This is a genomic window from Oribacterium sp. oral taxon 108 str. F0425 (genome assembly GCF_000214455.1).
GTDB classification, from domain to species: Bacteria; Bacillota; Clostridia; order Lachnospirales; family Lachnospiraceae; genus Oribacterium; species Oribacterium asaccharolyticum.
On sequence record NZ_AFIH01000001.1, the window covers coordinates 852,281 to 1,082,966 of the forward strand.

At 43.3% G+C, this 230,686-nt stretch carries 194 protein-coding genes, 2 tRNA genes, 4 pseudogenes and 1 riboswitch (2 of these 201 cut by a window edge); of the genes and pseudogenes, 167 read left to right on the top strand and 33 right to left on the bottom strand.

The genetic code is table 11. The annotated features are described in order from the left end of the window. Together HMPREF9124_RS04185 and HMPREF9124_RS04190 are read left to right on the top strand one after the other, a co-directional pair. Nucleotides 1-888, top strand: the 3' portion of a protein-coding gene (locus HMPREF9124_RS04185) for a vWA domain-containing protein (protein ID WP_009429425.1). Its footprint begins 723 nt before the window's first position; the window shows 888 of its 1,611 coding nt (coding positions 724-1,611); its start codon lies beyond the left edge, outside the window; its stop codon occupies nt 886-888. 98 nt (nt 889-986) lie between these two features. Next, entirely contained in the window at nt 987-2,522 is a 1,536-nt protein-coding gene (locus HMPREF9124_RS04190) for an ATP-binding protein (protein ID WP_009428722.1), read from the top strand. 146 nt (nt 2,523-2,668) lie between these two features. Here the strand turns inward: HMPREF9124_RS04190 and HMPREF9124_RS04195 are convergent. After that, nucleotides 2,669-2,742 (bottom strand) — tRNA-Pro (locus HMPREF9124_RS04195). A gap of 280 nt (nt 2,743-3,022) precedes the next feature. On the opposite strand from HMPREF9124_RS04195, the gene rpsL reads away from it, so the two are divergent. The 12 genes from rpsL (at nt 3,023) to lgt (ending at nt 15,588) form a co-directional block, all read left to right on the top strand. Further along, entirely contained in the window at nt 3,023-3,445 is a 423-nt protein-coding gene (gene rpsL, locus HMPREF9124_RS04200) for a 30S ribosomal protein S12 (RefSeq protein ID WP_009429099.1), read from the top strand. 186 nt (nt 3,446-3,631) lie between these two features. Next, on the top strand, nt 3,632-4,102 hold the full coding sequence (gene rpsG, locus HMPREF9124_RS04205) for a 30S ribosomal protein S7 (RefSeq protein ID WP_009428151.1): 471 nt from the start codon (nt 3,632-3,634) through the stop codon (nt 4,100-4,102). Nucleotides 4,103-4,116: 14 nt separating this feature from the next. Then, entirely contained in the window at nt 4,117-6,234 is a 2,118-nt protein-coding gene (fusA, locus tag HMPREF9124_RS04210; protein WP_009428382.1) for an elongation factor G, read from the top strand. A 155-nt stretch (nt 6,235-6,389) separates the two neighbouring features. Continuing rightward, complete coding sequence (gene tuf / locus HMPREF9124_RS04215) at nt 6,390-7,583, top strand: elongation factor Tu (protein WP_009429065.1); 1,194 nt, start codon at nt 6,390-6,392, stop codon at nt 7,581-7,583. Nucleotides 7,584-7,880: 297 nt separating this feature from the next. After that, nucleotides 7,881-8,369, top strand: coding sequence for a prolyl-tRNA synthetase associated domain-containing protein (locus HMPREF9124_RS04220; protein ID WP_009429828.1), 489 nt, complete (start codon nt 7,881-7,883; stop codon nt 8,367-8,369). Between the two features lie 313 nt (nt 8,370-8,682). Next, nucleotides 8,683-9,138 (top strand): IS200/IS605 family transposase, encoded by a 456-nt coding sequence (tnpA, locus tag HMPREF9124_RS04225; protein ID WP_036597547.1) that lies wholly within the window; start codon nt 8,683-8,685, stop codon nt 9,136-9,138. A 336-nt stretch (nt 9,139-9,474) separates the two neighbouring features. Continuing rightward, nucleotides 9,475-9,786 (top strand): hypothetical protein, encoded by a 312-nt coding sequence (locus tag HMPREF9124_RS12225; RefSeq protein ID WP_009427987.1) that lies wholly within the window; start codon nt 9,475-9,477, stop codon nt 9,784-9,786. A gap of 20 nt (nt 9,787-9,806) precedes the next feature. Continuing rightward, entirely contained in the window at nt 9,807-10,505 is a 699-nt protein-coding gene (locus tag HMPREF9124_RS04230; RefSeq protein ID WP_009428703.1) for a hypothetical protein, read from the top strand. 108 nt (nt 10,506-10,613) lie between these two features. Further along, entirely contained in the window at nt 10,614-11,639 is a 1,026-nt protein-coding gene (queA, locus tag HMPREF9124_RS04235) for a tRNA preQ1(34) S-adenosylmethionine ribosyltransferase-isomerase QueA (RefSeq protein ID WP_009428162.1), read from the top strand. A 127-nt stretch (nt 11,640-11,766) separates the two neighbouring features. Further along, on the top strand, nt 11,767-12,489 hold the full coding sequence (locus HMPREF9124_RS04240; RefSeq protein ID WP_009428937.1) for a pseudouridine synthase: 723 nt from the start codon (nt 11,767-11,769) through the stop codon (nt 12,487-12,489). A 146-nt stretch (nt 12,490-12,635) separates the two neighbouring features. Then, on the top strand, nt 12,636-14,627 hold the full coding sequence (ligA, locus tag HMPREF9124_RS04245) for an NAD-dependent DNA ligase LigA (protein ID WP_009428321.1): 1,992 nt from the start codon (nt 12,636-12,638) through the stop codon (nt 14,625-14,627). Nucleotides 14,628-14,712: 85 nt separating this feature from the next. Further along, nucleotides 14,713-15,588 (top strand): prolipoprotein diacylglyceryl transferase, encoded by an 876-nt coding sequence (lgt, locus tag HMPREF9124_RS04250; protein ID WP_009429405.1) that lies wholly within the window; start codon nt 14,713-14,715, stop codon nt 15,586-15,588. Nucleotides 15,589-15,683: 95 nt separating this feature from the next. Here lgt and HMPREF9124_RS04255 read toward each other — a convergent pair whose 3' ends face one another. Then, nucleotides 15,684-17,909 carry a methyl-accepting chemotaxis protein gene (locus HMPREF9124_RS04255; protein ID WP_009429786.1) on the bottom strand — a complete coding sequence of 742 codons (2,226 nt, stop codon included), beginning with the start codon at nt 17,907-17,909 and terminating at the stop codon, nt 15,684-15,686. Nucleotides 17,910-18,376: 467 nt separating this feature from the next. Between HMPREF9124_RS04255 and HMPREF9124_RS04260 the strand changes: the two genes are divergently transcribed. From HMPREF9124_RS04260 to HMPREF9124_RS04285, 6 genes are all read left to right on the top strand, one after another. Further along, nucleotides 18,377-19,426 (top strand): ABC transporter substrate-binding protein, encoded by a 1,050-nt coding sequence (locus HMPREF9124_RS04260; RefSeq protein WP_009427697.1) that lies wholly within the window; start codon nt 18,377-18,379, stop codon nt 19,424-19,426. A 136-nt stretch (nt 19,427-19,562) separates the two neighbouring features. After that, complete coding sequence (locus HMPREF9124_RS04265; protein WP_009428311.1) at nt 19,563-21,083, top strand: sugar ABC transporter ATP-binding protein; 1,521 nt, start codon at nt 19,563-19,565, stop codon at nt 21,081-21,083. Beyond that, nucleotides 21,070-22,017 (top strand): ABC transporter permease, encoded by a 948-nt coding sequence (locus tag HMPREF9124_RS04270; RefSeq protein ID WP_009429319.1) that lies wholly within the window; start codon nt 21,070-21,072, stop codon nt 22,015-22,017. Before HMPREF9124_RS04265 ends, HMPREF9124_RS04270 begins: the two co-directional genes overlap by 14 nt. A gap of 2 nt (nt 22,018-22,019) precedes the next feature. Further along, nucleotides 22,020-23,027, top strand: coding sequence for an ABC transporter permease (locus HMPREF9124_RS04275; protein WP_009429961.1), 1,008 nt, complete (start codon nt 22,020-22,022; stop codon nt 23,025-23,027). An 11-nt stretch (nt 23,028-23,038) separates the two neighbouring features. Continuing rightward, complete coding sequence (locus HMPREF9124_RS04280; RefSeq protein WP_009429977.1) at nt 23,039-24,931, top strand: glycoside hydrolase family 2 protein; 1,893 nt, start codon at nt 23,039-23,041, stop codon at nt 24,929-24,931. Between the two features lie 69 nt (nt 24,932-25,000). Next, nucleotides 25,001-25,627, top strand: a complete 627-nt coding sequence (locus tag HMPREF9124_RS04285; RefSeq protein WP_009428340.1) for a TIGR01440 family protein — start codon at nt 25,001-25,003, stop codon at nt 25,625-25,627. Between the two features lie 282 nt (nt 25,628-25,909). On the opposite strand, the gene HMPREF9124_RS04290 is transcribed toward HMPREF9124_RS04285, so the two are convergent. After that, nucleotides 25,910-26,623, bottom strand: coding sequence for a hypothetical protein (locus HMPREF9124_RS04290; RefSeq protein WP_009428878.1), 714 nt, complete (start codon nt 26,621-26,623; stop codon nt 25,910-25,912). Nucleotides 26,624-26,628: 5 nt separating this feature from the next. Then, nucleotides 26,629-27,348: a tRNA (guanosine(46)-N7)-methyltransferase TrmB gene (gene trmB, locus HMPREF9124_RS04295; RefSeq protein WP_009429879.1), complete on the bottom strand. Its 720-nt coding sequence runs from the start codon at nt 27,346-27,348 to the stop codon at nt 26,629-26,631. 196 nt (nt 27,349-27,544) lie between these two features. Between trmB and HMPREF9124_RS04300 the strand changes: the two genes are divergently transcribed. The 21 genes and pseudogenes from HMPREF9124_RS04300 to HMPREF9124_RS04395 all read left to right on the top strand — a co-directional run bounded on the left by HMPREF9124_RS04300 (nt 27,545) and on the right by HMPREF9124_RS04395 (nt 54,302). Then, on the top strand, nt 27,545-29,146 hold the full coding sequence (locus HMPREF9124_RS04300; protein ID WP_036597975.1) for a C40 family peptidase: 1,602 nt from the start codon (nt 27,545-27,547) through the stop codon (nt 29,144-29,146). Nucleotides 29,147-29,261: 115 nt separating this feature from the next. Further along, nucleotides 29,262-30,182 (top strand): nucleotidyltransferase family protein, encoded by a 921-nt coding sequence (locus HMPREF9124_RS04305; RefSeq protein WP_009428549.1) that lies wholly within the window; start codon nt 29,262-29,264, stop codon nt 30,180-30,182. Between the two features lie 82 nt (nt 30,183-30,264). Beyond that, nucleotides 30,265-31,577: pseudogene (locus HMPREF9124_RS04310) on the top strand (DUF5711 family protein). 175 nt (nt 31,578-31,752) lie between these two features. Continuing rightward, the gene (locus HMPREF9124_RS04315; protein WP_009429970.1) at nt 31,753-32,706 is read left to right on the top strand and encodes an ROK family glucokinase; all 954 of its coding nucleotides are present in this window, start codon (nt 31,753-31,755) and stop codon (nt 32,704-32,706) included. A gap of 15 nt (nt 32,707-32,721) precedes the next feature. Next, nucleotides 32,722-35,082 (top strand): endonuclease MutS2, encoded by a 2,361-nt coding sequence (locus tag HMPREF9124_RS04320; RefSeq protein ID WP_009429552.1) that lies wholly within the window; start codon nt 32,722-32,724, stop codon nt 35,080-35,082. A gap of 137 nt (nt 35,083-35,219) precedes the next feature. Then, nucleotides 35,220-35,954, top strand: a complete 735-nt coding sequence (locus HMPREF9124_RS04325; protein WP_009428508.1) for a response regulator transcription factor — start codon at nt 35,220-35,222, stop codon at nt 35,952-35,954. A gap of 5 nt (nt 35,955-35,959) precedes the next feature. After that, complete coding sequence (locus HMPREF9124_RS04330) at nt 35,960-37,369, top strand: sensor histidine kinase (RefSeq protein WP_009427758.1); 1,410 nt, start codon at nt 35,960-35,962, stop codon at nt 37,367-37,369. 3 nt (nt 37,370-37,372) lie between these two features. Further along, complete coding sequence (locus HMPREF9124_RS04335) at nt 37,373-38,596, top strand: PDZ domain-containing protein (protein WP_009429858.1); 1,224 nt, start codon at nt 37,373-37,375, stop codon at nt 38,594-38,596. Nucleotides 38,597-38,608: 12 nt separating this feature from the next. Continuing rightward, nucleotides 38,609-39,595, top strand: a complete 987-nt coding sequence (locus HMPREF9124_RS04340) for a 3'-5' exoribonuclease YhaM family protein (protein ID WP_009429231.1) — start codon at nt 38,609-38,611, stop codon at nt 39,593-39,595. Nucleotides 39,596-39,628: 33 nt separating this feature from the next. Next, complete coding sequence (gene hemZ, locus HMPREF9124_RS04345; protein ID WP_009428842.1) at nt 39,629-41,344, top strand: coproporphyrinogen dehydrogenase HemZ; 1,716 nt, start codon at nt 39,629-39,631, stop codon at nt 41,342-41,344. Nucleotides 41,345-41,541: 197 nt separating this feature from the next. Continuing rightward, nucleotides 41,542-42,489: an L-lactate dehydrogenase gene (locus HMPREF9124_RS04350; protein WP_036597977.1), complete on the top strand. Its 948-nt coding sequence runs from the start codon at nt 41,542-41,544 to the stop codon at nt 42,487-42,489. A gap of 241 nt (nt 42,490-42,730) precedes the next feature. Beyond that, complete coding sequence (locus tag HMPREF9124_RS04355; protein WP_009427989.1) at nt 42,731-43,699, top strand: hypothetical protein; 969 nt, start codon at nt 42,731-42,733, stop codon at nt 43,697-43,699. Continuing rightward, the gene (locus tag HMPREF9124_RS04360; RefSeq protein WP_009428669.1) at nt 43,684-44,427 is read left to right on the top strand and encodes a hypothetical protein; all 744 of its coding nucleotides are present in this window, start codon (nt 43,684-43,686) and stop codon (nt 44,425-44,427) included. The genes HMPREF9124_RS04355 and HMPREF9124_RS04360 overlap by 16 nt, the downstream gene beginning before the upstream one ends. Nucleotides 44,428-45,045: 618 nt before the next feature. Continuing rightward, nucleotides 45,046-46,257 (top strand): tryptophan synthase subunit beta, encoded by a 1,212-nt coding sequence (gene trpB, locus HMPREF9124_RS04365; RefSeq protein ID WP_036597979.1) that lies wholly within the window; start codon nt 45,046-45,048, stop codon nt 46,255-46,257. Between the two features lie 432 nt (nt 46,258-46,689). Further along, nucleotides 46,690-46,835 (top strand): annotated as a pseudogene (locus HMPREF9124_RS12835) (MerR family DNA-binding transcriptional regulator); the annotation flags it as partial. A gap of 48 nt (nt 46,836-46,883) precedes the next feature. Beyond that, the gene (locus HMPREF9124_RS04370) at nt 46,884-47,423 is read left to right on the top strand and encodes a TipAS antibiotic-recognition domain-containing protein (protein ID WP_334290663.1); all 540 of its coding nucleotides are present in this window, start codon (nt 46,884-46,886) and stop codon (nt 47,421-47,423) included. 159 nt (nt 47,424-47,582) lie between these two features. Further along, nucleotides 47,583-49,832: a tyrosine-protein phosphatase gene (locus HMPREF9124_RS04375; protein ID WP_009428499.1), complete on the top strand. Its 2,250-nt coding sequence runs from the start codon at nt 47,583-47,585 to the stop codon at nt 49,830-49,832. A gap of 186 nt (nt 49,833-50,018) precedes the next feature. Continuing rightward, nucleotides 50,019-51,062, top strand: a complete 1,044-nt coding sequence (locus HMPREF9124_RS04380; RefSeq protein ID WP_009429091.1) for a 3-deoxy-7-phosphoheptulonate synthase — start codon at nt 50,019-50,021, stop codon at nt 51,060-51,062. Between the two features lie 114 nt (nt 51,063-51,176). Next, nucleotides 51,177-52,217 (top strand): 3-deoxy-7-phosphoheptulonate synthase, encoded by a 1,041-nt coding sequence (locus HMPREF9124_RS04385; RefSeq protein WP_009428004.1) that lies wholly within the window; start codon nt 51,177-51,179, stop codon nt 52,215-52,217. A 110-nt stretch (nt 52,218-52,327) separates the two neighbouring features. Next, nucleotides 52,328-53,548, top strand: coding sequence for a tyrosine--tRNA ligase (gene tyrS / locus HMPREF9124_RS04390; protein ID WP_009428039.1), 1,221 nt, complete (start codon nt 52,328-52,330; stop codon nt 53,546-53,548). A gap of 208 nt (nt 53,549-53,756) precedes the next feature. Then, the gene (locus tag HMPREF9124_RS04395) at nt 53,757-54,302 is read left to right on the top strand and encodes a hypothetical protein (protein WP_009428987.1); all 546 of its coding nucleotides are present in this window, start codon (nt 53,757-53,759) and stop codon (nt 54,300-54,302) included. A 97-nt stretch (nt 54,303-54,399) separates the two neighbouring features. Here the strand turns inward: HMPREF9124_RS04395 and HMPREF9124_RS04400 are convergent, their stop codons facing one another. Beyond that, complete coding sequence (locus HMPREF9124_RS04400; RefSeq protein WP_009428458.1) at nt 54,400-55,008, bottom strand: TetR family transcriptional regulator; 609 nt, start codon at nt 55,006-55,008, stop codon at nt 54,400-54,402. A gap of 135 nt (nt 55,009-55,143) precedes the next feature. On the opposite strand from HMPREF9124_RS04400, the gene HMPREF9124_RS04405 reads away from it, so the two are divergent. From HMPREF9124_RS04405 to HMPREF9124_RS04450, 11 genes and pseudogenes are all read left to right on the top strand, one after another. Then, on the top strand, nt 55,144-57,177 hold the full coding sequence (locus tag HMPREF9124_RS04405; RefSeq protein WP_009428295.1) for a hypothetical protein: 2,034 nt from the start codon (nt 55,144-55,146) through the stop codon (nt 57,175-57,177). Beyond that, nucleotides 57,178-59,331 carry an efflux RND transporter permease subunit gene (locus tag HMPREF9124_RS04410; RefSeq protein ID WP_009427762.1) on the top strand — a complete coding sequence of 718 codons (2,154 nt, stop codon included), beginning with the start codon at nt 57,178-57,180 and terminating at the stop codon, nt 59,329-59,331. Between the two features lie 173 nt (nt 59,332-59,504). Then, the gene (gene pth, locus HMPREF9124_RS04415; protein WP_036597981.1) at nt 59,505-60,074 is read left to right on the top strand and encodes an aminoacyl-tRNA hydrolase; all 570 of its coding nucleotides are present in this window, start codon (nt 59,505-59,507) and stop codon (nt 60,072-60,074) included. A gap of 9 nt (nt 60,075-60,083) precedes the next feature. Beyond that, a pseudogene (gene mfd / locus HMPREF9124_RS12840) lies at nt 60,084-63,556 on the top strand (transcription-repair coupling factor). Nucleotides 63,557-63,845: 289 nt separating this feature from the next. Then, nucleotides 63,846-64,118: an HU family DNA-binding protein gene (locus HMPREF9124_RS04425; protein ID WP_009428286.1), complete on the top strand. Its 273-nt coding sequence runs from the start codon at nt 63,846-63,848 to the stop codon at nt 64,116-64,118. 4 nt (nt 64,119-64,122) lie between these two features. Continuing rightward, complete coding sequence (locus HMPREF9124_RS04430) at nt 64,123-64,362, top strand: RNA-binding S4 domain-containing protein (protein WP_009427871.1); 240 nt, start codon at nt 64,123-64,125, stop codon at nt 64,360-64,362. Then, nucleotides 64,359-64,667: a septum formation initiator gene (locus tag HMPREF9124_RS04435; RefSeq protein WP_009428408.1), complete on the top strand. Its 309-nt coding sequence runs from the start codon at nt 64,359-64,361 to the stop codon at nt 64,665-64,667. The genes HMPREF9124_RS04430 and HMPREF9124_RS04435 overlap by 4 nt, the downstream gene beginning before the upstream one ends. Nucleotides 64,668-64,671: 4 nt before the next feature. Continuing rightward, entirely contained in the window at nt 64,672-65,478 is an 807-nt protein-coding gene (gene tilS, locus HMPREF9124_RS04440; protein ID WP_009428932.1) for a tRNA lysidine(34) synthetase TilS, read from the top strand. Between the two features lie 56 nt (nt 65,479-65,534). Beyond that, nucleotides 65,535-65,732 (top strand): hypothetical protein, encoded by a 198-nt coding sequence (locus HMPREF9124_RS12240; RefSeq protein WP_009428706.1) that lies wholly within the window; start codon nt 65,535-65,537, stop codon nt 65,730-65,732. 48 nt (nt 65,733-65,780) lie between these two features. Beyond that, a complete protein-coding gene (gene hpt, locus HMPREF9124_RS04445; RefSeq protein ID WP_175282429.1) occupies nt 65,781-66,314 on the top strand; it encodes a hypoxanthine phosphoribosyltransferase in 534 nt (177 codons plus the stop codon). Nucleotides 66,315-66,323: 9 nt separating this feature from the next. Next, nucleotides 66,324-68,393 carry a glycoside hydrolase family 13 protein gene (locus HMPREF9124_RS04450; RefSeq protein ID WP_009429593.1) on the top strand — a complete coding sequence of 690 codons (2,070 nt, stop codon included), beginning with the start codon at nt 66,324-66,326 and terminating at the stop codon, nt 68,391-68,393. A 184-nt stretch (nt 68,394-68,577) separates the two neighbouring features. Here HMPREF9124_RS04450 and HMPREF9124_RS04455 read toward each other — a convergent pair whose 3' ends face one another. The 5 genes from HMPREF9124_RS04455 to HMPREF9124_RS04475 all read right to left on the bottom strand — a co-directional run bounded on the left by HMPREF9124_RS04455 (nt 68,578) and on the right by HMPREF9124_RS04475 (nt 73,691). Beyond that, nucleotides 68,578-68,811 (bottom strand): HPr family phosphocarrier protein, encoded by a 234-nt coding sequence (locus tag HMPREF9124_RS04455; protein ID WP_009427893.1) that lies wholly within the window; start codon nt 68,809-68,811, stop codon nt 68,578-68,580. A 218-nt stretch (nt 68,812-69,029) separates the two neighbouring features. Then, on the bottom strand, nt 69,030-70,601 hold the full coding sequence (locus HMPREF9124_RS04460; protein ID WP_009429206.1) for a D-alanyl-D-alanine carboxypeptidase family protein: 1,572 nt from the start codon (nt 70,599-70,601) through the stop codon (nt 69,030-69,032). Beyond that, entirely contained in the window at nt 70,598-72,745 is a 2,148-nt protein-coding gene (locus HMPREF9124_RS04465; RefSeq protein ID WP_009429866.1) for a sensor histidine kinase, read from the bottom strand. Before HMPREF9124_RS04465 ends, HMPREF9124_RS04460 begins: the two co-directional genes overlap by 4 nt. A gap of 1 nt (nt 72,746) precedes the next feature. Next, nucleotides 72,747-73,460, bottom strand: coding sequence for a response regulator transcription factor (locus HMPREF9124_RS04470; RefSeq protein WP_009428086.1), 714 nt, complete (start codon nt 73,458-73,460; stop codon nt 72,747-72,749). A 158-nt stretch (nt 73,461-73,618) separates the two neighbouring features. Then, nucleotides 73,619-73,691: transfer RNA gene (locus HMPREF9124_RS04475), tRNA-Lys, on the bottom strand. Nucleotides 73,692-74,000: 309 nt separating this feature from the next. On the opposite strand from HMPREF9124_RS04475, the gene HMPREF9124_RS04480 reads away from it, so the two are divergent. Both HMPREF9124_RS04480 and tnpA (HMPREF9124_RS04485) read left to right on the top strand, forming a co-directional pair. Continuing rightward, the gene (locus HMPREF9124_RS04480) at nt 74,001-75,974 is read left to right on the top strand and encodes a C69 family dipeptidase (RefSeq protein ID WP_036597983.1); all 1,974 of its coding nucleotides are present in this window, start codon (nt 74,001-74,003) and stop codon (nt 75,972-75,974) included. Nucleotides 75,975-76,255: 281 nt separating this feature from the next. After that, entirely contained in the window at nt 76,256-76,711 is a 456-nt protein-coding gene (gene tnpA / locus HMPREF9124_RS04485) for an IS200/IS605 family transposase (protein WP_009537449.1), read from the top strand. Nucleotides 76,712-76,906: 195 nt separating this feature from the next. Here the strand turns inward: tnpA (HMPREF9124_RS04485) and murI are convergent, their stop codons facing one another. Continuing rightward, on the bottom strand, nt 76,907-77,737 hold the full coding sequence (gene murI / locus HMPREF9124_RS04490; protein ID WP_009428819.1) for a glutamate racemase: 831 nt from the start codon (nt 77,735-77,737) through the stop codon (nt 76,907-76,909). 109 nt (nt 77,738-77,846) lie between these two features. On the opposite strand from murI, the gene hprK reads away from it, so the two are divergent. The 23 genes and pseudogenes from hprK to HMPREF9124_RS04605 all read left to right on the top strand — a co-directional run bounded on the left by hprK (nt 77,847) and on the right by HMPREF9124_RS04605 (nt 101,116). Beyond that, complete coding sequence (gene hprK / locus HMPREF9124_RS04495; RefSeq protein WP_009429297.1) at nt 77,847-78,788, top strand: HPr(Ser) kinase/phosphatase; 942 nt, start codon at nt 77,847-77,849, stop codon at nt 78,786-78,788. Then, nucleotides 78,789-79,664 carry a UDP-N-acetylmuramate dehydrogenase gene (gene murB, locus HMPREF9124_RS04500; protein ID WP_009428755.1) on the top strand — a complete coding sequence of 292 codons (876 nt, stop codon included), beginning with the start codon at nt 78,789-78,791 and terminating at the stop codon, nt 79,662-79,664. It begins immediately after the preceding gene. Further along, a complete protein-coding gene (gene rapZ, locus HMPREF9124_RS04505; RefSeq protein ID WP_009427661.1) occupies nt 79,649-80,533 on the top strand; it encodes an RNase adapter RapZ in 885 nt (294 codons plus the stop codon). Before murB ends, rapZ begins: the two co-directional genes overlap by 16 nt. Nucleotides 80,534-80,721: 188 nt before the next feature. Continuing rightward, complete coding sequence (gene whiA / locus HMPREF9124_RS04510) at nt 80,722-81,342, top strand: DNA-binding protein WhiA (protein ID WP_242821605.1); 621 nt, start codon at nt 80,722-80,724, stop codon at nt 81,340-81,342. Nucleotides 81,343-81,509: 167 nt separating this feature from the next. Further along, nucleotides 81,510-81,770 carry an HPr family phosphocarrier protein gene (locus HMPREF9124_RS04515; RefSeq protein ID WP_009429012.1) on the top strand — a complete coding sequence of 87 codons (261 nt, stop codon included), beginning with the start codon at nt 81,510-81,512 and terminating at the stop codon, nt 81,768-81,770. 114 nt (nt 81,771-81,884) lie between these two features. Next, nucleotides 81,885-85,361, top strand: coding sequence for a DNA polymerase III subunit alpha (locus tag HMPREF9124_RS04520; RefSeq protein WP_009429755.1), 3,477 nt, complete (start codon nt 81,885-81,887; stop codon nt 85,359-85,361). A gap of 95 nt (nt 85,362-85,456) precedes the next feature. Then, the gene (pfkA, locus tag HMPREF9124_RS04525; protein WP_009429738.1) at nt 85,457-86,434 is read left to right on the top strand and encodes a 6-phosphofructokinase; all 978 of its coding nucleotides are present in this window, start codon (nt 85,457-85,459) and stop codon (nt 86,432-86,434) included. Between the two features lie 21 nt (nt 86,435-86,455). Further along, a complete protein-coding gene (gene dusB / locus HMPREF9124_RS04530) occupies nt 86,456-87,514 on the top strand; it encodes a tRNA dihydrouridine synthase DusB (RefSeq protein WP_009427753.1) in 1,059 nt (352 codons plus the stop codon). A gap of 186 nt (nt 87,515-87,700) precedes the next feature. Then, nucleotides 87,701-88,186, top strand: a complete 486-nt coding sequence (gene greA / locus HMPREF9124_RS04535; RefSeq protein WP_009428351.1) for a transcription elongation factor GreA — start codon at nt 87,701-87,703, stop codon at nt 88,184-88,186. A gap of 97 nt (nt 88,187-88,283) precedes the next feature. Next, entirely contained in the window at nt 88,284-90,230 is a 1,947-nt protein-coding gene (gene lysS, locus HMPREF9124_RS04540) for a lysine--tRNA ligase (protein WP_009429367.1), read from the top strand. Nucleotides 90,231-90,463: 233 nt separating this feature from the next. Continuing rightward, nucleotides 90,464-91,096, top strand: a complete 633-nt coding sequence (locus HMPREF9124_RS04545) for a hypothetical protein (protein WP_139090276.1) — start codon at nt 90,464-90,466, stop codon at nt 91,094-91,096. A gap of 210 nt (nt 91,097-91,306) precedes the next feature. Continuing rightward, the gene (locus tag HMPREF9124_RS04550) at nt 91,307-91,618 is read left to right on the top strand and encodes a single-stranded DNA-binding protein (protein ID WP_009428071.1); all 312 of its coding nucleotides are present in this window, start codon (nt 91,307-91,309) and stop codon (nt 91,616-91,618) included. A gap of 2 nt (nt 91,619-91,620) precedes the next feature. Beyond that, the gene (locus HMPREF9124_RS04555) at nt 91,621-91,836 is read left to right on the top strand and encodes a Maff2 family mobile element protein (protein WP_009428634.1); all 216 of its coding nucleotides are present in this window, start codon (nt 91,621-91,623) and stop codon (nt 91,834-91,836) included. A 164-nt stretch (nt 91,837-92,000) separates the two neighbouring features. After that, nucleotides 92,001-92,498: pseudogene (locus HMPREF9124_RS04560) on the top strand (hypothetical protein); the annotation flags it as partial. 293 nt (nt 92,499-92,791) lie between these two features. After that, nucleotides 92,792-93,541 carry an alpha/beta hydrolase gene (locus tag HMPREF9124_RS04565; RefSeq protein WP_009428000.1) on the top strand — a complete coding sequence of 250 codons (750 nt, stop codon included), beginning with the start codon at nt 92,792-92,794 and terminating at the stop codon, nt 93,539-93,541. A gap of 222 nt (nt 93,542-93,763) precedes the next feature. Further along, entirely contained in the window at nt 93,764-93,994 is a 231-nt protein-coding gene (gene vapB / locus HMPREF9124_RS04570) for a type II toxin-antitoxin system antitoxin VapB (protein WP_009428349.1), read from the top strand. 557 nt (nt 93,995-94,551) lie between these two features. Next, nucleotides 94,552-94,887, top strand: coding sequence for a helix-turn-helix domain-containing protein (locus HMPREF9124_RS04575; RefSeq protein WP_009429953.1), 336 nt, complete (start codon nt 94,552-94,554; stop codon nt 94,885-94,887). Further along, nucleotides 94,865-95,641, top strand: coding sequence for an ImmA/IrrE family metallo-endopeptidase (locus HMPREF9124_RS04580; RefSeq protein WP_242821555.1), 777 nt, complete (start codon nt 94,865-94,867; stop codon nt 95,639-95,641). Before HMPREF9124_RS04575 ends, HMPREF9124_RS04580 begins: the two co-directional genes overlap by 23 nt. After that, a complete protein-coding gene (locus HMPREF9124_RS04585) occupies nt 95,634-96,170 on the top strand; it encodes a hypothetical protein (protein WP_009427712.1) in 537 nt (178 codons plus the stop codon). The genes HMPREF9124_RS04580 and HMPREF9124_RS04585 overlap by 8 nt, the downstream gene beginning before the upstream one ends. A 122-nt stretch (nt 96,171-96,292) precedes the next feature. Next, nucleotides 96,293-96,523: a type II toxin-antitoxin system antitoxin VapB gene (gene vapB, locus HMPREF9124_RS04590; RefSeq protein ID WP_009428561.1), complete on the top strand. Its 231-nt coding sequence runs from the start codon at nt 96,293-96,295 to the stop codon at nt 96,521-96,523. 282 nt (nt 96,524-96,805) lie between these two features. Next, nucleotides 96,806-97,423, top strand: coding sequence for a TetR/AcrR family transcriptional regulator (locus tag HMPREF9124_RS04595; protein ID WP_009429084.1), 618 nt, complete (start codon nt 96,806-96,808; stop codon nt 97,421-97,423). 172 nt (nt 97,424-97,595) lie between these two features. Further along, nucleotides 97,596-99,341: an ABC transporter ATP-binding protein gene (locus HMPREF9124_RS04600; RefSeq protein WP_009429885.1), complete on the top strand. Its 1,746-nt coding sequence runs from the start codon at nt 97,596-97,598 to the stop codon at nt 99,339-99,341. Then, complete coding sequence (locus tag HMPREF9124_RS04605) at nt 99,335-101,116, top strand: ABC transporter ATP-binding protein (protein ID WP_009428443.1); 1,782 nt, start codon at nt 99,335-99,337, stop codon at nt 101,114-101,116. Before HMPREF9124_RS04600 ends, HMPREF9124_RS04605 begins: the two co-directional genes overlap by 7 nt. A gap of 142 nt (nt 101,117-101,258) precedes the next feature. Here HMPREF9124_RS04605 and HMPREF9124_RS04610 read toward each other — a convergent pair whose 3' ends face one another. Next, entirely contained in the window at nt 101,259-101,588 is a 330-nt protein-coding gene (locus HMPREF9124_RS04610) for a type II toxin-antitoxin system RelE family toxin (protein WP_009427710.1), read from the bottom strand. Beyond that, complete coding sequence (locus tag HMPREF9124_RS04615; RefSeq protein WP_009429434.1) at nt 101,585-101,905, bottom strand: type II toxin-antitoxin system Phd/YefM family antitoxin; 321 nt, start codon at nt 101,903-101,905, stop codon at nt 101,585-101,587. The genes HMPREF9124_RS04610 and HMPREF9124_RS04615 overlap by 4 nt, the downstream gene beginning before the upstream one ends. 381 nt (nt 101,906-102,286) lie before the next feature. Here HMPREF9124_RS04615 and HMPREF9124_RS11965 point away from each other — a divergent pair, with 381 nt between their 5' ends. The 12 genes from HMPREF9124_RS11965 to HMPREF9124_RS04670 all read left to right on the top strand — a co-directional run bounded on the left by HMPREF9124_RS11965 (nt 102,287) and on the right by HMPREF9124_RS04670 (nt 123,551). Beyond that, nucleotides 102,287-102,436, top strand: a complete 150-nt coding sequence (locus tag HMPREF9124_RS11965) for a hypothetical protein (protein ID WP_009428994.1) — start codon at nt 102,287-102,289, stop codon at nt 102,434-102,436. A gap of 252 nt (nt 102,437-102,688) precedes the next feature. Then, entirely contained in the window at nt 102,689-106,411 is a 3,723-nt protein-coding gene (locus HMPREF9124_RS04620) for a hypothetical protein (RefSeq protein WP_009428918.1), read from the top strand. Nucleotides 106,412-106,570: 159 nt separating this feature from the next. Beyond that, nucleotides 106,571-107,911, top strand: coding sequence for an ATP-binding protein (locus HMPREF9124_RS04625; RefSeq protein ID WP_009428705.1), 1,341 nt, complete (start codon nt 106,571-106,573; stop codon nt 107,909-107,911). A gap of 39 nt (nt 107,912-107,950) precedes the next feature. Continuing rightward, entirely contained in the window at nt 107,951-109,294 is a 1,344-nt protein-coding gene (locus HMPREF9124_RS04630; RefSeq protein WP_009428183.1) for an SWIM zinc finger family protein, read from the top strand. 126 nt (nt 109,295-109,420) lie between these two features. Further along, complete coding sequence (locus tag HMPREF9124_RS04635) at nt 109,421-112,927, top strand: hypothetical protein (RefSeq protein ID WP_009427919.1); 3,507 nt, start codon at nt 109,421-109,423, stop codon at nt 112,925-112,927. Between the two features lie 196 nt (nt 112,928-113,123). Next, a complete protein-coding gene (locus HMPREF9124_RS04640; RefSeq protein WP_009429186.1) occupies nt 113,124-113,867 on the top strand; it encodes a class I SAM-dependent methyltransferase in 744 nt (247 codons plus the stop codon). Between the two features lie 85 nt (nt 113,868-113,952). Beyond that, a complete protein-coding gene (locus tag HMPREF9124_RS04645; protein WP_009428159.1) occupies nt 113,953-115,473 on the top strand; it encodes a hypothetical protein in 1,521 nt (506 codons plus the stop codon). Between the two features lie 55 nt (nt 115,474-115,528). Next, complete coding sequence (locus HMPREF9124_RS04650) at nt 115,529-116,299, top strand: hypothetical protein (protein WP_009429436.1); 771 nt, start codon at nt 115,529-115,531, stop codon at nt 116,297-116,299. A gap of 26 nt (nt 116,300-116,325) precedes the next feature. After that, nucleotides 116,326-119,685: a vWA domain-containing protein gene (locus HMPREF9124_RS04655; RefSeq protein WP_009429184.1), complete on the top strand. Its 3,360-nt coding sequence runs from the start codon at nt 116,326-116,328 to the stop codon at nt 119,683-119,685. 16 nt (nt 119,686-119,701) lie between these two features. After that, nucleotides 119,702-121,528: a hypothetical protein gene (locus tag HMPREF9124_RS04660; protein WP_009428631.1), complete on the top strand. Its 1,827-nt coding sequence runs from the start codon at nt 119,702-119,704 to the stop codon at nt 121,526-121,528. A 16-nt stretch (nt 121,529-121,544) separates the two neighbouring features. Further along, nucleotides 121,545-121,871 (top strand): hypothetical protein, encoded by a 327-nt coding sequence (locus HMPREF9124_RS04665; RefSeq protein WP_009428442.1) that lies wholly within the window; start codon nt 121,545-121,547, stop codon nt 121,869-121,871. Nucleotides 121,872-122,192: 321 nt separating this feature from the next. Further along, nucleotides 122,193-123,551, top strand: a complete 1,359-nt coding sequence (locus HMPREF9124_RS04670; RefSeq protein ID WP_009428581.1) for an ATP-binding protein — start codon at nt 122,193-122,195, stop codon at nt 123,549-123,551. 154 nt (nt 123,552-123,705) lie between these two features. On the opposite strand, the gene ptsP is transcribed toward HMPREF9124_RS04670, so the two are convergent. The 7 genes from ptsP to ulaG all read right to left on the bottom strand — a co-directional run bounded on the left by ptsP (nt 123,706) and on the right by ulaG (nt 130,050). After that, nucleotides 123,706-125,412 carry a phosphoenolpyruvate--protein phosphotransferase gene (gene ptsP, locus HMPREF9124_RS04675; RefSeq protein ID WP_009429727.1) on the bottom strand — a complete coding sequence of 569 codons (1,707 nt, stop codon included), beginning with the start codon at nt 125,410-125,412 and terminating at the stop codon, nt 123,706-123,708. A 31-nt stretch (nt 125,413-125,443) separates the two neighbouring features. Continuing rightward, entirely contained in the window at nt 125,444-125,707 is a 264-nt protein-coding gene (locus HMPREF9124_RS04680; RefSeq protein ID WP_036597646.1) for an HPr family phosphocarrier protein, read from the bottom strand. A gap of 62 nt (nt 125,708-125,769) precedes the next feature. Continuing rightward, the gene (locus HMPREF9124_RS04685) at nt 125,770-126,540 is read right to left on the bottom strand and encodes a DeoR/GlpR family DNA-binding transcription regulator (protein ID WP_009427742.1); all 771 of its coding nucleotides are present in this window, start codon (nt 126,538-126,540) and stop codon (nt 125,770-125,772) included. Nucleotides 126,541-126,628: 88 nt separating this feature from the next. Then, entirely contained in the window at nt 126,629-126,934 is a 306-nt protein-coding gene (locus HMPREF9124_RS04690) for a PTS sugar transporter subunit IIB (RefSeq protein WP_009428296.1), read from the bottom strand. Nucleotides 126,935-126,937: 3 nt separating this feature from the next. After that, complete coding sequence (locus HMPREF9124_RS04695) at nt 126,938-128,425, bottom strand: PTS ascorbate transporter subunit IIC (RefSeq protein WP_009429397.1); 1,488 nt, start codon at nt 128,423-128,425, stop codon at nt 126,938-126,940. 22 nt (nt 128,426-128,447) lie between these two features. Next, entirely contained in the window at nt 128,448-128,930 is a 483-nt protein-coding gene (locus HMPREF9124_RS04700) for a PTS sugar transporter subunit IIA (RefSeq protein WP_009429939.1), read from the bottom strand. 16 nt (nt 128,931-128,946) lie between these two features. Then, the gene (gene ulaG, locus HMPREF9124_RS04705) at nt 128,947-130,050 is read right to left on the bottom strand and encodes an L-ascorbate 6-phosphate lactonase (protein ID WP_009428070.1); all 1,104 of its coding nucleotides are present in this window, start codon (nt 130,048-130,050) and stop codon (nt 128,947-128,949) included. Nucleotides 130,051-130,553: 503 nt separating this feature from the next. Here ulaG and HMPREF9124_RS04710 point away from each other — a divergent pair. The 12 genes from HMPREF9124_RS04710 to HMPREF9124_RS04750 all read left to right on the top strand — a co-directional run bounded on the left by HMPREF9124_RS04710 (nt 130,554) and on the right by HMPREF9124_RS04750 (nt 144,001). Next, nucleotides 130,554-131,396 (top strand): L-ribulose-5-phosphate 3-epimerase, encoded by an 843-nt coding sequence (locus tag HMPREF9124_RS04710; protein ID WP_009428792.1) that lies wholly within the window; start codon nt 130,554-130,556, stop codon nt 131,394-131,396. Between the two features lie 40 nt (nt 131,397-131,436). Further along, entirely contained in the window at nt 131,437-132,498 is a 1,062-nt protein-coding gene (locus HMPREF9124_RS04715; RefSeq protein WP_009429391.1) for a hypothetical protein, read from the top strand. Nucleotides 132,499-133,236: 738 nt separating this feature from the next. Then, the gene (locus HMPREF9124_RS11395; protein WP_009428536.1) at nt 133,237-133,503 is read left to right on the top strand and encodes a hypothetical protein; all 267 of its coding nucleotides are present in this window, start codon (nt 133,237-133,239) and stop codon (nt 133,501-133,503) included. A 422-nt stretch (nt 133,504-133,925) separates the two neighbouring features. After that, nucleotides 133,926-134,261 carry a hypothetical protein gene (locus tag HMPREF9124_RS11970; protein ID WP_050791201.1) on the top strand — a complete coding sequence of 112 codons (336 nt, stop codon included), beginning with the start codon at nt 133,926-133,928 and terminating at the stop codon, nt 134,259-134,261. A gap of 68 nt (nt 134,262-134,329) precedes the next feature. Beyond that, nucleotides 134,330-134,866, top strand: coding sequence for an RNA-directed DNA polymerase (locus HMPREF9124_RS11405; protein WP_050791202.1), 537 nt, complete (start codon nt 134,330-134,332; stop codon nt 134,864-134,866). Nucleotides 134,867-134,910: 44 nt separating this feature from the next. Further along, on the top strand, nt 134,911-135,543 hold the full coding sequence (locus HMPREF9124_RS11410) for a hypothetical protein (RefSeq protein ID WP_050791203.1): 633 nt from the start codon (nt 134,911-134,913) through the stop codon (nt 135,541-135,543). Nucleotides 135,544-135,904: 361 nt separating this feature from the next. Continuing rightward, complete coding sequence (locus HMPREF9124_RS04730; protein WP_009428347.1) at nt 135,905-136,801, top strand: MBL fold metallo-hydrolase; 897 nt, start codon at nt 135,905-135,907, stop codon at nt 136,799-136,801. 18 nt (nt 136,802-136,819) lie between these two features. After that, nucleotides 136,820-138,022, top strand: coding sequence for a DUF1887 family protein (locus tag HMPREF9124_RS04735; protein WP_009428859.1), 1,203 nt, complete (start codon nt 136,820-136,822; stop codon nt 138,020-138,022). A gap of 284 nt (nt 138,023-138,306) precedes the next feature. After that, nucleotides 138,307-138,744: a hypothetical protein gene (locus HMPREF9124_RS12650; RefSeq protein WP_009429062.1), complete on the top strand. Its 438-nt coding sequence runs from the start codon at nt 138,307-138,309 to the stop codon at nt 138,742-138,744. A 137-nt stretch (nt 138,745-138,881) separates the two neighbouring features. Further along, nucleotides 138,882-140,306, top strand: coding sequence for a hypothetical protein (locus HMPREF9124_RS04740; RefSeq protein WP_330367690.1), 1,425 nt, complete (start codon nt 138,882-138,884; stop codon nt 140,304-140,306). Between the two features lie 2 nt (nt 140,307-140,308). Then, nucleotides 140,309-143,359 carry a TIR domain-containing protein gene (locus tag HMPREF9124_RS04745; RefSeq protein ID WP_009429952.1) on the top strand — a complete coding sequence of 1,017 codons (3,051 nt, stop codon included), beginning with the start codon at nt 140,309-140,311 and terminating at the stop codon, nt 143,357-143,359. 12 nt (nt 143,360-143,371) lie between these two features. After that, nucleotides 143,372-144,001, top strand: a complete 630-nt coding sequence (locus HMPREF9124_RS04750) for a hypothetical protein (protein ID WP_009429464.1) — start codon at nt 143,372-143,374, stop codon at nt 143,999-144,001. 160 nt (nt 144,002-144,161) lie between these two features. Here HMPREF9124_RS04750 and HMPREF9124_RS04755 read toward each other — a convergent pair whose 3' ends face one another. Then, on the bottom strand, nt 144,162-144,929 hold the full coding sequence (locus tag HMPREF9124_RS04755) for a CAP domain-containing protein (protein WP_242821556.1): 768 nt from the start codon (nt 144,927-144,929) through the stop codon (nt 144,162-144,164). Nucleotides 144,930-145,739: 810 nt separating this feature from the next. On the opposite strand from HMPREF9124_RS04755, the gene HMPREF9124_RS04765 reads away from it, so the two are divergent. Continuing rightward, nucleotides 145,740-146,591, top strand: a complete 852-nt coding sequence (locus HMPREF9124_RS04765; RefSeq protein WP_009427684.1) for a MurR/RpiR family transcriptional regulator — start codon at nt 145,740-145,742, stop codon at nt 146,589-146,591. Nucleotides 146,592-146,703: 112 nt separating this feature from the next. On the opposite strand, the gene uvrB is transcribed toward HMPREF9124_RS04765, so the two are convergent. After that, nucleotides 146,704-148,680 carry an excinuclease ABC subunit UvrB gene (gene uvrB / locus HMPREF9124_RS04770; protein ID WP_009429739.1) on the bottom strand — a complete coding sequence of 659 codons (1,977 nt, stop codon included), beginning with the start codon at nt 148,678-148,680 and terminating at the stop codon, nt 146,704-146,706. Nucleotides 148,681-148,811: 131 nt separating this feature from the next. On the opposite strand from uvrB, the gene leuB reads away from it, so the two are divergent. Beyond that, nucleotides 148,812-149,906: a 3-isopropylmalate dehydrogenase gene (leuB, locus tag HMPREF9124_RS04775; protein ID WP_009427982.1), complete on the top strand. Its 1,095-nt coding sequence runs from the start codon at nt 148,812-148,814 to the stop codon at nt 149,904-149,906. 87 nt (nt 149,907-149,993) lie between these two features. After that, the gene (gene ftsH / locus HMPREF9124_RS04780; RefSeq protein WP_009428652.1) at nt 149,994-152,048 is read left to right on the top strand and encodes an ATP-dependent zinc metalloprotease FtsH; all 2,055 of its coding nucleotides are present in this window, start codon (nt 149,994-149,996) and stop codon (nt 152,046-152,048) included. A 103-nt stretch (nt 152,049-152,151) separates the two neighbouring features. Here ftsH and HMPREF9124_RS04785 read toward each other — a convergent pair whose 3' ends face one another. Beyond that, nucleotides 152,152-152,349 (bottom strand): helix-turn-helix domain-containing protein, encoded by a 198-nt coding sequence (locus HMPREF9124_RS04785; RefSeq protein ID WP_009428908.1) that lies wholly within the window; start codon nt 152,347-152,349, stop codon nt 152,152-152,154. 91 nt (nt 152,350-152,440) lie between these two features. Between HMPREF9124_RS04785 and HMPREF9124_RS04790 the strand changes: the two genes are divergently transcribed. The 6 genes from HMPREF9124_RS04790 to HMPREF9124_RS04815 all read left to right on the top strand — a co-directional run bounded on the left by HMPREF9124_RS04790 (nt 152,441) and on the right by HMPREF9124_RS04815 (nt 157,900). After that, complete coding sequence (locus tag HMPREF9124_RS04790) at nt 152,441-153,343, top strand: metallophosphoesterase (protein WP_009429884.1); 903 nt, start codon at nt 152,441-152,443, stop codon at nt 153,341-153,343. A gap of 129 nt (nt 153,344-153,472) precedes the next feature. Then, entirely contained in the window at nt 153,473-154,288 is an 816-nt protein-coding gene (locus HMPREF9124_RS04795; RefSeq protein ID WP_009428256.1) for a segregation and condensation protein A, read from the top strand. Nucleotides 154,289-154,299: 11 nt separating this feature from the next. Next, on the top strand, nt 154,300-155,127 hold the full coding sequence (scpB, locus tag HMPREF9124_RS04800) for an SMC-Scp complex subunit ScpB (protein WP_009427734.1): 828 nt from the start codon (nt 154,300-154,302) through the stop codon (nt 155,125-155,127). Between the two features lie 223 nt (nt 155,128-155,350). Next, a complete protein-coding gene (locus HMPREF9124_RS04805) occupies nt 155,351-155,788 on the top strand; it encodes a dUTP diphosphatase (protein WP_009429255.1) in 438 nt (145 codons plus the stop codon). Between the two features lie 46 nt (nt 155,789-155,834). Further along, a complete protein-coding gene (locus tag HMPREF9124_RS04810) occupies nt 155,835-156,515 on the top strand; it encodes a hypothetical protein (protein WP_009428775.1) in 681 nt (226 codons plus the stop codon). Nucleotides 156,516-156,532: 17 nt separating this feature from the next. Next, nucleotides 156,533-157,900, top strand: a complete 1,368-nt coding sequence (locus HMPREF9124_RS04815) for an aminotransferase (RefSeq protein WP_009428655.1) — start codon at nt 156,533-156,535, stop codon at nt 157,898-157,900. A 103-nt stretch (nt 157,901-158,003) separates the two neighbouring features. Here the strand turns inward: HMPREF9124_RS04815 and HMPREF9124_RS04820 are convergent, their stop codons facing one another. Next, entirely contained in the window at nt 158,004-158,528 is a 525-nt protein-coding gene (locus tag HMPREF9124_RS04820; protein ID WP_009428161.1) for a DUF4364 family protein, read from the bottom strand. A 157-nt stretch (nt 158,529-158,685) separates the two neighbouring features. Between HMPREF9124_RS04820 and HMPREF9124_RS04825 the strand changes: the two genes are divergently transcribed. The 29 genes from HMPREF9124_RS04825 to HMPREF9124_RS04960 all read left to right on the top strand — a co-directional run bounded on the left by HMPREF9124_RS04825 (nt 158,686) and on the right by HMPREF9124_RS04960 (nt 187,930). Further along, complete coding sequence (locus tag HMPREF9124_RS04825; RefSeq protein WP_242821557.1) at nt 158,686-161,313, top strand: DUF5717 family protein; 2,628 nt, start codon at nt 158,686-158,688, stop codon at nt 161,311-161,313. A 13-nt stretch (nt 161,314-161,326) separates the two neighbouring features. Next, entirely contained in the window at nt 161,327-162,571 is a 1,245-nt protein-coding gene (locus HMPREF9124_RS04830; RefSeq protein WP_009429045.1) for a DUF5716 family protein, read from the top strand. A gap of 1 nt (nt 162,572) precedes the next feature. Further along, a complete protein-coding gene (locus HMPREF9124_RS04835) occupies nt 162,573-163,358 on the top strand; it encodes a tetratricopeptide repeat protein (protein ID WP_009428890.1) in 786 nt (261 codons plus the stop codon). Nucleotides 163,359-163,375: 17 nt separating this feature from the next. Continuing rightward, nucleotides 163,376-166,078 carry a valine--tRNA ligase gene (locus tag HMPREF9124_RS04840; RefSeq protein WP_009428520.1) on the top strand — a complete coding sequence of 901 codons (2,703 nt, stop codon included), beginning with the start codon at nt 163,376-163,378 and terminating at the stop codon, nt 166,076-166,078. Between the two features lie 33 nt (nt 166,079-166,111). Continuing rightward, on the top strand, nt 166,112-166,687 hold the full coding sequence (locus HMPREF9124_RS04845) for a hypothetical protein (RefSeq protein WP_009428180.1): 576 nt from the start codon (nt 166,112-166,114) through the stop codon (nt 166,685-166,687). A 2-nt stretch (nt 166,688-166,689) separates the two neighbouring features. Next, the gene (gene rlmH, locus HMPREF9124_RS04850) at nt 166,690-167,169 is read left to right on the top strand and encodes a 23S rRNA (pseudouridine(1915)-N(3))-methyltransferase RlmH (protein ID WP_009428725.1); all 480 of its coding nucleotides are present in this window, start codon (nt 166,690-166,692) and stop codon (nt 167,167-167,169) included. Nucleotides 167,170-167,453: 284 nt separating this feature from the next. Continuing rightward, on the top strand, nt 167,454-167,951 hold the full coding sequence (locus HMPREF9124_RS04855) for a CarD family transcriptional regulator (protein WP_009429054.1): 498 nt from the start codon (nt 167,454-167,456) through the stop codon (nt 167,949-167,951). Between the two features lie 141 nt (nt 167,952-168,092). Continuing rightward, nucleotides 168,093-168,497: a GtrA family protein gene (locus HMPREF9124_RS04860; RefSeq protein ID WP_009429708.1), complete on the top strand. Its 405-nt coding sequence runs from the start codon at nt 168,093-168,095 to the stop codon at nt 168,495-168,497. 100 nt (nt 168,498-168,597) lie between these two features. Beyond that, a complete protein-coding gene (locus tag HMPREF9124_RS12480) occupies nt 168,598-169,917 on the top strand; it encodes a YfhO family protein (RefSeq protein ID WP_009427687.1) in 1,320 nt (439 codons plus the stop codon). After that, nucleotides 169,887-171,278 (top strand): YfhO family protein, encoded by a 1,392-nt coding sequence (locus tag HMPREF9124_RS12485; protein WP_009428333.1) that lies wholly within the window; start codon nt 169,887-169,889, stop codon nt 171,276-171,278. The genes HMPREF9124_RS12480 and HMPREF9124_RS12485 overlap by 31 nt, the downstream gene beginning before the upstream one ends. 23 nt (nt 171,279-171,301) lie before the next feature. Continuing rightward, nucleotides 171,302-171,976, top strand: coding sequence for a cyclodeaminase/cyclohydrolase family protein (locus tag HMPREF9124_RS04870; RefSeq protein WP_009429411.1), 675 nt, complete (start codon nt 171,302-171,304; stop codon nt 171,974-171,976). A 96-nt stretch (nt 171,977-172,072) separates the two neighbouring features. Beyond that, a complete protein-coding gene (locus HMPREF9124_RS04875) occupies nt 172,073-172,909 on the top strand; it encodes a bifunctional 5,10-methylenetetrahydrofolate dehydrogenase/5,10-methenyltetrahydrofolate cyclohydrolase (protein ID WP_009429830.1) in 837 nt (278 codons plus the stop codon). Nucleotides 172,910-173,003: 94 nt separating this feature from the next. Continuing rightward, nucleotides 173,004-174,389 carry an electron transport complex subunit RsxC gene (rsxC, locus tag HMPREF9124_RS04880; RefSeq protein ID WP_009427972.1) on the top strand — a complete coding sequence of 462 codons (1,386 nt, stop codon included), beginning with the start codon at nt 173,004-173,006 and terminating at the stop codon, nt 174,387-174,389. Between the two features lie 3 nt (nt 174,390-174,392). After that, the gene (locus HMPREF9124_RS04885) at nt 174,393-175,331 is read left to right on the top strand and encodes an RnfABCDGE type electron transport complex subunit D (protein WP_009429877.1); all 939 of its coding nucleotides are present in this window, start codon (nt 174,393-174,395) and stop codon (nt 175,329-175,331) included. Nucleotide 175,332: 1 nt separating this feature from the next. Further along, the gene (locus HMPREF9124_RS04890; protein WP_009429197.1) at nt 175,333-175,941 is read left to right on the top strand and encodes an RnfABCDGE type electron transport complex subunit G; all 609 of its coding nucleotides are present in this window, start codon (nt 175,333-175,335) and stop codon (nt 175,939-175,941) included. A gap of 11 nt (nt 175,942-175,952) precedes the next feature. Next, a complete protein-coding gene (gene rsxE, locus HMPREF9124_RS04895) occupies nt 175,953-176,732 on the top strand; it encodes an electron transport complex subunit RsxE (RefSeq protein ID WP_009428503.1) in 780 nt (259 codons plus the stop codon). Further along, nucleotides 176,729-177,343 (top strand): electron transport complex protein RnfA, encoded by a 615-nt coding sequence (locus HMPREF9124_RS04900; RefSeq protein ID WP_009429842.1) that lies wholly within the window; start codon nt 176,729-176,731, stop codon nt 177,341-177,343. The genes rsxE and HMPREF9124_RS04900 overlap by 4 nt, the downstream gene beginning before the upstream one ends. 9 nt (nt 177,344-177,352) lie before the next feature. Then, nucleotides 177,353-178,231, top strand: a complete 879-nt coding sequence (locus tag HMPREF9124_RS04905; RefSeq protein WP_009428100.1) for an RnfABCDGE type electron transport complex subunit B — start codon at nt 177,353-177,355, stop codon at nt 178,229-178,231. Nucleotides 178,232-178,552: 321 nt separating this feature from the next. Beyond that, nucleotides 178,553-178,819, top strand: coding sequence for an AtpZ/AtpI family protein (locus tag HMPREF9124_RS04910; protein WP_009428781.1), 267 nt, complete (start codon nt 178,553-178,555; stop codon nt 178,817-178,819). Nucleotides 178,820-178,876: 57 nt separating this feature from the next. Next, the gene (locus tag HMPREF9124_RS04915) at nt 178,877-179,311 is read left to right on the top strand and encodes a hypothetical protein (RefSeq protein WP_009429553.1); all 435 of its coding nucleotides are present in this window, start codon (nt 178,877-178,879) and stop codon (nt 179,309-179,311) included. 3 nt (nt 179,312-179,314) lie between these two features. Continuing rightward, nucleotides 179,315-180,076 (top strand): F0F1 ATP synthase subunit A, encoded by a 762-nt coding sequence (locus HMPREF9124_RS04920; protein ID WP_009427860.1) that lies wholly within the window; start codon nt 179,315-179,317, stop codon nt 180,074-180,076. Nucleotides 180,077-180,216: 140 nt separating this feature from the next. After that, a complete protein-coding gene (gene atpE / locus HMPREF9124_RS04925; protein ID WP_009428481.1) occupies nt 180,217-180,498 on the top strand; it encodes an ATP synthase F0 subunit C in 282 nt (93 codons plus the stop codon). 41 nt (nt 180,499-180,539) lie between these two features. Further along, complete coding sequence (gene atpF / locus HMPREF9124_RS04930; RefSeq protein ID WP_009429007.1) at nt 180,540-181,043, top strand: F0F1 ATP synthase subunit B; 504 nt, start codon at nt 180,540-180,542, stop codon at nt 181,041-181,043. Beyond that, on the top strand, nt 181,040-181,579 hold the full coding sequence (atpH, locus tag HMPREF9124_RS04935; RefSeq protein WP_009428431.1) for an ATP synthase F1 subunit delta: 540 nt from the start codon (nt 181,040-181,042) through the stop codon (nt 181,577-181,579). The genes atpF and atpH overlap by 4 nt, the downstream gene beginning before the upstream one ends. 16 nt (nt 181,580-181,595) lie before the next feature. Continuing rightward, on the top strand, nt 181,596-183,116 hold the full coding sequence (atpA, locus tag HMPREF9124_RS04940; RefSeq protein WP_009428816.1) for a F0F1 ATP synthase subunit alpha: 1,521 nt from the start codon (nt 181,596-181,598) through the stop codon (nt 183,114-183,116). A gap of 24 nt (nt 183,117-183,140) precedes the next feature. Next, the gene (gene atpG, locus HMPREF9124_RS04945) at nt 183,141-184,001 is read left to right on the top strand and encodes an ATP synthase F1 subunit gamma (protein ID WP_009429496.1); all 861 of its coding nucleotides are present in this window, start codon (nt 183,141-183,143) and stop codon (nt 183,999-184,001) included. Nucleotides 184,002-184,021: 20 nt separating this feature from the next. Further along, nucleotides 184,022-185,416, top strand: coding sequence for a F0F1 ATP synthase subunit beta (gene atpD / locus HMPREF9124_RS04950; RefSeq protein WP_009428085.1), 1,395 nt, complete (start codon nt 184,022-184,024; stop codon nt 185,414-185,416). A gap of 12 nt (nt 185,417-185,428) precedes the next feature. Next, nucleotides 185,429-185,830, top strand: coding sequence for an ATP synthase F1 subunit epsilon (atpC, locus tag HMPREF9124_RS04955; RefSeq protein WP_009428759.1), 402 nt, complete (start codon nt 185,429-185,431; stop codon nt 185,828-185,830). A 282-nt stretch (nt 185,831-186,112) separates the two neighbouring features. Then, on the top strand, nt 186,113-187,930 hold the full coding sequence (locus HMPREF9124_RS04960) for an ABC transporter ATP-binding protein (RefSeq protein WP_009429200.1): 1,818 nt from the start codon (nt 186,113-186,115) through the stop codon (nt 187,928-187,930). Between the two features lie 182 nt (nt 187,931-188,112). Here the strand turns inward: HMPREF9124_RS04960 and HMPREF9124_RS04965 are convergent, their stop codons facing one another. Next, a complete protein-coding gene (locus HMPREF9124_RS04965; protein WP_009429474.1) occupies nt 188,113-189,405 on the bottom strand; it encodes an ATP-binding protein in 1,293 nt (430 codons plus the stop codon). A 337-nt stretch (nt 189,406-189,742) separates the two neighbouring features. On the opposite strand from HMPREF9124_RS04965, the gene selA reads away from it, so the two are divergent. From selA to HMPREF9124_RS05060, 17 genes are all read left to right on the top strand, one after another. Continuing rightward, nucleotides 189,743-191,155 (top strand): L-seryl-tRNA(Sec) selenium transferase, encoded by a 1,413-nt coding sequence (gene selA, locus HMPREF9124_RS04970; protein ID WP_009429384.1) that lies wholly within the window; start codon nt 189,743-189,745, stop codon nt 191,153-191,155. Further along, complete coding sequence (selB, locus tag HMPREF9124_RS04975) at nt 191,152-193,077, top strand: selenocysteine-specific translation elongation factor (RefSeq protein ID WP_009428398.1); 1,926 nt, start codon at nt 191,152-191,154, stop codon at nt 193,075-193,077. The genes selA and selB overlap by 4 nt, the downstream gene beginning before the upstream one ends. A 279-nt stretch (nt 193,078-193,356) precedes the next feature. Further along, nucleotides 193,357-193,992 (top strand): GDSL-type esterase/lipase family protein, encoded by a 636-nt coding sequence (locus HMPREF9124_RS04980; protein ID WP_009429675.1) that lies wholly within the window; start codon nt 193,357-193,359, stop codon nt 193,990-193,992. A 244-nt stretch (nt 193,993-194,236) separates the two neighbouring features. After that, nucleotides 194,237-195,613, top strand: coding sequence for an alanine/glycine:cation symporter family protein (locus HMPREF9124_RS04985; protein ID WP_009428038.1), 1,377 nt, complete (start codon nt 194,237-194,239; stop codon nt 195,611-195,613). A gap of 527 nt (nt 195,614-196,140) precedes the next feature. Further along, nucleotides 196,141-196,231: riboswitch (glycine riboswitch) on the top strand. An 88-nt stretch (nt 196,232-196,319) separates the two neighbouring features. Continuing rightward, entirely contained in the window at nt 196,320-196,718 is a 399-nt protein-coding gene (locus HMPREF9124_RS04990; RefSeq protein WP_009428541.1) for a GrdX family protein, read from the top strand. Between the two features lie 33 nt (nt 196,719-196,751). Continuing rightward, nucleotides 196,752-198,032 (top strand): glycine/sarcosine/betaine reductase component B subunit, encoded by a 1,281-nt coding sequence (locus tag HMPREF9124_RS04995; protein ID WP_009429400.1) that lies wholly within the window; start codon nt 196,752-196,754, stop codon nt 198,030-198,032. A 10-nt stretch (nt 198,033-198,042) separates the two neighbouring features. Beyond that, a complete protein-coding gene (gene grdB, locus HMPREF9124_RS05000; RefSeq protein WP_083816304.1) occupies nt 198,043-199,350 on the top strand; it encodes a glycine reductase complex selenoprotein B in 1,308 nt (435 codons plus the stop codon). A gap of 407 nt (nt 199,351-199,757) precedes the next feature. Further along, nucleotides 199,758-200,705: a thioredoxin-disulfide reductase gene (gene trxB / locus HMPREF9124_RS05010; protein ID WP_009429102.1), complete on the top strand. Its 948-nt coding sequence runs from the start codon at nt 199,758-199,760 to the stop codon at nt 200,703-200,705. A 79-nt stretch (nt 200,706-200,784) separates the two neighbouring features. Continuing rightward, a complete protein-coding gene (gene trxA, locus HMPREF9124_RS05015; protein WP_009428576.1) occupies nt 200,785-201,114 on the top strand; it encodes a thioredoxin TrxA in 330 nt (109 codons plus the stop codon). A gap of 65 nt (nt 201,115-201,179) precedes the next feature. Next, nucleotides 201,180-201,653 (top strand): glycine/sarcosine/betaine reductase complex selenoprotein A, encoded by a 474-nt coding sequence (gene grdA / locus HMPREF9124_RS05025; RefSeq protein ID WP_081485007.1) that lies wholly within the window; start codon nt 201,180-201,182, stop codon nt 201,651-201,653. Between the two features lie 244 nt (nt 201,654-201,897). Next, nucleotides 201,898-203,433 (top strand): glycine/sarcosine/betaine reductase complex component C subunit beta, encoded by a 1,536-nt coding sequence (gene grdC / locus HMPREF9124_RS05030; protein ID WP_009427739.1) that lies wholly within the window; start codon nt 201,898-201,900, stop codon nt 203,431-203,433. A gap of 15 nt (nt 203,434-203,448) precedes the next feature. After that, complete coding sequence (grdD, locus tag HMPREF9124_RS05035) at nt 203,449-204,603, top strand: glycine/sarcosine/betaine reductase complex component C subunit alpha (RefSeq protein ID WP_009428253.1); 1,155 nt, start codon at nt 203,449-203,451, stop codon at nt 204,601-204,603. 191 nt (nt 204,604-204,794) lie between these two features. Then, a complete protein-coding gene (locus HMPREF9124_RS05040; RefSeq protein WP_009429056.1) occupies nt 204,795-205,904 on the top strand; it encodes a YkvI family membrane protein in 1,110 nt (369 codons plus the stop codon). A 125-nt stretch (nt 205,905-206,029) separates the two neighbouring features. After that, a complete protein-coding gene (locus tag HMPREF9124_RS05045; RefSeq protein ID WP_009427904.1) occupies nt 206,030-206,722 on the top strand; it encodes a gamma-glutamyl-gamma-aminobutyrate hydrolase family protein in 693 nt (230 codons plus the stop codon). A gap of 91 nt (nt 206,723-206,813) precedes the next feature. Further along, nucleotides 206,814-208,058: a dicarboxylate/amino acid:cation symporter gene (locus HMPREF9124_RS05050; protein WP_009428415.1), complete on the top strand. Its 1,245-nt coding sequence runs from the start codon at nt 206,814-206,816 to the stop codon at nt 208,056-208,058. Then, nucleotides 208,058-208,600: a GNAT family N-acetyltransferase gene (locus HMPREF9124_RS05055; RefSeq protein ID WP_036597649.1), complete on the top strand. Its 543-nt coding sequence runs from the start codon at nt 208,058-208,060 to the stop codon at nt 208,598-208,600. Before HMPREF9124_RS05050 ends, HMPREF9124_RS05055 begins: the two co-directional genes overlap by 1 nt. A gap of 376 nt (nt 208,601-208,976) precedes the next feature. Beyond that, the gene (locus HMPREF9124_RS05060) at nt 208,977-209,789 is read left to right on the top strand and encodes a ZIP family metal transporter (RefSeq protein WP_009429763.1); all 813 of its coding nucleotides are present in this window, start codon (nt 208,977-208,979) and stop codon (nt 209,787-209,789) included. Between the two features lie 25 nt (nt 209,790-209,814). Here the strand turns inward: HMPREF9124_RS05060 and HMPREF9124_RS05065 are convergent, their stop codons facing one another. The 4 genes from HMPREF9124_RS05065 to HMPREF9124_RS05080 all read right to left on the bottom strand — a co-directional run bounded on the left by HMPREF9124_RS05065 (nt 209,815) and on the right by HMPREF9124_RS05080 (nt 214,338). Further along, nucleotides 209,815-211,524: an ABC transporter ATP-binding protein gene (locus tag HMPREF9124_RS05065; protein ID WP_009428600.1), complete on the bottom strand. Its 1,710-nt coding sequence runs from the start codon at nt 211,522-211,524 to the stop codon at nt 209,815-209,817. Nucleotides 211,525-211,841: 317 nt separating this feature from the next. Next, complete coding sequence (locus HMPREF9124_RS05070; RefSeq protein WP_009429359.1) at nt 211,842-212,636, bottom strand: SDR family NAD(P)-dependent oxidoreductase; 795 nt, start codon at nt 212,634-212,636, stop codon at nt 211,842-211,844. 139 nt (nt 212,637-212,775) lie between these two features. After that, nucleotides 212,776-213,795 (bottom strand): glycosyltransferase family 2 protein, encoded by a 1,020-nt coding sequence (locus HMPREF9124_RS05075; protein WP_009428957.1) that lies wholly within the window; start codon nt 213,793-213,795, stop codon nt 212,776-212,778. Between the two features lie 129 nt (nt 213,796-213,924). Next, a complete protein-coding gene (locus tag HMPREF9124_RS05080; RefSeq protein ID WP_009429683.1) occupies nt 213,925-214,338 on the bottom strand; it encodes an RrF2 family transcriptional regulator in 414 nt (137 codons plus the stop codon). Nucleotides 214,339-214,463: 125 nt separating this feature from the next. Between HMPREF9124_RS05080 and HMPREF9124_RS05085 the strand changes: the two genes are divergently transcribed. Together HMPREF9124_RS05085 and HMPREF9124_RS05090 are read left to right on the top strand one after the other, a co-directional pair. Continuing rightward, nucleotides 214,464-214,637 carry a hypothetical protein gene (locus HMPREF9124_RS05085; protein ID WP_009427824.1) on the top strand — a complete coding sequence of 58 codons (174 nt, stop codon included), beginning with the start codon at nt 214,464-214,466 and terminating at the stop codon, nt 214,635-214,637. A gap of 20 nt (nt 214,638-214,657) precedes the next feature. After that, nucleotides 214,658-216,187: a helicase HerA-like domain-containing protein gene (locus tag HMPREF9124_RS05090; RefSeq protein WP_009429131.1), complete on the top strand. Its 1,530-nt coding sequence runs from the start codon at nt 214,658-214,660 to the stop codon at nt 216,185-216,187. 213 nt (nt 216,188-216,400) lie between these two features. Here the strand turns inward: HMPREF9124_RS05090 and HMPREF9124_RS05095 are convergent, their stop codons facing one another. After that, nucleotides 216,401-217,330 (bottom strand): CPBP family intramembrane glutamic endopeptidase, encoded by a 930-nt coding sequence (locus HMPREF9124_RS05095; protein WP_036597995.1) that lies wholly within the window; start codon nt 217,328-217,330, stop codon nt 216,401-216,403. Between the two features lie 219 nt (nt 217,331-217,549). Between HMPREF9124_RS05095 and recJ the strand changes: the two genes are divergently transcribed. The 3 genes from recJ (at nt 217,550) to HMPREF9124_RS05110 (ending at nt 221,298) form a co-directional block, all read left to right on the top strand. Next, nucleotides 217,550-219,265, top strand: a complete 1,716-nt coding sequence (gene recJ / locus HMPREF9124_RS05100; protein ID WP_009428710.1) for a single-stranded-DNA-specific exonuclease RecJ — start codon at nt 217,550-217,552, stop codon at nt 219,263-219,265. 102 nt (nt 219,266-219,367) lie between these two features. Next, entirely contained in the window at nt 219,368-220,621 is a 1,254-nt protein-coding gene (gene glyA / locus HMPREF9124_RS05105; protein ID WP_009429759.1) for a serine hydroxymethyltransferase, read from the top strand. Nucleotides 220,622-220,668: 47 nt separating this feature from the next. After that, nucleotides 220,669-221,298 (top strand): hypothetical protein, encoded by a 630-nt coding sequence (locus HMPREF9124_RS05110; protein ID WP_009429225.1) that lies wholly within the window; start codon nt 220,669-220,671, stop codon nt 221,296-221,298. 251 nt (nt 221,299-221,549) lie between these two features. Here HMPREF9124_RS05110 and HMPREF9124_RS05115 read toward each other — a convergent pair whose 3' ends face one another. Continuing rightward, nucleotides 221,550-222,125 (bottom strand): ECF transporter S component, encoded by a 576-nt coding sequence (locus HMPREF9124_RS05115; RefSeq protein WP_009429043.1) that lies wholly within the window; start codon nt 222,123-222,125, stop codon nt 221,550-221,552. Between the two features lie 399 nt (nt 222,126-222,524). On the opposite strand from HMPREF9124_RS05115, the gene HMPREF9124_RS05120 reads away from it, so the two are divergent. From HMPREF9124_RS05120 to HMPREF9124_RS05140, 5 genes are all read left to right on the top strand, one after another. Further along, nucleotides 222,525-223,829, top strand: coding sequence for an O-acetylhomoserine aminocarboxypropyltransferase/cysteine synthase family protein (locus HMPREF9124_RS05120; RefSeq protein ID WP_009428474.1), 1,305 nt, complete (start codon nt 222,525-222,527; stop codon nt 223,827-223,829). Nucleotides 223,830-223,983: 154 nt separating this feature from the next. Continuing rightward, complete coding sequence (locus HMPREF9124_RS05125) at nt 223,984-224,754, top strand: 16S rRNA (uracil(1498)-N(3))-methyltransferase (protein WP_009428711.1); 771 nt, start codon at nt 223,984-223,986, stop codon at nt 224,752-224,754. Then, a complete protein-coding gene (locus HMPREF9124_RS05130; RefSeq protein ID WP_009428167.1) occupies nt 224,751-225,908 on the top strand; it encodes a cysteine desulfurase family protein in 1,158 nt (385 codons plus the stop codon). Before HMPREF9124_RS05125 ends, HMPREF9124_RS05130 begins: the two co-directional genes overlap by 4 nt. Before the next feature lie 59 nt (nt 225,909-225,967). Beyond that, nucleotides 225,968-227,059: a 50S ribosomal protein L11 methyltransferase gene (gene prmA / locus HMPREF9124_RS05135; RefSeq protein ID WP_009429460.1), complete on the top strand. Its 1,092-nt coding sequence runs from the start codon at nt 225,968-225,970 to the stop codon at nt 227,057-227,059. A 22-nt stretch (nt 227,060-227,081) separates the two neighbouring features. Then, a complete protein-coding gene (locus tag HMPREF9124_RS05140) occupies nt 227,082-227,666 on the top strand; it encodes a flavin reductase family protein (protein ID WP_009428951.1) in 585 nt (194 codons plus the stop codon). A gap of 75 nt (nt 227,667-227,741) precedes the next feature. On the opposite strand, the gene thiI is transcribed toward HMPREF9124_RS05140, so the two are convergent. Then, on the bottom strand, nt 227,742-228,944 hold the full coding sequence (gene thiI, locus HMPREF9124_RS05145; RefSeq protein ID WP_009429130.1) for a tRNA uracil 4-sulfurtransferase ThiI: 1,203 nt from the start codon (nt 228,942-228,944) through the stop codon (nt 227,742-227,744). Nucleotides 228,945-229,086: 142 nt separating this feature from the next. Continuing rightward, nucleotides 229,087-229,329 (bottom strand): PTS sugar transporter, encoded by a 243-nt coding sequence (locus HMPREF9124_RS05150; RefSeq protein WP_009429529.1) that lies wholly within the window; start codon nt 229,327-229,329, stop codon nt 229,087-229,089. Between the two features lie 158 nt (nt 229,330-229,487). Here HMPREF9124_RS05150 and mtaB point away from each other — a divergent pair, with 158 nt between their 5' ends. After that, nucleotides 229,488-230,686: the 5' portion of a tRNA (N(6)-L-threonylcarbamoyladenosine(37)-C(2))-methylthiotransferase MtaB gene (mtaB, locus tag HMPREF9124_RS05155; RefSeq protein WP_009428069.1), read on the top strand. It continues 187 nt past the right edge of the window; only the first 1,199 of its 1,386 coding nucleotides appear in the window; the start codon lies at nt 229,488-229,490; the stop codon falls past the right edge of the window.

Here is a 230,686-nt window from a genome sequence, read left to right on the forward strand (position 1 = left end):
AAAAATGAGGTCCCCGATGAACCGGAGGGAAGCGGGGAAAGGGAGGATTCCGGAGAGGAAAAAGGAGAACAAGGGGCCGGAGATTCCGCTATTTCGGAAGATGCAGAGCAAATGAAGAAAGCGAGTCCGAAGCGGGAGGATGCGGATTCGGAAGAACGGGAGGAAAATCGAAAAAGACTGGATAAAGACTGGGAGGATATCGGAAAGCGTACGGAAGAGGAAATGAAGGACGAGAAAGAAGTGGATAAGAGTGAAAAACTTTCCTGGTTCCTGCATTTGGAGCATAAGCGCTATACACCATTTCAAGATTTCCTCAGAAAGTTCTCCGTGGATCGGGAGGAGTTGAAGACCGACCCGGAATCCTTCGACTACGGCTATTATTATTTTGGACTTTCTCAGTATGGAAATATGCCGCTTATTGAGGAAAATGAGTATCGCGAGAGGCGGAAGATTCCGGAACTTGTTATTGCTATAGATACTTCCTATTCTACCAAGGGAGAAATGGTCAAGCGCTTTTTAGAGGAGACTCTTGCTATTTTGCAGGATAAAGAAGCCTTTTTCAGCAAGTGCCAGGTACACATCGTTGAATGTGATGATCGAATTCGAAAGGATATTTTGGTGGAAAACGCGGAGGAAATGGAGCACTATCGTGAAAGATTTGAGGTGAGCGGCGGCTATGGCACGGACTTTCGACCGGTCTTTCATTATATCGAGGACTTGCGGAAAAAAGGGGAACTAAAGGAATTGAAGGCTCTTTTGTATTTTACCGACGGACGAGGAAGATACCCCAAATATGCGCCGGGGTATACGGCCGCTTTTGTTTTTCCGAAAGGGGAAGATATCGATGATGAAAATGCCCCGTTTTGGGCGATGAAGCTGTATATTTAAAGCGATAAAACGATGTATATCTTAAGTGATGAAACGATGACGATAGAATATGGTGTATGAGAATTGTTTTAAGAAATCAAATTTTTATGGAGTAGAAAATGAACATACAAGAAGCAAAAGAAGAAATAAAAAGGACAGTGGAGGCTTATCATAAGAGAGACGAGGATGGCATTTATAAAATTCCCGTGGAGAAACAACGCCCTCTCTTTCTCATGGGGCCTCCCGGAATCGGAAAGACGGCGATTGTGGAGCAGGTGGCGGAGGAACTCGGCATCAATTTGATTTCTTACACGATTACCCACCACACCAGACAGTCCGCTATCGGTCTACCCTTTATTTCCAAGAAAATATACGGGAAGAAGGAATACTCGGTTACGGAATATACCATGTCCGAGATAGTGGCTTCGGTCTATGAGCAGATTGAAAGAACCGGAATCGAAGAAGGAATCCTCTTCCTGGATGAGATTAATGCAGTTTCCGAAACGCTTTCTCCGACCATGTTGCAATTCTTACAATACAAAACTTTCGGTATGCATCGTGTTCCGGAGGGCTTCATCATTGTGACGGCAGGCAATCCTTCGGAATTCAATAAGTCCGTACGGGACTTTGATATTGCAACCTTGGACAGGCTTCGGAAAATTGACATTGAAGAGGACTTTCAAAGCTTTAAAAGCTATGCCTATCAGGCGGGAGTGCACAGTGCCATCACTTCGTATCTTGAAATTAAGAAGGACCGCTTTTATTTTGTGAAGCAGGATATCGAAGGAAAACGCTATGTAACAGCTCGTTCATGGGAGGATCTCTCGAAGATTTTGCAGGTCTATGAGGAATTGCATTATCCTTTGGAGAAGGAGCTTTGCCAAGAGTATCTTGCCGACCCGGAGGTAGCGGAGGACTTTAGCTTATATTACAGCCTTTATCAGAAATACAAAGAGATTTATCATGTGCCGGATATCTTGGAAGGGGCTGAGATTAAGGACACAAGACTCTTTCTGGAAGCACCCTTTGATGAGAAGTTAAGCCTTCTTTCTCTTCTTACGGATGCCCTGCAAAATGCCTTTACGGATTATGTGAAAGAGAAAGAGCTGTTTTCTCGTGTATTCCGTTTCTTAAAGAATATGAAGGACGGCCTTTCGGAGGTTCCTGTAAAACAGGCCTTGGAAGAGGAAATGAAGCGACAGCGAAAGAGAATGGCAAGCTTAAAGGAGGCCAGGATGCTGTCTAAGAAAGAGGAGAGCCTTCGCTTGCAACTCATTCAAATGCTCAGCGAGTTTTACTCAGCTCTAACGGAGCAACATTCTGCTGAGGGTACGAGCAATAGAGAGGATAGAGAAGAAAATGAGGCGGATTTTTCCTTTGTAAAAGATTGTTTTAAGAGGAAGGAAGAAGAGCGACAGGAGAAAATCGGAAAAAGCGGGGAAATGCTCAGTAACGCTTTGCACTTCCTCGGCAATACCTTTGGAGAAGGACAGGAGCTTCTGCTGTTTCTTTCGGAAATCGGCAAGAGCCGCAATGCTCTGGAATTTCTCTCCGACATAGGCAATGAGACCTACACCCGCTATAATCAGTATTTACTTCTGAAGGATAAGCAGAAGGCCTTACAGGAAGAGGCGGAAGAAGCGTTGAAGAAGTAGAAGACCGGTCAGTTTCCGTGACAGAATTCTTCGGATTTTTGAATAGTGCTGTCGATTTTGGAAAACTTTTATGTTTTTTGAAAATAAAAAACAGAGGCACAGCCCCAGCTTACGTAAGCCTGGTCTTACCCGCAACCTCTGCCAAGTCGAGGTGACAAGATTCGAACTTGCGACCCCCTGGTCCCAAACCAGGTGCTCTACCAAACTGAGCCACACCTCGGTAATTCTATTGGAGATACCGAACAATAATACAATATAAGATAAAGAATTGTCAATATGGGAATCCGGAGGAACGCCTTTTTTTGAGAAAAAAAGAAGAGTGTTTTTACAAGAGCTTTTTTGCACGATTTTTCATTTTCAGACTGCAATTTTTCTTGACTTTTAGCACTGCCTAGCCTATATTAATGGGACGTGAGTTTTCTCGCGTCTTTCTTTATGCATGCCTTTCGCAGGGTGGTCAGATAAAGGAAGGAATAAAAAATATAGGAAAGGAGACCAAAATGCCAACATTTAACCAGCTCGTTAGAAAGGGCAGAGAAACTTCCAAGAAGAAGTCTACAGCCCCTGCTCTTCAGAAAGGATTCAACTCCTTAAAGAAGAGAGCAACTACGAACAGCGCTCCACAGAAGCGAGGTGTATGTACAGCAGTTAAGACTGCTACACCGAAGAAGCCGAACTCAGCTCTTCGTAAGATCGCCAGAGTTCGTCTTTCCAACGGAATCGAAGTTACATCTTACATTCCCGGAGAAGGACACAATCTTCAGGAGCACTCCGTTGTTATGATTCGTGGTGGCCGTGTTAAGGATTTACCCGGTACAAGATACCATATCATCCGTGGAACACTGGATACCGCAGGCGTAGCAAACCGTATGCAGGCTCGTTCCAAGTACGGTGCAAAGAAGCCTAAGGCAAAGAAGGCTTAAGTAGTTGAAGGAGCGCGTCGTATAAACGACAGCGTAAAACATGGTTTAGACATGGTTATGACGGAAGCATTTGGTCACAATTTCTTTTCAATAAAGTAGATGTGTCCAATTCCGCATGAACTCAAACGGATTAAACCGAAAGAGAGTACCGTAGATCTAAATGCAATATTTAAGGAGGGAAGTAACGTGCCACGTAAAGGACATACTCTACACAGAGACGTGCTTGCAGACCCGATTTACAATTCCAAGCTTGTAACAAAGCTGGTAAACTCCATCATGTTGGATGGAAAAAAGGGCGTAGCACAAAAAATCGTTTATGGTGCATTTGAGCGAGTAACCGCTAAGGCGGAGAAAGATGCACTGGAAGTATTTGATGAGGCTATGAACAACATCATGCCTGTACTTGAAGTAAAGGCAAAGAGAGTTGGAGGAGCAACTTATCAGGTACCTATGGAAGTAAAGCCGGAAAGACGCCAGACCTTGGCTCTTCGTTGGCTGACAGAGTTCTCCAGAAAGCGTTCTGAGAAGACACAGGCTGAGAGACTTGCAAATGAAATTATGGATGCGGCAAACAATACGGGTGCTGCAGTAAAGCGTAAAGAGGAGATGCATAGAATGGCTGAGGCTAATAAGGCATTTGCTCATTACAGATTCTAATAGGAGGAAAGACATTGGCTGAAAGACAGTATTCCCTTGAGCATACAAGAAATATTGGTATTATGGCGCATATCGACGCTGGAAAGACTACTCTTACAGAGCGTATCCTCTTTTACACCGGTGTAAATCATAAGATCGGTGAGACACACGAAGGTAGTGCCACCATGGACTGGATGGCACAGGAGCAGGAAAGAGGTATCACGATTACCTCTGCCGCAACGACCTGCCACTGGACACCGGAGAAAGAACACAAGAAGATTCCGGGTGCACCGGAGTTTAGAATCAACATCATTGATACCCCGGGACACGTAGACTTTACCGTAGAGGTAGAACGTTCACTTCGTGTACTGGATGGAGCGGTAGGTGTATTCGATGCGAAGAGTGGAGTTGAGCCGCAGTCTGAGAACGTATGGCGTCAGGCGGACACCTATCATGTACCGCGTATCGCTTTTATCAATAAGATGGATGTAGTGGGAGCGGATTTCTTCCACTCCGTACAGACTATCGTGGACCGTTTGGGAAAGAACTGTATCATTACCCAGGTTCCGATGGGAAGAGAAGATACCTTTGTAGGAGTAATCGATCTCTTCGAGATGAGAGCTTACTTCTATAAGGATGATAAGGGCGAGATAATTGAGATTACCGATGTACCGGATGAGTACAAGGATCTTGCAGAAGAGTATAGAGAAAAGCTCGTAGAAGGCATCTCTGAACTCGATGACGACCTTATGGAGAAGTATCTCGAGGGAGAGACACCGACCGAGGAGGAACTGAAGAAGGCGCTTCGTAAGGGAACCATCGAAGGAAACGCAATTCCCTGCCTTTGCGGTACTGCATATCGTAACAAAGGTGTTCAGAAGCTTCTGGATGCGGTTATCGACTTCTTACCGGCTCCGACCGATATCCCGGATATTCAGGGTACCGATATGGACGGAGAACCGGATAGCAGACCGTCTTCCGACTCTGCACCGTTTGCGGCACTCGCATTTAAGATTATGACGGACCCCTTCGTAGGAAAGCTCGCTTATTTCCGTGTATATTCCGGTACCTTAAAGACCGGTTCTTATGTTCTGAATTCAACGAAGAACAAGAAGGAAAGAGTTGGACGTCTCTTACAGATGCACGCAAACAAGCGTCAGGAACTGGATGAAGTGTTCTCCGGTGATATTGCCGCAGCAGTAGGTTTTAAGCTTACTTCTACCGGTGATACCATCTGCGACGAGCAGCATCCGATTATTCTGGAATCCATGGAATTCCCGGAGCCGGTTATCTCCGTTGCTATTGAGCCGAAGACGAAGGTTTCTCAGGGAAAGATGAGTGATGCTCTGGCTAAGCTTGCAGAAGAGGATCCCACATTCCGTGTAAGAACCAATGAGGAAACAGGACAGACAATCATTTCCGGAATGGGTGAGTTACACCTGGAAATCATTGTTGACCGTCTTCTTCGTGAGTTTAAGGTAGAGGCAAATGTAGGTGCACCGGAGGTTGCTTACAAAGAGACCTTTACTAAGCCGGTAGATGTAGAAGGAAAATATATCCACCAGTCCGGCGGTTCCGGTATGTACGGACACTGTAAGGTTAAGTTTGAGCCGATGGATGCGAACGCGGAAGAGACTTTCAAGTTCCAGTCTACGGTTGTCGGCGGTTCGATTCCGAAGGAATATATCCCTGCTATTGAAAAGGGTATTCGTGAGGCTGCTAACTCCGGTGTCCTTGCAGGTTTCCCGGTTCTCGGCGTCAGTGCAAACGTTTACGACGGATCGTACCACGAAGTCGACTCCAACGAGCGTGCCTTCGAGTTTGCCGGTTCCATTGCTTTCAAGAATGCGATGCAGAAGGCGGATCCAATTCTTCTTGAGCCGATTATGAAGGTCGAGATTACGACACCGGAAGAGTACATGGGTAACGTTATCGGAGATGTAAACTCTCGTAGAGGTAAGATCGATAGCATGGAGGATATCCCGTCCGGAAAGCAGATTAACGCTTATGTTCCTCTGGCGGAAATGTTCGGCTATGCAACCGATCTTCGTTCCAAGACCCAGGGTAGAGCAAACTATTCCATGTTCTTCGAAAGATATGAGAAGTGCCCGAAGAACATCCAGGAGAAGGTCCTTGCGGACGCAAAGAAGTAAAGCGAAATCGCTTGCTTAATGCATAAACTGATGATAAAATCATGAACACTGGGTTCGTTTTCAAGAACTTGGGATGTACTGCAATTCGCATGCTATGCATGCGTCGGTGCTTGGCATGATTTTTGTTGTATTACATTTATTAGGAGGGTATTGAAATGGCAAAAGCGCATTTTGAGCGAACCAAACCACACTGTAACATCGGAACTATCGGACACGTTGACCACGGTAAGACAACTCTTACAGCTGCTATTACCAAGGTTCTTGCTGATCGTGTAGCTGGTAACACAGCAACTGATTTTGCTAATATCGATAAGGCTCCGGAAGAGAGAGAAAGAGGAATTACCATCAACACCGCTCACGTTGAGTACGAGACAGAAAAGAGACACTATGCTCACGTTGACTGCCCGGGCCACGCTGACTATGTTAAGAACATGATCACCGGTGCTGCACAGATGGATGGAGCTATCCTTGTAGTAGCTGCTACCGATGGTGTTATGGCACAGACAAGAGAGCATATCCTTCTTGCTCGTCAGGTAGGTGTTCCTGCTATCGTTGTATTCCTGAACAAGTGTGATATGGTTGATGATCCTGAGCTTCTTGAGCTCGTTGAGATGGAAGTTAGAGAGCTTCTTTCCGAGTATGAGTTCCCGGGAGATGACATCCCTGTAATCAAGGGTTCCGCATTAAAGGCTCTTGAGGATCCGAAGTCCGAGTGGGGCGATAAGATCATGGAACTTATGGATGCAGTAGACAGCTATATTCCTGAGCCTGCTCGTGAGACTGATAAGCCGTTCCTTATGCCTGTTGAGGATATCTTCACTATTACAGGTCGTGGAACCGTTGCTACAGGTAGAGTAGAGCGTGGTGTTCTTCATGTATCCGATGAAGTTGAAATCGTTGGTATCAATGAAGAGACTCAGAAGTCCGTTATTACCGGAATCGAGATGTTCCGTAAGCAGCTTGATGAGGCTATGGCAGGTGATAACGTTGGTCTTCTTCTTCGTGGTATCAACCGTGATCAGATTGAAAGAGGACAGGTTATTTGTAAGCCGGGTTCTGTAAAGTGCCACAAGAAGTTTACCGCTCAGGTTTACGTATTAACAAAGGATGAAGGTGGACGTCATACTCCTTTCTTCACAAACTATCGTCCGCAGTTCTATTTCAGAACCACTGACGTAACCGGTGTCTGCATGCTTCCGGATGGAGTTGAGATGGTTATGCCCGGCGATAACACTGAGATGGAAGTTGATTTGATTCACCCAATCGCTATGGAAGAGGGACTTCGTTTCGCTATCCGTGAGGGTGGAAGAACTGTAGGTTCCGGAAGAGTTGTTAAGATTCTTGAGTAATTCTACATAGTATTTTTGAAAGGTGCTGCCTTGTCGGGCAGCACCTTTTTCTTTTTAAAAATATTTCAGGGCTTATAGGACAAAACGTGTTGATGAAAAACGCTCTATCTTTCCGACATTTCAGGGTTTTAGGGGGCTATAGGACAAAATGGTATTCAAAAACGATATCATGGAAATCATAGCCATATAGGACGAATTCATAGCCATATAGGACGTATTCTTGACATTGTGCTTTCTGCTTTCACTATGGTACAATAAAAAAATAAAAATAAATATTAGAAAGGGCAGGTGAGTTAAATGCAAGGATTTAAAGAAGTGATGGAAAAATTGCAAGAGCAGAATATCGAGGTGCAACTTGTAGAGCACGAAGCTGCCTTTACGATGGAGGATGCCGACAGAGTGATAGAGGGCATTCCGGGGGTTAGAACCAAAACTTTGTTTTTGATGAATAAGAAGAAAATAAAGTTTTATTTATTAATTATGGATGAAGATAAGCGCTTGGATATGAGTGCCTTTAAAGACTTAGTGGATGACCGCCAGCTGAAAATGGCTTCGGAGGAAATGTTGTATGAGAAATTGGGGCTACAACCCGGAGTTGTTTCCCCTTTCGGTCTTTTAAACAACAAGGATAAGGATGTGGAGGTCTTTGTGGATAAGGATATTGCGGAGGAGGAAAGAATGAGTTTTCATCCGAACACGAATGAAAAAACAATCTTTATAAAGAGCCCGGACTTATATTCTTTTCTGGAAAAAATAGATCATCCGGCAAAAATAGTGTTATTATAATGAGATTTCTTTTTGGGTTGCAAGACTACATGGAGAAGAACTGAATCTTATTTTCAATAATAAGTTGCGTAAACAGGATGCTGTTTATTTCGCGAGGAATATCGAGTAAGAATAAAAGGCAGAGAGGTAAAACTCTACTGCCTTTTTATATTTAATGGACTTTAGCCAGTATCGGAGCTGACATTTGAAAAATGTTAGCTCTGATACAAAAAACCACCCGCTATGCGGGTGGGAAACACTTGTTATACAAAAATCACCTTTCCTAATACAATAAAGTTGTTCAAGCTATATTGCAGAAAAGGAAGGTGATTTTATGGCGAAGAAAGAATATGCATTAGCACATACGAAATGGATGTGTAAATATCATATTGTCTTCACACCGAAGTATAGGCGAAAAATAATATATTATCAATATAAGTCAGATATTCGGGATATTATCAAGCAACTCTGCGCCTTTAAAGGAGTGGAGATTATAGAAGGGCATTTAATGCCGGACCATGTACATATTCTGGTTAGTATTCCACCTAAGATTAGCGTTTCTTCTTTTATGGGCTATTTAAAGGGAAAAAGTGCTTTGATGATATTTGATAAACACGCAAATCTTAAATACAAATTTGGGAACAGACATTTCTGGGCCGAAGGCTATTATGTCAGTATAGTAGGTCTAAATGAAGCCACAATAAAAAAGTATATCCAAGATCAAGAAAAACACGATATAGCTTTGGATAAACTAAGTGTTAAAGAATATGAAGACCCTTTTAAGGGTTAAAGTGCAGTAGTAACAATACCCCTTTATGGGGTAGCGACGAGTCAAACGCAATATGGCTTGAATGGAGCTGTGGGAAGGTGCAAAGCAAACTTCCCATAGCCCAAAATGAAAGCCAGCGCCTTTAGACGCTGGCCAGTAGCAGGGGCTTATAGCCCCGAGCAAACCACCCGTTTGACGGGTGGTAGTGATTCTAAACATACATCAGTATTGAATTATATTTCCTACAAATACAGGATATTCATATTCATGATAGGAAAGTGTAAGTCGGATATCTATATTTTTTTCCTAAAATAAGGTAATATAGAGCAGTTAAGAGAACGAGAAAAGGATAGCTATATGGGGAAGATTGTAGATAATTTAGATGATGTGGCAAAGCTTCTGTCGAAGAAGTCCGAGCAAAAAATAATATTAAAGAAAAGAAATCAAAGTCAGCGTATATTACGTAATAAAAGAAATAAGAGAGAACACAATGAAGATAGGAAAATCATGCTTATTCCGGTACTGATCATTGTGTTGATTCTTCTCATCAAATTTCTGGAAGCATTAGGATTGGGAGTTCCTCTTACACCAAAGAATAAAATAATAGCATCTGCTTCAGAGATGCAAAGTCCTTCCGATTTAGAGGAAGAAAAAAGGATGATTCCCTGAAAGAATACAACGATGATGTTTTGGAAAAATTTTTCCGAGAATATTTTCAGGCAAAGCTTACGGCAGACGTAGACACTCTGTATCGTTTGAGCGGTGTCACCAATCAAAGTACAGAGCAAACGAGTAAGCTAAAGGCCCAATTGAAAACCCAGTCCGGTTATATTGAAGCCTATGAGGATATCAAAACCTATGCCGTCCCGGGAATCGGAGAGAATGAGAAACTTGTATTTTTACAATATAAGGTCCGCTTTAGAAGAGCAAAGACAGCTGCACCGGCTATTATGTATTGCTATATTAGGGTAAATGAAGCAAATGCTTTTGAATTAGTTGAAAATAAGACACCGGAACAGACAAAGTTTGTATATGACTACATACAGACGCATCAAGAAGTAAAAGACCTGATTAATGCAGTGGATTCTCAACTCTTGGAAGCCTTGTCTTCGGACTCTCGCCTTGCCGTGCTTTATGATGCGTTTCAGACCGGAAGAATTTACAAGGAAGACCAGGCATCCATTGATTCGGAAGTATCCCTTATTGAAATGGATGAGAATGGACCGACCGTATCGGAAAGTGAAAGTAGCAGTGAAAGCAATGGAACATCATCACCTTCGACCGAAAGTGAGGGTAGTGAGCAAAATGCTGCATCGGAAAGTAGCGAAACTGCGGTGATTGAGACGAGTGCAGGAACAGCGGCAACGGAAACCTCGGGAGGAGCGTAGAAACAGCTATAGCGGAAACCGCAAGAGGAGAGTAGAAAATGCGACTTGCTTTCAGTGATTTTTAAATATAGAAATTTAGAAGAAGAGTAGGGAGCGGAAAGAGATAAGATGAATACCAAAGATTTTTATTATGATTTACCGGAGGAGCTGATTGCGCAGGATCCCTTATTGAAGCGTTCGGCTTCCCGGCTTCTTGTGATGGATAGAAAAAGCGGTGAGATAGAACATAAGCATTTTGAAGATGTGCTTTCCTATCTTAGAGAAGGGGATTGTCTGGTTTTAAACAATACGAAGGTCATTCCTGCGCGTTTACACGGTGTAAAGGCGGAAACCGGAGCACATGTGGAAGTTCTGCTCCTCACAAGGCTCACGGATAAGAATTGGGAATGCATTGTAAGGCCGGGAAAGAAGCTCCGTGTCGGTGCTGAAATTGTCTTTGCGGAGAATTTGCTATCGGGAACGGTTATCGAGTGTAAGGAAGACGGGAATCGTGTTATAGAGTTCCATTTTGAGGGCATTTTCGAAGAAATCTTGGATAAGCTTGGAGAAATGCCGCTTCCCCCTTATATCACGAAGCAGTTAGAAGATAAGACAAGATACAATACCGTCTATGCAAAGGAAGAAGGATCTGCAGCAGCACCGACTGCAGGACTCCATTGGACAAAAGAGCTTCTTGAAAAGGTGCAGGAGAAGGGCGTGAAAATTGCCTATGTCACGCTCCATGTGGGTCTCGGAACCTTCCGACCGGTGAAAGTGGAGGATGTGGAAAAGCATCATATGCACTCGGAACTTTATATAGTCGATAAGGAAACGGCGGATTTAATTAACAGCACGAAGAAAGCCGGAGGAAGAATCATTTGCACGGGAACAACCTCCTGCAGGACAATTGAATCGAATGCCGATGAGAATGGCGTTCTCCATCCCAGAAGTGCATGGACGGATATTTTCATCTATCCGGGCTACCGCTTTAAGGTAATGGACGGGCTCATTACGAACTTCCATCTTCCGGAGTCTACCCTTATCATGTTGGTTTCCGCCTTTTCCAATCGGGAAAATGTCTTGCATGCCTATCAGGAGGCAGTAAGGGAAAGGTACAGATTCTTCAGTTTTGGCGATGCCATGCTGATTTTATAAGCAAAAATCTAATCAATGTTGTTCGATCAATTTTATGCAATGGCTATTATTTGGAAATGTCGCTTAGACCATATTATGCAGAGAAGCAAGGTGTGGAAGAAACAGCGGGAGAAATTTGGAGTACAGTATGCGAATCAATAAATGGCTATCCTCCATGGGAATTTGTTCAAGAAGAGAAGCGGACCGACTGATTTCCGAAGGGAAAGTCAAGGTGAACGGAGAGGCGGCAAGTCTTGGGCAGGAAATCAGCGGAGAAGAAGATATAGAAATGGACGGAAAGTGCATTTCCGGACAAGGAGAGAAGCGGGAAAAGCCGAAAGAGGTTCTTCTTGCCTATTACAAGCCGCGCGGAGTAATTTGCACGACAGGAGAGAAGGACAGAGGGAAAAATGTCATAGAGGATATCCATTATCCCGAGCGTATTTACCCGATTGGACGGCTCGATAAGAACTCTGAAGGCCTCCTCCTTCTTACCAATCAAGGCGAGCTAGTTAATCAAATCAACAAGTCCCGGAGCGAAAAAGAAAAGGAATATATCGTGACGGTGGAAGAGGATATTACAAAGCATTTCCTGCGGGAAATGCGTGAAGGAGTCTATCTTAAGGAGCTGGATAGAACGACGAAGCCCTGCGTAGTTTTTCAGGAGGAAAATATTCCGGTTATGCAGAGAAAGAGGCAGTTTCATATCATTTTAACAGAGGGGCTTAATCGTCAGATTCGGAGAATGTGTGCAACGCTCGGCTATACAGTGAAGCGTCTAAAGAGAGTGCGAATTATGAATCTGACTGTGGACGGGCTAATGCCCGGAGAATATCGGGAGATTCGGAAAGAGGAGCTGGGGCTTAAGTAAATGCCACCCTGCTTTTATAATGAGAGAATGATGAAAAGGACATGTGAAAAAAGATAAGGAAGCGTAAAAAAGAGCAAGAAAGAGTAAGTAAGAGTAAGTAAGAGTAAGGTATTCATCCTATAACTTTAAAAACAGAAAGAGAAACTATGGATAAGAGAAAACGGATAGAGGAGCTGGTAGAGCTTTTAAATCAGGCGGGGAAGGCGTATTACCAGGAAGGAAAAGAGATTATTTCCAACCTGGAATATGATAAAGCCTATGATGAACTGGTGCGTCTTGAGGAAGAGACAGGGATTGTCCTGTCTGCAAGTCCCACGCAAAATGTCGGATACAGCGTAGCTACGGCCCTTCCGAAGGAGGAGCATGCGAGCCCGATGCTTTCTCTTGATAAAACAAAGTCCGTAGAGACTTTACAAAGCTTTCTCGGGGAGCAGAAGGGGATTCTTTCCTGGAAACTCGACGGTCTTACGGTTGTGATGACTTATGAGAAGGGAGAGCTTGTCAAAGCGGTTACCCGCGGAAATGGTAGAATCGGAGAAATTGTTACGGAAAATGCAAAGCGTTTTCGGAATCTTCCTTTACGGATTCCCTTTAAAGGAAGGCTGGTTCTTCGTGGAGAAGCATTGATTCGCTATTCCGATTTCGCAAAAATCAATGAAGAAATTCCGGAAGAAGGGGCAAAATATAAGAATCCGAGGAATCTTTGCTCCGGTTCCGTTCGGCAACTGGACCCGAAAATCACCTGGGAAAGAAGAGTCTATTTTTTTCCCTTTACGCTTGTATCGGTAGAGGAGGGAGAGGACAGGTCCTCTCGTGAGAGTGGAGGGCTTCCCGACTTTCATAACAGTCATGAAGCGGAATTCGAATTTTTAGAGCAACAGGGCTTTCAGGTTGTGGGACGCAGGACGGTAAATAAAGAGGAGCTTCCCGGGGCTGTTTCGGACTTTTCCGAACAGGTCAAGAAAAATGATTTTCCCTCCGACGGTCTGGTACTTCTTATGGACGATATAAGCTACGGAAAGAGTCTCGGGACTACGGCCAAGTTCCCTCGAAATGCCCTTGCTTTTAAATGGGAGGATGAGGAAGAAAAGACCATTCTTCGTGAGGTGGAATGGTCACCCAGCAGAACCGGTCTTATCAATCCCGTGGCGATATTTGACCCGGTCGAGCTGGAGGGAACCGTGGTGAGCAGGGCGAGCCTTCACAATATCAGCTACCTGGAAGACTTGAAGCTCGGAATCGGAGATGAAATTACGGTTTATAAGGCAAATATGATTATCCCGCAGATTGGGGAGAATCTCACGAAGTCGGGGCAGCTCCCGATTCCGGAGCATTGTCCTGCCTGTCACGAGGAAACGAAGATTGTACAGGATAAGGAAGCGAAGATGCTTTACTGTGAAAATCCCCATTGTCCTGCAAAGCGGATTAAGCAGTTTGCTCTTTTTGTAAGTCGTGACGCCTTAAATATTGAGGGACTTTCCGAAATGACTTTGGAGAAATTTATCGGAAAGGGATTTATTCAGGAGCTTCCGGATTTATTTTCTTTGGAAGAGCATAAGGAGGAGATTATCGCTATGGAGGGCTTCGGACAGAAGTCCTATGATAAGCTTATTGAAAATGCGGAGAAAGCAAGGGAAACGAGCCTTGCGAGACTTCTTTACGGCTTAGGAATCGGGGGAATCGGAGCAAGTAATGCGAGAGTTCTTTCGGAAGCCTTTCATGAGGATGCGGAGGAGCTTTCCCGGGCGGAGCTCAGCGAGGTTGTGTCCATCAAAGGGATAGGACCGATACTTGGAGAAAGCATTGTCCGCTATTTTAAAGAAGAAGAAAATCTTAGGCTTTTCCGAAAGCTTCTATCCATACTGCACCTCCATAAGGAGGAGAAAGCGGAAAATGCTGCACTTTCCGGCAAGGTCTTTGTAATTACGGGCTCTTTAAACCATTTTCAAAATCGAAAGGAGCTGGAGGAGGAGATTCGAAAGGCGGGAGCAAGCACCGCTTCTTCCGTTTCTAAGAATACATCTTATCTTATCAACAATGACAAGAATTCTACCAGCAGTAAGAATAAAAAGGCACAGGAACTCGGAATTCCGATTCTTTCGGAGGAAGATTTCTTAAAGCTTTTACAAGGCGAGTAGAGGAGATGAAGCTATGCAAGGCATATATTCAAATAAGGATATGAACCTTGATGGCGATATATCTAGAAGAAACTAAGGAGAACGAATGAACTTTCAAGACTACGATATCTATTTTCCGCACCTGCAGATTGGCATCAAACACCTCGTAAACCACATCAGCCCCTTCGGTTTTACGATTGCCTTTTACGGCATTATTATAGGCTGTGGCATGCTGCTTGGGATGCTTGTTGCGAGTAAAGAGTATGTGAGATGCGGCTATAAGGCGGATGATATTCAGGACTTTGCGCTATTTGTCATTGTTCTGGGGGTAATCGGAGCAAGAATTTACTATGTGATTTTTGAATGGGACTATTATTCTCAGCATCTTATGGAGATTCCAAATATCCGGCAGGGAGGACTTGCCATTTATGGCGGGGTTCTCACTGCAATAGCGACATGTATCGTTTTTTGCAAGAAAAAGAAGCTGGATTTCTTTCCTATGGCGGATGCCGGTGTACTGGGACTTATTCTCGGACAGGCTATGGGGCGCTGGGGAAACTTCTTTAATGCGGAGGCCTTCGGAGGCTATACAAACTCTCTCTTTGCCATGCGGATAAAGGAAGCGATTGTGAATCCTTCGATGATCAATGATAATGTGGCGTCTCATCTGCAAAATATAGACGGAATCAGCTATGTGCAGGTGCATCCCACCTTCCTGTATGAGAGTGTATGGAACCTCTGCGTATTCTTTTTTCTCCTTTGGTTTTCGAGAAGAAAGAAGTTTAAGGGACAGATATTTCTCCTGTACCTTGGGCTTTACGGACTGGGACGTTTCTTTATCGAAGGGCTCCGTGCAGATTCTTTGATGCTTTTCGGTACGGGAATTGCGGTTTCACAGGCACTTTCTCTTGTCCTTGTGATAGTCAGCATTATCCTGCAGTATGCTTTCTTGAAAAGAGAGAAGAGCGAGGAAAAGAAGTAATCGTCAATAGAATAGAAAAAGGGGCTGTGAAAATTCTTTTGATTTTTCACAGCCCCTTAAATATCTATCGTGACGAGCGGTGGCTCAATATCTTCTTAGTCCTCGTTCTCTATTACCTGGAACTTGGATACCAACTCATTCATAATGTTTGCCTGCCCGGAAAGCTCTTCCGATGCGGCTGCTGACTCTTCTGCGGTTGCAGAGTTGGTTTGAACAACGGAAGAAATCTGGTCTGCACCGATGGTTAGTTGTTTAATACCGGCTGCCTGTGCTTCGGAGGCACTGCTGATTTTTTCAATAATTTCCGTAATATCCTTAGCCTTGGTCTTTACCAGTTCCATGGACTCTGCGGTTTCATTACTGATTTGCGCTCCTCTTTCTACCGCATCAATGGTTTCCGCGATTAAAGAACTGGTATTCTGTGCAGCTTTAGCGGATTTCTGAGCAAGATTTCCGACTTCATCCGCAACCACCGCAAAGCCCTTTCCGGCTGCTCCGGCACGTGCCGCCTCAATTGCGGCATTTAAGGAAAGAATGTTGGTCTGGAAGGCAATGTCATCAATCGTTTTAATGATTTTACTGATTTCATTGGACTTGTCCGTAATTTCCTGCATAGCAACGGACATTTCTTCCATCTTCTTATTACTGATTTCTACAGCTTCTACAGATTCCCGACTCAGCTTATTTGCTTTTAAGGATTGTTCGGCAGTTCCCTTAATCTTTTCGGAAATATCGTTCATTGTAGCACCAAGCTCTTCTATGGAAGAGGCCTGTTCCGTTGCGCCTTGAGAAAGTGCCTGTGCACTGTTGGAAACCTGCTCCGCTCCGGAATTGACTTCCTCTGCGGAATTTTTAATTTCCGTCATGGTATGGGATAAATCTTTTGTAATATCTCGTAAGGAATGAAGCAAAGGCTTATAGTCTCCGGGATAGTTTTCTTCATTGGACAAATCCACACGGAAATTTCCCTGAGAAATGGCGCTGAGCTTTTCATTCAGTTCCAGAATGATTGCCTTTATCCTTGTCGTGACATTTTTAAAGGAGTCTGCCAGATGTCCGATTTCGTCCTTCTTGTCATATTTTACTTCCACGTTCAGATTACCGCTTGCAAGCTGGTCTCCGACTTGGGCAATCATCTTAAGCGGATTCAAGGTTTTCTTGACCAGAAGGTAGGTTGCTACGATAAGAATGACGGTACCGGATAAACCAATGAGGAGTGCTAAGGTAATTAACCTGCGGGTTACTTGCTGATAGTCGCTGTCCGCAATACTCATAAGACTCCACCAGGTGGTATTACCAAACTCTGTAGGAGCAAGATAAACGCGTCTTTTCACGCCGGAACTGTTGATGACTGTCATGTGGAAGGGATTTCCCTCCTTCATTTTTTCGCTGATTGCGGAAAAATCTTCTTTCGTTATGGCATCTGTGAGATTCTTTCCCTTTAAACTTTCATTGGAAACGTACATAAAGTTTCCGTCACTGTCTATTACAGAAGTGAAAAGACTGGGAAAACGGGAATCTTCATGCTTTAAAGCATCGAAAGAGGCTAAATCCATCTCAATCGTGATAACCCCTTTAAAGTCATTGTCGGCAATAATGGGATCACAAATGGAAATCACGGTTTTACTGGGATCCTCATCCAAGGTATAGGCAACTGTGAGGGTCGGTTTCTGTGTGCTCTTTGCAGTGGTGTAATAGCTTTTATCTTTGTAGTAATCAAATGGATAGTTGATGATGTCTCTGGTTTCTACACTTTTAAAGGTTGTATAGGGACCGTAGTCTTTTACACCGTCGATTACTTTATTTGCTTCAAAGAAATATCCAACACCTGTAATATTGGGGTTACTTTTGAGGGTGGAATACATGGAGTTCATCATCACAACTTCCGCATTGTATCGGCTGGCAGGAACTTCTCTGTCTAAGATACGGGAGCGAAAAGTCGTACCGGACATCGGTGTAATCTGCTCCGGAATCAATTGATTGTCTTTTTTCTCATTGATTTTCCAAGGATTTGCCGGAACTCCGCCGATTTCATCCTTTTGTCCCCATACAAAGCTGATCGATTCTTTCATACTGCCGGAGAGAGTCGTGATTTCACCAAGAATATCCTCGGTTTTTTCGCCTGTTAAAGTGAGCAGGTCATCCATGTTTTTATCCAGATTTTTTTTCGTAGATTGGCTTCCCAGGTCAACAATAAAGTAGCTTAATCCGAGTATAATGAGAAATCCCAATAGACCCAGGGTGATAGACAAACGAGTACTTAAGCTGAGACCTTTTGACTCCTTTTGTCTTGCCGTTTTTTTCGAATCCTTCGTTTTCATACAGAAATCCTTCCTTGTTTTTTACGTAGAGTAATCTTCTTCTCCAAAGATACTCCATAGAATAAGAATACATTTATCTTTTATCTATAAAAGATACCTAGTGCATTCATCGACCTATTTTGTTTTCCTATAAGAAAAAAATAGAGCAGAATGCAATAAATAGAAGAAAAATTTTGATCTATAACGAATACTGTGTATTTTAGGTACAACATTGTATTTTCAACGAGTTTTGCTCGTGAAGCCTGCGGTATTTCATTTGAAAAAGGGAAGGAAAATGATAGATAAAAATATGGAAACTATGCTATACTGTGCTTGTTGCAATCATCTATATAGATGAAGAAATTGGTAAAGTTTTTATGCTGTTTTGCCAAATGAACAAAAGAAGTGCGAGAGGAATCTCACAAATTGAGTAGAAAAAGAGTTCTTTATTTGAGAATATTTTCGCACAAGAAAAAAGGAGGAAGATTATGAAGAAAATGCTCAGTGTTGCCTTGTCCGCTATTATGGCAGCATCTCTTATGGCCTGCGGTGGCGGAAGCGCCAAGGGCACAGAGACAAAGGCGGCGCAAACAGAGGCCGGAAGCGAGGCAAAGGGTGCTGCAGAGACGGAAAAAGCGGGTGAAAAGACCGATGCGGGTGATGCGGTATCTCTTGAGGGAAAAACAGTAGGCTTTGCACAGACCGACAGCATGTCCGCATGGAGAACAACAGAGACGGACAGCATTAAGAAGGCTGTAGAGGAAGCCGGCGGAAAACTGGTAGTTAAGGATGCCGGAGGAGATATCGCCACACAGGAATCCGATATTCGTGACCTGGTTGCCGCAAAAGTGGATTATCTGGTGGTTGCTCCTTTAGAGAACAATGGTCTGCAGAGTGCCCTGGAGGAGGCTATGGAGGCAAAGATTCCGGTTATTCTCGTTGACCGTGCCATTGACGGAGAGGCGGGAAAGTATTTTACAACCTCCATCCGTTCCGACTTTGTTTGGGAGGGAGAGCAGTGTGCCAAGGCTTTAGAGACTGCTTTACCGGACGGCGGAAACGTTGTAATCATCAACGGCGGTTATGATTCTTCCACCTCCACAGACAGACAGGACGGCTTTGTGAAGACCCTGGATTCTTCCAAGTTCAAGGTAGTTGCCGAGCAGGACGGACAATGGCTTATGGATAAGGCGCAGGCCGTTATGGAAAATATTCTCCAGGCTCAGGGGGGAGAAAATATTAATGCGGTTTACTGTGTTACCGATGATATGGCGCAGGGTGCCATGAAGGCAATCGAAGCAGCCGGACTGACTCCCGGTAAGGACATTCTGATTCTGGGAATCGATGGAACAAAGGCGGCATTTAAGGATATTGAAGCCGGAAGACAGCTGGCTTCCTGCACCTGTTCTCCTTATTTCGGACCGATTGTTGTGGAGACCATCGGAAAGATTGCTAAGGGTGATACCGTTCCGGAAAACATTACCAATGAAGATACCCTGTACACAAAAGAGAATGTACAGGTTGACTTAGGATTCTAAAGAAGTATTTGGGGCTGTGAAAGAAGAAAATTATGTCTTCGTGCTTTTTGAGCCGTAGTTTTCCGCTCTTTCACAGTCTTTTTTTCAGCAAAAAACGCCGAAGTTTCCAAGAAATATTGGATGGTAAGGAGGGGAAATGAGCGTGCTGTTAAGGATGGAAGGGGTGGAAAAATCCTTTCCCGGAGTCAAAGCGCTAAAAGGAATAAGCCTTGAGGTGGAAGAGGGCGAGGTTCATGCTCTAATGGGAGAAAACGGAGCCGGAAAGTCCACATTGATTAAGGTATTGACGGGAGTATACGGAAGAGATCAGGGAAAAATTTATTTTGCAGGAGAGGAAATCCATTGTAAGTCTCCGGCTGAGGCGGGAGAAATCGGAATTTCGACTATTTACCAGGAATTAAACCTGATTCCGTATCAGACCGTTTACGAGAATATGTTTTTGGGAAGAGAACTGAAAAAAAATGCCTTTTTCCTGGATAGAAAAGCGATGCAGGATGAGGCGGAAAAGGCGCTCTCGGACCTGGGGCTGGAGATCGATGTGACGAAAAGTCTGAATCATTATTCTACGGCAATTCAGCAAATGGTGGCGATAGCCCGGGCTGTGCGTTCCAAGGCACGTCTTGTGATTATGGATGAGCCGACCTCCTCCTTGGATCAAACTGAGGTGAGGGTATTATTTCGCATTATTCGACAACTGAAAGAAAAGAAAATTAGTGTTTTATTTATCAGTCATAAATTGGATGAAGTGTATGAAATCTGCGACAGTTTGACCATTTTCCGAGACGGAGAAACGGTGGGACGTTATGCAGTGCAGGATATAGATCAGTATAAGCTCATATCTCTTATGATAGGAAAGGAATGGAAAGAGAGAGAACGAGAGGATAAAAAAAGCTTTTCCGATGCGGAGACACTGCTGTCCGTTAAGAATGCCAAGCTTGCCATGCGCCTTTCCGGAGTAAACCTTTCCATCAGAAAAGGAGAAATCCTGGGGCTCGCCGGTCTTCTCGGATCGGGAAGGACGGAGCTTGCCGAACTGCTTTTCGGAACGGAGAAGGCAGGAGAAGGAGAAGTTTTTTGGATGGATGAAGCCTATTTCCGGAGAAATCCATCCAAGTCTATTGAAAAAGGAATGGGATTTTGCACCGAAGACCGGAAGACGGAGGGGATACTGCCGAATCTTTCCGTAGAAGAAAATATGACGATTGCCATGCTTCCAAAGTTGCAGAAACATGGTTTCATCGACTTTAAAAAGCAGAAAGAACTGGCTAAACGCTATGTGGAACTTTTCAATATTAAAACGCCTTCCCTTGCGCAAAAGATTCGCAATTTGAGCGGAGGAAACCAGCAAAAGGTCTTATTGGCACGTTGGATGTGTATGAATCCGAAGCTGATGATTCTGGATGAACCGACCAGAGGAATTGATGTCGGTGCAAAGGAAGAGATAGAGAAGTTGATACAGGGCTTATCCGCGGAAGGCATTTCCGTCTTGATGATTTCCTCGGAGCTGAGTGAGCTTGCGAGAAACTGTCACAGAGTGGTAGTGCTTCGAGACGGAAAAGTCAGGGGTGAGATAGAAGGAGATGCCATTTTTGAAGACTCCATCATGACGCTGATTGCGGAAGATGCAAAGGAGGGAGAAGAGGATGAAGCAAAGTAAAAACAGTCGTTTCTCGGATTATGCCTCCTTGCTTTTTTTGGCGGGTCTTTTGCTTTTTAACAGTATATTCACACCGAATTTTTTCAGACTCGGAACCTTGCAGAACTCGATTACGCAGCTTTGTCCTACCATTCTTTGCGGGATGGGAATGACTTTGGTCATATCAACGGGAGGAATTGATATCTCCGTAGGCTCTCTCATGGCTTTATCCGGTGTTATTATGGCGAAATGTATGGAAAGGATCGGCATCTTCCCGGGAATTCTTCTCGGTATAGGCTTTTCGGTCCTTATCGGAATGTTCACGGGAATCATGGTTGGAAAATTGAAATTGCAGGCCATGGTCATTACTCTCGGGCTGATGCTCGGTGTTCGCGGTGCGGCACAGGTGCTTTGTGACGGAAGAGACATTTATTTTAATACCTTAGGGGAGAGAGGAGAGCTGCTTTCCGACTTTGGTACACTGAAGTTTTTTAATCTTATTCCTGTGCAGCTGCTTCCCATTTTCATTTCCGTGCTTTTGATCTGGATTCTGATTAAGAAAACAACTTTGGGTGTTCAAATTCAGGCGGTAGGAGACAGCATCAAATCCAGTAATCTGGTGGGAATCCACACGAACAGGGTATTTGTCTTCGTCTATGGCTTAAGTGGCTTTTTTGCGGCTATAGCGGGAATCATGCAAGCTGCCAAAGTTTCTGTTGCTGCCGGAAGTTCGCTGGGCCAACTGGCAGAGCTGGATGCTATTGCGGCGGTAGTTATTGGCGGTACCCCGATGAGCGGAGGAAGAGCAAGAGTGCTTGGCACAGTGCTGGGAGCAATGATTATGCAGTGCATCACGTTGACCTGTGTTATGAACAATATTCCGGATCAGTATGCACAGGTGGTAAAGGCCATGATTATTGTTTTTGCCGTTTACATTCAAAGGGAAAGGAGCTAGGGATGGAAAAAGAGAGTAAGGCTTTGTCCGCTGTTCGAACGGATAAAGCGGTTTTTAAGAAAATGGCATTAAATAAGACCTTCCTGGCCTTTCTGCTTCTTTGTATTTTAAGCGGCTTGATTTTCCGGGACAAACATTTTCTTTCCTTGGAAAATGCAATGAACATTCTTTTGAAGGCGTCTAAAAACGGAGGACTCTTGGCTTTGGGAATGACGTTCGTTATTTTGAGCGGGGAAATTGACCTTTCCGTGGGAGCGGTGTTCGCCTTAAGCGGAGTGGTAATGGGACTCGTTGGCGAGGTGAATCCTTTTCTTGGAATTTTTGCCGGAATCATGGTCGGTGTCCTTACCGGAGCAATGATTTCATTCCTGGTCTGCAAAATGCGAATTTCATCCTGGATTGCCTCCCTTTCGATGCTCTTTGCTTTAAGAGGAATGGTACAAATATTAGCAAAAAAGTCTGTTGCCATTAAAGATCCGCTTCTGCTCTTTGCCAAGGCAAAGCTTTTTTCCAATCTTATCCCCGGCGTTACGGGCGGTATATCCGTCCTGATTGTATTCTTCTTTGCCTTTTTCTTTCTTTGTCGTTATTTGGCGGAAAATACAAAATTCGGTATGCGACTTTATGCCAGTGGCGGAAATGAAGAAGCTGCTAAGCTTATGGGAATTCAGGTGAAGAAAATCAAGAGCATAGCTTTCTTTCTGTCCGGTTTTATTGCCGCTCTATCCGGTGTCTTTTTGGCATCCAGCAGCGGGAGTGCTACATTGAGTGCCGGAAATCTCTATGAGACCTATGCGATTGCCATGTGTGCAATCGGAGGCATCCAGCTTAGCGGCGGGCAGGGAAAATTTTCGGGAACTTTTTTCGGCATTTTGATTTATTATATAATTAATACCCTGTTCACCTACTTGCCATCCTCCATATCCGTGCATTGGCAGTCAATTATTATGGGCATTTTGGTTATTCTGTCTGTAGCAATGCAGTCGGAAATTTTCCATCAAAAGAAGTAGGAGAGACGGAAATGAGCGAGTTAAGAAACAAATTGTCTTCCGTGTTTGGAGAAAAACTGAATAGAGAAAATCCGCTCCCGGAGCATCCTCGTCCTCAGTTTAAGAGAGCTTGGATGCAAAGCTTAAACGGAGAATGGATTTATCGTGTAGTGCAAAAAGAAGATAGGAAGGAAGTTTTTCGCGGAAAGATTCTCGTTCCCTTTTCTCCGGAAACGGAGCTTTCCGGAGTGGGACGAATGCTGAATCCCGATGAAGTCTTTGAATACAGAAAGAACTTTGTTTCTGATTTTCAACCCGAAAAGGAAAGGCTCCTTCTGCATTTCGGTGCGGTTGACCAGGAATGCGAGGTCTTTGTAAATGGAGAAAAGGTAGGAGAGCATAAGGGAGGATATACCGGCTTCAGCATGGATATTTCCGAACAGTGCACGGAGGAAAGTAATCTTTTACTGGTGAAAGGAACAGACGGAAGCGAGACGGTTCCCCATGCCAGAGGAAAGCAAAGGTGGAAGAAAAACTGTCGTTATTCTTCTATTTTCTATACCGGACAAAGTGGAATCTGGAAGTCCGTTTGGCTTGAGAAAGTACCGAAAAATTATTTAAGGTATGCGAAGATGACAGCGGATTTGGATGAAGAGGGAGTTCGTTTTTCCTTTGCGGTAAATCCCCCTGCAGGAGAGGAGAAAATCGAAGAAAGTGTGCATGTTCGGATTTTTGAGCCGCAGATTTTTGCTTCAAAAACAAAAGCAGGGGAGAAAGGTGCCGACCCTGTAAAGGAAGCGGAAGAAAAGCCCATTTATACGGAAGGAATGCATTTACTCTATGAAGGAGAAGCAAGGCCGGGAGAGGAATTTTTCTGTAAACTTGCCCTAATAAAGCCTTGGAGCACGGAGGAGCCCTATTTATATCCGGTCCAATTTCAGTATGGAGAGGACAGCGTGGAATCGTATTTTGCGTTTCGCAAGCTTTCTCTCGGGAGAGATAAAAAGGGGATCTTGCGCTTCTTCTTAAACAATAAGCCAATCCTTTTTACCGGCCTTTTGGATCAGGGCTATTGGCCTGAGAGCTTGATGACGGCTCCTTCCGATGAGGCGTTACTTTACGATATCCATAAGACCAAATCCTTTGGCTTCAATACCATTCGGAAACACATGAAGGTCGAGCCGGATCGTTTTTATTATCACTGTGACAGAGAGGGGATTTTTGTTTGGCAGGATATGCCGTGCGGAGGCGGAAGCTACAATCATTTCTTTGTGACGGATTTTCCGAATGTTTGGGATAAGGGTGCCAGAAAAATCAAGGACAGTCATTATAAACTCTTTGCAAGGCAGGATCAGGCGGGAAGAGAGCAGTATTATAAGGACTTGGAGGAAATGGTGAAAGAACTGTATAACCACCCCTCCATTGTACTTTGGACGCCCTTTAATGAGGGCTGGGGACAGTTTGATGCGCGTGTTGCCACCGAAAAACTTCGAAAATGGGATAAGACAAGGCTGATTAATGAGGCCTGTGGCTGGTTTGATCAAGGGGGAGGAGATCTCTTTTCCATCCACAATTACCGTTATGCTTTAAAGATTAAGCCCGAGAAGAACAGAGTTGTGGCACTTACGGAGTTCGGAGGTTATGCTTTTCCGCTAAAAGAGCACTTGTGGAGCAAGAAAGAGTTCGGCTATAAATTCTTTTCTTCGGAGGAGGAAGTTACGGCTGCCTATGAAAAACTGTGGGAGAGGGATATCTTCCCCAATGTGATAAAAGGCTTAAGTGCGGCAATTTATACGCAGACCTCGGACATTGAGGAGGAAATTAACGGACTGATGAGTTATGATCGAAAGGTGGATAAGCTTACGAAGGAGATACTCAAAAAGCTGAATAAAAAACTGATGGAGGCTTATCATTCCTGCTTCTAAGGTGAAAAAAGTACTCCGTAGCAGCAAGATTGGTTAAAGAAAATAAGATGGAAAGGAACGGGAAGAATTGTGGATGTAGAGAATAAGCAAGCTGTAGAACAGGAGGTGCATACGGAAAGTGCTCTGGCGGAAGGAATAGACCTTCATTCCCTGGAGGAAGAGGTCTACCTCCTTACCGGGGAATTTATAGAAAAGGCAAAACTGAAGAAGGGGCAGCTTTTTGTGGTAGGCTGTTCCACTTCGGAGGTTTTGGGCGAAAAAATCGGAACGGCATCGAGTTATTCCACTGCAGGAGCCTTATTTCGGGGAATTTATCGAGCTGCAAAGGAGTCGGATCTCTTTCTCTGCACCCAGTGCTGTGAACATTTGAACCGTGCCATTATAACGGATAAAGAGGCCGCTTTGGCACATGGCCTTATGCCCTATCTTGTGAACGTGATTCCGAAAGAAAAGGCAGGAGGCTCCTTCTCAACAGTGGCATACGAGAACTTTGCGAACCCCGTTGCTCTGGAAAAAGTTCGTGCAGACGGCGGAATCGATATCGGAGATACTTTTATAGGAATGCATTTAAAGGAAGTTGCGGTTCCGCTTCGCTTAAGCAAAAATACGCTCGGCTCCGCCCATCTTACTGCGGCAAGAGTCAGACCGAAGTTTGTAGGAGGAAGCAGAGCGGTATATGATGAAAACTTACTCTAGGGTTTTTCTGTGATTGCATAACATAGATAAGGGAATAGGGGCACGCTCTCGCTAACCTCGCCCTGACTGAGCATGGACTTTGAAGTCCATTGCTCACTTTGCTGTGCAAAGCAGATTCTTCCAGAATCTGGTCTTTCGGCAGGACAACTTTTCTGATGAAAAGTTTGTCCTTTAATAGTACTAAGCTTCAAGCATCGCTATGCTCGCTTTCAGCAAGTACTAACGGGCTCAGATTGCCCCTTATTCCCCTATCTATGTAAATGCAAAGCAACAATAATAAACCTAGATATGGATAACCTCGGAACGATTCCCATGTAGGAGGCTGTCATGGCATAAGCAGCTTCCATGGATACGGTTTTCTCTTTTCAGCATCCATATCGGAAGGAGGAATACTTTAAAAAAGTAGCAAAGTATCCATAGGATAAAAGTTTTCAATTGCAGCCCCCGGAAATAAAAGAGGTAGCCTTCCAAGAGAAAGATAGCGTTTAGGCCAATATTGAATAAGGTGGCCGGACTTGCAAAGGACAGATTTGTGGGCATTTCCGGTCGGTAATATTTTACGGCATAGAGGGAAAGAAGCGAGATGTTATAAATACAGATCGGCTTCTTTTCTTTTCGATAGAAAACGATGGATTTTCGGTTATAAAGAAAGACGCCTCCTTTTTTAACGAGGCATGCTTCGGAAATCCAGACATGGCTTACCGCATTGATTTCTTCCCAGGGCACGAAAAGTTTAATAGAGGGGAGATAAATCCCTTCTCTTCCCACCTTCAGTTTTTTATAAAAATAAAAAGGGAGAGAGACGAGGAGCAGGATGCCGTTTCCGTAGAGGGCAAATTCCCCCGGGCTTAACTTTAGTTTGACAACCGAAAGATCCACATCTAAGCTGTCAAAACCCTGTCTCTTTCCGACAACATAAAAAAATAGAATGAGAAGGGCGAAGATAAAGGTAAAATAACGATAATAAATACTGTGAAAGGAAATCCCTTTTTCCATTTGTTTTACTCTGCCTTTTCTCTTGTCTTATTTTTCTTTGCTATACACTTGCAAATCGGGTTTCCCTTGGCGGAGAACTTTTCTTCATACTCTGTCATAATATTTCCCTCGGAAAGCGTTTCGTCATGGTGGAGGTCAAAACTTTTTGCGAGGATGTCCCAGCCATTTTCCTGAAAGCTCTCCAAAGAATAATCGAATAAATCCCGGTTATCCGTCTTAAATTCAATATGTCCGTCCCCGGAAAGAACTTGCTCATAGAGTTTTAAAAACACCGGACTTGTGAGTCTTCGATTGGCCTGTCTCTTTTTCGGCCAGGGATCGGAAAAGTTCAAGTAAATCGTATCGACCTCCCCGGCAGAAAAAACCTCCGAAAGAAATCTTGCATCCATGCTCATATAGTAGAGATTTTTCAAGACCGTTCCGGCCTCTTCTTCCTTTTCCCGCCTTTTTATGGCCTTAAAGAGCACACTGTCATACCGCTCAATGCCGATGAAGTTCCGTTCAGGATTTCGTTTTGCCATTTCAAAAATAAATTTTCCCTTTCCCATACCGATTTCCAGGCAAAGCGGCCTCTTATTCTTAACGAGTATCGTTTGCGTAGCGTGCGGATTTTCGTTGGAAAAGAGTTTTTCGGAAAAATGTCCTTTTAATGCCTCCGGATTCTGAATCACAAAGGGGGAGTCGGAGACGAATTCCTCCGAACCGGTAATATGTCTTAATCTCATAAATCTCCTTATTCCAAAAGTATTCGGTCCAATTTTCTCAAATCGTCGTAATAATGTGAGAAAGCAGAAAAAATAATTTTAAGATTTTCTTTATAGGATGAGAAACGCTCTTATGTTATCATAGAACTGCAATTTAAACTAGAAATATATGGGAAAGAGCGAGTATATTTTCCCTTTATTAAATCCGGAGAATCGAATGATTAAGAATAAAATGATAAAGCGAGGCATCTCTCTCGTTCTACTGTCCTCCATAGTAGGCCTAAGTGCCTGTGAAAAGAAATTGGGGACGGAGCAGGAACGAGCTGCCGCCTCTTCTTCCGATATTGTTCTCACTACGGAAGACAGTGGAGAAGAGTCCGTTGCCATTGCGGCACTCGGCCTCAATGCCAATGTTCTTCCATCTATAGAAGGCGTGACTATTGACGGGCAGGCGGAGGAACTGGCTCCGGTCAATCTTACCGTAGGAGTAATCAATTCTGTAGTAAAAGACTTACAGGAACGTCTCATGCAGCTGGGCTATATGGAAGATGATGAACCGACCACTTATTACGGAGATGCAACCTCTAAGGCGGTACAGTATTTTCAGAGACAGACGGGACGGACCATGGACGGGATTACCGGTGTGGATACTTGGGATGCCCTTATGTCGGAAAGTGCACCGCATTATGCGGCGAAACTGGGATTTAAGGGAGATGATATCACAAAGATTCAGTATCGTTTGTACAACCTCGGCTATCTTACCGAAAGTGGACAAATTAACGGTACTTTTGATGCGGATACCGAAACGGCTGTAAAGAAACTGCAGGAAGTAAACCACCTGACCGTGGACGGGACAGTAGGGGCCGCTACGGTGGACTTGCTTTATTCCGAGGACGTTAAGGCAAACATTATTGCTTTGGGAGAACAGAGTGAGATTGTTAAGAAATATCAGAACAGACTGATTGCTCTTGGCTATCTGTCCGGAGAGGCGGATGGAAACTTTGGTTTGAGCACCCAAAACGCAATTCGTGCTTTCCAATCCAGAAACGATCAGGTGGTGGACGGTTATCTCGGTCCGGATACCAGGCATATTTTGGATTCCGAATCGGCTAAACCCTTCGGTATGCGTCTCGGAGAGCAGAGCAGTGATGTACAGAACATGCAGAAGCTTCTAGCAAAATACGGATATTTACCGAGTGATAAGGCTTCCGGTTACTTTGGAGAGTTGACCAAGGATGCCGTACTTTCCTTCCAGAGGACAAACGGCCTTACTGCTGACGGCACGGTCGGTGCAAAGACCTTACAGATTTTGCAGTCGAATTCCGCAAAGTCCAAACCGAAAAACAGCAGGAACGGAAATAACGGAAATAGCAGAAGAGGTGGAGGGAATACCGGAGGCGGCGGAAATGCCGCTCCATCCGGAGGATTTTCTTCCGGTTCCGGCGGCGCTACCGTATCGGGCTCGGCATCGGCGCTGATTTCCATTGCATCTTCTAAAATCGGATCCCCTTATGTCTGGGGTTCCAAGGGACCGAATTCCTTTGACTGTTCGGGCTTTGTATATTGGTGCTTAAACCAGGCAGGAGTAGGTACTTCCTACATGACTTCTTCCGGATGGCGAAGTCCCGGTCGTTTTAAAAAGGTCGGCGCCTCCGAGTTACAGGAGGGCGACATTGTCGTGGTTCGCGGACATGTCGGTATTTATGCCGGCGGAGGTTCCGTAATCGATGCATCCTCTTCCAACGGCCGAGTGGTGCACAGAAGCTTTTCCGGTTGGTGGTCCAAAAACTTTATAACAGCTTGGAGAATTTTCAGCTAGGTTACAAATTGTCCCCGATTTTTGGATAATCGGGGACTTTCCGTATCTATATACTGGACGAAAGCGTTTTTTTCTCGTATGGTAAAGGAAATTGCTTTTCTAAGGAGAGTGAAAGATGAAGAAAACAGCATTAATTGTTATGGCAGCAGGAATTGGATCTCGTTACGGTGCGGGCATAAAACAGTTGGCGAAAATCGGTCCCTTCGGGGAAATTATTATGGACTATTCCGTTCATGATGCTTTGGCTGCAGGTTTTGATAAGTTGATTTTTGTGATTCGAAAGGATATCGAAGAGGAATTCCGGGATATTATCGGAAAAAGAATCGAGAAAATTGCCGATGTCCATTATGCATTCCAGGAGCTGAATGCCTTACCAAAGGGCTATAGTCTTCCGGAGGGAAGAAGCAAGCCTTGGGGGACTGCGCATGCCCTTATGCAGGCCAGAAATATGGTCGACTGCCCCTTTGCCGTAATCAATGCGGATGATTTTTACGGAAAGGAAGGCTACAGACTGATTCATGATTTTCTGGTGCAGGAAAGACCTGAAACAAAAATGTTGGAAATGTGTATGGCGGGCTATCATTTAAAGAATACACTTTCCAAGAACGGTTCCGTGAACCGCGGGATCTGCAATGTTTCGAAGGACGGTTATCTTTTATCTATCGAAGAAATCTACGAAATCAAGAGAGAAGAGGACGGTGTTTTAAGAGGACTGAACCAGAGAAAAGAAACCGTTTGCTTGGAGGAAGAGGCTATTGCCTCGATGAATATGTTCGGTCTTCCGGAAGAATTCCTGGATCTTGTCACGGAAAAATTCCCTGCATGGCTGGACAAATATGGTAAAGAAATGAAATCGGAATATCTGCTTCCGAGAGAAATCAATAATTTGATGTTGGAAGGAAGAGGAAGAGTCGAAGTGCTTCCGGACCATGATCGCTGGTTTGGAGTAACCTATCATGAGGACAAAGCACTTGCTGAAGAGGCCTTAAGAGAGTGCATTGCGGAAGGACTGTATCCGGAGAAGCTCTATAATTAAAAGATAGTCAAAAATGGTGTTTTGTTTTAAAATAGAGGGATGTTGGTTCCCTCTATTTTTTTATGAGGCGATGTAAAAATCGATGGAAGATATTTTCCGGTATTGCTTACGACCGGGAGATAGAGAGGTTATAAAGGTGTCGGATCAGGAAAGAGAATCTCGCAAAAGAAAATTAAAAGAGAATGTCATTTTCGGAGAAAAAGAAAATACGGAGGAGGAAGAGCAAGAAGGGAGAAGCAGGGCATCGATTCGAAGGAAGCTTTCTTTACCGCTTGTCTTTCTTCTGCTTTTCTTCTTGGGACTTCTTTTTTTCTTTTACAGTAAGAGACGCTTTTCTCGTATTTCTACCCGCTGGACAACGGCTTTTTCAGATAAAGAGGGCAGTTCCCAAGAATATTTTTCTTTTGCAGACGGTGTAGTAAAGCTCTCCAAGGACGGGGCATCCTATCTTTCCAAGACGGGAAAGCTCATCTGGAATCAGGCTTATGAAATGGGAAGTCCGGTGGTTTCGATTAATGGAGACTTTATGGCTATCGGAGAGAAAAGCGGATCCAAACTTTTTATTCTGTCGACATCCGGTTTGGTAGGACAGGGAGAAAGTCCCCTTCCCATTGAAAAGCTTTCTATTTCCGGAAAGGGTGTGGTGTATGCTCTGCTATCGGACAAGGACAGTACGTATATCACCGTGTTTTCCAAAGAGGGGAGAAACTTGGACATCGGTATACGTTCCGTAATGAGCGGAGACGGTTTCCCGATGGACTTTTCCACATCGAAAGACGGAGAGGAACTTTTAGTAGCATTTTCCTATTTGGAGCAATCCGTTTTAAAAAGCAGGGTGGTTTTCTATAACTTTTCTTCCTTGGGAAAAAATGTCGGAGCGGATCGAGTGGTAGGCGGCTTTACAGACAATTTTTCCGGAAAAATAGTGGGGAGAGTACATTTTTTTACCAATGAGGAGAGCTTCGTCGCTTATAACGGCGGCTTGAGTTTTTTCTCGACAAGAGTGAAGACGAGTCCGGAAGAAAAAAACAGGAAGGGATAGAAGGAACAATCCGGATGATTTGCTATAATGACAGTTATCTTGCCGTATTCGCGGATAACACAAAGGATGCGGACAAGGGGAATTATCGTCTGCTTCTTTTCCGTAAGAGCGGAGAAAGACTTTTTGATAAGCCGATTTCCTATATGGGAAGTAAAATGGAAATCAGCGGAGATAAGATTTTCCTATATCAAGAGAAAACATATCAGGTTTATGACTTTAGCGGTCGTCTACGTTATAATGGAACCACGGAGGACAGTTTATACTATCTCCGTTCCGCGTCTGATTTTAATCTTGGAGGAACGGAACTTATGCTCTGCTTTCCGAATAAGGTGGAACGGGTCAGAATACAGTAGAACGCCCTACGATTGAGTGTTACACCATAGAGTGTCACATCATAGAGTGTCACACTATAGAGTGCAAAACAATAAAGTACAAAACAATAGAGTACAAGACAATAAAGTACAAAATAATAGAGTATTGAAATGAAGAGATTCATTATGAAAGAGAATACAATAGAGGGGGACGGACATGAATCAATATTGCGTGGGAATTGATGTAGGAGGAACAACGGTAAAGTGTGGAATCTTCACTTATAACGGGGTACTTCTGGATAAGTGGGAAGTCATGACCCGAAAGGCGGAAAACGGAAAGTATATTCTTCCCGATGTGGCGGAAGAACTGAAGAAGCACTTGGAGGAAAAGACCATTGCCTATGAGGATATCACGGGAATCGGCATTGGTGTACCGGGGCCGGTTGAACCGGACGGCCATGTCAGAGTGGCGGTAAATTTGGGCTGGAAAGACATTTATCCCGCCCGGATTATGCGGGAACTCATGGGGGGCAGAATTCCCTGTGCGGTGGGAAATGATGCCAATGTAGCCGCTCTGGGAGAAATGTGGCAGGGCGGCGGTAGAGGCTATCAAAATATGATGATGGTCACTCTAGGAACGGGAGTCGGCGGCGGCCTTATTTTAAACGGGAAAATTGTGGCCGGTGCACACGGTGCCGGAGCGGAAATCGGACATATCCATGTTAGAGAGGTAGAGGGTGAGCGTTGTGCCTGCGGCGGAATGGGTTGCCTTGAGCAGGTGGCTTCCGCGACAGGAATCGTGAAGGAGGCGGAGCGTTTCTTAAGGATGTTTAGAGAGCCTTCTTCTCTACGCATCTATGGAAAGGCTTTGACGGCGAAGATTGTCTGTGATGCGGCAAAAGAGGGAGATCAGCTTGCGTACTTAAGCCTTGACTTAAGTATGCGTTCCTTGGGGATTGTGCTTGCACAGGTTTCCATGGTTGCCGATCCGGAGATTTTCGTTATCGGCGGCGGTGTGTCGAAGGCGGGAACGTTCCTGCTTGACCTTATTCGGAAGCACTATGAAGAGTACACGCCGATTTTAGAGAAAAAGGCGGAACTTGTGCTGGCAACACTCGGAAACGATGCGGGAATCTACGGTTGTGCAAGACTGATGCTCGAAAAAGACTAAATAGAAAGTAAGAAAATGAATCAGAAGGTTCTAAAAACAATAGAATATACAAAGATTATTGCCATGCTTATTGAGGAAGCGGAGTCCTCTCTCGGAAAGGAGAGGGCGGAGGCGCTCCTTCCTTCCTCCGATTTTTATGAGGTGGAGCGGAATCTTTTAGAAACGGAAGAGGCGGAGAGCCGCATTCGGGTAAAGGGGCCGATCTCCTTTCGGGGGATAATGGATATACGCCCCTATTTTCCGAGACTGCAACTCGGGGCTTCTCTTTCCGTATTCGAACTGTACCAAGTGGCAAGAATGCTCGAAAGCAGTAAAAAAGTAAAGGAGCAGGGCGGAGAAATAGAAGACAGCCTACGTGCTTATTTTGAGGAAATAGATTCCTTAGAGGAAATCAGACGTGAGCTTGCCCGCTCAATCGAGTCGGAGGAACGTCTCTTTGATGATGCCAGTAAAGAGCTTTCCGATATCCGAAGAAAAGAAAAGGGAATAGAGGGAAAAATCACGGAGGAGTTGAACCGGATTTTAAACGATAAGCGATCCATGTTGCAGGAGGGGGTTATTACCCTTAGAAACGGTCGCCATGTTTTTCCGGTAAAGGCGGAGTATAAAAATGCTTTTCACGGCATAGTCCATGATGAGAGCAGCACGGGTGTTACGCTCTTTATGGAGCCCTTAAGCATTGTACAGCTCGAAAACAATCTGAGTGAGCTCTTTTCGCTGGAAAAAGAGGAGGTGGAGAAGATTTTACTTTCTCTCAGTCTTAAGCTGTCTCCGAATCTTCCGGTTTTAGAAAGGAATCTGGAGCTTCTTTCTCACTTGGACTTCGTTTTTGCGAAGGCAAAGCTGGGAAAGAAGATGGACGGGGTCAGACCTGGCTTAGAGAAAGAAAAAAAGTTGAAGCTTTTGGATGCACGGCATCCTTTGATTCCGAAGGATAAGGTTGTCCCGATTTCCATTCATATCGGAGAAGCTTTCCGGCTTTTGGTGATTACCGGTCCGAATACTGGCGGAAAAACGGTCTGCTTAAAGACCCTCGGGCTTTTGCAGTTAATGGGACAGGCGGGGCTTCTGATTCCGGCCTTTCAGGGTTCTTCCATCACGGTTTTTAAGGAAATTTATGCGGATATCGGGGATGAGCAAAGTATTGAGCAGAGCCTTTCCACCTTTTCCGCTCATATGACGAATACGGTAAAAATCCTTTCGGAGGCGGATTCCGACTGCCTCTGTCTTTTTGATGAGCTGGGAGCCGGTACGGACCCCACGGAAGGGGCGGCGCTGGCACTCGGTATTCTGCATGAGCTCTATGAAAGAGGAGTGACTACGCTTGCGACGACCCACTATGCGGAGATTAAGCTCTATGCATTGTCCACGGAGGGAGTGGAAAATGCCGCCTGCGAGTTTGATGTGGAAAGCCTTCGCCCGACCTACCGTCTGCTTATTGGCGTGCCCGGTAAGTCCAATGCTTTTGCGATTGCAAAGAAGCTCGGCCTAAGCGAGAAAATCATTGAGGACGCCAGAGGCCGTATCGGAGAAGAGGACCTGCATTTTGAAGATCTGATTTCGGACTTGGAGGACAGTAAGAGACTCGCCGAGCGGGAAAGACTGGAAATCGAGCAGTATAAGGAAGAAGTGGAGCGTCTGAAAGCCAGGGCGAGAGAGTCCACAAAGGGCATTGAGAAAGGCAGAGAGAAAATCCTGAATCGCGCAAGGGAAGAGGCGGCGAAGATTCTTTCCGATGCGAAGGAAACGGCAGACAGCATTGTAAAGGAAATCAGAAAGCGTGAAAACGGCGGAGGAAGCTCGCTGGAAGTGGAGCAGATTCGCAGTAAACTGAAAAAGAAGATGGAAGAGACGCAGGCCTTTTCCGGACAAAGCGTAAAGGGGCCGATGCAGACCATTTCTCTGAAAAACCTTAAGCTTGGGGACAAGGTCAGACTGCTCAATATGCATAATGTCGTGGGAACCGTTACCGAGCTTCCGGATAAGAACGGAATGTTTACGGTGAGTGCCGGCATGCTTCGGACTAAGGTTTCGGCAAAAGAGGTGGAATTTATCCAGCATAAGGAAAAGGAAGCCCCCGTTCGAAATCAAGGAAAGACAGCAGGACTCGGAAGGTCCAAGGCGATGGGCATTTCCCCTGAAATCAATTTGATTGGAAAAATGACAGCGGATGCGCTTCCAGAGCTGAATAAATACTTGGATGATGCTTTTCTTGCCAAGCTTCCGCAGGTCAGAGTGGTTCATGGAAGAGGAACCGGTGCACTTCGGAAAATGGTGCATGACTGTGCAAAGAAGAATAAGCATATTGAATCCTTCAGACTGGGAGAATATGGTGAGGGGTCTGACGGAGTAACGATTATCTATTTTAAGAAATAGAATCGTTAGACCGGCAGCATTGTTTTGTAGACAGATTTGTTATAACGACGAAATTGTTTTGTAGACAGCATTGTCAGAATGGCGAAATTGTTTCGTAGATAGCATTGTCAGAATGGCGAAATTGTAAAGGAGGTACTGTGGCAGAAAAGCAAAGAATCATGATTGTGGATGATGACAGCTCCATTGCGGAGTTGATTTCTCTCTATCTTGAGAAGGAATGCTTTTCCACAAAGATTGCGGAAGACGGGGAAGCGGCGCTGAGTCTTTATGAAAAAGAGGGGGCGGACCTGTTGATTTTGGATCTGATGCTTCCGGGAATCGACGGCTATGAGGTTTGTAGACGGATTCGGGCAAGTTCAGATGTTCCCATTATCATGCTTTCCGCAAAGGGAGAAACCTTTGATAAGGTACTGGGGCTGGAGCTTGGAGCGGATGATTATATCTTAAAGCCTTTTGACACGAAGGAACTTGTAGCAAGAGTGAAAGCGGTTCTTCGTCGCTTCCAACCGGGAAGAAAATCAGCCTCTCGGGAGACAACAGACAATGGAGCCGGAGAAGAGCAACTGCAAAAGGGAAAACACATCTCCTATTCCGATTTGGTTGTGAATTTAACGAACTATGCCGTCCACTATAAGGGAAAAACGGTAGATATGCCGCCTAAGGAATTGGAACTTCTCTACTTTTTGGCAAGCTATCCGAATCAAGTCTTTACCAGAGAACAGCTTTTGGATCATATCTGGGGCTATGAATTTGCCGGGGATTCCCGCACGGTGGATGTTCATATTAAACGTTTAAGGGAGAAGCTTCCCGGTGGGGAAGAATGGGAAATTTCCACGGTTTGGGGCATTGGTTATAAATTCAGGGTAGGGTGAAGAGCTTGAGAAGGCGATTATTCATTAAATTTTTACTGGGTTATTCCATTTTCTTCCTTCTTTCCCTCTTTTTTATGTATCTATATGGCGGGAGACTGGTTCAACGCTATTTTTACAATAGAGAGGGGACGACTTTATACCAAGAAGTGACAAGACTTGCAAACTATTATTCCAAGGAAGAATACGGAAGTTTATCCATCGGTAAAATCACCGCAGAAATGGAAGGTAGTATTCAGCGGAAAGCTTTGGGTTGGACATTGGTAAGCCCTAAGGGAAAGATTCTTGCCTTTCAAGGAAGGGAAAATATTCAGGGTGAGGAAATCCGGAATTTTGATCCTACAAAAAATGGAGAAAAAATTTATTATACCGAGAATTTCCAAGGTCTTTTGACGGAGACCATGCTTGTTGCCAAGGCTCCGATTCAACGAAATTTTCAGAATATTGCGTATTTGTATCTTTTGCTGCCCTTGTCGGAGATTGAACAGAGAAAGGCGGATATCATCGATATTTTCTTTGTCCTTTTGCTGGCCATATTCTTTTTTTCTCTTTCCATCTTTGGGGTGTTTTACACCTTCGTGTATCGTCCTTTAAGGAAAATTACGGCGGGAGCGGTATGTTATGCAGGAGGAGAATATCAGCATCGTATTATGGTTTCCGGGCGAGATGAGATGGGCTATCTTGCGGATACGTTGAATTACATGGCGGAGGAAATTCAGAAGTCGGATGATTATCAACGACAATTTATTGCCAATGTTTCTCATGACTTTCGCTCCCCGCTGACTTCCATAAAAGGATATTTGGAAGCGATGCTGGACGGTACGATTCCGCGGGATATGGAAGAAAAATATCTGGAACGACTCATTGCGGAAACGGATCGCTTAAGCAAGCTGACGCAGTCTATGCTGAGTTTAAATAAACTGGATGAGGAAGGCATGCTGAACCGCAGCAATTTTGATATCAATCGGATGATACGGCAGGTTTGCAGCAGTTTTGAAATGCAATGTGCCAAGAAAAGCTTACAATTCTCTCTTATCTTTGCGGAAAAGAAGGAAATGGTCTACGGTGATTATCCGAAAATACAACAGGTTCTTTATAACCTGATTGACAATGCGGTGAAGTTTTCCAAAGAAGGAACAGAGATTTGTATCCGAACGGAAAAAAAGGGGACAAAGGTATTTACTTCAATTAAGGATCAGGGAATCGGAATTCCCAAGAAGGATACTCAGAAAATTTGGGAGCGTTTTTATAAGACGGATCTTTCAAGGGGAAAGGATAAGAGGGGTACCGGACTTGGTCTTTCCATTGTAAAAGGGATTATCAGTGCACATAAGGAGCACATAGATTGCATATCCACAGAGGGAGTGGGTACCGAGTTTAGCTTTACACTCCCTATCTCGTTAAAAGAGGAGGCATAATCCTTGGACGAAAAAAATTTCATCAAAGAAAAGATCGTTGGACAGAAGGTAAGCTGGAAAAAGAGGACTGTAAAAGCTCTATCCCTTCTTTTTTCCGGTGGAGTTTTCGGCTTGGGCATTTTTTTAGTCCTGTTTTTTCTAGTTCCTCACCTTCCGGTAAAGAAGGAAGGGAAAGAAAAGGAAACAGTAGCCTTTACGGAAGAGGCAAGTACGGAAGCGGAAAGCAGCACGGAAGAAACCGAGGCAATAGAGGATGTGGTACAGTCCGAGATTCAGAAATTTGATTTCCCGATTTCCGCCTATGAAAGCATGATGGGAAATTTAAAAAGCATCATCCAAGAAGGGGAAAAATCACTGGTGGATGTTGAGGTTTCTACCGGAGGAGAGGATTTACTTACGGAAGGAAAAACGAGGGGGAATGGAATTATTTTAGAAAAAACCGCCGATAGTTTGCTGATTCTGTATTTGGGAAGCGGAAAGGGAGAAGAAGCCTATCGAATTCGTTTCTTCCGTGAGAAGGAAGTAGAGGGAAGGCTCTTATCTTCGAGTAAAAAGGACGGGGTGATGATTCTTTCGGTTCCGCTTTCCGCCTTTACGGAAAAAGATATGGAAAGGCTCAGTGTGATGCCGAGAGGAAATTCCCGTCTCATTCAAAGAGGAGAAACCTTAATCGGAATCGGTTCGCCAAGCGGGGAACTGTATTCGACGGAAATAACCTATGCTTCTTATCTTTCTTATGATGTACCGGCTGTGGACGGCTTTAGAGAGGACATTGCCGTACAAGGGCCGAAAGAGGGAGAAGGAAATGTATTTTACCTTAATACTGCAGGGGAGTTTGTGGGATTTTGTTCGGGAAAGCAGGGCAGTTTTCCACATATGACGGGAATTTCCGATTGTTTGGACATGCTGGAACATCTCAGTAACGGAAAAACTTTGGCTTATTTGGGCTTGAAGATACAAAATACGAGTAAAAGTATGATAGAATTAGGCATTCCGGAAGGAATCTTTATTTCCGAAGTGGAAGAGGGAAGCCCTGCCTATGCTGCCGGTGTGCAGGCGGGAGATGTTATAAAAAAGGCGAACGGAGAGGAACTTACAGGGGTAAAAGACCTGCAGGCAGCCTTACTGAAAGAAAGTCCCGGAAATCCTTTTCAAATCAGCCTCCTTCGCAATAACGGAAATCAGTATGTGGAAATGGAGTTTTCTTGTCCGCTCGGGACAAGGTAGGAAGGAAGTTTTATGAGTGAACATATCCCTAACCCTAATCGCTTTATCGAGAATTTCAGGGATGGCACAAGAGTGAATAATGTATATTTGGTAAAAACAAAGAACACGGCACTCACGAAAAATGGAAAAGAATACCTGAATGTGACCCTGCAGGACAGGACCGGGACGATTGACGCCAAGGTCTGGGATCCTTTTTCTCCGGGGATTTCCGAATTCTCCCCCTTAGATTATGTCTATGTGGAAGGGAATGTCGCCATCTATAACGGAGTCAATCAATTGAGTATTCAGCGTCTTTCCGTGGCAAGAGAAGGCAGCTTCTTTCCGGAAGATTTCTTACCGGTTTCCAAACGAGACAGAGAGGAAATGAAGAAAGAGCTGCTCGGCATGGTTTCCGCTTTGGACAATCCTTTTCTGAAAAAACTTCTGGAAAGTATCTTTGTGGAGGATAAAGAATTTTTACAGGAATTTTCCTTCCATTCCGCAGCAAAAACAGTGCATCACAGCTATGTGGGAGGACTCCTCGAGCACACTTTGTCCGTTGCGAAGCTGTGCCGTTTCTATGCGGAGCAATATCCGGATTTGAACAGGGATATCTTGATTTCCGCAGCACTTTGCCATGATATCGGAAAAATGAAGGAACTCAGTGAATTTCCGAGAAATGATTATTCTGATGAAGGACAGCTTCTTGGCCATATCATGATTGGCTACACCATGCTTTCCGAGAAAATTGCTTTGATTCCCGATTTTCCGACAGCGCTTCGCTCGGAATTTTTGCATTGCATCCTTTCCCATCATGGAGAGCTGGAATTCGGTTCTCCGAAAAAGCCCGCTACCATGGAAGCTCTGGCCCTTGCCTTTGCGGACAATACTGACGCGAAGCTCCAGACTATGAGAGAATTTATTGAGCAGGGTGAGAAGTCGGGAAAGGCCAAGGAAGGAAACGGTTGGATTGGCTTTAATAAACTTCTGGAGAGTAATGTAAGGAAGAGCATGTTTTAAGTAGGACAGAAGATAATAGGGAAAGGAAAAACTTTGATTCAGATTTTCTTAGATGAGGCTCTCCTTCCGTTTGAGAGTGATATTCGGGAGCTTTGTAAAGCCTTTTATCCGGGAGAGGATTTCCAGATGCATACGCCGGAGGGCGTACGTCTTATGGAGACTACGCAGGAGGAGAAGAATGCCTTAAAGCGTGCGAAAGAGCAAAAGTCTGCTGTTCCCGTAAACAAGAAGAGTTTAAAACGGAAAGATACGGAAAAGCAAAATCGAATTCTGACGGAGGAGGGGATTTCCGACCCTTCTTTTTTCCATCTGTCCTTGGATTTACGTGGTGCTAAGCTTTCTTTTATCGGCAATCGCACAAAAGACAAATCTACGGTTAAAGCTTATCTTTATAAGATTCTGCAGAAAAAATGCGGGCGAAGTCTGCCCTGGGGGGATTTAACGGGGATTCGCCCGGTCTCTCTTGCAGGCAAACTCTTGGAAGAATTGAAAAATGAAGAAATACAGACTGAACAGGAAGAAATAAGATTTTATCAGGCCTTAAAGGATGAATATTGCCTGGAAGGAGAGAAGGCGGAGCTTCTTCACTTTTTGGCTTCACGGGAAAAAGGGATTTTACAAAAAGCGGAGGAACGAAGCGGTGTTAAGATTCAAGACGGTTTCAGCATTTACATTCATATTCCTTTTTGTCCCAGTAAATGTGCTTATTGCTCGTTCTTATCTTCCCCAATAGGCCCCTTTTCAGACCGTATTTCGGATTACCTTGAAAAAGTTTCCGAAGAGCTGGATTTTGCGCTCTATGAAATGGGAGAAAGACGGGGAAAAACCCTGCAAAGTATCTATATCGGCGGAGGAACGCCGACGGCTCTTCCGGAAAAAGAGCTGGAAGACCTCCTGGTTCTGGTAGAGCAAAAACTTTTATCCTCTCCTTACGCAAAAGTTTTGGAATACACGGTAGAGGCGGGAAGACCGGATTCTCTGGAGGGCAATAAACTGGCTCTTTTAAAGGCGCACAGCGTGGGGCGCATTTCCATTAACCCGCAGACATTTCGGCAGGAAACTCTGGACTTAATCGGCAGGAAACACAGCATAGAATCCGTGATGGAGCGTTTTTATGAAGCAAGAGATTTGGGTTTTGACAACATCAATATGGATCTTATTCTGGGGCTTCCCTCGGAGAGGCTTTCCGATGTGGAAGAAAGCTTACTCAAGATTCGGGAGCTTGCTCCGGAGAATTTGACGGTACACTCCCTTGCGGTGAAGCGTGCCGCAAAGTTAAAGACAGAGGAAAACAAGTACAGAGGAGCCTATCAGGCAGGGGCTTCTTCCGAGGAATTTCCGCTGGAAAGAGATTTTTCCCTCTCTTATATTCCCTCTTGGAGGAAACGAGAGAGCCGATCTGAGATGGAGTGGATGATGCTTTCCGCCATGCAGACTGCGGAAGAATTATCCTTATATCCTTATTATCTTTATCGTCAAAAAAATATGGCGGGAAATCTGGAAAATATCGGGTTCAGTAAGGAAGGGAAGGAGTGCCTCTATAATATTTTTATGATGGAAGAAAAGCATACGGTTTTCGGAGTTGGCGCGGGAAGTTCTTCTAAAATTCTCTTCGGGAACGGAAGGCTTGAAAGGGTGGATAACGGAAAGGACTTCCGCTCTTATATGGAGCATTTTACGGAATATCAAGAGAAAAAGCGGAGAGTCTTGGAAGAGTTGAGCCGGATAAAGGAACAAGGTAAGGATTAAAAAAATAACAAGCAAAAAAAGTAAATTTAGTGTATACTAACTCCTAGTGGGACTGTATGACAAAAACGTTTCATCTTCCATGATTCTGTTTTATTCCATGCTTTCCACTACAATCAACTAAAATAAGGGAGCTTGAAGCTTTGACAAAAGAATCAAAGCAGATGATAAAGATAGAGAAGAAAGGGAAAGGAGAAGAGATGAATATTCAGGAAAGAAAAGTGGGGGTTATCGGTTGTGGTTTTGTGGGTTCCAGTTCCGCCTTTGCCCTCATGCAAAGCGGTCTTTTTTCAGAAATCGTTTTAAATGATGTGGATAGGGAAAGGGCGGAGGGAGAAGCACTCGATATCAGTCACGGACTTCCTTTTGCTAAGCCCATGAAGATTTATGCCGGAGATTATGATGATTTGATGGACTGCTCCATCATCGTGATCACTGCAGGCGCCGGGCAGAAGCCGGGAGAAACAAGGCTTGACTTGGTCAAGAAAAATGTAGGGATTTTCAAGAGTATTATACCGGAGATTGCCAAGAGAAAGTATGAGGGAATCTTACTCATTGTGGCAAATCCGGTGGACATTTTAACGTATGTGTCGGTGAAGCTCAGCGGTTTTCCGGAGAACAGAGTCTTCGGTTCAGGAACGGTACTCGATACCGCCAGACTGAAGTATCTTTTGGGAGAGCATTTGTCCATTGATAACCGTTCTGTCCATGCCTTTATTATCGGAGAGCACGGAGACAGTGAGATTGCCGCTTGGAGCAGTGCGAATGTTTCCGGTATTCCTCTAAATGATTTCTGCGAGCTGCGCGGTCACTTGGAGCATGATGCCTCCATGAAGCGGATTGCGGAGGATGTGAAGAACAGTGCCTACGAGATTATTGCGAAGAAAAAGGCAACTTATTACGGAATCGCGATGTCCGTTCGAAGAATTTGTGAGGCGATTATTCGTGATGAGAAGTCTATCCTGCCCGTTTCCAGCATGCAGCATGGAGAATACGGGATATCCGACGTCTCCTTAAGTGTTCCGGCGATTGTCGGAAGACAGGGTGTGGAGAGAGTGGTGCCAATTGATTTAAGTGAAGAAGAGAAAGAGGCACTTCAAGCTTCTGCCGATACCTTGAAGAAGGTAATCGATGATGCGTTTAACTAAGTGAATAAAAAAACAATATAGAAAAAAGCAATATAGAATAAAGTAAGATGCAGCTTCCGGAGAATAATCCGTTAGTTGCATTTTTTATTCTTAGCGAGTATTGATTGTAAGCATGCGATATCTCAAATGTCTAATAAAGAGATGGAAAAATTTAGAGGATATCCAATAATAATATATTTTTATTGAATAATAACATAGACTCTGTTATTATTTAATAAAAATAGTTATCGAGGTTAAATCCATGGAAATCTTAAATAAGAATATTTTTGGCTTGAACTTTCAAGCTGAGGAAATAAATACTAAAGGGCTTCCTGTGTTTATGACAGCACAGAGAAGCTTTTTTAGGATGTCATATAAAGAGACCGCCTTTCTTTTTGTGTACCTTTCGAAAGAAGAGAGGTTTGGGATTGTTGCTTTGGAGAAGCAGTTGTCATTTTTATCTGATAAATATGGCATCCCGATAGTTTTCGGATTTTCTGCAGTAACTAAATTACAGCGTGATAAGCTACTTGAAAGGAATATTCCATTTATCACGGATAATGGTCAACTATATTTACCGTTTCTTGGCATGATGCTGAATAATACATTTAAGAAAGAGAAAGAGACTAGACGGGATAAAATGATGCCGGTAACACAGCTGCTTTTTCTCTATATGTTCTATAAAAGCAAAGGACAGGCTGTAATGAAAAAAGATGCTGCGACTGCTATAGGGGTCACTAGGACTTCTATTACAAGGGCAAGTGAGCAACTGGCTGCAATGGGACTTATATCCCAGGAAATGCACGGTAAAGAATACTACATGAGAACTGATATATCAGGCTTTGCACTTTATAAAAAAGCGAAGCCATATCTAATCAACCCCATTCAACGTATATTGATAACGGAAACTAAAAATAGATATAGCGAATATGTATATTCCGGGGAATCGGCTCTTGCAAAGGTAACTATGTTAAATGAACCCAAAATACCGGTTCGGGCTGTATATAAAGCGGATTTTAAAGCAGATAATATAAAAGAGATTGATCCAAAATGGATAACAGAAGAGAAGTCGCTCTGTCTTGAGCTGTGGAAATATAATCCGGCAATGTTTGCAAATGATGGAATTGTGGATCCTGTTTCTCTGTCAAATTGCTTTGACGGAAATGCAGATGAAAGAATTGAAGAGGCAGTCGAGGAATATTTGGAGGGGCAGATATGGGGACAGAAATAAACAGCTTCATAGAAAAATTCAAGGATTATGCTGATTGCTATACGGTAATTGGCGGAACTGCATGCGATATACTTATGACGGAGGCAGGGACAGATTTTAGGGCGACAAAAGATATTGATATGATTTTGATTATGGAAGCAAGGTACAAGGAATTTGCTCATATATTCTGGGAGTTTATCATGGAGGGGGGATATCGCTTTGGCTGGAAAAACAGTGAAAAGGCACATTTCTACAGATTTACTGAACCGCGCTCCGGTTACCCTGCTATGATAGAACTGTTTTCCAGAGAGCCTAATTATATCAATTTTATTCCAGATGGAATTATTCCGATACATATTGATGAAGATACTTCAAGCCTTTCTGCAATTTTGCTCAATGATGACTACTATAAATTTATGCTCACCGGAAGAAGGGTTGTTTCGGGAATAAGTGTTCTTGATACGGAGCATCTGATTCCATTTAAGATGTATGCTTGGCTGGATCTGAAGGACAAAAAAGCAAGAGGTGAACATGTGAATGAACGAGATTTGAAAAAACATAAATATGATGTTTTTCGGCTTCTACAGATAGCTCGTAGAGATAATAAAATCGAAACGAATGGTATTGTGCGTGAAAATATAATCAGATTTATGGAAGAAATCAGAATGGAAAATATTCCATTTATACAGTTGTTATTGCCATTTGAAATGCAAGAGGCATTAGCTTATCTGGGAGAAATATACAGATGATTAATATTCGTAAGATTATTTTGCTTGACAGCTCTTATACTTCCGTGTAAAATCCGTTCTCAACAACTGAATATTGTAAACCGTTGAGGTGGAGATAACGGCAACGATGCCTTTACAGAGAACCCGCGATGCTGAGAATCGGGTAAGAAACAAATTGTCAAATGGACCACTGAGGGTGCAGGGAAACGGATTTTTCCGGAGTATTCTGCAACGTGTAGGGATACGTGAGTTCCCGGGGATATGTTGGTATCCTGCTAAGCGGCGCAGCGTAAGCTGTGAATCAAGGTGGCACCGCGGATAGATTATTTGTTTATTCGTCCTTGGCAAAGAAACTTTCTTTGCCGGGGACTTTTTGTATTTACCGAGACGGAAAAGTTTACGATGTTCTGTAAGCTTGCTTACAAAGAACATTAAAAACTTTTCCGGATCGCCCCTGACATGAGCACGAAGAAGCACAGAAGTGCTTTGGGAGTGCGAATGTCAGGCAGGAATCGAAAAAGCACGCAGTGCGAACGATTCCGTAAATACTATCATCTCCTTGGTAAAGAACATCACATTTACCGACCCCGGAAAAAGGCGGGGAAGAAAAAGGAGGAAAGAATTATGCAGCTTAACAATGTGGATTTTGAGACTTATTTAAAGAACTACCCGGATGCAAACGGCTATTTTGGAAAGTACGGCGGAGCGTATATTCCCGAGGAATTAAAGAAGGCCATGGAGGAAATTAACCATGCCTATGAAACCATTTCCAAGTCCAGAAAGTTTATTGCGGAGTTGAGACGAATTCGTAAGGAGTTCCAAGGTAGACCGACTCCCATTTCTCACTTGGAGAGACTCTCCGAGAAAATCAATACCGGTGTACAGCTTTATGTGAAGCGTGAGGATTTAAATCATACCGGTGCCCACAAGCTAAACCACTGCATGGGTGAGGTGCTTCTTGCGAAATACATGGGAAAAAAGAAGGTTATTGCAGAGACCGGTGCAGGACAGCACGGTGTGGCTCTGGCTACCGCAGCAGCATACTTCGGCATGGAGTGCGACATTTACATGGGTGCGGTAGACATCAAGAAGCAGGCACCGAATGTAGCCAGAATGAAGATTCTCGGTGCAAGAGTAGTAGAGGTAAATGATGGTCTCGCCACGCTGAAAGAGGCGGTGGATGCCGCATTCCTCGCGTACATGAAGGAATATAAGGATGCCATTTACTGTATCGGATCCGTAGTGGGACCGCATCCCTTCCCCATGATGGTGAGAGATTTCCAGAGTGTAGTGGGAATCGAGGCAAGAGAGCAGTTCCTTGATATGACCGGAGAGCTTCCGGACGCTATCGTAGCCTGCGTGGGAGGCGGATCGAACGCCATGGGACTTTTCTCCGGATTCTTAAATGATCCGGTGACGATTTACGGCGTAGAACCCTTGGGAAGAGGCACCGCACTCGGAGATCATGCGGCAAGCCTTACCTACGGAGAAGAAGGAATTATGCACGGCTTTAACAGCATTATGTTAAAGGATGAAAAGGGAGAGCCGGCACCGGTATATTCCGTAGCGAGCGGTCTCGATTATCCGTCCTCCGGTCCGGAGCACGCCTTCTTACATGATATCGGAAGAGTAAAGTATGATGTGGTAACCGATGATGAAACGATTGATGCATTTTTCACCCTTTCCAGAATGGAGGGCATCATTCCGGCGATAGAAAGCTCTCATGCCGTGGCGTATGGCATGAAGCTTGCAAAGACGATGAACAAGGGCTCCATCCTCATCAACCTCTCCGGAAGAGGAGACAAGGATATGGACTATATCCTGGAAAAATACGGGACACGCTCTCGCTAACCTCGCCTGACTGAGCAGTAGTCTTGTTGACTACTGCTCACTTTGCTTTGCAAAGCAACTTCTTAAAGAAGTTGGTCTTGTACAGGACAACTTTTCTGAAGAAATGTTTGTCCTTTCGTAGGGGATACTAAGCGAAAAACTGCATTTCATTTGTTTTTCGCAAGTACCCACGGGCTCAGATTGTCCCGCAGCAAACCTGCATAGCAATAAATAGCACTGCTTTAATTTTTACAGTCTCTTTTTTATTCATAACGACTATCGCTCGTAAAGCGTAACTTCTCATTATAAACCGATTGCGTAAGTTCTATAGTTTCGATTTTACATCTATTCCTCTTTAAACTGTAATACAAAAAATTTTTCGAAGTTAGAAAAAAGCTATTGACTATAACGTAATGTAATAGCTTATAGTCTTCCTTGTTGGGAGGTGATTAGATGTATTTGATCAAATATGTTAGTGAAATTAGTGGTGTATCGGTGCGCACTTTACATCATTATGATGAGATTGGGTTACTGTCTCCTCAAAAAAAGAAAATGGTTATAGGTATTATTCCGAGGAGGATATATCATTCCTGCAAATGATATTGTTCTATAAGTACTTGGGATTTTCCTTAAAGAAGATAAAAGAATTGTTAAAAAAAGAGGATGGGGAAGTACTAAATCATCTAAAGGCTCAGCTCAAATTAATGCAAAAAGAAAAACAAAAGCTCCTAACTTTGATAGAAACATTGGAAAAGACAATAGAATCAGAAGAAAGGAAGGTTTCCATGCCTACAAAAGAGAAATTTAAAGGGTTTAGCTATCAAGATAATCAAAAATATAAGCAAGCTGCTATAGACCTCTATGGCCGAGAAGTGATTGAAGAGACAATTCAAAAACAAAAAGGAAAAGAACAAGAAATAACCGATGGATTTAATAGAATATTCTTTGCTTTTTCTGAAAATAAGTCAAATGGATTGAGTGCCACGGCGCAAGAAAATATACAATTAGCGGAAGAACTTCATAAACATTTATGCAGATATGCATTTGATTGCCCAATAGATGTATTTTCAAGCATCGCTTATGGATATGTTCAGAATAAAGAATTCAAAAACAACTTAGATCAGTTTGGAGATGGAACAGCACAATATGTATGCGATGCCGTTCAACAATATGTAAAAGAGCAATAAGATTAAAAACTTCTTTTCACTACTTCAAACTGCGGCACTTCTTCTTGAAGAATAAATACGGTATAATACTCTATAGATTAGGAAAAGAATAGTTTATTTTGTACATTTATCCTAAGTTCCTTAGGATATGCAGTTATCTTTATAAAAGGAGGAAGAGCTATGCATGTGAAGAAGTGGAAACCCGGGCTATGGATATTTTTACTCTGTAGCCTTATTTTAGTGCAATTGGAGGCTTTTGCCGGAATCAGGATGCCGATGGCGTCTCCGACTCTGCTTGCCACTGTCTCCGGCACTGCGGAATCTACCGCGGAAACGCTGAACGCGAAGGTTACGGAAGTGGAGAAATTCGGGAATGTGGTCCTTGATTTATCGGAGGAAAGGCTCTATCAGGCGGGCTATCAAGTAGGAGATCTCTTGAGCCTAAAGCTGAAGGATGAGGAGCTTATCCTTCCCCTTTGTACCTCTTACAGTGATGTGGATACGGGAAAACTCTTATTCCGCGATGATACAGGGAAGAAGAGACTGCTTGTAGCCATCAATATGGGAAATTTTGCGAAGAATTACAATGTTTCCGTAGGGGATGAACTTCGGTTTTCTTTAAAGGAAAAGGGTGGCTATCAGGACGAGCTCATGATTCGAAAGCTTACGAGAACCAATAATCGTGCGGACTACTCCTCCGATAGCGTATTTGCTAACTTCCGGGCGGTTGTCGGAAAAGGGATGCCTCTCGGCATTTTATACCGAAGCTCCAATCCCATTGACAATCAATTCGGAAGAGCGGCCTATGCGGATAAGCTCTGTGAAGCCTTCGGGATTCAGACGGTTCTAAACCTTGCGGACAGTGAGGAAGAGGCGAAGGCTCTTACGAAGAAGGACGGTTTTGCCTCCCCCTATTACAAGAGCTTGATGGATAAGGGAAATGTGATTTACCTGAACATGGGCGTGGATTTGGACAGCGAGGACTTTGGCAATAAGCTTGTGGAAGGACTTCGTTTCTTAAGTCAACATGAGGGGCCGTATCTTATTCATTGTACGGAAGGAAAGGACAGAGCCGGTTTTGCAACAGCTATCGTTTCCGCCTTTATGGGCTCAGACCTATCCGAGCTGGAAAAAGATTATATGTTAAGCTTCGAGAATTTCTTCGGCGTAGAGGAAAACAGTGAGAAATATACAAGAATTTTCAACAGCAACCTCTACCAGTCCTTAAAGAAAATGGCAAAGGGAAAGGATCCGAAGAGCACGGATTTAAAGCTTGCAGCGGAAGAATTTTTGGCAGCACACGGCATGAGCAAAGAAGAAATGACGGCTGTTCGGGAAAAACTTGCTAAAGAAGCGACTCTTCCAAAGCCGAGCGTTTCCGGAACGGTGGAAAGTGTAGAGAAATACGGCCACTTGGAGACGGACATTTCCATTTCCGACTTTAATGCTCTGGGCTTTACACTCGGAGATATGGTTTCCGTACAAATGGATAACGGCTATTCCTTCTACGCACCTTATGTAGACGGATATCTGGTCAATGCAGGGGATCCTCTCGTTCGTGCTTATCCCGGAAAAGAAAAGATTGCGCTTTGCATTAACTATGGAAAATTAAATCAGGTAGCAAAGGCGGATAAGGGTACAAAGGTAAGGCTTTTCCTGCAGAAAAAGGGAGCTTATCTTGAACAGTACGCTATCCGAAAACTGACAAGGAGTAACAACAGGGCAGATTATGCCAGTGACGAAATCTTTGCGAACTTTAGAAATATCAAGACTACCGGCATCAAAAAGGGCGTTCTCTACCGTTCTTCCAGTCCCATAAACAATGAGCTCGGTCGTGCGGCAATTGCGAATAAGCTTATGGAAAAGCACGGCATCAAGACGGTTGTGAACCTGGCGGACAGTCAGAAAAATATTGACACCTATCTTTCCAAAGAAGATTTTCAGTCTCCGTATTATAAGAGTCTTTTAGACAGCGGAAATGTGGCGCTTTTAAATCTCGGGCTAAATTTCCGTGCGGTAGAGTTCAGAAAAGGCATTACGGACGGGGCAAGGTTTATCCTGGAGCATGACGGTCCTTATCTTTTCCATTGTACGGAAGGAAAGGACAGAACAGGCTTTATGGCCGTATTCTTAGAGTCCTTAGCTGGTGCCGATGCAAAAGAAATCAAGGCGGACTATATGGAAAGCTATACGAATTTCTTCCATGTGAAAAAAGGCACAAAGCAGTATAAGCTGATTGAAGAAGATGTTATCGGCATGATGGAATCCATTTCCGGATCCAAAGATGTTTCGAAGAAAGCCTTACAGGAAGGCGCGATGAATATGCTTCGGGACTATGATTTTACGGAATATGAGATACAGGGCTTAAAGGATCGGCTTGCCGGAAAAGCCTATGTGGAGCCGACAGTAGACGGTAAAAACGCTGCATAAACGAGATATCGAACGCTTTATGCACGATACTCGTTATGAATAAGCTCTCTCAGGCTTCGCCTGCAGCACTTGTTAAGAATGGGATGATAAAAGTAAGGTGTCATAGGATTATGACACCTCTTTTCTTGCACATTTTCCGAACTTTCTATATACTCTACAAAATAAAAAAGAGAGGAGTAAGAGGCTATGGGATTTACATTATTACATCGATTACCGTCCGCGGAAGAGGTTAGAAAAGAGTATCCCCTGTCAGAGAAGCTGACAGAGATAAAGGCGAAAAGGGATGAAGAAATCAAGGCAATTTTTAAAGGAGAAAGCAAGAAGTTTCTTCTCGTTATCGGGCCCTGCTCTGCAGATCACGAAGATCCGGTGCTGGAATACTGCCATAGATTAAAGGAAGTGGCCAAGGAAGTGGAAGACCGGATTTTTATTGTTCCGCGTATCTATACAAACAAACCCAGAACTACGGGTGAGGGTTATAAGGGCATGCTTCATCAGCCGGATCCGGAGAAACGTCCCAACTTAACCGAGGGAATTTATGCAATTCGGAAGCTTCATATGAAGGTTTTGGAAGAGACCGGTTTTTCTACTGCAGATGAAATGCTTTATCCGGATAACCTCACCTATCTTTCCGACATGATGAGCTATGTTGCAGTCGGTGCACGTTCGGTAGAAAACCAACAGCACAGGCTCGTGGCGTCCGGTATTGATGTGCCGGTCGGAATGAAGAATCCGACCTCGGGAGATCTCGGCGTCATGCTGAACTCCATTTATGCGGGACAGCACGGCTATGAATTTATTTTCCGCGAATGGGAAGTGAAGACGGACGGAAATCCCTATACGCACGCGATTATGCGAGGCTCGCAGAATAAGCACGGGCAAATGCTTGCGAACTACCACTATGAGGACTTAAAGCTCTTACATTCTCTCTATGAGAAGAAGGAACTCTTTCATCCCGCGGTGATAGTGGATACAAACCATTGCAATTCCGGAAAGAAGTATAAAGAGCAGCTTCGTATCGCGCATGAGGTCATGCACTCCAGAAAATACTCGACGGAACTGGCCCATTTTGTAAAGGGGCTTATGGTGGAGTCCTATCTTTTAGAGGGTTCCGCAAAGGTGGAAGAGCATATTTTAGGAAAATCGATTACCGACCCCTGTATCGGCTGGGACGACACTCTGCGCTTGATTTCCAATATTTACGACTACCAGAGTCAGACGAAGTATTGATTCTTAACGAGTATCGTGCGCAAAGCGTGCGATATCTCGTTTGAGATTGCCCCTTTCTTGCACTTTTATGGCTCTTCCTATATACTTTTAGGAGCTTAAAGAGAGGGGGAAATCATGGGATTTTCGTTCTTAAATCAATTACCGACAACGGAAGAAGTGAAGAAGCAGTATCCCTTGTCTAAGGAACTCATTGAGCAAAAGGCAAAGAGAGATGCGGAGATTAAGTCTATTTTCAGGGGAGAAAGTAAGAAATTTCTCCTTGTCATAGGACCTTGTTCCGCAGACCATGAGGATCCTGTGCTGGAGTATTGCCATAGGTTAAAAGAAGTGGCCAAGGATGTAGAGGATCAGATTTTTATTGTGCCGCGAATTTATACCAATAAACCCAGAACCACGGGAGAGGGCTATAAGGGCATGCTTCATCAGCCCGATCCGGAAAAACGGGCTAATCTTACAGAAGGGATTCTTGCGATTCGTCATATGCACATCAGGGTTTTGGAGGAATGCGGTTTTTCGACGGCAGATGAAATGCTGTATCCGGACAATCATACCTATCTCGATGATGTATTATCTTATGTGGCGGTTGGAGCTCGTTCCGTTGAAAATCAGCAACATAGAATGGTAGCATCGGGGGTGGATGTGCCTGTTGGAATGAAGAATCCGACATCGGGAGATCTGGGAGTCATGCTGAACTCCATTTATGCCGCAGAACACGGACACGATTTTATCTTCTGGGAATGGGAGGTACAAACCGGCGGAAATCCTTTTGCTCATGCCATTATGCGAGGCTCACAGAGTAAGCATGGGCAAATGGTGCCGAATTATCATTATGAGGATTTGAAGCTTCTGCATTCTCTCTACACGGAAAAGAAACTGCCGAATCCGGCTGTGGTAGTGGATACCAATCATTGTAATTCCGGAAAAAAGTACAAGGAGCAGTTGCGAATTGCACAGGAAATCATGCACTTTAGAAAGTATTCCGAAGAACTGAGAAGCTTTGTAAAGGGACTGATGGTGGAATCTTATCTTCTTGAGGGTTCTGCCAGGGTGGAAGAGCATATTTTGGGGAAATCCATAACGGATCCCTGCATCGGCTGGGACGATACGTTGCGTCTCATTTCCACTGTATATGAATATCAGGCACTGAACCGATAAAGTTTATTTTTGAAAAAAATGAAGAAGCGAGTCTATCGCATGGAAGATACGGAAGCATTTCATTGCATGAAAGAATGATATAGAAGAAAGAGATTTTTGGGGAGGAAAATATGGGTGTATACGAGGAACTGCAGGATAGAGGATTAATTGCCCAGGTTACGGATGAGAAAGAAGTCCGCGAGATGGTAAACAGCGGAAAGGCGATTTTTTATATCGGCTTTGATCCGACTGCGGATTCTCTCCATGTAGGCCATTTTATGGCACTTTGCCTGATGAAAAGACTGCAGATGGCGGGAAACCGACCGATAGCCTTAATGGGGGGCGGAACGGGTATGATTGGAGACCCTTCCGGAAGGACAGATCTTCGAAAGGTACTTACTGTAGAGGAAATTGATCACAATATCGCCTGCTTTAAGGAGCAGATGAGCCGTTTTATCGATTTTTCCGAAGGAAAAGCGATTCTGGTAAATAACGGAGACTGGCTTCGTAACTTAAATCTTATGGAGTTCTTACGGGAGGCGGGACCGCATTTCTCCGTAAATGAGATGCTGAGAGCACGTTGCTATGTGAACCGTCTGGCAAACGGCCTTTCCTTCCTGGAATTTTCCTATATGCTCATGCAAGGCTACGACTTCTACCGCCTCTATGAGGACTACGGCTGTAATATGGAGTTCGGCGGTGACGACCAGTGGAGCAATATGCTTGCCGGAACGGAGCTCATCCGTAAGAAGCTTGGAAAAGACGCCCATGCGATGACGATAACCCTCTTAACCAATAAGGAAGGAAAGAAAATGGGTAAGACCGCAAGCGGTGCGGTTTGGCTTGATCCGAAGAAGACGAGTCCTTATGACTTCTATCAGTACTGGAGAAATGTGGACGATGCGGATGTGGGAAAGTGCCTTCGTCTTCTTACCTTTATTCCGATGGAGGAAATTCGGGAGATGGACAAGTGGGAAGGGGCGGCGCTCAATAAGGCGAAGGCTGTTCTTGCCTTCCATTTAACAGAGCTTGTGCACGGTACGGAGGAAGCAAAGAAGGCGGAAGAGGCGGCCAAGTCTCTCTTTGCCGGAGCCGGTGCTTCAGCCAATGTCCCAAGCTATACTCTTTCCAAGGAAGAATATGAAGACGGTGTAGATGTTTTAAACCTTTTGGTTCTCACAGGCCTTGCACCTTCCAAGGGAGAGGCAAGAAGAAACGTGCAGCAGGGCGGTGTAAGCTTTGCCGGAGAAAAGGTGACGGATATCGGAAGAGTTTTCCGTCCTGAAGAACTCTCCGGAGAGCCTCTATTACAAAAAGGAAAGAAGAACTTTGTGAAAGTGTTGTACTGCTAAGTCTTTATCTTACAGAAAGTTTACGATTTATCTACAAAAAAGGACTTTTCTTGCATTGAAAAATAAATCCAGTTATAATTTTCCGGAGTTAACAAGTTGTTAACTCCGGTTTTTTGACGGAATTCATAAGAGTCGGGTGTTGTGGTATTAAGCCGTTTGCCGTTTTGTGAGGACTCTATTTCGCTATAATATAGATTTAGGAGAAAGTATGTTTAGAAAGCTAGTAATGACTTTTCTTCTTCTCAGTTTTTCCTGCTTTGGTCTGATGAGTTTTGCGGGAGGGAAGAATGTTGTAGAAAGCGATTTACCGTATGTTGACGGGAAAGTCAATGATCCGGTAAGCAAGTCGGCGCGTACCGCCTATATCTTTACCGAGAATCCTACCTTGTCTCTCAATCTTTCTGAGGGACAAAAGGTGGAAATCGTGAGCTACTGTAATTCTTATTTGAAATCGGAAGACAGAGGGATTCGTAATCGTCTGATGAAGAAGACTCTGACCGCCGGAGAAAAGTTTACGCTTCTTCCCGAGGAAGAGTACCAGGCGGCGAAAGAGGACGGTAGTCTGTATAATACGGCGGATCATTGCTATGTGCTTCGCGTATATGAGGATGGATCCGATCGCTATGAAGAATACTACTTCGGAATTGTAGAAGAAGATATTTTTAAGGATTATCAGGAGAAGGCGAAGGAAAAAGAGCTTCTCTTAAAGCAGAAATTAAATCAGTACGGACCGGCTGCCGTAAAAAAAGGCTAGAATGAGCAAGATAAACGAGATGCATAGAGCAATACTCGTTAGGAATCGAAAAGGGATAGACAGAGTGTAGGTTTTCTATACTCTGTCTATTTTTTTCTTAACGAGTATCGCTCGCATATCGTGCGAGATCTCGTTCTCCAAATTCCATAAGACCCGCGGTAATGCTGGCTTTCAGATAGCGCAAAATAAATTGAATAAATTCATCCCTCTTGTAAGAGATTTCTTTTTGAAAATAAAGAAGGAGAAGACGCCAGATATCGCTAATGGAAAGCTCTGTAAGAATCTGCAGCTCTTTTTCCGAAATCGCAACGCCGGTCTCACAAATCCCGATTTTCATGGCCCACGAGGCAAGCTGCTCCAACTCCCGGTACAAGACACGTTCAAGAGTGACTCTACCGACGGAATCTTTAATACAGTTTAAAAGATGTCGGTGCTTTTCGATGGAGTCCAATACATCATTTAGGGCATTTTCATAATCTCGATTATTCTGAATTTCCGTAATAAGCTTATTACTCTCTCTACTGATTACCCATTCCAAAAGACCGTAGATATCCGGAAAATAATAATAAAAGGTTTTCCGATTGACCTCTGCTTTTTCGATAATTTCCTTCACGGTGATTTTATCCAGCGCCTTCTCTTCCATTGCACTAATTAGGGCAGTGGCAAGCTTTTCCTTGGTTCTTTCTCGAAGTTCACAATTTTTCACAATTTACCCCACATTTGTCCGGTATTGTCCGTTTTCTTTCTTTTTCAAGCTGATATTATACTACTCGTTGCCTGTAGTTTAAAGGAAGAGATGGCGGAATAAGAGGAACGCAAATAGAGAAAGGGAGGAAAGAAGATGAAAAAGAATACGATGAACAGAAATAAAGAAATAAAGATAGAAATGAATAAAGAAACAAAAGATGCAAAAAGAAAAATCGGTAAAAAGGAGAGACTTATGAAGGGTGTTGCCATTGTGCTGGTACTTTCGCAGGTGCTCCTGCTCCCGATGATGGCCCTTGCATCGGAAGAAAATCCTCGCTATCACGAAAACTATTATGCCCTCTTAAGTCCTACGGGAGAGCTGAAGCAGAGTTCGGTGGTCAGACAGTATGAAGCCAGAGGGATGCAAACTGTCACGGATTACGGAAAATACAGCAGTATTAAAAACTTAAGTAACGGCGTGGATGCGGAGTCGGATGGAGAACGCCATGTCTTTCACTTTCCAAATGGAGCACCGGAGACCTTATATATCGAGGGGGAGACAAGCGAGCCTTTCGCCATTCTTCCTTGGAAAATAGCGATTACTTACGAGTTAAACGGCTTGGAAGTGGACCCCTCCGTGCTTGCAGGCGAAAAGGGCCTCGTAAAAATTCATGTTGATTTTACAAGGAATCCGAATGCACAGGACTATGCCAAGAAAAACTATGTGCTCATTGCCAGGGCAAACTTTTCCATGGAAGATATCCTTTCTTTAAAGGCGGAGAAGGCGGAAGTTGTAACCCTCGGAGAGAAAAAGGAAGTGATGTTTGTCCTTCTTCCGGGAGAGGAAGACAGCTTTGATATCGAGGTGGGAAGCAATTCCTTCAGCTTTGACGGCCTGCAGTTTCAGATGATGCCGCTTCGTTCCGCCCAGGTGGAGAAAATAAAGGATATACAGGATTCGAAAAAGGATATGGAGGATTCCTATCAAGCTTTAAAAGATGCGGGAAATGACCTTCTTTCGAATATGGAGTCTTCCCGAAAATCCCTTCGTGACATGGAAAAGAGTCTGAATGATGCAAATGCTTCTGTGAAATCCATACAGGAGGAAGGAAAAGCATTTCAAGAGGAAAGAGATAAGAGTTACGATTCCTTGGACAAACTTACGGAGAGCTTAACACCCGTAAACGGAAACATCAGTGACTTAACAGCCACAATTGGAGACACCAAGAAGAATATTGACGGGAGAAAAGACAGCATTAATCGGATACAGAACAGCTTAAGAGACCTGGAAGAATCTCTTACAGAGCTTCGATCCGATGTGCCGAATACCGCGAAAATCGAGGAAGCAAAAGGAACAGTCAATGCTTTAAACGGCATGCTGGACAGTTCGAGACAGGAAACGACAGCGGAAGTGATTAGTGCTTTAGACCAAAAGCTTCAGGGAAATCCTCTGCATGATACTATTATGAATCTCGTGCAGGGTTATTCCGGGCTTTCCGAGAAGGAAGAAGCTACGAAAAAGCAGCTTCGTACCTTACTTTCCGATAAAATTACACCTCAACTTGACGCCCTTTCTTCCGATACGCGTTCCGGAATGAGTACGGGGATAGACGGACTTTCCACTTTGGAAGATAGTCTGGAAGAAGTGAAGACTCTGCAGTCGGATCTGACAAAAGCGGCGACTACGGCGGAGGAACTCGGAAAAAATGCCAATGTTTTGCTGGAAAACAGCCAAATTGCGATGCAGGACCTTACAGGAGCGCTTCGCAGTCAAGACTCATATTTAAGAGGAAAGAGAGAGGAAGTCTATAAAAATCTGGAAAGGAACCTGGATTCTGCAAGCTCCGCTGTGCGCCAGGGAGAAGCAGCCCTCGGCTCCACAAAGAGCATGCAGACAGCGAAGGACACGATGGAGGATCTCATTGAGAGTAAGTGGGAAGAAAATACGGGAGAAAAGACGAACCTTTTTGAAATGGACCCGGACAGAGCGCCGGAGTCTCTGGTTTCCGGGGAAAATGAGAATATTGTCGATGTTGCCGTAACGCTTCGTACGGAAGAAATCAAGGTGGATAAATCCAAGGAAAAAACGGAGGAATCGGATGCGGAACCCGGTGTTTGGGAAAAAATAGCAGCAGTATTTGCAAAAATGTTTTCCGGACTCGGAAAGCTCTTTAAAGGAGGAAAGTAGATGTCCTTTAGTGAAAAATGTGCAAATTTTATCGTGAAAAAGAGAGAAAAAATCGGTCTTGGATTTTTGTTGATGCTCATCGTTTCTTTGTTTCTCTCCTTTTTTGTGGAAATCAATTATGACTTAAGTAAATATCTTCCGGACTGGTCTTTGACACAGCAGGGAATTCACAAGATGGAAGAGACCTTCGGCTATCCGGGTACAGCGCGTGTGATGATTAAGAATGTCACAATGGGAGAGGCCTTAAACTATAAAAATCAGATTGAAGAGATTTCCGGAGTAGACCGGGTGAGCTTTCATACCGGGGAAAACGGTGCCTTTGCGCCGAACTATATGGAGGGAAAGACGGAGGACCTGGACTATAAGGACGGAAATGCCCTCTTTCATATCGTTTTTGTAAATGGGGACAGTGACTTAAAAACAAAGGCCGCTGTACAAGAAATTGAGGATTTACTGGGGGATAAGGCGGTTTATGCGGGACTTGCGGTACAAAGTAAAACCGTAGAGGAGCAGGTAAGCGGACAGATGGGCTTTATCCTTGGGCTCGGCATCACCTTCATTTTCCTGATACTTCTTCTGATGACCAATTCCTATGGGGAACCGATTCTCTTCCTGCTGACCATCCTTGTAGCGGTGGGATTAAACAGAGGGACCAACGTCTTTCTCGGAAAAGTTTCCTTTATCACGAACAACGTGGCGGCAATTTTACAAATTGCCGTATCCATGGACTATGCCATTTTCCTCCTGCACTCCTTTGAGCTTGGTCTTTCCAAGGGAATGGAGAAGGAAAAAGCTTTAAGTTTTGCGGTGGGGAAGTCATTAAATACCATTTTGGCTTCTTCCCTTACGACGGTAGGCGGTTTTCTTGCGCTTTGTGCAATGCAGTTCGGAATCGGTATGGACATGGGACTTGTACTGGCAAAGGGAGTTGTTTTGAGCCTTCTTACGGTTATCTTTTTTATGCCGGCGCTTCTTCTTAGGATGTGGAACTTTGTGGAGAAGACAAGACACAAGTCATTTCTCCCTTCCTTTCGAAGCCTTTCGAATCTTGCCTACCATGTAAGCCCTCTGGTTTTAGTGTTAACGCTTCTTTTGGCGTTTCCCCTAAATATCATGCAGGGCATGAATAACTTCCGCTTTAGCAGTTCCGCAGTGGTTATGGGAGAGGGAACGAAGATTTCCGAAATGGCGGAGGAGATAGATTTCGTCTTCGGGGAAGAAAATCTTCTCATTGCGATTTATCCTTCCGGAAGAAACGATATGGAATCGGCTCTGGGAGGAACACTCAAGTCTCTTCCCTTTGTGAAGTCCGTTCAATCTTTAAGCACTGCTCTTCCGGAGGGCGTTCCGGAGTTTATGACACCGAAATCTTCTCTTGACCTTGTTCGAAAGGACGGGTACAGCCGTATGGTCATTACCTTAAATCTTCCGGGAGAAAGTGAAGCCTCTTACAAGGCGGTGAATACGGTTCGGCAGATTTTAAAAGACTATACGGGATCGGACAGCTATTTGGTAGGAGATACGACGGCTACGATGGATATGGAAAATATTCTCCGCAGCGATAATGCCCGGGTAAATACCATTTCGCTTATCATCATTTTCCTTGTCGTGATGTTCTCCTTTAAGTCGGCACTTTATGCCTTCGTTGCCATGGTTCCCATAGAAATGGCGATTATGACCAATATGTCCTTCTCTTATCTGGAAGGCAGTCAAATGATTTTCATTGGTTTCGTAGTGGTGTCCAGTATTCAGCTTGGCGCAACGGTGGACTATGCCATTTTGGCCCTGGACCACTTTAAAGAGGAGAGGGAAAAGAAGGAAAGAAAAGAAGCGATTTCCGCAGCAATTCGGAAGAGCCTCTCTTCCCTCCTCGTTTCCGGCTCTATTCTCACCGTAGTGGGCTATGTCATTTACTTTATTTCTTCCGTACCGGCAATCGGACAGCTTGGAAAGCTGATTGGAAGAGGTGCACTTTGCTCTCTCTTCTATGTCGTATTTCTACTTCCGGGCCTCCTTCGCGTACTGGACAAGGCTTTGATACGAAAGGAAAAAATAAAGGAAGTTGTGAAAGAAAAGAGGGAGAAGTTGAAAGAAAGCGAGGAAATACAAGAAAAACAAGAAGTACTAGAAATACAAGAGAAAAAAACGACTTAATCCGCATTGCCCTTCCGGAAAAAATCTTTTATAATGGGTCTCCTTGGAGTAAAGGGAAGTGTATTCGAGAAAAACTGCTTTAACTTGTAGAGTTTCTATTCTGTAGAGTTTCTTCTATGGGAGAGAAGGAAAAGGGGAAGTGTTTTAGAAAGATAAAGAAAGAAGGAAGGAAGATGTGGCTGATAGCGGGGCTTGGAAATCCGGAAAAAAAATACAACGGCACTAGGCACAATGCCGGTTTTGCGGTAATCGATGCTCTCTTGGAAATGCTGGGAGGGAAGGGGCTGGAAAGTACGAAGTTTCACGGCGCCTTTACCAAATTACGGATTGGCACGGAGGAGGTCGTTATTTTGAAGCCTCTTACCTATATGAATCTCTCCGGAGACAGCATTGCCCCAATGGCGAATTTCTACAAGATTCCGGCGGAACAGGTTCTTGTGGTTTCCGATGAAATCAGTCTTTCCCCGGGGAGTATCCGTATTCGGAAAAAAGGCTCTGCAGGTGGACATAACGGCTTAAAAAGCATTATTGCAAGACTCGGTACCGAAGATTTTCCGCGGATTCGTCTGGGAGTAGGAGAAAAAAGGGAAAGAGAAGACTTGGCGGCCCATGTTCTCGGCCATTTCGAAAAAGAAGATGAAAAGCGCATGGAGGAAGCCTATACAGATGCGGCCAAGGCCTGCATCTGCACCGTGACGGAGGGGATTGAAAAGGCCATGAACCTCTATAATAAAAAAATATAGAGGTTCATAGTGCTAAACAATAATGAGATTAACAGGGAAGAATCCACATATACGAATCCGATAGAGGAAACTTTGCTTTTTCAGTCCATGCGGGGAAGTCTGGGCTCGGGAAAGCAGCTTTTTTATACCGGAATAGTGGACAGCTTAAAGCCGCTTCTCGCACTTCCTTTTGCGAAGAATTGGGCGCTTTATCTATGTAAAAGTGAGGAGAGAGCGAAGGAGGTTTTACAGGACTGTAAGGCTTTTTCGGAAAATGTCTATTTCTATCCTCCGAAGGATTATCTTTTCTATAAGGCAGATACCAGAGGGCATTATATTCTTAGGGAAAGAGGCGAGTGCCTTCGTCATCTTTTGGAAGATTCGGGAGGGATGATTGTGACCACCTTTCCGGCTTTGATGGAGAAAATGGAAGGGAAGAATGCTTTCCGGGGTTCTCTCTTTACCGTGAAAGTCGGGATGAGCATAGAGCTTTCCGACTTGCAGGATAAACTCTCGGAGATGGGATATAAGAGAGCGGAGCAGGTAGAGATGCGCGGGGAATATTCTATCCGTGGCGGTATTGTGGATCTTTTCTCCAATCAAATGGAAGACCCGGTCCGTATCGAGTTTTTTGGGGAAGAGGTGGACAGCATTCGTTCTTTTTCGCTGGAGAGCCAGCGCTCTCTGGAGCAGATTACGGAAGCAAAACTCTATCCTGCAGGGGAGAGAGGTTTTTCTTCTTCTCTTAAGGCCTTTTCTCTTTTGGATTATTTTCCGAAAGAAGCGGTGATTTTTCTGGATGAACCGCAGAGGCTTCTGGAAGAAGCGGAGCGGGTAGAAGAGGAATTTCTGAACTTCTTCGCAGCAGGTACCGGGACAGCTGCAAAGTCGATTTTAGGAGTGAATACAGATTCAAAGGGACTTTCTGGTACAGCTTTGAAAAGGGAGTCGGAAGTAAAAAGACAAGCAGGAGAAGACGAAGAAGAGCACATTGCTCTCTTTTCTCCTGAAACACTCCTGACGGAAATCGGGGGAAGAGTCTTTGCGGCTTTTTCCACTCTCGGGACAGGAATGGATTCTTTAAGTCCTGCAATCGATAGTGGAAGATTGATAGAAAAAACTTTCACGACGAAAGAAATTCCGGCTTATGGAAAGCATCCCGGCCTGTTTCAGGAGGATATAAAGCGTCTTTTCAAGGAGAAGTACAGAGTTCTTCTCTATTCCCCATCTGCACTTCGTGCTTCGCGTCTTGCGGAAAAACTTCGGGAAGAAGGGATTTCCGCCTATTGTCCCGATGTGTTCAGCATTCCGAAAGAAGGGGAGAAAAGCATACAGGTTTGCACGGGCTTTCTTCGACATGGCTTTTCCATGGAGGAAGAAAAACTCTTTATCCTTACGGAAGCGGAACTTTTCGGGCAAAGTCTCAGCTTAAAGAAGAAAAAAAGAAAAAGAAGGCGGAAGGTGTGCGCATCGGCTCTTTGACGGAGATTGAAAAGGGAGACTATGTGGTGCATGAAAGCCATGGCATCGGCATTTATCAGGGGATAGAGCGTATCACAACAGACGGTGTGAGTAAGGATTTCATCAAGATTCTCTACGGAGACGGGGGGAATCTCTATTTACCGGTCACAAAGCTGGACGGCATTGAGAAGTATGCGGGGAAAGAAGCGAAGATACCGAAGCTGAACCGCTTAAACGGTACAGAATGGCAAAAGACGAAGGCAAGAGTTAAGGGAGCGGTCAAGGAAATTGCGAAAGAACTTCTGCGTCTTTATGCGAAACGTCAGAATGAGGAAGGCTATGCCTTTTCGGAGGACACAGTCTGGCAGAAGGAATTTGAAGAAGCCTTCCCCTACGAGGAAACCGGAGACCAGATTTTAGCCATTGAAGCGACCAAGGAAGACATGGAAAGTAAAAAAATCATGGATCGTCTGGTTTGCGGAGATGTGGGCTACGGAAAGACCGAGATTGCACTGAGGGCGGCCTTCAAGGCCGTGCAGGATTCCAAGCAGGTTGCCTACCTTTGTCCCACGACGATTCTTGCCCAGCAGATTTACAACAATTTTGTAGAACGAATGAAGGGCTTTCCGGTAGGGATTCGTCTTCTCTCCCGTTTTCAAAGCGGAAAGGAGCTGAAGAAGAGTCTGGAAGAGCTTTCCCACGGCAGGGCGGATATTGCAATCGGCACGCACCGCCTTCTTTCGAAGGATGTGCATTTTAAAAACCTGGGACTTCTTGTCGTGGATGAGGAGCAGCGCTTCGGTGTATCGGATAAGGAGCGGATTAAGTCTTTGAAGGAAAATGTGGATGTGCTGACGCTTTCCGCAACGCCTATCCCGAGAACACTCCACATGTCTCTCGTGGGAATCCGGGACCTTTCCGTTTTGGAAGAGCCTCCTCTCGACCGCCTTCCGATTCAGACCTATGTCATGGAGGAAAATGAAGCCTCCGTCCGGGAAGCGATAGAGCGGGAACTTAGACGAAACGGACAGGTTTATTATGTACACAACAGGGTGAAAAGCATAGCGGATACGGCAATGCGTGTACAGAGGCTCGTGCCTTATGCCCGGGTGGCCTATGCTCATGGGCAGATGGGAGAGCGTGAACTCGAGAAAATCATGCTTTCCTTTATTGCGGGAGAAATTGATGTTCTGGTTTCCACTACGATAATTGAAACCGGTCTCGATATTCCTAACGCGAATACGCTGATTATCCAGGATGCGGACAGGATGGGACTGTCCCAACTCTATCAGATTCGCGGGCGTGTAGGACGTTCCAACCGGATTTCCTATGCCTTTCTCTTGTATAAAAAAGGGAAAAGCCTTACGGAGGAGTCGGAAAAACGTTTGAAGGCAATTCGAGAATTTACGGAGCTCGGATCAGGGATTCGTATTGCGCTTCGTGACCTCGAAATTCGCGGAGCGGGAAATGTTCTTGGTGCGGAGCAACACGGACATATGGAAGCGGTGGGCTATGAGCTTTATACCAAGCTTCTTCGCCATGCGGTTCTCCTTGAAAAGGGAGAAAAGACGGAGGAAGAGGGCATAGAGTGCCAGATGGATGTGGATTTTGATGCCTATATTCCGGAAAGCTATATTCCGAATGAAGAACAGAAGCTTGAGGTGTATCAGAAGATTTCCACCATCGGAAGTGAGGAAGAAGAACTGGATTTAAAGGACGAACTGATAGATCGTTACGGGGATTTACCGGATAAGGTGGAAAATCTTTTCCTTGTAGCGATGCTGAAGCTTTCCCTCAGTAAAATCGGTGTTTTGGAATGTAAGATTAAAAGAGGCGAGATTCTCATGCAGTTTTCTCCGAAAGCGAAATTGGATACCGCAAAAATTCCTGTTCTTGTTCAGGAGTCACAGGGGGAAGTTCGCTTCCAAAACGGAGAACAACCTGCCCTTTTTTACAAAAAGAAGAATAGTCGAGTTCAGGAAAAGATAGAAGAGACGATGAATAAAGCAGGAGAAATTGCTGCGCTTCTTTCTTTAAACTGATTTATCTTTAAATGGATTTATTTAAATTGATTATGTTTGCAGAGCCGAAAAAGGAATAAAAATTCTTGATTTTTTTTAGAAAAGCAAGGGAAATACAGGGAAAAAACAGCCATTTCATTGACAGTATAAGGGGAGAACGATATAATGCTGTCGTAAAAGGGAGTTTGTCTCTATTTATGAGCTGAACCTTTGATGGATTGTGCTCCTTTTTCGCAAAAGAATACTGTTTTAAGCAGTACTCAAATTAATCACAATATGCCGCATATGCGGTAAACATGGAGGATGAAAGATGAACAAGAATGAGTTGGTTTCCGCTGTTGCAAAGCAGGCTGAATTATCCAAGAAGGATGCCGGTTTGGCAGTAGAAGCAGTATTTGACACCATTGCTAAGGCTCTGGAGAAAGGGGATAAGGTTCAGCTGATCGGATTTGGAACATTTGATGTTTCCGAGAGAGCAGCTAGAGAAGGACACAATCCCAGAACCGGTGAGGCTATGAAGATTGCTGCTTCCAAGGCTCCGAGATTCAAGGCCGGCAAGGCTTTAAAGGAGCGTGTAAACTAAGTCCATGCGCTTAGACAAATACTTAAAAGTATCTCGTCTGATAAAAAGAAGAACAATAGCTAATGAAGCCTGCGATACCGGTCGAATATCTGTTAACGGGAAAGTGCAGAAGGCATCCTATGACGTGAAGGTTGGGGATGTAATCAGCATTCGCTTTGGAGAAAAGCAGGTGGAGGCCAAAGTGCTGTCTACCAAGGAACCGATACGAAAGGATGAAGCAGAAGAGCTATTTGAATATTTATGAGAAGGCAAGGAAGAAAGAACAGAAGAATTTTTGGAAACGGAGTTACCATTTTAGGGCTAGTGCTCGTGGTAGCTCTCCTTGCTATAGTTATTTTTGTTAGAGGAAATACATTACAGAAACAGAATAAGAATTACCTCGCCATGGAAGAAAGTCTCGAAGATGAATTAAGTAAAGAAGAGCTGAGAGAAAAGAATTTGGAGGACCGTAGGGTTTATAGCAAAACCAAGGAATACGTCATGGAAGAGGCAAGAGAGATTTTCGGCTTACAGATGCCTGATGAGATTATCGTAAAGCCGGAAAATTAAGTACTTGGAAACGAAAGAGGATTCTTCTTCTTTCGTTTTTCTTTATGAGGAAGCAAGTAGGGGAACCATGCAGAGCGGAACGGATACCAAACTATTCTTTTATATCAAAAAGAATCAATTGATTCTGCCCGGAGAGCAGGTTCTTTTGGCCTTTTCCGGCGGAAGTGACTCCCTTTATCTGCTCTATTTTTTAAAGGAACTTCGGAAGCATATTCCCTTTTCTCTGGAGGCCATGCATATTCATCATGGAATCCGGGAGGAGGAAGCGGAGCGGGACTTGTTCTTTACGAAAAGAAAAGCGGAAGAATGGGAAATCCCTTTTTCTTTTGTGAGAGTGGATGTTCCGGGCTTTTCCGAGAGAGAAGGACTGGGGCTGGAGGAAGGTGGAAGAATCCTACGCTATCGAGCCTTGGAGAGAAAAAGAGCAGAATGGGAAAGCAGAGAAGGCAGAAAGACCAAGCTTGCTCTTGCACAGCATATGGATGATCAAGCCGAAACAGTGATGCATCATCTTGTAAGAGGGACAGGAATTGCAGGTCTTTCGGGGATGCAATCGATAGAGGAAAATAAAATTCGCCCCTTACTTTGTCTCAGAAAGGCGGAGATTTTGGAACGTCTGCATGTCCTGTCCCTGGCAGGAGTAGAGGACAGCAGCAACTCGGACTTAAGCTTCACCAGGAATTACATCCGAAAAGAATTGATTCCCGTCTTGGAAAGGATAAACAGGCATGCGGTTCGGCATATTTTTGAAGAAGCTTGTTTTTTTCCGAGCTGGAAGCATATTTTCGGAAAAAAGCTTTTCTCTTCATAGAGGAATTTGCGGAAAAAAAAGAAGGAGAAATAGCGCTGCCTTTAAAGGCTTTAAAAATGGAAGATGCGGTTTTAAGAAGAGAAATATACCTTGAGACCTTAAGGTTACTGCGGGGAAATACAAAGGATATTTCGCGTGCACATCTTTCCTCCGTGGATAAAATTATTTTTGCAGGAAACGGAAAGATGGTGGAGCTTCCCGGGAAAGCACTCGGGAAAATAAACGGAAAAACTTTGGTTTTTGCTTTGTTGTAAAACAAAGGAAGGATGAGATAGGCTTACGTCATGGCGAAAGGGGAAGATATGAAGGAAGAAATTGAGGTTCTTTACACGGAGCAAGAAATAGAAGACAAGGTAAAGGAATTAGCCGCTAAAATTGACGAAGATTATAAGGGGAAGGCAATTCATCTTATTTGTGTACTGAAGGGTGGCGCCATGTTTATGTGTGACTTGGCGAAAAGATTGAAAAATCCTCTTGTTACCATGGACTTTATGGCAGTCAGCAGCTACGGCAACAGCACGGAAAGTTCGGGTGTGGTACGTATCGTAAAGGATCTGGACGAGTCGCTCGAGGGAAAACATGTTCTTCTTGTGGAAGATATTGTGGATACAGGAAGAACCTTAAGTCACTTGACCAAACTTTTGCAAGAGAGAAATCCTGCATCTCTTAAGATTTGCACGCTTCTGGACAAGCCGGAAAGAAGAGAATGTGAAGTGGAAGTGCAATATACAGGTTTTCAAATCCCGGATATTTTTATTGTAGGTTACGGAATAGATTATCAACAGAAGTATAGAGGTCTTCCCTATTTAGGAGGAGTTCATTTTAAAGAGGAGTAAGGAGGAAAGATGGGGATCAACAGGGATGCCTTATATAGTATAGGGAAGGGATTTTACCGAGATCCGGAGGAGTCCCCTTCTTTTTCCAAGCTTACATTGCGCTTTCGTACCGCGCGGGAAGATGTGGAGAGTGTTTCTCTGATTCTTCCGGAGGACGGTCGTGAACTGTCTATGCGTTGGCACAGCAATGATTTTTACTTTGATTACTATGAAATCGAGACAGAAGTAGAAGATAAACCTCTATTCTATTATTTTAAGATTCGAAAAGGGGAGGAGTGTTTACATTACAACCGTCTTGGCGTTACGGAAGATCTGAGAGAGCAGTATGCTTTTTCCGTTTTTCCGGATTTTTTTGTTCCTTCCTGGGTAAAGGGAGCGGTTATGTATCAGATTTTTGTGGATCGCTTCTACAATGCGGATGGAAAGAACAATGTTGAGGATAGGGAATATATCTATCTGGGAAGGCCGGTCAGTGCAGTGCAGGACTGGAATGCCAAAATAGAGCCTTTTGATGTGCATCGTTTTTACGGCGGAGACCTGGAAGGAGTTTGGAAGAAGCTGGACTATCTTTGTTACCTTGGCGTTGAGGTTTTGTACTTTAATCCTCTTTTCGTATCTCCCTCCAACCACAAATATGATACACAGGATTATGATCATATCGATCCGCACCTGGGGAGGCTTGTTGAAGATGGAGGAGAAGTGCTTCTTCCGGGAGAGACGGAGAACAGAAAGGCAAGTAAATACAGCATTCGCAGTACCGAGAAAGCAAACCTGGAAGCCAGTGATGCCCTTTTTCGGGACTTTGTAGCGGCTTGTCACGCCCGGGGAATGCGGGTCATTATTGACGGTGTTTTTAATCACTGCGGCTCCTTTCATCGCTATATGAATGCCTCTTTTTTCTATAAGACGGGAGAGGGAAATCCTTATCCTTTCGGTGCCTTTGAGAGCTACCAAAGTCCATATCGGGAGTATTTTGAATTTGCCAAAAAGACGGAAGCCGATTGGCCTTTTAATGACAGCTATGAAAAATGGTGGGGAAATGATACGTTGCCGAAGCTGAACTATGAAAATGCCGAAGCGCTGGAAGAGGAAATTATAAATGTAGCCAGAAAATGGATTAGCGCTCCTTACTTTTGTGACGGATGGAGATTGGATGTTGCGGCTGATTTGGGGCACAGTGAAGCCTATAATCACAGCTTTTGGAAGCGGTTTCGGAAAGCCGTAAAGGAGGCCAATCCGGAAGCCGTGATTTTAGCAGAGCATTACGGAAATCCGGCTGCCTGGCTAAAAGGAGAGGAATGGGACAGCATCATGAACTATGATGCTTTTATGGAGCCGGTAAGCTGGTTTCTCACGGGAATGGAAAAGCATTCCGACAGAGCCATGCCGGAAACCTACGGGGATGGTGTGCTGTTCTTTAATACGATGCGTTACAACATGGCAAATATTCCGGAAAATGCATTAGATGCCTGCATGAATCAGCTTTCCAATCATGATCATTCCCGTTTTATGACAAGAACAAACAGGAGAGTGGGACGAATTAAAGCGGATATAGATGATGCTGCAGTGGGAATTGATCCGGCACTTTTCCGTTTAGCGGCTATGCTGCTCTTAACTTGGCCCGGGGCCCCCACACTTTTTTATGGAGATGAGGTAGGAGTATGCGGGTGGACGGAACCGGACTGCAGAAGGCCTTTTCCCTGGGGGGAAGAGGATATGGAGCTTCTGGACTATCATCGATACCTCTTATTTCATCATAAGAAGCTGCCGGCTCTTAGAAATGGAGCTCTTATGCTCTTAGAGGCCGGGCCAAACTATGCGGTTTATGCAAGAATAACAGAGAGACAGGTAGCGATTATCGTGCTATACACAGGAGAGACGGAGTGTACTCTTCCGATTCCGGTATGGAAAGCCGGAGTGAGCGATAAAATGCAGATGAGAAGAATTCTAAAAACGGACTACAGAGGATACAATGCAGGCCAAACCTGCAGATTCGCGAAGAATGGAATGATAGACTGCCGCATGTGGGCGAAAACCGGAAAAATTTACATTGTAGATTTAGAAGAAATAGAGGCATAAGAGGGTGATTAAAGAGAATTTCGAACAAGTAGTACTCAAGAAGAAAAACAAATCGCTATGAGAGATTATGGTCATTCGTACGAAATCCTTTAAAGACAAAAATGCTTTATGCTGTATACAGCAGAAAGCATTTTTGGGCTTATATGACTTTTCTACAATCAGAAGACCGTCACACATGCATCTTTTAAGCCATGACCAAATACTCTCGAAGTTTTTCTTCCACCTGCGTCATCTTCTCCTTTGGCGCAAAGAGTTCGGTGATTCTTCCAACGCCTAGATAAAGAACGCCCAGAAGAGATTTTGCATCAACTAAACGATTTCCGCTCCCCAAATCCACATCAAAAGGCAGACTGCTGGTTTTGTTTACAAAGTCGCTTACGGCTTCGGAATTGGGTATCAGGATTTTTACTGTTTCCATAATTCCTCCATAACAATGATTTATCGGCGTTTTAATCGGTTACTCTGTTTTATCTTTCCATCTGAAACCAAACGCCCTTATGTTCTACTCTATTAACCCTTATTTAATAATTCGGTATTTCGAGGGAAAATATTACTCTTTTCGAGAAAAATAAGCAAGGACATTTATATAAAGCTTTTATAAACTCGGCATGAAAAAAAGAAATAAAAATAATTGAATTAAGTTCTTTCCTTTTTCTGTCTTCTTTTCTTCTCCAGTAGGAGGTCGCGCTTTGCTTTTTGCTCACGACTTAAATCTTTTGTATGTTTCAGCATACGCTTTCTTCTTCTTGCACGGTAAAATTCCTCCCTCCTTTGAAACAGATAGACGGCGAGAAGACCTAATACGGTTAGAAGGGAAAGGCTTAGAAGAATCTTTAATAATTTCAGAATCGGTTTTTGCAGGATGATTTTTCCGGCCTTTTTGTCGAAAATAAGAGGTGCATTGTTTTGCTTTTCCGGATTACTGTCTACGCTTGCTTCCGTGTTTTTTTCCTCTTTTTGCAGCTCCACGGAAATCTTTTTGGGAATAGCTTCCTCTTTTTTTAGAGAAGTTTTAGACAGCTCGGAGTTCTCGTTGCTCGTTTTCTCGTCCTCCAGGTAAATATAGGCTGTTCCTACGATGCGGTCTTCATAACGATACTCAATTTTTGCAATTTTTCCCTCCGCCTTTTCTTCTTCGCTTAAGTCATAATGGAGATCGGAGGCTACATCCTGGAAAGGGATTCCTTTTGGAAGGCAAACCTGGTCGTTACTTCCCGTAGTAAAATGCAGGCTCTTTAAGAGTGGAATTCCGTCCACAGACCAGTTGCTTTCCAGATTGCGAAAACGGCTGTCATTTTTTTCTGCAGGATAGGAAGTAAAGGAAGAAAAACCGAAATCAAAAAGTTTTTTTGTGTCGCGATACTGGGAATTGTGTCCATTTAAAATGGCACAAATCAGTGTGGTATCGCCCTTTTTACAAGCGGTCAGAAGAGTGTTTCCGGCAAGAAGAGTATATCCGGTTTTTCCGGCAAAGACTCCCTCATAGTATTCTCTATAGCTTTTGCGCATCATCTTATGATGGGCGTAAACCGTATTTTCCTTGTCCTCGGGATTCGGATATTTACTGATAGGAGCATGGGTATAAACCTGCGTAGCATCAATTTGCAAAAAGCTCTTGTTTTGAATGGCATACTGCATGATTTTTGCCATGTCCATGGCACTGGTGTAATGCTCTGCATTATTCAATCCCGAAGGATTGGTAAAATGAGAATCCGTACATCCTATCGCCTGCGCTTTTTCATTCATCAGCTCCGCAAAAGCACTGTTGGATCCGGCTACATATTCTGCTAATGCATTTGCACAGTCATTTGCGGAATGCAAGAGAAGACTGTAGAGACAGTCTCTGACACTGAGTTTATCTCCGGCTACTGCACCGATTACAGTAGAATTCGGTTCCAGATTGTCTTTGGTGGCTGCGGTAGAAAAGGTGATTTTGCTTTCTAGATTCTCTACGTGCTCTAAAACCACGATGGCTGTCAGAACCTTTGTGATGGAAGCCGGATAGTAGTGTGCATGCTCATTTTTAGCATATAAAACGGTTCCGGATTTTGCATCCATTAAGACAGCACCCTCTGCTTCGATATTTTCCGTACAACTTGGCCAGCCGTCGGCATAGGATGGAAAAGAGGGGGCAGAAAAAAAGCCTAAAAGAAGAATGAGGAGTAGGCAGAACAAACGAGAAGAAAGGCTATTTTTTTGTCTTATCATTTCTCCTCCTTTTCCACCAGAGGAAAAATCAAAGAAACCTTGTAGAGATCACCGTCAATCTCGATTCTCATTTTTCCGGACATCAGCTTGGTTAAGCTTTTGGCTATGGAAAGTCCCAAACCGGAACCCTCCGTACTTCTGGATACATCCCCTCTTACAAAACGTTCCGTCAGTTCCTCGGGCGAGATATTTAAGGGGGCTTCGGAGATATTTTTCATCGTAAAGACGGCATCCTTTTCCCTTTTTGTTAAAGTGATATAGACTCTACTGCCGAGCAGAGCATATTTTGCACAGTTATTAAAAAGATTTTCCAGAACACGGAACAGCTGTCTGCCATCGGCAAGAATCAGAATGGAACCTTCCGGAACCTCTGTTATGATTTGTAAGGAACGCTTTTCCAGTTTTTCCTGAAACTCCCCCAGGGTTTGTAAGATGATTTCATTATAGTCAATCGGATGGAGTTCCAAAGTTATATTACCCGAACTTGCTTTACTGGCCTCGACGAGATCCTCGGTAAGGTTCTTTAAACGACTGGCCTTGTGCTCCAGAACCTCGATATAGCTTTGTACTCTCTCGTCCTGAATATTTTCACGCTTTAAAAGATCCACATAGCTGATGATGCTGGTGAGAGGTGTTTTTAAATCATGGGATACATTGGTAATCAAATCCGTCTTTAATCGCTCCGCCTTTACCTGTTCGTTTACAGCAGCCTGCAGACCACGACTGATATAGTAGGTATAGTAGTCGATGGAAATGGTGACGAAGAGCAGGATGGTGGAAAAGAGGAGGTGCAAAAGACTCCTTCTATGGACAAAACAATATCCGTTGTACAGGATAAGCCCGAAAGCCAAAAGATTCGGGAACACGAAAAGAATGTATGAGAAAGTTTTGGATCGGGCAAATTTACTGGCTTCCACATAGGTTCCGATGAGTTTCCAGATACGCTTTAAATAAGAACTGCTGTACAAGGTGGACTTCTTATATTTTCTTACCAGGGAAAGAAATAGGGGCAGCAGAAGGAAATAGCGCAAAATAAATAAGCAGAGTGCGGAGAAGAAGGAGGGCTCCGGAAAATTCCCCACCGCAAGAACAAGGCTTTCGAAAAAGTACACGGTAAGAGGCTTTGCAAGATAAAACCAAAGCAGTCCCAGAAACAGGGTTATCTCCATAGGGCTTTTATCAAAGGTATAGAGGGTGAGCTCCCGCCCCTCATTGCGTCCCGTATCAAAGAGAAGGATAACAAAGCTGGTCAGTGTCAGGACTGCCGAAAATATAAACAGAAAAAGTCCCAGGAAGGTGAGCTGACGTCGGTTACTGTAGCTAAGATAGGCTGCCTTATACAGGTCATCATAGGGGAAATTGGTATCGACACCGGCAGCAAAAACATAGGCACCGTCCTTATAGGGATCTCTAGCTTCCAAAAGGGGTACTAAATTGGAGGGTACCGTATTTAAATTGCTCTTCACTTCCAGAGAATTCGAATCTGTACCGATATATTTGCCCAAGTGCCAAATCTGCTCTGCACTGACGCCTTCCATATTGTTATAATAAGTGGAATTGTTTCCGTTCGTATAATTCACATAAAACTGAAAGTTGCTTCCCCTATCAAAGTAACGGGAACGAATGGCATAGTATTTGGCAAGATAGCCGAGTGCTTCCTTCGCCAGTCGTCCCAAACTCATAAAACCGTCTGCAGGGCTTGCAGGTTGGTAATCAGGGAGATAAGCACGATACGTTACACGAATCTGATGCTCCTTTTCGTCCTGCTCCTTTGTTACGGTAGCCGGACCGTCTTCCATGATTTCATTTTTCTCATTCAAATAATAGCCCATCGAACGGGCATATTTAATCAGATAATCCAAACTGTAGGAACGAGTGGCACCATTGGTTTCACTTTGCGCAATGGTATGGTTTAAGTCCAGCGTTCCTTTTGTCTCAAATAGGTCTCGAAGATCGATATAATCGAAGATATCATTGACGCTTTCGGAGATGGCACTGTCAAAAGCGGAGGAAGAAAGATAACTTTTCTCTTTTAAAAAGGAGACGGCATCATTTCCTTCCGGTGCAAAATGCAAAAGAATCAAGCTGCCAAGAAGTAAAACCACGGAAAAGAGATGGATGAAGGGGATGAAAAATTTCTTCATACTAGTCCTCCGGCTTTCCCTGCTTTTCAATTTTGTAACCTACGCCCCAAACAACCTTTAAATACTTGGGCTTACGGGAGTCGATCTCAATCTTTTCCCGAATATGGCGAATGTGTACGGCTACCGTATTATCGGCTCCGATGGCCTCCTCATTCCAGATGGAGGTATAGATTTCGTCAATGGAAAATACCTTTCCGGCATTCTTTACCAAAAGCAGAAGGATATTATACTCGATGGGGGTGAGCTTCACCGGCTCTCCGTCCACGGTAACTTCCTTGGTATCATCGTTGATGACCAGACCGCCACAACTGAAAACGGCATCTCCTTTGGCGGATTCATTCATATTTCCGAGCTGTGTATAACGCCGAAGCTGGGATTTTACTCTGGCTACCAGCTCCAGAGGATTAAAAGGTTTTGTGATATAGTCGTCCGCCCCGATGTTTAAGCCGAGAATCTTATCGGCATCTTCACTCTTGGCACTGAGAATAATAATAGGAATAGAACTTTTTTCGCGAATTTTCAAAGTGGTACGAATACCGTCCAGTCCCGGCATCATAACGTCCAGAATCAAAAGGTCCAGGGATTCCTTTTCCATAATTTTTAAGGCATCAAAGCCGTCGTATGCTTTCAAAACATTATAGCCTTCTCCCGCAAGATAGATAGAGATGGCTTCCACGATTTGTTTATCATCATCGCAAACCAAAATATTTTGCATAATTGCTCCTTTTTTATGTGAAGAAAAAGTACACTTCCCGAATCTATGCTAGTATAACAAAGCTTTACGGAAAGCGGAAGAAGAGTAAAAAGTATTCAGAAAAAATAAGAAGCATGAAAAAAGGATGTCATCTTCATGACATCCTTTTTCGAATCAAATGCGCCCTCAGGGACTCGAACCCTGGACAAATAGATTAAGAGTCTACTGCTCTACCAGCTGAGCTAAGGGCGCGTATGCCGTAGCACCCGTATAATATACAAAGATTCATTTTTCTTGTCAAGCAAAATTTTGCAAATAATTTACCCGAGCATTTTAGCCGCTTAGTTTGAGTGAAAAAGCTAAGATGTATTTTTCTTTGTACAAAAATATACAAAAAAGCTTCCATTTTATTTCCATAGTGAAAAAGTGGAGTTTTTATAATAAAATCAGATATAAAGGAAGATGGCCGGGACGTGTAGCGGATTATCTTTGGTATGATTGGAAAAATCTCTCACAAACGGATTCATCTTGATGTTTCTTACATTCATGAAGGGAGAAAAAATGAAAAAAACGGTTTCTGTGCTGCTGGGCAGCGCGATGGCGCTTATGGTGGTGACTTCCCAGGTTATGACCGCCTTTGCCTGTACCGGTGTAATCATCGGAAAAGATTTAACGGAAGACGGCAGTACGATTTTCGGACGTACCGAAGATCTGGAGGTAAACCATAACAAGGTTTACAAAGTCCATGAAGAGGCGGAGTACAAGGCGGGAGAGAGCATTAAGGACGTTTCGGTGAATCCGGACAACGGGTACTCCTACACCTTTACCCATGCATCCTATCGCTATACCTCTGTGAGTGATACCACTCCGGAGTATGGATATTTCGATGAGGCGGGCTTTAATGAAAAGGGATTGATTGCGGATATGACGGTATCGGCCAGTGCAAATGATGAGGTTCTTTCCGTGGATCCTTATGTGGATGGAACGGATACAACAAAGCCGGTCGGTATTACGGAAGCCATTATTGCCACGGCGGTTCTCGGAAATTGCGAGAATGCAAGGCAGGCGGTAGAATTCATTGCGGATGAAGTGGCAACGAAGGGTGCAGCGGAAGGAAACGGCCTTGTGGTTGCAGATAGTAAAGAACTGTGGTACATGGAAATCTATACCGGACATCAGTTTGTTGCGATGAAATACCCGAGCGACAAGTTTTCCGTTTTCCCGAACTCTTTCTGGTTAAACGAGTGTAATCTTACCGTAGGGGAAGAAAAGGAAAACTATAATGTTTCCGCTGATGGAATGTATATCTACTCAAAGGATATTTTCAAAGTGGCATCCGATGCAAAAACCTTAAAGGGCGATGAGGCAAGCCGAAGCATCGACTTATACGGCTCCTATGCGGGAGAGCTCAGAGACAGTACGGAATCCCGTGTCTGCTCCGGTATTAAGCAGTTTAAGCCTGACGCCAGCTTTGACGGGAAGGTTTATCCTTTCTTACAGGATACGACAAAGAAAATTACGCTCTCCGACGTTTTTGCCTTTACACGGAATCGTTTGGAGAACTTGGATAAGGTAGCCGATGACTTGAGTCGCGGAGACCTCTACCCAATCGGAAACAGAAACACCATGGAAGCGCATATTTACCATATTCCAAAGACGGCAACGGCGGAGTATCCCGGAACGATGTGGCTTGCTTTAGGTTCCCCTCTTACGTCTCCTTTTGTGGCGTATTATCCGAATCAAACGGCAGGAATCCCTGAGGCGCAGAATGAGAGCAATGAATTTAATGAAGATTCGGTTTACTGGCTGGCCATGGATACGCTCTTTATGATTGAGTACAATCGTGAACTGCTTCAGCCTATCGCAACAGAAAAGATCAATGCATTGGAGAGCGAAGAACTGAAAGATGCGGTTACGACGATGATGAGTGCTGAAGAGGCCACGGCACTGAATCAGAAGGATGCAACAAAGGCATTTGAAACGCTGAAGGAAATCCACTCGGAAATCAAAGAGAAGTTCCAAAATTATATCAAGGAAAATGATTACACCATTCATTTTTCCGGAAAGCGTGCAACAGCTGCATTTACCGGCGCGGAAGTAACGGTTCCGAAGGACAGTGCGGAAGTCGGCATGAAGCTGCAGATTAAGCCTGCTGAAGAGGAAGGAAGCGGAGAATTACAGATTGTGGATTTCTACGGTAACCCCGTCACGGAAGTGAAGCAGGAGTTAACGTATTCCATTCCTACATCTGCTTTTTCCGGAAAAACGGCATTTTTCGACGGAGAGACGGAAATTGCAAGTGAAGTAAAAGACGAGCATTATGTCTTTAGCACCAAGGCGGTGAAGATCAGCTATAAAGCGGGAAGCGCCGAGGGAAGCGCAGAAACGACAGCAGAGGAAAGTTCTGCCGCTACACAGGAAAAGACGGAAAATCAGGCGGAAAGTTCCAAGAAAGTCCCCAACTCCGTTTTGCTGATCGGTGCGGCTGCATTCATCATTGCAGCAGTGCAGATGCGCAGAAAAAAATCACAATAAAAAAGAATGGGCTGCCACAGCTTCGTGCATGGCAGGCATGAGTAACGATATCATACGCACTAAGTGCGATACTTCTTAAGAATGAAAATCCCCGGGCCGAAACGGCTCGGGGATTTTTATTTAATGGACTTTAGCCAGTATCAGAGCTGACATTTGAAAAATGTTAGCTCTGATACAAAAAACCACCCGCTATGCGGGTGGGAAACACTTGTTATACAAAAATCACCTTTCCTAATACAATAAAGTTGTTCAAGCTATATTGCAGAAAAGGAAGGTGATTTATGGCGAAGAAAGAATATGCATTGGCACATACCAAATGGATGTGTAAATATCATATTGTCTTCACACCGAAGTATAGGCGAAAAATAATATATTATCAATACAAGGCGGATATACGGGATATAATAGCGCAGTTGTGTAGATATAAAGGTGTAGAGATAATAGAGGGACATTTAATGCCTGATCATATACATATTTTGGTTAGTATTCCACCTAAGATTAGTATCTCATCATTTATGGGCTATTTAAAGGGAAAGAGTGCGTTAATGATATTTGATAAACACGCAAACCTTAAATATAAGTTTGGGAACAGGCATTTCTGGGCCGAAGGCTATTATGTCAGTACAGTTGGACTAAATGAAGCCACAATAAAAAAGTATATACAAGATCAAGAAAAACATGATATAGCCATGGATAAACTTAGTGTTAAAGAATATGAAGACCCTTTTAAGGGTTAAAGTGAAGTAGTAACCATACCCCTTTATGGGGTAGCGACGAGTCAAAAGCAATAAGGCTTGAATGGGGCTGTGGGAAGTAGGCGAAAGCAAACTTACCATAGCCAAAAATGAAAGCCAGCGCCTTTAGACGCTGGCCCAGTAACAGGGGCTTATAGCCCCCGAGCAAACCACCCGTTTGACGGGTGGTTATGATTCTTAAAGTGGTGCAGAAAGCGGGAGACGATAGAAACTTTCTAAAAGCCGATTGTCCCCGGAACTGCTGTAAAGTGTAAGCTTGGATTCTCCGGTTTTTCGGAGAAGATTTTTTTCCGCCAGTCGATGAGCGGTTTCTCTTGCCGTGCCTTCCGCACCGTCAAAGAAGGGGATGGAATAGCCAAGTGCTTTTTCGATTTCCTTTTTCACAAAAGGAAAATGAGTACAGCCCAGAACAATAGAAGAGACGGAACCTTTAGGATAGGGCTTCAATAAGTCCTTTAAGTAGGATTGCATTTCTTCTCCAAAGCCTTTTCCCTCCTCGAGCAGTCGGACAATACCCGGTGCGGGAAGCAGGATATATTCTCCTTTGTCTTTTAAGCGGTCTATCAGGTGATGCAGACGATTTCCCTTCAGTGTACTTTCAGTTGCTAAAATAAGAATCTTCTTCTCTTCCGAATGGGGGAAGCATTCTCCCTCCCGCTCTGCAATTTTCTGAGCAAAGAGTGTTGCGGGTTTCACTGCCGGCTCCATACCCACAATAATATCTTCCGGATATTTCTCACGAAGGAAGGGAGCGGCAGCGGATGTTGCGGTATTGCAAGCGATAACCGTCGCTTTCACTCCGTGTTCTTTCAGAAAGCGGTAGGCGCTAAGAGAAAGTGCTCGTACTTCTTCTTCCGTTTTTTCCCCATAGGGAGCATTTTTTTGATCTCCGTAGAAAAAGAAATTTTCATGGGGAAGTTCCTTTTCCAGCGCCTTTAAGACACTGATTCCCCCTACACCTGAATCAAAAATGCCGATAGGACTGTCCTTTGCATTTTCACCATTCATAGATTGTTTCCGTCCTTTCTTCACCGCTCAAGTCTAGCATAGCTTTTCGGGGATTGCAATTTTACGGCGGAAAACCTATACTTTTTAAAACAAAGAATAGGAGGTGCTCATGAAAAGCACTGAAAAAGTCAGCGTATCGGAACTGATAGAAAAAGAAGGGTTAAAAAACCTGACACCGAGCATCAACACGGATGAGGTTTTTATGACAATTCCCGATGTAAACAGGCCGGCATTACAGCTTGCCGGGTTTTTTGATCAATTTGATTCGGAAAGAGTACAGATCATCGGTAATGTAGAGACTGCCTATCTTATGACGAAGGACAGACCCACGAGAAGGGCAAGATATGCGGAAATTACGAAATATCCGATTCCCTGTATCATTTACGCCAGAAGCATAGAACCGGATTCCTGCATGATTTCCGCCTGTGAAGAAGCGGGGATTCCTCTTCTTTCGAGTAATAGACCGACGACCGAACTGGAAGCCGAGGTCATTCGTTGGCTGAAGGTAAAGATGGCACCGATGATTACCGTGCATGGTGTTCTGGTGGATGTCTACGGAGAAGGCGTGTTGATTACCGGGGACAGCGGAATCGGAAAATCCGAAGCGGCATTGGAATTAATTAAAAGAGGGCATCGCTTGGTTAGTGATGATGTAGTAGAAATCCGTAAGGTTTCGGACGAGTCTTTGGTGGGAACTGCACCGGATGTTACCAAGCATTTTATCGAACTGCGCGGAATCGGCATTATTGATGTGAAGCAAATGTTCGGAGTGGAGTCTGTCAAGGATACGCAAACCATCAATATGGTCATTTCTTTGGCGGAGTGGTCGAAGGAGAAGGACTATGACAGACTTGGCTTAAAAGATAATTTTGTGGAGTATTTGGGGAATAGCATCATCAGCTATGATATTCCGATTCGACCGGGAAGAAATGTGGCGATTATTGTAGAATGTGCTGCCATCAATAACAGGGCTAAGAAGATGGGATACAATGCCGCGCAGGTACTGTATGACAGGGTTACCAAAAATCTGAAGAAGCAGGAAGAAAAATAGATGGAACATTTGCAGGGAATATTGCTAAGGGAATACACCAGCTTTCAAGTAGGGGGAAAAGCCAAAGACCTCTATATTCCGCACTCCGCGGAAGAACTGGGGGAACTGCTTAAGCGTTTTCATGAAGAGGAACGCTCATTTTATGTTTTGGGAAAGGGCTCCAACTTATTGATATCCGATGAGGGGCTGGAGGAACCGGTTATCTTGATACGGGAGAATCTTTCCGGAATCACTTTTACGCCTTCCGGTGAGGAGGCTGTTTTCACAGCTCTTGCCGGAACTTCTCTTTTCGAACTGGCAAAGTTTGCGGAGGAAAAGGGCTATACGGGGATGGAGGCGCTTTCCGGAATTCCGGGAACGGTAGGCGGTGCCGTAAAGATGAATGCAGGTGCATATAACAGAGAAATCAAAGACATTTTTCAGAGTGGGAGTTTTTTTCGGAAAAACGGAGAAAGGATGGATCTGGATTTAGGGCAAATGGATTTTTCTTATCGCCATTCAGCGGTGGAAGACGATATGGTATGCCTTTCGGCAAGCTTTCTTTTGCAAAAGGGAGAGGCTGCTTCCATTCGGGAAAAGATGGAAGACTATACGACTCGCAGGGCGGAGAAGCAGCCTTTGGAAATGCCTTCCGCCGGTTCGACCTTTAAGAGACCGGAAGGGGATTATGCCTCCAGGCTGATAGAGCAGGCGGGGCTTCGAGGATTTTCCTTAAATCATGCGGGAGTTTCGGAAAAGCACTGTGGTTTTGTGGTGAATCTTGGCGGTGCGAGTGCGGAGAACATTTACAGTCTGATACAAGAAGTCATACGGATTGTAAAAGAAAAAGAGGGAGTTCAGTTGGAACCCGAGGTGAAGCTGTGGGGGAAATTTTAAAAAACAGTTCCGCTTTTTGCCTGATTTTGACAGGAATGAGCGGTGCCGGAAAGACGGTAGCTTTGAAAAATTTGGAAGATTTCGGCTTTAACTGTATTGATAATCTTCCTGTCGGCTTACTCGATAAATTTATTGAGTTATTTATGCAAAGCAATCAAGGCGAACGGATTGCGCTCGGGATTGACAGTAGAAATATTCAAGAGCTGGATCAACTGGAAGAACACCTTCTTTTTTGGGAAGAAGAGGCGCAGATTCGATTCCAAATCGTTTTTTTGGATGCAAGAGATGAGGTTCTGATACAGCGTTTTAAGGAGACAAGGCGTGCACATCCCTTGGCAAAAGGCGGAAGAATAGAAGCGGGGATCGCTTTGGAAAGGAAAAAGCTTGCTTTCTTGCGGAAGAAGGCGGACATCCTCATCGATACTTCCAAACTTTTAACACGGGATCTTCGGCAACAGTTGTTTTCCATTTTCATGGAAGACAAAGCATATAAAAATTTACAAGTCAGCTTGGTGTCGTTCGGCTTTAAATACGGTATTCCGGAAGACTTGGACTTACTTTTCGACGTACGTTTCCTGCCTAATCCTTTTTATGACAGTGAACTGCGCAGTCACACCGGACTTGAAAAAGGGATACAGGATTTCGTGATGCAGGATGGGAAGGCGGAGATTTTTCTGAAAAAACTGAATGATATGCTCCGTTTTCTTATTCCTTTGTATATTGCAGAGGGAAAAAATCAATTGGTTATAGGAATAGCCTGTACCGGAGGGAAACATCGATCCGTGACTATTTGCGAAAAATTGTATCAATCTATAAAAGACTTGGAAAATATAGGACTAAGTCTGGACCATAGAGATATAAATAAATAATATGCATAGATTAAACTTAAAAATCCGTCGATGATTATGTAATTTATCGAAAAATAACAGGACAAAATGCACAGTGGATAAAAAAGAAAAATAGAAAAAGAAGAAAAAAAACCGTCATTTTCCAAGCGAATCAAGGCGGAACTGGCTGATTTAGGCTTTACACAATCTAAAAAACCTTTAAGATAAGCATAGATGATAAGGAGAAAAGCAAGGAAGAGTTAAGACGTTTTTTTCTTGCCGGAGCTTCTGTAACGGATCCCATGAAAGAGTATCATCTGGAGTTTTTGCCCGGAAACAAGGTGGAGGAAGAACGGATTGAAGCAATTTTAAAGAGCTTTTCGATTCATCCGAAGCGGGGTTTCAGAGGGAAGAACCCTATGATTTACTTAAAGGATGCAGGTGAAATTGCGGATGTTTTAAAGCTTCTGGGGGCTTTTAACAGTCTTATGGAGTTTGAAAATGCCCGAATTTTGAAGGAAGTGAGCGAGAATGTAAACCGCAGGGTAAACTTTGAAGCGGCGAACATTAATCGCACGGTAAAGGCAAGCGTGAAGCAGCAGGAAGATATTCTTCTTATTAAAGAAATGATAGGATTGGAACGAATAGAATCCGGTTTAAGAGAACTTGCCGAACAACGTTTACAATATCCAGATGCATCTCTGGAAGAACTTTCAAGGGGACTCAGTACTCCTATCGGAAAGAGCGGAGTAAATCATCGACTGCGTAAGTTGGCTAGGATTGCAAAGGAACTTCGAGAAGAAATTGCCCTAAACCGGAATGAGACAGAGATGAGTCAGGATGACTTCTAAATCATTTTAATTTGTTACAAAGGAAATACCGGAGGGAGCATTCCTCAAAAAGTAGAAATTGCTTAGGCCTGCATTTTCAAGACAATTCAGTAAGACAGCTTAGGAACGAGGATGGAGTGAAGACACTCTGCATTTGGGATGCTCAATGCACCAGGGAGGCACAGACCATGAGAGACAATAACATTACTGTAAATTTACCGAGGAACACGGAGGATCATCCGGTGGCTATGTTGGTACAGATTGCCAGCCGCTTTCAGTCCAGAATTTATATGTCGGAAGGAAGCCGGAGAGTCAATGCGAAATCCATTATGGGAATGATGGCACTCGGACTGAGCAACGGTTCCGAATTGTATGTTTCAGCAGAGGGAGAAGATGAAGAGGCTGCGATTACAGCAATCAGCGATTACCTTTTGGGAGAAGCGATATAGTCTTATCAATCAATTTGTGATTTTTAAATAAAGAGTAAACCAGGGCTTTCGGGGATTGATTCTCGGAAGCCCTTCCTTTAGTATACAGAGAGAATGGTACGATAAGGAGAGAAAATGGCATTTACACACTTGCATGTACATAGCAGCTACAGTTTGTTGGACGGCTCGGGGAAGATTCCGGAAATGATTGCCAGAGTGAAGGAACTCGGGATGGATTCCTGTGCCTTAACGGATCATGGCGTAATGTACGGCGTGATTGATTTCTATAAAGAGGCAAAGAAGCAGGGGATTCATCCGATTCTGGGGTCGGAAATCTATTTGACCGAGAATATGGAAGAGAAGAGTCTGCAAAAGGGCGAGGCGAGATATTATCATCTTGTTCTTCTGGCGGAAAATGAAACGGGTTTTCATAATCTGATGAAGCTTGTATCCTTGGGGTTTACCGAGGGATACTACTATAAGCCGAGGGTGGATTATGCCGTTTTGGAAAAATATCATGAAGGCATCATTGCACTTTCCGCATGTCTTGCGGGAGAAGTTTCCCGGGCGCTTCGGCAGAGCGATTACGAAAAGGCGAAAAAGGCGGCTCTCCGCTATCGGGTTATCTTCGGAGAAGAGAATTTTTTTCTGGAAATGCAAGACCACGGCTATCCGGAACAAAAGCTTGTAAACCAAGGGATGCTTAGACTGCATGAAGAGACGGGAATTCCGCTTGTTGCGACAAACGATATCCACTATACCTACCCGGAGGATGCTAAATCCCATGATATTTTGCTCTGTCTGCAAACCGGAAAGAAGCTGCTCGACGAAGACAGAATGCGCTATCCCGGAGGGCAGTTTTATATCAAAAGTGAAGAAGAAATGCGAAGTCTTTTCCCTTTTTGTGAGGAGGCTTTGGAGAATACGGCGCGCATCGCGGCGCGTTGTCAAGTGGAAATTAAATTCGGTGAATATCACTTACCGAAATATGAAGTTCCTCAGGGCTATACCTCCGAAAGCTATTTGAAGGAGCTTTGTCAAAAAGGCCTGGAAAGACGATATGGAGCAGTAGAGGAAGAAATGCAGGAAAGGCTGAACTATGAGCTTTCCGTAATCAAGAGTATGGGCTTTGTAGATTACTTCCTCGTGGTTTGGGATTATATTAACTTTGCAAAGACAAACGGTATTGCGGTAGGGCCGGGAAGGGGTTCCGCTGCAGGTTCCATCGTGGCCTATGCAATCGGTATCACCGATGTGGACCCGATTGCCCATCAGCTTCTTTTTGAGCGCTTTTTGAATCCGGAAAGAGTAACTATGCCGGATATCGATGTGGACTTTGAGTACGAAAGACGACAGGAAGTGATTGACTATGTCGGAAGAAAGTACGGAAAAGACCAAGTGAGTCAGATTATCACCTTCGGAACCTTGGCTGCTCGTGGAGTTATCCGAGACGTAGGACGTGTTCTCGATATTCCCTATGCGAAGTGTGACCGGCTTGCGAAGCTTGTACCGGCAGAACTCAACATGACTTTAGAGAAAGCTCTTTCCATGAGTAAGGAACTGAAGGAACTCTATGATACGGAGGAAGAAACTCGAACCATGATTGACTTCTGCCTTCGACTGGAGGGGCTTCCCAGACACAGTTCCATGCATGCGGCGGGCGTGGTCATTGCCGGCAGTCCGGTTTCGGACTATGTTCCCTTGGCCCGTGCACAGGACGGGTCGGTAACCACGCAGTTTACGATGACGACCATCGAAGAACTGGGGCTTTTAAAGATGGATTTTCTGGGACTGAGAACCCTTACGGTGATCCAGGATGCCATTCGCTTTATCGAACAGAATCACGGTGTTCATCTGGATCTGGATAAACTGAATTATGAGGACAAAGAGGTTTATGCGATGCTTTCCAGAGGAGACTGTGCAGGCGTTTTCCAGTTGGAATCTACCGGCATGGTGAATTTTATGAAACGTCTGCAGCCTACGAATCTGGATGACATTATTGCCGGAGTGGCACTTTATCGTCCGGGGCCCATGGACTTTATTCCGGACTATATTGCAGGAAAGAAAAATCCGGAGAAGGTAGAATATGATTGTAAAGAAATGGAGCCAATCCTGAAAAACACCTATGGTGTTATCGTGTATCAGGAGCAGGTTATGCAGATTGTTCGGGACCTCGCCGGCTTCAGCATGGGTGCTGCGGATTTGCTTCGACGTGCCATGAGTAAGAAGAAGCTTTCCGTTATGGAAGAAGAACGAAAACACTTTGTTTACGGAAATCCTGAGGAGGGTATTTTCGGCTGTCTCTCCAAGGGAATCTCCGAGGCTGTGGCGAATCGCATCTATGATAAGATGATTGATTTTGCAAAATATGCCTTTAACAAGTCTCATGCGGTAAGCTATGCACTCCTTTCCTATCAGACAGCCTATCTGAAGCGCTACTATGCTCCGGAGTTTTACGCCGCAACCATGAGTTCCTATATGGATAACTCTGTTAAAACTGCGGAATACATCGAAGTGGCCAGGGAAGAAGGGATTCCGATTCTTCCTCCGGATATCAACGAAGCGGAGGTGGGATTTTCTGTCAAGGGAGGAGCGATTCGCTATGGACTTTCCGCCGTGAAAGGAGTGGGAAGAACTGCGGCGGAAACCATTCTTGAGGAGAGAAAAAAAGGTCGATTTAAAGATTTTGAGGATTTTGTGCTCCGAATGAGTCAGAAAAGACTCAATCGTCGGGCAATGGAATTCTTTATTCATGCCGGCTCCCTGGACAGCCTGGAAGGTAACAGAAGAGAAAAGCTGGTAATGCTTTCCGAAGTTTTGGAGAATGTGCAAAAAGGAAAGCAAGACAGTATTCCGGGGCAAATGAGCCTCCTGGATCTTTTGGGAGAGGATGCCGGAGAAAAAAGTGAATTTTCTTTGCATTTTCCGGATCTTTCCGAGTTTCCGAAGGCAGAGTTGCTTCGTAATGAAAAGGATGCCTTGGGGGTATACCTTTCCGGACACCCGCTGGATAGTGACAAAGCGCTGCTGAAAGAAGTATGCACGAGAAAAGCCAGAGATTTCTCGGAAGAGGCGCAGGAGCTGCAAAAGGAAGACGGCATAAAGGATGATGAACTTTGCATTATCGGTGGAATGCTTGCGGGCATCAATAAGCGTATTACCAAGAAAAACGATATGATGGCCTTTCTTACTGTGGAAGACAATACCGGGACCGTTGAGGCGGTAGCATTTCCCCGTATCTTTGAACAGGCAAAGGAATTTCTGGAGGAGGACAGAAAGATTTTCGTAAAAGGCAGGATTCAGAAAAAAGATGAGGGAGAGGCGAAGCTCATTGCCGAAAAGATTATAGCCTTTGAAAATTTGCCGAAAGAAATCTGGATACAATTTGCGGATAAGGAAGAGTATGAGAGGCAGGAACAAAGCTTGCACCGCGTTATAGACGAAAACAGGGGAGAGTGTGAGCTTGTCCTTTTTCTGAAAAAGGAGAAGGCGATTAAAAGACTTCCGAAGAACCGGGGAATAGCTTCCGGAGAAAAAACAAAGGAAGCTCTTATCGAGTTATTCGGCAAGGAAAATACGAAAGAAAAAGTAAAATCCTTGAAATTCCTATAAGAATACAGTAATATACTTTTCCTGTTTAGAAGTATATTTTTGGTTTATGGATAGACCCTAAGTAGAGTTTGAAAATAAAAGAATTGGAGGCTTTTATGGCAAAAACGGCAGTAAAAACGATTGGAATCTTAACTTCCGGAGGTGATGCACCGGGAATGAATGCAGCAATCCGCAGTGTGGTAAGGAGTGCAATTCATCACGGCTTAAAAGTAAAGGGAATCATGCGAGGATACGCAGGCCTTTTGGAAGAAGAAATTGTGGATATGGACAGCCATTCCGTATCGGATATTATCAGTCGCGGAGGCACCATTCTCTATACTGCTCGTTGTAAAGAGTTCACTACTGCCGAAGGACAGAAGAAGGGTGCGGAAATATGTAAAAAGCACGGCATTGACGGTATGGTAATTATTGGAGGAGACGGTTCCTTTATGGGGGCCGGAAAGCTTTCCGCGCTTGGGATTAATACTATCGGCGTGCCCGGAACAATTGACTTGGATATCGCCTGCACAGACTATACTATCGGCTTTGATACTTCCATTAATACCGCCATGCAGGCGATTGATAAGATTCGGGATACTTCCACTTCTCATGAACGTTGCTCCATTATTGAAGTAATGGGCAGACGCGCCGGTTATATTGCGCTTTGGTGCGGTGTGGCCAACGGAGCCGAGGAGATTCTCCTTCCGGAGAGGTATGACGGAGATGAGCAGGCTATCATTAACCGTATCATTGAAAGTAGAAAAAGAGGAAAGAAGCACTATATTATTGTTAATGCGGAGGGAATCGGTCATTCTTCCTCCATGGCCAGTCGAATTGAAGCGGCAACCGGAATCGAAACTCGAGCAACCATTCTCGGACATATGCAAAGAGGCGGTTCACCAACCTGTAAGGACCGTTACTATGCTTCCATTATGGGAGCAAAGGCTGTGGAACTCCTTGTGGAAGGAAAGTCGAATCGCTTAGTGGCATACAAAAACGGAGCATTTGTGGATTATGACATTCAGGAAGCGTTACAGATGAAGAAGGACATTTCGTCGGAACAGTATGCCATTGCACAGCTCCTTGTACGGTAAGCGGGAGATAAAGAGGATAGCTTGGAACTGAATCAGAATCTTGACAAGATTATACAAAGCCATGGGATAGAGAACTTTGATGCAGCATCTTTTTCCGAAGAAAAAAGGAAGGAAACACGACTTTTTCATCCCGTACAAATCGGAAAGGTGCAACTGCCGGGAAATATTCTTATGGCGCCGATGGCAGGAGTAACGGATCTGCCCTACCGGATTCTTTGCAAAGAAATGGGAGTCAGCCTGACTTGTACGGAAATGGTCTCTGCGAAGGCCATCCTATATGGGAATAAAAATACGGATTCCCTTCTGGAAAAGGGGGAAGAGCCGGGGAAGCGGGCAGTGCAACTTTTCGGTTCGGATCCCGAGATAATGGCTGAAATGGCGAAACGAGTAGAGGAGGATTTTGACATCATTGATGTCAATATGGGGTGTCCCGTACCCAAGGTGGTAAGAAACGGGGAAGGCTCAGCACTTATGGAAAATCTTCCACTTGCCGAAAAGGTCTTACGTTCCATGGTTAAAGCGGTATCCATTCCGATTACGGTGAAATGTCGTCTAGGCTTTACGGATGACCATATCAACGTGCTTGATTTTGTAAAAAGTGCGGAAAATGCGGGAGTTTCCGCCATTGTGGTACACGGTAGGACGAGAGAACAGTATTATCGGGGGAAGGCTGACTGGGAATGGATTCGAAGAGCAAAGGAAGCCGTACACATTCCTCTTTTTGGAAATGGAGACATTTTCACGGAAGAAGATGCCATGGCGATGCTCCTTTCCACGGGGGTAGACGGTATTTCTTTGGGAAGAGGAGTGCAGGGAAATCCATTCTTGATTAGGAGGATTCGGTCTCTTTTGGAAAATGGAGTGAAAGATGCTGCGCTTTCAACGAAAGAACGAAAAGATATGATGTTTCGACACCTGCAGCTGATGGAAAAAATCAAGGGTGAGCATTTGGCTTTGCTCGAAATGAGAAAGCACCTTTCCTGGTATATGGAAGGAATGCCCGATGCGGCAAGGTGGAGAAATAGGGTCAATCAGGAACAGAATCTGAGAGAGGTTTACAAGATGGTTGAGGCACTGTAGGATGAAAAATGCCGAGAATAAAGAAATGGATTGACTTATTCGGTTTCGATTGTTAAAATATCTTCTCGTGTTATTGACGGCTTCCGGTAGACCGGAAGCCGTATTATTAGCGAGATTTAACTTTGTATTAAACGGACTTCGGTTCGTTAAAAATATATATAAATGAAGAAAGGGCGGAATTGTAACGTGGCAGAAGGAAAAAAGAATCTCCTTACCAGAGCCGGCTTAAATAAGTTGGAGAAGGAATTACATGATTTAAAAGTAAATAGAAGGCAAGAAATAGCCGAGAAAATCAAAGAGGCCAGAGAACAGGGAGATTTATCGGAGAATGCGGAGTACGATGCGGCAAAAGATGAGCAAAGAGAAATTGAAGAGCGTATCGTAGCCATTGAAACACTTCTGAAAAATGCGGAAGTAGTGGATGATGCGGAAGAGGGAACCATTAACATTGGCTGTAAGGTAACGCTTTATGACAAGGAATTTGAGGAGGAAGTAGTGTACCACATCGTGGGCTCTACGGAGGCAAATTCTCTTCAAGGGAAGATTTCCAACGAATCTCCCGTAGGGATGGCTCTGCTTCATCATAAGGCAGGAGATGATATTTCCGTGGAAACACAGGCCGGGCCTATAGAATATAAGGTGCTGAAGGTGGAGCGTTCCAACGAGGAATAAGTGCATCAGTCGATGAAAAGGAAATTTCCATATAGCAGGGAACTTTCCGAGAAAATAGAATAACGCTATGGATAGTGTGAATAAGAAAGGGAGAGCCATGGGAGAAAAAGAACAAATGCAAGACATGAACCATATTTTGAAGGCAAGATATGATAAGTTGAAGGAGTTGCAGGACGCTCAGGCGGATCCGTTTGTTATTACCAAAGCAAAGCAGACACACCATTCCATGGAGATTAAAGAGAACTTCGCTGCTTTGGAAAACCAGCAGGTAGTGATTGCCGGACGTGTTATGGCGAAGCGTGTGATGGGAAAAGCCGGCTTCCTTCATGTACAGGATCGAGATGGAAAGATTCAGGTTTATGTGAGTCGGGAAAGTCTCGGAGAAGAGGAATACAAGGCCTATAAAAAACTGGATATCGGAGATATCGTGGAAGTTTCCGGTTATGTTTTTAAGACGCAGACAGGAGAAATCTCGATTCACGGGGAGAAGATTGTCCTACTCTCCAAGTCTCTCTACCCGCTTCCGGAAAAGTTCCACGGTTTGCAGGATACGGATACCCGTTATCGTCAGCGTTATGTGGACCTCATTATGAATGAAGACAGCCGGGATGTTTTTATGAAGCGTTCTCAGATTCTTCGCGAGATTCGGAACTTCCTTGCCGGAAGAGATTTTCTGGAGGTAGAGACACCGATGCTGGTGGAAAATGCGGGCGGAGCTGCGGCACGTCCCTTTGAAACCCATTACAATGCTTTAAATGAGGACGTAAAGCTTCGTATTTCCCTTGAGCTTTACTTGAAGCGTCTGATTATCGGCGGTATGGAGCGCGTTTACGAAATCGGAAGAGTATTCCGGAACGAGGGAATCGATACCCGTCACAACCCGGAGTTTACCCTGATGGAACTCTATCAGGCTTATACTGATTACAACGGGATGATGGAGCTCACCGAGTCCATGTTCCGGTATCTTGCAGAGAAGGTTTGCGGGACTCTCCATATCAGCTATCAGGGAACCCCCATTGACCTGGAGAGTCCGTTCAGAAGACTTACCATGACTGATGCCATTAAGGAATATGCGGGCATTGATTTTGACAAGATTCAGACCTTGGAAGAGGCGAGAGCCCTCGCAAAAGAAAAGGAAATTGCTTACGAAGAACACCACGGTATCGGCGATATCGAGAATCTCTTCTTTGAAGAGTTCTGCGAGGAGAAACTCATTCAGCCGACCTTTATCATGGATCATCCCTTATCCATTTCTCCGCTTACAAAGAAGAAGCCGACTGATCCCGAGAAGGTAGAGCGTTTCGAGCTCTTCATCTATGGAAGAGAAATGGCAAATGCTTATTCCGAGCTGAATGATCCGATCGATCAGAGAGAACGTTTCAAAGCACAGGATGCCTTGGCTGATGCGGGAGATGAGGAAGCGAACCACACCGATGAAGACTTCCTTCACGCCATGGAAATCGGTATGCCGCCAACGGGTGGAATCGGCTACGGTATCGACCGTCTGGTGATGCTTCTTACCGATGCGGCTTCCATTCGTGATGTACTCCTCTTCCCCACAATGAAGCCCTTAGAGAAGAAGGATGAAAGTGAAGGAAAGAAGAAGGTAGAATCCGGAGCAGAAAACGAAAATAACGGTTTCTTTACGCCGAATAACAAGATTGATTTTTCAAACGTGAAGATTGAACCCCTCTTCGAAGAACAGGTTGACTTTGAGACCTTCAGTAAGTCCGACTTCCGTGCGGTAAAGGTAAAGGACTGCGTTGCCGTTCCAAAGAGTAAGAAACTCTTACAATTTACCTTGGACGACGGAACAGGCGTGGACAGAACGATTCTTTCCGGAATTCATGCATACTATGAGCCGGAAGAGTTGATTGGAAAGACCTTGATTGCAATCACAAATCTTCCAAAAAGAGCAATGATGGGAGTAGAGTCCTGCGGTATGCTACTTTCTGCAATCAACAATAAGAAGGACAGCGACGAGGAAGAATTGCATCTCTTGATGGTAGATAATCATATCCCGGCAGGAGCGAAGTTATATTAGTATTTTTTGTTGAACTATTTTGAAGATGAGATTATGCCTTATGGCGGATGAAGTGAACTTCATCGAAAGCTGAGACGATAGTTGCATGATTGAGAATTCATTCGTACAATGACATTAGACTAGAGATATAACTGATGGAGAATATGAGGTGTTCTGTGTATATACTTAATGTTGTAAATATCATAGGTGATTATTTTAGTGACACGGAAAAGTTTGTTACCATAAAGAATTTCATGTCTGTATTAGCTATAATAATATCTGTAGCTAATTTTATATATACACTTCATAGAAATAGGAAAACAGATAAAGAACAGAAGAAAATAAAAGAGGAAAATGACAAAAAATATGTCCAACAGGAAAGGCTTGCAGAAGAGAGGGAAAGGTTAAGAAATGAATTATATGAGGAGATGACTAGAGCATCAGTCATTCCATATTTCAACCTTTTTTTTACGAATGAAAATATAGAAGAACGAGCTGATAAAGTCTTTTTATCAGTGAAATTAGTTAATATAGGAAAAGAGAGTGCTTCGAATATTCAACTTAATTTGTTAAAATCTAAAGATAACTCTGAAGTATATATTCAAAGTAAGACAGGGAGAGATTACTCTATTAGTGAATATTTGAGCAAATATTATGCATTAAGAGGAGATGAGGTTACATTTATTATCGTAACTAATAGAGACAAAGGTAAAGATGGGATGTATGAAAAAGTTAAAGATTCAATAACATTTTCCATTACATATTTTGATTGTATTATAAATTGTTATAGACAAGCATTTCAATTCGAATATGGAATGGGTGTATTTAGTCTTAAGAATACATCTTATCGGCCTGAAAGATTAAAAGATAATCAGCAAGATGCGTAATTAGGAAGATTTTTTAAGGTGGTAGAAAACTCTATCGCCTTTTTTATTGCCTAAAAAGGAGGAATAATGATAAGGAATAGAAGCCTACCTAAAAAACGAAATACTAAGTAGCTGAGCGATTGGAAAGAAACACTTCCAGTCGCTTTTTTTATTTCAAGCAAATATCACTCGCAAAATGGGTGGTATCTCATAGAAAAGGAGAATTTCTAAATGAAGGAAGAAATGATTAACATTAATGCCAATCTGCTCGATAATCCAAGCTTCACAAGTTTTGAAAGAGATAGCGAGAGAGTGGAGGCTGTCAATTTCACACTTGTAAAAAAGTATGGGAAGGGTAAGGAATACATCAATTGCTCAGCCTACGGTGACAAGGTGGAGAAAGCAAGAGATTTTCAGAAAGGCGATCTGATTCATGTCTTTGGCTATTTTAAGGAGCGTGAAAAGGAAGGAAAGAAGTACAAGAATTTTCTTGTAAAGTCTTACAACAAGATTGAAAAGAAGAAAGAAAACGAGGAGGAATAAATATGGATTTTTTTGTTCAGGCAGTCAATACATTACAGATTTTGGTTATGGCAGTAGGAGCCGGACTTGGAGCATGGGGAGTCATTAACCTTATGGAGGGGTATGGAAATGATAATCCCGGAGCAAAATCCCAAGGTATTAAGCAGCTTATGGCAGGGGGAGGCATTGCCCTTATTGGATTAAAGTTAATTTCGCTTCTTGCAAACGTGATTAAGTAAAAGGAGAGAGTATGTTTGAGATATTAGACAAGATAGAAGAGTTTTTCAGAGAGCTTCTACAGGGCGGTATCCAAGCAAACTTAGAGTCTATGTTCCTTGATCTAAACGATAAGGTTGGGTCAGTGGCAACAGATGTAGGACAAACGCCAATGGGCTGGAATAGTGATGTGTTTCAATTCCCCACAATGAAGTCCCTAGAGAAGAAGGACGAGGGAAATAGGGCATCTAAGGGTAATGAAAACAAAATTTGCGACCAAGTTGCGACCGTTCCGGGAAAGATTGATTTTTTAAACGTGAAGATAGAACCTCTCTTAGAAGAGCAGGTTGATTTCGAGACCTTCAGTAAGTCTGACTTCCGTGCGGTAAAGGTAAAGGATTGTGTTCCTGTTCCAAAGAGTAAGAAACTCTTACAATTTACCTTGGACGACGGAACAGGCGTGGACAGAACGATTCTTTCCGGAATTCATGCATACTATGAGCCGGAAGAGTTGATTGGAAAGACCTTGATTGCAATCACGAACCTTCCCCCAAGGGCAATGATGGGGATTGAATCCTGTGGAATGTTACTTTCCGCAATTAACAATAAGAAGGACAGTGACGAGGAAGAGTTGCACCTCTTGATGGTAGATAATCATATCCCGGCAGGAGCGAAGTTATATTAGTATTTTTTGTTGAACTATTTTGAAGACAAAGAGATTAGGCTTTACAGCGGATGAAGTGAACTTCATCCGCTATTTTATATAAAAAAGAATGGATGATTTCTTGTTTCAGCAAATAAAAATATCATTTAAGCGATATATGGAGTATTATGATTTAGAGTAATACTAAAATTAACCGTTTAAGATACGAAGAGGTATAAATATGTTTGTATTTTTATGTATCGATTTCATGATGGTTTTGCTCTACTTGATTATAGGGATTATATTTATGGGACTCCTTGTGAGGTATTTCGAAAATGATAATGCATGATTGGAATAACGAAAAAGAGAACGTGATTCTTCTGATTCATCCGATGCTTTCGTCAGCAAACGGCATGAAGACATTTATCGCTGACATCATTGGAGAGGAATACCGTTATCTCGCACCGGATCTCTCAGCGCACGGCGATGCCGATAAGGATACCTATAAAAGTGCTGCTGACGAGGCAAAACAGATCCATGAGTATTTGGTTGAGAAAAATATCTCGGAGCTCTCACTCGGATATGGAGCTTCACTGGGCGGGGTGGTTCTTCTGCAGCTTCTCAAATATGATGATATTGCATTCAACCATCTGTTTTTTGAGGGAAGCAGTTTCTACACTAACGCAAAGATGATGGAGTGGATTCTCCGCACGGTGTTTCTGCATAAACATAAGAAGGCTGTCGCAGACCCGGAGCTTAGTGTGAAGAAGATGTCCTCCATGTTTGGAGAAGAGGCCGCCCCGCTTCTGGCAAAACATTTTATTGCAATGAATGAGGAAAGCATCCGAAACATTGTTCACGACTGTGCATTCGTGGAATTGCCGCCGCTTTCCGGTGATGTTCAGCGGAAATGCGTCTTTTCGTACGGAGATAAGGATTTCGATTATAAGAAGGCAAAGAAGATGATTCCCAAGACTTATCCGCTCGCCCAAATAAAGGTATGGGAAGGCTACGACCATTGCCGGATGATGACGAAAGAAAAGAACAATTATTGCCGGGAACTTGAAAAATGTATTCAGGAATAATAAGCAACAAAACGCCTGACCATCACCTCGATGATTAGGCGTTAATCTTTTCCCGCGAAGAACCTTCCCGGGAGCCACCGGAACATCCACAGGAGCCGCCGCAGGAGCCTCCGTTTAATATTCCGTTTAGAGTTAGAAGGTATAAATCGATAGGCTCTTGACTTGGGTATATATTGAGATATATGTTCAGTGCATATTACAAGAGAAAGGAAGGTAATCTATATGATGACTGCGAAGGTTTTTAAAAATGGAAGAAGCCAGGCAATCCGACTTCCTAAGGAGTGTCGATTTTCATCAGATGAGGTAGTAGTGAATAAGATAGGGGATATTGTTATTTTGCTTCCAAAACAGAATAAGTGGGATTCGTTTATGAGAGCAGTAGATATGTTTTCGGATGATTTCATGGCGGACGGAAGAGCAAGAGATATAGTGCAGGAGCATGAAGCGATATGATGTAAATGCTTGATATAAACATCTCTATTTATGGATACTAAAGAGGTAATCAATATGTTTGTATTTTTATGTATCGATTCCATGATGGTTTTGCTCTATTTGATTATAGGTATTCTATTTATTAGTTCGAACGGCAGAGCAATTCGATATTTAACTGGACATGATCTTGACGAAAATATATCAAATAAAAGCAAAGAACTTATGCATCATTTGTGGTAAGCAAATTATGAAATGGAGCCTATGTTTCATTATAGGGTTTGCGATAGATTTGCTTTGGGTTGGAGCTGGTCTTATATTAGCGGCTATTCTGAATACTGTTCTAATAATTAGATTAATGGTATTAAGAGATCATTTTGAAAAAGATAAATAATCTGTTTATCAAAAAAATCTACCGGCTGGTAGATTTTTCTTATCTGATTTTATTCTTCCTACAACTATCCGGTAATATGAGTTATAGATGGTCAAAAGTCTGTCATAAATAATAATATAAATATTATTGAAAATATGACAAAAGAAGAGTATATTATTTCTAGGTGATTTTGTAGCAGGAGGGGAAAATGGAACAGAAGGAACTTCATCTTCGATTAAAGAAACTTAGAAAAGATTGCAAATTAACCCAAGAACAGATGGCAAAATACCTTGGTGTGGATCAAACATTAATAACAAAACTTGAAAATGGAACAAGAGCTATGAGTGTTACCATGATGGATCAATTATGCAGTCTTTTTGGCTGTACGGAAGCATATCTTTTGGGGCAGAGCGATGCCTATATTCCGCTTAATTTTGCTTTTAGAGCAAATAGCATTCAGGGAGAAGATTTGCAAAGCATAGCAGCCGTAAACAAAATTGCAATGAATATTCGATATATGAATGAGAAACTTAAAGAGGAATAGGATGAAGACAGCACAAGAATTAAATTCACTTGCATTGGAAACAAGGCGTATTTTAGGGGAAGACAGTTATTCTCCCATCGACATTTTTGCTGTTGTCAATGGATGGAAAGAAAAGAGGATTACCATAGTAAAGTATCCTCTTTCACAGAGAATCAGCGGAATGTGTACCAAGGTGGATGAAGATATTATTATCTGTATTAATTCAACAACGTCTTATGGAAGACAACGCTTTACTTTAGCCCATGAACTATACCATATACTCTATGAGACTATAGATGGAAGAGTTGTTTGTGATATGTATATGGGAGATGATAAAACAGATTCTGAAAAAGAAGCGGATATGTTTGCCGGATATTTGCTTATGCCATACGATACCTTGTTTCAGTATGCAAAAAAGTTTGATGGATGGACTTTAAATAAAATTATAGATTTAGAGCAACTATACATGATTAGTCATATGGCTCTTTTATTTCGTCTTGAAAAGGATGGATTTGTATCGGCGAATTCCATGTCTCCATTCAAAGATATCAAAATTTCCCGTGAAGCTGCAAAACTAGGATATGGTAAAGAACTCTATCTTCCTTCACTAGAAGGAAAACAGTATTTTACTACAGGGGAATATGTGAGAAAGGTGGAAAAACTCTCGGAGATGGGGTTAATCTCCGAGGGCAAAAAGGAAGAATTATTACTGGATGGATTCAGAGCGGATATTGTTTTTAACTTGGATGAAGAGGAAGGATATCCTAATGACTGATGAGTTATTTTTCGATACAGATTGTCTTTCTGCTTTTTTATGGATAAACAATACCAATATTTTACAAACATTATACAGCGGGAGAATAGTCTTGCCTGAACCGGTATATCAAGAGTTATCTAATCCATCGATTCCGCATATAAAGCAAAGAGCGGATAAACTGATTAGTACAAATGTTGCAAGTGTACAGCAGATTGTTACTGGAACGGAAGAATATGATTTATATAGTTCTTTGATTAAGGGTATAAAAGGAGAGAAGCAGATTGGGCGCGGTGAAGCGGCCGGAATTGCATTAACTAAAACGTACAATGGTATTTTGGCCAGTAATAATTATAAAGACATTGCTTTATACATTAAAAGATATCATCTGAAGCATGTAGATACAGGACATATTTTGATGGAAGCAATGGAAAAACAGATTATTACGGAACTTGAGGGAAATACAATTTGGCAGAATATGTTAAACAAAAATAGAAGACTTCCGGAAACAAGTTTTACGGACTATCTAAGAAAAAGATCCTCTAAGTAGCAAACTATTGTGTCAAAGTGAGTCAGTGCTTCCATTTTGAGCGATTCGTGATAAGTCAGTCTAACTGAAGCATAGCGATTCGAAGCAGTACTATAAATTAAAGAAAAAGAAAGGTGAACTATATGATGACGGCAAAGGTTTTAAAAAATGGAAGAAGTCAGGCAATCAGACTTCCTAAGGAGTGTCAGTTTTCATCAGATGAGGTAGTAGTGAATAAGATAGGTGATATTGTTATTCTGCTTCCTAAAGAAAACAAGTGGGATTCGTTTATGAGAGCAGTAGATATGTTCTCAGATGATTTCATGGTGGACGGAAGAACAAGGGATACGGCACAGGAACTAGAAGCGCTATAGGTATATGCTTGACACAAACATCTGCATTTCTTAATACAAGTTGAAAGCGGAGTCCGGAAAAATCTTATAAAATAGTTTATTGTTTCTCTGGTGTTTTTATGCACCGGAGAAATTTTTTTACCTATAGAACACTTTGGAGGCAAAGAAAATTGAAAGCTCCAAGAACAACAGTTGACATATGAACTAAGTAGTATTATAAATACAACTGATAATTAAATTATCGATAATGTAATTATCAATATAAGTTCATCCGCTTTGCGGCAAATATGAAGGAGAGAGTATATGTCAAACCGTGATACCAGTATTGATCCGAGGCTTTTGGAAAGTGCTCGTAAAGAGTTCATGGAAAAGGGATTTATCAAAGCCGAACTGAAAACAATATGTGAGAATGCAAAGATTACAACAGGTGCGGTTTATAAACGATACAAAGGGAAGGAAGAACTGTTTAGTGTTGTTGTCGAAGAAGCGGTAGCAACTTTAGACCATTTTGTTTCGGAACGAACGGATGTGGACTTTTCCTCTATGAGCGATGAAGAAGTGAGAAATACATGGATTATGAATGAGAAATACATCTTAGATGTGTTCCGAATCCTATGGGATATTCGAGAAGAATTTGTATTACTTTTAGAAAAATCCGCCGGAACAGTGCATGAGAACTTCGGGCATGATTTTGCTTTTCGCATGACGCACGCCTATACGCAGTACTATGAAGAGGCAAAAAAGAGAAATATTGCGAAAGCGGAGATTACGGATCAGGAAATGCATGTTCTCTGTACGACATTCTGGACCTCTGTTTATGAACCCTTCATTCATAAGATGTCTTGGAGAGAAATTGAAGAGCATTGCAAAGTTCTATGCAGATTCCTGGATTGGAAAAAGGCAGTAGGAATCATGGATTAGTCTATTTTAGTCGTCGAGAGACGGCTTAAAATCAATAGAATAGTTAGTAATAACTAATTAATTCGGATTTTAATAACATAATAATATGAATATGAATTGAATAAACTAACTAATGCGAATCGTAATAACGCAATATTTCTGCCGGTAAGAATGAAATAAAAAGGAGAGCACAATGTTTAAAAAAGTAGCTCCCTATATGGGAGAATACAAGAAATACACGATCCGAGCAGTCATCATGATGTGTATCGGGATTGTGGCAAAAACGATGCCCTATTTTTTCCTGTATCAGATAATTTCCCCTTTAACAAAAGGGCAATCCATCAGTTTGGGATATCTGATGCTCAGGGTACTCGGGGTACTTTTGTCGGAAATCATTTATTCTTTCGCCTATGTAAAAGGTCTGATATTTTCCCATATCAGTGCATATAATACCCTGAAAAATTTAAGAATATCTCTACAGGGGAAACTGGAAAAACAGTCTCTCGGAAATATAGAGAGCCTTGGTACCGGCCGTATAAAAAAGGTATTTACGGAAGATATTGATATGATCGAGCTTTTACTTGCTCATGCGATTCCGGAAGGGATTGCCAATATTTCGATTCCCTTTGCCATCCTCGTTCTGATGTTTGCGGTGGATTACCGCTTAGCTTTGCTTTCCCTTGTTCCCATTTTCGTAGGAATCTTTGCCATGGGTATGATGATGAAGCAGGGCAGTTCCAAAATGGATGCCTACTATGAATCCGCTGCTGTGATGAATAACACGATTATTGAATATGTAAATGGAATGGAAGTGGTGAAGGTATTCAATAAGGATGGCGATTCCTATAAAAGATTCGGAGAAGTCGTAAAAAACTACAGAGATTTTACCCTTTTATGGTACAGAGCTTGTTGGCCCTGGATGGCGATGTATTCCAGTGTGTTGCCGTGTCTCGCCCTTCTCATCCTTCCGGTAGGCGTATTTTGGGTTATCAGCGGAAGTCTTGCTTTAGATAAACTGATTTTAGTGCTTTGTATGTCTTTCGCAGTCGGTCCGTCTTTTATGAAGGCGATGCATTTTGCAGGAAATTTTCCGCAGCTGAATTATAAAATCGCAGAGCTGGAACATCTTATGGATAAACCGGCGCTTAAAGAGGGAAGTGCAAGGTTTAGCGGGGGAAATAGGGATGTTCAGTTTGAAAATGTTCGATTCGCTTATGGAGAGAAAGAGGTTCTGCATGGTGTAAGTCTGGAACTTGCGCAGGGAACAACAACCGCTCTTGTGGGAGAATCGGGAAGCGGAAAGTCTACACTGGCTAAGCTTTTAGTGCATTATTATGACTTAAGTGACGGGAAAATCCGGATTGGCGGACAGGATATCACGGATTTGTCTCTGGAAGCGCTGAATAATGAGGTCTCTTATGTTGCGCAGGAGCAATTTTTATTTAATACAAGTCTTTATGAAAATATTCTTATCGGAAAGCCCGAGGCGAAAAGAGAAGAGGTACTGAAAGCGGCAAGTAGAGCGCAGTGTGATGAGTTTCTGAAGAGACTTCCTGACGGAATAGAGACCATGGCGGGAGACGGCGGAAAGCAACTGTCGGGAGGAGAACGCCAGAGAATTTCCTTGGCACGTGCGATTTTGAAGGATGCGCCGATTGTGGTTTTGGACGAGGCTACCGCCTTTATGGATCCGGAAAATGAAGAAAAATTAAATGCTGCTCTAGATGAAATCACAAAGAATAAAACGGTGCTTGTGATTGCGCACAGACTTTCCACGGTAAAAAATGCGGATAAGATTTGCGTGATAAAAGAAGGAAAGTGTATTGCAGCCGATAAGCATGAGAAGCTCCTGGAAGAATGTCCGGAGTATAAGAAATTCTGGGATGCCTCTGTAAGTGCAAGCACATGGAAGATTAAGGGAGGAGAAAAAGCATGCTAAAGATACTGCATAGAATCGTTTGTATGACAGGAAAATACAGTTCCCGAATCAGAGCTTCGTATATTACTTCTTTCATCAAGGGGATTATGATGAAGGCACCGTTAATCTTCAGTTTTATTGCGATCAGTCTGTTTATGAAGGGGCAAATGCAGGAAAAGATATGTCTTTATCTTGGAATCGGTCTTGCTCTTTGCATTGCAGTGGAATCGGTTTTTGAGCATATCACGAATGTTCTTCAATCTGCAACAGGATATGAAGTGTTTGCGGATATGCGAATGAGACTGGGAGATCATCTCCGGAAACTTCCGATGGGATACTTTACAGAAGGAAATATGGGAAAAATAAGCACAGTTCTATGTACAGACATGGTATTTATTGAAGAGTGCTGTATGACTGTTTTATCGGAACTGGTGACTTTTATGATTTCCCAAGGTCTTATGACACTCATGATGTTTGTCATGGATGTACGATTAGGGATAGCTGCTCTGACAGTGATTATCGCCTTTGTCATCGTAGGAAATTGTATGATGAAAACGACCCTTGCCCATTCCAGGACGAAGCAGGAGGGAAGTGAATCGCTTACGGAAGAGGTTTTGGATTTTTCCGAAGGAATAGGGATTATCAAGTCCTTTAATATGTTAGGAGAAAAATCCAAAAGTCTTTCCGCCGAGTTTAATAAAAGCTGTAGGGAAAGTATTGACTTTGAGAAAAGCTATGGACCATGGGCGAGAGCATTATACCTTACCTACGGGATCGGTACATCCTTCATGCTTGCTGTAGCAGGCCTGTTATATGCGAAGGGAGAAATGGCGCCGGACTATATGGTGGGAATGGTATTGTTCTTATTTGATCTGTTTATTTCCATAGAGAGCTATTATGGTCAAATTACAAGACTTACGGTAACTGCTGCCTCGTTAGACAGAATAGAAGAGGTCTTTGAAGCGGAAGAACTTCGTGATTCTGCTGACACTGCATTGTCTACAGATGGGAAAGAAACAAGGAAGGATTCCGCTGATACTGTGTTATTTGAAAATACGAAAGAAGCGCAAAATGATTCTGTTGTGGAGTACAGCGATGTAAGCTTTGGCTATACTGGAAAGAATGTGCTGAATCACATCTCCTTTAGCATGAAAAAGAGGGAAATGACGGCTCTTGTAGGACCGTCAGGCAGTGGAAAATCTACAATAGCTTCTCTTCTTGCCAGATTTTGGGACATCCGGGAGGGGACGATTAAGCTTAACGGAAAAGACATCAAAAATATTTCCTTGGGAAGCCTGATGGATCAAATCAGTATGGTGTTTCAGAGAGTTTACCTTTTTAAGGACACAATCTATAACAATATTGCAATGGGAAGACCGAGTGCCACAAGGGAAGAAGTAATAGAGGCGGCAAAGAAGGCAAGATGCTATGAGCTTATCCGCTCGCTTCCGGAAGGATTTGATACGGTAATCGGGGAAGGCGGCGCCTCCCTTTCTGGCGGAGAGAAACAAAGAATTTCCATTGCCAGATGTATTCTGAAGGATTCGCCCATCGTTATTTTAGATGAGGCAACAGCAAGTGTGGACGCAGATAATGAACGGGCTATACAGGAGGCGATTTCGGAACTCTGCAAGAATAAGACCCTTCTTGTCATTGCCCATAGATTAAAGACCATAAAGGATGCAGACCAGATTCTTGTTGTATCGGACGGAAGAATTATAGAGCGCGGAAATCACGATAAACTCATGAAAGAAGACGGTATTTACGCACGGATGATCTCCGTACAGGCATCTTGAAAAAGAAAATGAGAAGAAGATGACGCCGAGTGCGTCCTATCCTGCTCAGAATAATCATAGCCCGTCGTTTGCCGGAGTCATGGTAATAGCCTCTGTGCGAGAATGCACAGAGGCTATTATATAGTTCGTGGCTGGATGTAGGCTACAGTTCGTGCCTAGTTTTCCGTTTGTTAGCTTCTTTATATACCTGCTCGTCTGCGCGTGCGGAAATAACGATGATTTTCATCACAGTATCTGTGTATTCGACTTTATAGACGACCCGGATGCCGATATCCCGAAATTTAATCTTCAGCAGGTTTGTGAGATTGGTTCCACTTTTATTTCCGAGAGGTTTCCCATAACCGCCCTGCTGAGCGGGGAGCGGGTTCTCACTTACCTTATCAATTCCCTTGAGGACGATAATCTGAGTACTTCGATCCAGCTTTTTCAGATCCTTTTTAGCCTCTTCCAAATATTCAATCTGCCACCTCATTCCATCACCACATCCCCGGCAGCAGCAAGATCCGCCTCGCTGATACCAAGCTCAGACATCACATCTTCACGGGAAGACGTGGAAGAAGAGTCTTCTTTCAGGCGTCTTGTTGCCTCAAGGAGCAAAATATAGTCTTCTTCGATCTCGCTGAGACGTTGAAATTCAGAAGGAGACAGGATAATAGCCGCCGGCTGGTTATTTTTTAATACGATGAGCTGGTTTTCGGTATGAAGACGATCAAAAATTCTGGAAGCCTGACCGCGGTTAAACTGCGTAATAGGAACAAGACTGTCGAGAATATCTGCTGTATATGCCATAGTAATTACCTCCATTTGTCTCTATTATAGGCATGTTAAAGACGAGAATCAAGTAAAACATTATTAAATGATGACAAAAAGTAATTACAATAAATCGATATAATATGCATTGCCGAAAGTGAGGTAGTTGCTTTTTTCTTCAAATTAATTCCAGGATGTCAGGCATGAAATTCGGTTTTCAAAAAAACAAGATTGAACGTGAAGACCACATTTACACAAGTTTGTACTTATGTGCGTATTTTTTTAAGAGATTGTTACAATCTATTTTAGTGTGGCTTTGTCTATGATACCTTATATTAGTGGAGCATTGAACAGTCTGTTAGTATATATGGAAGCACCCTTTGTGGCTTATTTCATACTTGCTATTCCAGCAGAACTTTTATGGCGGAAGTATGTCGAGCAGACGTATTTATCGCAATTACAGGCTTTACTGTAGTTTACAGAACTTTGTATCTTTTTATTTGTAGAGAGATTATTGCATTAGGAAATATGAGAGCGAAGAGACCTACAGCGGATAATCAGATTATTTAAATGCGGGATATAGATAGAAGAGAAGAAGTCTCATCCAAATTAGTATAAGGAACCATACTTTACATGTGAGATTTACTTGTGGTCCAGATGTCAATAAGTACATTAAAGAATATCAGCAGACAATATCTATAACTGAGGTTTTAAAGGCCTTCTATTGATAGGAGTCGCTGAATTAAAGAAAATGCTGGAAGAGTATAGAATGTCATTAATGAATAAAGTGAAAATGGAGGAAAGAGACTAAAAGGAGGAAGTATGATAATCGAGACAGCATTAGGAGAACTAGCAAAAGCAGGAGGAATGGAATTATTTCTATCTTCAAGTGAAAGTCTATTAAAGAAGGTTAAAGCATCAAAAGACATAAAACAATTATTCATTAATACCGGTGAATTTTTTGTTGATTATGAAAATCATGCTGATCAATTATTTGATGATATGGCCATTGTACTCTCAAAAGAGAATATGACAAAGTTGGCCAATGAGTTGAAGGACGAACCAGGTTATAAATTAAAGGATAGGCTACTCAATTCATTAATGGGAATTATGAAAGAATATGAAATCCCACACGGAATTGCTTTGTCATATGCGAACGCAATTCTATTTGCAATTATGGGGCAACTTCCGGTGGTTGCACCGGATAAATATGATCGTGTTTATCAGGCTGAATGGAAAGCGGAACAGGAAGAAAGTTTCAAGGATTTAGCAGAGAAAATTGAGGGATTAAAGAATGAACTTCAGATATATCAAAGCCGACAGCTAGAGATATTATCAGCCGACGCGATTGATTTAGATATCAGGCGTCAAACTATTGCTCCTAAGATTGGCTTAGATTTCTTTAATGTGGATGATGATACATTTAAGGAAGCACTAGCAAGTAAGAAGAATGATGAAGTTGTTGCGATAAAAGCACGATGCAAAGAAGAAGCCATATATTGCACAGTGAACGAATTATGGATGCAAGGAGAAAAACGGCCAATATTCATAGTGAAGAAGGAAGAAGATTGGAAGGGCTTACTTAAGATAAAGGGTGCTGGAAATGTTTATATACCTTGGTTTTATTCTGAGCAAATTGTGGCCATTCCTAATAATACTAATATATTTGTTTTCACTGAACGTGTTCCGTCATTTATTAAAGGGGAGATCATATTACGTCCTCGTACATACTCTACAATATTAGCGTCTTTGCAGAGGGCTGGGATGGATATAAATAAAGCCAATAAATTAGTATCAGAGACACATGGTCTGTTTGTACCCTTAAAGAAGAAACTATTTAATGGAGCATATTTAAAAGAACCTAGATGGCTAAAAGGATTACAGCGCAACATAAAGGATACTGCGTTATTGATAGGTCAATGGACAGACTGTGATGGAGATAGGGCAGTTATAGAATGTTTAAGTGGCATTAGATATCAAGACTTTATTTCAGAAATAAAGGAATATGCTAAGGATGAAGATCCTTTCATAATTATTGTGGATATTGATTCGGCAAAGGAATACTATCTGGCAAGTGCTGAGAATGCATGGGATTATATTGATGTTGATAACGATAGTGAAATCTGGAAAAAATTTAAGGATGTTCTACTTGAAGTTATAAATGAGGCAGAGAAACTATTCACATACTCATCTCAAGAAAAACTTATTGCCCAATTCAACAGAGAAAAGCTATTTTGGTCTGAGGTAATAAGAAAAGGGATGTTACGTAGTCTCATTATGAAGGCTTACTATAAAAAAGATAATAATTGCCAAGTTCAGTTAGATGCTTTGGTAAATAAAATTTTGGGATATATCCAAAGTTCAAAACAATGGCGTTATATTTCAAATTTTTTTGTTGATTTGTGTGAAGTGTCACCGAATAGTGTGCTTAATAAGTTAGAGGAAGAGCCAATAAATCCTACAGGATTAATGGAGCTGTTTGAAAATCAGTCCTCTGATTTCTTATTTGGCGAGAATGATTATATTGAGATATTGTGGGGAGTTGAGGAATTTTTTGTACAGAGAGAATATGCATTTCGTGCATATGAATGGCTTCTGTATCTTGATAATTTATCATTTGAATACAAATCAAATTCGCTGAAGGATATCTTTTGGAAATTGCTATGTACGTGGCATAATTTTTCGGCATTTAGCAAAAGTGAAGACAAAATAGAAATTGCAGAAAAAGCATTAGCAAAAGATAGAAATGCATGGGAACATATTTTTGGAGCACTACCAAAAGGGCATAGAAGTATTATGGGCGGTTTACATGTACCAAATTATAGGAATCATGTGGAAGAAGGTACAATAACAAGAAAAGAGATGTTCGATACCAGTTTGGGATATATATATCTTCTTTTAAAAGCAACTGACTTTAATCCGAAAAGATGGAAGGATCTGCTAGAGATATATGATGTAGTTGATTCAGAAATTCGAAAAAAGATTAAGGAAAAATTATTATTTGAGATTGCACAGATGGATGATGATGAAAGGCTGATAATCAAGAATGACATTAGAAGATTAGTTTATAGACATCGATATTTTGCGTCAGCTGAATGGGCTATGGGCGAAGACTTAATTGGAGAGCTGATTGAAATACTAGATTCAATAAACTTTACCCAAAAAGAATATGATTTTGAATACTTATTTATACCTTCATATGATGGCATTATTTTGGACCCAATTCCATATAATGTGGATGACAAGAGAGATATAAATGAAAGTAAAACAAAAAACCTTACTATTCAAAAAATAAAAGAGTTTAAACAAAATAATTATAGCTTGGAATTATTATCAAAATTGTGTGCTCAGGAGGAGCATTCCTGCTTGGGCCGTGTATTAGCGGATTATTGGGCTGGGGTTAATTTTGATAAAAATGTGTTTGTGTCACTATATAACTGCCAGAGTAAACATGAGATGGCAATAGAATACATTGAGGGGCTGGCTTGTAGAGGAGTTGATGTCTATACGAATGTGAATGAATTAAGTGAGAGTGTAGAGTTAGATGATGATTTTAGAATTATTCTATTCAGAATCGAAGCTATATATACTGACAAGAAACCATCAGTTGATAATGCATCAGTAGAAATAAAACGTGCATTCTGGAAAGATTTTCGATGGTTTTCATCTAATAATATGGATTGGGCAGTGGCTGAATGTCAGCAGTATGGAACTGTGAATTCATATTTGGAATTATTGTATCTATTCCATAAAAATAGGAGACTCACACCAGAGCAATTACTTGAAAAAATGCAGGGAATTGATATGTTGGAACGAGGAAACGTTAATTCGCTGACTGATTATTATTTAAAAGAATTATTAAGGCCATTACAGGAGCAATATATTATAGACCAAGAGAAATGTGCAAAGATAGCGCATATTGAGATTGCCTTCTTCTATCTTTTGGATTGGGATGATATGAAGTGCTTTCAGAAGGAAATAAAATATGATCCGGTAATGTACGCTGAGATGGTTTCAATCATATTTAGACATGAGGATGATGATCCTGAAGAAAGAAAAGCGGAAGAGTTTCAAAACTATGCAAAAGTAATACGGGAGTTATTTTACAGGGCAAAGTTTTGTCCATGCGAAGAAAATGGTGTTGTTAGTTATGGAAAAATTAAGGCGTGGGTAGATAAATTGATACGTATATTAGATTCGAATCATCAAAAAGAAATGTCTGGATATGTGTTAGGAAGGTTACTTGCATATGCGCCTAAAGCTGCTAATGGACATTATCCATGTGAAGCGGTATGCCAGATTATAGAGGAATATGGAGATGAGTCTTTACTGAGTGAATATAGCTGTGAATTGTTCAATAAAAGAGGTATGTTTAGTCCTACAGCAGGTAAAGCAGAGAAAGACATTGCAGAAGCTTATAAAGAAAATGCAGAATTTTTAAGCATTAAGTATCCAAAGACTGCTAATGTGTTTTTCAAGATATCACAAATTTATTTATATGATTCTGATATGGAAAGACGACGTGCAGAGAATAGCTATTTTTAGCCAGGCTTTTTGAAATCCGGCCTCATTTATGGATATTTATGGATATCGAATGGGGATTTTCGTCAGAAATACACTTTCACGAATGGGGATTTGCGCAGAATTTAGCTTTCTTTAAGTGGGGATTTGCGTTATACTTCCTTTGGAAAGGTGGTCTTCAGTATGAAAAAATCTGTATTTACAAGAAAAATATATAGAGAAATTCTTGAATGGAAAGAGAACCGTAGCGATAAATATGCGTTGCTGGTCAAGGGAGCACGAAGAGTCGGTAAATCTACAATAGTAGAGGAATTTGCGAAAAAAGAGTTCAAATCGTATATCATAATAGATTTTGCTCATGTAAGTAAGGACATAAAAGATTTATTTGAGGATACTTATGATTTGGATTTTTTCTTTTTACAGTTGCAGCAATTAAGCGGTACCAAATTATATGAAAAAGAGTCAGTTATCATTTTTGATGAAGTCCAGTTGCTCCCTAAAGCGAGACAGGCCATCAAGTATCTCGTTGCAGATGGTAGATATAAATATATCGAGACAGGTTCGTTACTCTCGATTAAGAAGAATACAAAGGATATTTTGATTCCGAGTGAAGAACATAAAATCTCTATGTATCCGATGGATTTTGAAGAATTTTTATGGGCAATCGGAGATGAGGTTTCCATTGAAACAATCAAGATACTTTTGGAAAAAAAGAGGCCTGCGGGGAATGCAATTCATAGAAATCTTATGAGAATTTTCAGATTATATATGCTGATTGGGGGAATGCCTCAGGCTGTAGAAACATATCTGGAAAAGAATAACTTGCAAGAAGTAGATGAGATCAAAAGGGAAATAGTGGATCTTTATGAAGAAGATTTTACAAAGATTGATGCTTCAGGCCTTACCGGTGATATATATGATGCGATTCCTGCAAATCTAAGCAGTAATGCATCGCGATATATTTTATCAAATGCGAGAGAAGGAATACGGTCGGAGCGAGTCCGTGACCTCTTGCCGGATATTTTAAGTTCTTACACGGTTAATATAGCATATCATGCCAATAATCCCGCGGTCGGCATGGCATTGGAAAAGGATGTGGGAAGATACAAGTTATTTACTTCCGATGTTGGATTGTTTGTGACCCTTGCTTTCAGAGATAAGAATTATATTGAGAATATCATTTACAATAAGTTGCTTTCCGATAAACTGGAAGCCAATTTAGGGTATGTATATGAAAATGCTGTTGCGCAGATGCTTGTTGCCAAAGGAAACAATCTGTTCTATTACACAATGGGTAATAATTCGTCCAATCATTTATATGAAATTGACTTTCTAATTTCGACAGGAAACAAGATATGTCCTATAGAGGTGAAGTCGGGAAATTATCGATGCCATAAATCATTGGATCAATTTTGTGACAAGTTTAGAAGCCGTATAGGGAATAAATATCTTGTTCATACTAAGGATTATAAGTGGGAGAACGGAATCAACTATATTCCGGTATATATGCTTCCATTTTTATAAGATGCACATAGGAATTCCTTTGTCATGAGAGGAGCACACATGAGAGAATTTAAAAGCATATCCGGCCTGTATGACGGTAACTTAGCCTTATCCATAGCGCCTGCCCTCACCCCCAAGGGGATAGAGGAAAATCCATTGTTTTTTCAGGGAGAAATCGTGAATCCTGCGATTATCGCGGGAGGGATTTTGGTTCTTGCGGATATTGTGAGCACAAGATATTTTCAGTATGTGCCGGTGGCGCAGAAAGACCCCGTGCTTTCTGCCCAGGGGGATAGGCTTAGAGCGGAATGCTTTTCTGCTTGTAACGGTGTTTATGCAAGGCTGGATATATTTCAAACTGCCTTGGATGGAGAAATTCTTTACGGCACCACCAATGTGGATATAGGCGTCAAGCTAAGACAAGCCCTTTGTAAAATCAAACAGGGAGATAGATTAAAGTTTCTTATCGGCGATGAGGGCTGGAAGAGCTTGCACAGTAAGAAACTTTCGGACGGAACTTTGCTAACGGATATTCTGATAGAGCGCCTCGTGGAAATGCCGGATCGCTGGATTCGAGCTCTGGGAAATTGCGCTGTGCTTCATCAAAAAATGAAATACAAATTCCACCTTGAAGGAATGCAGGCAAAGGCCTTTATTGCAGGGCTTCCGCCTGTTACCGGAAAGGAACAATCCGGATGGCTCTGCCCCACAAAAACCGGTGCAATCTTAAAGCTACGGGAAGAAAAAGACAGCGTATATATCAGCGGTCTTCATAGGCTTAGTGCACTGAAGCGTCTCATGAGCCATGTGAACAGGATTAACTTTTATGCTCCCGAAGGGACTGCTCCCGGGCAAATGATGATAGAAGTCTGTATGAGCGGCGCAAGCATTACCTTGAGCCTTACGGCGAAGAGCTATGAAGGCTATTCCGGAGAAGGGGCTTTGCTGGAGGCACTTTCTAATTTAGAGACTTTGGAATGTGCCGACAGAATCGATAACGAATTGAATTTTGAGCCCAAAATTAAACTTGAAAATATCTCTGCATCCCTGGGCTTGGATAAGAAAAATGTTCATGATGCTATGGAACTGCTTGCTGTTTCAGGAAAGTTGGGCTTTGATGTTCATGAAAATGCATTTTTCCATAGAGAGCTTCCGGATGACCCGGATAGAGTCTTAAAGGACAATCCGAGACTTGTGGCGGCGAAAAAACTTATGGAGGACACCGTCTTTGTAGAGGATTCCCTTTGGTATGTGCAGTCGGGAGAGACAAACTACAGAGTGATTTACCCGGAAGGATCCGGAGTGGAAAATGCAAAATGCACTTGTACATGGTATTTAAAGCATAAAAACAGCAGAGGCCCATGCAAGCACATTTTGGCGGTGAAGCTAAGAAAGGGAATATAATTCTAAGCAGATAAGCAATATAGTCAAAGGACTATAACTTAGCAAGTAATATAATCTAAAGACTGTAAGCCCATAGGGTGACAAGGGGATATCGTTCGGCTGGAAAAGTATATAAAGGAGTTTAACATGGCAAGCAAACTGGAAAGAGCTGTTGAAATCTATCGTTCTTTGGGATACGAGGAAACGGCTTATGAAGATATCTTAAGCCTTGGAATAGGTACGAAGGAAGAGCAAGGGATTGCAAGGGATGGTCTGAAATCCGGAGAATGGGTGCAAATCAAACAATTATCCGAGAACAGCTACGGCTTTGCTCCGGTTGTGGATGTTGACCTTAAAAAGCTTGCCGTTTTTGCTGTTCGCATCGGTGTGGAGGCGAAGAGGGCGGCAAATGTGATAGGCCGGGGAGATGAAATTGCTCTTCAGGCAATTATGGATAGAGGTGAGAACTATGCAATCCAGTTCATTTCCGCTGCCGAAAGCGGCAATAGGAGAGCCTGGGAGCATTCCCTCTCCGTCCTGGGTATGCTTTGCCTGAAACTTCTCCACAGGATGAATCTCCCTATTCCGGATTCCGTGGAGTATATGAAAGACTGGGCAGCAGCTTCTTCGGTGATATTGCTGGGGGCAAAAAAGGATTATCTCTTCGATGAGAGCTTTACGCTGGAGAAGGAAGAAATTCTGAGAAGATTTATAGAGCATATCGAAAAGGGAATTTCCCTAAATATGCCCGGAACAGGCCCCTTTCCCGAGTTGCTTTTCTTTGGAGTAGAGAAGCATTTGCTTAGTAAAGAAGCGGCAAAAGAGTATATCTTTGATGCGCTGTACATTGCGAAAAGACCCGGCGACAGAAAAGCATGGGTAGAGCTTTTGGATAAGCTTGGCTGTGCAGAAAAGGATTTTATGGATAGGGCGGAAAATCTTATTCCGCTACTGGGGCTTGGGGAGAGTCCTCTTTTAGAGCGATTTGCCCCGGTTCTTATAGAAAATATTTCCGAGGAACTTCTGTATCCGGTTTTGATTTCCTGTACTTCCGCAAAGGTCAAGAAAACGAAGAAGATGCTTTTAAATTCTGCCTTAAAGCGAGAGAAGCCAAAATCCGCCAATGACTTTGCAGAATGGCTTTCCCTTTATTTGCAGGATGAGGATAAGAGTATTGCCGGTCTTGCAGAAAAATTGGTCCTGTCCTGGGGGCTAATATTAGAACAAGAAGAAAGTAATAAAGAATTGCGGGGCTTATGGAGAGAAAGCCCTAAGCTTTGGGAAGTTCCAAGATTTAGCTTGGGAGAGGGAACGGCGGAAAGCTTAACGGACATGGTTGCCCTGCTTTCCGATAGAAAGGAGTGTGTAGAAGACCTTCTTTTTGAACAGTTCCTTGCCTTGGCAAATCACATTGCATACAAAAATCCGGAAGAAGCCAAAATGAGTCTTCTGGGAATTCCCAACAGCGATTCCGGCATTTTATGGACGTTGGGGAGATGGGCAAGAGGAATAGAAACCAAGCCGGTGGAGGAAAGTCGGCAAAGATTTTGGCAGGGGGAGAAAGAAATTGTAAGGATAGAGTATCGGGAACTCTTAACCATGCGAAGAGAGAACCTTTTTCGTACCATAGGACAATGGCCTTGTTTACTCAGCACCCCAAGCTTTGAAGACTTAAGCATTTCCGTAGTGGATTTCCTGGAGCGACTAAGCCTGTACCGGGCGGAAAAATTCTCCTATGTATCGGAGCCGGACTTACAGCTTGCATTAACAAGACTGGATATGGAGAGATTTGCAAAGGAAGATAGAAGTAAATGCACGGAAAAGCTAAAGGAAATTGACTTGAAAGTTCAGCTTCCCTCCGGAGAATTTTTGCAGGATGAAGAGGGAAAGGATATTTTGCTGGGGGAGTTGATTGCAGCTTACTTGCAAGACCCCTATGTAGAACCGGACTTTTTCCCGGGAGAAACGCCCTATTGGAAGGTGGAATTAAAAACGCCGGAAAGCCTTAAGGCACTACCTTATAGACTGGCTTACAGTCATAACGCACTGTTTTCGATTTTTCCGAATTGGGGAGATTATTCCCTTACGGCGGTGCATAGAGATTTTGAAGTTTATCATGGACAAGGCATCATTTTACGACAGCTGGCAAGAAGGAGAAAGCCCTTAAGTAAGGGGGCTCTCATGAACTGGATTGCGGTATTTGGAAGGCTTAGTGATGAAAATGCGGAGGATGCGCTAAAGGCAAACCAGGAAGCCTGGGAAAGAGGGCTTTTACTTCCCGGACTGGCGGATATTTCCTATTTGGATTGGAGCGGCGGGGAGCTGTCCAACCTGGCAAATCTTGCTGCTGCCATGGACTTTATGGCAAATGAGGGGATGCTGAGTTTAGTTTGGAAAGTAGCTTGTGACGCTGTGGAGCAATCCTTAAACTCGCCTAGAATCCTGGCCGGAACTGCGGAGATTGTAAAGCTTTTAAGAGATTATCTGGATGAGACAATTTTTGCCGTAGAAAAAAATCTTGCCTCGAAAGAAGCACTGGAAATGAAGCCTATCCGCATTTTGGCAGGGAAAAGCGGCTCCTCCAAGGCGGTATCTTATGCAAAAGAAATCCTTGAGAAGTTGCTTTCCATAGAGACAGAGCAGATACAGAGTACTGAAAACATAGGATTCAGAGAAAAATTCAATCTAAAAGATGGCGCAGCGCTAAAAGATGATGTAGATCTAAATGATAATAGAAGCCTAAGAGAGAATCGAGGAACTATAGAAAATACATCAAAAAGTAAAACGATAGCTTCCGTAGAGACCCCCGCCCCCGCTGATTTTGAGAAAGTATGGCTTCCTTTACCGGAAGGAAAAGAACTCATAGAAGACCATGCTACTTTTCGGATAAAGGCCATAGAACTAAGAAAAAAGGAAAAAGTTTTTCAATTCGACCTGGATTTGCCGGAGGATTCAGACTGTTCCTATCGGGTGGTCATTGCCGGATGGTTGTATGGACTGGCTCATGAGGGGCAGGTTTCAGGAACTAAGATAGACCGTAGGGGAGACCGAAACGACAAAATAGACGCTGAAAAAGAAGTATGGCTTCATTATGATAAGGAAAAAGGGAAGCTTGTGGTCAGCGAGTTTAGAAACTGGAGAGGGGGAGACAAGGCTCCCCTGGAAGGCGAGGCTACGCCCTATTCCAAACTGTTTTTAAGCTTTGTAGTAGCACTTTTGGCTCAGGATGGAGACAGCATTTACGGGGCAAAGAGTTTGTTTAAAGAATTGGTTCAATCCGGTACTTTATCTTTAAAGATAGTGAGAGAAATTACAAGACTACTCTTAAGCTATGAAGAAATCAGTCCTGCAAAGCTTGTACGCATTGTGGAAAAGGAGAGTGAGCTTCTAAGCATTTGTTGGGGTATGCTTTGGGAATGTATAAAAGATGCGGGAGCAAAAACGGTGGAAACAGGAAAGCCGCCTGCCTGGATCAATAGAATTTTAGATATTTGCATCTATTATGCAGTGTATTTAAGAGAAGCCGCTAAAAGAGGATCTATTTCGAAAGAAGATGCCCTGTGGCCCGGTCTTTTGGAAATGGCAAACTGCGGTGCGAAGTCTACTGCGGTTAAAAAAGCGAAGGAGCTTTTCGAAATATTGGGAATCGCATGATATCCGGCTTCTTGGATTTCTATATAAAAAAATGCAGATTGGAACAAAAAAATCATCTTAGGGATGAAAGTATTTTTGCAAGATAACATGGAGGCAAGCGTGTAGAATAGTTCTATATTGAAGGAAAGTACTACTATCTTTATAATAGGAACGAAGATTTAGCTTAACTGATAACGGATAGGGAGGCAATGCATAGATGGCAGGACGTGTATATGGGGAAAAAGTGAGTATTGATACGAAAGGCACTGTTTCCTTTTATGATCAAAGAGCGAAAACAATCAAAAATAGAGAGCAGGAATATACTACCGTTTTGTTGGGAGATCAAGACCCTGAATATGCGGTGAAATGGGATGAATACGAAAAGGGTTTTATTCTTCCCAAATTAGGGCTGAATCGCAACAAAGTGATTCTGGATTTGGGCTGTGGGATGGGAAGGATGGCGGATGCGGTTTCCGATCAGTGCAAGGAATATTATGGTGTTGATTTTTCATCGGAGATGATTGCCGTGGCAAAACAGAACAGCGGAAACAGAAACTGCCATTTTTATACCATGTCTATTGTGGATGCCCTTTCCAATCCTCAAATCACAACTCCTCAGTATGACATTGTTCTTATGGCCGGTGTTTCCATGTATATTAATGAAGATGAGTTGATGGAGTCTTATCGACTTTTAAGGCGCTTAGTGAATCAGAACACTTTACTTTATTTTGAAGAGAGCGTCGGAAAAAAGGAAAGGTTGACTTTAGACCATATCTGGTCAGAGAACTTAAAGGATTACTATGGTGCAATCTATAGAACTCGTGAGGAATATAAAAGCCTAATTCGGGAGTGCATGAAGGGGGCAGAGTTTGTAGAGGAAGGCTATATGAATTTTTTGGATAAAAAAGAGCAGTCGGAGACGAGTCATTGGTATGCGCTATTAAAATGCAGGGAGGACTAAATCTTATTTTTGCAGATAAATCTTGCCATTTTTAAGAATATAAGAGATAATAAAATTATTCTAAACTAATCGCTTGAGGTGGCAGATGGAGATCCATTTAAAATCCAGAACAGTTAAATATGTTTCCGTAACAGTAGCTTTTCTTCTTGTAACAACGTTTCTCCTCTATCTTTTCAATATGGACAAAGCCATAGAATCTCTGCCGGAAATCAATTATTTTGATCTTTTACTAGGGCAGATTGCCAATACCTTGATTGTCCTGTCTTTAACATCGGTTTTATCCTCAAATTTCGGACAGGCCTATTGGGTGGATATCAAAGAAACAAAACTGATTAAACCCTTTTGGACCTGTTTTACCGGAATCACGGTGTATCTTTTAACGGCATTACTTTATTCCATTTTGATGTATGCGATAGGGAGATATGCCGGCGTTTTGTTATCTGCAGTTTTTTCAACAGTTCTCTTAGTGATTCTTTCTTTTCAAATGATCAGTATCTATTTCGGAAAGGAAGGGATTAAAAAGCAGCTGCGAGAAGAGTATGAACAGTTGCTTCGTCTTACGAATTATCCATATGTATCGGATTATCTTTATAAAATCAAAAAACTGGAAAAAGAGCTGAGAGAATGCGCTTCTCCCGAAAAGGAGGACCTATGTCGGGCTTTACAAACGGAAATCCGGGGGTTAGAGAAAAAACTGAATTCCGGAGATGAAAAGCAGGTGGAAGAAGCACATAAGGAGTATGTCAAAAGAAGTGTAGATGCACATGAAACTTTAAAAAACATAGATAGAAAGCTTGAGGAATATACAAAAAATGCAATAAAAAACAATGATTCGGAAGTGATTATCGAAAATATTGAGCTGTTGGTGTCCGCGGAAAATGATATTACTTTGTTTCGGCTAATGGAGGATTTATTTTCCTGGGATGAACGCTATTGCTGTAAAGTCCTTCGACAAGTAAACGAGAGAGGCACAAATTTCATTATTAATAGAGAAATGCACTTTTTCAAACGATTTGCTTTACAAAAATTGATGGAAGGAAGCGGAAAACTGTCAGCAATACAATTTTTACTCTCCATTTATGATCAGTCGAATCTCGGCATGAAAAATTTAAGAGAGGATTTAAAGAGAATAGATTCTGAACGCCAAAAATTACGTAGTAAAGAACTGGAATTGAATAAGGTGATGCTCGGCGATGAGGATATTGGAGAAGGGTACAGGAAAGTTAAGCGGGAAAATAAACAACTGGAAGAAGAGAAGAAGGCTTTAGAAGAGGAGATACTCACTCTCCTTGGGTCTTGCACGACGAAGGATTTGCGAAGCTATTATTTACCGCTGGAGGAGTGCTACCGTGCTTATGAGGAGGGAAAGTACGAGATTGCCAATAAATATATCACGGTAATATTGGAATGCTTCCGCGTGGATATTGATTTGATCAGATTTGATACGGGAATCATGGATATTCCGGATAGTGGCATTTCTTTTTCCTATTTTACGGAAGAAGAGTTTTCGATTGTAGAGAGACTCATAGAACAGGACAAGCTGAAAGCGGCCATTTCGGAGATGAATAAGAAGGCTCTCCTTAGTATGAAGGAAATCAAGCTTTAAAGAGTGGCGGAAAATAGATTATCTTGGATTACAAAATCTAAAAAGAGGTGAAGGAATGAATATTTACTTACAACTTGGTCTTGGCTTATTGCCCGGAGCGGTAGTTGCTACAGTACTTTTGGTAAAAAGAAAGGCCTTTCAAGTTCAAAAAATCATAATTTCGCTGCTCCTACTGGTTTTGAGCGGAGGACTTCTGTTTCGCGGTCTGTCCGCTTTTGCATCGGAATTAAAGCATAAGCCCGTGCTGTCACAGAAAAAGATGACTGAATTCATGAATGCGCTGATTGATGAGAAAGCCTATCCGGAAGCGGAGGAGGTTATAGAACAGTACAGTGAGGCATACGGCTATGATGACGAGTGCAGGCTGGCAACGGCCAGAATGGCTTTGTTGCAGGGAGAGTATGACCGGGCCTATCCGCTTTATCTTTATTTAAGTGAAAATACCAAGTTGATTTCCAAAAAATCGGAGGAGCTTCTTTTAGCGTCGGAACAGATGCAGGATCCGCTATCCGATGTCATTATGGCGGATTATCTTACGAGCCAGGGAAAGGATATCACGGAATACGGCTATTCCAAGGAGCAATATGAGACGGCTAAGAAGGCGCTGGAAAAGCAAGACGGCAAAATAGAGAAAAAGGTGGAGAAGGCCATTCAGAGCTCTTATTCCGTTTCCAAAACGGCGAAGGAGTATGCGGAGGCGGTTTCCGAGGTTTCTGCAGACTATGCAAATATAGGCGAAGAAGAAACAAAATCTACAGCGAAGTACAAGAAGCTTTTTTCCGAGATGGAAGAAAAAATAAGGAGTATTTCTCTATTGATTCCATAAACAAGGCTCGTATCAAATCGTATGTTATGGACGGAGATTTTGCAGAGCTTACCGAGAATCTGAAAGCGGATTCTTCCTATCATGAATCTATGATAGCGGCGGAATTGTATATGGGTAATTTGGTAGGGGAAAAGGACTTCTCCGACGCATTCCAAAGCATTGACAGTCGGGATGCGGAGCAGCTTACAAGGCAACTGAATAAGATTTACCGCAATATCCACGAGGATATGACCGTACAGGAAAGGAAGGCGCTAAAGGCACGCGTGGAGGCATTGGACCGACAGTTGGAGGAGCCTGTCCTTTACACCATCAAGGAGAATTTAACGAAAGCGGCAGAGGAAGAAGCCGGCACAGATGCCACGAAGGTGAATCTGGAGCTTGCAAAAATTGAAAACTATTTCGGAAATGAAGTTTCAACCGATCAGTACTTAAGGGAGGCTATTTACAGTTCCCAGGACAATGAGGACGATAGCTATGTTGCAGCCATGTCTCAAATTATCGGTGTAATTGAAAATGATGACGAGGATGAGTCGGAAAATATTAAAAATGTATCAAACTATGTAGATACGGTGCTGGATCACTCTTTGACCGTGGATGTAGAGGAAATTATTTCTTCCAAAGCGGATGCGGTGATGCCCGAGCAGGAAAATACGGAGGATGCGGATACTTCCGTCGATTCTAAAAAACAAAAGAAAACAAAGAAGAACTCTTCCGATACGGAGGAAGAAGAGAAAAACAAGAAATTTTCACAGGCTGCCGTGGAATACGTCAGTAAGGCAAAGACCGCCATTTCCATAGGACAAATCAATACGGAAAAGTTTGAAGAGATTACGGCTGTCGTGCAGATTGACAGCAATTACAGTGATGTAAAGGATTTACAGAAGGCACTGAAACTCTATGACTGCGGAACGGAAATCACGGATTTTAGCATAAAGAAGCTGGATTATACGGCATCGAACATTATTCTGGTTTGTGACGTTTCAGGCAGTATGCAAGGCAGCATAGAGGACTTACGGCAGTCGGTGCTCCGCTTCATTCAGGATAAGAATAAGAATGAAAATCTTTCTATCGTAACTTTCAATGACAGAATCGTGGATGCGGCATCCTTCGGCGCTTCTGACGATAAGCTGATAGACCTTGCGGAAAGTATGGAAGCCGATGGCGGAACCGATATGTTCCATGCCGTTGTAGACAGTCTGTCTAATTACGGAACAAAGTCTACGGAAAGCAATGTTCTGATTCTTATGACGGATGGACAGGATAACTATCCGAAGACGGCAGAGGAGATTCAGAGAGAGATAGGGAAAAAGGCACAGCAGCAGGGGATTACCATTTACACCATGGGACTCGGTAACGAAGTCGATACCGCTTATTTGAGTACGATAGCCTCCAGCGGAAACGGAAAATTTGTCTATGTGTACGACAGTTCCAGTCTGAGCTCCTTCTACGATATGTTGCACGCACAGGTTTACAGTCAGTATGAAGTAAAATATAAGGCGGAAGATACACTGACGATGTCCGGCAGAACCCTGGAACTTACTTTACCGGCTGAAAACAGCCGAGATGTAAAAACATATTCTTTAGAAGGCGCTGCAGACAACGAAAATGCCTTAGGAGCTATGCAGGATGTCCGAATCGACGGTGTTTTTCCAAGGTTTGTCTATAAAGGAATGCAGGATACAACGGTTCGGTTAAAGGGAGAAGGATTTCAGGAAAAGGACAAGATTTCAGTCAAATTAAACGGCAATATCGACTATACCCTTACGACAAAGTATATCGATAAAGAAACCTATGAAATGACCGTGCCTGCCGGCATTGCAGTCGGTTCTTACAATGTGGAAGTCAGCTTTAACGGAAAAAAGAAAGTGATACAAAAAGGATTTTCCGTTATTGCAGATGGTGATCAAAAGAAAACGGTTTTCGGGCCTTATGTGTTTACTTCCGCGGAAAAAATAGAGAACGCCGAGAATGATTATACCTTAAGCGGGGCAGTGACTTTAAACGGCTGGCTTCATTTTAAAGGGGATATTCACTTACAGGGAGACTTGGAAAATGACGGCTCCATCAGCGTATCGGATTACGATGGCTCCTACATTCAGTATGATGTGTCCGGTTCGGAAGGTATTGCAAAGTATATGGCAGAGAAAGGCATTGCCATACAGTTCCCGAGACTGGAAGATTTCAGATTATACAATGATCCGCAGAATATCTATGATTACAAAAAATATAAGGTGGATGATATCTCTACGGGCTTGCTGGAAGTGGTCAATCTGACCAAGTTTGATAAGGTGACAGCAAGATTGTACCCCAATAGTATAGGTTTTTATTACAAAACCGGTACAACAATCCTCCCTTACCAGAAGCAAATCCTAAAAGCTACCGGAAATTTGCAATTGTTCAAGTTTTCTGCAGAGAGTGATGCGATATTTACGAACAAAAAAATCGGTGTTTTGATAGATGTGTCCTACAAAGATCCGTCTAAATCGGAATTCATCCATAAGATTAACTTTATGAACTCTCCCGTGTTTTTTAATGGTGAATTCAAGATACATGTTGACACTATAAAGAATGAATACACTGTGGGGGGCTTAATACGATTTGATTTCTTCATGGATGGCGGAGTGGGAGCAGAGATTTCTTGGAAAGAGAATCTGATACCGAATTATGCGCAAGTAACCACAGAGCTTCCGAAAGCGATTAAATTGCCTACAGCGATTCCGGTTGAAGTTAATGATTTTACCTTTAAAGTCTCTGATATTGATAAGGCTGCGGAAAAAGGGGCTTGGGCAAGTCTTAAATTTACGGGGAAAGCAAGCCTCAGTACCTTAAAGATAAAAGAATATATACCTGAGTTAAAGCCGTTTGTAGGGGACCTCAGTCTATTGGAGATGCCCGAAACGGAAGCAACGCTCAGGGTGGCTCCTATTACCGCGGAAGCTAAGGCAAAATTAAAATTCTTAAGTGAGATTCAGCTGGTGGATGCAGAGCTTCATATAGGAACGTTTAATTATAGTAACAGTCTGCTTGCTTTGGATGATATTGAGGTAGGAGGACTCTCTGCCAAGGTTAAGGCGGGACTATTCTGGGAAACGGCAGATAAGAGGATTTCCATTGATTCAACAGGAACCGGAGAACTGGATGCGCACTCCCGATTTGTCGGCCTATATTATGTGGGAACAACTAAATATGATATCAGCTGGTGGATGATCAGTCTCGAGCACAAAAAAGAAGGAGAAATGGCCTTTGGACTCTATCGAAATCATGATGGGAAATTGCAATTAATTTTTACTACACGAAATCAGGACAGTGACGGCAAAGTGCGTGGTGAATTTTACTATATCGATGAAAACGGAAGAATCGGAAACAGAAACGGTACGTTAACATAGCTTCGGGGGAGATTGTATGTTGAAAAATATCAGAAAAATCAGTTTTATACTCTGCTTTTTGCTTTTGTTTAGTCTCTTCCCGTTTACCGCCTATACGGAACCGAAGCAAAGCATTATTGCAAACCTGAGTACGCCCGGAGACCTTACGGTTATGTTTACCTATGATGCGGAAAAGGTGGACATTACCTTTATCTCTCCTTCAGGGGAAAGGCTTGGTGCCGGAAGTGAAGGCGTTGAAATGAAAGAGGGAGATCTGTGGAGAACTTACCGCATTAAAGGCGCCGCGGCGGGAGACTGGTCCGTGGAATATGACTTGGGTTCCAATAAGGAGATTAACTACTCCATTCTCAGGGATAACTACGGACTTTGGATTCAGTATTTTACTTTGGGAGAGCTTAAGGAGGACGGGATAGACCTCAGTTTCCAAGCGGACTTTGAGGGAGAAAACGTATATTATACTTATGAGATTTATGCGATCAGTTCTTCCGACCCGGAAAACCGCAATAAGATCATGGATGGGATGGCAAGTGCAAATGAGGCGACAGCTGCTCATGCGAATCTCAGTGCTTTGCCCGGTGGCGATTATACCTTGCGACTCGATGTGCATTACAATGACGGAGAAGCCGAAGTTTTTGATTCGGCGAGCACGGAGTCTTTCAGCTATTCCAATCCCAACGAAAAGAGTGAAATTGCGGACTATATAGTTAAAATTGATAAGCATGAGCATATCTGCACGATAGATTGGTCCGATTTTACCGATTGGTCTTATCAGAACTATAAATTGCTGGTAGTGGCTGACGGAGAAACCATTTATAAGGGCGAATTTGAGAATGATGTGAAAGACAGTTCCATCGTTTTTTCGGAAGGAACCAAGAATCTGGAGATTCAGTTGGCTTATCGTTCCGACTCCATTTGGTCAAAGTATAAGGTAAAAAAGATTGACCTCGATAAGGAATACCTTAGCTTAAAGGCGGAGCAGATTACATCTTCCTCCCAAATCTCTCTTGAGTATAAGGTAGAGAAGGAAAGAGAAGTAAAGGTCAGTGTAAATGGAAAAGAGGGGCAGTATAAGGTAAAGGATAGCGGTTTCTTATCCTTTGACCTGGAAGATATGGGAAATGAGATTTATGCGGAAATGGGAGTAGAGGATTCGGTTTTCTATATTGTGGATTCCTCTGTCTATTCCGATACCATCCCGCCATCCATCACCTTGTTTGAAAATCTGGACGGAAAGACCTTTTTTACAAACAGCGTTACGATTATGGGGAAGATGACGGGGGGAAATGAGTTAAGTATTGCGGGAAAGGCGGTTGCATTGGATTCCTCCGGTAACTTTTCTTATGTTTTTTCCTTGAGTCCGGGAGAAAATGTGCTGGAAATTCTGGCAAAGGACGCAAACGGAAATGCCGCTTCCAGAACCTTGACCTTATACCGAGGAGGAGGGGTACTGAACAAAAAGACCGATGTAAAGAGCTGGAAAAGTTTTTTTCCTGCCATTCTGGGAGCGGTGTGCAGTCTTTTTGTGATAATCCTATCCGCATTCTTCATGAAGAGGAGAGGGAAGGGAGAGAAAAAGAGAGGAGGACTCCTTCTTTCACTTGTTCTTTTTGATGGAATCTTTGCAGCAGGAACAGTGCTCTGTGCTTGGCAGTTTGTGGAGCGTTTTCGTTTTGCGAATTCTCTTAAGTATCTGGATTTGGTAGAGAAATCCGCATCCAAGGCCGCCGAATATCTTATATGGGAACGCATTTTCGGTCTCTGTGCGATAGGCAGTTTGATTTTGTTCTTGCTTTGCCTTACAGGAACCGTCCTTTTCCTTCGGAAGAAGAAAACGGTTCAATAAAAGCGAGGAGGATGGTATGGAAAATATAATCTTTGCAGTAATTTTGATTCTTTTCCTGTCCTATGCTTTCAACAAATACGGCTTTACGGAAGAAGGCAGAACCTATGGTGTATGTAAGGAAGTCAAGGTGGAATTTACCAGGGATAACGGTTCACCCTACAATGAACAGTTAAGAGGCATGGACAGTCGGATGTACAGACCGTATATCGAGTATAGCTGGAAAGGGGAACAGTATCTTGCAAAAGCCTACAGAGCCTACCAAAGAGCAAAGATTTTCCCGGGAGACAGAGTGAAGATTCGAGTAAGTAAAAAGGATAAGGAAGTGGTGGATATCTTGAGTTAAAGAAAAGGGGCTGTAAAAAACGCCCCACAAAAAGACCGACAAATCCGGCTAAGGCCGGTTTATCGATCTTTTTACATGCTTAGTGGTAGTCAACTTCTAGTTGACTACCACTTTGTAAATTTTTACCTGCGCATAATCAAAGATTTTGACCTTCCTATATCTGCGTATAATCAAAGATTGGAGTGTATCTATACCTGCGCATAATCAAAGTTTATAGGTTTTCCATACTTGCGTATAATCAAAGACTCGCCTATAATATGCCCAGAATTCAAGCTTTATGATGGGATTAAGCCATTGTTCATCAAAAGGAAGGATAGCACTATGGTTCTCAAAAGAAAAATCTATGCTAAATTGCTGGAATGGAAAGAAAACAGCCAAGGAAAGAAGGCTATCATGGTGGAAGGAGCCAGACGAATCGGTAAGTCCACCATCGTAGAAGAATTTGCAAAAAAAGAATACGAATCCTATATCATCATAGACTTTGCTAAAAAGGATAAAAACGTGGAGGAGTTCTTTAATCTTTATTTGAATCGCCTGGATGATTTGTTTATGATGCTGGGAACCTACTTTAGCGTAAAGCTGATTTTCGGAAAATCGGCAATTATTTTTGATGAGGTACAGAGCTTTCCCCAAGCCAGAGCAGCGATAAAATATCTTGTGGCCGATGGCAGATATGACTATATAGAAACCGGTTCCTTAATCTCCATAAAGGAAAATATTCAGGATATTGTGATTCCCTCGGAAGAGCGAAGCATCAATATGTATCCCCTGGATTTCGAAGAATTTGCTTGGGCTCTCGGTGAAGAACAGCTGATAGACTATATCAAAAACTGTTTTGGAAAAAGAGAAGCTTTAGAAAGAGGCATGCATAATAAAGCCATGCATCTATTCAAGCAATACATCTTAGTGGGCGGAATGCCTAAGCCGGTTTCTTTATTTGTAGAAAGAGGAAAAGACTTTACTGCCGTAGATGCAGAAAAACGAGATATTTTGAAGCTATATCGAAATGATATTATGAAAATCAAAGCCCAATATAGGAGTAAGGTTCTTGCTATTTATGACCAAATACCCGGGCTTCTGTCCCAACATGAAAAACGTGTAGTGTTCAAAACTATACAGGAGGGAAGCTATGCAGAGCAATATAGTGAAACCTTCTTTTGGCTTTCCGATTCCATGATATCCAATGAATGTTTCCTCTGTAGCGATCCTAATGTTGGCTTGTCCCTGTACGAAGACCGTAGCTATGTAAAATGCTATATGGGAGATACCGGCCTTTTGCTAAGCCATGCTTTTGATGAAAATGAACTCTTGGAAGGTGAAATCTATCGGCAGATTTTAAACGATAAATTGTCTTTAAATGAAGGTATGCTTTACGAAAATGTTATTGCGCAGATGCTTGTTGCCAATGGCCATAAACTGTATTTCTATACCCATTATTCTGAAGAAAAACATAGAAATGATATAGAAATAGACTTTATCATCTCCAATAACAGTAAGCTAAAATACAAGATGTTTCCCATAGAAGTGAAATCCGGAAAACGATATACCACAAACTCTTTAACACGCTTTATGGAAAAATACAAAGCTCGAATTGGAGAGGCATATATTATTCATCCAAGGAATTTACTGATTAAAGAGGATATTCTCTGCATTCCCCCTTATATGACAATCTGTCTATAAAAAAGAGCTTATAAAAATAGTTAAGATTTATATGCAGTATAGGTCTGAAATTAGGGCACGCTCTCGCTAGCTTAAAATTCATAACGAGATATCGTGTGCAAAGCGTACGATATCTCGTTTAGTTTTTTGCGGTTCCTTTCTTTCTAAACCTTATTTATTCTTTTGCGTTGGCCTTTAATAGCGTGACGATTTCCGTCTCGGTAGAAAGAGAAAGTACTTTTTCTGCCAGAGCATCCGCTTCTTCTTTTGTCCATTTGGAAATGACGCACCTTGTGTTTAGTACAAGTACCGGATTCACACTGAATTCGTCCAGTCTGAAGGAAATAAGAAGAGGAATCAAGAGCGGGTCCGCAGCAGCTTCACCGCACATTCCGACAGGAATTCCGGCTTCTTTTCCGCATGTAATGATTCGTTTTATGGAACGAAGTACAGAGGGATGGAAGGTAGAGTAGAGATATGCGACATCCGCATTTCCTCGATCCACAGTCATGGTATACTGGGTCAGATCGTTTGTGCCGATGGAGAAGAAATCCGCTTCTTTAGCCAGAAGATCCGCGATAAGAGAGGCGGAAGGCGTTTCTATCATGCATCCTAATTCAATATTTTTATCGTAGGCAATCCCTTCGGCATCCAAATCTGCTTTTATTTCCGAAAGAAGCTCTTTTACGCTGCGCATTTCCTCTACACAAGTTACAAGAGGAATCATGATTTTTATCTTGCCAAAGGCACTTGCCCGTAACATGGCGCGAAGCTGTGCACGATAGCCTTCTTTGTTTCCGAGACAGTACCGAATAGCCCGATACCCGAGGAAAGGATTTTCTTCCTTCTTCATATTCAGGTAAGGAATGTCTTTGTCTCCGCCGATGTCCAGCGTGCGGATGATGATGGGCTTCCCTCCCATGATTTCTGCCGCTTCTTTATAGGCAGCAAATTGTTCTTCCTCCGTGGGCATCCGTTTATTGTCCATAAAGAGGAATTCGGAGCGGAAGAGCCCCACGCCTTCTCCGTCGCATTCTATGGCTTTCCTGGCATCCTTCGGGGTTCCGATGTTGCAGAAAAGCTCCACGGCGACACCGTCTGCCGTTTTTGTTTCTTTACCGTGAAAATTCTTCAGTTCCGACTGTTTTCGAATATATTCCTCTCGCTTCAAAATATAGGAGGAAAGTGTGTCACCCTCAGGGTTAATGTAAACAATGCCTTCCGTGCCGTCTACAATGGCGGTATCCTTATCTTTTACTAGAGATGTAATATTGGGAACGGAGAGGACGGCGGGAATTTCCAAAGCCCTTGCCAGAATCGCGGAGTGCGAAGTCTTTCCGCCCATTTCGGTTAAGATTCCCGCAACATTTTCTTTGTGAATTTGCGAGGTCATGGATGGAGTGAGGTCTCTTGCTACCAGAATGGTGCCGGGAGCAAGTTTACGGATATCCACATCTTGGACGCCCAGTAGGATTTTCAAAAGACTTAGCTTGATATCACTGACATCGGCAGCTCTTTGCTGCATGAATTCGTCATCCATTTTGGAAAACATACCGATAAACATGTCGCAGACCGCTTCTACGGCAGACTCGGAACACTGGCCCGTTGCAATCATATTGCTCATTTCATCAGCCATGGTGGGGTCACTGATCATAACAAGGTGACTTTCCAGAATTTCCGCTTCTTTTGGACCGATTCTCTTTCGGATGTCTTCCGCCATCTCTTCGGTTTCTTTTTTAAACTGTTCAATTGCTTCGTGAAATCTTTTTTGTTCTTTTTCCGTATCTTCAATCTTTATCGCTTCATATTTCAGCTCATGTTCTTCGATGACACAGATGCTGCCGATTCCTATGCCGCGAGAGGCGGGAATTCCGTTTACCATTTGCTTTTCTCCTTGTTTTAAAGAAAGAATTTTAGTCTTCCAGACCACCTTCGATGAGGGAAATAGCCTTATTCATCGCTTCTTCTTCGTCGCTCCCTTCACAGCGGATTTCGATTTCCGCACCGCGTTTGATGCAGGCACTCATCAGCATCATAACACTTTTGGCATTGTACTTTTTATCCTTTAAAAAAATGCTGACATCGCAGGAGAAGGGGGTCATTGCCTGACTGAAAATACTGGCAGGGCGCATGTGCAATCCCTGTTCGTTTGTTACTGTAATTTTTCTGGACACCATAGTTGATTCCCTTTCTGTCAAAGTGACTTTAAAATAAAGGCTTCCGGCCTGTTTTTTCAATACTAAACAATAATGATTTCAATTCCGCTGGCACGGAGCTTTTCTATAATTTCCGCATCTGCCTGGTTATCCGTGATAAGCGTTACTTTTCTATCATAGATACAGCTTCCATAGCTGCTTTCCAGGTTATCATGCCTCTGCAATTTGCTGTGATCGGCAAGGATGTAAAGGTCTTCCGTGGTTCGGCTGATCATGGCTTCGTTAATTCCGATTTCATTTGGGATGTTGTATAAAAAGGCGCCGTCATCATAGACTGCCCAGCAACCGATAAAGGTTTTATTGGCTGTAACATCCAGAATATTTCTCATGGTTGCATCACCTACGAGAATGTGGTTTCGCAACTCGCCCCCGGTCATATGGATGGAGACGTTCTCCGGAAATTTTCTTCCGAATGCAAGACCGTTATTGGTATACACGGTCACGTTTTTATTTCCTACATACTCGAGCATTTTTAAAGCGGTTCTGCTGCCGTTGATAAAAATACGATCATTGTCTTTGATTAGGGAAGAGGCATATCGGGAAATGAGATCTCTGCATATCCTGATGTTTTTGCTGAGAGACTTACTGCCTTTGACATAATCCAAGGTACAGGCACCACCGTGGGTGCGCTTCAAAAGATGCTTTTGTTCCAGTTCCTCCAAGTCCCTTCTTACGGTCATGATGGAAATCTTAAACTCATCGACCAAGTCATAGGAATTGACTTCTCCGGCTTTTCTGACATATTGCAGGATATTCTTTTGTCTTGCTTCTACATTTGCTTTGCTGTTTTTCATAGGCACTACTCTATTCTACAGGGGCTGTTATAAAAACAGTTTATCGGTAAAGGCGAGTCCGAGGGAATACCTCGGACTCGCTTGGGTCTTAGTCTAAGAGACCTGCGGTCTGAAGACCTTCTTCGATTTCTTTATCGGACATAACATTTTTTAGGGGAATGACAACCGTGTTTCCGCCCAAGTTTTCAAAATTTGCCGCAAATGCTTTGGAACAAAAAACCACATCGTAGTTTTTCGCTGCACTTTGCCCTTCTGAAATAGGGCAGTGGGTCAGCTCTGCAGGCTTGATATTGTGGCGCTTTGTTACCTTTTGGATGGCCAGTTCCATCATAAGAGAGGAACCCGCCCCGTTTGCGCAACAAGCCAAGATTTTCTTTCCGTCTAATTTTGCCATTGTTTATGCTCCCTTCTTAGCCTTCTTGTGCTCAAGATAGGCATCGTAATCTTCCGTAATGAGGAAGTATCCTTTCGGATCCATGCGGTACTCGATTTGCGGAATCGCAAGAAGAACAATTACCACGATTCCTACACCGATGTAGCCAAGATAATGCATCACTACCGTAAACATGGGCCATACTGTATCCCAGTCAAACATGCCGAGGTATCCGCCGTAGTTTGCGAGACCAACCCAGCCGGAGATGAAAGCGGCACCAAATACTTGGATAAGCCCTGAAATGAATGGTATAACAAGGCAGGCCTTAAGTCCACCCTTTTCATTGGCAACAAGACCGATGGTTGCATTGTCAAAGAATACGGGAACGAATCCGCAGATGATGATGGTTGGAGAGCCCATAAGAATCAAGGCTACGATAGCAATAATCTGTCCTGTAAGACCGGCAAGGAAACCAAAGGTTACGGCATTTGCATCGCCAAATCCATAGCATACGGCGCAATCTACACCGGGTACGGAAGAGGGAAGAAGCTTGTCTGCAATTCCCTGGAAGGATGCGGTTAATTCCGTTACGAAGGTACGAACTCCAAGCTGTAAAATAGCAAGATATACAGCAAATTGTAAGGAGGTGTTAAATACATAGAATGCAAAATTGTCCTTTTCCTTTATGGCTTCCGCTTTTACGAAGAAGGGTTTTCCGATTACGGTCATGATGGCGCCGAAGAATACAGTCATTAAAATTGCGGTACAAACCATATTCTGGCTGAAAATGGAAAAGAAACCGGGCATCTTCAGGTCGCCCACTTTTTTAACTTCCTTCTGTCCGTTTTTGCTGCCGAAGAGTTTTTCGGAAGCCCAAGAAGCAAGACGAATCCCGAACATTTGCTGGTGTGCAATGGCAAAGCCGGCGCCCTCTGTCAGTTCCTGCATTGGCTTTACGGTAAGGTTGGATCCGACTGCCCAGTAAGCACCGAGGATAACGGACATTACAATCAGAAGTGCAAAGTTGTTGTCCCGAAGGGCGGGAAGGGCAAAGAGGATGAGCCAGTATGCCGTTGCTGCCTGCTGTACCTGTACATGTCCTGTCGTAAACAAGGTACGACATTTTGTAATCTTGTTGAAGCGGACAAGAAGAATGTTTACGATAAAGGCGATGAGAAGAAGAGTCATTACCTGTGAAAATCCTTTTCCGAAGACTTCTTCCACACCGGCAGTTACCGCATTCTGTCCATAGTATGGATCAATAACGGCTGCGGTCAAATTGAATCTGTCCTTCAGTCCCGCAAGGATGGGGCGGAAGTTCGTTACGAGTCCGCCGGAGCCGGCACTTAAAATCAGCATACCGATGATGGCCTTCAAGGTTCCGGCAAGGGTGTCATACCATTTTTTACCCATCAGGCAGTAGCCCAGCAAGGTAAGAAAACCTACCATATAAGGCGGCTTTTGTAAAATGTAGGTCGCAAAAAAAGTCCAAATCGCGTTTAAAATTCCCATTTTTTCCTCCTGTTTTTTAAACTTAATTTTCGCTAGTTTGGTATTTCTTCATTGCTTCTAATATTTCTTCTGCACTATGACATTTCCCGAGCGCTTCAATTAAGTCATAGTTCATAAAAACATCCATTAATTGCGCTATGTTTTCCATATGCTCATCCGTATTGACTGCTGAAAGTGTAAAAAGAAGATTCGCTTCTTTTTTCTCTCCGTCTGTATCCTGTCCAAAATCAATCTTGTTTTCACAAATCATAAGACCGACAGCAGTTCTGTGTGCTCCAATCGGATTTTCTGTAGTATGGGGCATAGCAATATTGTGTTCCATCACGATGTAGGGACCGTGCTTTTCGATGCAGGCTACGATTTGCTTATAGTAGTCACTGTCCACGCTGCCGTCTTCCACAAGGGGAAGAGCGCTTAAACGGACTGCTTCCTGCCAGCTCACGTCTTTTCCGTTAATGAAACTGTAGTGTTTTTTTGCAACAATTCTTTCTAAAACATTGGACATCTCTGTTTCTCCTTATTTATAGGCAGGAACGGAAGGGGATGTTCTGCGGATGCTCGAAACAGTCTTCAAAACCCCTGCGATGATGATAGTAAATCTTATCCTTATCCTGCGGATAAACGTATTTCCCGCCTACCTGCCAGAAGAATGGATGAAATTTATATTCATTTCTGTCCTTCTTAAAATCGTAGAGCAGTTTGATTTCTTCGCAATCTGCCTGGAAATTGGTCCAAACATCCCAATGGATAGGGATAACCACCTTGCACTGCAGGTTCTCCGCCATACGGAGAACATCTACGGAAGTCATCTTATCCTGCATGCCGATGGGATTTTCTCCAAAGGAGCCGAATGCTACATCAATGTCATGATCTTTGCCGTGTTTTGCAAAGTAAATGGAGAAGTGGGAGTCTCCGGAGTGGTAAATGTTTCCGCCGGGAGTCTTTACGAGGTAGTTCACTGCCTTTTCATCCATATCGGTAGGGCATACCCCGGTAAGTTCTTCTCTATCCTCTCCCGTAGAATCCGTCGTAACTAGACAGGTTCTGTCAAAGCTGTCCAGACATACAATCTCGATATCCTTTAACTTAATCACATCTCCGGGCTTTACAATTCTGCAACGCTCTTCCGGAACACCCCATTTTTTCCAGGTTTCTACGGACTTCAGGGGACCGATAAAGGGGACGGGAATTTCCTTGCCGTTTTCATCCGTGGTAGTCATGCCGCTGTTGATCACGTGTGCCGCCCACTCGATAGACATATGATCCTGATGATAATGCGTAGCTAAAACTGCGTCTACCTGCTTAAAAGCAAAGGGGTCAATCACGAAGGGGACATTTCTTAAGTTCGGCTGCATGAGTCTGCCGCCGCACATATTGGCCATCTGGTGCCCCGGCTTCATCTGATTGTCTCCGTGAGTACGCTTTCCGTTACCGCACCAAAGGTCAATGGTAATGTTGGCTCCTCCCGGAGTCTTAAACCAAACTCCTGTGCAACCAAGCCACCACATAGCAACCTGTCCGTCCGGCACCACTTCGCTTTCAATGTCCTCTACCAACCAGGTGCCCCACTCGGGAAAGGTGCTTTTGATCCAACTCTCCCGAGTTGTGTCTGCGATTTTTGCCATAATTCCTCCTTATTCTTTTCTTTCCTGCTTACGTTAAGATGTTTCCGCTTCTCTTACGGATAACTGCTTAAGTTTATGATAGGGTAAGAATGGGATAAAAACAATTATAAAATATTTTTTTATGTTCGTATTAGCTATTATACGATTGATTTAATATTTCTATAGCTAAGTTGCTTATTGTGTAAAAATGGTAATATAAGCTGGGTATAAAACGATAATAATTATGGTTAGTTACAACTTACCGACTATTTGTTTGTGCAATATGCTGAAAATAGGATTTATTTAGAAAACCATGAAAAATAGAAAAATCACTTGAAATAATGGAAAAATATTAATAGAATCAGCCTTAAAGATGTTCTGTGGAGTTGAAAGGCAAAATAGAATACTGCACAAATCATTAAAAATATTAAACTTATAAGATATGTTCGTTTTTATGATTGCTTATAAAGGAATAAGTTCTTTCTATATGAGCGAACAAGATGAAAAGAAGGAAAAGGTGAAGTATGAATCAATATGCTATCGGGCTTTATGAAAAGGCAATACCGAAGACGATGAGTTGGAGTGAGAAATTGCTTTGTGCAAAAGACTGTAATTATGATTTTTTGGAAATTAGTATAGATGAAACGGAAGAAAAGCTTTCCAGACTGAATTGGACAAAGGAACAGAGACGGGAAATACTCGATCTGATGAGAAACTTGGACTTACCAATCCGAAGCATGTGCTTGTCCGCTCATAGAAAGTATCCGTTTGGCGCTTCAGAGAAAGCGGTACGGGACAGAGGATTGGAAATCATGGAGAAAGCGATTGCTTTCGCGGATGATTTGGGCATTAGGATTATTCAGCTGGCAGGGTATGATGTTTATTATGAAGAAGGAAATGAAAAAAGTAGAGAACGCTTTATAGAAAACTTGGAGAAGGCAACAAAAATGGCGGCAACAAGAGGGATTCTCATGGGCTTTGAAACGATGGAAACGGAATTTATGAATACAACGGAGAAGGCTATGCAGTATGTCAATCTTATCGGAAGTCCCTATCTCGGCGTATATCCCGATTCGGGGAACCTTACCAATGCTTCTCTGCTCTATAATAAGAGTGTGGCAGAGGATTTGGAGACAGGAAGAGGACATATTGTGGCAATGCATTTGAAGGAGACCCTTCCGGGAGTTTTCCGGGAGGTGCCGTTCTTAACCGGCCATGTGGATTTTGAGGGAGTGATTCGAAAGGCCCGGGATTTAGGGGTCAGAAGATTTGTTACGGAAATGTGGGATGTGGGAAAGGATAGCTGGAAGGAGGATATCCTCTTTGCCAATAAGACTATGCGTGCTATTTTGGACAAGCAGAATTAAGAGTAGGATATAAGAAAGAAAAAGGAAAGGTTGAGTCGACATGAAGTTTACTAAGAAGTCTATCGGAAAGCTGAACAAATGCTACTCTTTGGCGGAGTTAGAGTATAAAGGAGAACATTGCTTTTTGGTTGCGGCCGAGAAGCAGGATCCCTGCTATTTGTTTAATGAAGAGGGAGAAAAAATGGATACAGTCTGGGAGGGACCCGGAGGCGTTATGACCATGGCCCAGGTTCCGGGAACGGATGGTGTGTTTCTGGCAACCAGAAAATTTTATTCTCCGAATGACTCCCTTGAAGCGGAAATCGTTGTGGTTAAGCCGAAAGCGGAAGGGGGATGGGAAACGTATACTCTTTGCAGAGCGCCTTTTGTTCATCGTTTCGGGATTTTAAGGAGGGCGGGTTCCTACTATCTTCTGGTCTGCTGTCTGAAATCGGGACATGAATATAAGGATGACTGGAGACAGAAAGGTGCCTGCTATGGGGCCTATCTGCCACTTGATTTGGAGCAGTTTAGAGGAGAGAAGAAACTGGAGCTGAAGCTTATCAAGGACGGGATGCTCAGAAACCACGGCTTCAGCAAGATTCAAAGGGGCGGATATGAAGCCGGCCTGGTTGGCTGTGAGGAAGGTAGTTTTATTTTTGATCCTCCGGCTGTATATGGTGCGGATTGGACTGTTACACAGATTCATTCTCTTCCGTCCAGTGATTCCGTGCTGATGGATTTTGATGGAGACGGAAAGTTGGAACTGGGGTGCATTGCGCCATTCCATGGAAACTCTCTAACCATTTATCATCTGGATGAGTACGGCCACTACGTTCCGCAGTGGAAATATTCGGCTAAAGAATCGGATACGGAAATGATTCATGCTACCTGGGCATGCGAAATAAATGGGAAGCCCTCCTGGATTGTCGGTTGGAGAAAGGGTACAAAGGATACCATCCTCATCAGCTGGGACACGGAAGAGGGCAACTATAAGACGGAATTCATTGATCGAAACACGGGATGTGCCAATGCCATGCATTTCAAAAATAAGGACGGAAAAGAGATTATCATTGGAGCAAATCGGGAAATCGACGAAATTGCAATGTATATGGTGGAATAGGAAGATAAGAGAGAAAGTAAAAAATGGAATCTTATAAAGCAAGTGAGAGGTCATAAACTAACTTAATAAGAATATAATAATATTGCCAAAACTCTGTTAAGTCATGAAAAAGTAATAAATGAATAAGATGGAGTAGATGAGTTGTATTAAAGAACATATGGAAAGAGATTCCATGTAGATTTTGAAGAAAGAGTTTGACTTCTTAATAGAAAAAAGTATGGCAGGATTGGCAATAAATAATTACTTAGAATAATGAGACGCTTACATTTTTTAAGCGTCTTATTATATTAATGGACTTTAGCCATAATCAAAGCTGACATTTGAAAAATGTCAGCTTTGATTATGAAGAAGGGCAAGCAAGATTTACCATTCTATTGTTTTAATAAATTCTTCGATTTTTCTAACTATTTCGGTTACGAGCACATTTCCCATGAAGAACATTCGCATCTTATCGGAAACCAAAGAGGTTATTTCGTCTGGATGTTTTTAAGATAAGTCCAATTATCTGGAAAGTCTTGTAGAAGTTTAGCTTCAATTGGAGTGATGAGTCGACATTTTTCATTAACTTTGATAAGGTGAGTTGAATGATTTAAACTCCCTTTAGGATTGAGCATTGTTCTCCCGGGAATCTCTAGGTCATTTGCTAGAGATATCCCACCTTCGGTGTATACACAGGAAAGTATCCTTTCTGTATTTAAGGGTGCAGAGACATTTACTAGTGTTATTGAAGGAAAAATAATGATTTATAAGGGATGGAGTGAAAAAGATTTAGATACAAAATTTGAAGAGAAGGGGGAATGGAAAAATAATATTCTGATTAGAAAAATACTTGGATTGACTGGAGATGTTGAAAAAACCAAGGAATTTCAAAAAGCTAATATGAATATACGAGTGACAAGAGTTAAATCGAACTATATACCTAAAGAAGACTCGCCGTTCAAAACATATAATTTTATGGAATTGGTTGTAAATGATGTTTGGGGAGATTCTCATCCATATAGGTAAATTTGCAGCAAGCGTTTTATGTTCGTTGTGTATAAAGAAACTAAAGAAAAAGAATATGTATAAGATTGTGTTAAATTCTGGGGATGCCCAGATTCTTTGATAATGTAAGTGAAACGGGTATGGGAAGAAACTAGAAAGATAATACAAGAGGGCGTCCAATTAATCCGAATCAATAAAACTGTCTCTACAAATTTTACTCAGAGTACTATTAACAAAATTATTTTTGCAAAAATACATGCTTCAAGAGCATACTATGAAATAAAACCTAATAGATGTGTCGGCACTAGATTAATTTCTGACACAGATATTTTACCTGATGAACGGAGAATAACTAAACATTTTTTTTGGATGACTAAACAATTTATAAAAGAAATATTACAAAACAAATGGTCGTAATAATTTTAATTTTGGGAGTGCTGTAAATGAAAAGCTACATGGACTGTTTAAACGAGATAACAAGCGATGAATTATTTGAAGGATTATTGGCTCATGGTCTATTTGCGGAAAAGTTGCCACCTATTTTTACATCTAAGGTGTTTTATGAATATTGTAGTAATACTTCTGCCCTGTTCATTAATTTAAAGAAAGATAACAATGGATATATTTATTTTGAGTCTATAAGAAATACAAATGTACCTCGTTCATATGGAATTCCTAACCCAATGAAATATTATTTTTTGTGCTTAGAACTACAAAAAACTGGGATGAAATTAGGAATGTATTTGAGCAGAATACAAAAGAAGATACTTATAAGATAAGTAGAATTCATATTAGAAAAAGATTGGATGAAAAGGCCCTTTTTAATATGAGATATGAAGAAGGGACAATGGATGAAATGGAAAGTGAAGAAGAGTGGATTCAATTTGATGCAGTTCCCAGAGAAGTGGAATGTGAAAATCTTGAGAAAGCTTTATTCTTTATGAATTATAAGAATTGGAAAACAGATGGAGACCCATTAATGGATTTTTCTGTGGGGAAAAAATATGTCGTGAAAGCTGATATTTCGCAATGTTTTCCAAGTATATATACCCACGCTATTGCGTGGGCTCTGGTAGGAAAAGATAAAGCTAAAACAAATAAGTCTAAAATAGATTGGTATAATAGTATAGATAGCTGCTGTCAAAAAATGCGAAATGGAGAGACGCACGGTTTAATGATTGGACCTCATGCATCTAATCTGATTTCAGAAATTCTTCTAACATCGGTAGATAAAAATCTTAGATGTAAAGGATATGACTACGTACGACACATTGACGATTATACTTGCTATACAGAATCTCAAATAAAAGCAGAATATTTCTTACGAGATTTAAATCTTGAATTAAGAAAGTTTGATTTTGCTATTAATCATAAAAAACAGTAATTGAAAAATTACCCAAATTATTCTCTGAGAATTGGGTTCGCAAATTGAAAGATAAGCCTGTTCTTGGGAAATATAATACTGTTGAATATAGTACAGTTAAATCATATTTAGATACAGCAATTGATTTGATGGAAAAAAATGAAAAAAATGCGTCAATACTATTTTATGCTATAAAGGTTATTGGAGGTCAGAACTTATCAAATAATGCAAGAGACTACTGTGTTACAATGATGTGCTTTTTGGCAATTATCTACCCATATATAGTTCCTATAATGGATAAATATGTATTTGAAAGATTCAAGGTATCCAAAAAAGAAATAGAGAACTTTTCAAATATTTTATATAAAGATTCCGTCCAAGAATCCAATTTTGAGGGGGTTAGTTATTCTATTTATTTTGCATTAAAATATGACTTCACTTTATTGATTAACTTTGATGAAGTTATTCATTCAACTAATTGTATATGTAAGTTGTGTTTACTCCTTTACTGTAAACGTAAGAAATTAAAGGAGGAAATGAAACAATTAAAAGAGGAGGCTATGAGATTACGTGATGATAGTATGGATGAGAACTGGCTGTTTATTTATGAAACACTTTCAAAAGGAAATTTAAAAGGAGAATGGAAGAGACTTAAAGAGGCTGATGTTAGTTTCGTGAAGAAAGAATTTTTAATATAGCATGTCTAAGATATGATATTCATGTAGAGTTGTAGGAGATAAGAATAGAGGTGTTTAAATTATATTTGTGTTCTGTTCTTTCAATACTTCAAAGAGTTAATAATTGAATGGAAATATACTTTTTGAATTTAAACTTCTTGCGCATAAGAAAAATTTTATCGTACTCCTTAATTTTTCTGTGGAGAAAATAGGATAATCCTATGGTTATCCGTTTCTAACTGCTTTATACTGAAACTACATTATAACGGGAAGAGCTATTGGTCTTAAAGAGAAGGGATTCCCTTTCTTTAAAGCTGATAGTTCTTTGGTTTAGAGTAAAAGCACATAGTTCTTTATGAAGGAGAATAGGAGGCGTGTTCCTATGTCAAAAAAAGATTCTGCGTTTCAGAAAGTGTTTATGTCCTTTATGTTTCGGGGGAAAGAAATTTTCAAACCCCTGAATACCGGGTGGATTGATGAGAGAGTCGGAGCGGTCCGTGAATGGGTTGCCAATGTTTTCTTTTACAGAAAAAACGGTACGACGATTATGATTGATGCGGGCTACAATTATGAACGTCTGGCCGAGAAGATGGCTTGGCTGGATATCCGGCCCACGGAGATTCAGAATATCCTGCTGACACATCTGGATACGGATCATATCGGAGCGGTGGAAGAGGACAGCGAAGGACTTTTCCGAGAGGCAAGGCTCTATATCGGGGAGGAGGAAAATAAATATCTTACGGGGGAGCTGCGCCGGAGAGTTCTACACAGACTTTGTACGCTTCCCGTTGTAAAGCTGGATAACCCGAAAAGCTTGCTTTATGACGGAGAAATATTCTATATTAAGGATATTAAGGTAGAAGCAATACTTGTGCCCGGGCACAGCTACGGACACCTCGTTTATCTTATCGATGACGCCTATTTGTTTACTGGAGATACGATTTGGTTCGGTGCGGATGGCGGCTACAGCTTTTTGAATTCTCTTGCGGAAGATAATGAGCTGGCGAAGCGTTCCTTAAGGGAACTGGAACAACTCCTCCTGAAAAGAGGAATTGCTCCGATTATTGTGAGTGGTCATACCGGTTGGACGGATGACATGGAGTTTGCGTTTCGTCATAAGGATAAGCTCTGTATTTCCGGGAAAAAGCAGAAACCGCATGATCCGACTGCGCCTTATGATGGTTATGATGAGCGGGAGGATACGGAGGAACAAGCGAGAAAGAAGAGGCTTCCCAAGGCTTGGGACTGCTTGAAGCATACCGAGGCGGAGGGAGAGTGAAGAAAGAGGAAAGTACTTTTGCATGGAACGGAATGGAGAAACGACAGCATGGTAGTGGTATTTGAATTTCTTAGTGAAGAGCCGATTGAAAACCTCATCACCTGCATGAATTTTAAGGTGGATAAGTTGGTTTTATTCGGAAATTATGATCGGGTTGCTTCTCAAAAGGAGAAAACGGAGTGCTTTCTGAAAAGGTATTGCGGCGTAAAGGATGTGCTCTTCCGCGTCCTCTCTGAGAAAGATTTACAATCGGTTCTAAGCGTAATGCGACAGGAAATAGAAGCGGCTTTAAAGCAAAATGCCGAGCTGTATTTTGATATAACCGGCGGGGAAAGCTTGATGCTTGTAGCCTTCGGGATGCTCTCTAAGGAATATAAAACACCGATTCATCTCTATGATGTTTCAAAATGCAAATTGATTGAGCTTAACGAAGGAGCGGACAAGAATTTAAGTAAGGATGTGGAACAACAGAAAATAGAACTGAATCTGGAGGCCGTAATTGAAATGCACGGAGGAAAAATCAACGACTCTTTGCATAAAGAAACGAAGACGGTAGCGAATGCCGATGCGGAGAAAGATATTCTCGGAATTTGGGAGGTTATGAAGCGGTATTCCGCATCTTGGAATCTTTTCTCCCAATTTATGAGGGATCATATGCAAGCGGATGAAAATGGGGAGGTGATTCGGAAAGAAGCTACAGTTCTACAGGCTCTTAAGGCCTCCCCATCAAATTTCAGTTCCGTCTCCTTACTCAATCAAATACTGGATGCACTGGGAGAAGCCGGGGTGCTCCTCGATGTAGTCCACGCAGCCGGGATGTATCGCTTTAGCTTTAAAAATAGGGCTATAAAGAGTTACTTATGGGATGGAGGAAGTGTACTGGAACTCTATACCTATTTGCGTGAAAGAAAAAGTGCTACGGAGTGTCAAGTAGGGGTGTATTTGGACTGGGATGGCGTACTGCACGGGCCGGGAGGGGGAGATGTCTTCAATGAAATCGATGTTTTGGCTTTGCATGGCTATATCCCTACTTTCATTTCCTGTAAAAGCGGAAATATGTCGCCGCAGCAGATTCTGCATTCGTTTTACGAATTGGATACGGTAGCCAATCGTTTTGGCGGAAAATATGCGAAGAGACTTCTGGTCTTGACCATGGAGTTAACTAAGGTATACCAGGATCGAGCTAAAGAGATGAGAATAGAATTGAGATTTGAGAAATGAGATCCCGCACGCTACGCGAACGATACTTGTTAAGAATAAAAAAGGAAGGGAACCGGTGTCTTACGACATGGTTCTTTTTTTATGCTGACTTCTGCATGAAACCGGGGAAACCTTTGTCATTTTGAGAACCTCCTCGAGCAAAGCAAACAGCATTTCCCTTCTTGAGAACTGCTATAGGCAAAACTTGCTTTCTTCCTGGTGAATCATATATAATCCAAAGGATAATTCTTAAAACTTGTAAAAAATGGAAATAAATTCACTAAATACCTTGCTTAGGAGATGAAATGACGGAAAACAGAAATTACTATAAGAAAAAAATTATTTTGTTCTTATTCGTGATCACTACAGTCTTTGGAATAATCAGTCTGTATCAGTATTATAGAGTGAAAATCGAGAATCCCTTTCAACTGCTTTCTGCTGTTCTTTATGGGACCATAAAGCTCTTTCTGTTTGCGGCTCCGCTTTCAGCGGAGGTAAATGGCGGCATGATGTACGAGTTTGCCAAGTGGATGGCACCGATTCTTACATCCGCTTTTATTTTCACGCAAATCTCGAATATCCTATTGCACTCTAAAAATATGATTTTAAATCGCTTCAGTAGAAATCATGTCGTGCTTTTCGGAAGCGGAAAAATGACCGAAACGCTCATCGGTAATTTAAAAAAGGAGAAAAATATTATAAGATTTCTCTTGTTACGAAGGAATTCCTGGATGAACGCCTAAAGAATCAATATGAGAGAAAGGGAATTGCGTGCTATCAGTTAGACCTTGGAAAAAGTGACAGAAATGAAATTCGAGAGCTTTTTACGGCTCTTTGTATCGAAAACGCAAAATATCTATTCTTTATGGCGGAGAGCGACTTGGAAAATTTTTCTCTTTATGCCGGAGTGATACAAAGAATCAAGCCGAAGAGGGCAATTACCGCCTATGTACACTCCGAGTCGGGGACTGTGGCAGGCTATATGGAGGAGCTTCTGTCAGAGGAGAGAAAGAAAGAAGCCGGCTTAATGAAGTTCGATACCGTGCATTTTAACGAGAGAGACTTAACAATCAGAATGCTGCTCCAGGAAAGACTGGTGCAGGACAGTCTTTTGAAAAGTCTAAGCGGAGTTTCCGAACTTTCTTCTTCCGGAGAGAACAAAGAGCGGAAAAGCGAAGAGAAATTGTTACGGGACAGGAAGCTTTCTGCCGAGAAGATTGACAAGACGATTCATGCACCGCATATCCTTCTTTTTGGAGTTAATGAACTGAGCTTCCCCTTATTAAAACAGCTTGCAAATGATGCAACGCTTTCTTTAAAAAAGAAGACGAAAGTTACGGTTTTGGATGAAAATGCGGGACGCGGCATCGCGGAGCTTTTTTCCATCTACGGTGATGCATCTACGAAAGAAAATCCGGAAGAGACCGTGGGAGAAAAAACGGAAAAATCTTCTATAAGAAAGAGTCCTTCTTCCGGCCTTGAAATGGCCCTGGAAATCGAGTCCATAGAACTTGGGGATGATTCTAGGGAAGCGCTTCAAAAACAACGTTTGGAGAATTACTTAAAAGCAATCGGAAAGGACGATGCGCCAACACTCATTTTTCTGATGGATAAGGACATCATAAAGAGCCTTAAAGCGCTGAACCTCATCAATCGTTATTTTGAAAATGTGCCAAAGCTCATTCGCAATGTTTCCCAAGTGGATTTAACAGGGCTTCTTCCGACAAAAGGCGGACCAATTCGCAGCTTTGGAGATATTTCCGAGATTCTCACGGAAAAAGTGCTGATTCGGGAAGCTTTGGATATGAGAGCAAAGGCCTTTAATGAAGCGTACAATTCCCTAAGCGGAATGGGAGAAGGAGCAAGTTGGAATGAGCTTAGCTTTGTGAAGAAGAATTCCTCGCGCCTTTCGGCTACCCATGCGATAGTAAAGGAAGCGTTCTTAAGACGAATATTTTCCGAAAAAAGCGAAGCGGAAATTCGTGCTCTTTGCAGGGAGAAGCTTTCGGAATTCAGCAAATTACAGGAAGTACAAAAAGAAAATCCGGAAGAATTCCATAAGCGTTTCTGCAGCTTTTTAGAGGAAAATCCGGTGCTGGACTTCCTGTCCAGGCTTGAGCATAAGAGGTGGTGCAACAGCTATTATGCTATGGGCTTTCGCTATGGAGAGAAAAAGGACGAGAACAGAAGAACACACCCCTGCCTGATTGAGGATTGGGGAGAAGTTATCGGGGAGAAATTTGCGCTTTGTCACCCGGAGTATGACCTGCTCTCTGTGTTTTGTCTTTTTCGGGAGGAGTCTTAAATATGGAGAACGGCATGAGGAAAAGTGGGGATAATGGTATGGAGAACGGCATGGAAAATGGTAAGGATAAACAATATAAATATGATGCCTTTATCAGCTATCGCCATGTGGAGCCGGATCAGACGATTGCAAAGGAAATCCACAGAATGATAGAAGGCTTTAAACCGCCTAAGGAGTTTTATAAAAGCGGAAAAAAGACGAGCTTTCGTGTATTTCGGGACAGAGAGGAGCTTGCGGCGAGGGACTTAAGCAGTTCCATTGAGGAAGCGCTTAAGGAAAGCCATTTTCTGATTGTCCTTTGTTCCAAAAGAACCCCCCTTTCCGAGTGGTGTGAGAAGGAAATTCGGACTTTTAGAGCGTTGCACGGGGATTCTCGTATTATTCCGGTGCTCCTTGAAGGGGATCCGGACGAGTCCTTTCCTATGCCTCTTAAGCAGTTAAAAAGAGGAGAGGATGAGAGCCTTCTGGATGTTTTGGCAGCGGATATTCGTCCGGAAGAAGTATTGAAGAAGGACTTCCCGGGCTATGAGGCCGTGCAAAAGACGGATAAGGGAAAGCTTACGGATTTAACGAAGCAGGCGGTGAAGCTTCTAAAGGTGGAAAAATACCGTATTATGGCGGCTATCCTGGGCTGCAATTTTGGGGATCTGAAGCAGAGAGATAAGGAGAGAAAAAACAGGCTTATACTCACCATTTCTTCTATGCTTGGGGCTCTATTTCTCATCTTTGGTCTCTTTATGACCGCTGCCTACCAAAAAGCGGAGCAGGCGAGGCAGGAGGCTGTGCAGTCCAATGCGAGCATTTTATTGAAAACGGCAAAGGATATTGCAAAAGAGGGGGATTATCTGAAGGCTGTTTTGGTGGCAAAAGAGGCGATGCAGTCGATTGGAAAGAAGATGCCGTCTTATTTGAAATTAAGAGGAGAAGAATTTTCTATCTTTCATGACGCTATTTATCACAGTGGAGCGTCAACCTTAACCTCGATTTCCACAAAGAACAAGCTGACCTACATGTCTCTAAGTTATAATAAAAAATATCTGGCCTATGGTTTGGATAATGATGCGACGGCGATTTCCAGTGTGGAGAACGGTGAAGTCATAAGGATATTATCCGGACATACACAGCAGGTCAAACTTCCGCTTTTTTCTCATAATGATAAAATGCTCGCCACTTCCTCTTTTGACAGTACCTGCATTGTTTATGATGTGGAAACGGGAGAAAGCCTGGCCAAACTGGAAATTCCCGGCATTCCGATGCTGACCAAGTTTTCCGATGATGATTCGGCACTATTTTGTATTGCGTTTCGGGATAACTTGGCGGACTTTTATGTATTCGATACGGCAAGCTGGGAAGAAAAAAGCAAATTCACAATCACGGAGCCGATAAGACATGCGGATATCAAGGGGGACGGGACGGAGGCGCTCGTTGTATTAAATGCAAATGTCGAAGGACAGCTCACAAGAAGAAGCATGCAAGACGGCAGCATTATCGATGTTCTTCCGAAAGAAAAGGCAGTCGACATAAACGGGCAGGAATATGAGCTGTCCTATAGACAGGCATCTTACTCCGGAGATAAGGAAAATATTTTGCTGCTTACCGATTCATCGATAAAGAAACTTTCTCTTTTGGATTATACGGAGCTATTCAAGCAGAGCATCAAAGTGGACAGCAATGATTTGAAACCGCTTGTTGAAGGGACAAACGGAGAAACCATAGCATTGCAATCGTATTCGAAAATTTATCTTTTGGATGGAAAAAGCGGAGAGATTTCGGATGAAATTTATTTTTCGGAATTGGGCACCAAGTATTTTGCCTATCATTCCGAGACCAATACCGTTGTGGGCTTCGGTGCGGACGGGCACTATTCTATTTGGAGAAATAAGGTTATAGTGGAGGATAAGCTGAACTATGGAGGGGCTCTGCCGTCTGAATTGAAATTTTTACAGAATGGCAGTAAGATTCTGGCCAATTCCCATGACGGACAGACCATTAAGATTATCGATATGAAGTCGAGAATTTCCGAAGAGCCTATTTATGCAAGGATTTTATCGTATTCCAATGATTTTTCCAAAATGCTGCTTTATGACGGAAGTGAGCTTTCTTTTTCTTCGGATAATGGGAAGAGCAGTGAGATAATCAACTTGGGTGATAATTTAAACTTAGGCTTAACGAAAGACGGAAGCGTATATCAGATTTCCAATGATGGAAGGTATTTTACCTCTGTCTGGCAAAAACTCGGTTCGCCAAAGCCGTTTTTACTGCTTTATGATTTGGAAACACAGGAGAAGCAAGAATTGGAACTCAATTCCATCTCTCCCCTTTTACGCTTTTCGGATGATGGAAAGGCACTTTATATCTTGGATGCAAAGGAAGGCTTAAAGGTCTACAGTACAGCGGATTTAACCGAAATGGAAAGCTATCCCGAATTGCAGGATAGTGCAACGAGCTTTTTGCTCTCGGAAGATGGAGAACTTCTCGTGCTTAATCGTTTTTCCGGAACGGCGTCCTTATACAGTCTTGCAAACAGGAAAGAGCTTGGAAACATTCCCGGACAGGTGCTCTATATCAAGAAAAACGGGGAAGAAATCCTGCTGAAAGGGATTCAGAACAATACGGCATTTACTTGGAGCAATCAGACGGATACGAAAACGGTGGCTATGGACGATGCTTGTGCCCAGACACCGCTAAGCTTTGATGATATCAATCTCTACAATGAAAAGTCCGGACTTCTTCTTATGATTCGAAACAATGAAATAGAGAGAAAGGCTTATGTGGTGGATTTTGAGAGCGGACAGCTGAAAATGAGTTTTACACCTTCTGTGAAAGCTTATGATGTAAATGGATATATTTCACCGGACGGAACAGTTCTTGCGATAGACCAGAACTATTATGCAAAAATTTACGGGGATGACTCCATAGCGCATGATTATATGAGCTCTGCCGTTTATCATATTTTAAGCGAGGAAGAAGTAGAGGCGGAAATCGAGAAGATTCTTGCCGGAAGAGTATTGACTGAGGAAGAAAAGGAACAAATCGGAATTACGGCAAAATAGGCAGGAGATTTTATGAAGCTGATTTACAAAGCGTTAAATATTCCTCTACGTATCTTGTTACACTTGACCCATCCCGATATGCAGTGCTTCTTGGGGATTCTTATCCCGCAAGTTATTTGCATTCGGCTCTTACTTGCAAATCATGTACGCATTTATCTATTCCCGCTTTTTATGCTTCTGACCTTTGTTCTTACTTACTTGAGCTTCGGTAAGTTTGTGGAATATGATGTGAAGCATGACAATATTCTGGTGGAACGTGTTTATGCATTTTTTTTGAAGCTCTATATTGAAAATAAAAATAGATACTGCTTTACACAAATTCCGGAGCTTTACGTGAATGAAAAAATTGAGGAATACAATGAAAAGTTTCAAAAAACTATGCAAGATAGAAAAAACAAGGCTAAAAAAGAGGAAAGCAGAATTCCGTCTTTCTTTGACTTGGAGTATGAAAAAGAATTGAAGTTTTTCGGCCTGTACAACCGGGATTTTGATTTACAGGATTTAAAAAGAGAAAAAAGGAATTTGGTTAAACTGCACCATCCGGATCAGTTTACGGAACTCGGCGAACAAAATGAACACAGAGTACTCTATGATTTGACGATTCGATACTACAATACCATCGTGAAAAATAAGAAACTTTGATGTTGATTATATCGTTTTTGGGAATGATCTGAAGAGGGGGAAGCACTATCCGGAGTCGGAGAGTGCTTCTTCCTTATTCTTAACAAGTGGCTAAGGCGAAGCCTGAGACATCTTGTGCATAACGGGTATCGTGCGCAAAGTGTGCGTTATCTCGTTTTATCTAATTATAAAAACTGAATAATACCACCCAGTAATCATTTCCGCGGGAATCGACATAATATCCTGCTCCGAATCGAACGAAATCGTCTCGTAGCATAAGCCGGTTATGACCGGGGCTTTTTTGCCAAGCTTGAAAGGCTTTTAGAGGAGTGTCTTGGTTTGACGCGAGAATTTCTCCGCAAACATCCGCTTCTGTCAGGACCGAACCGCCTTGCGGTCTTGTGTGAGAAAATAAAACGGAACATTCTCTTGCCCTTGTATCCGCAATAGAACTAAGACCGGCACTTTCCGAGAGAGGCTTCAGACCGGAAGCGATTCGATACTGATTGATTCTTCCGAGAAGCTCTTTTTTTATAATGCCGTTCTCAGAAGATACACCTCTTGTCTGTACGACATTATTGACTGTCCATGCTCCGTTTTGGTTTACGGTATAGCCGTCTGAAGTAACCGTATTTTCAGCCATCCAACCGTTGTAGTCAAAGCGATAGCATTCTGCAATTCCGTCACTGTTTCCATCCAGCCACTGCCAGGTTGATTTATAATAATTTCCATTTCCGAGATCATACCACCAGGCATTTTTGGAAAGTCCTCTGCACCATCCTCTGGCAAATACCGGCATAGCGGACAGCAATGATAAAGAAGCTGCAAGCAGAAGCGTTTTCCAAATCTTGTCAAACTTCTTTGTCTTGTTATTTTCTCTTACTGAATCATTCTGTTTTTTACAATCATCTGTTTCATTCTTCTTCTCCTTTATAGCATCATATTTCAAGGAATAGATGCCGAGCAAGTCAAAAAGTGATATGTCACAAAACTGTAAAGGAAAAGGAATAATCATTATGCACAAATCAATAAAAAGTTAAATAAATCGTTGTAACCATTACAGAAAATAGTCAAAATGCTTAATTTCGAAAATTTTCTTTGTATGATATTTAGCGACCAACTTAAAAATGGGTAAAGAAAATAAGGCTGTTTTATACAGCGTTTTTGGGAAAAACAAATAGAACTCCTTCTCAAGATGGAATTGTTTAGAAGACGGAGTTGTTTTGGGGGATTTTAACGAAATGGCTTATCACGCGGAATACATAAAAATATCCGCATTAAAAATAAGCGACAACTTCTTTTATCTTGCTGAGATTTTGGCTTATAAAAAAGTCCTTTGAGTCACAAAGTGCGGAGTTCGTAAACGGATAGTCCGCCTGTTTGTGAAAATTAGAATTTTCGGGAAGAAAGCCATATGTTAAACACATGACCTTCCGCTTGTTTATTCCGATTGAAATGTTCATATACGATACCTCTTCTCCAAGGCAAATTATATTAAAATAAAATTAATTAAGCAATACTTTAGGTAGAAAGCAACAAATATAGTAATATTAAAAATTTTTTTATGGAGAAAAGATACAATTCAATTGCTTTTTATGAGGAAAGATTTAATGGAAGTGATTGAGTCAAGGAAAAAGAGAAAAGGCATTGAAAAAGAGTTTTTCAAGATGATAGATAGTTTGAAAATTCTTTCCTTTTTGTTATAATAAAAAATATTGCAAATTTTGAAAAGCTTAGGCTGGCAGAGGACGGTGAACTTATGCAAGAGGATTTTTTGACAAGAATTCGTTCTTCCTACAATCAATTCACAAAGGCGGAAAAGAGGGTGGCGGATTTTATTTTACAGAATCCGAACCGGGTTTTATTTATGTCCATTTCCGATTTGGCTGAAACTTGTATGGTTGGAGACACTTCCGTTTTTCGTTTTTGTAAGACGATGAATCTGAAAGGATATCAGGAGTTTAAGATGACGCTTTCTCTTTCCATGCGGGGAAATAAAAAAATGGAAGAGGGAAACACGGGAGAGATTACACTTGGAGATAAGATTACGGATCTTGCGGATAAGGTCTTACAGGATACAATTTCTTCCATCCGGGAAAGTTATTCACTTTTGGACTTCTCACAGGTCAGTTTGGCTATGGAAGCGCTTTCCGGGGCGAAACGAATTCTGTTTTTCGGTGTAGGAGCCTCTATGCTCACTGCGATGAAGGCAATGAATAAGTTTCATCGGATTGAACCGAAGGTATATTGCTCCGAAATGGTCAGCCAACAATTAATGAGTGCGGCAACCATGGAAGAGGGGGATGTTGCCGTAATTTTCTCCTATTCGGGTGCAACCAGAGATATTGTGGAGATTGCGAAGCTGGCAAAAGAAAGTAAGGCTACCGTCATTGCTATAACACGATTCCAGAAATCCGCATTAACGGAGTATACGGATATAGTTCTCCTTTGTGGGGCAAATGTGGGGTCCTTGCAACGCGGTTCCACCTCGGCGGAAATCAGTCAGCTCTTCCTTGTGGATATTATGTATACGGAGTACTACCGCAGGCATTTTGAAACGTGCAGTCGTGTCTTGGAAAAGACCACTAGAGCCATATCGGATCGTAATTAAGCACCGGGAAAAGGAATTTTTAAAGCAGGGGTCTTTCTTCCGGTTTTGCCATTTAAAAAACGATAAAGCCTTCCCAATGAAAAAATCATTTGGAAGGCTTTTACAGTGTGGTTTATTTTTCCAATCCCGCTCTTAATTCGGCAATTTTATCTCTGCATTTTGCGGCGTCTTCAAAGTTTAATTCGGCAGCACAAGCTCGCATTTTTTTACTCAGTTCACGGATCATCTTTTCTATTTCGGCCCTGGACATGGATTCCATATCCTTTGTAATTTCCTTATCCCCGTCATCCAGAACTTTCGAAATGGCAATAAGGTCTCTGACGGCCTTTTTAATGGTGGTAGGCGTGATGCCGTGTGCCTTGTTATATTCCATCTGTAAGGCGCGTCTCCGATTGGTTTCGGAAATGGTACGTTCCATGGAATCGGTTATCGTGTCCGCATACATGATGACATGCCCTTCCGCGTTTCTTGCTGCACGGCCAACGGTCTGAATCAGGGAGGTTTCCGAACGAAGGAATCCTTCCTTATCGGCATCCAGGATGGCAACCAGGGTAATCTCCGGAATATCCAGTCCCTCTCTTAAGAGGTTGATTCCCACAAGAACATCAAACTTGTCCAGTCGCATATCGCGGATAATGGCGGCACGTTCCAGGGTATCGATATCGGAGTGCAGATATTTTACCCGGACCTGATTTTCCTGCAAATATTTTGTCAAATCCTCCGCCATTTTCTTGGTTAGTGTGGTAACCAGAATTTTATGCTTTTTCTCCGTTTCCTTGTGAATTTCGGAAAGCAAATCATCAATTTGTCCTTTAGTGGGGCGAACCTCAATTTCCGGATCCAGAAGGCCGGTAGGACGGATAATTTGTTCTGCACGAAGCAGTTCATGCTCCTTTTCGTACTCTCCTGGAGTTGCGGAAACAAAGAGCATCTGATTGATTTTCCCCTCAAACTCGGAAAAATTCAGAGGACGGTTATCAAGGGCGGAGGGAAGACGGAAACCGAAGTCGACAAGAGTGGTTTTTCTGGAAAGATTTCCGTTGTACATCCCTCGAATCTGGGGAAGACTGATGTGGCTTTCGTCCACAATAATCAGGAAGTCGTCCGGAAAGTAGTCAATCAGGGTGTAGGGCGGTTCACCGGGCGCTGCAAAATTCAGATGCCGGGTATAGTTTTCTATCCCGGAACAGACACCGGTTTCCCGAATCATTTCCACATCGAAGTTTGTCCGCTCGGAAATGCGCTGTGCTTCCAGAAGCTTATCCTCTTCTTTAAAATACTTTACCCGCTCATCCAGTTCCGCAAGAATATTCTTGCAGGCCAGACGGAGCTTATCCATGGGAATAACATAGGGACTGGCCGGGAAAATCATGGTGTGTTCCAGCTTTCTCTGTGCTTTTCCGGTGAGGACATCAATCAGTTGGATTTCCTCGATTTCATCGCCGAAGAAAATCACGCGAACAGCCTGTTCTCCTTCGGAGGCCGGGAAAATGTCGACCGTATCACCCTTTACGCGAAAACATCCTCTTCGAAAATCCATATCGTTCCTTGTATATTGAATTTCAATGAGATTTCGAAGTAAGTCATCCCGATCCCGCGTCTGTCCGGGACGAAGGGAGAGTGCCATATTGAGATATTCCGTAGGCGCGCCGAGTCCGTAGATACAGGATACGGAAGCAACCACGATGACATCTTTTCGCTCGGAAAGAGCAGCCATTGCCGAGTTTCGAAGCTTGTCTATTTCATCGTTGATATCGGAATCCTTTTCAATATAGGTGTCCGTACTGGGAACGTAGGCCTCCGGCTGGTAATAATCATAGTAGGAAACAAAGTATTCCACTGCATTTTCCGGGAAAAATTCCTTCATTTCGGAGTAAAGCTGTGCCGCAAGAGTTTTGTTATGAGAAATAATCAGAGTGGGCTTTTGTATCTGCTCTATTACATTAGCCATGGTAAAGGTTTTTCCCGAACCGGTAACGCCCAAGAGTGTTTCAAATTGATTTCCTTCCTGTAAGCCCTTTACCAGCTTGGCAATAGCTTGAGGCTGGTCTCCTGTCGGGGCATAATCGGCATGCAGTTTAAAATCCATCTTTCCTCCTTATATGATTCATATCGGATGATAGGGCAAGGCAAGCTTGCAGCATGGCTAGTATAGCAAAAAAGAATTCGAAAAAAAATAAAAGTCCTGTAAAATGGAGGAAACAAAGGAGGTGTGCAGATATGGAATATAAAGTAACGGTCTTAAGCGGAGACGGTATCGGGCCGGAGATTGTGGGAGAGGCTAAAAAAGTACTGAAAAAAGTGGCGGAACTGGAGGGATTTTCTTTGTATTTTCAAGAGGAACTCTTTGGAGGAGCGGCAATTGATGCGTGTGGGGAACCGCTCCCGGAAAAGACATTGCGCGCCTGCAGAGAAAGTGATGCGGTTCTTATGGGGAGTATCGGCGGACAGGTAGGCGTATCTCCCTGGTATAAGCTTCCCGTGGAAAAGCGTCCGGAAGCCGGACTCCTACGGCTTAGAAAAGAGCTGGGGCTCTTCTGTAATCTTCGTCCCGCAAAGCTTTATCCGGAATTAAGAGCGGCTTCTCCCTTAAAGGAGGAAATTATAGGGGAAGGCTTCGACATCATGATGATTCGTGAATTGACAGGCGGTCTGTATTTCGGAGAAAAATCTCTTCGCGTGGAAAACGGGGAAGAGGTAGCCAGAGACGAACTGATTTATCGCGCGCATGAGATAGAGCGAATTGCCAAGATTGCCTTCTCGCTTGCCAAAGAGAGAGGAGCGGATTTGGTTTCGGTGGATAAGGCAAATGTGCTGGAAAGCTCCCGTCTTTGGAGGAAAATCTTCACGGAAGAGGGCGAAAAAGAAAAAGAGGTAGTGCTTTCTCATGCTCTTGTGGATTCCATGGCGATGCAACTTGTCCGTAATCCCGGAAAGTTCTCCGTAATTGCTACGGAAAACATGTTCGGCGATATTCTTTCGGATGAAATGGCGGAGATTACCGGTTCTCTCGGAATGCTTCCCTCTGCATCTTTGGGAGAAAAAGATTTTGGCCTTTATGAGCCTAGTGGCGGTTCGGCTCCCGATATTGCAGGGCAAAATATGGCGAATCCCTTAGCTACCGTTTTATCCGCAGCGATGCTCCTGCGTTTCTCTTTGCATGAAAAAGGCGCTGCGGACCGAGTGGAAAAAGCGGTGGAAAAAGTGCTCCAAAAAGGATTTCGAACGAAAGATATTTTCCCCAAACAGAAAGAAGAGGACATAGTTCTTCTTTCCTGCTCTGAAATGGGGGATGAACTTGTAAAAGTATTATAAAGAGTCCTGCTTCTCCGGAATTTCAGCTTGCCTGTTCCCCGGCCGTTCCGTATAATGATAGGCGTATAAAAACTGAAGGAGAGTGGAATGGATAATAAGGATTTTAAGGATGGGGATCATGGCGGCTTCTCCAACATGGGGCAGACCATCCTCATTATTTTAATAGCGGCTACGGTGACGTTCTTTATTTATACTTTGGCGCAACGATTTACCGGAAAGGGGCTGAACCAGGAACTCAGTTATTCCGGATTTTTGTCCATGGTGGATCGGAATCTGGTCGAAAAGGTAGAGTGGGGAGACGGACAGATTGTGGTTTATCCGAAGAGCTCCGCGCCAAGTGCAGGCTCTGCAGGGACTTCCGGGGATTCGTCCGCAAAAAAGGATGCGGAGGACAGTATCCTCGGCCTGGGAAAGACCCAGGGACCGCTTTTTTTTGTAGTACCGGTCAATGCGGACGCGGAAAAGCTGGTTGAACGACTGTATCTCCATAATGTGACGATTATCCGAAAAAGACCGGATAATTCCGCCTTTATTTTACAAATTGTACTGAGCGTTGTGCTCCCCTTCGTGCTCTTGTTCTGGTTTATGAACGGGATGGCCAAAAGAGTGGGAGGTTCCGGCGGAGTAATGGGTGTCGGGAAATCCAATGCCAAAATGTATATGCAAAAGGAAACCGGTATCAGCTTTAAAGATGTTGCGGGAGAGGATGAGGCAAAGGAAAGTCTGGTGGAAATTGTGGATTTCCTGCACAATCCCGCGAAGTATACGGCAATCGGAGCAAAGCTTCCAAAAGGGGCCCTTTTAGTAGGGCCTCCGGGAACCGGTAAAACTTTACTGGCTAAGGCAGTGGCCGGCGAGGCTCATGTTCCCTTCTATTCTCTTTCGGGTTCAGACTTTGTGGAGATGTTTGTGGGGGTCGGTGCCAGCCGTGTAAGAGATTTGTTTAAGCAGGCCAATCAATCGGCCCCGTGTATTATTTTTATCGATGAGATTGATGCCATCGGAAAAAGCAGAGATAACCGTTACGGCGGAAATGATGAGCGTGAGCAGACTTTGAACCAGCTTCTTTCGGAAATGGACGGTTTTGATGCCGCTAAGGGAATCATGGTGATGGGAGCTACCAACAGACCGGAAATCTTGGATCCGGCTTTGCTTCGTCCGGGCCGTTTTGACAGAAGAATTATTGTGGAAAAGCCCGATTTAAAAGGCAGAGTCAATATTTTAAAGGTACATGCCAAGGATGTGAAGCTGGATCATACCGTGGATTTTGATGAAATCGCTTTGGCGACCAGCGGAGCAGTCGGAGCAGATCTTGCCAATATGATGAATGAAGCTGCCATCACGGCGGTAAAGCACGGTAGAGAGAAGGTAAGTCAAAAGGATCTTTTTGAGGCTGTAGAAGTGGTTTTGGTCGGCAAAGAGAAAAAGGACAGAATTCTTTCCAAGGAGGAGAGAAGAATTGTTTCTTATCATGAAGTTGGTCATGCTCTGGTTGCCGCAATTCAAAAGCATTCGGAGCCGGTGCAGAAAATCACGATTGTACCGCGTACCATGGGAGCCTTGGGCTATGTTATGCAGGTACCGGAGGAAGAAAAGTATTTAAATACCGAAGCGGAATTGCATTCCATGATTGTGGAGTGTCTGGCGGGCAGAGCCGCGGAAGAGCTGGTCTTTGAAACGGTAACAACCGGGGCCAGCAATGACATCGAGAAAGCGACCAAAATTGCAAGAGCCATGGTGACACAATACGGAATGTCCAAGAAGTTCGGCCTGATGGGCCTGGCAAGACAGGAAAATATGTATTTGGGAGGACGTGCCGTTTTAGAGTGCGGGGATGATACCGCGACAGAGGTAGATGCGGAAGTTTCCCGTATTTTAAAGGAATGCTACGAGGAAGCGAAGAAGATTTTAGAAGAGAATCGTTTTGCAATGGATGAGATAGCCAAGTTCCTGATTGAAAAGGAAACGATTACCGGAAAAGAATTCATGAAGATTCTTTCCGAGGTTAAGGAAAAACAATCCGCTTCGGAAGTGAATGCGACAATCGGTGCAGAAGCTAAAGTAGAATCCGATTCAGAATCCTGCGCAGAAGCTAAAACGGAATCCGCTTCGGAAACAAAAGCAGAAGAAATGACAGTTTAGAGCAAGAAAAAGGTCCGATAGAGTAAAGCTCTATCAGACCTTTTATCTTATAGAAAATACTTGAATACACTGACAGAACCTCCTTGTTCTTTTCTCTTTCTCCTTACAGCAGGAATTCCATAATGTCTGATACATTGCAGGAGAAGATCAGACAGATTTGTCTGATGCTCTCCGTAGAAACAGGCTGGTTGTTTCTGAGACGGTTCAGCACTCCGGCAGAAAGTTTTCCTTCCCGAATGAGACGGTATTGGCTCATCTTTTCCTTTTTCATCAGTTTCCAAAATGGTGCGTAGCTAATCATAAAAACTCCTAACTGTGTGGAGGCGATGATTCGCTTTCTATTTCTATTTCAGAGTAGCATATTTGGCTTAAAATTCGTAGAAAGGAGCAAAATGTTAATTCTCTTAACATTTTCAGTAATCGGAATCGGTTCACTTATCTATTCCTACTGGGAAAGAAATCAACTGAAAGTGGAGAACTATCGTATCGTTTCCGCTAAAATTAAAAAGAAATGTCGTTTTATCTTTTTGACAGACTTGCATGAGAAAGAATTCGGGAAAGAGAACTGCATTCTGCTGGAGAAGATTCGAAAAGCCGAGCCGGACTTTATTCTCATTGGAGGAGACTTTCCCATCAGTCATTCCGCGGAGGAAACAGATGAAAGGGATGAGGCGGAAGTTGGAGCAAAATTGCTTTCTACTTTGGCAAGGGAATATCCGGTCTATTATTCTATGGGGAACCATGAGGTAAAGCTATTTTCCAAAAAGGAAAAGAAAGGACAGAAAACCCTCTTTCAGCAGGCTTTTACAGGGGTAGAAGTGGTGGATGGAAAGGCGGTCTTTCCGGAAAAAGGGATACTGGTGGCGGGCTTTCCTCTGGATATTTCCTATTACAAACCTTTGTTTTTTAAAAAAAAGAAAGACTTGGAAGACAAAATAAGAGCTTCCTGGGAAAATGCCCTATCTTCTGCTATACGGGAAGATCCTCGGGAGACAAAAGGAGAAGAGTGCTTTACCATTGCAATGCTTCACAGTCCTTTCTATATAGAGGAGGCTCTTTCTTTACCTGTCGACCTTCTGCTTTCCGGCCATTTTCACGGCGGGGCGGTGGGCATCCCTTTTTTTGCTTTCATGACTCCGCAATTTCGCTTTTTTGTTCCGAAACCCCGCGGGCTTTTTCAAAAAGGAGAACAGCGCTATTTTATCAGTAGAGGACTGGGAACCCATACAATCAATATTCGAATAAATAACTTTCCTGAACTTTCTTGCTTTGACTTGTGCCCTAAGGAAGAGTAAAATTAACGGGTTGTGTATGGGAAAGAACAAGTAGACGAGATACTGCACGCTGTACACCTGTCGTCCGTTTCATAGGAAAACAGAGAAGCATTTTCATAGGAAAGCAGAGAAGTATTTTCAGGAGAAGCGATGTTCGGAGAGAGGGAAAAAATTATTTCGTATAAATTGGATGCCTTTGAGGGACCTTTGGATCTCCTCCTACATTTGATTGAGAAAAATAAAATCGATATCTATGATATTCCCATTGCACAGATTACGGAGCAGTATCTGGAATACGTCAATCGCTTGGAAGAGGATGATTTGGAAATCATTTCCGATTTCCTGATTATGGCCGTGACACTTTTGGAAATTAAGGCCAAAATGTTGCTTCCCGCCAAAGAAGAGGAAGAGGAGGAAGGGGACGTTCGGGAAGAGCTCGTTCAGCGACTTCTGGAATATAAGAAGTACAAGGAAATGGGAAAGCTGCTGCATAAAAAGGAAGAAGCGGCACCGATGAGCGTACAGAAAGAGCCCAGTATTCCGGAAGAAGTAGAGCGGTACAGTCCTCCCCTGGATATAGACTATCTCTTAAAGGGAATAGACCTTCTCAGGCTTCGGGAAACCATGCGAGAAATTGTACGGCGAAAAGAAGACAGGAAAGACACGCTCCGTTCCAATTTTGGAAAGATCAAGCGGGAGAAAATCAGCTTACAGGGGAAAATCAAGGATGTACTTGCCTATGCTAAGGCTCATGGCCGTTTTTCTTTCCGGCAAATGCTTCACAATGCTAAGGGGAAGACGGAGACCGTGGTCAGCTTTTTGGCTATTTTAGAGCTAATGAAGATGGGGAAAATCAGCCTGACACAGGAGAAGGCGTTTTCCGACTTGCATATAGAGGTGAAGGAAGGCATTTCGGAAGAAGACCCGGAGAATTTAGATATTACAGGAATTGAAGAGTTTGATTAGGAGGTTTCGGATTGGGAGAGTATGAACAGATTTCTCTGGTCCCGGATTTAGGCGGAGAAATTGAAGAAGAGGACAGAATCAGGAAAAGGGAAGAGGAAAACCTCGTGGAATCTCTGCTTTTTTCCTTGGGGCGCTCCGTTTCCGTGGAGGAAATTGCTACTTGCTTAAACATGGGGAAGGATGGCGCTTTCCTTGCGGCGGAAAGGTTGCGGGAAAGATATGAGGAGAGGCAGGAAGGGCTTCTCATCAAAAAGCTGGAAGATCGCTATCAGATGGTGAGTCATCCCAAGACCTATGAAGGCTTAATCAGAGTTGTGAAGAGACCGCAGAAGCCGGTACTTTCCGATGTTGCGTTGGAAACCCTTTCCATCATTGCCTATTGTCAGCCGATTACCAAGGTGGAAGTGGAAAGAATCCGCGGAGTTAAGTCGGATCATGCGGTAAATCGTTTGGTGGAATTCGGACTTATCGAGGAAGTGGGTCGTTTGGAGGCACCGGGAAGACCGATGCTCTTTGCCACAACAGAGGAATTTCTGTACCGCTTCGGTGTGAATTCTTTAAAGGACTTGCCCGCTCTTCCGGAAGAAGTGGAGAAACTCTTAAAGGAAGAGGTTACGGAAGAATTAAAAGACGGCTTCGGCTTGGAGCCGGATGAGGCCGAGGCTACCGATGAAAATACCGTGGGAGAAGAGACTGAAGAAACAGTAGGAGAAGAGACTGAAGAAGCTGCAAGAGAAGAGATTGAAGAAGAGCAGAGGGAAGTTCTTGAAGAGGACTTGAGGAATAGTACTGAAGAGGAAGCGGAGGAGGAAGCGAACGCAGAAAGCCCGGAAACTTAGGCGGGTTCGATTCTGAGGAAGAGGAAAGCGATGCCTTCATAGAGGCTTATTTACAAGAACTGGAAGCAGAGGCGGAAGAGTCAAACGAACAGGCGGAAGAGTCAAGCGAGAATTCGGAAGAGCTTTTCTCCCCTCCTTTTCATCAGAACAGAACCTGCCGTACGAAATCTTATAGGGAAGAAATAGGCAGACAAAGAAATGCCTGGATTAGGGGGAGATGGAAATGGAAGAAAAGATAAAAATCAAGTACCATGTGAAGGAGCTGGAGAAGCTATGCTATATTGACGGGAAAAGTGACTGGATAGACCTTCGCGTTGCGGAAGAGGTAAAGATGAAGGCGGGAGAGTTTCGTTTAATCAGCATGGGAATTTCCGTGGAACTCCCGAAAGGCTATGAGATGTGGGTCCTTCCCAGAAGCTCGGCATTTAAAAACTTCGGAATATTGCAGACCAATGCTATGGGAGTCATTGATGAGTCTTTTTGCGGGGATAATGACATTATTCATATGCCGATTTTAGCTATGCGAGATACGGAAATTCATGTAAATGATCGGATCGGTCAGTTTCGGATTATGCCGCATCAGCCCGAAGTACATTTTGTGGAAGTAGAGCACTTGAACAATATGAATCGCGGCGGATTCGGTACGACCGGAAAGGCTTAGAACGATAAATCAACTAAAGAGAAGGACAAGAAAGAGGGACAAAACCATGAAAAAAAGAAAGCTGGCAGGAATTATTTTACTTACACTCATCAGCCTTAGTGCTTGTAAAAATGAGGCAAAGGCTTATCGAACGGAAGGAATTACCGCTCTGGAAAAAGGAGATGCAGAAAAAGCTCTGGAGAATTTTGATCTTGCCTTAGAGAAAAGTAAGGGTAAGGTTGGAACTCTGCAGTTTGATATTTTGGCTTACAAGGTAGAAGCGGAGATTCATCTGGGAAAACTGGGCGAGGCGGAAGAAAATCTGCAGAATCTGGAGACCATTTCCACCAAGAATTATGCGAAATTACAGGATTTAATTGAGGCAAAAAAAAGTATCGTATCCGCAGGAGAGGCTTTAAATCAGGATGACTTGGATTTGGCCAGAAAAGAATTGGATGAAGCAAAAGAGAAGGGACTCAGTACGGATCGGGAATTGGAATACAGTGAAGCGATTTATCTGGAGAAGACGGGAGAATGGCAAAATGCCTATGATGCCTTTTCCAAGTACTGCAGTCGCTATCCGGATGATGCGGAGGCTGCCAGAGAACTGCAATTTTTAGAGAGTCGTGTAAAAGTACTGGGAGGAAATACCCTCTTATCCGAGCGCGCCAAGAAAGTCGGAAAAAGGCATCCTAAATATGTCAGAAGAAAGTATAGGCTGAAAGAAGAATCTCCAAAACGACACTAAAAAGGATGTGTACAAAGATGAAAAAGAATGCGGAAAAGAAAGTAAATGCAGTCAATGCGGAGGAGGCCGGTATGACAAGATATCAGGATTTGTCGGTAGAGGAATTGGAAAGTTTACGGAAAGAATTAAAGCAAAGTTATAGAGAGTATCAGAACATGGACCTTAATCTGGATATGAGTAGAGGTAAGCCGAGTCTCGACCAGCTGGACTTGAGCAACGGGATGATGGATGCCTTAAACAGTGAAGCCGACATGTATTCCTCTGACGGATTTGATGTGAGAAACTACGGTGTTTTGGGCGGTATTGCGGAGGCAAAGGAACTGCTCTCCGATATGATGGAAAATAATCCTGATAATATCATTATCTTCGGAAATTCTTCCCTGAATGTGATGTATGATTCCATTTCCCGTTCTTACACGCATGGAGTCATGGGAAATACACCCTGGTGTAAGTTGGACAAAATCAAGTGGCTCTGCCCGGTTCCCGGGTATGACCGTCACTTTGCCATTACCGAGTATTTCGGAATTGAAATGATTAATGTGCCGATGACGGAGAAGGGTCCGGATATGGATATCGTGGAGAAACTTGTGTCTTCCGATGAGAGTATCAAGGGAATCTGGTGTGTACCAAAGTACAGTAATCCCCAGGGCTACAGTTACTCCGATGAGACGGTGCGCCGTTTTGCAAGACTGAAACCTGCGGCAAAGGATTTTCGTATTTACTGGGACAATGCCTACGGTATGCATCACCTCTACGATCACGACCAGGATTATCTGATTGAGATTTTGGCGGAGTGCAAGAGGGCGGGCAATCCCGATCTTGTTTATAAGTTTGCGTCCACTTCGAAGATTTCCTTCCCGGGTTCCGGAATTGCATCCATGGCAAGCAGCTTAAACAACTTGGAAGACATCAAGAAACAGATGCAGTACCAGACCATTGGCCATGATAAGGTAAACCAACTCCGTCACGTTCGTTTCTTTGAAGACATTCACGGTATGGTAAAGCATATGATGAAGCATGCCAATATCATTCGGCCAAAGTTTGAGATGATAGAAACTGTTTTTGAAAAGAACTTAGACGGCCTGGATATCGGCTCTTGGACGAAACCGAAGGGAGGCTATTTTATTAGCTTTGAGACACTGCCGGGCTGCGCCAAGGCGGTGGTGGATAAGTGTAAAAAGGCGGGTGTGAAGCTTACTCCTGCAGGAGCAACCTTCCCCTATCATAAGGATCCGGAAGATAGCAATATTCGTATCGCACCGACTTATCCGCCGTTGGAGGACCTGCGTATTGCGACAGAGCTTTTCTGCCTGGTTGTGAAATTGGTCAGCGTGGAAAAATTGCTTAAGGAAAAGACAGAGGGATTTTCTTTCTGTACGGTATAGAAATGAGCGCAGAGAGCCGCGTATTCCATACACGGCTCTCTGTTTATAACAAAAAGGGACACCCGAACTTCGAAGGTGCCCCGGAATAAGCCGGATGTTCAACTTACTTTTCTTCTAAAAGGGCAGAGAGAAGATAAGCATATAGTTTTCCGCTTTTTGCTTTCCATGCCTTACAAACCGCTTTTGCATTTTCTTCACTGGGGACGGACAGTTTAATTTGACAGAGTAGATTTTTGCTTTCTCGGAGTTCTACCTGCACAAGGTACTCCTCGTTTTCCGTTTGGGAATAGTCCGTATGTACGGCTGCTTCGTTTTGCAGACGAAATTTATTTTTCAAAAGAAATTGATTCATGTCTTCTTTGGCTATGGTGGAAATCTCTTCTTCGAAAAATTGAAGCGTTTGTTTTCCTTCTTCCGTAATTTCATAGCGGGTTGTACTTTGACTTTGATGTGAAACAATCAGAGCGGCTTCTACAAGGTCGGAGATACATTCCTGCAAAGTAAAGTAGGTTGTATATTCATTATCCAAAAAGAATCCGCTTAATTGACTGTTGGTTAAGGGATAATTTACGGATTGCAATAAATACAAAATCATGAGTTTATATTGGGTTAAAGCTTCTGTAGTCATAGTCTTTCCTTTTTTCTTGCACTCTTTTTATCGAGACTATAGTGTAGCAGAAAGTTACGGTAATAAGCAAGTGCGGGGGGGAATGCAGGGAATGGAAAAATCTGTCTTTTTAGAAAGGTCTTCCTGTGCTAAAATAGAGCCCTATGGAGTGTTTGCTATGAGAGAAAAGATTAATAAACTGGCTAGAGGAATTGTGGATCAGGAGAGACCGTCCACGCATTTTTCCGAAGAGAGAATCGAGGGGAAGATTTCTCTGTTGGAAAGTAAAACCTTTGAAATTTTTATTCAATCCCTGAATGCGGTCCCCATGCGCGGACTGGTTTATTGTGAGGCGCCCTATATCAGCTTACATAAAAATGCTTTCGGGGGAGTTCGGACAAAGGTTAGTTTTACGGTAAATACGGAGGGGATGGAAGAGGAGAGCGAGCTTAGAGGGGAGCTGTCTTTTGTGTATCTGGGTGGGGAAAAACAAATTCCCTATCATTTTATATTGGAGAAATCACCATCTGCGAAGCAGTTAAAAGAGATTAGGCATTTTGAAGATTTACAGAAGTTGATGGAAGCGGATAAAAAGGCTGCAACCCGTATTTTTGACTATCGGGACTTCTTATCGGCACCCATTATGCAAAGTGCAAAGGCGGTAAAGCTTTATGAACTTCTAAAGCCGTGTGGAAATCGTGCTCTGGCGCTGGAAGAGTTTTTGGCTTATTTTTCCTATCGCCCGAAAAACGGAATAAACCGAAAGGGCTTATTGTCTTCCTCTAAAAGAAAAGAAGAAAAAAAACTGGAATTTCCGGAGGGACTGAGCTTAGAAGAGAAGATCAGTCTTTGCATCCGAAGAGGAGAACGTGGTGAAGAAGCGTTTGAACTATATAAAAGAGGTGTGGAGGAAAATATTAAGCTGACCAATCTCTATGAAAATCTTCTTTATTCCATGAAAAAAGGCTATAAGGAAGAACTTCCCAGAGCGGTTTACCTTTACTTTTCTTATGAGTATAGAGTGGAAGAAGGGTTGGCCTCGGCCTTGTATTACAATATTTTACAGAATTTTCCCGAAAATTCGGAAATCTACCTTCGCTTTGCAAGACAAATGCAGGACTTTGCGGTAGAGTCCATGCTTGCCGGAAAGATGGACGAGGAATTGGCTTTACTGTATCAAAAACTGATCCTCCCGGATATGGTTGATGAGAAGATGGCGGAACTTCTTCCGAAGCTGCTTCGTTCCTATAAGGTTGTTGTAGAAGATTCGGAAATGGAGAAACTTATTCTTTCTCACCCGGCATTAAAAGGAGAAGAGGTCTATTCCTTAAAAGAGGGAGAGGCCTATATTCCTATGCCCTATAAGGACATGATTCTTCTCTTTCAGGATGGGATGGGAAATCGTTATACACGGGTAAATCATCGAAAGACCAAAGTCTTTGAAGGAGAAGATCTGGAAAAGAGGATGGAACGCTTTTCCGAATATACGCCGGTCTTCCTTTTACAAAAAGCCTTACAATTGGAAAAAGAAGGGATTAAGACGGAGGAAGAGTTGGAATGTATGGAGAGAGCCTTTGACAATTCCGCTTTTTCCAATTCTTTCCGTATGGAGATTTTGGCACAGATTCTGGCTTATCACAGGCAGGAAAAGCAGAGCGAATTCCCTGAAGAGAGCCTCCGTTTTCTGCATCACATTCCTACAAAAGGAATGAAGAAAAAGGAGAAAGAGGACTATCTTGCCGCACTTCTTTATCGAAAGGAAATGGATCGTGCCCTTATGTTTTATAAGGAATACCCTTATTTGCATATTGAGAAGGAACTTCTTCCCGCCTTTTCGGACAGTGCGATAGACCGGGGAGAGGAAGAACTCAGTTTATATCTTTCTCATCTTGCTTTCAGAGCTGAGAGAATTAGTGATAAGGGTCTCTCTTACCTCTTGGAAGAATGGAATGGCAGCAGCAAAGAAATGTATGCGGTTTTAAAGACTGCGGAACAGAGAAGGGAAGAAAAGGGAGGAATCGATGCTTCCCGCCTTTTGAATATGGCGGAACGCCTTTTGGCACAATGCCTTTTTACGGAAAAGATGAGAGAGGCGGAAGAGGCCTTTCACTTATACAGAAAATTCTCAGGACGAGAAAGTTTACTGATCCGTGCATTCTTAAGCAATTATGCCGCTTCCATATTCCTGTATCAAAAACGGGAGCTTCCCGATTTTACCGCCCTGCTTTATGAAGAGGTGCGAGGAGAAAGCTATAAAGAACGGGTTCCGCTGCTCTATCTTCTGGCTTTAAGCTATTCTTTCTCCAAAAGAGAGAGCCTGACCGAGGATGAGAGGGAACTGTTAAACAGCATTGTCCCGATTCTTTTGGAGAAGAACCTTGTCTTTTCCTATACGAAGAGTCTGGCAAAATTTGTCCCGCTTCCGGGAGCGGTGCTGGAGAAGACCGTGGTGGAATATCATGGAAAGGCAGAGGAGAAACCTTATTTCTCGGTACGTGCAGAGGGAGAGAAGGAATTTCACAGAGAAGAGCTGCAACATAGTTATCATGGCATATATACTGCATCCTTCCTGCTGTTCCCCGGAGAAAAGATGGAATATCGTTTCACTTTGGGAAAAGAAGACAAGCTTCTTTATGAGTCGGTTTTGAAAAAAGAAGAGGGCATGATGATGGAGGGAGAGGATGTCTATACAGCACTTTGTAAGATGTCCCGTCTTCTTATGGAAGAAAAGGTAGAAGAGTTGCTTCCGCTTATGGAGGACTATGAGGAGAAAGAACTTAGTATAGCGAGGGTTCTGAAGGATTAGGAAAGAGGTTTTTGTGAAAGTCATCGGGATTGCATTAAGTGATGAATATACGGATATTTCCCTTTACAGAGAAGAATATACCTATCGTTTCCCTACTCTTTTAAGTCGGGAAAGGAAGGGGGACCGCTTTTATATCGGAGAAGAGGCATATAAGAAAAATCTGGATGGAGGAGTCATCTTGGTAGACAAGCTTCTTTCTCTCTTTAAGAAGAAGGGAAGCGCTACGATTTCGGAGACCTGTTATGATGCAAAGGAACTCCTCGGAATCTTTTTGGAGAATCTGCTTTTGGAAGGAGAAAGGCGCGTTCAGGGAAGGGAAATTCCGGAAGAAGAGGGAAAGGATACATTGGTACTTTCCGTTCGGGATGCGGATGTGGAACTGATGAGCTCACTCAACGAGCTGGTAAAGGAGAAGTTTTCCGGGCAGTATGCGGTACAGCTGATTAGTCATACGGAAAGCTTTTCTCACTATATTCTCAGGCAGGATAAAAAGCTTTACAATCGACAGGTGGGAATGCTGGAGTTCTCTTCCCAGGTCTTGCATTACTATGAGATGCAGGTCTCCAAAGGAACAAAAAAATACGCTATTTCCGTTTCGGAAGTACAACCGGATGCACTGTCCTTTGGAATTCTGGAAGATCCCAGAGGAAGAAGGATGACGGATCAGGTACTATCCGGACTTTGTGACCGTTTGACAAAATCCAAGGTATACAGTGCCTTCTTTTTGTCCGGGAAAGGCTTTGAAAATACGGAACTTTTTCCTGAATTTATGAAGAAAATAGTCAGAGGCAGACGAGTCTGTGTGGAATCTTTTCTCTTTTCTATCGGAGCATTGTATTACGGACGGCTTCTCGGAAAGGGGGAGGAAGAAGAGTATCTTCTCCTCTGCGATACCAGAATCGGTGCAGACATCAGCATCAAGGTGACAAAGAAGGAAAGAGATTTTCCGCTTTATCTTGCTCATGCGGGAGATTCGTGGCTAAAGGAAACGGAGGACATTCGTCTTTTGTTGGAAAACCAGGACTATATTGATTTTCAGGTACAGGATGTGAGTGCAACGAATCGGGGAAAACAGTATCGTATGAGCCTCACTTCTTTTCCGAAAAGAGAGAGACGTTGTACGAAGGTATCCTTAAGAACCTCATTTCACGGAAATGCCGTTGCGGGGATAGAAATTACGGATTTAGGATTCGGAGATTTGTGGAAGGGGAGTTTTCAATCCATTAAAGAGACGATTCCTCTGAAGGGAAAGGAGTAAAATGGCACTGATTTTATGCGGGAGAGAAGCCGAAATTCCATACTACTATGAGAGACTGGATCTTTCCGTTTACTCTTTGGAAGAACTCGGCTATGCTCTGGGACACTACCTTATCCTGGTGCCGGATCATTTCGTGAATCCCGAGCTTTGCAGATGGCTCAGTGAAGCATTGGGAGAGAAAGAACTGGGAGAGAAGCTTCTGCAACTCCTGGAGATGGGGGAGAAGGAGGAAAGATTGATTTTCCGCCTGATTCGAGAAAGCAGCTACTATACGGAGAAAGAAGTGGAAGAGCTTTCCCAGGAATGGAGAAGAATTCATGCCTTAAGCGAGGCGGAACGAAGAGAAAAGATGGGGGACAGCTTCTTTTCTCTCGGAAAATATAAAAAGGCAGTGGATGCCTATCAGGACGCTTTACACTTTGAGGAAAACGGAAGAAGAATCCGAAAAATCGGAGAATGCTATATTCAAACCAAGGAATTTCAGCGTGCGGCGGAGAGCTATAGAAGGCTCTACGAAAAAAATCACGATAAGATGGCGGCAAGAAGACTGTATTTTCTGTCCAAAATGTGCTTTCCGAAGGATAAGTACCAAAGTGCGTTCCAGGACTTGGAAGAAGGACTTACGGAAGTCTGGGAAAAGGAATGGCAGGAAGGCTTGAGCCTTGCAAGGACAGCTCCGGAAATGCATAAAATAGAAGAGTCGTATAGAGAAGGAAAGGAAGCGTTTCTTTCCTTTGCAAAGGAAAAGATTGCTTCCTGGAAAGAGGAAATTCGGGGAAGAGTGTAAGACAGGAGGAAGTATAGATGAAAGAAATGGCAAAACAATATAATCCGGAAGAGGTAGAAGACAGAATCTATGAGAAGTGGCTTCAGGGAAATTATTTTTCCGCGAAAGTAAATCAGGCGAAGAAGCCCTTTACCATTATGATGCCTCCTCCCAACGTTACAGGGCAGCTTCACATGGGGCATGCATTAGATAATGCTTTGCAGGATACCCTGATCCGTTTTAAGAGAATGCAGGGCTATGAAGCACTCTGGCAGCCCGGAACGGATCATGCGGCAATTTCTACGGAAGTGAAGGTTATCAACATGCTGAAGGAACAAGGCATAGATAAGCATGATCTCGGAAGAGAGGGCTTTTTGAAAGAGGCATGGAAGTGGAAGGAAAAGTATGAGAAGCGAATCGTGGATCAGCTTCACAAGATTGGCTCCTCCCCGGATTGGAACAGAATCCGTTTTACCATGGATGAGGGATGTTCTCATGCCGTACTGCAAAGCTTCATCCACCTCTATGAGAAGGGGTATATTTATAAAGGAGCCAAAATCATTAACTGGTGTCCGGTTTGCCAGACCTCTATTTCCGATGCGGAAGTACTGCATGAAGAGAAGGAAGGTTCTTTCTGGCATATTCTTTATCCGATTGTCGGAGAAGAGGGAAAATTTGTGGAGATTGCCACGACCCGTCCGGAGACACTTCTTGGCGATATGGCGGTTGCCGTAAATCCCGATGACGAGCGCTATAAGGATTTAGTAGGTAAAGAGTTGCAGCTACCCCTAACGGATCGAACCATTCCCGTCATTAGCGATGAGTATGTAGATAAGGAGTTCGGGACCGGTTGTGTAAAAATTACTCCTGCACATGATCCGAATGACTTTGTTGTGGGGGAACGTCATCATCTCAAAGTGATGAATATCTTGACGGATGATGCAAAGATTGATTTACCGGGTTCCAAATATCACGGCATGGATCGTTATGAGGCAAGAAAAGCCATGGTTTCGGATCTTGAGGCACTTGGACTGTTAAAGAAGGTGGTACCGCATATCCATAATGTAGGAATCCACGATCGCTGTGAGACTACCGTTGAGCCTATGGTGAAACCCCAGTGGTTTGTGAAGATGGAAGAGATGGCTAAGCCTGCCATTGAAGCTTTAAAGAGCGGAGAGCTACAGTTTATTCCTGAAAACTATGGAAAGACCTACCTCCACTGGCTTGAAAATATCAAGGACTGGTGTATTTCCAGACAGATTTGGTGGGGACACCGTATTCCGGCCTACTACTGCGATGCTTGCGGCGAAGTGGTAGTCAGTGAGAAGATGCCTGAAACTTGTCCGCATTGCGGAGGAAAGCATTTTACGCAGGATGAGGATACCCTGGATACCTGGTTCTCCAGTGCCCTCTGGCCCTTTGAGACACTTGGCTGGCCGGAAGATACCGAGGATTATCGTTATTTCTATCCGACTGATGTCCTGGTTACCGGCTATGATATTATCTTCTTCTGGGTTGTTCGTATGGTTTTCTCCGGTATTGAGCAGACCGGAAAGGTTCCCTTTAAGAAGGTTTTGATACATGGCCTTGTGCGGGATGATCAGGGTAGAAAGATGAGTAAGTCTCTCGGAAACGGTATCGATCCTTTGGAAATTATTGCGGAATATGGCGCGGATGCACTTCGCATGACGCTGCTTACCGGTAATGCCCCCGGAAATGATATGCGTTTCTATCATAGCAGGGTGGAAGCAAGCCGTAATTTTATGAATAAGGTTTGGAACGCTTCCCGTTTCCTTTTCATGAACTGTAATGAAGAGGAATGCAAGGCTCTTTCGGCCCTGTCTTCTCTTGAAAATCCGACTCTTTCCGAACTCTTGGAGAAAGTTCCGGAGAATCTTGAGATGGCGGATAAGTGGATTCTTTCCAAGTTGAACGGTGTGGTAGCGGAGGTGACGAGAAATCTTGAATCCTTTGACCTCGGTATCGCCTTGGATAAAACACAGAGCTTTATCTGGGAGGAGTTCTGCGACTGGTATATCGAGATGGTGAAGCCGCGCCTCTATAATGAGGGGGGAGAAAGCAAATGCCTTGCATTGTGGACTTTATTGAAAGTTCTTAAGACTTCCTTAAGCCTCCTTCATCCCTTCTGTCCCTTCATTACGGAAGAAATTTATGACACGGAGATATCTTTATTCAGAGAAGATGAGAAGCCTCTTATCATTTCCGATTTTCCGAAATACACGGAAACACTGGACTTTAGTGCTGAAGAGAAAGAGATTGAAGCAATTAAAGAAGCGGTTCGTGCGATTCGAAATATTCGTACCGAAATGAATGTGGCACCATCCAAAAAAGCTACGGTTTATCTTGTTTCCGAGGACGAAGCGTTAAGAAAAACGTTCCAACATAGTAAGGTTTTCTTTGCTACCCTTGCTTTTGCTTCCGATGTTATAATACAGGAGAATCGGGACGGAATTCCTGAGAATGCCGTATCCGTTCTCATTCCGAAGGCAAATCTGTTTATCCCCTTCAGTGATCTTGTGGATATTGAAAAAGAACGAGAGAGACTGGAGAAGGAAGAAGCTCGCCTTGTGAATGAAATAAAACGTGCAGAAGGAATGTTGAAAAACGAGCGTTTCCTGGCCAAAGCTCCTAAAGAAAAAGTGGAGGAAGAGGAAGAGAAGGCGCAGAAGTACAGAGATATGTTGGAGCAAGTTAAAGAAAGAAAGAGTATGCTTTCCTGAATTTCAACCTTCCTTTTTAAGACGGGAGGTTTCATGAAGAAGTTTGTAACGTTGATTTTGGTGAGTTTTACACTGTTGTTTTGCTTTTCTTTTGCAATATTTGCCGCAGAAAGGGAAGCGACCGGGGAAGAGATTTCTGCAGTGAAATCCGGGCAGAGCTTGGCGTACAGATGGGAAGACAGTGAAAATCATTGGAAACTTTTGTATCTGGATACAAAGGAAAAGGCTTGGAAGTATGCCAAGGACCGTTGGGTTCAAATCGGGCATCGGTTTTATTTTTTTGATGCGAATGGAAATGCAATGGAAGGCTGGTTTCAGGATGAGGGCAAATGGTACTTTGCAGAGTATGACAATCTGAAAAGAAACAATGATAATGCCGGTCTTGTTCTGATGGGCTGGGCCTCTATTCCGGACGAAAAGGGAAAGAATCAGACGTACTATTTTACTGCAGATGAAAGCGGAAGGCCGAGCGGCATTTTGCAGGGAACTGCCGGAAAATATGATGCCTTTACGGTAGACGGACAACAAGTTTATTTTGACGAACTGGGACACGCGGATGTGCGTTCCGTCTCCGCTTCGGTACCGAAGTTTGCCGGAAAGAGGACATAAATATGACCGTAAGAGTTTGTTCGGTTGGAAAAATAAAAGAAAAGTTTTACAGAGAGGCACTTTCCGAGTACGGAAAGCGCCTCTTGGCTTATTGTAAGTTGGAAATGATTGAGGTAGCTGACGAAAAGACGAAAGAAGGGAGCAGTCCTTCTGAAGACAGATTGGTTTTAGAGAAGGAAGGAAGGCGCCTTCTGGAAAAAATACCGGAACGTTCTTTTGTGATAGCCCTGGCCATAAAGGGAAAGGAACTGGATTCCGTAGAGTTTGCCAAGAAAATGGAGAAGCTTTTTCTGGAAGGGAAAAGTGACCTTAGCTTTGTGATTGGAGGCTCCCTGGGATTAAGTGAAGAAGTTTACAAAAGAGCGGATTATCTTCTTAGTTTTTCACCGATGACTTTTCCTCACCAGCTGATGCGCGTTATCCTTTTAGAGCAAATCTATAGAGGCTTCAGAATCAATTCAGGAGAGCCTTATCATAAGTAACTGGATAAAAAGCATAAGAAAATATAGTAGGAATAAATAATATTTATTTAACTTAGACAAAGATTATGAATTCCGGGAAATGCACTGGAGTTTTTTGTTGAGAAATGCTAAAATATTATCCAGTTATTTGTTCGTGATAGGGTTGTATGGTTTAACGGGAAGCAGAGTTTGTGAGGGCATTTTTATTCATAACGAGTATCGCTTGAAAAAGCATGCGGTATCTCGTTTCAGCGTGGTCGTTCATCACAATACCTGTCTAAAGATGAAAAGAAAAGGAGGTTAAAATGTTTCAGTCAGGCACTTATGTGGTTTATGGCTGTAAGGGAGTTCATAAGATTTTAGGGACTACACGTCTGGACCTGGAAGGAATTCCCAAGGATAAGGATTATTATGTAATGCAGGCAGTGAAGAAGCCGGATGGGGCAGTTTATGCTCCGGTGGAAGCCAGTAGAACGAATATGCGTTCGGTGATGACCAGAGAGCAGGCGGAAAGTTTTCTGCATACTGCCGAGCACATTCATGCATTGACTTGCAAGACTCCAAAGCAGAGAGAAGAGAATTGTAGAGAAGGGATTAAGAGTTGCGCCCCGGATGCCTTACTGCAGGTCATTAAAACGGTATTGGAGCGAAGAGAAGAAAGAGCAAGACAGGGGAAGAAGCTCACTCTTTCGGATTTACATTTCATGGAGCAGGCTGAAGATATTTTGTATGAAGAGCTTGCGATTTCCTTGAGTATTTCCAGAGTGGAAGTGGAAGAGAAGATTAAGGCGTACGCATCATAATAAAGTTAAATTTAGAAATGAACCTCGACGATCATACAGGGATATTCCGGTATGGTCGTTTTCTTTTTCACTCTACCGTTGCCAGGAAGAGTCCTTTTTCGTATACTGTTCTGGTACTTAAGGAAAGGAACTGTTCGATTGATGCATAAAAATATGGATGAGGGAATACGGTATATCCTGGTCGGTGTTTTGACTACGCTGGTGAATTATATTTTTTACGGCGGTTTTGATTTTCTTTTCGAGAAAATAGGAGTTGCCTCTGTGATTTCCTATAAGCTTGCTTATGGAGTGGCTTTCGTGGCAGCGGTTTTATTTGCTTTTTTTGCCAATAAATATATGGTCTTTCGAAAGAAGGGGGGAAAGCTTTTTCAAGAGATCTTGTCTTTCTTCGGTCTGCGTGTGGCTTCCGGAATTGCAAGTTTTTTTCTGTTAGTCCTTTTGGTGGATGTACTCAGGCTTACACATACAATGGGGTGGGTTTTAAGCTCAGCCATAAATCTTATCGTGAATTATATCGGCAGTAAATTTTTTATCTTTCGCTCATAGCCCGGTATCGTCCACAACGCGCGAAATCTCGTTCTTATTCCAATCAATATTGCAGATTGAATTTTACAGATTAAGGTAAAGTATCCAAAGAGGTGAAAAAATGAAAAAAAAGTGGGTTAGAAAAGAAGACTGGTTAGCCTTTTTTTTGCCGCTGCTTACGATGCTCATGATTTTTATAATCAAAGGAATTTTTCCGTTTGGGAAGGAAAGTTTTCTTCGGACGGATTTATACCATCAATATGCTCCGTTTCTTAGAGAGTTTCAGGCAAAGTTACAAAGCTTTTCCTCTCTTTCCTATAGCTTTAATCTGGGATTGGGCGTAAACTTCAGTTCCCTGCTATCGTATTATCTTGCCAGCCCTCTGAATTTTTTTGTGATTTTCTTCCCGAAGACACTCTTTATTGAGTATATTACCTATCTTATTGTACTGAAAATAGCGCTTTCGGGGATGACCGCATCAATCTATTTCAGAAAGCATTTTCGGAGAAACGATTATTTTTCCACTCTTTTTGGAATGCTTTATGCTTTGTCCGGTTATATTGCGGCCTATTCTTGGAATGTGATGTGGCTGGATTGTATTTTTCTCTTCCCTTTGATCCTTTTGGGCTTGGAAAATATGCTGGAAAAGGAAAGACCCGAACTCTATACCGTAACGCTTGCCCTGTCTATTCTTTCTAATTATTACATCAGTATCATGATTTGTCTTTTCCTGGTGTTCTATTTTCTTTCCTCACTTTTCTATTATGGCGCGGAAGAGATAAAGCTCGTAGGAAAAAGATTGTTTTATTTTGCTCTTTATTCGATTTTGGCGGCTCTCATTGCGGCGGCTTTTCTTTTACCGGCTATTTTTGCCTTACGGTTTACCGCTTCTTCCGGAATATCTTTCCCGAAGACGATTACACAATATTTTACGATTATCGATATGGCGGCAAGACTTTTCCCCTTTGTGGAAACGGAGCAGGGCCTGAAGCATTGGCCGAATATTTATGCCGGAGCCTTGAGTCTTTTTATTGTCCCTCTGTATTTTAAAAATCCGGCAATTCAAATGAAGAAGAAGTGTATTTTTTCCTTCTTTGTTCTTTTCTTCTTTTTGAGTTTTTCCATTAATGCCTTGAATTTTATCTGGCACGGATTTCATTATCCGAACAGTTTACCGGCAAGGCAAAGCTTCCTCTTTATTTTCCTTCTGCTTACTGCGGGAGCGGAGTGGTATGGAAAAAGAAAGTTGAGCAGCAGAAAGGATTTGTCCTTCTCTTTGTTTTTGACATCCGCTTTTGTGATTCTTTGTCAGAAGATGATTACGGAGGAGGCCTTTCACTGGTCGGTTTTTTATCTGACCCTCTTGTTTCTCTTCCTATACTTTTTACTTTTTGTATTTGAAAAAAAGGATTGGACAGTTCGATTTTCACCCTCTTGTTAATTGCGCTATGCTTTGTAGAGGCCAGCTTAAATATGGCGGTGACCTCCGTTCCGACTACGGATCGAAATGCCTATCTTGAGGGACGGAAGGAGACGGAAAAACTGGTAAAAGAAGTGCGTCTGGAGGATGACGGCTTTTATCGCTTTTTGCGGGAGGATGCGAAGACAAAGGATGACGGTGCGCTTATGCGCTACAACAGTGCTTCGATATTTTCTTCAACGGCATATGGAGCTGTATCGGATTGGTATACAAAGCTTGGTATGGAAGCGTCTACCAATGCTTATTCCATTAATGGAGCAACTCCTCTTATGAAGAGCCTTCTTGCACTGAAGTATGAGATAGTAAAAGAGGAGCCGAAGAACAGTAAGGGCATAGGCCTTTCGTATGTGAACGGTGAAGGGGGGTATCGCTTGTATGAAAATCAATATGCTCTTCCTTTGGGATATTTCCTGACAAAAGAGGAGTTGAGTCAGTTTGATTTGCAGGCGGGAACTCCGGCTCTTGTACAAAATTCTATTACAAAGACACTGGAAGGCGAGGACATTTTAGAGCCCATTCTCGGTAAAATGGAGTCTTCTGTTTATACTTTCACTGTGGAAAAGAGCAGAGACATCTATGTTTATGTGAACAATGAGAAGGTAAAGGAAGTGAAAGCCATTTTACCGGATGGAGAAAAGAGCTTTGACCATGTTGACAGGGGATATCTTCTTTCTTTGGGTTATCTGGAAGAGGGCTCTACGGTGGAATTAAAGAGCCAGACTGAAAATGAGAGCATGGATGCTACCGCTTATTCTTTTTCTTTTGACGTCCTTTCCGGAGTGAGTGAAAAACTCTTGAAGCGTTCTATGGAAGTAACAAAATGGAAGGACGGTTCCGTAAAAGCCCACCTTACAGCAGCAGAAGACGGGATTCTCTTTACCTCGATACCCTATGATCCGGGCTGGAAAGTGAAGGTGGACGGAAAAACGGTAGAGCCTGAGAAGTCCATGGGGGCGTTTTTAGGAATTCCCGTGAGGGAAGGAGAACATGAAATGGAAATGCAGTTTACGGCAGAGGGTTCCCGATTCGGTCTTTTGCTCAGTGTGAACGGCTTACTGCTTTTTGCCCTCTTCCTTTTTTTAAGAAAAAGAAACGGATTTTCAGAGGGGGAAAGAGATAGGGATCAATATCTCTTACGAAAGAGGGAAGTCATGCCCGGTTTAAATCCGGAACAAACGGATAGCTTGATGACGGAATCGGAAAAAGAAGCGCTGCACGTAAGGAGCAGAAAGAGGGGAAATCGAATTGCTCCTTACAGAGGAAAGTTACCGAATGCAAAGGGACGAGTGCATCTTGTAGAAAAAATGGATGTGAAAGAGTAAGGGATTTAAGGGAAGGAAATAGAATGAATAAGAACCGGGACTTAACAAAGAAGGAATCCATTTTAGGAGAAAGGCCTTCTCCGGGAAAGGAAACGATAGCAGAGTTTTTAGAGGCACTTTCGTCTAAAAGTCCGATTCCTTCCGGAGGAGGGGTGACGGCTCTTTCCGCATCCCTGGCTTTTTCTCTTGCCCTCATGGTGGGAAATCTGACACTTGGAAAGAAAAAATATGCGCATTATGAAGAAAGACTGAAGATTCGTATGCAGGAATGGGAAGAGGGGAGAACAGTAGCTCTTCGCCTTGCAAAAGAAGATGAAGAGGCTTTTATGCCGCTTGCGAAAGCGTATGCTCTTCCGAAAGAAACGGAGGAGGAAAAAGAAATCTACCGGGAGAGGATGGAAGAATGTTTGGACCATGCGTCTTATGTCCCCTTACAGCTCCTTAAACTCTGTGCAGAGACTGCAAAAAGCCTGAAAGAGCTTGCGGAAGAGGGATCAAAGCTTGCGATATCCGACGTGGGAATAGCGGCCGGTCTTTTTCTGACCGCTATGCGCGGTTCCGCCTTGAATGTAAAAATCAATACAAATCTGATGCAGAATGAGGAAAGAAAAAAGGAAAGAGAAGAGGCGGTAGAGGAAGCTTTGAAACAATGCGAGCTGTTGGAACAGACAGTTCGAGAGGTTGAAAAAAGAATTTAGTTTGACTTGTTGGTAAGTGGAGAAAAAGAAATAAAACAATAAGTTAAAATGTGATAAGAAATTGAATAAGAACAGGAGATAAGAGGAAGAAAGATTATGGAAGAACTGAGAGGAAAAGAAGTTGTAGAAGCCATACAGTCGGAGTGCCTTAGTTTTGTGCAGAAAGAGGCTTGCCTTCCTACACTTGCGGTTTTAAGAGTGGGAGAAAAGGAGGCGGACATGTCCTATGAGCGCTCAATCAAGAAGCGTTTTCAGGACTTCGGGCTGGAGGTAAAGGATTATCATCTGGAAGAAAATTGCAGTAATCAGGAGTTTCAGGAGGTTTTTCGCTTTTTAAATGAGGATCCGGAGATTGACGGCATCCTGGTTTTCCGTCCGCTTCCTCCGCAGATTGACGAGGAAGAAATGCTGTCCGTAATGAAAAAGGAGAAGGATGTGGATGGGGTGACAAGTTCGAATCTTGCCGGCCTTCTTTTGCAGGATCCGGATGCCTTCGCGCCTTGTACGGCGGAAGCGGTGATGGAGCTTTGCAAATACTATAAGATTCCGCTTTCCGGAAAGGAGGTCTGCATTATCGGTCGCTCTCTTGTGGTGGGGAAACCGCTCTCCATTCTCATGCTGAATGCCGATGCTACGGTAACCGTTTGTCATTCCAAGACGGAAAATAGCAAGGAGGTTGCGAAGCGGGCTGATGTTTTGGTTGCGGCAATTGGAAAAGCCAAGGCAATCGGTTCGTCCTATTGTAAGGAAGGGGCGACGGTGATTGATGTGGGGATCAACGTAGACGCTGACGGAAATCTTTGCGGTGATGTGGATTATGACACCATGAAAACGGTAGCGGAAAAGCTCAGCCCTGTTCCGGGAGGTCTAGGCGCGGTGACGACGGCGGTGCTTGCCAAGCACGTAGTGAAGGCGTATCAATTACTGCACTAAATTTAATGCAAAGCCCGGGGGATAGTGTCTTTCCCCGGGCTTCATAGTATACTTCTATAGATAAAGTTGAGAGTTCATTTTGGGAGGTAAAAAGATGGGTGTTTCCACTTTTAAGGGTGGGGTCCACCCCTATGATGGAAAAGAATTGGCAATGGATAAGGCCATTGTCGATTTGCGTCCTGAGGGGCTGATGGTCTACCCCCTGTCACAGCATATCGGTGCTCCTGCTAAAGCCCTTGTGGGGAAGGGAGACAGAGTACTGATGGGACAGAAAATTGCGGAAGCGGCAGGATTTATTTCCGCTCCGGTCATTTCCTCTGTTTCCGGCACGGTAAAGAGTATAGAAAAGAAACTGACGGTGGGCGGCAGTATGGTAGAGTCTATCGTGGTAGAGAATGATCAGGAATATGAGACAATCCCCGGGTTTGGCGAGAAGAGGGACTATACCAAGCTCTCCAAAGAAGAAATTGTGCAAATTGTAAAGGATGCCGGGATTGTCGGCTTAGGCGGAGCGGGATTTCCCACTTCTGTGAAGCTTTGTCCGAAGAACCCGGAGAAAATCGATTTCTTTCTGGCCAATGCCGTAGAATGTGAGCCATATCTTACTTCGGACTATCGGGATATGCTGGAAACACCCGAGAAGCTTATCGGCGGTTTGAAAATCGTGCTTTCCCTCTTTCCGAACGCCAAGGGAAAGATTTGTATAGAAGACAATAAGCCGGAAGCCATCCGGATTTTGACAGAGCTCACGAAAAACGAAGAAAGAATAGAAGTTGTTTCTTTAAGAACACGCTATCCGCAAGGAGGAGAGCGGCAGTTAATTTATGCCGTTACCGGGAGAAAAATCAACTTTTCCATTCTTCCTGCCGATGCCGGGGTGCTTGTCAACAATACGGATACGCTGATTGCTATTTTCGAGGCGGTTTGCGAATCAAAACCTCTCGTAAGAAGAATTCTTACGGTTACGGGAGATGCGGTAGCACATCCCGGAAACTTCCGTGTTCCGCTCGGAACCAATTATCAACAGTTAATTGATGCTGCGGGAGGATTTACGGAAGATCCGGAAAAGGTGATTTCCGGCGGTCCTATGATGGGAATGTCCTTATTTACCTTGGATGTACCGGTCACGAAAAATTCCAGCTCTATTTTGGCGTTTAAGGAGGATCAGGTTTCTAAAGAAGCTGTTACGCCCTGCATTAATTGCGGACGATGTGCGGAGGCTTGTCCTACGAATCTTATGCCGGTTTTGATGATGAAAGCGGTTTTACAGAAGGATATTGATCGCTTTAAAGCTTTATACGGAACGGAATGCATCGAGTGCGGATGCTGTGCCTATGTTTGTCCGGCAAAGCGGCCTCTCACGCAGGGCTTTAAAGAAATGAAGAGAAGAATCAAGGCGGAACTGGCAAGGAAGGCGGAAGCCGAGAGAAAAGCAGAAGCCGAGAAGAAAGCGAAAGCGGAAAAGAAGGGGGGAGAGTAAACCATGAAACTATTACAAATTTCATCCAGTCCCCATATCAGAGAGGATGTGAACTCTTCGTCTATCATGCGGGATGTGGTGATTGCCATGCTTCCCACGGCGATTTACGGCAGTCTGCAATGGGGCTTCCATGCCTTCTTCGTTGTGGTATTAACAACGCTGGCAGCTGTTTTGACGGAACTTGTGTACCAGAAGGCAATGAAGCTTCCCGTAACGATAAACGATTGGTCTGCCGCGGTAACGGGGATGATTCTTGCTTTGAATTGTCCGCCCAATATTCCGTTCTGGATTCCGATTGTCGGATCCGTTTTTGCCATCATTGTGGTGAAGCAGCTTTACGGAGGGCTGGGAGCAAACTTTATGAATCCTGCTCTTGCGGCACGTTGTTTTCTTCTCATTTCCTTTGCGGGGAAAATGACGACCTTCACATCAGTGGGAAGTGATGCGGTTTCTACCGCTACACCGCTTGCGATTTTAAAGGCGAGTCCTACGGCCACACCGGATTTAATGAATATGTTTCTCGGGAGAATACCGGGAACAATCGGAGAAGTATCTAAGATTTGTCTTCTTATCGGTGCACTTTACCTGATTATTCGAAGGGTGATTTCTCCGAAGATGCCTCTCCTTTATATCGGAACCGTTGCCCTTTTTACCTTACTTTTCGGAAAAGGAGGGGCAAGTCCCGAGTATTTACTTTCGGAAATTCTCGGCGGAGGTCTGATTTTCGGTGCCTTTTTTATGCTGACGGATTATGTGACTTCTCCGATTACCCCTATGGGACAGGTGATTTTTGCGATTCTTGCCGGCCTTTTAACTGGGCTTTTCCGTTTGTACGGCGGGTCGGCCGAGGGTGTATCCTACGCGATTATTCTCTCCAACATTGTAGTTCCGATTATCAATAATAAGACAATCCCGAAGGCTTTTGGAAGGGAGGGTAAATAAGATGAAGAAAGATTCCTTTATCAAAGATGCACTGGTTTTAACGGCAATTACTCTCATTTCCGGCTTACTTCTCGGGGCGGTGTATGCCGCAACAAAGGATACCATCGCGGAAGCAATCAGAGAGAAAACCAATGCGGCATATAAGGTGGTACTTGATGCACATGACTATGATGCGGACAGCTTGAAGGAAAAGCTGGAAAAGGCGACAGCGGACGGGAAGCTTGCTGCGGATAACGGCAATGCGAGTCTTTCCGAGGCAATCCTTGCAAAGGACGAGTCGGGAAATACGGTAGGCTATGTGCTGAAAGGACAGGCTGCAGGATACGGCGGAGCCGTTGTAGTGGTAGTCGGTGTGAGCAGCGATTTGAAAGTTACGGGCATTTCTTTCCCGGAAACGCTTCCGGAGACTGCGGGTCTCGGACAAAAGGCGACTCTTCCGGAGTTCTATGAGCAGTTCAAAGGAAAAGGGACGAAGCTTTCCGTAAAGAAGGGCGGCGGAGCAGGAGAAAATGAAATCGATGCCATCTCCGGCGCAACCATTACCAGTACCGCTGTAACCAATGTAGTCAATGCCGCCACTGAATTTGTGGAAGACTATGCGGAAAAGTAGGGAGGGGGAGTATGAATAAATATTTAGAAAGAATTGTAAACGGAATATTCAAAGAAAACCCGACCTTTATCATTATGCTGGGAATGTGCCCGACTTTGGCGACGACAACCAGCGCAATGAACGGTCTCGGAATGGGACTTTCCACACTGGCGGTTCTGATGTTTTCAAACCTTGTGATTTCCGCCTTAAGAAAGGTGATTCCGGAGAGAATGAGATTACCCGGCGAAATCGTAGTAGTGGCTTCCCTCGTAACCATCGTGCAGCTCCTTATTCAGGCCTATGTGCCTTCTATATATGAGGCGCTGGGAATCTATATTCCGCTTATCGTGGTAAACTGTATCATTTTAGGAAGAGCGGAGTCCTATGCACTCTTTAACGGACCGCTGCTTTCTTTCTGTGACGGACTCGGGATGGGACTCGGCTTCACCTTTGCTTTAGTGATTATTGGTTCCGTGCGTGAACTTATCGGTTCCGGCAGTATTTTCAATTTCCAAATCATTCCGGAAGCGTATCATATCAGTATCTTTGTTTTGGCACCGGGGGCTTTCCTTGTTTTAGCGATGCTGACCGCCATTCAAAACAAACTTCGTCTGCCTTCCGCAACGAATGGAGACGCAGTGCAGAGTGAATTTGTATGTAGCGGAAACTGTATGGGCTGTTTCTCGGATTGTAAGACGGAGGCGGCCAAGCCTATCGCTAAGACTGCGGCAGCAGCGTCTGCAGCTGTAAAGCCTGAAGTTGCTAAGGAAGAACTTACGGTAGATCATAAGGAGAAGGAGGAGACAGTATGAAAGACTTACTCTTAATTGCCATTAAGTATTCCTTAGTGAGCAACGTAGTACTTTCCCAATTCTTAGGAATCTGTCCCTTCCTCGGTGTTTCCAAGAAGACGGAATCCTCAAAGGGTATGGGAGGAGCGGTCATTTTCGTTATCGTGATTGCTTCCGTGATTACTCATGGAATTTATGTAACTTTTCTCGCGGCTTCCGGCCCGCTTTGTCAGGCTTTGGGCTTAAAGGACGGTCTGGAGTATTTAAACACCATCGTCTTTATTCTGGTGATTGCCGCTCTTGTGCAGTTTGTAGAGATGTTTTTAAAGAAGAATATTCCCTCTCTGTATGAGTCTTTAGGCGTATACCTTCCTCTGATTACTACGAACTGTGCCGTGCTTGGTGTTGCCTTAAACAATGTGTCCTATGGCTATAATTTGGCGGAAAGCTTTGTCTATGGACTCGGAATTTCGGTGGGATTTGCTCTGGCACTCCTTCTTATGGCGGGGATTCGGGAAAATATTATTGCGGGAAATGATAGGATTCCTCATTCTTTCCAGGGATCTCCTATTGTTCTCGTTACTGCCTGTCTTATGGCGATTGCTTTCTTCGGCTTCGGCGGATTGATTTAAGGAGGGATTATGAGTTTAATGACTACTCTGATTCTGGTTGCCGCAGGACTCGTGGGAGCAACCGGATTGATTTTGGGCTTATTTTTAGGTGTTGCCTCGGAAAAGTTTAAAGTGGAAGTGGATGAGAGAGAGGCGGAAGTTCGTGCCGCTCTCCCGGGAAGTAACTGCGGTGCCTGCGGATTTCCGGGATGTGACGGCTGTGCAAAAGCAATTGCGAAGGGACAGGCTCCCGTGAACCAGTGTCCGGTAGGCGGAGCTCCCGTTGCGGAGAAGATAGCCGCCATCATGGGAACGGGTTCCGTTTCCGTGGATAATGTGAAAAAGGTCGCACATGTGCACTGTCAGGGAGACTGTGACAAGGCAAAGCAGCAGGCGCATTACAGCGGAATTGCCGATTGCAATGACCTTGTGGTGGTTCCGGGCGGAACGGAAAAGGCTTGTCCTTACTCCTGCTGTGGCTACGGCTCCTGTGTCAAGGTTTGCGCCTTTGATGCCATTCATGTGATTAACGGCGTTGCGATAGTGGATAAGGAAAAGTGTACTGCCTGCGGTGCCTGCGTAAAGGCCTGCCCGAAGTCCTTGATTGCCTTAGTGCCTTATAAGAAAAAGCACATTGTCTCCTGTAAGAATCTTTTAAAGGGAAAGCAGGTGAAGGATGCCTGCTCCATCGGTTGCATTGCTTGCGGAATCTGTGAGAAAAACTGTCCCTTTGATGCTATCCACGTGTTGGACAACCTTGCGGTCATGAACGAGAAGTGTACGGACTGCGGTATCTGCGCACAGAAATGTCCGACTTCCGCCATTACCGGAAAAAGGGTGAAGAAGCCGGAAGTGAAACAGGAGGTACAAGCGGAAGAGAAGAAGGCGGAAGCAAGCGCTTCCGTGTAAAAAAAAATATTCTGATTGAAAAGCTATTTTTTAATATTTTCCCCTTTTGAAAAATTTATTATTGCCGATAATAAAGTGTTGCTGAAAGAAGACAATAGGATTTGTCTGATTTAGCCGCAGATTCTACATTAAAACTTCCTATAGATTCTTGAATAATCCATAGAGCTAGTGTAGAATCGTGCGAGATAATGTTTTATCAATCTTTACATATTGATTTATAGCGAGTACTGTGTGTGAAATACGGAACCTCGTTTTAAAGGATGATAAATTTTGAGGGAAATCCGTAGGGAGCATACGGATAAATCAAGGAGGAGAAGTGGCATGAAGGAATGGTCTAAGGCGTTAAAGAATCTGTCGATTCTGACACAGCTTGGCTTGTCCCTTATCATGCCACTTTTACTTTGCCTATTTTTGGTATATCGCCTAAGGGAAGTTTTTTCTCTGGGCTATTGGATATACATCCCCGCTTTTTTCTTTGGCTTGGGTGGTTCATGTGTAACGGCGTATAAAGTCTACCTTTCCGTTTGCAAAAAGGAAGAGGAAGAAAAGAGAAGTAAGGATAAGGCATTTAACGAGCACAAGTCTTAAGAAGGATAGTCTGTCCCGTTGATTGCGAAAGTCTCTTACTGATGGAAAGGAAGAAAAATGAGGGTTCAGGAAACTGTGAAGAAGGAAACCGTGCAGATAGCTGTACAGAGTAGTATTGCTACAATCGTTATGTGGCTTTGCATCTTCATTCTTCACCGCTTTTTACCGGAAAAAGTTAACTTTGATTATCGAGTGATTTTATCCGGTCTGCTGGGGACAGCCGTTGCCGTAACGAATTTTTTTCTTATGGGGGTTACGGTACAGGGGGTTCTTAGTGTAGAAAATCAGGAAGAGGCCTATCAGAGGATGCGGCTTTCTTACCGAAATCGTACCATGTTACAGCTTGGATGGATTATTCTTGCCGTTGTGGCACCTTGTTTTCAGGCTGTGGCAGGTATTGTTCCTCTACTTTTTCCGGGCGGGATTCTTCGTATAAGGGGAGTTCTGGAATGGAAAAAGGGAAAAAATCAAAAACAAGGAGGTGAAAACTAGAGTATGAATTTTGATATTTCCGGTGCAAAGATATTCTTAAAAATTCCTACGGGAATTCCTATTTTAGGGGACATTTTGCTTTCGGAAACCCTAGTCGTCAGCTGGGTGGTTATGCTCATCATTACAGGTCTTTGTATTTTCCTGACAAGAAATCTGAAGGTGGAAAATATCGGTAAGAGGCAGGCCATAGCCGAGTTGATTGTGGAAAGTGCGAACAATCTTGTTCGAACCAATACGGGAGGCAATCGCTTTGATAAGATGATTCCTTTTGTGGCGGCACTCTTCGGAACAAGTATTGTTTCCAACTTAATCAGCTTAACAGGCTTACGAAGCCCCACGGCGGATTTGTCGACTGAAGCGGCCTGGGCTGTTGTCGTATTCACCATGATTACGGCGAACAAAATCAAAGCAGGAGGATTCTTAGGCTACTTAAAGGGCTTTACTACCCCGATTTTCATTATGACACCCTTCAATATCCTTTCGGAGATTGCTACCCCCATTAGTATGGCGTGTCGTCATTTTGGAAATATTTTATCCGGCATTGTTATCAACGGATTGATTTATGCCGCGCTTGCGCTTGCGTCGTCCGCGTTACTGGGATTGATTCCGGGAGCTGTTGGAGCATTCTTATCCAATATTCCCATTTTGAGCGTAGGTTTACCGGCAATCTTATCCTTTTATTTTGACTGGTTCTCCGGAGCCATGCAGGCATTTATCTTTACAATGCTCACGATTATGTATATCGCCAATGCGGCGGAAGGCTAGATGCAGCAGAAGGCGAAATATGCCGGAAGGCAAAATATAGCAAAAGGCTAAAGTTAGCGGAAGTAAAGAGCTTATTTTAAAATAAACAGGACAAAAGAGAGCCTGTTTAGTATAGGAAATGAATTTCTAGGAGGAAAACAATGAGTGATTTTCAATTTTTGGCAAAAGGTATCGCATTAGCAGGTTGTGGAATCGGTGCAGGAGCAGCACTGATCGCCGGTATCGGACCCGGTATCGGAGAAGGTAACGCCGTAGCAAAGGCTCTGGAAGCAATCGGAAGACAGCCGGAGTGCAAGAGTGATGTTACTTCCACCATGCTTCTCGGTTGTGCTATCGCAGAGACCACAGGTATCTACGGTTTCGTTACCGGTCTTCTTTTAATCTTCGTTGCACCCGGAATGTTCATGAACTTCCTGGCATAATAGGATTATTTTCCTAAAAGAAGATAGAAAGGAGAAAAAGGATGGAATCGCAACAGTTGGTAACCATCATACCGTGGACCTTCATTGCCCAGATTTTGAACCTTTTTATTCAAGTATACCTGATTAAACGCTTCCTCTTTAAGCCAATCAATGAGGTTTTACAGAAGAGACAGAAGCTTGCGGATCAGAATATTCAAGAGGCAAAGAAAGCAAAGGAAGATGCGGAAGCCGTAAAGGCGGAATATGAGAGTAGCATGTCCGATGCCAGAGGTGAGGCTAGCCGTATTATTGAAGACGCAAAGAAGGATGCAGGCATCCGTGCGGAGGAAATGATTAAAGAGGCACAGGCTGAAGTAAGCTCTATCAAGGCAAAAGCGGAAGCGGATATTCGTCTGGAAAGAAAGAAAGCTTTGAATGAAGTGAAGGACGAAATCGGAAGTCTCGCTATGGACATTGCCGGTAAAGTCGTGGAGAAGGAAATCCATGAAGATGAGCATAAGGCTTTAATTGATGAATTCTTACAAAATGTAGAGGAGGCATCATGAATCAGTCGTCCGCTTTGTATGGGAAGAGCTTTTATGACTTAGCAAAGGAAGAGAAGATTACGAAGGAAGTTTTGGAGGAAATGGAGCTCGTAAAGGCTCTTTTTCAGGAAAACCCCGATTATATTCGTCTTTTGCTGGAGCCGTCTATTCCTAAGAAGGAAAGACTCTCTCTTTTGGATCAGGCTTTTTCGGAAGAACTGCAGCCCTATCTTTTAAACTTTTTAAAGGTTTTATTGGAAAAGGGCTTACTCAGGAGCTATTCCGAGTGCTACAAAACATACAAAAAGCGATATCAAGAGGATGAGGGAATTACCGATGCTCTTGTGGTAAGTGCTGTGGCCTTAAGCGAAGAGCAAAAAGAGAATTTGGTTAGCAAACTCGAAAAGCTTTGTCAGAAAAAGATTATCCTGTCGGAGAAGATTGATCCTGAAGTTTTGGGAGGTCTTAAGGTGGAAGTTGACGGAAAAACCTTAGACGGTACCGTTTCCGGCAGATTAAAAGAGATACGGAAAAATGTAAATGAAGTAGTCTTGTAAAAAGGATGGGCATAGAATGGAATTAAAACCAGAAAAAATATCCGAGGTCATTCGAAGCCAGATAAAATATTACCAAAATGCTATCGTACAAAATGAAACCGGCACCGTTCTTACGGTTGGTGACGGTATCGCCAGAGTTTCCGGCCTTACAAACTGTATGGCGGGTGAGCTTCTGGAATTTAGTGACGGTACATTCGGTATGGCTCAGAACTTGGAAGAAACCAGTGTTTCTGCCGTGCTCTTTGGATCCGATGTAGGAATCAAAGAGGGGCAGAGCGTAAAGCGTACAGGAAGAGTTGTTTCCGTACCGGTAGGAGACTCGATGATTGGCAGAGTTGTCAACGCAATCGGACAGCCTATCGATGGAGCAGGACCCATTGAGAGTACGGAGTTCCGTGCTGTTGAAAGTCCCGCACCCGGCATCATTAAAAGACAGCCGGTTAAAGAGCCTTTGCAGACGGGAATCAAGGCCATTGACTCCATGATTCCTATTGGAAGAGGACAAAGAGAGTTGATTATCGGCGACAGACAGACCGGTAAGACAACCATTGCTATTGATACCATTATCAACCAGAAGGGGAAGGATGTAATCTGTATCTATGTCGCTATCGGCCAGAAGAGATCTACAGTTACCGCTCTTGTGAATGAATTGAAGGATGCCGGCGCTATGGATTATTCCATCGTTGTTGCGGCTACCGCATCCGAGCCCAGCCCCCTGCAGTATATTGCACCGTATGCAGGCTGCGCTATGGGTGAGTATTTTATGAATCAGGGTAAGCATGTCCTGATCATCTATGATGATTTAAGTAAGCATGCTGTGGCTTATCGTGCAATTTCCCTTCTAATCAGAAGACCGCCAGGAAGAGAAGCTTACCCCGGAGATGTATTCTACTTACACTCCAGACTGCTTGAGAGAGCGGCAAAGCTGTCTCCGGAACTTGGCGGAGGATCTCTTACGGCACTCCCGATTATTGAGACACAGGCAGGTGACGTATCGGCATACATCCCGACCAACGTTATTTCCATTACAGACGGACAGATTTTCCTCGAGACCGAGCTTTTCCACAGCGGAATCATGCCGGCGGTTAACCCCGGTATCTCCGTATCCCGTGTAGGAGGAAATGCGCAGATTAAGGCCATGAAGAAGGTTGCCGGTACCTTGAAGCTCGTTTATTCACAGTATAGAGAGCTGCAGTCTTTCGCCCAGTTCGGATCCGACCTGGATCAGGATACCAAGCAAAGACTGGCACAAGGTGAACGTATCGTGGAAGTATTGAAGCAGGGCAAGGGTGATCCCGTTCCTGTAGAAAAGCAGGTAGCCATCCTCTACGCCGTAGTACACGGTATTTTAAGCAAGGTGGAAGTAAAGGATATCAAGAAGTACGAAGAAGAGCTGTATCACTTCCTTGACTCCGATGCAGAGGCTGTTAATGCTATGCAGGCTATTGTAAGTACCGGAAAGCTGGAAGAGGATACGGAGAAGAAGTTAAATTCTTCCTTGGAGCGTTTTACAGAGGAATTTTTAAAGAGACTGTAGAAGTAGAGATAAAAGGAGAAAAACATGGCTGCAAATATGAAGTCCGTGAAACTCCGTATTAAAAGCATTCAGAACACAATGCAGATTACCAAGGCGATGGAACTCGTAGCTTCTTCCAAATTAAGAAGAGCGAAGGAGAAGGCCGAGAATACGAAGCCTTACTTTCAGACCTTGAAGAAAACCTTGTCGGAAATCGCAAATGGCAACACCGATTTTTCCTCTCCCTATGTGAAGAGTAATACATCGGAAAAATGGTGCTATGTGCTGATTGCCGGAGACCGCGGTATGGCGGGAGGCTACAATGCAAACCTCTTCCGTGCCCTGGAGGAAGAGGTAAAGGGAAAGGATTTTGCTTTATTTCCCTTAGGAAAGAAAGCCCTTGAGTATGGAAGACAGAAACACTACAGCATTGTGAATGAAAACTATAGTTTGGTAGGAGATTTAAATGTCTCCGATGCCTATGCCATAGGAAAAGAACTCTGTAAAGCCTACCGTGAAGGGGAATTCGGACATATTGTTCTTTTGTATACAGACTTTATTTCCATGATGAGCCAGAAGGTAGGAAGCCTTTCCCTCCTGCCCCTTTCAGCCTTGAAAGAGGAGAGTGAAGAAGAGGCGAAGGCAATCCGAAACTTGATTCTTTATGAACCGAGTGGAGAGGATGTTTTTAATGCGATAGTGCCGGAGTATCTTGCCGGACTCGTCTTTAGCGGTGTTTGCACTTCTGTTGCCAGCGAGCTTGCGGCAAGAAGAACTGCAATGGAAGCGGCTACGGACAATGCCGGAGAGATGATTGATAAATTGAGTCTGTTCTATAACAGAGCCAGACAGGCAAGCATTACCCAGGAAATTACGGAAATTGTTGCCGGTGCGGAAGAGTTATAGGATAGCTAAAGGAGAAATACATGACAGAGAAACATGTAGGAAAGGTCATACAGGTCATGGGTGCCGTTCTGGATATTCGTTTCCAGGAAGGCGAACTGCCAGCCCTCTTAAATGCCATTTCCATTCAGCTCGACGGAAAAGAGCTGATTTGTGAGGTAGCACAACAGTTGGGGGATGACACGGTTCGCTGCGTTGCCATGAGCTCAACGGATGGCCTTGTACGAGGAACAGAAGCAGTTGATACGGGGAGCCCCATTACGGTGCCTGTCGGAGACGGCTGCTTAGGACGAATTTTTAATATCTTGGGTGAGCCAGTGGATGAGAAGCCGGCTCCCGAAACAGAGGAAAGATGGGCGATTCATCGTCCGGCTCCTTCCTTTGAAGAACAGACTCCCGCGACAGAAATCCTGGAGACAGGAATCAAGGTTGTAGACCTCATTTGCCCCTATGCAAAGGGTGGTAAAATCGGTCTCTTCGGCGGTGCGGGTGTAGGAAAAACCGTGTTGATTATGGAGTTAATCCATAATGTCGCAACGGCACACGGCGGCATTTCCGTATTTACCGGTGTAGGAGAGCGTACCCGTGAGGGTAACGACCTTTACGGCGAGATGAAGGAAAGCGGCGTTTTGGATAAGACAGCCTTAGTTTACGGACAGATGAATGAGCCGCCAGGAGCAAGAATGAGAGTCGGACTTTCCGGTCTCACTATGGCAGAGTATTTCCGTGATGTGAAGCATCAGGACGTATTGCTCTTCATTGACAATATCTTCCGTTTTACCCAGGCAGGATCGGAGGTTTCCGCACTTCTCGGAAGAATGCCTTCTGCCGTAGGATATCAGCCGACCCTGGCAACCGACATGGGTGCTTTACAGGAGCGTATCACTTCCACAAAGCAGGGTTCCATCACTTCCGTTCAGGCGGTTTATGTGCCTGCGGATGACTTAACAGACCCGGCTCCTGCAACAACCTTTACGCACCTGGATGCGACGACCGTACTTTCCAGAGATATTGCAAGTAAGGGTATTTACCCTGCAGTGGATCCTCTGGATTCCACCAGCCGTATTCTGACTCCGGAAGTTGTCGGAGAAGAGCACTACCAGGTAGCAAGAGGCGTACAGCAGGTTTTACAGCGTTATAAGGAATTACAGGATATCATCGCCATCATGGGTATGGATGAACTTTCCGAAGAGGATAAGATCACCGTTTACCGTGCGAGAAAGATTCAGAACTTCCTGTCTCAGAGCTTCTCTGTAGCGGAGCAGTTTACCGGACTCGAAGGAAAGTATGTTCCTTTGAAGGAAACCATTCGCGGCTTTAAGATGATTCTGGACGGAGAATGTGATGAGCTGCCGGAGTCTGCATTCCTCTTGGTAGGAACGATTGAAGAAGTCTTTGAAAAAGCAAAGAAACAGTAAGGAGGGACGCTTATGGCAATGTTCCCGTTAGAGATTGTTTCTATGGACGGAGAAAAGTTCAAGGGAGAAGTGGAGAGACTGAGCCTTCGCAGTATCACCGGAGATTTGGCTATCATGGCACACCACATTAACTACTGCACTGCAGTGGGAATGGGAACTGCCAAGGTCATTCTTCCGGATGGTACCGAGAAAAAGGGCGCCTGCATCGGCGGTATGCTTTCCATGATGGATAACCACTGCAGATTGATTCCGACCACTTTCGAGTGGAGTGATGAAATCGACGTGGAGCGTGCAGAGCGCGCCAAAGCCAAGGCCGAAAAGCGCATCGAGGAGGAGAAATCCGAAGAAGCGCGAGTTCGTGCACAGGCTAAGCTTTATAGAGCTTTGATTCGTTTACAAACAGCAGAGAAATAAAATAAAGAACTGCGGAGGAGAGAACTGCATATTTTGTGAATAGTGAAATAGGGGCACGCTTGCGCTAACCTCGCCTCGTAGCAGCACTAAGCTTCAAGCTTCGCTACGCTGGCTTTCAGCAAGTGCTGACGGGCTCAGATTACCCCTTATTTCACTATTCGCAAAATTATGCAAAAATAATTTTTCAACTCCGCAGTTCTTTTTTATTGCATACACTTATGCTATTCTAAATCATATTGAGTCTTTATCATGAGGTAGAACAACGAAGGGCGTACTTGAATCATGTTAAAATGCAATCCGCTGAGCCGGAATTTTTTTAAGAATAATAGCTTGAATTTGTTTATGGCGGTGCTTGGAACCAGTGTTTTATCTTTGGCGATTCTTTCGGTACCGCAGCTTTTTCAGATTCTGATTGATTACTTATCGGGAAGTAGGGAATATTCTTTAAAGGGAATTATTCTTCTTACTGCCGGTATTTTTTTGATGGAGTTCTTTTCCGCCGTGGCGACTTATTTTTTCAGAACAAAATTCAGTACCAGGGCGGTCTTACAGTACCGGAACTTTGCCTGCGATTATTTATTGAAAAAGAAGGTTGCGGATTTTTATGCTTCGAACAGTTCAGTGTATCTTTCCGCATTAAGTAATGACCTCATGAAGATAAAAGAGCAGTTTCTGGATCAGATTCCGATTATCACGCAGATTATTTTCTGTGGTATCGGCGCGATTATTGTGATGCTTCGTTACAATGTCTTTTTGGCCTGTATGTCCTGCGTTCTTTCTCTCATTCCTTTTTTTGCGGCGCTGTATTCCGGAAAAAATATGGGAGAGCTGGAGGAACGTTTATCGACGAAGAATGCGGAGTATCTTGCTTTTTTAAAAGACTTTTCCATCGGTTTTACAATTATCAAAAGCTATAAGGTGGAAGCCATCTTTTCAAAATTGCATGGCGCGGTAAACGAAAAAACGGAAGAGACGATGTTGAAACGGGAAAGGTGCGTCGAAAAGGTAAATTACTTTGCGGCCATTTCCGGTTATGTCACAAGGCTTTCCATCCTCTTTCTATCTGCTTATATCGCCTTTACCAGGCATAGCATTTCCATCGGAACGGTCATTGCCTTCTCACAGCTGATTCATTATCTGATTGATCCTTTAAGTTCACTTCCTTCCATGCTTACGGAAGCGAAGGCCGCGTACAGGCTTACGGATAAGTTTTGGGATACAATAAAGAGGGAGGAAGTGCCGCAAAATACGCCGGAGAACAATAGAGTAAAAGAAGAACAAATAGCGGAGATGCAAACTGCTATAGAAGATAAAAAAATAGTAGAAGAACAAGAGATAAGAGTGCAAAAGCAAAGTCCGGATGAATCGATACCTTCCCTTCGCGGAGAGATTCTCTTTAATCAGATTTGCTTCTCCTATTCGGAGGGAAAAGAAGTTCTGAAAGAGTTAAACTTGCGGGTAAAAGAAGGAGAGAAGGTGGTTCTTCTCGGGACTTCCGGAAGCGGAAAGTCCACCATTTTGAAAATCCTTATGAGCATGGAAAGAGCACAGTCCGGGACAATACGCGTTGGCGGGCAGGACACTATGGATTTGGGAGAAGACAGGCTTTTCAAGGAAATCTCCTACATTCAGCAGGAGGTCTTTATCTTTGACGGCACGATTCGAGAGAATATTAGCCTTTTTCAGAATTACCGGGAAGATGAACTACAGTCCGTGATAGAGCGGGCAGGACTTCGGAATCTCGTAAAGGAAAAGGGCTTAGACTATCTATGTGGAGAAAACGGGGCAGCCTTGTCCGGCGGAGAGAGGCAGAGAATCAGTATTGCGCGGAGCTTGCTTCGGAAAACGCCCATTTTACTTGCGGATGAAATCACCGCGTCTTTGGACAAGGAAAATAGTTATCTGGTCTTGGATACCTTGCTAAATATTGAAAATACGACGGAAATTTTAGTCCTACACGACTTGGACAGTCGGATTTTAAGCCGTGTGGATAGAATATGCGTATTAAAGAACGGAAAAGTCGAGGAAGAAGGAAGCTTTACGGAGCTATTGGAGAAAAAGGGCTATTTCTATGCCTTGTATCATGTGGAGGCGGAATAAGGCTACAGCTTAGGAATTAAAAAATAGGAAAACACTTAAGATAGTTAGAGAATGGCGTTTGGAATGGAGTTAGGGGAGAGTTTGTTTGATATCAGCTACTTGGCTGTGCTACTAACTTTGAACTTTGCTTTTTATATTCCTGTGGTGCTGAATATTTTTAAGCATGAAGCAGGATAAAATACTTAGGATTTCAAGCATGCTATCGGGATAACATAAACTCCATCGTCTCGTTTATAAGCATATTCCGTTGCTGTTATAATGAGTTTAAGATCAGGCAATCTTAAAGGAACTTGCTTTTCCTTTTCGTTATATACAGATATTCGTTGTTCTATTTCACACAGATGCTTTGCACCCATATCAATTTCTTTACTTCCAAGCTTAAACTCAATTAAAGCGTAACGACCATCTTTAAGATGAAGAACGGCATCAGCTTCCAGTCCATAGCGGTCATGATAGTATGAGACTTCCCCATTCAATCCGGATGAGTATATTTTTAAATCTCGAATACACAATGATTCAAATAGAAAGCCTAATGTTTTAAAATCGCTATTAAAGTAATCCGGACTTAAACCTAAAGCGGCAACAGCTATAGAGGGGTCAACAAGGTTACGTTTGTTGCCCGCTCTGATTGCATCCCTAGACCTTATGGCAGGACACCAAGCGGGAATTTCGTCTATAATGTAGAGATCTTCCAAATCATGAAAATAGTCATAGAATGTTGGTTTTGATATTTCTGTAGTGGATGTGAGATCCGCATAGATTGTTTTTGTCTCTGCCAAGGTGCAGATGTTTCGAGAGTATGATCGAAGTAAACGCTCTGCCCAAAGTGGATTTCTTTTTGTTTGGCTTATAGTTGAGATATCACTATGGCATGTTTGATAAAATAAATCTGATGCGATAGAAAGCGAAACTTCTTTATTTTCTACATCGATACTTTGAGGCCATCCTCCTCGACAAATGGCATAAATCAAATCATCAATATTTATTTTTGACTCCTCCCACTCAATGGATTTTCCATTGAAGAGATCCAAGAGAGATACATTTCCTGACGATTCTCCACTTTCATAAAGGCTCATAGGAAACATTCTCAGCGTGGATATTCTTAATGTCCCCGTATGGGGTGTATCCACCTTCTGAGAAGAGGAACCGGTAAGGATGTATTGACCCTTAAGCCCGGTGTCATCAATATCTTTTCGTATTGCCCCCCAAATTTTAGGGGCGTCTTGCCATTCGTCAAAAAGCCTTGGCCTCTCTCCAAGCAATAATTTAGAGGGAACATTTTCTGCGACACTCAGGTATTTTTCTCTGTTATCTTCGTCTTGAAACTCAATATAGCTCTTAGAAAAATGCTTTCCTGTAGTCGTTTTTCCGCAACCTTTAGGACCTACTATAAGAGTGGCACCAAAGGCCTTGAGTTTTAGCTGTAGTGCTTCATCCGTTATTCTGTCTCGATATGTTTTTTTCTTCTTTTTCATAGTTGGTCTCCTCAAGTCTAATTATAGTTTACTTGGAAGCTAATATCAAATCAAATTAACACATTTGTGAAATATTATTTAACACATTTGTGTATTTATAATTAACACATTTGTGAAATATTATTTAACATATTTGTGAAATTTGAGTTAACAGATTCGTGCTAAAGTCCTACTTTTTCCCTCTCTTCTTTTTTGCTATAATAAATTGATTATGTCATTTTTCTTTTATAGACGGCTATCGTGTGCGGTGTATGCGGTATCTCGTCTATAACGAGTTTCATGCGAGAAAAGCACAGTATCTCGTTTTTCCAATCATCAAAACAGAAAAGAGCGGTATATGGACAAGAACAATTTATTCCGAAGAATTCCAAAGGTGGACATCCTTTTGGAAGAGGGGAAAGTACTGGATTTAATTCAAGACTACGGTCTTTCCTATGTGACTGACAAGGTAAGAGAAACGGTCGAGGAGATACGGGAAGAAATCAAACTACTGTCTCCCTCCGAAGAAAATAGAGAAGACGAAATTCTGCGCAGAATTGACCATATTGAGGATGCGATAGCGGAGCACGTGGAGCAGGGAATCGAACTGAAACTTCGTCCGGTTTTAAACGGAACCGGCACCATTTTACATACGAATCTCGGAAGAGCACCGCTAAGCCACAAGATTTCTACCGAGCTTGCGACGCTGCTTTCTTCCTATTCGAACCTCGAGTATAACTTGGAAGAGGGAAAGAGAGGCGAGCGCTATTCTCATATGAAAGAGATGCTTTGTAAAATCACCGGGGCGGAGGATGCTATGGTGGTCAATAACAATGCGTCTTCCGTGCTGCTTATTCTTTCCACTCTGGCAAAGGGCGGGGAAGTTATTGTCTCCCGTGGAGAGTTAATTGAAATAGGGGGGAAGTTCCGGATTCCCGACGTCTGCGCGCAGTCCGATGCGGAGATGGTGGAGATTGGAACGACGAATAAGACCCATTTGTCCGATTATCAAGAGGCAATTACGGAAAATACGAAGGCCTTTTTAAAAGTGCATACCAGTAACTATCGTATCATGGGATTCACCGAGTCGGTAGAGGCAAAGGACTTAAAGGCTCTTTCCCTAGAGCACAATATCCCGATTATTGAAGACCTGGGTTCGGGCGTCCTTCTACCGCTGGAAAAGTACGGGATTCGACATGAGCCGATGGTGCAGGAGGCAATCGAGTCCGGAGTGGACGTTGTCTGCTTTAGCGGAGATAAGCTCCTTGGCGGACCGCAGGCCGGTATTATCATCGGCAAGAAAAAGTATATCGATGCCATGAAGAAGAATCCGCTGACAAGAGCTCTTCGCATTGACAAGTTTACGGTGGCGGCACTTTCCATGACGCTTCGAGAGTATCTTCATATGGAGGGGATTGAAGAGCGGATTCCGGTTTTGAAAATGCTTTCCGAACCGCTTTCTTCTATAAAGGAGAGAGCAGAGCGCTTATGCAACTTGTTCCGGGACAATCGGTTACCGGGAGACTGTACAGTTCGTGCCTGTACCTCACAGGTGGGAGGCGGCTCTCTTCCGGATACTTATATGGACAGTTTTGCCGTATCCTTCCATCCGCATAAAATCAGCGTGCCGGAGCTGGAGAAGCGACTGCATTTTACCAAGGAGCCCTTAATCGGGAGAGTTATGGAGGATGATTTCTGGATTGATCTTCGTACGATTCGGGAAGAAGAATTAGAGAGAGTAGTAGAGAGTTTTCAGGAGGCTTTAGAGTGAAACACATTATCATCGGTACGGCAGGACACATCGATCACGGAAAAACGACACTGATACGGGCGCTGACCGGTAGGAATACGGACCGCTTAAAGGAAGAGCAAGATAGAGGGATTACCATTGAGCTGGGCTTTACCTGGTTTGATTTGGAAGAAGGCTTACGCTGCGGAATCATTGATGTACCCGGACATGAGAAGTTTATTCAGCAAATGGTTTCCGGTGTAGTGGGCATGGATATGGTACTTGTGGTTGTGGCTGCCGATGAAGGAATCATGCCACAGACAAGAGAGCATCTGGATATCCTGAAGCTCCTCGGTATTGAAAAATGTATCTTGGTGCTGACAAAGTGTGATACCGTGGATCCGGAATGGATCTCCATGATGGAAGAGGATATTCGAAAGGAACTGAAGGATACCATCCTGGAGGATGCACCGGTTGTTCGTGTTTCTTCCGTTACAGGGGAAGGAATAGAGACTTTAAAGAAAGAAATTGAAAAAATGGTTTCTTCTCTTCCTGAGCGGGATACGAAGGGAATTCCGCGTCTTCCGATTGACCGTGTGTTCAGCCTGCAGGGCTTTGGAACCATTATTACGGGAACCCTTATCTCGGGAACGCTCCATAAGGGGGATGCATTGGAGATTTACCCGGAGGGACTTCATGCCAGAATTCGAAACATTCAGGTGCATGAGCAGGACTCTGAAATTGCGGAAGCCGGACAGCGTGTGGCGCTGAATTTAACTGGTGTAAAGAAGGAAGAGCTCCATAAGGGATCCGTTATTTCCGCGGAAAACAGTATGGAGAATTCCACTCTTATGGACGGAAAAGTGACCATGCTTCCCGATACGAAGAGAAGCCTGAAAAACAGGGAAAGACTGCATTTCCTGTCCGGGACGAAAGAAGTGCTTTGCCGCGTGGTGCTTCTTGACAAGGAAGAAATCGGTCCGGGAGAAGAGGGGCTTTGTGAGTTTATTTTGGAAGAGGAAACGGTATTTAAGCGGGGCGACCGTTTTATTCTCCGCTTTTACAGTCCGGTGGAAACCATCGGAGGCGGCGTGGTACTTGAACCCAATGCCAGAAAGAAGAAGCGTTTCTCGGACGATGCCATTCAGGAACTTTTAAGTAAGGATAAGGGCTCTTTAGAGGATGTACTGGAAACCCTTCTTCGAGAAGAACTGGAAACCTTGTATACAATCCCGAGCCTTGCGAAGCGCATTTCCCACTCGAAGGAAGAAATTGAGCCCGCTATGGAGAATTTGATTCGGGAAGAGCGTGTTTTCCCTGTTCTTGTGCAGAAGGAACGCTATTTTCTGCATAAGGAAAATGCGTATATCCTCGGCACGGAAATGGAACATGTACTGGAAGCTTTTTATAAAAAGCATCCCTATCGAATCGGCATTCCGAAGGCGGAGATGCGCGAAAAGCTCTTAAAGAACAGCAAGCAAAACCTCTTTGATGCCTGCATGCCCTTTATTTCCGGCGTACGTTTGGAAGGGGAATACCTGCTCCTCACAGATAGAACGGATTTCAAGGACGAAGCTTACCAAAGAATCGAAAAAAATATTTTGTCTCAGCTTTCTGAAGCCGGCTTTATGCTTCCCCGTGTGGAAGAGCTCGACCGAAAGAAAGCGAAGGAAGAGGACTTCCTCGACATCCTGCAAAATCTGGTAGTGGAGGGGCAACTTGTAAAGGTGGGAGAGGATCCTGAGCTTCTGATTTTAAAGAAGAATCTCGATAAGGTGGAAGACTATCTTAAGAGCTATTTTTCGGAAAATGAGGTGCTAGGTATTGCGACCTTAAAGGATCAGTTTGGAACGAGCAGAAAGTGCGCTAAAGCATTGATTCAGTACTTTGATAAGGTGAAGATGACGAAAAGGGTTGCGGGAGAGGCGGAGCGAGTAGCCGGCCCGGAGCTGAATCATAAATAAGCGTTTATCTCTTCTCCTCTATCCTTTTGTAAAGTTGCTCTCGCTCGGGCTACGACATAGCGGTACTAAATTCGCACATCGCTTTGCTTGTGCGCATTAAGTGCCGATGTCTTCGCACGCTTTACAAAAAGGATAGGGGAGAATAGGAATCAAAATGCATTACAATTCAGATTCGATAAAAAACAAATACAAATTGAAATGCATATTCTTAACAAGTACCGTCCACATAGTGTGCGGTATCTCTTTTATAAATATCGAATCTGTAAGAGGGGGAAGGCTATGAAGGAAAGAACTGAAAGAAAACGTTCTTGTCTGATTTATGGGGATTCTTTAACTTACGGCTATCTTCCGAATGAGAAGCATCAGGATCTGAGGCTTCCGGTGGAGGAACGCTACACGACGATGCTGGAGCAAGCCTTTCCGGAACTTCGTTTTTCCATCCACGCCAAGGTAGGACGTTGTATTCCCTATCTTCCTTTTGAGTGGGAAGACTTCAAGGAAGCCTGCAAGGGATTTACAAAAGAGGACTTTCTAATCGTATTTTTAGGGGTAAATGATTTCCTAAGCTACGGAAGGCCGGATATTCCAAGGGTGGTCAATCGTCTTAAGGAATTTTTAGAGGACTTTTCAAAGGAAGGAATTCCTTTTATTGCTTCTCACATTCTGTATATTTGTCCGCCGGTTTTGGATTTTAGAGGGGATAAATCCTACGAGTCCTTTAGCACAATGGACGGAAAATTGAATGAGGCTCTGGCGGAATTCTGTAAGGAAGCGGAGATTTCCTGTTTTAATACGGCAGAGCTTTCCCTGGAGAAATTTCCCGACGGGGTACATCTCACAGGAAGCGCACAAATACAGTTGGGAAAGGCTATGGCTCAATTTATACGGAAAGAAAATTTCTTTTCTTTTTCTTAAAGAAAGACATGATAAAGGGGCTGCAAAATCTACGATTCTCAAGGTCTGCAAGTAGTAGTAAAAAAGATTAAAATTCATAAACTTTTGATTTTATTTATAAAAATTTACTATAGACTATCCCTATAAATAAAATGTTTTTGTTGAAAAGGACCAGTTGTTTGGATAAAATATTAACAAATAATTGTACCGGCAGGGTGTTTAAAAACATTTGCCAAACAACTTATCAAGAAGAGGAGAGGAAAATATGGATGCATTAAATGCAATCATCAACAAAGGGAATGATTTCTTATGGGGCTTTTTGCTCATCTTCCTTTTGTGCGGAACAGGAATTTATTACACATTTCGGCTGAAGTTTATCCAGCTGCGCCGTTTTGGAGAGGGCTTTAAGCTGGTATTCGGACATTTCAGTCTGAATGGTGAAAAGCATGATAGCGGAGAGATGTCTCCGTTCCAGGCTATTGCAACGGCGATTGCGGCACAGGTTGGTACAGGAAACCTTGCCGGAGCGGCAACCGCTATCGTAAGCGGCGGCCCGGGAGCCATTTTCTGGATGTGGGTTTCCGCATTCTTCGGAATGGCTACCATCTACGGAGAGGCAGTTCTTGCACAGACCTATAAAGAGGAAAAGGACGGACAGGTAACCGGCGGACCGGTTTACTATATCAAGGCCGCTTTTAAGGGAACACTCGGAAAAGCGATGGCAGTTGCCTTTGCTGTTTTCATTACCCTTGCACTCGGCTTCATGGGAAACATGGTGCAGTCCAACTCCATCGGTGCTGCATTTAAGGAAGTGTTTGCCGTAATGAATGTCAAAGTTCCGAGCGTAGCTATCGGAATATTCGTAGCAGCCATCGGCGCTTTTATCTTCTTTGGAGGAACAAAGAGACTGGCTGCCGTATTGGAGAAGGTTGTTCCGCTTATGGCAGGGGTTTATATCGTAGGTGCTTTGGTTTTCATCGTAATGCACATCTCCGCACTTCCCGGTGCAATCAGCTCCATTTTTATCGGCGCTTTCAACCCGCAGGCGGTAGTTGGAGCGGCAGCAGGTATCACCATTCGTCAGGCAATCCGTTTCGGTGTGGCTAGAGGACTTTTCTCCAACGAAGCAGGTATGGGTTCTACTCCTCACGCTCATGCAAGAGCAAAGGCAGAGTGCCCGGATGCACAGGGACTTTGCGCTATGGTTTCCGTATTTATCGATACTTTCGTAGTATTGAACTTAACCGTATTTGTTATCTTAACGAGCGGAATCCTTGGAACAATTGATCCGACAACAGGAGAGGCTTTTACCGGTATTCGTTTGACACAGCAGGCTTTCGTGTCCGGCTTCGGTAACTTCGGTCACTTCTTCGTTGCCTTCTGTCTTTTCTTCTTTGCCTTTTCTACAGTACTTGGATGGCACTTCTTCGGTGCGGTAAATGTTCAGTACCTGTTTGGTAAAGGAGCAGTAAAGCTGTACTCCGCAATCGTTGTGGCTTGCATCATCATCGGTACAACGCTTAAGGTAAATCTGGTTTGGGATATGTCCGACTTCTTTAACGCTTTGATGGTTATCCCAAACGTACTGGCACTTCTGGCTCTCTTTAATGTAGTAAAAGATACGAAGAAGAGAAGCAAGTAATAGAAACTGAATAGAAAATAAAATATAGGATTATTTCGGTCGCTGTGCCTTTTCCGTGTTTTGCGGAGAAGGCACAGCGATTTACTCTTAAAAAGTTTCGCGGACGTGGCATGAAGCATCTTGCTCAGAACGAGTATTATATGCGAAGCGTGCGATATCTCGCTTGTACAGAGAAAACTCCAAAAAAGAAGAAAGAGCTTTTTCTATTTGGGCTCTTTCTTCTTCTTCATCTTTGGCTATTTTAGACTTTCGTCTCGGGTTATCTTTAGGATATAAAATAAGGAGCAGAATGTAAAATTGTTTTTAGATATAGGGACCCTGATTGATAGACTAAAACTATAAATAGAGAGGAGGATATCGCTAACAATGCGGAGAAGTCAATATAAAAGCACTTATAGGGAAAGTGCAAATATCTTCCGCTATATTTGTTATATAAATGTATAATTTGCTTATAGCAATTAGCTATAACTGGCATTGATTAGTTGATTTTATCGGTTGAAATGTTAAAATAAAGTCAAATCAAAAAACAGTGCATACTCAGAGAGAGTGCAAACCACCGAAGAGGCAAGTTGTCGAGAAAACAATGAATCTTTCAGGTAAAAGGATGAGTATGCAGGGGACTCTGAATCAATGATGAAACAGGGAACGGAAAAGATTTTTTCCTGCCCCTGTTTTTTGTTCCACTAAAAGAAAGGAGCAAAAATCTATGAAGACCCTTGTTATTTTGACAAACAATCCGCTGGTTAAGGAGAATTTTCCGAAGAAGTATCCGGATGTAAAAGTAGAGATTGATTTTCGTGAAATATCTTTCATGGATGTTTTACGGGGAGTGCGGGACATGGTTCACTCGGGAGCAAAGATTTTGACCCACCCTTTGGACGGGTCGATTAAGCCCAATGAGACTCCGTATGAATCGGTGCTTTTGGATAAGACGCCGGAGGAAGGCTTTGATATGAAGTCTTTGGATTTGATTGAATACGCATTGAATACCTGCGAGAAATTCGAGGAAAAGGATCGTATCCACATTGAAGAAGTACAGAAGGACTTTCAAACTCTGGATTGGACGCTTCTTGACAGTGGCTTGGAATCGCTTATGTTACATTAATTAACATAAACTTATTTAAAGGAGGTACAAAAAGTGAAACTGGAATTAGGTAAGATTTTCATCAAGGACATCCAGTTCGCAGACACAACTGAGATTAAGGACCACGTTCTCTATGTGTCGAAGAAGGAACTTACGGAGGTCTTCCTTACGGAAGAGAAGATTAAGGAAGTGGAATTCGACATCGCTAAACCCGGCGAGTCAGTTCGTATCACTCCGGTAAAGGATGTTATTGAGCCCAGAGTAAAGGTTGAAGGAAAGGGCGGTGTTTTCCCGGGAGTGGTTTCTTCCGTGGAAACAGTCGGTTCCGGAAAGACCTATTGCCTGAAGGGCATGGCAGTGGTTACTGCAGGACCGATCGTTGGTTTCCAGGAGGGTATCATCGACATGACAGGTCTTGGCGCAGAGTATACTCCGTTCTCGAAGACCATTAACCTGACTTGTGTATGTAAGCCGGTTGAGGGTACAGAATCCCACGCTTACGAGCAGGCTGTTCGTATGGCAGGACTTAAGACTGCTACCTTTATTGCCGAGAAGGCAAAAGAGTTAACTCCTGATGAGACAAAGGTATATGAGACTTTGGATCTTATTGAAGGTGCAAATGCATATCCGAATCTTCCGAGAGTTGGTTATGTTCAGATGTTACAGTCTCAGGGACTTCTTCATGACACCTATGTATACGGTGTAGATGCGAAGAAGATTCTTCCGACCATTCTTTATCCGACAGAGGGTATGGATGGAGCTATCATTTCCGGAAACTGCGTATCCGCTTGTGATAAGAACCCGACCTATGTTCATGAGAACAACCCGGTTGTCGAGGACCTGTTCGAAGAGCATGGTAAGACCATCAATTTCGTGGCACATATCATTACCAACGAGAACGTTTACCTCGCTGATAAAGAGCGTTCCTCCAACCAGACTGCTAAGCTTTGCAAGATGCTTCACTTAGATGCGGTAATCATCACTGAGGAAGGATTCGGTAACCCGGATACTGACCTTATCATGAACTGCAAGAAGATCGAGGCAGAGGGCATCAAGACCGTTATCGTTACCGATGAGTACGCAGGAAGAGATGGAAAGTCTCAGTCCCTTGCCGATGCTGACGTGGCTGCCAATGCGCTGGTAACTGCAGGAAATGCTAACCAGTTAATTACTCTTCCGAAGCTCGATAAGCTGATCGGTACATTGGACTATGTAACCAAGATTGCAGGAGCAAGTGATACAACACTTAAGCCGGACGGATCTTTGGAAGTAGAGTTACAGGTTATTACCGGTGCTACTTCTGAGGTAGGATTCAATAAGCTTAGTGCAAGATAAGGAGAAAGAAATGGGAAAATTAAGAGTTGTACAATATATTAACCAGTTCTTCGCTCAGGTAGGTGGAGAGGATAAGGCTGATTATCCAATGGAGTACCATGAGGGCCCCATGGGACCGGGACTTGCATTCCAGCAGGCTTTCGGTGACGAGGCTGAAATCATTGGCACTATCGTTTGCGGAGACAGCTATTTTGGTGAGAATACCGATAAGGTAAAGCCGGAAATCTTAAAGAAGGTTGCTGAGCTTAAGCCGGATTTATTCATCGCAGGACCTGCATTCAATGCCGGCCGTTACGGATTTGCCTGCGCTACTATTGCTGCAGCAGTACAGGATGAGCTGCATATTCCTGTTATCACAGGTATGTATGTTGAGAACCCGGGTGCTGATGAAGCGAAGAGCAAGATTTACATTGTTTCCACAAAGAACAGTGCAGCCGGTATGAAGGATGCCGTTAAGAAGATGGCTCCCTTAGGTTTAAAGATTGCTCGCGGAGAGAAGATCGGTTCTTCCAAGGAAGAAGGATATATCCCGCAGGGAATTCGTGTAAACTTCTTCGAAGAGGAGAGAGGTTCCAAGCGTGCGGTTAAGATGCTTCTTGCAAAGATTGCAGGTAAGGAATTCACTACCGAGTATCCGATGCCTTCCTTCGACCGTGTAGATCCGATGCCTGCTGTTAAGGATCTTTCCAAGGCAACCATCGCACTGGTTACTTCCGGCGGTATCGTTCCGAAGGGAAATCCGGACCACATCGAGTCTTCCAACGCTACTCGTTACGGCGAGTACAATATTGCAGGGGTAAATGATCTTACTGCAGAGACTTATGAGACTGCTCACGGCGGATATGATCCCAGCTACGCTAACCAGGATGCAGACCGTGTTCTTCCGGTTGATGTTTTGAGAGACCTTGAAAAAGAAGGAAAGATCGGAAAGCTTTACGATTACTTCTACACCACAGTAGGTAACGGAACAGCTGTTGCTTCCGCTAAGAAGTTCTCCGAGGAAATCGGTGCTAAACTGAAGGCTGCACATGTAGATGCTGTCATTCTGACCAGCACGTGAGGAACCTGTACACGTTGCGGTGCAACGATGGTTAAGGGTATCGAAGCTACAGGAATTCCTGTTGTGCATGTATGTACAGTTACACCTATCTCCATGACAGTAGGTGCTAACCGTATTGTTCCGGCGATTGCTATTCCGCACCCGCTGGGTAATCCTTCTTTAAAGCCTGAAGAAGAGAAGGCATTAAGAAGAAAGATCGTAGAGAAGGCTCTGCATGCTCTTACAGTGGATGTTGATAAGCAGACAATCTTCAAGTAAGAATTGTTTTCGACAATAATACGGAAATTACCGTGAATTGTGTTTGATAACGAGGGCAATGCGTGGAATGCGCTATCTCGTTGACGGGATTTTGAGGGGCAGGGCTCCTGCCCCTTTAAATTCTTAATGAGTTTCGTGCGCAAAGTGTGCGATATCTCGTTTAAAAAGGGCCTTGTGCTTATGGCACAAAGGATTTTATTCAAACGGGTTTTAAAATAATTGGCTATTATGGATTTTTGCGATAACGATATCGAGCTATTATAGAATAAGAGAAATTTGGCATTCGGAAAATCTATTTTAATGACCATAACTTATAGTGTATAATAGATTTGCTATTTTAATTCGGGTTATTCACTGCAGTGCAGTAAAATATACATTTAAGCAAAAGGAAGGAGATTCAGAAGACTATGTCAAAGCTTTATGATGTTTTGATTTTAGGAGCCGGTCCCGGAGGACTTGCAGCAGGCTTGTATGCAGGAAGAGCAAGACTTTCCACCTGTATCATTGAAAAAGGACAAGATGGTGGACAGATTGCGATTACTGATTCTATTGAAAACTATCCCGGACAGATTGTAGAAGGTGAGTCAGGTCCCTCTCTTATTAAGAGAATGACAGAGCAGGCTGAGCGCTTCGGATGCGATCGAGTACATGATACGATCAAGTCGGTTGAATTGGAAGGCGATGTAAAGAAGGTTGTCGGCGTTAACGGAACCTATGAGGGAAAGACCTTGATTATCGCTACCGGTGCGAATCCCCGTCCTATCGGATGCAAGGGTGAGCAGGAGTTCCTTGGAAAGGGTGTTTCTTATTGCGCAACCTGTGATGCCAACTTCTTTGAAGGGCTTCCGGTATTCGTAGTGGGTGGAGGAGACTCCGCTGTAGAAGAAGCAATGTACCTGACCAAGTTTGCAAGCTCTGTTACACTCATTCATAGAAGACATGAGTTAAGAGCTGCTAAGTCCATTCAGGAAAAGGCTTTCAAGAACGAGAAGCTTCACATTATGTGGGATACGGTTGTTGAGGAACTTTCCGGAGATGACATCTTACAGAAAATCAAGGTGAAGAATGTCGTTACCGGTGAAGAGCAGGTACTCGAGGCTAGTGAAGAAGACGGTATGTTCGGTATTTTCGGTTTCATCGGAAGAATCCCGACTACAGAGCTTTTCCAGGGCACGAACCTGAAGATGGACGAGAGAGGATATATTCCTACGGACGAAGATATGCACACCAATATTCCCGGTGTATTCACCGTCGGCGATGTTCGTGTGAAGAGCTTAAGACAGGTTGTAACCGCAGCGGCAGACGGTGCGATTGCAGCTACGCAAGCTGAGAAGTATCTCAATGAGATGGAGTAATTTTCATTTTGTTTAGAGTTTCTCGAATACCTTTGTGTAAATCTAAAATCAGATAGTTTATGTTGATAAAGGAGGAATTATGTTAGAAGTTAATAAGGACAATTTTGAAGAGGAAGTATTGAAGGCTGAAGGTTATGTGTTTGTAGACTTCTTTGGAGATGGCTGTGTACCTTGTGCTGCACTGATGCCTTTTGTACACTCCTTAGCCGATCAGTATGACGGAAAGCTGAAGTTTACTTCCTTAAATACTACAAAGGCAAGAAGACTGGCAATCGGTCAGAAGATTCTCGGACTTCCGGTTATGGCTATTTATAAAGACGGACAGAAAGTCGAAGAATTAGTTAAGGATGCTGCAACAGAAGAGTCCATTAAGGCAATGGTTGAGAAGTACGTTGCATTAAATGCCTAAATTTATTACCGCGTATTTGGCATTTCGCCATTACGATATAAACTTTTCAAGAAAGGAGAGAAGAGATGGCTATTTTAAAGGGTAAAAAAGTAATCATCATCGGAGACCGTGACGGTGTTCCAGGACCAGCTATTCAGGCTTGTGTTGAGACTGCCGGCGGAGAAGTAGTTTTCGCTTCCACTGAATGCTTCGTTTGAACGAGCGCAGGCGCAATGGATTTGGAAAATCAGAAGAGAGTAAAGGATTTTGCTGAGAAGTTCGGACCGGAGAATCTGGTTGTAGTTCTTGGCGCTGCTGAGGGAGAGGCTGCAGGACTTGCAGCAGAGACCGTTACAGCAGGTGATCCTACCTTCGCAGGTCCATTGACAGGGGTCCAGCTTGGACTCACAGTTTATCACGTTTGCGAACCGGAATTGAAAGCAGAGTTTGATGAGGCCGTTTATGACGACCAGGTCAGCATGATGGAAATGGTTTTAGATGTTGATGACATCGTAAATGAAATGAACAATATTCGTTCTGAGTATTGCAAGTACCTTTAAAAAATAGGGGAGCTTTTTCGGGCTCCCTTTTTTTCTCAAAGTTTACAAAAAAATAGCTAAATCAATAGCACATCATCATCTCTTCATTGTTCAGGATAACAAGAAGCGAAAGCAAATTTTATATTTTATTTATAAAGAGTGTTGCATACACGGTTGCAATGACTCATTGAGGATGAAAGCCCGCAGGGTTCTTTCATCTCCGTCACGAAATGGTAAGTTTATATTCTTTAAAGAGGGAATTCATATGAATAGTATTATTAAAGGCGTTGGATATTGCTTAAATTACACACCGGGACTGATGTTGCAGCATGGTTCCACCATTGCAACGGAGAGAGTAGTAAATCCGGATGGAGAGTTCTTAAAGGAGATGGGAAAGCATGTTCGTTCCTTTGAGGATTGCGTGGCGTATTGGCCGAATCAGGTTTATATCGGAAACAAGACTCCGGAAGAGTTAAAAGGAGTGGAGTTCCCTTACTATGATAAAAAAGTAGAGGGCGCGAGCCGTTACGGTAAGTTCGGTGAGATTATGCCGGAGGCGGAGTTCCTGCTTCTTGCACAGGCTTGCGACTGTTTCGAAGTTGTATATCTTGAGAAAGGCTTTGTAGCAAAGCATAAGCCTGAGCTTGCAAAGGATCCTGTTATTACTGAAGAAATCTTAAATCGTGTAACAGAGGGTGCTGAGCTTTCCGAAATTCAGGGCTTTGTAGACAGACATGAAGCTGAGCCTTTATTTTACGAAGGTGCGCTCATCGGTTGTGTAAAGAGAGCACATGATATCGACGTAAACTTATCTGCGGAAGTAATGCTTGAGAATATCATGAACAAAGCAAGTTCTGTTCTTGCTATTTTACATTCCTTAAAGCACTCCGGTGTAAATGCCAATGAAATCGAGTATGTTATTGACTGTTCCGAGGAAGCCTGCGGTGATGTAAACCAGCGTGGCGGCGGAAACTTTGCGAAGGCAGCTGCGGAAATTGCAGGACTCCAGAATGCAACCGGATCCGATGCAAGAGGCTTCTGTGCAGGGCCGTCCCATGCCATGATTGAAGCTGCCGCTTTAGTTAAAGCAGGTGCATTCCATACTGTTGCCGTAATCGGTGGCGGTTGCGTACCGAAGCTTGCCATGAACGGTAAAGATCATGTGAAGAAGGAACTCCCGATGCTGGAGGATTGCCTTGCTTCCTTCTGTATTATCGTTTCCGAAAATGACGGCAAGTCCGCTGAAATCAATCTGGATATCATTGGTCGTCACACTGTAGGAACCGGTGCCGCTCCGCAGAACGTAATCGGTTCTCTTGTAGCCGATCCGCTTGAGCGCGCAGGACTGACTGTAAAGGACATCGACAAATTCTCTCCGGAGATGCAGAATGCCGATATTACAAAGCCGGCAGGTGCAGGAGATGTGCCGATGGCAAACTACAAGATGATTGCCGCACTTGCTGTAAAGAAGGGATGGCTTGATAAGGCAGATCTTGCTAATTTCACTGAAGAGAAAGGCCTCATCGGTTATGCTCCGACACAGGGTCATATTCCGTCCGGTGTACCGTTCGTAGGATTCGCTAAGGAAGATATCGAAGCCGGAAAGATGAACAAGGCTATGATTATCGGTAAGGGATCACTCTTCCTGGGAAGAATGACAAACCTTTTTGACGGTGTTTCCTTCATTATTCAGAAGAATACCGGAAAGGGAACAGGAGCAGTTTCAGAGGAAGAAGTTCGCTCTATGATTGCTAAGTCTATGAAGGATTTTGCTGCTTCCATTTTGGGAAATCAGGAATAAGAAAGGAAGGGTAGAATGGCTAAGGAAATTAAAGAACTGATTGCCGATACCTTTTTAGCCATGGCAGAGGGCTTAGAAACCGGTTCTTTCGGGAAAAAGCCGCGTATTGCTTTAACAGGTATGGGTTCCGAGCATGGAGAGGAAAATTCCATGCAGGCTGCAGTAGCTGCGGCAAGAGACGGCGTGGATGTGGTTTATATCGGTTCCTTAAAGCATGAACTGGTAGAAACCGTTGAAGTTCCGGATGATGAAGCAGGCCATGATAAGATGGACGAGCTTCTTAGTGAGAAGAAGATTGACGGTGCGGTAACCATGCACTATCCGTTCCCTATCGGGGTATCTACTGTAGGACGTGCTGTAACGCCGGGAATCGGTAAGGAAATGTTTATTGCCAATACCACCGGTACATCCAGTACGGATCGTATCGAAGGTATGGTGAAGAATGCTATTTACGGTATCATTACCGCAAAGGCTTGCGGCTACGCCGAGCCGACTATCGGAATCTTAAATGTAGACGGTGCAAGACAGACAGAGAAGGCTTTAAAGAAGCTTCAAGCGAACGGTTATCCCATTCATTTTGCAGAGTCTTCCCGTTCTGATGGCGGATGTGTTATGAGAGGAAACGATGTTCTTCGCGGTACACCGGACATCCTGGTAACGGATTCTTTAACCGGAAATGTGCTTTCCAAGATGCTGTCTTCTTATACAACAGGCGGTTCCTATGAAGCACAGGGCTTCGGATATGGCCCCGGTATTGGAGAAAACTACGAGAAGCTGGTTATGATTATCTCCCGTGCTTCCGGAGCTCCCGTTGTTGCCAATGCACTGCGTTTTGCCGGAGACTTGATTAAGGGCAAGGTTTTCGAAGTGGCTAAAGAAGAGTTTAAGAAGGCGAAGAGAGCCGGCTTGGATGATATTCTTGCTGAGATTCGCGAGGCAAATAAGCCGAAGGATAGCGGTGAGGATGTGAAGGAGCCTCCAAAGGAAATTGTAACCGCTGCAGTTTACGGTATTGAGGTTACAGACCTCGATGATGCTGTTCGTTGTCTCTGGAAACTCGGAATTTATGCGGAATCCGGAATGGGCTGTACAGGGCCGATTATTCGTATCTCCGAAGCAAATTTGGAGAAGTCCGAGGCTGAGTTGAAGGCTAAGGGATATATCTCTTAATGGACATAAAGGAAATATTACTCGCTTTGTAAGAGGTAATCAGTAAGAATAAGATAAGTGCCGCTGCAGGTTTGCAGAGCATTCTTGCAGCACACTTATTTTTGTGCCCAAAATTCGGGAGAAGCTAAGGGGAGTATAGCGGTCTTTGTACCGTAAGTAAGCAATTGAAAAAGTAGATAAGGAGTAAGTGAATGGAAAATAAGAGTGTGCGATTTACAAAGGTGCTGAGTTTCTGCGGAGCCTGTATTGCATTCTATATCGGGGCCGGCTTTGCTACCATGCAGGAAATTATCCAGTATGTAGCATCTTATGGATCACAGCTTGGGATAGTTATTGCGGTTAATGCAGCAATTTATATTTATACGGATTTATCTTTTGCAACAAACGGAAGTAGATTAAAGTTGGAAAGAGGAGGAGATATTTATAAGCATTATTGTGGAAAATATATCGGTGGCTTCTTTGACTACTTCTCTGCATTCTTTTGCTATGTTTGCTTTATCGTAATGTGCGGTGGAGCCAATGCTACGGCACAGCAACAGTGGGGACTTCCGAACGGTGCGGGAGCAATCATTCTTTCCGTTTTTGTTATTGCGACAGTGATTTTCGGATTGGACGGCGTGATTCAAACTTTGGGAAAGGTTGGTCCGGTTATTGTTTTATTCATTCTGATTGTATCGGTTATCAGTATTTTTAACGGTGCAGCAAATATCTCGGAGAATATTAAAGCGGTAGATAATAATCTGTACAAAATTACGCAGGTCGGAAATGGAAATCCCTTCCTCTCCGGTGCCTCCTATGCAGGCTTTATGCTCCTTTGGTTTGCCAGTTTCCTCGCGGAAATCGGGGCGAAAAACCGGGTAAAAGAAGTAAACATCGGGATGCTTTTCTCTGCGATTTTTATTATGGGCACCATGGTGATTGCCAGTGTAGCATTGCTTGCCCATATTGACGTTACCGCACAGGCGGATATTCCGGCTTTGATTTTAGCAAATAAGATTTCTCCGGCTTTGGCAGGATTTTTTGCAGTCATCATTTTCTGCGGTATTTATACGACATCCGTACCTCTTCTTTGGACCAGTATCGGAAGAATTGAGAAAGAGGGAACCAAGAAATATAAGATTTATACTGTGGTACTCGGGATTATCGGTTGTGTGATTGCCTGCTTTCTACCGTATAAGGATTTGGTTAATGTGCTCTATGGTCTTAACGGCTACTTGGGCTTTGCATTGGTTGCTTTTATGCTGTTCTACGATGTTCGTACCAAGATGAGTAAAACCCTGGTGAAGGAAGACGAAGAATAGGATTTAAGAACATTCGGCTGTTTTTTAAAAATGATTTTTAAGTAAATAGTTTCTTATGAAAAGCTAAGTTGTGCTATAGTACTAAAACACAACTTAGCTTTTTTTTTACAAGGAGTAGGAATAGAATGAAAAAAGTTGGAATCGTTCCCTCATCGAGTTTACTGGAAACGGAGAATCCGTACCATGATTGTTCAAACTTCATAGAACTTTACACCAGGCGTATTACGGAAAATGGAGGCCTTCCGCTTGGAATCTTAAACGTAGGCGGATTTCTTTCGGAAGAAGCACTGGAAGTCTGCGACAGCTTCCTAATCTGCGGAGGAAAACGCATTTTCCCGTATCACTTTCAGGTCATCGATTATGCACTAAGAAGCGGAAAAAGGCTCCTCGGAGTATGCCTCGGCATGCAGGCAATACACAGTTATTTTATTGCGAAAAGAGAGCAGAAAAACCGACCCGGAAAGAGTATTCTGGAAGTCTATACGGAAATGAAGAAGGAAAAATACTTCTTTGTAGAGCCCGTGAAAGAGCACTGGAAATTGAATCCGAATCGTGGTGAGGAAGACTTGGTTAAACACAAAATCACGATTTCGGAGGACTCGGTTCTTCGGAAGTATTTTCCGGAAAAGGAGATTAAAGGCGCAAGTATGCATAATTATCGGATTACGGAGCCTTCGGAAGAGCTGAAAGTCGTAGGGCACAGTGAGGACGGGACGATCGAAGCGATAGAGTACGGGGAGAAGGTGCTGGGGATTCAGTTTCACCCCGAAATTGACAGAAGCTTCCCCGGGATTTTCCGATTCTTAACCGTAGAGTAAAGATTTTGTGTGTTGATAAAAAATGAAATCGGAGCTACATTTTTTTGTAGTACCGGTGCTATACTGGGAAAAAATAAAAAAGGAGAAACACATGAAGGCAAAATCTGTAGCGAATAATTATCGCTTTTTAATTATCTTACTTTTATCCATGATATTTGGCGCAGTTACGGGAGCACTGGCACCGGGCTTTTCCCATTCGATTGCGTTCCTCGGAACCTTATTTATCCGTATGATGTTCTGTATCGTGGTACCTATGGTCTTTGCTTCGATTGCCGGAGCGGTTGCAGGAACCAAGAGTCGAAAAAGAGCCGGGAAAATCATGATGGTTACCATTATCAGCTTTGTACTTACCGGAGCCTTTGCCGCAATCGTTTATTTTCTACTTTGTCAAATATTTCCGCCTGTGACTGCTGCCTGGGCTAATTTACCCAAAGGAGAAGTCGGAGAGCACGCTAGCATGACGGAAATGGTGCTGAATTTCTTTACGGTGGAAGACTTTTCCATGCTGCTTTCCCGTAAGGCGATGCTTCCTCTGATTATTTTTTCCCTGCTCTTCGGTTTTTCCGTGAATTTGAGTGGAGAAGCGGGAAAGAAGGTGGCGGAGTTTTTGGACAGTCTTACCGCCGTGATGATGAAGTTTGTACAGATTGTAACCTACTATGCTCCCATTGCCTTTTTTGCCATCTTTGCAGATCTGGTTGCGACCTACGGATCGCAGATTACGGAAAGCTACGCGAGAGCTTTGCTTCTTTACTATCCGGTCTGCTTTATCTACATTTTCACGGCCTTCCCGATTATGGCCTATATCGGTGCCGGAACGGATGGGGTGAAAATGATGTTCCGCCACATTTTAAAGCCTGCCGTTGTGTCTCTTGGAACCTGCTCTTCCGTGGCCACCATTCCGACCAATATGGAGGCTGCGGCGGAAAGCGGCATTTCCAAGGATGTTTCGGATATTGTGATTCCCTTGGGAGCAACCATGCACATGGACGGCTCCTGCTTTTCCTGTGTTTTAAAGATTGTTTTTGTAATGGGAGCACTCGGAACACCGGTACATTTTTCCGAGCTTCCGGCTATTGTTCTTGTTGCAGTACTGTCCTCTGTCGGCATGAGTGGCGTTCCGGGAGGCGGATATATAGGAGAATACATTATTGCTTCGATTTTCTTCCCGAACAATATGGAACTGGCATTTCCTATTCTTGTGGCTATAGGGAACCTGATTGACCCTCCGGCAACCATGATTAATGCAGCCGGAGATTATGTGGTATCCTTCATGGTTTCTCGTTTTGTGGACGGTAAGAATTGGATGAAAAAGATGAGTTTACAGGAGAAATAATGGATAGTTCACGGTTTGGTTGTTCATGGTTGAGAGATTTGGGATTTACGGAAGAGAACTGGAGTTTAAGAAAAGGGAGCATGGAAGACCTTTTTGCAGTGTCTTATGTGGAAAAGGAATGTTTCCCGCCTTTGGAAGCGGCAACGGAAGATAGCTTTCGGGAGAGATTACAGTTCTACGGAAATCATTTTCTCCTTTTGTATAAAGAGGATCAGCTCATTTCCTTTGTGGACGGATTTTGTACCGATGATATGGATTTAACGGATGAAATGTATGAGAAAGCGGAACTTCATCAAGAAGAAGGAAAGTGGCAGATGATTTTCGGAGTGAATACGGTTCCCGCTTATCAAAGGAGAGGGATTGCTACGAAGATGCTTACAGAGTTCATCCGGATGGCAAAAGAAGAGGGAAGAGAGGGGCTGGTTCTTACCTGTAAGAAAGAAAAAATCCCCTTTTATGCACGGCTCGGTTTCTCTTCGGAAGGACTTTCCGAATCGGTACACGGGAATGTAGAGTGGTATCAGATGCGCCTGAAGTTTTAAAAGAGATGGCTGGAGGAAATAGGAAATAGAAATCAAAAAAATCGAAAAAATTGAAAATTCTGTTGCTAAATGCGTATCGTGCGGAAATACACGATACGTATTTTTTTTAAGGATCAGCTATTTTGTTTGCGGATTTCAGTATTCTATTCTTTTTTCTATCTCATTTTTTACCATTTCATTTCTATAAAAAAATTCTTGTGTTTACCGAATGTATATTGTATATTGTATCTAATTTTGTACAAATAGAGAATCTATAACGATTTCCATGTTTGCAGTGAAATGACAGAAAAGTAGCGTGCATATGGCAAAGTGGTTGCTTATAGAAAATACAGATTCTTCGTTACAAAAAAAGACAATAGTAAAGGAAAGAATAAGAATGGATGGTAAATATATTGCTTTGGGAATTTTGATTCCGTTCGTGGGTACGAGCCTTGGTTCCGCCTGCGTGTATTTTTTGAAGGGAAATAAGACTACAGGGGGAAATGCACCCGTGATTCCTCCCGATATAGAGAAGGGCTTAACGGGGTTTGCGGCAGGAGTAATGGTTGCGGCATCCATCTGGAGTTTACTGATTCCGGCAATGGAAGAGAGCAGCAGTCTTGGACGACTCGCTTTTCTTCCGGCGGTTATCGGTTTTTGGATTGGAACGTTCTTTCTCTTCGCTTTAGATAAGCTGATCCCGCATCTTCATCTCCATGCGGAAAAGGCGGAGGGGCCAAGGAGTTCTTTTCAGCGTACAACCATGATGCTCCTCGCGGTAACGATTCACAATATTCCGGAAGGAATGGCGGTAGGAGTAGTATATGCCGGAATGCTTACCGGAGATGTAGGCCTCTCGCTTGGTGCGGCACTTGCGCTTTCCATCGGTATTGCCATTCAAAACTTTCCGGAAGGGGCGATTATTTCCATGCCCCTACACGCAAATGGACAGAATAAACATAAGGCTTTCGTGAATGGTGTTCTTTCCGGAGCGGTAGAGCCGGTTGCAGCCGTTCTTATGCTCCTTTTTGCACCGATATTTTCTCCGCTTATGCCTTACTTTCTCTCTTTCGCGGCAGGAGCGATGATTTATGTGGTTGTCGAAGAGTTGATTCCGGAAACCGCGGAAGGGGAGCACTCGAACTGGGGAGTGCTGCTCTTCGCTGTTGGATTTACCGTCATGATGGCATTGGATGTGGCTTTGGGATAGTTATATCCTTTAGCTACTATATTCTTTAGCTTTGGGAAAGCAGAATTAGGGAATAAAGCAGGCCTTTATTTTTCATGAGTTCATCAAAAGCTCCAAATTCGACTATTTTTCCGTGATGCAGAACAAAAATCCCATCATATTTTTTAAGCAGCGTACTATTTAAACGATGTGTAATAACAAGGCTTGTGGTATCGGGCATATCCAAAATGGAATGCATGATTTCATCTGCCGTTTTTTCATCTAATGCGGAACTTGCCTCATCCATGAGTAAAATGGATGCATTTCTAAGTAGTGCCCGTGCAATGGAAATGCGTTGCTTTTCTCCACCGGAGAGTTTATTTCCGTTTGTTCCGCAAGAGAAGTCTTTTCCTTTTTGCTGAATAAGGGAGGAAAGTCCGGATTTTTGAATCACATAGTCAAATTCCTTTTCTGCTATGTTTTTATACAGGCAAATATTGTTATAAATGCTGTCATGGAAAACAAAAACATTTTGCTGCACCGTAGAAATACTCTTTGAAAGGGAGGAATAAGTGATATTTCTTAAGTCTATTCCGTCAAATAGAATATTGCCGTCGTATTCGCTGCTGTATTTGGTCAACAGTTTAAATAATGTGGACTTTCCCGAACCGGAAGTGCCGACAATGGCATATTTTTTTCCGGCATGAAAAGTCAAAGAGACGTTTCGGAGTGCTTTTTCACTAGCTTCATAAGAAAAAGAAAGGTTTTGAATTTCAATTGCCGATTTTAGAGAATGGATTTCTGTTTTTTCTTGTTCATCAGGTTTCTCATAAAGAAGTTCAGCAGTTTGTGCAATCAGAGAGCGTGCCGCTTGACGATTTGCAAAGAGAGAAGGTATTTTTTCTATTGGAGTGATAACAAAGGTAACCAGCTGAAGGAAGACGAGCACAATGCCCGGGGTAACATGCGGATTCGATAAGGATAGCCAGGCTCCGAAAAGAAATACACCCAGTCTCATCACTACGCTTGCAGCGGTGGAAAGGAGATTGATATTTTCCTCTGCAAATCTGCGAAGGAATTTTGCTTTTTCAATTTTTACATTTTCCTCATGAAAACGGCTTTCCAGTTCGGATTCCGCTTGAAAACTTTTGATTACGGAATATCCGGAAAGGGTATCTCTCATAAATTCCATAAATCCGGCATTTTCCTTGGAAAGATTTTTTTCGGTTTTCGCAACTTCCTTTGAAGCCGGAATGGATACGAGTAGAGGCAATATGGATAATGCAATAGCTGCCATGGTAAGTACAGGGCTGTACAAAAGCATTAAAACGATGGCTCCGACGAAACTGATTCCGATATCGATCAGAGTAATATAAAAATCAAAATAATGCTCTTCAATGGATTTCAAATCGTTGCTGAGTTTTGAAAGAAATTGTCCGCTTCCGATTTCTGAAACCATTCTACTATTATTTCGAAGAATTTTTGCAAACAGCAAGTCCTTGTAAGAAGTAGACAATGTCTGTAAAAATTTAGGGTGAGCATATCGAAATATAAAGTAGAAGACAATAAATACAAGAAAAGAAAGAAGAGAAACGAGTGCCAGCTGATAAAAGGGAGTTTTATCTATTCCGGCTGCAAGATCGATGATTTTTTGGAGCAGCCATGAAATAATCAGATTATAGGCACTTAAAATCACCATGGAAATCATAGAAACAAGAAACCATTTTTTTCCAACAGAAAAAGGGGTTCTATAAAGCTCTTTATTCAATTTTTTCATCACTATCAACTGTCCTTTCGCATAAGAAAAGAACGATACCCACTTGAGATGGGGCAAAGACATGGTAAAACACTATGCCGGCTTAGAAAATATCGTCCTATGTTTACATCTGACAAAATTGATAATGAATCATGATGGCGTCACCTTTTACGTAAATTTACGTCCTGATGGAATCCTGTTTCGAAAATCATAAACTTCAGTTTATTCAGCTGAAGCTTAACATCTGTTGTTGATTATATAGAAAATGTGAAATATACACAAGTGTTTTGCATCACCACGAGAATGAATCTACGAGAGTGTAAAGTTTTGTGCTTAAGCTATATCCATCCACCGTCAAATGGAATGACCTGTGCGGTGAGATAGAGCGGCGCTTTGGAAAGAAGAAGCAGGAAATCGGCGGCTTCCTCTACTGTTGCCATTCTGCCGTAGGGAATTTCTTCTTCCAGACTGCTTCGCTCTTCCTCTGTAAGCCAGGCGTTCATGTCGGTGTCTATCGCACCGAAAGCGACTGCATTTACAGCGATGTGCGAAGGCGCAAGTTCTTTTCCGAGTGCTTTCACAAAGCTGTTGATGCCTCCCTTTGTGAGGGAATATAAGCTTTCCATGGAGGCGCCGACATTTCCCCAGACGGAGGAACTGAAAAGAATCCGTCCTTCTTTCGCACGGAGCAGATAAGGAATCATGCGTTGCACGAGTTGAAAGGGTTCCAAGAGATTTGCCTGAAGGAGACTGTCGGTTTCATCGGCACTATACTCTTGCGTAAGACGCAAGACGGACTTTCCCTGATTGATGATTAAGACCAGCTCGTCTATTTCTACGCGTTCTGTTTCTTTAGCATGAAAATAGCCTTCCAAGAATGCGGAGGAAAAGCTTCCCTCTTTTAGAGTGATTTCAATGGGGGAGGGTTTATCTACCGTGCATTTTTCATCGTAGACTCGTCTTTTCGCAAGTTGAGACTCGGGGAAACTCCCTTCGATTTCCGTCTTTAATTCTTTCAGTAAGGCTATATTTTTCTCGCAGTTTAAAAGCAGAGTATACCCCTCTTTGGCAAAGGCCTTTGCTGCAGATCTTCCTATTCCTCTGGATGCGCCGGTGATGATGGCAAGTTTCATTTTTTACCTCGTTTACAAAGATTACAATTTCTTTATCATTTTGATTTCGTTCTGATTTGCTTTCTTTTTTAGTAAAAAGAAAGCGGCTCTGCAAGGATGATTTTACCATGCAAAGCCGGTTTTTGCTTCTCTTCAGCTTTTAGTTAAAGCCATAGAACTTTCTGCTTAAGCGGTAAGCTAAAATGGTCAGCTTGTTTCCGATTTTCCCGGGAAGATTTACACCTTGACCGAGGAAACTTGAGCGCATACGGAGCCACAACGGGAAATGTTCTTTCTTAAGATAGTTCCAAAGCTCTTTCTTTCGCTCCATATTTTCTTCGTTTTCCGACTTAATGGAAAGTACGGAAGACACTGTCGTGATGATTTCCAAATAGAGAATCATATAGTTCCGGAGCTTCTTCGGCTGTACCTTCATGACATCACAAGAGTCTATCATCAGACGATTGACTCTAAACTGCTGATCCAGTCTTCCAATCATTACGGTTTCGTTGACAGACTGATCGTCTCTACCGATATAGTAGTGATAGAGGTTTTTGTTGCAATAATAAATCTTCTTCACATGGGGGAGCGGAAGATAAACAAAAAGATTATCCACATAGAAGGTGTGCTTCGGAAGGACAAGACCGGCATCACGAAGGAGTTTCGTACGGTAAATTACGGAATGCATCAGGATATACTGCCCCAGATTAAAGCGCTTCATTTCATTCCAGCCGAAAATTTTTTCTTCCGGGAAGGCGTTGCCGTAGGACATTACTTTTTTATTTTCCTGTCCTACTTTGTCGTAGACGAAGTTCGCAACGAACAGGTCAATGCTGTCTCCGGAAAGAGTAATGTTTCTGATTTTTTCCAGAATCTCTAAAAGAACCTCGGAATCCAACCAGTCATCGGAGTCTACGACCTTGAAATAAAGGCCGCTCGCATTTCTCAAGCCGGTATTCACGGCTTCCCCGTGACCGCCATTTTCTTGATGAATTGCCTTACAGATAGTAGGATATTTTTTCTCATATTCCTTTGCGATTTCTAAGGTATTGTCTTTCTGGGAACCGTCGTCCACAATGAGGATTTCCACTTCGTCCCCTGCGGGAAGAATGCTTTCGATGCATTTTCCCATGTAGGCGGAAGAGTTGTAGCAAGGAATGGCAAAACTGATTAACTTCATAGACTCTCCATTTAATTCATAATGTGTATCGTACAGAAAGTGTGCGATATTTTGTTTACGAAATGGCTCATATTTCGAGCGAAACATACCATTTACTATAGCATAAAAGAAGCGGAAAGCACAGTTTTTTTAAGCCTTGCTGCTTTTCACAAGATCCCAGAGTGTATAGCGATTTACCACGGAATAAATGGCATCTTCTATTTCCTTATAGAGGGGGAAAGTTGGACAGGATGCAGATTTTTCACAGCTTACACCGTCTCTGACACAATCTACCGGTGCGAGCGTTCCCTCTGCAGCATTTAAAATTTCTCCCACAAGAATATCCTTGGCGTCTCGAGAGAGAAGATAGCCTCCCTTTGCTCCACGCACACTTTTTAAGAGCTTTCCTTTTACCATCAGGGAAATAATCTGTTCAAGATATTTCAAGGAAATGCCTTGCCGCTCCGCCATTTCCTTTATGGAAACAGGACTGTTCTCATCCTGATTTTTTGCGATATCGATTAAAGTACTTAGGGCATAGCGCCCCTTGGTTGAAATCATCATAGTCTTCATCTCCTCTTATAACTGAATATCCTAGCATAGCACTGGGGAATACGCAAGGAGGGGAAAAGTGCTTTGCATAAAGGACATAATTATGACATAATTAAAACTTAGAGAGGCGGTGGATTATGCCAAAGATTATTCCGATAAAAGAATTGAAAGATATGACTAAGGTTTCTGAAATATGTCGTAAAGAGCGAATTTATAAGGATTTAGAGATAGCAGAATCAGATATTCTTTCCGGTAGAACGAAAACGGCAGGATTAGTTTTGAAGGAACTACAAAGAAAAACTGTAGAATGAAATAAATACGAGGAGGCACTATGGCTAAGATTGATTTCGCGATAAACAGCGAAGGACAAAGAGTAAGCATTCATTCGGAAAAACTGAACCGACACGGATTTATTGCCGGAGCAACAGGCACAGGGAAAACGGTAAGTCTTAAGGTTTTGGCAGAACGGTTTTCCGCGCTTTCCATTCCGGTATTTCTTTCGGATTTCAAGGGAGACCTTTCGGGGCTTTTTAAGGCGGGAGAGGCGACGGAGAAGATAGAAGAGAGAAGAAAGAAGTGCGGGCTTTCCGAAAGTGAATTTTCCTACAGAGCTTTTCCGGTGGAATTCTTCTCCTTTACAAAGGAGGGGGGCATTCCGTTAAGAACCACCGTGTCGGAAATGGGGCCTTTACTCTTAAGTCGTATTCTGAATCTTTCCGATGTGCAGAGCGATATTCTTCGTATCGTTTTCCGCATTGCGGACGAAGAGGGTCTGCTTTTACTGGATTTAAAGGATCTTCGTTCCATGCTGCAATATGTCAGTGGAAACAGTAAAGAGTATGAAAAGTCCTACGGTAAGCTCTCTACACAAAGCTTAAATGCTATTCTGCGTTCCGTTGTCGCTCTGGAAGACAGGGGAGGAGAGGAATTTTTCGGAGAGCCTGCCATCAATGTAAAGGACTTCTTCCGTTTGACAACGAACAGTGAGGGTGTGATTTCCATTTTGGATGCGAAGTCAGTGGCTTCCGACCCGAAGATTTACTCTACCTTCCTCTTGTATCTTCTGTCCGAGCTTTATGAGAATTTGCCGGAGGTGGGAGACCTGGAAAAGCCTCGTATGGTTTTCTTCTTTGATGAAGCGCATCTCCTTTTTCAGGATTCATCGAAGGCTCTTCTAGAGAAAATAACGCAGGTGACGAGGTTAATCCGCAGTAAGGGTATCGGCATTTATTATGTAAGCCAAAACCCTGCGGATATTCCGGAGGAGATTCTTTCGCAACTTGGAAATAAGATTCAGCATGGGCTGCAGGCCTATACGCCGGGAGAGAGGAAGAAGCTGAAGGCGGTTGCGGACAGTTTCAGAGAGAATCCGGCCTTTGATACCTTGGAGGTTTTGGAAAATCTCGGAACCGGAGAAGCTTTGGTGTCCTGCTTAGACCCGGACGGAAAGCCGACTATGGTGGAGAAGGTAATGATTTTCCCGCCGCAGACCTTCCTCGGAGAACTGAGCCCGGAAGAGAAGGAAAAAGCAAAGCTCGGATCAGACTTGGCTCTTAAGTATGATGAGATGATTGACAGAGATTCTGCTTACGAGATGCTTACCAGAAAAGGTCTTTCCGAGGAAGCGGAAAAGGAGAAGGCTGTTTCAGAGAAGGAAGAGGAAAGGACCAAGGGGCAGACTTCCAAGCTGCAAAACCGTGTGGTGAAGTCAGTCAGCCGCTCCGTTTCCGGCTCTATCGGAAGAGAGGTCGGCGCAAGCATCGGAAAGTCCGTCTTCGGAAAAGGCATGGGACGCCGGCTGGGCGGTAATATCGGTGCCGCTTTAGGAAGAGGCATTCTGGAAACCTTATTCGGAAGATAAAATGTGGATGGAGCCGGTTTTAGCTGATAAATAGTTGGAATGACAAAAGCTGCCGTAAAAATCAAAGGATAAAGAAGTTTTGATTTTTACAGCAGCTGTTTTTGTTCTATGGTCTTTAGCCGGTATCATGACTGAGCTTTGAAATAGTACCGATTTTATAGAATTTTATATCTTTTATACCATAGTAGTCATTCCTTATCGTTGTGGCCATTCCTATACCGTTGTGGTCATTTCTTCCGCGCCCGGGTTAAAAAGGATTACGATGGCAAGAATCACCAGCACGACAATATCTACCCATACCAAAGGAGAACTGAAGAAGAGCTTCAGTGCTTTTCGGCCTTTCTCATCGGGACACAGAGCGACAAGCTTTGCTCTGTTTTTAATTAGGCTTATCACAGTGTAAACGCTTCCTCCTAAAAGAAGGAGCCCGTAAGCGGACATAAGCCAAGGCTGTGCAGTACCGAGGTTATTCACCAGAATAGCCAGAGCATTATTCGTTAAGTGAAGTAAGATGGAATAACGAAGTCCGTATTTGTCCCGAATCGCGAAGAGGACAAAGCCCATCATAAAGGCGGGAATAAATTGCAGAAAGTTACTGTGAATTAATGCAAAGAAGAGGGAACAGGCAAAGGCGGTAAAAAAACTGCCGAATGCTTTAAAACGCTTATAAAATACCCCGCGAAAAACCAGTTCCTCTACAATCGGTGCAATAAGAATGGTGTAAACAAGCATGGGAATATCATTCAGTGCACCGCCTTTTGCCGCCATTTCGGAATAGCTTAAGTCGAGTCCCATTTTCTGAAAAAGAAGGACCAGAGGGATGGTCAGCAAAGAAGAAATCCATTGTACCCCGCAAAAAATCAGAAAAAAATGTAAAAAGACGGGGGGAGAAAAGCGGGAAGAAGGCTCTTCTGTTTCATCCAACGAAACAAGATTATTGTTTCGAAAAAGAAAATAGAGAAAGAGCAGACATGGAATGACGGAGACCATCATACTGTAATACATTGCGCCGGAAGACAAAGCCGGAAAAAGCAAGTCAATGAGAAGGACTGCCAGGACAGCCAGAACTTGTATCAGGATGGCATAGGAAAAAAACCCCAGTGCAGTCATATTGAAATATCTTTTGATTTGTTTATCTGTCATAAAAGCCCCTTTTTCTGCTACAATACTGTCAAGATTTTCCTCCATCCTTTCGTTTTCAGACGAAGAGGATGAACTACATAAAAGAGAAAATTCATTTTATACTAACAAGATTTCATGGAAAAGGCAATGTAAGGAAAATCCAAGCCTCTTTTTGAGGAGAATTATGACATAAGGAATATGGCAAAGGACATCGGGAAGATAAGTTGGAGAATGAAAGCTATGAGAAAAAAGAATTGGTACATCTATGGAAAAAAAGCGGATTTTCAGTCTTTGGCGGATAAACTGAACTTGGATCCCGTCCTTATTCGTATTTTACGAAACAGAGACTTGGAAACAGAGGAGGAAATGCGGGAATTTCTCTCCGGAGAAGACATCCCTTCTCCCTTATTTTTACCGGACAGCATTCGTTTTATAAACCGCCTCGAGAGAGCTGTAGACGGGAAGGAAAAGATCCGTATTGTGGGAGACTATGATGTGGATGGGGTTTGTGCAACGACGATTCTTTATCTTGCCATCTCGCAATTTACGGAAGTGGGACAGTTAAGCTTTGTGATTCCGCACCGAATCAATGACGGTTACGGAATCAACAAGCATATCATAGAAGAAGCGAAGAAGGACGGTGTGCAGGTACTCATCACCTGCGATAACGGCATTTCCGCCTTTTCGGAGTTAAGCTATGCGAAGGAAGTGGGGATTGATGTTCTTCTTACCGATCATCATGATTTAAGGGTAGATGAAAGGGGGAAAAAGATTTATCCCGAGGCTTTTTCCGTAGTGAATCCGAAGCGGGAAGACAGTAAGTATAAGAATGCCGAGATTTGCGGAGCGATGGTAGTTTACCTTCTTATGAAGATGCTGATAGAGAAGAGAGGGAGAGGGGAAGAGATCCTGGATGAGCTTCTCTGCTTTGCCGGAATAGCCACGGTCTGCGATGTCATGAACTTACAGAAGGAAAATAGAGTTGTAGTGAAGAAGACGTTGGAACTTCTTCCGAGGACGGAAAATATCGGGCTTTCCGCTTTGCTTTCCCTGTATTGGAAGGAAGGAGAGCGGGAATTGTCGTCCTTTACCTTGGGCTTCCAGCTTGGACCGGCAATCAATGCGTCCGGAAGACTGGAGAGCGCTATGGAAGCGATTTCGCTCTTTCTGGAAAAAGACAGAGAGAAGGCGATGGCCCGTGCGGAACATTTAAAGGCGCTCAATGAAGAGCGAAAGAGTCTTACGGGAAATGCGGTGGAAGAAGCAAGAAAGCTTGCGGAGGCGGAAGAGGGGAAAAAAGTGCTTCTTTTGTATTTGCCGGAGCTACATGAGAGCCTGGCGGGAATTGTTGCCGGAAGAATCAAGGAGGAATTTTACCGTCCCACCTTTGTGGTGACCAAGACGGAAGAGGGCAAGGTCAAGGGCTCCGGAAGGTCGATTCCGGCCTATCCCATGGCGGAGAGCTTGGAAAAAGAAAAGGAGCTTTTACTTCGTTTCGGAGGACATCCCATGGCAGCAGGCTTTAGCTTGGAAGAAAAAAATCTTCCCCTTCTCAGAGAAAAGCTGGAAGAAGACTGTACCTTGTCTCCTGAGGATTTAGTGGAAAAGTTATGGATTGATACCGTTCTTCCCTTTTCCTACTGTACGGAAGAGTTTACGGAGTCCTTGCGTAGATTAGAGCCCTTCGGAAAGGGAAATGAAAAGCCTGCTTTTGCTGAAAAAGAGGTGGAAATTCAGGGCTTGAGGATTCTCGGAGAGCATAGAAATGTAGTGAAGCTCAATCTCATGGATCGTCAGGGAAAGCGTATGGAAGGGATTTATTTTACGGACGGGGAAAGTTTTCTTTCCGAAAAGGGGGATCGTAAGAAGTTAAATATTGTTTACTATCCGCGCATCAACAGCTACAATGGGGAGAAACAAGTGCAGCTTGTGATTTCAGCACACAGTTTTGTATAGCCTGATTATCCTGAAAAAGGATATGTGGACAGGGTAAAAGAAGGAAACCCGGAAATAGAATATTTCCGTAGATAAAGATTTACGATGTAAGGAGGAAACAGGATGGTAAAAGAAATCATGAACTATGTTCGGCAGATGGATCCCGAGGTTGGAGCAGGATTATTTTCCGAGTATGAACGGCAGCAACACAATATTGAGCTCATTGCATCGGAGAATATTCTTTCTACTGCGTCCATGATTGCTATGGGAACGGTTTTAACCAATAAATACGCGGAAGGCTATCCCGGAAAGCGTTATTACGGCGGTTGTCAGGAAGTGGACAAGGTGGAAGACATTGCCATTGAAAGAGTGAAGAAGCTTTTCGGCGCGGAATATGCCAATGTACAGCCCCACTCCGGTGCACAGGCCAATATGGCGGTGACCATGGCGGTTTGCAAGGCGGGAGACACGATTCTCGGAATGAGTCTGGATGCGGGCGGACACTTGACACACGGGTCCCCTGTAAACTTTTCCGGTCTTTTTTACAACATCGTGCCTTATGGTATTACGGAAGAGGGCTATCTTGATTATGACGAGATTCGCGCCTTGGCAAAGCAGCATAAGCCGAAAATGATTATTGCCGGTGCATCCGCTTATCCGAGAGTGATAGATTTTAAAAAGTTTAGAGAAATAGCCGATGAGGTCGGTGCCGTACTCTTTGTGGACATGGCGCATATTGCGGGACTGGTTGCCGCAGGGGTACACCCGAGCCCGATTCCCTATGCGGATATCGTGACCTCGACTACCCATAAGACACTTCGTGGGCCAAGAGGCGGCATCATTCTTTCTACTGCGGCTGCAGCGGAAAAATACAATTTCAACAAAGCTGTTTTCCCGGGAATTCAGGGCGGACCGCTGGAGCACGTGATTGCGGCTAAGGCAGTTTGCTTCGGAGAGGCTTTAAAGCCGGAATATAAGACTTACCAGGAGCAGGTAGTGAAGAACGCCCGGGCGCTTGCCGAGGAGCTGATGAAGAGAGGCTTTAAGCTTATTTCCTCCGGAACGGATAATCACTTGATGCTTGTGGATCTGACCAACTTTAGCGATGTAAGCGGAAAGGATATGCAGAATCGCTGCGATGAGGTCAATATTACCTTAAATAAGAACAGTATTCCGCGTGAGCCGCGTTCTCCCTTTGTGACTTCCGGTGTACGGATCGGAACTCCGGCCATCACCACGAGAGGCTTTAAGGAAGAAGATATGGCGGTCATTGCGGATTGTCTTTACAAGGTAGTCAGCGATTTTGAGGGGACGAAGGAGGAAGTTCGTGCTCAGGTTTTAGCCCTTACAAAGAAATATCCGATTTATGAGGGTTAGGAGAAGATGAGACAGAAAGAAAAAATCTATTATTCGGGCATATAATTTTGCTTCTTCTGGAACTGATTGTCGTACTGAGTGCCTTCTCGGAAGACGGCTTTACGACCCTTCGGTATTATACGACCGATTCCAATCTTCTTTGCGGGATAGCGTCTCTTCTCTATCTCTTATGGAAGCTTCCGGCTTTAAATAGAGAAGGAAAGGGAGTGGTAAGTCGCTACTTTCAGAATAAGGACGGAGGGACGGTGGAGCTTTCCGCAGCCCGAAACGGAATCAGTCTCTTACGTTTTATCTCTACGGTGTGCCTCATGGTGACCTTTGTGGTGGTCCTTCTTGTTTTGGGACCGGAACAGGGATATGCCCATGAGTTTTTGGAGGGAAGAAAAATTTTCAGTCATTTAATTTGTCCCTTTCTCTCCTTACTTCTGCTTCTTTTCGAAGAGGGGGATATTCCTTTAAAATGGGTTTCCTATGCCCTTTTTACTACCTTGGCCTATGCGATTCCCTTAATTCTTTTAAATGCGCTGGGACTGGTTTCCGGCCCTTACAGTTTTTTGAAAATCAGGGAGCAAAGCTTAGGAAAAACCGTTTTTTGGATTGTGACCATTTTGTCCGGAAATGCGCTACTGGCCTTAGGCGCTCTATTTCTTCGGAGGATAAAGAATCGGAGGAGTTAGGCTTTATTCAGAAACCAATCACTTGCAGATTTTTGATGCGTTTTTTCCGATAACGGATAACTCATGAATTATCTTTATAGAAAAACAGCTTACAGGGATAGTCCTTGTAAGCTGTTTTTTGAATTTATAATGAGTATCGTACGCAAGGCGTGCGGTATCTCGTTCATAACAAGTGGCGCAGGCGAAGCCTGACATCTTGTTCTCATCGAGTATCGTTCGCGTAGCGTGCAGTTTCTTGTCTTATCGTTCGGCTAAACCTTTTGCAGACCTAAATGCTCCTTCCGTAAAATCGGATACAGTTCCATATAGACCAAGACGGAAACAATGATGGATAATACTGCATTGATGGCGGAGGCCGCTACATTAATCTTAAAGGACAGCTCTGCAGCAGGCTTTCCCAAAATAAGGAGTTTGTAGAAATACCCGATGGTGGGATCCAAAATCACATTGGCAAGGAGCCCGAAGATTGCGGCAAGCAGAACCCACTTGAAAATGTGAGAACGATCCTGCGAGTCATTGATTTTTCCCAACTTATGTGCAATAAAGCCTGCGATTAAACCAATCACGAGTTTGCAAATTACGGTTTTCGGAGCATAAGTGATATATGCCGGATCGAGAAGATCGCCTATGGTCATACCCAGGGCACCGGCAAGTCCGCCCAAGGGACCGCCAAGAACCAGTGCGGCAATCACAACCACGGCATTTCCGAGATGAATGGAAGTGGTATCGCCTCCGACGTGGATTTTCATCTGCAGAAAGGTAAACACCACATAGGATAATGCGGCAAAGAGTGCAGATAAAGTTAATTTTTGTACTTTTTGATTCATAGTCATACCTCCGTAACAGGACTTCCAGCATTCGAAAGATTTCGACTTGATAATGGAATAGCCGCGTGATTTTGCCGGGCACGAAAAAATCTTCCGATGTTTTCAGATGATAACACAAACTGGACTTGATAAAATATCCAATTTTATAAAAATATATAAGACCAGATTGTTATAGTCTGTAACTATATCCAAATCAAAATTCATAGTATTAGACAGGAAAAGTGCACTGTGCTACAGTTTCTGACAAGATGTGATTCGGTTATCCGAAAGAGACATTTGCTTTAATGAAAAAACGGAAGAGAACGTTTTTTAAGGGCGGTAAGGTATTTTATTCTTAACAAGTAGCACAGGCGAAGCCTGAGACATCTTGTTGTGGTTTTTGACTATGGAGGTAGAAGAATGAGCGAGAAGAATAGAACGGGAAGAAATTTTTCTTTTAACACAAGAGCGGTTCATGTAGGGCAGGAGAAGGCGGATCCGGCAAGCGGTGCAAGGGCAGTACCTATTTACCAGAGTACAGCTTTTGTTTTCGAAAATTGTGATCAGGCTGCTGCACGTTTTGCTCTTAAGGAGGCGGGGAATATTTACACCAGACTGACGAATCCGACACAAGGCGTGCTAGAGGAGAGGATTGCCAGTCTTGAAGGAGGAGTTGCGGCGCTGGCGCTTGCATCCGGTGCAGCGGCGGTAACCTACGCTTTTAAAGCCGTGGCCCATCAAGGCGATCATATCGTCAGTGCAAGAAACATTTATGGAGGAACGTATAACTTCTTAAAGCATACCTTCCAAGATTCCGGTGTGGAAACGACATTCGTGGATCCCTATGATTTGTCCGAAGCGGAGAAGGCCATTCAGGAAAATACAAAAGCACTCTATATTGAATCTCTCGGAAATCCCAATGGGGATGTTGTAGATGTTGAGGCTTGGGCAAATTTAGCACATAAACACGGGCTTCCGTTAATCGTAGACAATACTTTCGCAACCCCCTATTATGTTCGTCCGATAGAGTACGGTGCAGACATCGTGGTGCACTCCGCCACGAAGTTTATAGGAGGACAGGGCTCCACCATGGGCGGTATCGTGGTAGATGGAGGAAAATTTGACTGGACTAAGGGAAATAAATGGCCTTGGCTTACGGAACCGAATCCTTCCTATCATGGAGTGAGCTTTGCAAGAGATACTGCACCGGCAGTGCTTGCAACGTATATCCGAGCTATCATCCTTCGAGATGAGGGAGCGGCCATTTCCCCCTTCAATGCCTGGTTACTCCTGCAGGGGACCGAAACGCTTCCACTTCGTGTAGAGAGACACGCGCAAAATGCGTTGAAGGTAGCAGAGTATTTGAACAAACATCCGAAGGTGGAACATGTTTCTCATCCTGCCGTTTCTAAAGATCCTTTACAGCAAGAACTTTATAAGAAGTATTTTCCAAATGGCGGAGGCTCTATTTTTACCTTTGACATCAAGGGAGATGCGGAAACAACGAAGAAGTTTATTGACCATCTCGAGCTGTTCTCTCTCTTGGCAAATGTTGCGGACGTGAAGTCTTTGGTGATTCATCCGGCAAGTACAACGCACTCGGAGAGTTCGAAAGAAGAATTGCTTAAGCAGGGAATCAAGGAAAATACGGTTCGTTTTTCTATCGGAATAGAGGATATCGGAGATATTCTCACGGATTTGGAAGAAGCGTTTAAGGCAATTTAAGGTGAAAATCATTTGTAGAACATTTTTTGTGTAGCGGGAAAAAGAAGCGTCTTTCGACAGAGGAAAGAACGGCTTCTTTTTCCTTTTATCTTGTCACTTGGAATAGAAAGAAGTAAGATAGCAAAGAATCACGACTAAGGCGGAGAAGAAAGCGATGCATCATTTTTTTGTAGACAAGAGTGAAATTATTGGGGATGAAATCAAACTTTACGGAGATGATTTTCATCATTTACAGAAAGTTCTTCGGGGAAAAATCGGAGAGGAAATTATAATTTCCGATGGGGATGCTGTCGATTATCATTGTAAAATAAAAGGCTATGGAGATGATTGTGCCCTGCTTTCCGTTTCTTTTTTGGAAGAGATGCATGAACTTAAGACAAGACTTATACTCTTGCAGGCTCTTCCCAAGGGAGAGAAGATGGAACTCATTATCCAGAAGGCGGTAGAACTTGGCGTGACGGAGATTATTCCTTTAGAAAGTGAAAATTGCATTGTGCAGTTAAAAGGAGAGAAGGCGGAGAAGAAAAGAAAGCGTTGGCAGAGTATTTCCGAAGCGGCGGCAAAGCAGTCCAAGCGTTCTATTATTCCGGAAGTGCTCCCGGTTACCACATGGAAGGAAGCATTTTCCACTCTGAAGGATGCGGAGATGAAGCTCTTACCTTACGAAAATGAAAGAGGAGTAGGCTTTACAAAGGAAGTGCTTCATCAAGCGGAAGAGCTGGGAGAAAAGGCCGGCAGCAAGATTGTTCTTTGTATCGGACCGGAAGGCGGGTTTTCTATTCAGGAAGTGGAAGAGGCTAAGAAAGAAGGCTTTCTTCCCATTAGCTTGGGAAAAAGAATCCTCAGAACGGAAACAGCGGCAATTGCCGCATTAAGCCTTTTGATGATGCATTTGGAATTTGCTGAAAATAAGGAGGCAGAATGAGAAGTATTTACTTAGATAATTCAGCTACCACTAAGGTTTATCCGGAAGTGGCGGAAGAGATGTGTAAAACGATGATGGCTGATTATGGGAATCCTTCGGCGAAACATCTCATGGGAGTAGAGGCGGAAAAATACTATAGGCAGAGTCGGGAGGAAATTGCCGAGACCTTAAAGGTGAAGGCGAAGGAGATCCTTTTTACTTCGGGCGGTACGGAGTCCGACAATATGGCGCTAATCGGAGGATCCTTTGCTAAAGTAAGACAGGGAAAGCATATTATCAGCTCTGCAATTGAGCATCCTGCTGTGTATAAGACTTTGGAGTTTTTGGAAAAGCAGGGCTTTGAGATCAGCATTTTAGCAGTAGATGAGAAAGGGCATATCTCTTTAGAAGAGCTGGAAAAAACGATTCGGGAGGATACCGTTATGGTAAGCATCATGACGGTAAACAACGAAATGGGAGCAATAGAGGATATCCATGCCATTGGAGAGCTTATCAAGAAAAAGAACCCGAATTGTCTCTTCCATACTGATGCAATACAGGCCTATGGGAAAATGATTCTTCGCCCGAAAAAAGATTTTGTGGACCTCCTTTCCGTAAGCGGACATAAGCTTCACGGCCCCAAGGGGATCGGTTTTCTTTTCATCGATGAGAAGGTGAAGATTGATCCGATTCTTTTTGGGGGAGGACAGCAAGGTGGACTTCGCTCCGGCACGTTAAATATTCCCGGCATTACCGGGATGGGACTCGCTGCCAAGATGGTTTATCAGGACTTCCCGGAAAAGATAGAGAGACTCTATCAATTGAAGGACTACTTTATCGAGGAGCTTTTGAAGCTCCCGGAAGTAAAGGTGAATTCCGAAAAAGGAGCGGCATCCGCGCCGCAGATTGTCTCCGCATCCTTCTATGGGGTAAAGGCGGAGGTTTTGCTTCATGCGCTGGAAGATAAGGGAATCTATGTTAGCAGCGGATCCGCCTGCTCTTCGAATCATCCGGGAATCTCCGGAACACTGAAGGCTATCGGTCTTGGACCGAAAGAATTGGATTCGACACTTCGCTTCTCCTTTTCCTTTCTTACGGAAAAACGTGAACTTACCGATACGATTGAAGCTTTAAAGGAACTGCTCCCTGTTTTGCGAAAGTTTTACAAAGCATAAAAACTGTTATAAAGCATAACAACTTAGAAAATGCGATGGGAAACGGAGAGAGGTCGTTTATGGTTTGGAGAAAAATAGCGGTAAAAACAAAGGAGGAGGCGGTAGAGATATTAGCTGCCTATTTATTTGACCGATGGGAAATCGAGGGCGTGGAGATAGAAGACGGTAAGGGGCTTACGGAAGAGGAAGCAAAAATCATTTTCGCGGACATCCTTCCGGAGGAAACTGCCGGAAACGGAGAAGCGAGTCTGTCCTTTTATCTGGAAATTTTACCGGAAGAGGAGAAAAAAGCGAGAAAGGCTCTCGTGGAGAAAGAATTCTCGGATGAAACGGTAGACCATTCCTATACATTGAACAGCAGCAATATTTTTACGGAAGAAGAGTGTAGAGAAATTCTTTCGGATTTAAAGAGAGAGCTTAGTGAAATGGCGGAGTACACGGAGATTGGAAGTGGTGAAATATCCGTTTCCGAGACGGAAGACAAGGACTGGATGAATGCCTGGAAGGATTTTTTCCATAGCTTCCGTGTGGGAAAGCTTCTTATTAAGCCGAGCTGGGAGGAGGAAGAACCGAAGGAGGGAGAATTTGCAATTTCTTTGGATCCCGGTACAAGCTTCGGTACGGGACAGCATGAAACGACGAAGCTCTGCCTTCTTTCTCTGGAAAAATATTTGAAAGAAGGCGATCGCGTACTGGATCTCGGTACCGGATCGGGAATTCTCGGGATTGCCGCTTTGAAAATGGGCGCAAAAGAGGTTTTAGCCACGGATCTTGATCTCCTTACAAAGGAGGCAGTTGCGGGAAATTGCAAAGAAAACGGGATTTCGGAAAAGGATTTTCATCTCTTCATTGAAAATATTTTGGGAGAGGAAGAAAGCGCGAAAAGCTTGCAGGCTGCTTTCCGGAAAGAGCCCTTCGAAGTAGTTTGTGCCAATATTCTTGCCCCCGTGATTGTTTCCTTAACTCCGCTTGTACCCTCTTTTCTAAAACAGGACGGCATCTTTATCGCTTCCGGTATTATTTGCGATAAGGCGGAGGAGGTACGAAAAGCATTGCAAGCAGAAGCAAGCTTGGAAATCCTCGAGGAGTGTGTAGAAGGGGAATGGCACGCCTTCACCGCGAGAAAGAAAACAAGTAAGGAAGAAAGTTAGAAAGAGAGTTAGAGAGAGTTCTATGGCAAAAGAAATGTGGAAGCCCGGAAATATGTTGTATCCTGTGCCTCCTGTGTTGGTGACCTGTCAAAATAAAAAGGGAGAAAGCAACATGCTTACCGTGGCTTGGGCAGGAACCGTGTGTTCCACGCCCGCCATGCTTTCCATTTCCGTTCGGAAGGAGCGGTACTCTCATGCCATGCTGATGGAAACCGGAGAGTTCGTTGTGAACCTTCCGACAGAAGATTTGGTACGGGAAACGGATGAAGCCGGTGTACGTTCCGGAAGAGACTTCAACAAGTGGGAAGCCCTGCATTTGCATCAGGAAGAGGGAAAAATGCTTTCTGTTCCCATGATTTCCGAGTGCCCGGTAAATATGGAATGTAGAGTCAAGCAGGTTTTGGAGCTGGGAAGTCACGATTTATTTTTGGCGGAAATTGTGGCGGTTCATGTAGACTCTTCCTTATTGGATGAAAAGAAACGCCTGCAATTGGAAAAGGCAAAGCTTTTGGCCTATTCTCACGGACAATATTTCGGTCTGGGAAAAGTATTGGGAAGCTTTGGATTTTCCGTACGAAAAGGCGCAAAAAAGAATAAGGGAAAATAGACAGTCGTTTTTTAAAAGGGAGGAGCAGATTTTTCATGCTTCCTCCCTTCATTTCTTTCTCTTAGTTTCCTTCTCTTAGTTTTCCCTTTCCTTGCGGATCAGGATGGATTCCACCTCGTTCACCGCTTTTTCCACCATGGCATCAATCTCGGGGAAGAGCTTTTCTTCGGATTTTCTGATTTTCTCTACAATGGGCTTGGTTACGGGGTGTTTTGCCACAAAGATGGTGCAACAGTCTTCATAGGGCTCAATGGAGGTTTCATAGGTTCCGATTTGTTCTGCCACATCTACGATTTCCTGCTTATCAAAGGCAATCAAGGGGCGGTACACCGGAAGAGTGCAGACTTCATTGGTGCAAACCAGACTTTGCAGGGTCTGAGATGCGACCTGTCCTATGGATTCTCCCGTAATGAGACCGATACAGCCATTTTTATAAGCTAAGGCTTCCGCAATACGCATCATATAGCGGCGCATGATAATCGTCAATTCATCGTGCGGACAGCGGTCGTAAATCGCAAGCTGTATCTCCGTGAAGTTTACAACATGCAGCATGATGGGACCGGTATAGGTGGAAAGCTGTCTTGCGAGGTCCACGACCTTGATTTTTGCTCTTTCACTGGTATAGGGCGGTGCATGAAAGTAAGTGGCTTCGATTAAAGCACCTCTTTTTGCCACTTTAAAGCCGGCAACTGGAGAGTCAATTCCGCCGGAAAGAAGGAGCATGGCTTTTCCGTTTGTGCCAAGGGGCATACCGGAAAGTCCCGGAATGATTTTTCCGTAGATATTGATGAACTGTCGGATTTCGATGCGGAGCTTTACTTCGGGCTTGTGCACGTCCACTCGGGTATTCGGGAAGTTCTCCAAAATACTGTGTCCGAGTTCCATTTCGATTTCCGGAGAGCTCATGGGATAGGATTTCTCCGCACGTCTGGACTCGACCTTAAAGCTTACGGGACTGTCTCCGTAAGCGGCACGGAAGTAGGAGAGTACCGCCTTTTCCAAATCGGCAAAATCGGCAGAGTAGGGAATCTGCACCATGGGTGCAATCCCGGCGATGCCGAATACATGTTGAAGCGCATCCATGCATTCTTCGTAGTCATAGCGTTCCGACTTCACATGAACATAGATTCTGCCGCGTTCCCTGGCCACATAGTACTCTCCCGTGGCACGCTTTAATTTCATGCGAATGTCTTTTGCAAGAGCGTCCTCAAAGACATAACGGTTTTTTCCTTTCGTGCCGATTTCAGCGTATTTAATTAAAAATGCTTGGTACTCCATACTGCTCCTTTTCTTTCCATTACTTTACCGACGCTATCGCACGCAAAATGCACGATATGCTTTGCAAAAAATAAAGTGCATGAATCCATGCACTTTTTAAAAACCTTGTAAGGCTTTCATCTTTCCGTTAAGATACAGGAAGTTAAGCTTCTAAGATATAGGGTTTCAGTGTATTTACGATTTCATCCAGTCTGGACTCATCCGCATGAATATTTAAATCAATGGGCTTGGATAAATCCAAAGAGAAAATACCCATAATAGACTTAGCGTCAATGACATAACGACCGGAAACCAAATCAAAATCCACATCCGTAAAGCGAACAAGGTCGTTTACAAAGGATTTTACTTTATCAATAGAGTTCAGGGAAATACGAACGGTTTTCATTAGACAATCCTCCTTTTTTATGATGGTTTCATTGTAGTGAGGAAGTTTTTTAAAGTCAAGTAAAGATAAGGGCGATTGGCAAAAAGATAAGACCAAGCTCAATAAGGGAGAATAGCAAAAAATAAAGTTATTCTATATAAGGAAGAAAGGGATAAAAAATGGAATTAAAGGGACTGCGTTTTGCCATGCACAACTTAGGCTGCAAGGTCAATTCATATGAAGCGGAGGCAATGAGCGAGGCAATTCTTAAAGAGGGGGCAACGCTGGTTCCTTTTCAAGAGGAAGCGGATATCTACCTTATTAATACCTGCTCCGTAACGAACATTGCAGACAGAAAATCCAGACAAATGATTCACCAGGCAAAGGAACGGAATCCGGATGCTCTTGTGATTGCGACAGGCTGCTATGTGGAAGGAAAGAAGGAGGAACTGAAAAAAGATAAGGGAATCGATATTCTGATCGGAAACAGCGGCAAAGGGAAAATTGTAGAGCTGATCAAAGCCTATCGGGATGCCATGTTGGAAAATGACGGCAAGATCGAAGACTATTTGCCTCCTGTCAAAGAAGAAGGAGAGTATGAGAATCTTTTTCTTTCAAAGCCCTTGGACAGAAGTCGCGCCTTTGTAAAGATTCAAGACGGTTGCAACCAATTTTGTGCGTATTGCATTATCCCCTATGTGAGAGGCAGAATTCGGAGCAGGAAGATAGAGGACTGCCTTCAGGAAATAGAACACCTGGGGCAGGAAGGTATTTCCGAAATCGTGCTTACGGGAATACACCTTTCTTCTTACGGCTTGGATTTTCAAAATCTTTCCTATGAATATGCCAGTAAAATGGCAGAAAGCGGAGAGGCGCTCATTTCTCTCATTGAAAAAATCGGAGAAATCCCTTCTATAAAGAGGATACGTCTGGGGAGCTTAGAGCCCAGAGTCATCACGGAGAACTTCGTTTCCCGCCTAAGGGCTGTGGACGGAATCTGTCCCCACTTTCATCTTTCCCTGCAAAGCGGGGCGGCGAAGACCTTGAAGGAAATGAACCGACATTATACGAAAGAGGAGTTTAAAGAGGCGGTGGACTGTATTCGAATAGCCTTTCCGCTCGCGGCCATTACCACGGATGTGATTGTGGGATTCCCCGGCGAGACGGAAGAGGATTTTCAGGAGTCAAGGGACTTCATCGAAGAAATCAGCTTCTACGACCTGCATATTTTCAAATATTCCCGCAGGAAGGGAACCCGTGCAGACGAGATGCAGGGACAGATTACGGAAAAGGTCAAGAAGGAACGCTCGAAGATTCTCTTAGACCTTGCCCTTAAGGATTCGGAAAAGTTTCGGAAGCAGTTTATCGGCAAAAGGTC

Bases quoted from the DNA above. Each gene is read 5' to 3' on its own strand.
- HMPREF9124_RS04190 (WP_009428722.1), top strand. From the start codon at position 987: ATGAACATACAAGAAGCAAAAGAAGAAATAAAAAGGACAGTGGAGGCT.
- rpsL (WP_009429099.1), top strand. From the start codon at position 3,023: ATGCCAACATTTAACCAGCTCGTTAGAAAGGGCAGAGAAACTTCCAAG.
- tuf (WP_009429065.1), top strand. From the start codon at position 6,390: ATGGCAAAAGCGCATTTTGAGCGAACCAAACCACACTGTAACATCGGA.
- HMPREF9124_RS04220 (WP_009429828.1), top strand. From the start codon at position 7,881: ATGCAAGGATTTAAAGAAGTGATGGAAAAATTGCAAGAGCAGAATATC.
- tnpA (WP_036597547.1), top strand. From the start codon at position 8,683: ATGGCGAAGAAAGAATATGCATTAGCACATACGAAATGGATGTGTAAA.
- HMPREF9124_RS12225 (WP_009427987.1), top strand. From the start codon at position 9,475: ATGGGGAAGATTGTAGATAATTTAGATGATGTGGCAAAGCTTCTGTCG.
- queA (WP_009428162.1), top strand. From the start codon at position 10,614: ATGAATACCAAAGATTTTTATTATGATTTACCGGAGGAGCTGATTGCG.
- HMPREF9124_RS04240 (WP_009428937.1), top strand. From the start codon at position 11,767: ATGCGAATCAATAAATGGCTATCCTCCATGGGAATTTGTTCAAGAAGA.
- ligA (WP_009428321.1), top strand. From the start codon at position 12,636: ATGGATAAGAGAAAACGGATAGAGGAGCTGGTAGAGCTTTTAAATCAG.
- lgt (WP_009429405.1), top strand. From the start codon at position 14,713: ATGAACTTTCAAGACTACGATATCTATTTTCCGCACCTGCAGATTGGC.
- HMPREF9124_RS04255 (WP_009429786.1), bottom strand. From the start codon at position 17,909: ATGAAAACGAAGGATTCGAAAAAAACGGCAAGACAAAAGGAGTCAAAA.
- HMPREF9124_RS04260 (WP_009427697.1), top strand. From the start codon at position 18,377: ATGAAGAAAATGCTCAGTGTTGCCTTGTCCGCTATTATGGCAGCATCT.
- HMPREF9124_RS04265 (WP_009428311.1), top strand. From the start codon at position 19,563: ATGAGCGTGCTGTTAAGGATGGAAGGGGTGGAAAAATCCTTTCCCGGA.
- HMPREF9124_RS04270 (WP_009429319.1), top strand. From the start codon at position 21,070: ATGAAGCAAAGTAAAAACAGTCGTTTCTCGGATTATGCCTCCTTGCTT.
- HMPREF9124_RS04275 (WP_009429961.1), top strand. From the start codon at position 22,020: ATGGAAAAAGAGAGTAAGGCTTTGTCCGCTGTTCGAACGGATAAAGCG.
- HMPREF9124_RS04280 (WP_009429977.1), top strand. From the start codon at position 23,039: ATGAGCGAGTTAAGAAACAAATTGTCTTCCGTGTTTGGAGAAAAACTG.
- HMPREF9124_RS04290 (WP_009428878.1), bottom strand. From the start codon at position 26,623: ATGGAAAAAGGGATTTCCTTTCACAGTATTTATTATCGTTATTTTACC.
- trmB (WP_009429879.1), bottom strand. From the start codon at position 27,348: ATGAGATTAAGACATATTACCGGTTCGGAGGAATTCGTCTCCGACTCC.
- HMPREF9124_RS04300 (WP_036597975.1), top strand. From the start codon at position 27,545: ATGATTAAGAATAAAATGATAAAGCGAGGCATCTCTCTCGTTCTACTG.
- HMPREF9124_RS04305 (WP_009428549.1), top strand. From the start codon at position 29,262: ATGAAGAAAACAGCATTAATTGTTATGGCAGCAGGAATTGGATCTCGT.
- HMPREF9124_RS04315 (WP_009429970.1), top strand. From the start codon at position 31,753: ATGAATCAATATTGCGTGGGAATTGATGTAGGAGGAACAACGGTAAAG.
- HMPREF9124_RS04320 (WP_009429552.1), top strand. From the start codon at position 32,722: ATGAATCAGAAGGTTCTAAAAACAATAGAATATACAAAGATTATTGCC.
- HMPREF9124_RS04340 (WP_009429231.1), top strand. From the start codon at position 38,609: ATGAGTGAACATATCCCTAACCCTAATCGCTTTATCGAGAATTTCAGG.
- HMPREF9124_RS04350 (WP_036597977.1), top strand. From the start codon at position 41,542: ATGAATATTCAGGAAAGAAAAGTGGGGGTTATCGGTTGTGGTTTTGTG.
- HMPREF9124_RS04355 (WP_009427989.1), top strand. From the start codon at position 42,731: ATGGAAATCTTAAATAAGAATATTTTTGGCTTGAACTTTCAAGCTGAG.
- HMPREF9124_RS04360 (WP_009428669.1), top strand. From the start codon at position 43,684: ATGGGGACAGAAATAAACAGCTTCATAGAAAAATTCAAGGATTATGCT.
- HMPREF9124_RS04375 (WP_009428499.1), top strand. From the start codon at position 47,583: ATGCATGTGAAGAAGTGGAAACCCGGGCTATGGATATTTTTACTCTGT.
- HMPREF9124_RS04380 (WP_009429091.1), top strand. From the start codon at position 50,019: ATGGGATTTACATTATTACATCGATTACCGTCCGCGGAAGAGGTTAGA.
- HMPREF9124_RS04385 (WP_009428004.1), top strand. From the start codon at position 51,177: ATGGGATTTTCGTTCTTAAATCAATTACCGACAACGGAAGAAGTGAAG.
- tyrS (WP_009428039.1), top strand. From the start codon at position 52,328: ATGGGTGTATACGAGGAACTGCAGGATAGAGGATTAATTGCCCAGGTT.
- HMPREF9124_RS04395 (WP_009428987.1), top strand. From the start codon at position 53,757: ATGTTTAGAAAGCTAGTAATGACTTTTCTTCTTCTCAGTTTTTCCTGC.
- HMPREF9124_RS04405 (WP_009428295.1), top strand. From the start codon at position 55,144: ATGAAAAAGAATACGATGAACAGAAATAAAGAAATAAAGATAGAAATG.
- HMPREF9124_RS04410 (WP_009427762.1), top strand. From the start codon at position 57,178: ATGTCCTTTAGTGAAAAATGTGCAAATTTTATCGTGAAAAAGAGAGAA.
- pth (WP_036597981.1), top strand. From the start codon at position 59,505: ATGTGGCTGATAGCGGGGCTTGGAAATCCGGAAAAAAAATACAACGGC.
- HMPREF9124_RS04425 (WP_009428286.1), top strand. From the start codon at position 63,846: ATGAACAAGAATGAGTTGGTTTCCGCTGTTGCAAAGCAGGCTGAATTA.
- HMPREF9124_RS04430 (WP_009427871.1), top strand. From the start codon at position 64,123: ATGCGCTTAGACAAATACTTAAAAGTATCTCGTCTGATAAAAAGAAGA.
- HMPREF9124_RS04435 (WP_009428408.1), top strand. From the start codon at position 64,359: ATGAGAAGGCAAGGAAGAAAGAACAGAAGAATTTTTGGAAACGGAGTT.
- HMPREF9124_RS12240 (WP_009428706.1), top strand. From the start codon at position 65,535: ATGGAAGATGCGGTTTTAAGAAGAGAAATATACCTTGAGACCTTAAGG.
- hpt (WP_175282429.1), top strand. From the start codon at position 65,781: ATGAAGGAAGAAATTGAGGTTCTTTACACGGAGCAAGAAATAGAAGAC.
- HMPREF9124_RS04450 (WP_009429593.1), top strand. From the start codon at position 66,324: ATGGGGATCAACAGGGATGCCTTATATAGTATAGGGAAGGGATTTTAC.
- HMPREF9124_RS04455 (WP_009427893.1), bottom strand. From the start codon at position 68,811: ATGGAAACAGTAAAAATCCTGATACCCAATTCCGAAGCCGTAAGCGAC.
- HMPREF9124_RS04460 (WP_009429206.1), bottom strand. From the start codon at position 70,601: ATGATAAGACAAAAAAATAGCCTTTCTTCTCGTTTGTTCTGCCTACTC.
- HMPREF9124_RS04465 (WP_009429866.1), bottom strand. From the start codon at position 72,745: ATGAAGAAATTTTTCATCCCCTTCATCCATCTCTTTTCCGTGGTTTTA.
- HMPREF9124_RS04470 (WP_009428086.1), bottom strand. From the start codon at position 73,460: ATGCAAAATATTTTGGTTTGCGATGATGATAAACAAATCGTGGAAGCC.
- HMPREF9124_RS04480 (WP_036597983.1), top strand. From the start codon at position 74,001: ATGAAAAAAACGGTTTCTGTGCTGCTGGGCAGCGCGATGGCGCTTATG.
- tnpA (WP_009537449.1), top strand. From the start codon at position 76,256: ATGGCGAAGAAAGAATATGCATTGGCACATACCAAATGGATGTGTAAA.
- murI (WP_009428819.1), bottom strand. From the start codon at position 77,737: ATGAATGGTGAAAATGCAAAGGACAGTCCTATCGGCATTTTTGATTCA.
- hprK (WP_009429297.1), top strand. From the start codon at position 77,847: ATGAAAAGCACTGAAAAAGTCAGCGTATCGGAACTGATAGAAAAAGAA.
- murB (WP_009428755.1), top strand. From the start codon at position 78,789: ATGGAACATTTGCAGGGAATATTGCTAAGGGAATACACCAGCTTTCAA.
- HMPREF9124_RS04515 (WP_009429012.1), top strand. From the start codon at position 81,510: ATGAGAGACAATAACATTACTGTAAATTTACCGAGGAACACGGAGGAT.
- HMPREF9124_RS04520 (WP_009429755.1), top strand. From the start codon at position 81,885: ATGGCATTTACACACTTGCATGTACATAGCAGCTACAGTTTGTTGGAC.
- pfkA (WP_009429738.1), top strand. From the start codon at position 85,457: ATGGCAAAAACGGCAGTAAAAACGATTGGAATCTTAACTTCCGGAGGT.
- lysS (WP_009429367.1), top strand. From the start codon at position 88,284: ATGGGAGAAAAAGAACAAATGCAAGACATGAACCATATTTTGAAGGCA.
- HMPREF9124_RS04545 (WP_139090276.1), top strand. From the start codon at position 90,464: ATGTCTGTATTAGCTATAATAATATCTGTAGCTAATTTTATATATACA.
- HMPREF9124_RS04550 (WP_009428071.1), top strand. From the start codon at position 91,307: ATGAAGGAAGAAATGATTAACATTAATGCCAATCTGCTCGATAATCCA.
- HMPREF9124_RS04555 (WP_009428634.1), top strand. From the start codon at position 91,621: ATGGATTTTTTTGTTCAGGCAGTCAATACATTACAGATTTTGGTTATG.
- HMPREF9124_RS04565 (WP_009428000.1), top strand. From the start codon at position 92,792: ATGATAATGCATGATTGGAATAACGAAAAAGAGAACGTGATTCTTCTG.
- vapB (WP_009428349.1), top strand. From the start codon at position 93,764: ATGATGACTGCGAAGGTTTTTAAAAATGGAAGAAGCCAGGCAATCCGA.
- HMPREF9124_RS04575 (WP_009429953.1), top strand. From the start codon at position 94,552: ATGGAACAGAAGGAACTTCATCTTCGATTAAAGAAACTTAGAAAAGAT.
- HMPREF9124_RS04580 (WP_242821555.1), top strand. From the start codon at position 94,865: ATGAGAAACTTAAAGAGGAATAGGATGAAGACAGCACAAGAATTAAAT.
- HMPREF9124_RS04585 (WP_009427712.1), top strand. From the start codon at position 95,634: ATGACTGATGAGTTATTTTTCGATACAGATTGTCTTTCTGCTTTTTTA.
- vapB (WP_009428561.1), top strand. From the start codon at position 96,293: ATGATGACGGCAAAGGTTTTAAAAAATGGAAGAAGTCAGGCAATCAGA.
- HMPREF9124_RS04595 (WP_009429084.1), top strand. From the start codon at position 96,806: ATGTCAAACCGTGATACCAGTATTGATCCGAGGCTTTTGGAAAGTGCT.
- HMPREF9124_RS04600 (WP_009429885.1), top strand. From the start codon at position 97,596: ATGTTTAAAAAAGTAGCTCCCTATATGGGAGAATACAAGAAATACACG.
- HMPREF9124_RS04605 (WP_009428443.1), top strand. From the start codon at position 99,335: ATGCTAAAGATACTGCATAGAATCGTTTGTATGACAGGAAAATACAGT.
- HMPREF9124_RS04610 (WP_009427710.1), bottom strand. From the start codon at position 101,588: ATGAGGTGGCAGATTGAATATTTGGAAGAGGCTAAAAAGGATCTGAAA.
- HMPREF9124_RS04615 (WP_009429434.1), bottom strand. From the start codon at position 101,905: ATGGCATATACAGCAGATATTCTCGACAGTCTTGTTCCTATTACGCAG.
- HMPREF9124_RS11965 (WP_009428994.1), top strand. From the start codon at position 102,287: ATGGCGGAAGTATGTCGAGCAGACGTATTTATCGCAATTACAGGCTTT.
- HMPREF9124_RS04620 (WP_009428918.1), top strand. From the start codon at position 102,689: ATGATAATCGAGACAGCATTAGGAGAACTAGCAAAAGCAGGAGGAATG.
- HMPREF9124_RS04625 (WP_009428705.1), top strand. From the start codon at position 106,571: ATGAAAAAATCTGTATTTACAAGAAAAATATATAGAGAAATTCTTGAA.
- HMPREF9124_RS04630 (WP_009428183.1), top strand. From the start codon at position 107,951: ATGAGAGAATTTAAAAGCATATCCGGCCTGTATGACGGTAACTTAGCC.
- HMPREF9124_RS04635 (WP_009427919.1), top strand. From the start codon at position 109,421: ATGGCAAGCAAACTGGAAAGAGCTGTTGAAATCTATCGTTCTTTGGGA.
- HMPREF9124_RS04640 (WP_009429186.1), top strand. From the start codon at position 113,124: ATGGCAGGACGTGTATATGGGGAAAAAGTGAGTATTGATACGAAAGGC.
- HMPREF9124_RS04645 (WP_009428159.1), top strand. From the start codon at position 113,953: ATGGAGATCCATTTAAAATCCAGAACAGTTAAATATGTTTCCGTAACA.
- HMPREF9124_RS04650 (WP_009429436.1), top strand. From the start codon at position 115,529: ATGAATATTTACTTACAACTTGGTCTTGGCTTATTGCCCGGAGCGGTA.
- HMPREF9124_RS04655 (WP_009429184.1), top strand. From the start codon at position 116,326: ATGGACGGAGATTTTGCAGAGCTTACCGAGAATCTGAAAGCGGATTCT.
- HMPREF9124_RS04660 (WP_009428631.1), top strand. From the start codon at position 119,702: ATGTTGAAAAATATCAGAAAAATCAGTTTTATACTCTGCTTTTTGCTT.
- HMPREF9124_RS04665 (WP_009428442.1), top strand. From the start codon at position 121,545: ATGGAAAATATAATCTTTGCAGTAATTTTGATTCTTTTCCTGTCCTAT.
- HMPREF9124_RS04670 (WP_009428581.1), top strand. From the start codon at position 122,193: ATGGTTCTCAAAAGAAAAATCTATGCTAAATTGCTGGAATGGAAAGAA.
- ptsP (WP_009429727.1), bottom strand. From the start codon at position 125,412: ATGGTAAACGGAATTCCCGCCTCTCGCGGCATAGGAATCGGCAGCATC.
- HMPREF9124_RS04680 (WP_036597646.1), bottom strand. From the start codon at position 125,707: ATGGTGTCCAGAAAAATTACAGTAACAAACGAACAGGGATTGCACATG.
- HMPREF9124_RS04685 (WP_009427742.1), bottom strand. From the start codon at position 126,540: ATGAAAAACAGCAAAGCAAATGTAGAAGCAAGACAAAAGAATATCCTG.
- HMPREF9124_RS04690 (WP_009428296.1), bottom strand. From the start codon at position 126,934: ATGGCAAAATTAGACGGAAAGAAAATCTTGGCTTGTTGCGCAAACGGG.
- HMPREF9124_RS04695 (WP_009429397.1), bottom strand. From the start codon at position 128,425: ATGGGAATTTTAAACGCGATTTGGACTTTTTTTGCGACCTACATTTTA.
- HMPREF9124_RS04700 (WP_009429939.1), bottom strand. From the start codon at position 128,930: ATGTCCAATGTTTTAGAAAGAATTGTTGCAAAAAAACACTACAGTTTC.
- ulaG (WP_009428070.1), bottom strand. From the start codon at position 130,050: ATGGCAAAAATCGCAGACACAACTCGGGAGAGTTGGATCAAAAGCACC.
- HMPREF9124_RS04710 (WP_009428792.1), top strand. From the start codon at position 130,554: ATGAATCAATATGCTATCGGGCTTTATGAAAAGGCAATACCGAAGACG.
- HMPREF9124_RS04715 (WP_009429391.1), top strand. From the start codon at position 131,437: ATGAAGTTTACTAAGAAGTCTATCGGAAAGCTGAACAAATGCTACTCT.
- HMPREF9124_RS11395 (WP_009428536.1), top strand. From the start codon at position 133,237: ATGATTTATAAGGGATGGAGTGAAAAAGATTTAGATACAAAATTTGAA.
- HMPREF9124_RS11970 (WP_050791201.1), top strand. From the start codon at position 133,926: ATGAAAAGCTACATGGACTGTTTAAACGAGATAACAAGCGATGAATTA.
- HMPREF9124_RS11405 (WP_050791202.1), top strand. From the start codon at position 134,330: ATGGATGAAATGGAAAGTGAAGAAGAGTGGATTCAATTTGATGCAGTT.
- HMPREF9124_RS04730 (WP_009428347.1), top strand. From the start codon at position 135,905: ATGTCAAAAAAAGATTCTGCGTTTCAGAAAGTGTTTATGTCCTTTATG.
- HMPREF9124_RS12650 (WP_009429062.1), top strand. From the start codon at position 138,307: ATGACGGAAAACAGAAATTACTATAAGAAAAAAATTATTTTGTTCTTA.
- HMPREF9124_RS04745 (WP_009429952.1), top strand. From the start codon at position 140,309: ATGGAGAACGGCATGAGGAAAAGTGGGGATAATGGTATGGAGAACGGC.
- HMPREF9124_RS04750 (WP_009429464.1), top strand. From the start codon at position 143,372: ATGAAGCTGATTTACAAAGCGTTAAATATTCCTCTACGTATCTTGTTA.
- HMPREF9124_RS04765 (WP_009427684.1), top strand. From the start codon at position 145,740: ATGCAAGAGGATTTTTTGACAAGAATTCGTTCTTCCTACAATCAATTC.
- uvrB (WP_009429739.1), bottom strand. From the start codon at position 148,680: ATGGATTTTAAACTGCATGCCGATTATGCCCCGACAGGAGACCAGCCT.
- leuB (WP_009427982.1), top strand. From the start codon at position 148,812: ATGGAATATAAAGTAACGGTCTTAAGCGGAGACGGTATCGGGCCGGAG.
- ftsH (WP_009428652.1), top strand. From the start codon at position 149,994: ATGGATAATAAGGATTTTAAGGATGGGGATCATGGCGGCTTCTCCAAC.
- HMPREF9124_RS04785 (WP_009428908.1), bottom strand. From the start codon at position 152,349: ATGATTAGCTACGCACCATTTTGGAAACTGATGAAAAAGGAAAAGATG.
- HMPREF9124_RS04790 (WP_009429884.1), top strand. From the start codon at position 152,441: ATGTTAATTCTCTTAACATTTTCAGTAATCGGAATCGGTTCACTTATC.
- HMPREF9124_RS04795 (WP_009428256.1), top strand. From the start codon at position 153,473: ATGTTCGGAGAGAGGGAAAAAATTATTTCGTATAAATTGGATGCCTTT.
- HMPREF9124_RS04805 (WP_009429255.1), top strand. From the start codon at position 155,351: ATGGAAGAAAAGATAAAAATCAAGTACCATGTGAAGGAGCTGGAGAAG.
- HMPREF9124_RS04810 (WP_009428775.1), top strand. From the start codon at position 155,835: ATGAAAAAAAGAAAGCTGGCAGGAATTATTTTACTTACACTCATCAGC.
- HMPREF9124_RS04815 (WP_009428655.1), top strand. From the start codon at position 156,533: ATGAAAAAGAATGCGGAAAAGAAAGTAAATGCAGTCAATGCGGAGGAG.
- HMPREF9124_RS04820 (WP_009428161.1), bottom strand. From the start codon at position 158,528: ATGACTACAGAAGCTTTAACCCAATATAAACTCATGATTTTGTATTTA.
- HMPREF9124_RS04825 (WP_242821557.1), top strand. From the start codon at position 158,686: ATGAGAGAAAAGATTAATAAACTGGCTAGAGGAATTGTGGATCAGGAG.
- HMPREF9124_RS04835 (WP_009428890.1), top strand. From the start codon at position 162,573: ATGGCACTGATTTTATGCGGGAGAGAAGCCGAAATTCCATACTACTAT.
- HMPREF9124_RS04840 (WP_009428520.1), top strand. From the start codon at position 163,376: ATGAAAGAAATGGCAAAACAATATAATCCGGAAGAGGTAGAAGACAGA.
- HMPREF9124_RS04845 (WP_009428180.1), top strand. From the start codon at position 166,112: ATGAAGAAGTTTGTAACGTTGATTTTGGTGAGTTTTACACTGTTGTTT.
- rlmH (WP_009428725.1), top strand. From the start codon at position 166,690: ATGACCGTAAGAGTTTGTTCGGTTGGAAAAATAAAAGAAAAGTTTTAC.
- HMPREF9124_RS04855 (WP_009429054.1), top strand. From the start codon at position 167,454: ATGTTTCAGTCAGGCACTTATGTGGTTTATGGCTGTAAGGGAGTTCAT.
- HMPREF9124_RS04860 (WP_009429708.1), top strand. From the start codon at position 168,093: ATGCATAAAAATATGGATGAGGGAATACGGTATATCCTGGTCGGTGTT.
- HMPREF9124_RS12480 (WP_009427687.1), top strand. From the start codon at position 168,598: ATGAAAAAAAAGTGGGTTAGAAAAGAAGACTGGTTAGCCTTTTTTTTG.
- HMPREF9124_RS04870 (WP_009429411.1), top strand. From the start codon at position 171,302: ATGAATAAGAACCGGGACTTAACAAAGAAGGAATCCATTTTAGGAGAA.
- HMPREF9124_RS04875 (WP_009429830.1), top strand. From the start codon at position 172,073: ATGGAAGAACTGAGAGGAAAAGAAGTTGTAGAAGCCATACAGTCGGAG.
- rsxC (WP_009427972.1), top strand. From the start codon at position 173,004: ATGGGTGTTTCCACTTTTAAGGGTGGGGTCCACCCCTATGATGGAAAA.
- HMPREF9124_RS04885 (WP_009429877.1), top strand. From the start codon at position 174,393: ATGAAACTATTACAAATTTCATCCAGTCCCCATATCAGAGAGGATGTG.
- HMPREF9124_RS04890 (WP_009429197.1), top strand. From the start codon at position 175,333: ATGAAGAAAGATTCCTTTATCAAAGATGCACTGGTTTTAACGGCAATT.
- rsxE (WP_009428503.1), top strand. From the start codon at position 175,953: ATGAATAAATATTTAGAAAGAATTGTAAACGGAATATTCAAAGAAAAC.
- HMPREF9124_RS04900 (WP_009429842.1), top strand. From the start codon at position 176,729: ATGAAAGACTTACTCTTAATTGCCATTAAGTATTCCTTAGTGAGCAAC.
- HMPREF9124_RS04905 (WP_009428100.1), top strand. From the start codon at position 177,353: ATGAGTTTAATGACTACTCTGATTCTGGTTGCCGCAGGACTCGTGGGA.
- HMPREF9124_RS04910 (WP_009428781.1), top strand. From the start codon at position 178,553: ATGAAGGAATGGTCTAAGGCGTTAAAGAATCTGTCGATTCTGACACAG.
- HMPREF9124_RS04915 (WP_009429553.1), top strand. From the start codon at position 178,877: ATGAGGGTTCAGGAAACTGTGAAGAAGGAAACCGTGCAGATAGCTGTA.
- HMPREF9124_RS04920 (WP_009427860.1), top strand. From the start codon at position 179,315: ATGAATTTTGATATTTCCGGTGCAAAGATATTCTTAAAAATTCCTACG.
- atpE (WP_009428481.1), top strand. From the start codon at position 180,217: ATGAGTGATTTTCAATTTTTGGCAAAAGGTATCGCATTAGCAGGTTGT.
- atpF (WP_009429007.1), top strand. From the start codon at position 180,540: ATGGAATCGCAACAGTTGGTAACCATCATACCGTGGACCTTCATTGCC.
- atpH (WP_009428431.1), top strand. From the start codon at position 181,040: ATGAATCAGTCGTCCGCTTTGTATGGGAAGAGCTTTTATGACTTAGCA.
- atpA (WP_009428816.1), top strand. From the start codon at position 181,596: ATGGAATTAAAACCAGAAAAAATATCCGAGGTCATTCGAAGCCAGATA.
- atpG (WP_009429496.1), top strand. From the start codon at position 183,141: ATGGCTGCAAATATGAAGTCCGTGAAACTCCGTATTAAAAGCATTCAG.
- atpD (WP_009428085.1), top strand. From the start codon at position 184,022: ATGACAGAGAAACATGTAGGAAAGGTCATACAGGTCATGGGTGCCGTT.
- atpC (WP_009428759.1), top strand. From the start codon at position 185,429: ATGGCAATGTTCCCGTTAGAGATTGTTTCTATGGACGGAGAAAAGTTC.
- HMPREF9124_RS04960 (WP_009429200.1), top strand. From the start codon at position 186,113: ATGTTAAAATGCAATCCGCTGAGCCGGAATTTTTTTAAGAATAATAGC.
- HMPREF9124_RS04965 (WP_009429474.1), bottom strand. From the start codon at position 189,405: ATGAAAAAGAAGAAAAAAACATATCGAGACAGAATAACGGATGAAGCA.
- selA (WP_009429384.1), top strand. From the start codon at position 189,743: ATGGACAAGAACAATTTATTCCGAAGAATTCCAAAGGTGGACATCCTT.
- HMPREF9124_RS04980 (WP_009429675.1), top strand. From the start codon at position 193,357: ATGAAGGAAAGAACTGAAAGAAAACGTTCTTGTCTGATTTATGGGGAT.
- HMPREF9124_RS04985 (WP_009428038.1), top strand. From the start codon at position 194,237: ATGGATGCATTAAATGCAATCATCAACAAAGGGAATGATTTCTTATGG.
- HMPREF9124_RS04990 (WP_009428541.1), top strand. From the start codon at position 196,320: ATGAAGACCCTTGTTATTTTGACAAACAATCCGCTGGTTAAGGAGAAT.
- trxB (WP_009429102.1), top strand. From the start codon at position 199,758: ATGTCAAAGCTTTATGATGTTTTGATTTTAGGAGCCGGTCCCGGAGGA.
- trxA (WP_009428576.1), top strand. From the start codon at position 200,785: ATGTTAGAAGTTAATAAGGACAATTTTGAAGAGGAAGTATTGAAGGCT.
- grdC (WP_009427739.1), top strand. From the start codon at position 201,898: ATGAATAGTATTATTAAAGGCGTTGGATATTGCTTAAATTACACACCG.
- grdD (WP_009428253.1), top strand. From the start codon at position 203,449: ATGGCTAAGGAAATTAAAGAACTGATTGCCGATACCTTTTTAGCCATG.
- HMPREF9124_RS05040 (WP_009429056.1), top strand. From the start codon at position 204,795: ATGGAAAATAAGAGTGTGCGATTTACAAAGGTGCTGAGTTTCTGCGGA.
- HMPREF9124_RS05045 (WP_009427904.1), top strand. From the start codon at position 206,030: ATGAAAAAAGTTGGAATCGTTCCCTCATCGAGTTTACTGGAAACGGAG.
- HMPREF9124_RS05050 (WP_009428415.1), top strand. From the start codon at position 206,814: ATGAAGGCAAAATCTGTAGCGAATAATTATCGCTTTTTAATTATCTTA.
- HMPREF9124_RS05055 (WP_036597649.1), top strand. From the start codon at position 208,058: ATGGATAGTTCACGGTTTGGTTGTTCATGGTTGAGAGATTTGGGATTT.
- HMPREF9124_RS05060 (WP_009429763.1), top strand. From the start codon at position 208,977: ATGGATGGTAAATATATTGCTTTGGGAATTTTGATTCCGTTCGTGGGT.
- HMPREF9124_RS05065 (WP_009428600.1), bottom strand. From the start codon at position 211,524: ATGAAAAAATTGAATAAAGAGCTTTATAGAACCCCTTTTTCTGTTGGA.
- HMPREF9124_RS05070 (WP_009429359.1), bottom strand. From the start codon at position 212,636: ATGAAACTTGCCATCATCACCGGCGCATCCAGAGGAATAGGAAGATCT.
- HMPREF9124_RS05075 (WP_009428957.1), bottom strand. From the start codon at position 213,795: ATGAAGTTAATCAGTTTTGCCATTCCTTGCTACAACTCTTCCGCCTAC.
- HMPREF9124_RS05080 (WP_009429683.1), bottom strand. From the start codon at position 214,338: ATGATGATTTCAACCAAGGGGCGCTATGCCCTAAGTACTTTAATCGAT.
- HMPREF9124_RS05085 (WP_009427824.1), top strand. From the start codon at position 214,464: ATGCCAAAGATTATTCCGATAAAAGAATTGAAAGATATGACTAAGGTT.
- HMPREF9124_RS05090 (WP_009429131.1), top strand. From the start codon at position 214,658: ATGGCTAAGATTGATTTCGCGATAAACAGCGAAGGACAAAGAGTAAGC.
- HMPREF9124_RS05095 (WP_036597995.1), bottom strand. From the start codon at position 217,330: ATGACAGATAAACAAATCAAAAGATATTTCAATATGACTGCACTGGGG.
- recJ (WP_009428710.1), top strand. From the start codon at position 217,550: ATGAGAAAAAAGAATTGGTACATCTATGGAAAAAAAGCGGATTTTCAG.
- glyA (WP_009429759.1), top strand. From the start codon at position 219,368: ATGGTAAAAGAAATCATGAACTATGTTCGGCAGATGGATCCCGAGGTT.
- HMPREF9124_RS05115 (WP_009429043.1), bottom strand. From the start codon at position 222,125: ATGAATCAAAAAGTACAAAAATTAACTTTATCTGCACTCTTTGCCGCA.
- HMPREF9124_RS05120 (WP_009428474.1), top strand. From the start codon at position 222,525: ATGAGCGAGAAGAATAGAACGGGAAGAAATTTTTCTTTTAACACAAGA.
- HMPREF9124_RS05125 (WP_009428711.1), top strand. From the start codon at position 223,984: ATGCATCATTTTTTTGTAGACAAGAGTGAAATTATTGGGGATGAAATC.
- HMPREF9124_RS05130 (WP_009428167.1), top strand. From the start codon at position 224,751: ATGAGAAGTATTTACTTAGATAATTCAGCTACCACTAAGGTTTATCCG.
- prmA (WP_009429460.1), top strand. From the start codon at position 225,968: ATGGTTTGGAGAAAAATAGCGGTAAAAACAAAGGAGGAGGCGGTAGAG.
- HMPREF9124_RS05140 (WP_009428951.1), top strand. From the start codon at position 227,082: ATGGCAAAAGAAATGTGGAAGCCCGGAAATATGTTGTATCCTGTGCCT.
- thiI (WP_009429130.1), bottom strand. From the start codon at position 228,944: ATGGAGTACCAAGCATTTTTAATTAAATACGCTGAAATCGGCACGAAA.
- HMPREF9124_RS05150 (WP_009429529.1), bottom strand. From the start codon at position 229,329: ATGAAAACCGTTCGTATTTCCCTGAACTCTATTGATAAAGTAAAATCC.